Origin of the sequence: Bradyrhizobium tropiciagri (genome assembly GCF_018130545.1) — a bacterium.
Classification (GTDB): domain Bacteria; phylum Pseudomonadota; class Alphaproteobacteria; order Rhizobiales; family Xanthobacteraceae; genus Bradyrhizobium; species Bradyrhizobium tropiciagri_A.
In genome coordinates this window covers 254,122-478,047 of the sequence record NZ_JAFCKF010000004.1, presented here as the reverse complement: position 1 = coordinate 478,047, position 223,926 = coordinate 254,122, and the positions used below count along the sequence as shown (strand labels likewise).

Sequence of the window (223,926 nt, the reverse complement as noted above, 5' to 3'; positions counted from 1 at the left end):
GCCAAGGTCGAGAGCGACCGCCGCATGGCGCAGGCGCTGGAAGAGATCGGCACTGCGATCAAGGGCATCGCGGCCCGCTTCGCCGGCATCGAGACGCGGATGGAGACCGAGGCGGTCGATGTCGCGGTCGCGGTCGCCCGCAAGCTCTGCAATGAACTGGTGGCGCGCGAGCCGCTCGGCGAGATCACCGCGCTGGTCTCCGACTGCTTCTCGCATCTGGTGGCAACCCCGCATCTCGTGGTCCGCATCAACGACGCGCTCTACGAGGCGGCGCATCACAACATCGAGCAGATGGCGGCGCATTCCGGCTTCCAGGGCCGGCTGGTGATCCTGGCCGAACCGACGATTGCGACCGGCGACTGCCGGATCGAATGGGCCGATGGCGGTGTCGTGTTGGAGCGCGCTGCGATCGAAGCAAAGATCAACGAACTCGTCGGGCGCTATCTGGCGTCCCGCGGCCAGACCGGCTGAAGGGCATTGAGGGCTGAAGCATGAGCGATAACGACACCCAAGTCCCGCTTCCCGATCTCAACGCCGCCGACGCGCCCGGGATCGACGACATCGGCTACAACGAGGACGAAAATGCCGCGCGCATCGCGGCCGACCTCGAGGCCGTGTTCGACGTGCCGGTGCAGGTCTCGGCGGTGCTCGGCCGCTCCAAGATGGACGTCGGCGACCTCCTGAAGCTCGGACCGGGCACCGTGCTCGAGCTCGACCGCCGGGTCGGCGAAGCAATCGACATCTACGTCAACAACCGCCTGGTGGCGCGTGGCGAAGTGGTGCTGGTGGAAGACAAGCTCGGCGTGACCATGACCGAAATCATCAAGGCCGAACGCACTTAAACGAATGCAACGGTAGCGCGCGGAACCTGCGCGACCAGACGAACAGGAGATCATCATGCGGCTTCTCATCGTTGGCACCCTGAAGGGCCAGCTCACGACCGCGACCAAGATCGCGATGGACAACGGCGCCTCGGTGACCCACGCCGAGGCCGCCGAACAGGCGATGAACGTGCTGCGCGGCGGCAAGGGCGCCGACCTCCTGCTGGTCGATGTCGGCCTCGACATCCGCGACCTCGTGATGCGGCTCGAGGCCGAGCACATCCACGTTCCGATCGTCGCCTGCGGCATCTCCAACGACGCCCGCGCCGCGGTCGCCGCGATCCATGCCGGCGCCAAGGAATACATCCCGCTGCCGCCCGATCCCGAGCTGATCGCAGCCGTGCTCGCCGCCGTCGCCAACGACGCACGCGACCTGATCTGGCGCGACGAGGCGATGGGCCGGGTGATCAAGCTGGCGCAACAGATCGCAGGCTCCGACGCGTCGGTCATGATCACCGGCGAGTCCGGCACCGGCAAGGAAGTGCTGGCGCGCTACGTCCATTCCCGCTCGACCCGCGCCAAGCGCCCGTTCATCTCGATCAACTGCGCGGCGATCCCGGAGCACCTCTTGGAATCCGAACTGTTCGGCCATGAGAAGGGCGCCTTCACCGGCGCGGTGGCGCGCCGCATCGGCAAGTTCGAGGAAGCCACCGGCGGCACGCTGCTGCTCGACGAAATTTCCGAGATGGACGTGCGGCTACAATCCAAACTGCTGCGCGCGATCCAGGAGCGCGTGATCGACCGCGTCGGCGGCACCAAGCCGGTCCCGGTCGACATCCGCATCATCGCGACCTCGAACCGCAATCTGTCGGAAGCGGTGCGCGAGGGCACCTTCCGCGAGGACCTGCTGTTCCGCCTCAACGTCGTCAATTTGAAGATTCCGCCGCTGCGCGACCGTCCGGCTGATATCCTCGAGCTGGCGCAGCATTTCGCCAAGAAATATGCCGAGGCCAACGGCCTCGCGGTCCGCCCGATCTCGACCGAGGCCCGCCACGTCCTGACCGCGAACCGCTGGCAGGGCAACGTCCGCGAGCTCGAGAACACCATCCATCGCTCGGTGCTGATGGCGCAGGGCGACGAGATCGGTCCCGACGCGATCCTCACCCCCGACGGCGACCGGCTCGACCTCGCCAAGACCGCGCCCGCGGTGGCGCACGCGACGCTCGCCGCCGAGCAGGTCACCCGCGCGCTGGTCGGCCGCACCGTCGCCGATGTCGAGCGCGACCTGATCCTGGAAACGCTGAAGCACTGCCTCGGCAACCGCACCCATGCCGCCAACATCCTCGGCATCTCGATCCGCACGCTGCGCAACAAGCTGAACGAATATGCCGACGGCGGCATCCCGATCACTCCGGCGGGCAACGGCGCGCCAGACTATCAGCGCATGGCAAACGCCGGCTGAGCAACGCATCCCTGCAAGGTTGTGGGCCGACCTCGCCGCGACTTGAAATCGCTGGCCTTACTCTCCATTATTACCCGATTTCGTTGGAGGAGAGGTAATTTCATGTCGTCATTTGCCTTGCAAAGACTTTCACCGGATCAACGAAAGTCATTGAGGGAGCGGCTCTGGACACGTCAGAACGGGGCTTGCTTCATCACGGGCCACAAGATGAACCTTGGCAGTGACGATCTGGAAATTGATCACATTATTCCGACGCGAGACAAGGGCCCGGACGAGGAAAGCAACTGGGCCTTGGTGTTCGCCCGAGCAAACGAAAGCAAACAAGCATCCCACTTGTACGTAGCTCGCGTGCTCAATCGCTTGGAGACTATTCGGAAGAAAGCAAACGATCCTCGTGGAGCAAACCTCGGCCATGTACTCGCCGAGTACGGTGGTGGAAGGTACGCACTGAAGGCAAACATAGCTCAAGATAGCATTTCGTTTTCTTTACCGGAACTCGAGCAATACACAACTACGTCGGTTGAAGTTTGGTCGGACGAGCTATCGGGAATGCGGACAGCATTCATGAGGCTACCCATCGAGTATCTTCATCATGACGACAAGATTATGGGTCGACTATCAGCAGTCACTGACAACGTTTGGAGGAAAGTCGGGCGCGGGCTTCTGGGAGCACATTTTCGACACGGGCAATGCACCGAACGGAACTCCAGTAATTCATACCGGCGGATTGAATGTATTAGAAATGATTAAGCCGCTATAGCGGGTCGCGGACCCCTCCTCATGAATAGCTGGGCGCGTCGGGCTTGCGGAAGATCCGGATCGGATCGCCCGGCGTGATGTCGCGGCCAGTGAACGTCACATAGGCATAGAGCGCGAGATAGCCGACGGCGATCGCGCCGACGAGATAGAACAGCCAGGTTGCCACGCGCTTCATCGAACCGTCACGCCTCCGAAACAATCCCCGGCTTTTAATCTCCGGCCTCGCCGAGCGCCACCGGCAACATGCCGCGCCGGCTGCCGGGCCTTTCATCGCTTGAAACGTATCATCACTTGAATCTTGCGGCCGGTTGCCGTACTCAATCTCCTATTGCGTATTTATATTTCGACAACTGGAGAGTGATATGGCCCTTTACGCGCAGACCGCCGGCACCCTGTCCACCAACTCCGGATCTTTCACGCCGATGAAAGGCCTCAGCCTGACGATCCCGGAGGGCGTCGGCACCGTCGCGATGATCACCCTGAACGTTCCGAATCCCTACGCCACAGGCAACGAGAATCCGGGCGGCACGTTCGGCGTCACTGTCAATGGCGCGGTCTCGCCGGTTGTCGCGTGCTTCACCTATAACGAAGCCGCCCCGTCGAGCTTTGGCCGCGTCCCGACAACGCTGGTCGTCGGCATTCCGCTGGCCAACGCGGCTCAGAGCATCCAGGCGGTATGGGCAAGTGTCCGCGGCAGCAATTTGATCATCGACAGCCCGGCGACGTTGAGCGCCGTCTTCTAAGCACCAATCCGGACCGGCATCGCGCGCTAGCGCACGCCCCGGGCATGAACATGACGCGACGGCAGGCTGACCTCGGCCAGCCTGGCTGCGTCTTCGTCATGGTCGATCGCGACGTATTCGCCGTGCCAATAGGCCAGCGCGGCGGTGCGTTGCGACCCGATCACGTCGAGCACGCGGCCGATGACGATCGCGTGCGAATGCCGCTCGATGACCTCCTCGACCTCGCAGTCGATCGCGGCCAGCGCTCCGACCAGCAGCGGCACGCCCGACGCGCGCGTCGTCCATTCGGCCCCGGTGAACCGCTCCGCTCCCTTCAGGCCGCCCTTGCCGGTGAAGCGCTCGGCGATGTCGAGCTGGTCCGCGGTCAGGATGTTGACGCCGAACGCCCCATGGCGCGCGATCAGCGGCCATGACGAAGCCGCGCGATTGATGCTGACGATCAAGGACGGCGGCTCGACCGACAGCGACGACACCGAAGTCACCGTCATTCCCGAGATGTCCTTGCCGCGCCCGGCCGTGATGACACTGACGCCGCCGGTGAGGTGGCGCATCGCGCCGCGGAAGTCGGCGGCCGCCACCGCTGGCTCGATCGAAACATTGCGGACAAGGGAATTCATGGCGACCTCACAGGGTATCTTCGCTGCCTTCGAGCAGATGCTTCAAAATCTCGCCTTCCAGCGCGGCGAGCTCGGCCGAGCCGCGCCGGCGCGGCCGCGGCAGATCGATCGTGACGTCCTGCGCGATGCGGCCATCCTCGATGACCAGCACGCGATCGGCGAGCGCGACCGCCTCGGCGACGTCATGCGTCACCAGGATCGCGGTGAAGCCCTGGTCGCGCCAGACCCGCTCCAGCAATTGCTGCATCGAGATCCGGGTCAGCGCATCGAGCGCGCCGAGCGGCTCGTCGAACGCCAGCACGCGCGGCTGGCTGACCAGCGCCCGCGCCAGCGCCACGCGTTGCTTCTGGCCGCCCGACAGCACCGATGGCCACTCCGCGCGCTTGTCGCCAAGGCCGACCTCGACCAGCGCACGCTCTGCGCGCGCCTGCGCGTCGGCAGACGAGCGCTCGCGCCCCAGACCCACTTCGACATTGGACAGCACCCGCGCCCAGGGCAGCAGGCGCGGCTCCTGGAACATGACGCGGACGTCTTGTGCCCGCGGCTCCTCACCGAACGCGATGCTTCCCGCCGTCGGCGCATCGAGGCCGGCGACCAGGCGCAGCAACGTGCTTTTGCCGCAGCCGCTGCGGCCGACGATCGCGACGAACTGCCCGGAGGGGATATGCAGGTCGATGCTGCGCAGCACCTCATTATCGCCGAACGATTTGCGCAGGCCGCGAATGGTCAGCGACAGGCCGCGGGCCGCGCCTTCCGATCCGCGCCGCAGCTGCCGTGCCTGCACGACGATGTCGGCACGGTCGACCGGCTCGGCACCGGCGGACTGGAAACGAAGCGCTTCTTGCATGCTCATTCTCACTTCTTCTGGAACGCTGGGTGCCAAGACAGGGTCAGCCGCTCCAGCGCCCGCGAGGCGCTGTCGGCGAGCTTGCCGAGCAAGGCGTAGATCAGGATCGAGAGCACGACGACGTCGATCAGCATGAACTCGCGCGCCTGCATCGCCATGTAGCCGAGGCCCGACGAGGCCGCGATGGTCTCGGCGACGATCAGCGTCAGCCACATGATGCCGAGCGCAAAACGCAGGCCGACGAAGATCGAGGGCAGCGCGCCCGGAAAGATCACCCGGCGGAACAGCTCGCCGTCGGTCATGCCGTAGATGCGGCCCATCTCGATCAGCTGCGGATCGACGGTGCGGATGCCGTGCAGCGTGTTGAGATAGATCGGAAAGAACACGCCGAGCGCGACCAGGAACAGCTTGGCCGACTCGTCGATGCCGAACCACAGGATGACCAGCGGGATCAGCGCCAGATGCGGGATGTTGCGCACCATCTGCAGCGTGGTGTCGGTGAGTTTTGCCGACAGCTGCGACAGGCCGTTGGCCAAACCGAACGCGAAGCCGATGCCGCCGCCGATCACAAAGCCGATCGAAGCGCGCCAGAAGCTGACCCAGATGTTGCGGATCAGTTCACCTGACAGCAGCAGCTTCCAGCCGGCCAGCGCGACATCGGTCGGCGCCGGCAGCACCCGCGACGGCACGTAGCCGGTGACGCAGGCAAGCTGCCAGATCAGCACGATTGCCAACGGCACGATCCAGGGGATCAGGCCGTCGACCTTGGGAAGCTTAGGCGCGCCGACGCGCGGAAGACTGTCGATGAGACTCATGATTGCGATGCCTGTTTCTGCGGCCGATATTCGTTGCCGATGGTCTCGCCGAACGGCCCGGTGTTGACCCGGATCGGCGTCACGTTGTTGCCGTGCCCGAGCGACAGCAGCGGGAACACCAGCTCGGCGAAGCGATAGGCTTCCTCGAGATGCGGGTAACCCGACATGATGAAGGTATCGACGCCGATGTCCTGATACTCCTTGATCCGCGCCGCGACCGTCTGGGGATCGCCGACCAGCGCGGTGCCCGCACCGCCACGCACCAAGCCGACGCCGGCCCACAGATTCGGGCTGATCTCGAGCTGGTCGCGGCGGCCGCCATGCAGCTGCGCCATGCGCTGCTGGCCGACCGAGTCCATCCTGGAAAAGATCTTCTGCGCAGCGGCGACGGTGTCGTCGGTGACGTACTGGATCAGCTCGTCGGCCGCCTTCCAGGCCTCGGCGTTGGTCTCGCGCACGATCACATGCAGGCGGATGCCGAACGACAGCTTGCGGCCGCGCTGCGCGGCAACGGTCTTGACCTTGGCGATCTTCTCGGCGACCTGCGCCGGCGGCTCGCCCCAGGTCAGGTATTTGTCGACGGTGTCGACCGCGACGTCGATGCCGGCGTCCGACGAGCCGCCGAAATACAGCGGCGGCCGTGGCGATTGCACCGGATTGAACAGCAGGCGGCCGTCCTCGATCCGGATGTGCTCGCCTTCGACATTCACCGTCTTGCCCGCGAGCAGATCGCTGTAGACGTTCAGGAACTCGCGGGTCACCGCATACCGCTCGTCATGGTCGAGGAAAATGCCGTCGCCCTTGTTCTCGACCGGATCGCCGCCGGTGACGACGTTGATCAGGAGACGGCCGTTCGACAGCCGGTCCAAGGTCGCGGTCATGCGCGCGGCGACGCTCGGCGATTGCAGGCCCGGCCGCACCGCCACGAGATAGCGCAGGCGCTCGGTCCAGGGCGCAACGGCCGAGGCCACCACCCAGGAGTCCTCGCAGCTGCGGCCCGTCGGCAGCAGCACGCCGTAATAGCCGAGCTGGTCGGCGGCCTGCGCGATCTGGCGCAGATAGTTGAAGTTCACCTCGCGGCCGCCGATCGACGTGCCGAGATAGCGGCTGTCGCCGTGGGTCGGCAGGAACCAGAGGATGTTGGCGTTGGTTGGGGTGCTCACGTGCCCGGCCTCCATGCGACGTCGGAAATCTTGATGTGTTTGGGGATCAGGCCGAGCGCGAAGAACGTGTCGGCGACCTGTTGCTGATCCGCGATCACGGTGTCGGTGACCGGCTTGATGCCGTAGGCCTGCCGCTTCAGCGCGACCTCGACCACCGGCACCGACAGGCCGATGCTCGGCGCGAGCTGCTCGGCGACGGCGTGGATGTCGCCCTTGGCCCAGTCATCGACCTCGCTGAGTTGCGCCAGCACGAGCTCGACGATCTTCGGATCGGCCTGCAGGAATTTCTTCGAAGCGAAGTAGAACTGATAGTTCGCGACGACGCCGGTGCCGTCGGCGACGGTGCGCGCGCCGGTCGCGGCCTCGGCGGCGGCCTGGAACGGATCCCAGATCACCCAGGCGTCGACTGCGCCGCGCTCGAACGCCGCGCGCGCGTCGGCGGGTGCCAGGAACACCGGCTCGATCTCGGAATATTTGACGCCGGCTTTCTCCAGCGCCTTCACCAGCAGATAGTGGACGTTGGAGCCCTTGTTCAGCGCGACCTTCTTGCCCCGGAGGTCAGTCACCGATTTGATCGGGCTGTCCTTCGGCACCAGGATCGCCTCGCCTTTCGGCGCCGGCGGCTCATAGGCGACATATTGCAGCGGCGCGCCGGCGGCCTGCGCGAAGATCGGCGGCGCTTCGCCGGTGTTGCCGAAATCGATCGCGCCGACATTGAGTGCTTCGAGCAGCGGCGGCCCGGACGGAAACTCGGTCCAGACCACCGAGTAGCCGACCGATTTCAGCTTCTGCTCGAGCGAGCCCTTGCTCTTGAGCAGCACCAGCTTGCCGTATTTCTGGAAGCCGATGCGGACCACCTTGTCCTGACCATAGGAGGCGCCGACGCTCGCAGCGACGATGCTGACCGACAGCACCGCGCGGGCGACCCAGCGTCGAAACAAACGCGTCATGGGAATATCCTTTGCATTGAATGGACCAAAGCGCGCGATCAGGTCTGGGTGTTGCGCCAGACGATGTCGCGGATCGCGATCTGCTTCGGAATCAGGCCCAGCTTGAAGAAGCGGTCGGCGACGCCCTGCTGGGTCGCGATGATGTCGTCAGTGATGGGTCCGACCGAGAAGCCGGCCCGTCGCGCCGCGATGGTCTGGATATCCAGCGGCACGCCGGTGACAGCGGCGAGCGATTGCGCGACCTCGTCGGGATGCGCCTCCGCCCATGCCGCGGTCGACGTCGTGACGTCGACGATCTGCTGCAGCAGGGCACCGTGCCGGTTCGCGAAGTCGCGGTTGGCGATGTAGAACGAATTGGTCTTGGTGATATCGCGGGTCTTCACCAGGATGCGGCCGTTCTGCTTGGTCTCGGCGATCGCGAAATACGGATCCCAGATCGCCCAGGCATCGATGCCGCCATTGGCGAAAGCGGGACCGGCGTCCGGCGGCGTCAGGTAGACCGGGGTGATGTCGTCGTAGGTGAGCCCGGCTTTCTCCAGCGTCTGGATCACGACGTTATGTGCGCTGGATCCCTTCGTGAAGCCGACACGCTTGCCCTTGAGACCGGCGATATCCGTGATTGCCGAATTTTGCGGCACCAGGATGCCCGACCCGTTGATGATCGGCTGCGCGGCGGCATAGACGATGGCCGCACCGGCGGCCTGCGCGAAGATCGGCGGGGAATCGCCGACGGCGCCGTAATCGACGCTGCCGACATTCATCGCTTCCATCATCGGCGGGCCCGAGGAGAACTCGACCCATTTCACACTGATGCCCTGCGGCTTGAAATGATTTTCCAAGGCTTCGCGCTGACGCGTGATGACCAGCACGCCGTTCTTCTGGTAGCCGATACGAATTTCCTTGGCGGCGGCCTGTGCCTTCGCGCCTCGTGACAGCGCTGCAGCGGCGGCTGTAACCAGCGACAGTTGAAGGAACTCACGACGCTTCATTGCAAGACTCTCCTGACGATCAAGCGCGCACTCGCGCTGCACGATCATGCGATGTCAGGATGATGGGGCGCGCGGATGAAGCTGTCGAGCACCGCACAAAAATAGCGATGCCTGCACTTCGGTGCAGGCATCGCGCGTGCCGTTTCTTTTAAAGCGTGGATCACGTGTAGCGAATTATTTTCCTCACGAGATCGCGAGGTCGCTGCACAAAAACAGATCAGCCCGCAGCGGCGGCCTTCGAGCCGACATTGACCGCGAGTTTACCGTAGCGGTCCGAGAACGCCTGGGTGTCGATCTCCTCGAGCTGGATTGAACCATCCAGCACGCCCTTCTTCCAGGCATCGTGCTCGGGATCGTGCTGAAACTCCGGCATCACTTCCTTGCCGAACAGCTCGAGCGACTCGCAGATATGCTCATGCGTGTTCTTGCCGGCCTGGTTGAGCAGGATCACCTGGTCGATATGGGAGGCGCGGAAGCGCCGCAGCTTCTTGGCGATAGTCTCGGGCGAACCGATCAGGCCGCCGCGCAGCGCGGCCTCCTGCGCCTCCGGATTGTCGCGCTTCCACTTGTTGTACTCGTCCCACATGTTGACGGTGCCGGGCGCCGGTCGCTGCCGGTTCAGCGCCTGGCCGTAGTAGCGCAGCGCGAACTGGAAAAAGGTCGCGCCGTCGGCACGCTTGCGCGCCTCCTCGTCCGTCTTCGCGCACATGAAGAAAGAGACCAGCGCCATGTTCGGATTGATCTCGTAGTCGGCGAGCTTGTTCAGCCGCTTGGTGATCGCGTTGTAATAGGCGTGCACCCAGGCATGCGCCGCCTCGGCGCTGACGAACTGGAAGCCGAGCGCACCAAAACCGTTCTGCCCGGCGCGCTCGATCGTCGGCAATTGCGAGCACGCCATCCAGAGCGGCGGATGCGGCTTCTGCACCGGCTTCGGCACGACATTGCGCAGGGGAATGTCGAAATACTTGCCGTGATGCTCGGTGCCGACCTTGGTGAACATCGGGAAGATCGCCTGCACCGCCTCCTCGAACACCTCGCGCTTGGTCTCCATGTCGCGGCCGAACGGGGTCAGCTCGGTGATCGAGGCACTCTCGCCCATGCCGAACTCGCAGCGGCCGTTGGACAGCAGATCGAGCACCGCGACCCGCTCGGCGACGCGCGCGGGATGATTGGTGGTGAGCTGGAAGATGCCGTGGCCGAGCCGGATGTTTTTGGTGCGCTGGCTGGCGGCAGCGAGGAAGGATTCCGGCGCCGGCGAGTGCGAATATTCCTCGAGGAAATGATGCTCGACGACCCAGGCGTAATCGTAAGCCAGCCGGTCGGCGGTCTCCAATTGGGTCAGCGCGTTCTGGTAGAGCCTGAGCTCGTCGCCATCGTTCCAGGGGCGCGGCAGTTGCAGCTCGTAAAAGATGCCGAATTTCATGGCGTCACTCCCAAGGTCCGTCCCCGACCGTTTGTTATTTTCGATCAGTCTAGTGCTGCGGCGACCCAAGTCTAGCCTCGGGGACGAAACCCCAATTCCGCGCAGCGGAAGCACGCTTGATTGGAACGCACGAATGGTTAGCTTGTGCTGGCCTGAGTCGCGGCGTTATTGATCGCGCGCTCATCCCTCCGAAAGCTCATGACCACTTTTACGCCGCACCAGGATTCCGCGCTGAAAGCCGTCGCCGATTGGCTGAAAGCCAAGCCCGGCCAGAACGGCACGCCGCCGGTGTTTCGCCTGTTCGGCTATGCCGGAACCGGCAAGACCACGCTCGCCCAGCACATCGCCGAAGGCGTCGACGGCGAGGTGAAGTTCGCGGCTTTCACCGGCAAGGCGGCGCTCGTCATGCGCAACAAGGGCTGCGACAGCGCCTCGACGATCCATTCGCTGATCTACCGCGCCCGCGAGTCCGGCGTCGAGCAGCCGAGCTTCGAGCTCTGGGACGACGCGCCGGCCTCGAAAGCCAAGCTGATCGTGATCGACGAATGCTCGATGGTCGATGCCGAGCTCGGCCGCGACCTGATGTCGTTCGACTGCCCGCTGCTCGTGCTCGGCGATCCCGCGCAATTGCCGCCGATCCAGGGCGGCGGCTTCTTCACCGACGCCGAGCCGGACGCGATGCTGACCGAGGTGCACCGCCAGGCGCAGGACGATCCGATCGTGCGGATGTCGATGGATATCCGCGAAGGCCGCGAGCTCGAGATCGGCCGCCATGGCGAGAGCGAAGTGGTGTCGCGCAAGGAGCTCGATCCGGACCGCGTGATGAGCGCCGACCAGGTGCTGGTCGGCCGCAACAACACCCGCCGCGCCTACAACATGCGGGTGCGGCAGCGGCTGAACATCGAGGATCCCTTGCCGGTCGCCGGCGACAAGCTGGTCTGCCTGCGCAACAACCGCAAGAAGGGCCTGTTCAACGGCGGGCTTTGGCGGGTCAAGGCGCGCGCGCAGTCGAAATCCAAGATCATCACCATGCGCGTGATGCCGGACGAGGATTTCGGCTACAAGGTCACCAAGGTCTCGGTGCGCGGCGAATGCTTCGACGGCGGCGTCGAGGGCGTGCCGTGGGAGCAGCGCAAGCCCTATGACGAGTTCGACTTCGGCTATGTGCTGACCGTGCACAAGTCGCAGGGCTCGCAATGGGACGACGTCGTGCTGTTCGACGAGAGCTTTGCGTTCCAGGACTCGCGCGCGCGGTGGCTGTACACGGGAATTACGCGGGCGGCGAAGCGGCTCAGCATCGTGGTGTAACGGGCCGCGCGCTTTATAGACGCGTCATCCTGAGGAGCCGCGAAGCGGCGTCTCGAAGGATGTACGGCCCGGCCTGTGGCCGTCGACCCTTCGAGACGGCCGCTCTGCGGCCTCCTCAGGGTGACGGGAGCACGCCACCTACCCCCTTGAACCACCACTATTTCCCTCACGAAACCGTGTGGCTGGCACCGTAACAAAACGCCCCGTCGCCCGTATTTTGAAGCGTCGGAGCAGCCCGGCCCGGTTTGCCAATGCCGGCTCCCGCTCTAGACTGGCCCCCAATTGCGATCCCACGAGGAACCCATGCCCAAAAGCTCCCTCAGCCGCCTCGCGCTCAGCGCAGCCGCAATCGGCGCGCTGGCCGTCGCAGCGTTTGCCGTCGCGCCCTCGCTCGCCGCCGAGGACGCCGTGATCATCCCGCCGCCGGCCGCGAGCGCGCCGGAAACCGGCATCAAGACTGCGGTGCTCGCCGGTGGCTGCTTCTGGGGCGTGCAGGGCGTGTTCCAGCACACCGCCGGTGTCGTCAGCGCGGTGTCCGGCTACTCCGGCGGCAGCAAGGCGAATGCCGACTATGAAAAGGTCTCGACCGGCACCACCGGCCACGCCGAGTCCGTCGAGATCAAGTACGACCCGCAGAAGATCTCCTACGGCAAGATCCTGCAGATCTTCTTCTCGGTCGTGCACGACCCGACCCAGCTGAACCGGCAGGGCCCCGATTCCGGCACGCAATATCGCTCGGCGATCTTCACCACCAGCGACGAGCAGAAGAAGGTCGCGGATGCCTATGTCGCCCAGCTCAACGCTGCCAAGGTCTTCAAGAAGCCGATCGTCACCAAGATCGGTGCGCTGGAGGCGTTCTATCCGGCGGAGGGCTACCACCAGGACTATCTGACGCTGCACCCGAGCCAGCCCTATATTGCGTATAACGACATCCCGAAGGTCGAGAACCTGAAGAAGATCTTCGCGGAGAACTACATCGAGAAGCCGACGCTGGTGAGCAGCACCAAGGCCACCAACTGAGCATCTCGCAAAGGAGGTTGAATGTCCGATACCAAAACCGACGGCAAGGTCCGCAAGAGCGAGGCCGAGTGGCGCAAGGAGTTGTCGCCGATGCAGTACGCCGTGCTGCGGGAAAAGGCGACCGAGCGGCCCTTCACCGGCGAATATGAGCACGACCCGCGCAAGGGCACCTATGTCTGCGCCGGCTGCGGGCAGACGCTGTTCGAGTCCGACCAGAAGTTCGATTCCGGCTGCGGCTGGCCGAGCTTCTCCAAGCCCGCGGTCGAGAGCCATGTCGACGAGGAGCGCGACATGAGCCACGGCATGATCCGCACCGAGGTGCTGTGCTCGAAATGCGACGGCCATCTCGGCCACGTCTTCAACGACGGCCCCGGCCCGACCGGCCTGCGCTACTGCATCAACTCGGCAGCGCTGAAGCTCGACGAGAAGAAGTAACGACGCCTGCGCGGGCATGCCCCGCGCAGGCGCGGCCGAACCGAATAATCGGCTCGCCCCGTCGAACGTTTGCTCCGCCCCGCGCGACCAAGAACCGGTCGCGCGGGGTTTTGTTTGGACCCGGCCCGGCCGCGCGCAAACACAAGGAAATTTTGATGTCACGGATTCCAGGAAAGCTCTTGTCCGGCCTCGGCCTTGCCAGCGTCATCATGGGGAGCACTTTGAGCGGGCCGGCATTCGCCGCCGACAAGATCTCGCTGTTCAAGGTCATCACCTCGAAGGACGAGATCGTGATCGGCCTGACCGATGCCGACCTCGCCCAGGTCGACGGCCAGAATGCCGGCGGCATCGCCAAAATGCTGGTCGCCAAGGGCTCGATGAGCGTCTGGCAATACGCCGTGCACAAATCCGCCTCAGGCGATCTCGAACAGGCGCCGCTGCACAAGGTCGGCCTGATCGCCAGCGACTCGCTGCGGGTGGAGCCCTATCCGACCCCGCTGAAGGTGCTCCCGATCGACGAAAGCAAGAAGTAGACGCCCAGGCCGGCCAACAACATCCTCGTGATCGGCGGGCGTCCTTAACGACTCGCGCCCCGGAATGTGCTTTGCTTGGAACCTGCGGGGCCGTAGGCGTCTCGCCGTGCGGCTGCCGCCTGTTCTGAGGAGGGCGCCATGTCGCTTGGACTGATCCTCATCATCATTCTGCTGATTGTCCTGCTCGGCGGCTATAGCGGCCGGATCCGAGGCTATGGCTATGGGCTCGGCCACTCCGGAATGGGCCTTTTCGGGGTGATTTTGATCGTGGTCGCGATCCTGGCCTGGCTCGACAAGATCTGAGAGCTATAAGCTATTGAAATAGAAGGTCTTATTTGATCGTACCCCGTGCTATGCGCGGATTCAGCATGTGCCCTGTCAGGGGCGCTTCTGGGGTCGCATTTTTGTCAAAGAGGCCTATATTAGGGATCGAAATGACATGTACGGTGCGCCGCCGAGATAGGCCGCCGTCCCCCAAAATCCCTTGCGCCACGCCAACTGCCAAGAACACAAGAGGTCGTCGACCATGCGTCCCCTGCGTCCGTTCAACTATAACACGTCAGCCGAACTGTTCCCCGCCGCGATCCGCAAGAAGAAGCGGGCGGGTTTCGCCTACCGCCGTTTCGGCACTGCTGCCGAGGCCGTGCAGTTCGCGATGGAGCAGTTGCCGGCGGACTCGCTGAACGGCGCCTATCTGCAGGTCGAGGAAGCCCGTTTCGACCAGAACGGCATCCGCTCGCTGTATGAGAGCGAAGCCTTCCCGCTGCCGCGCCGTCCGCGCCCCGCCGCCAGCCAGACCGACGCCGACGCCGCGTAAGATTTCTGCTCCTCGCTTAACGAAAAGCCCTCGGACCGATCCGGGGGCTTTTGTTTTTGGGAAGAGTCTTTCTTGCGGAGAATCTGATCGGAAAGCCGCTGCACACTTTGCGCTAACGCGGCCCTTCGGGTCCGGATTAATCGCGCCTTAAAGTCTCGGCTGCTTGTCGAGCCAGCGCCGCAGCATCCGCACATTGCGGATATTGGCGCGGAACATGACGTCGAAGGCATCGCCGGCCACCGGCACCATGCCGACCACGCCGTCGACCGCGACATTGGCGAGCATCCGCGCGGTGATGTGCCAGGGCGCGCCGAGCAGCCGGGCCTCGCGCACCAGCCACAGCGAGATCGCGGTCGTGATGAGATCGCCGATCACGGGGATCAGGCCGATCAGCCCGTCGATGCCGTAGCGGACATTGGTGCCCGGCACCACGAAGGCGACGTCGAGCAGCCTTGCGATCATCTCGAGCCGCGCGAGCCGCTCCTCACGGGTTAGATTGCCGAACGGATTGGCGCTCGAATTGCGGAAGTCGAAGCGGAAGCCATCCTGAAAGCCTTGGAACTGCGGATGCAGCGGGCCATCGCCGAGCTCGCGCCCGTCCTGATCGATCACCTTGCCGCGCGCCTGCGCCCCGCCGAAGGGCGGCCGCGATCGCGTTGCGTGGGGCGTGAAGATGTCGTCCTCGGGCATGGCCATCACATGGTAATGCAGGCAAGCGGTTCAAGTTGCGTCACATTACCACTGTGTCACGTTCAAGGCTCAGTCACGCGCAAGCATCACGTGCCGCGCGCCGCTGACGGCGTCAAGCCGAAGCGGCGGCGGAAACAGCGATTGAAATAGGACAGGTCGTTGAACCCGCAATCGAAGGCGATGTCGCTGATCCGCCGCTCGGCGTCATGGACCAGCAATTCGGCGGCCTTGGTCAGCCGCAGCTCGGTCAGCCGCATGGTGAAGCTCGCGCCCGCCTCAAACAGCAGCTCGTTGACATAGCGCTCCGACAGGCCGGTCGCGGCGGCGAGCTTGTGCGCGGAAAAGTCCGGCTCGGTGAAGCGTCTCTCCAGGATCATCAGCAGCGACTTCAGCCTGACCGCGCGGAGCCCGCGACGTTGGGCGGCGACCGCAAGATCGCCGCGGGCGCCGAGGCCGAGCGCTGCGAGATCCAGCAGATGCGCGGCAATGGCGAAGCCGGCCTCGTCGACGGCATCGGCAGATTTCAGCAGTAGGTCGCTGTAGTCCATCGCCAGCGACAGCGCACCGCCCGGCGCGAGCTCCTGACCGACCAGGTCATCGACCCCGGCGACCATGGAGCGCAAGGTCGCCATCGGCAGATGGACATTGGTGAAGCGCTTATGGTGGGCACCATCGGCGGTGAAGAAGGGCTCGTCCAGCTTGAGCAGTACCATCGCACCCGGCCGCATCTGAAATTCACGGCCGCGATGGGTCACCATCGAGGCCCGATCGCCGGTGTTGCGTGCCAGGCAATAACGGTCGTCATTGGTCGCCAGCACCTGGCGCCGCTCGCGCCGCACGCTAGTGAAGCTGCCGTTGCAGCGGCCGAGCAAGGTGGTGCCGATATGGATCGAATTCATCGTCGCGCGAAACGGCACCGATGGTGACGGGTCGAGCTCGCCGGTGTTGGAGAAATGCTCGAACAGCTCGGCGAAGAACATGTAGCGCTGCCGCTCGCCGAGGCCCGGCGGCAGCATGTCGGTCGACAGCCTTTTCTTGATGACGGACATCGGAAGGACAGGACCAAGGTGTGCGCCGGCAGTCTGGCCACCACCAGATGAACGGCGGCTGAAACCTACCATCGCGTCGCCGGTCCGTGCCACAGCGCCGGACAGTCCAAGTGGGGAATTCTCCGGCGCTTCCCAGTCCAAGACGCAGGCATCGCAACGGGCTTACCGATGGCGCCGGGCTAGCAGCCAGGAGAAGGCGCTCAAAGTGAGCCCCCGCACACAAGCAGGCCAGCCAGAGGAGACCATGAGATGAAGACTTCCGCGATCCGCAAGGTGTTGCTCGGTGTGGCGATCACCACCGGCATGGGGATCGGCTACGCAATCGGCGCCCAGCCGCACATGGATGAGACCCTTGCAATGCTGCAATCGGCGCGTGCCGAGCTCACCAAGGCAACGCCGAACAAGGGCGGCCACCGCGAGCGCGCGCTCGGCCTGATCGATCAGGCGATGGGCGAGGTGCGCGCCGGCATCGCGTTTGCCGCCGGCGGTTAGAATCCTTTTGAGCGAGCAAACTGACGAATGACTTTTGACATCAGCAGAGGACGATACACATGACCAGATTGATTGCGGCCGCCTTCCTTCTCGCCACGCTCGGCAGCGCCAGCGCGATGCCGCTCGCGCCGGTTGCACCCACCCAGAATTCCGATGTCATCGCGGTCGCCGGCGGCTGCGGCGGCGGCTGGCATCGCGGCCCCTATGGCGGCTGCCGCCACAACTACGCGCGGCCGTGGATGCACGCCTGTCCGCGCGGCTGGTATCTCGGACCGGGCGGCCGCTGCCGCGCCAACGGCACCTGAAGATTTGATCACGCAGACCTTTTGCATCACACAGGCGGCGGACGGAAACGTCCGCCGCTTTTGCTTGCAGCGATCAGCGAGAGCGTGTTCGAGCCGGGCAGACGCCACCTCACGCGAAACGTGAATTGGCGAGATGCTTCGTTCGCCTCAGTACACACCCTTGTTCATGGTCCTGAGCCGCTGTGCCAGCGTCCTCATCACCTTGAGGGCAAAATGCGGCGTCTGGCCGACGAGGAAGAGAAACTGCTTTTCCGAGACCGGGACCAGCTCGACATCGGTCAGCGCCGTCGCGGTCGCACTCCTCGGCTCGTTGTCGATCAACGCCATTTCGCCGAAGATCGTGTCGGGCGCCAGCTCCGTTATGGTCTTGTTGCCGACCTGGATGCGCACATAGCCGCTCTTGATCACGAACAGCTCGTTGGCCTGCTCGCCCTCGCGAAAAATCACGCCCCCGGCGCGCACCAGCCGCGTTTCGATATCATTGCCCGTCAGAAGGCTGAAACTTGCATCTGCCACTTCAAAATCCCTTTCCCAGAACCGGGACGCAGACGTCCCTGTTGTCTGCGGCTCCGGCTAAAATAAATGCGCGAAAACAAAATAGAGCGTACCCGAGATCAGCATCGCCACCGGCAAGGTCAGGACCCAGGCCATCGCGATGTTGCGGATAGTCGACCATTGCAGGCCGGAGCCGTTCGCGGTCATGGTGCCTGCGATGCCCGATGACAGCACATGCGTCGTCGACACCGGCAGGCCGTAGCCGTCCGCCGCGGCGATGGTCGCAGCCGCCGTGATCTCGGCGCAGGCGCCCTGCGCGTAGGTCAGGTGGGTCTTGCCGATCTTTTCACCGACCGTCACGACGATCCGTTTCCAACCAACCATGGTGCCGAGGCCGAGCGCGATGGCGACCGCGATCTTCACCCAGGACGGAATGAATTTGGTGGCGGCATCCAGCGAGCCCTTGTAGCGATTGAGCGTCGCGACATCGGCATCGTTCAGCCCGTTGTCGCTGCTCTTCATCAAGAGGCGCAGCGCCTCCGAGACCAGATACATGTCGTTGCGCGTGTTGCCGACGGTCTCGGCCGGGAATTTCGCCAGCGAGCCGTACTGCACGACCTGGTCACGGATCTCGCTGACCAGAACGGCGAGCGCGGGATAGGTATCGTCGGTGAGCTGCCGGAGTGTGATGTAGTTCGTCACCGCCGGACGCGGATTGCCCGCGACCTTGCGATCGGCCCCCCGATCCTCGATGACCTTGCTCGCCGCCGCCGAGTTCGCGGTGAACGCCTCGATCTGGCTTGCAGGCATCGCGCGGTTGAGCGCATAGGCGGTCGGCACCACACCGATCAGGATCAGCATGATCAGGCCCATGCCCTTTTGACCGTCGTTCGATCCATGAAAGAAACTGACCAGGGTGCAGGTCAGAATCAGGATGCCGCGGATCCACCATGACGGCGGCTGATCGCCCTTCGGCTCGCCGAACAGCGCCGGCGTCGCGCGCAGCAGCACGCTCTTCAGGCCGTAGAGCAGGATCGCGGCCAGCATGAATCCGAACAGCGGCGACAGCAACAGCGCCTTGCCGGTATTGACGGCCTGCGACCAGTCCACGCCGGATGTCCCTTCCCTGCCGTGCATCAAGGCGTTCGCGATGCCCACGCCCATGATCGATCCGATCAGGGTGTGCGAGCTCGAGGCGGGCAATCCGAAATACCAGGTGCCGACGTTCCAGATGATCGCGGCGATCAGCAGCGCGAACACCATCGCGAAGCCGGCGCTGCTGCCGACCTGGAGGATCAATTCGACCGGCAGCAGCGAGACGATGCCGAACGCAACCGCGCCGCTGGAGAGCAGGACGCCGATCAGGTTGAAGAAGCCCGACCAGACCACGGCAATGTGGGCCGGCATCGAGCGGGTGTAGATCACGGTCGCGACGGCATTCGCGGTATCGTGGAAGCCGTTGACGAATTCGAAGCCGAGCGAGATCAACAACGCAACGAACAGCAGCAAGAACGCCGCATAGGAGGTCTTGCCCGCCCCCGTCGACCCGACATCCGCATAGATGCTGTAGGCCACGAACAGCAGCGCGGCGCCGATGATGCCGAGATAGATGATGCCGGTGAGCGGATGAAAGCCCTTCTCGAGATCGGGTCCGCCACGCCGCGCAGGCTCGATCGAACCAGGTAACGCCACATCACTCATGTGATTGCCCTCATAGCCGCGGGAGGACAAAAGCGGCCATGTGACATTGGGACTACGTCTACATGACGCCCATGTGACAGTTGCGTGAAAGACGACGCGGCCAACTCCCGGCTGGCACCTAATTCCCTGACAGGATTGGTATAACTGAACTAGTGCTGTGATGCCGGCTGGGCCGGCGCGTGCAGCTCTTCGGCATATTTGTGCGCCAGCCACGACGAGATCATACCCGGGATGAAGCCGACCATCCCGTACAGGATGAACTGCACCGCGCCGCTCTCGGAGCCATGCGAGGCATAGGTCAGCGCCGCGCCGATAAACGCCACCGCGCCCACGAGCAGCATCCGCACCACCGGCGAAATCCGCCGCACATGCATCAGGATGTCGTCGACGGCAGCGAACATCAGCGACGGCACGATGCCGAACAGATAATTGTATTGCAGCGACTTCACGAACACGACGAGCAGCTTCGCCACCTCGCCGCCATTGGTCTCGGTCCAGTAGCCGGACTGATAGGTGGTCATCAGCAACAGCAGGAAGCCGCCGATGAACGGCCCGATGGCTGCGAAGATCAGATAGCGTTTCATGGCGTGCCCTTGCCCGACGTCAGGCGAGTGTAACGCAGTCACGCGATGGTTCTAGGGAAAATAGAAATTACCCGGCAAATGTTCGGCAAGCTCGGAGCATCGATGCGCTGCAACAGCCCGGTGGCCGACGTTGCTGCGATACGGAATCGCCCGGACCAAGCCGGGCGATCACACGTGACGCATCGAGGTGAGCGTAACGCTCGTTACTCACCCCACGCCGCGAACGCGTCGTTGAACGCCCGCTCCCCGGGGGCGCCCTTTTCGATCGCGATGATGGCGCGGCGCTGGTTGGTGTAGACCAGCGGCACGTCGAACCAGGAGCGCTCCTTCAGGAGCTGCAAATTGCGCGAGCGGTCGGCGTCGACGTTGGAGAGGCCGACCAGGAAGAAGCCGTCGGTGACCTTGACCGCGAGGCCGGCCAGCGGCGTGCCGCGGGCCTGCTCGTTCGACTTCATCAGGATGCCCGGCACGTTGCCGACGCCGCCATTGGCGAAGTCCTGCGGCAGGATGAAGGTCAATTCCGCGGTATGGCTCGCCGGCAGCGATGTGTCGGTGTTGCGGCGGAACGACATCGTCATCTTGAACTTGCGATCCGGGATGTCGATGTCGGCGCGCACGGCGATGTCGGGCTTCTGGTTGCCCGATCCCTTGACCTGCTCGGTGCGCCAGACCACCGAACCGACATATTGCTTGCCCTTCGGATCCGACGGGTCCTCGTCATAGAGCACGACGCGCTGCGCCACCGGAGCGACCGGCTCGCCCGACGACGACGGTTGGCCGACGCGGTCGGTGATCTTCTTGCTCGAGGGCGCCGTCGAGGCATCCTTCGGCGCCTCGACCGGGGCGGAGGACGTGAACAGGTTGCTGACCAGGGTCGTGACCTGCTGCCGCATCAGGATGCCGGTGCCGACCAGGATCAGCAGGATGCCAATCACGATCGCGGTCTTGAACGGGAACATCGAGCCGACGCGCGGCTTCTTCGGCTCGCGCTCGGCATTGCTGACCCGCGAGCGCTGCGGCGGCGCGCCCTGCGGCGGCTGCGGCGTGTAGCGCTCGGCCTCTTCGATCGACTCGTCGTAGGAATACGGTGCCTCGGGATCGCCGCCACGGTTTTCCAGGCTCGGCTCGAGCCGGTCGAATTCCGGCGAGGGCGACGGCACGTTGGCGTAGGTCTTGCGCGCGTTGCGGCTGGCTTGCGCCGCGGCACGGCCGAGATCGTCGGCGTCGGCGGTGATGTCGCGGAACCCGCGAACGCCCGGCGCGGCCGGCGGCACCGGCGGCGGCGCGCCTTCCGGCCCGCGACGGGGCGGCGCCGGTGGCCGAGCCTGCGGCGCTTGGGTCTCGGGAGCCTGCGGGTTTTGCGGCCGCGGCGGGGCCGGCGGCGGTGCATCGGGGCGCAGATTGCGCGGCGGACGCGGCTCGGCCGGCGGCCGCGGACGCGCGGCGGGGTCGGCGGAATTGGCCTCGGGCGGCCGTGCACCTGCTTCGGGCGGTCTTGCGTTGGCGCGGCTGCCGCGGGCAGCGGCAGCGCCGCCGCCCGGGCGCGAGGCGTCGCGGGCGCGCTGCGCGGCCTCGGACTCGACCTTGCGAACCGCCTCTTCCAGCGACAGCCGTTCCCGGGTGATCTCGGATTCGGACAGCGGCGGCTGCACGCCGCGGAGCTGCTGGATCAACGCCGTCCGCGCCCGCGCGTAGAGCGCGCGGCGGGCTTCGCCGGGAGCGTTGGGGTCCAATCCGGCGATGGCACGGGCGATCAGCGGGTAGTAGTCAGCCATTTCCACACAATTGGAGGGATATAGGTAATATCCCGTTAAGCCTCGAACGGATTCTGTACCAGAATAGTATCTTCACGCTCCGGGCTGGTGGACAGCAGGGCGATCGGACACCCCACCAGTTCCTCGACCCGGCGGACATATTTGATGGCCTGGGCCGGCAGGTCCGCCCAGGACCGCGCATTGGCGGTCGGCTGCTTCCAGCCCTCGATGACCTCATAGATCGGCTCGACCCGGGCCTGCGCACCCTCGCCCGCCGGCAGATGGTCGATTTCCTTGCCGTCGAGCTTGTAGCCGATGCAGACCTTGATGCTGTCGAACCCGTCGAGAATATCGAGCTTGGTCAGCGCCAGCCCGGCAATTCCGCAGGTGCGGACAGTCTGTCGCACCAGCATGGCGTCGAACCAGCCGACCCGGCGCTTGCGCCCGGTGTTGACGCCGAATTCCTTGCCACGACGGCCGATTTCCTCACCGATCTCGTCCTTCAGCTCGGTCGGGAACGGGCCCTGGCCGACACGGGTGGTGTAGGCCTTGCAGATACCCAGCACATAGCCAACCGCGCCCGGACCCATGCCGGTGCCGGTCGCGGCCTGCGCGGCCACCGTGTTGGACGACGTCACATAGGGATAGGTGCCGTGGTCGACGTCAAGCAGCGCGCCCTGCGCGCCCTCGAACAGGATGCGCTTGCCCGCGCGGCGCTCGAGGTCGAGCAGCCGCCACACGGTCTCGGCATAGGGCAGGAGCTTCGGCGCCAGTGCCGACAGCTCGGCCAGGATGCTCTTGCCGTCGATCTCCGGCAGATTGTTCCCGCGGCGCAGCGCATTATGGTGCGCCAGCAGGCGGTCGATCTTGTGCGGCAGGGTGTCGAGATCGGCGAGGTCCATCAGGCGGATGGCGCGGCGGCCGACCTTGTCCTCATAGGCCGGGCCGATGCCGCGGCGGGTGGTGCCGATCGAGGTGATGGCGTTGGAGGATTCGCGCAGGGAATCCAGCTCGCGATGCAGCGGCAGGATCAGCGTGACGTTCTCGGCGATGCGCAGATTATCGGGGCCGACGGCGACGCCCTGCCCCTTCAGCTTGGCGACCTCGTCAAGGAAGGCCTGTGGATCGAACACCACGCCATTGCCGATCACCGCGAGCTTGTTCGGGCGCAGCACGCCGGAGGGCAGCAGCGCCAGCTTGTAGGTCTCGCCATTGATCACGAGCGTATGGCCGGCATTGTGGCCGCCCTGGAAGCGCACGACGATGTCGGCCTGTTCCGACAGCCAGTCGACGATCTTGCCCTTCCCCTCGTCACCCCATTGGGCGCCGACGACGACAACATTGGCCATTGCGAAGATGTTCCCTTCAGGTGTTTTCAGACCATGATCGCGGCGAAAACGCGTCCGCCCACAGGATCATGCATTGATATGCCCAGCCCAAATCGCGGCGCCCGGCCGCGCGCACGCAAGGCGCCTACCGGATAAAGGAAGCGGGTCGGCTGCGCAAGCAAGAAGGGGGTCATTTACGCCTTTTAGACGAGCTTCAACCCTTTGATATCCCCCGAAAATTCCATGCAGCGCCTGATGGCACCGGGCTGGCGACAATTTAATGTTGGCGCGGTCCGGGGCCGGCCGTACGGCCGATTGATCGCCGGTGCCATTGCGGCGATCATTCGGCCTGATCAACCGGCAGGGTCCATGCCCAATTCGACACCAGCGACGATGGCACTGCGGAAGCTCGGCATTGCCTTCAAGCTCCACACCTATGTCTACGATTCCAGCGCCGAGAGCATCGGCCTGCAGGCGGCCGAGGCGCTCGGCGTCGAGCCGAACCGCATGCTCAAGACGCTGATGGCGGAGGTTGACGGCAAGCCGGTCTGCGCCGTGGTGCCGTCCGACTGCGAGGTCAGCATGAAGAAGCTCGCTGCGGCCCTCGGCGGCAAGTCGGCCAGGATGATGCGCCCGGCCGATGCCGAGCGGCTGACCGGCTACCATGTCGGCGGCATCAGCCCGTTCGGTCAGAAGAAGAAAGTGCCGACCGCGATCGACGAGACCGCACTGACCCACATCACCGTGTTCGTCAATGGCGGCCAGCGCGGCCTGCAGATCGAGATCGATCCGAACGACGCAGCGCTCGCCGCCGGCGCCTCGATGAAGGCGCTGGTGGCAACCCAGGACTAGAGCTTCGGCTTCGATTGAATCAAAACCGAAGCTCCCCATGTCGCTCGAAGACGCGCTGCGCGATCAGTGCGAGGATTTGTCCCGCGTAAACTCCGCGCCAACGAAGTCGGACAGGCCGGTCAATTCCTCTGCCGAAATATCGTTGACGTTGAGCCGCAGCTGCATGATCGCGAGGTCGAGCAGATGTGCGGCGAAGCCTGCGCCGGCCGCCGTCACGATGCTGCGTTGCTCGATCAAGACAGCGATGACGTCGCGCAGACTGCGCACTTGCACTTGATCCATGGCCCTTTGCCCGATGCTGGCCGTTGTTATCTGAGTTGTCATGGGGATACCGATTGTAGTGTGCTGATGGACGCCGCAGCGACCGGTGGAATGTAAGGCAGGTGCTCCGCCTCCTCGCCGAGATGCGGGACGCGCGATGGCACCTCGCGAACTTCGATGTCGATCTTCATCGGCGGCGGAATCAGCGTCACCGAGGCCTTCGGCCACGGTGCCGGATTCGGCGTAACGGCGGTGAAGCGATAGGCCGCGGCGATCTCGAGCGCGAGCAATTGCAGCTCGAGCATCGCAACGCCCATGCCGGCACAGGCGCGCGGGCCGGCACCGAACGGGATGAAGGCGTCGGTGTTGTAGCGCCTCGTCATCAGGAAGCGGTCCGGCTCCTCGAACTGCCGAGGATCGCGCTGCAATTGCCAGGGGCAGATCAACAGCGAGGTGCCGACCTTGAGGTCACGTCCGCCGATCGTCACCGGCTGCATCACCTCGCGCGAGAACCACCAGGCGCTGGGATAGAGCCGGCAGACCTCCTTGACCAGCGTCGCGCTCAGATTGGCGTGTTTCACCGCGTCGAGCCGCAGCTCGCCGTCATCGCCAAGGCACTCCGCCGCCTCGTCGGCGATCTCGTCCATCAAGGCGGGATTGGCCGCCATCTGGTAGAACATCCACGCCGCCGTCGAACCCGTGGTGTGATGGCCGGCCAGCAGCAAGGTCAGGATCTCGTCCTCGAGATCGCGATCGGTCAGGCCGAGTGCCTCGAGATCCCGCAGCGCGCTGCTCGAGCCCGCCTTGCGGCGCAGCCGTTGCACCACCGTCGACATCGCGAGCTTGGCGCAGACCCGGTTCTGGCGACGCCGGTACCAGGCCAGCGGACCGAACGGCAGGGCGCGGAACATCTCCTCGGCCAGATCGTCCTCGATCACGCCGACCGCCTGAACCAGGGCTTCCTCGTCGCCCGACGACATCACCTGGGAGCCGAAGATCGCAACACAGATCGTGCGCAGCGCCAGCATCGCCGTGACATGGTGCGGATCGAACGAGCCGAGCCGCGCCAGGCTGGCGCCGACCGCGCGGATCTCGGCGCACATATGCGGCAGGAACTTCTCGACGCTGCCCTTGGCCATGTGCTTCTGCAGCACGGCCCGCCGTCGCTTGTGCTCCTCGCCGCTCAGCATCAGCGAGCTGCGGCCGAGCACCGGCGTCAGCTTCTTGATCAGCTTGCCCTTGCCGATATCGGTCTCCGGCGCCTTGAGGATCGGGCGCAGCAGATCGGGGTCGTTCACCAGGAAGACGGGCGCGGGACCGAGCCGCAACGGCACGAGCCCGAGCTCGGCGTCGTTGCCGCGCGTCAGCAACAGACGCAGCGGATCACGCTGGAATGCTCGAACGTCCGAGAACATGTGTGGCATCGTGGATCTCCAGTTGCCGTCCAAGGTCGAGGAATTTGGTCAGGCCGGGATTGTCGGCGAGACCAAGCGGAATTTCTCCGGCGAGCGCCGTCAGCGGGCGGCCCGTGCGATCGCTGCCGATCACCTGCGGCGCGCCATAGCGGCGGGTGCGGATGTCCATGCGGGTGAGAAAACGCTCATAGGAAAGGTCGGCCAGCGCCACCAGCGCCTTCGCTCCACGCAGCTCGGCGAAGCGGAACATCAGCGCGTAATTGACACGTGCCGCCTGCGGCCGCGCAGCGCTCGACAGCACGCCGAAACGGCTGATCTCCCACACCTCGCGGCTGCTCGGAAAGCGCAGCACGGCAAGCTGCGGGAACACCGACTTGGTGAGATAGGGATAATCGGTGCGGATCGCCCGGAAGCCGCCGACGAGCTCGACGCCGGAGAACAACAGGCAGTGCTCGGTATACCAGCAGTCGAACTGATCGCGTTCGACATCCCCGGTCGTGCTCAAAAGCCAGCCGCAATGGTCGACGAACAGCCGCTTGCGCAGCCGCATCATCGCCTCGACATGAGCCGGATCAAGTTCTTCCCTGGTAATGAGTGCGTGAAAGCCGTTCAATGAATAAAGCATTTGTCCCTTCCTCCAAATGCGGGAACATCTGGGACAAAAGGGGTCAACTGTGATACCCCCGGAAACCGGGGGTTTTAGGCAATGGGCCTGGTAGACGCGATTTCGACCATCGAGGCGTCAGATACCATCGACGAGCTGAGCTCGTCCCTGCACCGTATTGTCCAGAATTACGGCTTCTCGGGCTTCGCCTTTGTCGATGCCGGCCGGCCCGATCTCGATCTGCCCTACCACGTCGGCACATTTCCCGATGCCTGGAAGCGGGCGTATGTACAAAATGAGTTCGTCCACGCCGATCCGGCGCTGGCGCGGTCGCGACGCACCAACACGCCATTCAGCTGGAGCAGCCTGAAGCTGCCGGAGCGAAGCGGACACAAGCGCGCGCCCGAAGCCAAGACGATGGATGCTGCCCGCGAGTTCGGATTCAAGGACGGCTTCGTGGTGCCGTTCCACTATCGCGACCGGCTCGGCGCCGTGCATTCGAGTTCGACGGTGTTCTTCTGGGAAGACGAGCCGCGCGAGTTCGACAAGTTGTTCATCTGCCATCGTCACGAACTGCATCTCTTGATGATCTACTGGGTGCAGCGGGCGATGGACATCGTCAACCGCGACCAGCGTAACGCACCGACCATCCTGAAGCCTGCCGACGCTGCCGAGACCATCAAGCTCACGGGCCGCGAAAAGGAAGTGATCGCGTGGGCCGCGCGCGGCAAGACCGTGGCCGACACCGCGCAGATCCTCGGCATCTCGCCGGAGACGGTGGAAGGCTTCATCAAGCAGGCGCTGCGCAAGCTCGAGGCCTCCAACAAGACACACGGGGTGGCCAAGAGCATCGCGCTCGGGATCATCGACCTGTGAGCGATGCCCCCGATATGTGGCAAGGTCACATATCAGGATTGGATTGTTTGCAACTATCTCTCCAAGGTTGCATTCGGGCGCGGTCTTGATAAGAAAGTCAGGCTGACAAGGCCAAGGTCAAGGCCAAGGCCGGATGACGCGAAAGCGAGCATCTCAGACCATGGGCGCGGAGGACACCGCCCGCCCCGCAAGACGGCCCGGCCGTCGTGGAGGCGCGGATCGAGCTGCACGCCGCCCGTTGGCGGCACCAGCCGTCGATCTCAATGATCCGTAGAAGTCCCGTCACGACGAACCGCAGTTCCATTTGCTACCAATCTTCCTCGGGGAATTGCCGCCCACGGACGTAGCTGGAGATCGCCTGAGCGCACCATGAGCACATCGCAGGACGACCAGATCGATCAACTGGTGCAGGCGCGTTGGCGCGCAATCGGATTGTCGCAGGCAGACCTCGCCGAGATCCTGTGTGCGGGCGCCTCGCTGCAAAAGCACGGCGTCGACGGCACCGTGAAAATCGACACCGGCCGCCTGGCAACGGTTGCCGAGATGCTCGGGGTCGCCGCCGACATGCTCAATCGCCGGCCCGCCGCGACAGCGCAGGCACACGGCGGCCAGGTCGCAGAATCGCTGCAATCCCTGCTCGAACTGCGCATGCTGCGGGTATTCCGCGAGGTGCAGGACCCCGACACCAAGCGGATCCTGATCGAGCTCGCCGAGCAGATCGTCAAGCGCCAGACCACGCCGCCGTAGCGGCGGGCAAAACGCCGGCAGGCTCTCAGTAAGGGGCGTTCGCGCATGGACGCGATGCGTCCATCCCCATTGATGGAATGGCGGAATCCGTGTCTGTGACAGGGGCCGGGGAAATCGATACCGGCCCGGCGCTATCAGCCGGGCGGGCCGCGGCGTCGTGAACCCGGGCCTCATCGAATGTCTGCCTCCGATTCCACCGCAACGCCTGCCTCCGGCTCCTGGATCGCCAACCAGCCATATCTGCTGCTCTGCATCACCGCGATCTGCTGGGCCGGCAATGCGATCGTCGGCCGGCTCGCCGCCGGCCATATCCCGCCGGTGACGCTGTCGTTCCTGCGCTGGTCGGCGGCCTTCCTGATCATCCTGCCGTTTGCCTGGAAGCACATGGTCCGCGACTGGCCCACGATCCGCAACAATCTCGGCATCATGATGCTGCTGTCGATCACCGGCATCAGCGCCTTCAACACGCTGCAATACTGGGCGCTCGAGCACACCCAGGCGCTCAACACGCTGCTGCTGCAATCGGCGGCGCCGCTGGTGGTGGCCGTATGGTCGCTGATCCTGCTCGGCACCCGGCTGACGCTGGCGCAGCTCTGCGGCGTCCTGCTGTCACTGTGCGGCGTGCTCGTCATCCTGCTGCATGGCGATCTCACGACGCTGTCGAAGATCGACTTCAACAAGGGCGACCTGATCTTCACCGTCGCGCTGGTGATCTTCGCGCTGTATTCGGTGCTGACCTTGAAGCGGCCCAAGATCCACGGCCTGTCGGTCGCGGCCTTCACCTTCGGCTGCGGCGCGCTGTTCCTGATCCCGTTCTTCGTCTGGGAGCTCGGTGCACGGCCGGTGATGCAGCTCACGACCAGCAACCTGCTGTCGCTGTTCTATGTCGCGGTGTTCCCCTCGACACTGGCCTATCTGTGCTTCAACCGCGGTGTGCAGCTGATCGGCGCCAACCGCGCCGCGCCGTTCTTCCACATGGTTCCGGTGTTCGGCACCATCATGTCGATCGTGTTCATCGGCGAGCATCCGCAGGCCTTCCATTTCATCGGCTTCGCGCTCGTGCTGGCCGGCGTCTTTGCGGCGTCTCGGAAGCAGAGCGCATAACTTTCCTTCCCTCGCCCGTTCTTACGGGGAGAGGCAAGCACAGGCGCGGTGACTATCGGCGGCAAATCCGCTATTTCTCGAGGTCTTCTGCTTCGCGGACAGGTTTTACGCATGGCGCGCGCCAGCAATCTCGTGATCGGCACCCTCGCGCTAGCCCTCGTCGCCGGCTCGCTCGGCGGCTGGCTGGGCTATCAGCGCTATGCGGGCATCAAGCGGATGGTGCCGTTCCGCGTCGTGTTCGAGGGCTCGGCGTCGGGCCTGCGCCGCGGCGCCAGCGTCAATTTCGCCGGCGTGCGGATCGGCGAGGTGGTCTCGATCCGGCTCGACCGGCACCGCGTGGTGGCGATGACCCGGATCGAAGGCAACGCCCCGATCAAGAAGGACACCCAGGCCGGCCTTGAATTCCAGGGCCTCACCGGGATCGCCTCGATCTCCCTCACCGGCGGCACCGATGATGCGCCGCCGCCGGCAGTCGGCGCCGACGGCATTCCGGAACTGACCGCCGACGCCGAAGGCACCATGGGCATCCAGGAGAAACTGCGGGTCGCGCTGCGCAACGTCGACCGCGTGATCACCGAGAACGAGGCCGACATCAAGGACTCGCTGCTCGGGCTCGAGAACTTCACCAACTCGCTTTCCGGCAATGGCGAGCTGATCGCCGGCTTCATCGACGCCGCCGACGACGGCATCAGCGCGGTCGACGCCAAGATGACCTCGGCCGACAAGTTCCTGAAGAGCTTCGGCAGCGACAAATACGGCGGCGAGCTGCTGCCGACCGTGATCTCGCTGCGCGAGCTGATCCAGAGTTTCGACAAGAAATCCGGCGTCATGATCGCCGAGACGCGCAAGACGCTCAGTGACGTCAGCCAGTCCGTCAACACGTTCAACGCGAAAATTGCCGGGCCCGCCGCCAGGCGCTAGGGCACGTCAGCACGCTTCAGTCCTGTGTTGAACCATGATCTCCGCGCAACGCGTTCCGCGTCTGCCGCGAGGCAAAACCGCTTCGCACTTGTCCGGTTCGTGCTCTAGACTGCCTGCGTCAAGAACCAAGGACAACGGAAACGCCAGACGTGCACGACCGGACCGCAGCCCTTTCCCCGCCTCCTGCAACCGTCAACCGCGCAGCCCCCGCGGTGCCCCGGCATCTGCGGCGCTATCTCACGCTCGACGATTTCGAGCCGCAGGCGCGGCGGCTGTTGCCGAAATTCCTCTACGGCTACATCTCCGGTGGCGCCGAGACCGACACGGCGCGCACCGACAATCGCCGGGCGTTCGACGAATACGGCTTCGTGCCGCGGGTGCTGAATGACGTCTCCGGCCGCGACCAGACCACGACGCTGTTCGGCAAGAGCTATGCCTCGCCGTTCGGGATTCCGCCGATGGGCTCCTCCGCGCTGTGCGCCTATCGCGGCGACATCGTGCTGGCGCGCGCGGCTGCTGCCGCCAACATCCCGATGATCCTCTCGGCGTCCTCGCTGATCACGCTGGAGGACGTCCGCGCCGCCAACCAGCAGGCCTGGTACCAGGCCTACCTCGCCGGCCTCCCGGAGCGCATCGAGCCGCTGGTCGATCGCGTCGCGGCGGCCGGCTACGACACCTTCGTCGTCACCGCCGACGTGCCGGTGCCGCCGAACCGCGAGAACAATATCCGCAACGGCTTCCAGGTGCCGCTCGAGATCACGCCGCGGGTGTTCTGGGACACCATCACCCATCCGGACTGGCTGCTGAACACCTGGGCGCGCACCGTGTTCAACCACGGCATGCCGCATTTTGAGAACATGGACGCCAAGCAAGGCCCGCCGGTGCTGTCGAAGAATCTGATGCGTAACATCGGCAGCCGCGACCAGCTCGCCTGGAAGCATGTCGAGCTGATCCGCAAGCGCTGGCCCGGCAAGCTCGTGGTCAAGGGGCTGATCTCGCCGGAAGACGCGCGGCTGGCGCGCGAGCATGGCTGCGACGGCGTCATGGTCTCCAACCATGGCGGACGCCAGCTCGACTACACCGTCTCCGGTTTGCGCATGCTGCCGGAGATCGCGGCGCTGAAGGGCGACATGACCGTGATGGTCGACGGCGGCGTCCGCCGCGGCACCGACGTGATCAAGGCGCTGGCGCTCGGCGCTGATTTCGTCTGGGTCGGCCGGCCGTTCCTCTATGCCGCCGTGACTGCCGGCGAGGCCGGCGTGGCACGCGCGATCTCGCTCTTGCATGCCGAAATCGACCGCGATCTCGCGCTGCTCGGCATCCGCAGCCTGAAAGAGATCACCCCGGATTTGGTGCGGAAGTTCTAAAGCATGATCCGGAAAAGTGCGAAGCGGTTTTCCGAAAAGATCATGCTCAAACAAGGAGCTAAAGCGCGATGACGATTCAACTCAATCTCATCGCGTTTTAGGCATAGCGCGCCGCGCCCATGCAGAGCGCGGTGATCGCGAGCAGCCCGGCCGCGATGCGCTGCGCGATCGCCAGCCGGGAGCGCGCGGCTGAAGTATCACGCGCATCGCTGCGCAACTGCCTGATTGCGCCACCACCGACGATGATCTGCACGGCAACCGCAGCCAGCGCGGCGACCGCGCCGCCGGCCAGAATCTGCTCCGACAACGCGAACGAACCTTCATGAACCAGGCGCCACAGCGTGGCGCCGGTCACGATCGCAACCGTCGCGGCGCCGATTTGCGGAATCAGCAGCTTTTCGCCGCCGAGGCCGCCGGTGCGCGCCAAAGTGAAGCTGGAGCCGGCCCAAAACACCGATGACAGGACGTGAAGGGACAGGGCTATGATGAGGACGGTCTGCATGATGTTGCTCCAAACGGCATTGGAAATTAGATATACATAATGTATAGTCAATATAGCGAAAACAAGGCCAGCCGATGCCGCCGCGCAGCTATGTGAGCCCGGCGCGCAGCGCCGCGGCCGCCGAGACGCGCGAGCGCGTGATCGAGGCGGCCTCGCGCACGCTGCGTGAAGGCGAGAGCATCGCGCGCTTCTCGCTGGATTCGGTGGCGAAGGCCGCCGGCGTGACCCGGCTGACCGTCTACAACCAGTTCGGCTCGCGCCGCGGGCTGCTGGAAGCGGTGTTCGATGAGATCGCCCGCCATGGCGGGCTGCATCAGCTCGCCGACGCCATGACGATGGCCGATCCACGCGCCGCGCTCGACCGCATGGTCGAGATCTTCTGCACCTTCTGGAGCCGGGATTCCGCGGTTGGACGCCTGCACGACGCGATGGCGACCGATCCCGAATTCGCCGAGGCAATCCGCGAGCGCAACGAGCGCCGCCGCCGCGGCCTCACCGCGCTGATCGACCGGATCGCGGACAAAGGCGCCTCGCCGCAGGCCCGCAAGGATGCCGTCGACCTGATCTTCGCGCTGACGAGCTACCCGACCTTCGCCTCGCTCAGCGCCGGACGGTCGCGGGACGAGGTCTGCCGCGTGGTGCAGAGGGCGTGCCGCGCGGCGCTTGCACCGCTCTCCAACCCGTCATCCTGAGGAGTGCGAAGCGCGTCTCGAAGGATGAATCGGCCCTAGTCGGGCCGTCGACCCTTCGAGACGCGCTTCGCGCTCCTCAGGGTGACGGTGTGGGCAAAGCGCGCTCCCCTCACCCCACCTTGAACTTGCTGTAGGCCTCGCGCGTCGCGATGATGACATGCTCCTCGCAGCCATTGCGGCGATGCGGGTCGCAGCGGTTCTCGTAGTCGGCCGAGGTCATCATGTCGATGAAGGCGGCGACGCTCGGATAGGAGACCAAAGCGAGATAGTCCCAGCGCTGGCCGGCCGGCTCGCCCAGCGCGACCGTCTCGGCATTTCCGGTCCAGAGCAGCGTGCCGCCGCGCGCCTTGATCATCGGCACGGTGAGCGCGCTATAGCGCAGATAGGCGTCCCAGCCCGAGCCGTCACCGTCGAGCGACCGCGCGCGAAATCGCATCAGATTGACCATCACGACCGGAGCCTCTTGATCCAGCTCGCCCAAGCCCCTGACGTTCAAAAGATCGACGCCCATCACCCGCTCCCACCCGAAGGTCGTATCTGCCCAGCCGCAAACATTATGTCACATCGCGGGACTACCCTGAAATGCTGGCAGGCCGTAAGCTCACCACCCGATCTCGGAGGTCAATGCCGTGATGACCCTTCCCGAACTTGCGGCCGACGCGCTTGGCAAATTCCTCGGCGAATACATGCAGCGCCGGTTCGGCTCGTCGCAGACCGAGCTGGTCGAGATGGTGCCCTCGATCGCGCGGATCGCGCTCGAATGCATCGGCAACAGCGACGCGCTCTATCACAATGTCGAGCACACCATGCTGGTGACGCTGGCCGGCCACGACATCCTGCGCGGCCGCGCGCTGCACTCGCACATGAGCGCCGAGGATTATGCGCATGTCATCATCGCCTGCCTCACCCATGACATCGGCTATGTGCGCGGACTGTTCGATGCCGACGACCAGAACGGCTATCTGGTCGATGCTGACGGCCGCAAGGTGATCCTGCCACGCGGCTCGTCGGATGCCGGACTGATGTCCTATCACGTCGACCGCTCGAAGATCTTCGTGATGGAACGGCTCAAGGGCGTCGCGCTGCTCGACAAGGAGCGCATCGCGCGCGCCATCGAGGGCACCCGCTTTCCGCTCACCGCTCCTGACGACGATGAGGATTTCGGCGATGAGGCGACCCTGCTGCGGGCCGCAGATTTGATCGGCCAGCTCGGCGATCCCCATTACATCCGCAAGGCCAACGCGCTGTACCTCGAATTCGAGGAAGCCGGACTGAACCGCCAGCTCGGCTACGATTCGCCGGCCGATCTCGTCGACCTCTATCCGCGCTTCTACTGGGACAGCGTCGCGCCGCATGTGCAGAAGGCGATCCGCCACCTCAACATCACCTCCAGCGGACGGCAATGGATCGCCAATCTCTACAGCAACGTATTTCGCGCCGAGCGCGACATCTCGCTGTCGGGGCCGCAGAAATAGGCGGGAGCGTCTCAGACACGCGCAGGGACTACCCCGTCATCCTGAGGTGCGAGCGGAGCGAGCCTCGAAGGATGAATCGGCCACAGTCGGGCCGTGCATCCTTCGAGGCTCGCCGAAGAGGCTCGCTCCTCAGGATGACGGGATGTGGTGTTTCGCGACAATGACATATCGGACGGTGTGTCAGTCCGGACAGATTGCGCCGCCGGCACGCATGGCTCCAATCCGCACTTTCGTCTTGTCGCCGCGGCGGATTCGGGCACAACATCCGCCAAATAATGACCGATCTTCGCGCCTTGCCCGCACCTGCCACCACCCCCAGCCGCTCCCCGCTGCACTGGCTCAACAACCAGCCTTATCTGCTGCTCAGCCTGACGTCGCTGTTCTGGGCCGCCAACATCGTGCTGGCGCGGCATGTCGGCAGCCATGTGCCGCCGGTCACGCTGACCACGATCCGCTGGTTCGGCGTGTTCCTGATCCTGCTGCCGTTCGCCTGGCCGCACTTGAAAGAGGACTGGCCGAAGCTGCGCGGGGCGCTGCCGCTGATGCTGCTGCTGTCCGCGGTCGGCTTCGCCTTCAACAACGCGATCTCCTACTGGGCGATGCAGTACACCGAGGCGCTGAACGCACTGTTGATCCAGTCGGCAGGGCCGCTGTTCGTCGCGCTGTGGTCGCTGATCCTGTTCGGCGTACGGCTGACGCCGGCGCAGCTTGCCGGCATCGCGATCTCGCTGGCCGGCGTGCTGACCATCATCCTGCGCGGCGACTTCTCCGCGCTCGCCAGCATCAGCTTCAACCGGGGCGACATCATGTTCGGCGCCTCGCTGGTGTCATTCGGGCTCTATTCGGCGCTGATCCCGCGGCGGCCGAAGATCCATCAGCTCTCGCTGATCTCGTTCACCACCTGCTGCGGCGCGCTGATGCTGCTGCCGATGGCGATCTGGGAATTCTTGAACGGGGTGACGTTGAAGTTCGACGTTCTGACCATGGCCACGCTGGTCTACGTGCTGATCTTCCCGTCCACCCTGGCCTATCTGTTCTTCAACCGCGGCGTCGCGCTGATCGGCCCGAACCGCGCCGCGCCGTTCTTCCATCTGGTGCCGGTGTTCGGCTCGGCGATGGCGATCCTGCTGCTCGGCGAGACGCTCGCGCCATTCCACCTGATCGGCTACGCGCTGGTGCTCGCCGGCGTCATCATCGCCTCGCGGCAAGGGTCTGCGAAAGGATCGCCAAAGAGCTAGCTGACGCCGAGGATATGGCTAGAGCATTTTCGGTTCTGATTGAATCAGAACCGAAGCTCTAGCTTTTTGTTTTGACGCGTTTTCTTCACGCGAACCGGTATCCACTTCGCTCGAAAACGCTCTAACCTACCTTGCGCAGGCCGGCGGATTTGCGCGGCGAATGTGGCTTTGCCGCCAGCGTTTCCGTGATGAAGTCGATAAATCGTCTCACCTTGGCCGGCACGTGGCTGCGCGAGGCGTAATAGACGTAGAGCGGGAAACGCTCGTCGGGCCAATCCGGAAACAGCTCGATCAGCGCGCCGCTCTTCAGATGATCGTCGAGCCCGATATCGATCACCTGCGCGATGCCGAAGCCGGCGAGGCAGGCGCCGAGCTTGGTTCCTGAATCGGTCACGGTGAGCCGCCCGTTGACCGCGACCGGCACGACCTCGCCGCCGCGCCAGAACTCCCAATCGAAGGGACGCCCGGTCGCCGCGTCGATTGCATGGATGCACTGATGGTCGCGGCTCGCCAGCTCCCGCGGATCAAGCGGGCGGCCGTGTCGTTCGAGATAGATCGGCGAGGCCACGGTGAGCACACGCGCATCGAGCACCCGGCGCGCAATCAGCGACGACGGCGCCGGCTCGCCGAAACGCACCGCCAGATCGAAGCCGTCGCTGACCAGATCCGCGATCCGGTCGCGGGTCTCGATACGCAGCTCCATGCCCGGATTGTGCAGCAGGAATTCGCTCAGCTTCGGCGACAGCACCATGCGGGAGAACAGCGGGTCGACATTGACCCGCAGCCTGCCGCGCACCGCATCGCGCGATTTCGAGGTCTCCGCGGCCGCCTCGCCGATCCCGGCCAGATGCGCGGCCACCCGCTCGACCAGCGCGCGTCCGTCCTCGGTGAGCTCGACGGCGCGGCTCGTGCGGTGAACCAGCCTGGCATCGAGGCGCGCCTCGAGCTTGGCGATCGCCTTGCTGACCCCGGACTGCGTCATGCCGAGCCGTTCGGCGGCGCGGCCAAAGCTGCGCGCATCCGCCAGCGCCGCGAGGACCACCAGGCCGCCGACCAGCCGACCGTCAACTTCGTCCATGCCGATGCCTCTCAGTCATCCAAGAGATGACCGCCCAGTCGTAGCACTCCGCCACCATATCGGCCACTGTCTGCGCAGATGAGGCCACCGCCACATCATCGCCTGAGGAGATCTTGCAATGAGCGACATCCAGGCCATCGCGGCCGCGATCGATGGATATTTCGACCTGATGTACGACGTCGACGACAGCCGGTTCCGCGACGTCTTCGCCGATGCATCCATCGTGCACGGCATCCGGGACGGCAAGCACACGGTGCGCTCGGCCGCGGAATTCCGCGACTTCATCCGCAGCCGTCCGTCGCCGGCGTCGATGAAATCGCCGCGCGAGGAGGCGATCATCAGCATCGACCAGACCGCGCCCGATCTGGCCGTCGCCAAGGTGCGCGTCAGGGCCGGTCAAACCGGCTTCATCGACCATCTGGTATTTCATCGGATCGACGGCAGATGGCTCATCACCACCAAGGCGTTTCACGTCGCGCAGGTCTTCCCGGCCGGATCGTGACGCTCTCGCGGTCGATTTTCTGAATATTAGAAATATGACACTGAGTTGCCCGACGTGTCAAGTCGGCCGGTCCCAGGCCGGCCGTCACCGGCTACTTTGCATGGGGTTGTTTTCGATATTTTCGGCAGCGCGCCCCTGAGCAGCTCGTGCTGATCGCCGACGCCGGGATCGAGAAGCAGTAGACGGCTCAAAACGCGAATGCCCGGGCCAAGCCCGGGCATCACGATGATGTCGATTGATCGCGCCGGCGTTACGCCGCGCGGACCTTCTGCAGGAATTCGTCGACCGCGTTGCGCAGCATGCCGGACTGGGTGTCCAGTTCGCGCGCATTCGACAGCACGTCGCCTGCCGCGGTGCCGGTGGCGGCGGCCGCTGACGTGACGCCGCCGATATGGGTCGAGATCTCGCTCGAGCCGGCCGCGACCTGCTGGATGTTGCGCGCGATCTCGCGCGTCGCATCGCCCTGCTGGTCGATCGCGGTCGAGATCGAGGCCGTGATCTCGCTCATCTGCGCGATGGTCGCGGTGATGCCGCCGATCGAGGTCACCGCCTCGCCGGTGGACGCCTGCATCGCGGCGACCTGCGCCGAGATCTCCTCGGTCGCCTTGGCGGTCTGGTTGGCCAGCGCCTTCACTTCGGAGGCAACCACCGCGAAACCGCGGCCGGATTCGCCGGCGCGCGCCGCCTCGATGGTGGCGTTGAGCGCGAGCAGGTTGGTCTGCGCCGCGATCGAGTGGATCAGCTTGACCACCTCGCCGATCTTCTCGGCACCGGTGGAGAGCGCCTGCACCGTCGCGTTGGTGCGCTCGGCATCGGCCACTGCCTGGCTCGCGACCTCGCTGGAACGCGCCACCTGACGCGAGATCTCGGCAACCGAGCTGGAGAGTTCCTCGGCCGCAGCAGCAACGGTACCGACATTGTTGGAGGCACTGTCGGACGCAGCGCCCACCGTCGCGGCCCGCGCGCTGGCGTCGCTGGCGGTCGCGGTCATCGATTGTGCCGTGGTCTGCATGCCGGCGGCGGCGGATGCCACCGTGCGGACGATGCCGTTCACGCTGCGCTCGAAATCGCTCGCAAGGTTCTGCATCGCGCTGCGGCGCTCGGACGCGGCACGCGCCTGGGTCTCGGCCTCAGCCTGCTCGAGGCCGCGGATACGGATCGCATTGTCCTTGAAGACCTGGACGGTTGCCGCCATCCCGCCGACCTCGTCGCCACGGCCGACGCCGGGAATGTCGCCATCAAGCTTGCCGTCCGCGATGTCGCGCATGCGGGCACCGAGCAGGTTCAGCGGCCGGGAAATGCTGCGCCCGATCAGCCAGGCGACCGAACTCGAGATGATGCCGATGCCGATGATCGCGAGCCCGAGCAACCAGGCAATGGGACGCATCTTGGCGTCGATATCGTCGAGATAGGCGCCGGTGCCGAGATACATGTCGAAACCGGGCACCGCGACCGCGTAACCGAGCTTTCGGATCGGCGTCTCCTGGCCGGGCTTCACATATTCATAGAACAGCAGGATATCGCCATTGGCCTTCACACCGTTCATCAGCTCCCACGAGAGCTTGCGGCCGTTGGTCACGACATCCATGCGGTTGGTTCCGACCTGCTTCGGATCGGGCGCCAGCACCGTGATGCCGTTGTAATCGGTGCCGAACAGATAACCCGAGCCGTTATCGTAGGTCATCGCGTTGCCGCGCTTGCCCAACTCGGCGATTGCCGCTTCCTTGGTCATCTTTCCGGCGTCGACGTCCTTCTTCAGGCTCGCCGCCATGTTCTTCGCCATCTCGACCATCGCCTTGGCCTGGTCGATGCGAGCATTTGTCATCTCACGCTGCATCAAATGACCGGCGAGAATGCCGGCCGTGCACAGACCGAGGAGGGTCACCCCCACCAGAATGCCGAGCTTGGGGGTGATCTTTAGATTTGACAGCTTCACGGGGATCTCCAGAGGAGGCGGGGAACGCGACGCGATTGGCGGATTGATTCCGCTCACCGTAATGTGAGACCCTTTACCTGATGGTTACGGTGGTTCCCCGTAGAAGCCCGGAGAATCGGGCTGCGGACCAACCGGCAATTGTGGAGGAGACGGCCGGGCTCGCGTAGAAGTATGGGAAGGCGGCGCTACAAGCCGCGCTCCAAGAATCAAGAAGACCAAGCACCAAGACCAAGCAACAAACAGCAAGAAGCAAGAACAGAAGACCTCACATCGGGAGCAGACAATGTCGAAATTCAGGGTGGTGACGCCGAAGGGCGCGAGCTTCACGGTTGCCGGCGGCGGCTATGATTACGAGCGCGAAGCGCTCGATCCGATCGGCGCAGAGATCGTCGAGGCGCCGGCCAACGAGGCCGATTTCATCGCAGCCGCCCGCACCGCGGATGCGATCTACGCCAAGGGCATGCCGATCACCAAGGCGGTGATCGACGCACTCGAGAACTGCAAGGTAATCACGCTCGGCAGCGTCGGCGTCGACTCGGTCGACGTCAAGGCCGCGACCGCGCGCGGCATTCCCGTAACCAACATTCCCGACACCTTCATCGAGGAAGTGGCCGACCACGCCATGATGCTGCTGCTGTCAGGCTTCCGCCGCCTGATCGAGCAGGACAAGATGGTGCGCAGCGGCCGCTGGGCCGAGGGCCGCCCGGCGCTGTTGAAGATTCCGCGGCTGATGGGCCAGACGCTCGGCTTCATCTCGTTCGGCCGGGTCGCCCGCGCGGTGGCGAAGCGTGCCGCGCCGTTCGGCCTTCGGATGATGGCCTACGACCCCTTCATCCAGGAAACGCTGATGTACGACCACGGCGTGATCCCCTCGACGCTCTCGGAGGTGCTGTCGCAGTCGGATTTCGTCTCGATGCATGCCCCGGCGCGCCCCGAAGTGCATCACATGCTGACCGAGAAGCATTTTCGCCAGATGAAAAAATCGGCTGTCTTCATCAACACCGGCCGCGGCGCCACCGTCGACGAGGAATCGCTGATCAAGGCGCTCCAGGAGAGTTGGATCGCCCACGCCGCGCTCGACGTGCTGGAGAAGGAGCCGCCGTCGCACAACAATCCGATGCTCGGGATGGACAATGTTACCTTGACCGCCCATGTCGCCTCGGCATCGGCACGTTTTGACGAGGCGCGCAAGCGCCGGGTGGGCTACGAATTGTCACTAGTGCTGCAAGGCATGTGGCCGGTAAGCTGCGTGAACCCGTCGGTGCTGCAAGACACCGCGCTGCGCCGCTGGCAACCCGTCAGCATGGATCGCGGTCCGAACAGCTGAGGCGGGACGACGCTCTTCGTGCGAGGGCCCGTCTGATGCGGGCCCTTTGCGCGGCGGGCGCGCCAAGACCACAAGACGAGACCACAAGGCCTTCACCGGCGACCAAACGCCGGGAAGAAACAACAACAACGAAACAATAAAAACGGGAGTGCGAACGACATGAAGTACGAGATCACGCGTCGCGACGCGCTGGTGCTGGGGGCATCCGCGGCGGCACTGGCAGTCACCGGCGCTTCGGCGCAGGAGGCGTCGAAGGTCAAGGCTGCCGACGTCGCAGCGCCGTCGCTGCCGATCGAAAAGGGCGCGACCTTGCGCATGCTGCGACCGGTGCGCTTCGTGCAGGCCGACGAGGACGTGTTCCGCGCAAATGCCAAGCGATTCACCGACAAGACCGGCGTCGAGGTCAAGGTCGACTTCGTCGGCTGGGAGGACATCAACCAGCAGACCGCGGTGACCTCGAATTCCGGCGCCGGCCCCGACATCATCATCGGCTTCGGCGACGCGCCGCACATCTATATCGACAAGCTGATCGAATTGACCGATGTCGCCGATTACCTCGACAAGCGCTACGGCGGCTGGCTCACGTTGGCAAAACGCTACGGCATGCGCTCGAAGTCGAAGAGCTGGGTCGGCCTGCCGTTCGGCGCTTCGGGCGGCCCGCTGGTCTATCGCAAGTCGCTGGTCAATGCGGCCGGATTCGACAAGGTGCCGGAAGACCATGCAGGGATCCTCGAGCTCTGCAAGAAGCTGAAGGCGGCCGGCAAGCCGGCGGGATTTGCGCTCGGCAACGCCGTCGGCGACGGCAACGGCTTCGCCAACTGGCTGCTCTGGTCGCACAACGCCGCGCTGCTCGATGAGGAAGGCAACATCATCATCAACAGCAAGGAGACGATCGCCGCGCTGAAATATCTGAAGGAGCTGTATCCGACCTTCATCGCCGGCACGCCGTCCTGGAACGACGTCTCCAACAATCGCGCCTACTCGTCGCAGGAGATCGGCCTCACCGCCAACGGCGTCTCGCTGTACTTCTCGCTGAAGAACGATCCTGCCACCAAGGCGGTCGCCGACGATACCGAGCATCAGTTCCTGCCCAAGGGACTGGCATCGGTCTCGCCGATGTCGGGCCTGACGTTGAATGCGATGGCGTTCAAGCACAGCCCGTATCCCAATGCGGCGAAGGCGTTCCTGCAGTTCATGCTGGAGAAGGAGCAGTACGAGCCGTGGCTCAACGCCAACTCCGGCTACTGGTCGCAGCCGCTCGCAGCCTATGCTGACGCCGCGGTGTGGTCGGGCGATCCCAAGGTCGCGATCTTCAAGGACACCATGAAGAGCCCCTACTATAACGGCTACAAGGGGCCGATCTCGACCGCGACCGGCGCCGTCAACGCCGACTATGTGCTGGTGCAGATGTGCGCCTCGGTCGCGACCGATGCGGCAACGCCGGAGGCCGCCGCGGCGGAAGCCGAGCAGCGCGCCAAGCGGTACTTCCGGCGGCAAGGCCGGTAACGGCGCTCATTGAACTGCGAAACTTAATCCACCGTCATTGCGAGCGAAGCGAAGCAATCCATACCGCCACCAGGAGAAATGGATTGCTTCGTCGCTTCGCTCTTCGCAATGACGACAAGACGAGCATTCAATGTCCGTAACCACCCTCCCTTCGCGCGGCGCAGCCCTGCACCAGCCGGGCTGGCTCGCGCGCCTGTTCGACTACAAGCCGTTCCTGATCGTGATGTGCCTGGCGCCCGCGGTCGGTCTGCTCTTGGTGTTCCTCACCTATCCGCTCGGCCTCGGCATCTGGCTTGCCTTCACCGACACCACGATCGGCCAGCGCGGCATCTTCATCGGGCTGGAGAACTTCCAGTATCTGCTCAAGGATCCGCTGTGGTGGAACGCAGTGTTCTACTCGATCTTCTACACCGCGGTCGCAACCTTCGGAAAATTCGCGCTCGGCTTCTGGCTGGCGCTGCTGCTCAACAACCATTTCCCGTTCAAGAGCCTGATCCGAGCGATCGTGCTGTTGCCGTGGATCGTGCCGACGGTGCTGTCCGCGCTGGCGTTCTGGTGGATCTATGATCCGCAGTTCTCGATCATCTCCTATCTGCTGGTCGACGTGCTGCATTGGCGTGACAGCAATGTCGACTTCCTCGGCTCGCCCTGGCCGGCGCGGTTCTCGCTGATCGCGGCCAATATCTGGCGCGGCATCCCGTTCGTCGCGATCTCGCTCCTGGCTGGACTGCAAACCATCTCGCCCTCGCTCTATGAGGCGGCGATGCTCGACGGCGCCACCTCCTGGCAGCGCTTCCGCTACATCACCTTCCCGATGATGATGCCGATCCTGGCGATCGTGATGACGTTCTCGATCATCTTCACCTTCACCGACTTCCAGCTGGTCTACGCCATCACCCGCGGCGGCCCGGTCAACTCGACCCATCTGCTCGCGACCCTGGCGTTCCAGCGCGGCATCGCCGGCGGCGAGCTCGGCGAAGGTGCCGCGATCGCGGTCTCGATGATCCCGTTCCTGGTGTTCGCGACATTGTTCAGCTACTTCGGCCTCGCCCGCCGCAAATGGCAGCAGGGAGAAGCCAATGACTGACGTCGCAGCCCAGTCCTCCAACGTCGCCAGCGCCACGCCCGACACGATGGCGTGGGATTCCCGCGCCCGGCGCGTGGTGATGATCTATCTGCCGCTCGCCTGCTTCATCCTGATCCTGCTGTTCCCGTTCTACTGGATGGCGATTACCTCGTTCAAACCGAACGCCGAGCTTCTGAACTACAAGGAGCACAATCCGTTCTGGATCACCTCGCCGACGCTCGCACATGTCAAACATCTGCTGTTCGACACCTCGTATCCGCGCTGGCTGAAGACCACGATGGTGGTCGCGATCGGCTCGACCTTCCTGTCGCTGTTTGCTTCGACGCTCGCCGCCTATGCGATCGAGCGGCTGCGCTTCCGCGGCAGCCCCTATGTCGGGCTCGGCATCTATCTCGCCTATCTGGTGCCGCCGTCGATCCTGTTCATTCCGCTCGCCACCGTGATCGTGCAGTTCGGCCTGTTCGATTCGCCGCTCGCACTGATCCTGGTCTACCCGACCTTCCTGGTGCCGTTCTGCACCTGGCTTTTGATCGGCTATTTCAAGTCGATCCCCTACGAGCTCGAGGAATGCGCGCTGGTCGACGGCGCGACGCGGCTGCAGATCCTGTGGCGGATCACGCTGCCGCTCGCGGTGCCCGGGCTGATCTCGGCCGGCATCTTCTCCTTCACGCTGTCCTGGAACGAGTTCATCTACGCGCTGGCCTTCATCCAGAGCGGCGCCAACAAGACGGTGCCGGTCGCGATCCTGACCGAGCTCATCACCGGCGACGTCTATCAGTGGGGCGCGCTGATGGCGGGCTCGCTGCTCGGCTCACTCCCGGTCGCGCTGTTCTACTCGCTGTTCGTCGACTACTACGTGTCGTCGCTGACGGGAGCGGTGAAGGAGTAGCTGGCACTATGGAAGCGAAATCCGCTCTGTCTCCGTCATCCTGAGGTGCGAGCGGAGCGAGCCTCGAAGGATCGACGGCCACCAGCCGGGCCGTCGATCCTTCGAGACGCGCGTTCCGCGCTCCTCAGGATGACGGGGAAAGGCTGGTACGTGGATTGGCGTTGCGTGCCCTAACGCGGCACGAACGCAACGGGCACGCTGAATCCCATCGAGCCCTGCGTGACCTCCTCCGGAAACGCCGGAAACGGCTGGGCCTGGCGTAGCATCGCCAGCGCCCGCGCGTCGAAGGTCGGATTGCCGGAGGAACTGCCGAGATGGCTCGACAGCACCTGGCCGCCGCGACCGAGCGTGAACACCAGGCGGACCACGCCGCGCTGGCCGTTGCCGCCGGCCGGATAGGAGTGGAAGCGCAAGAGATGCGCACGGACGCGGGCGTTGTAGGCCGCGATCACCGACGCCGCGGCGCCGGCGCTGATCGCGGACGCAGCCGGCGCCTGACGTTCGGCGCGGCTCGGCGCGCTGGTGCGCGGCGCCGGCGTCGCCTCGGACGGCTTCTTGGCCTCGCGGCGAACCACCTTCGGCTTGATCGGTTCCGGCTTGTGCTCCGGGACGATCTTCGCGGGCTCGGGCTTCGGCGGCACGACCTGCTGCTTCTGCTCCGGCGGCGCGGTCACCTCGGGCTTCTCCTGCAACGGCGTCGGCACGATCTCCTCTTGCACGGGCTGCGCGACAGCTGGCTCCGGCGGCGAGGCATCGGCCTCCTGCATCGCGGGACCCGGCGGCAGCTCGGTCTCGGAAATCTGCGGCGCTGACGTGATCGGCGTCAGGTCGACCAGCACCGCCGGCACCGCCACGCCCGGCGGCGGTGCTGACGTCCAGCTCATGCCGAGCGCGAGCAGCGCCGCATGTGCCACCAGGATCGCGGCCGCCGACAGACCCCAGCGCCTCAACCGGATATCGCCGCCCGCATCATGAAGCGCGTAGGCGTTCATCGGAATCAGCTGCGCCCGTCGAGGCCGACCAACGCAATCTTGAGATAGCCGGCGTTGCGCAACAGGTCCATCACCTCCATCAAATCGCCATAGCTGACCGCCTTGTCGGCGCGCAGGAAGATGCGTTCGTCCTTGTTGCCCTGGGTGGCGCCGTCAAGCGCCGAGGTCAAGGCATCGCGCGCGATCACGCCTTCGCCGACCGCGACCGACAGGTCCGGCTTCACGGTGACGAACACCGGCTTGTCCGGCCGCGGCTGCGGCTCGGCGGTGGAGGCCGGCAGATCGACGCCCAAATCGACGGTTGCGAGCGGCGCCGCCACCATGAAGATGATCAGCAGCACCAGCATCACGTCGATGAACGGCGTGACGTTGATCTCATGCGCCTCGGCCAGATCATCGTCGCCGCGACGCCGGCCACCGAACGCCCCGGTACTCCCAAGCTTTGCGCCCATCCCCTACTCCGCGGCACGCGCCAGCCGGAACAGGCTGCGATCGCCCTCGCGGCTGACCAGCAGCATCACCATCACGGAGGCATCGCCGAGCAGCGCTCGATAGGCCGCGATCGAGCGGGTCAGATGATTGTAGATCACGACCGCGGGAATCGCGGCAACGAGGCCAAGCGCGGTTGCGAGCAGCGCCTCGGCGATGCCCGGCGCGACCACCGCGAGATTGGTGGTGTGCGCCTCCGAGATGCCGATGAAGGCATTCATGATGCCCCACACCGTGCCGAACAGGCCGACGAACGGCGCGGTGGCACCGATCGTGGCGAGCACGCCGGTGCCCCGCGCGATCTGCCGCGACATCGCCGCTTCGACCCGCTCCAGCCGCAGCGCGATGCGCTCCTTGAAGCCGTCGTCGAACAGACCGCCGGAGAGTTCGGCCTCGCGCGAGGCCGACTGCACGATCTGCGCCACGGCGTCGTTGCCGTCGCGGCTCGCCTGCTCGACCTCGGCGAGCTGAATGTCGCGCTCAAGCAGGCCGATCCGCTGCCGCGCCAGCGCGCTCTTGCGGCGGATCTCGGTGGTCTTGGCGAGCCAGACCGTCCAGGTGGTCAGCGAGGCGAAGGCGAGCCCGATCATGACCGCCTTCACGACGATGTCGGCGCTCGCGAACATGCCCCAGGGCGAGAGATTATGCGGCAGCAACGCGGCGTCGGTCGCGGCAAGCCCCGCCCCCGGCAGCATGCCGAGCACGGCAGATGCCGTCATCCAGATGCATCGCCCAAGCCACCGATGCGACATGATCGCTTCCCGTCCTCGTTGGTCTCAGCCCGCTTTCGGCGCAAGACGATCCGCCAGCGCGTGGAAACGCGCCAGCTGATCACTGCGCAGCGCGCGCGTCTCGTCGCGACCGACGAAGACCTTCAACATGATGCCGCCATCGCGATTGATGAAGGCGATGAAGGCCGACACCTTGCCCATGAAGGGCCGCTCGACGAAGGCGATCGCCGCGCAGCGCTCATGCCTGAGATGGCCGTGCAGTCCCTTCGGCTGCATCAGGTTGAAATAGCCGCGGCCCACTTCGCCTTTCGGAACGGCGCCGGTGAACTCGAAGATCGCATCATCGGTATGCACGATCAGCGTCACCTCGCCCCATTCCGCGATGTCCTGCATCGCGGCGGCGAATTCGCCGGCGCCGATCCGCACCATGCTCTCGGGCAGCGCCTCGAGCACCACTCGCGGCGTCACCTTGCGCTCGCGCGCGACGTCCTCGATCACAGCGCCGGGATTGTCAGCCATGTAGGCCTTCAGCGCGGCAAGCTCCGCATGCGACACGGCTGCCTCCGTCACGCCGGGCTCTTCGCGCGCTCGGTGATCAGCACCTCAAACCCTTCGAACCTGGGATGGCCGAGATAGAGGCTGCCGCCGGTCTCGTTGCCGGCGCGAGAGTGGGCGCGGCGGAACGCGTCCGACTTGGTCCAGTCCTCGAACGCCGTCTTGCTGGCCCACACCGTGTGGGTCGCATAGAGCGTGTGGTCCTCGGCCTCGGGGCCCTTCACCAGATGAAACTCGATGAAGCCGGGCAGATCGCCGAGATAGGATTCGCGGGTCTTCCAGACCGTCTCGAATGCCTGCTCCTTGCCCTTGATCACCTGAAACCGGTTCATTGCGATGAACATGAAACCTTCTCCTGTTTGGCGGCGGATGCCCTGATCCTGCCGGTTGATCTCGTTGATATCATGAATGCGCCAAAGCCGCGCTGGGGCACCAGCGCGGCCGGAGCAACCTGGATGGAATGATCGGCCTGCCGCGTTACGCTCCACCTAGGTGAATCTTCAGACCGGCCTTGTAGACGGTGCCCGGACCGGGGCTCGAGAACAGCACGTCGTTCTGCGTCGTGCCGTCGGTCGAGGAGCCCGGGATCGCATAGGGCCGGTAGTACTGGTTCAAGAGGTTGTCGACCGACGCCGTGAAGGTGATGTCCTTGGTGGCGTTCCAGGTCAGATAAAGATTGACCAGCTCGTAGCCGGTCGAGGGCAGATAGCCCGCCGGCAGATCGTTGTTGGCGCCGAACGACGACCATTGCGCGGCAATGATCAGCGAGCGGTCGAGCAGCCGCACGCCGCCCGTCGTCGTCACCTTGCGCGGCGTGATGGTGGCGAGGCCGACGTTGGTCTCGGTGTTCCGGCCGCGCATCAGATGGCCGGCGACGCCGACGAACCAGTTGCCGGCGTCATACATCGTCTCGAGCTCGACGCCTTCGATGCGGGCATGGGCAATGTTCTGGTATTGATAGAATTGGCTGAATCGTCCGAAAGGTGTCGTGGTCGGCGTCGACGCAATGAGGTCGATATAGCCGTCGACGTCGTTGTGGAACACGTTGATCTTGCCGCGGAACGAGTCACTCGCGGTGAAGATGCCGTCATACTTCAGGTTGATGCCGGCCTCCTTGTTCTTGCCGACCTCGGGCCGCAGCGCCGCGTTGGGCAGGAAGCAGAACAGGCCGCTGGTGCCGTCGGGGCAGTTGAACAGCGCCGGGCCACCGCCGGTGGCATGACCGCCCGAGATCAGCGTCTCGGTGATCGACGGCGCGCGATAGCCTTCGGCATAGCTCACATAGGGCGTGAAGCCGGCAACGGGCGTGACGCCGAGCGTGATCTTCGGCGACAGCCGGTCGCCGCTGGTCGTGGTGTTGATCGAGTCGAGCTCGTAATGGTCATAGCGGACGGCGCTGACGAGCTCGAGCCAGGTCGAATAGTTCTGCTTCAGCTGCACGAAGCCGCCGGACACCGTGCGCTGGCCACTCGGCGTCGTGACGTTGGAGTTACCGCGGGATTCGAAAGTCTCGACATCATCGCGAAACGCGTCGAAGCCGTAGGTCACGGCGTTGCGCCAATCACCGATATTGAAGCGCGAGGTGTTGTTGACGTCGAGGCCGACGGTGTCGAGCGAATAGCCGCGTCTGTCGCCGACGCAGCCGGAGATGTTGTTGCCGGGATTGGCGAGCGTGCAAACGCCGCCGCCTGTGGTGATGCGGTTGTTGTAGGTCTTGACCTGGTCGTTGTCGGTGCGATTGCCGTAGACCGAGATGTTCCAGTCGAACAGCATGTCGTCGGGCTTGGAATAGCGCCAGCTCAGCGTGCCCGTGTAGTTCTTCGCGTCGGAGGCGTAGACCGAGGAACCCGCGATGGCCGCCAACGGCGCCGCCGTCGTGGTCGGGCCGCGGTTCGGCTGACCGATATTGTACTGGTAATCCTGGAAGATGCCGCCGATCTTGAATTCGTGGCCTTCGGCCGGGCGGATCGTTACCTTCATCAAGCCGGCCGCGATATCGTTGCCGGTGTTGCCGATCTCGGTGCCCGCCCCGTCCTTGTAATTACTCTGGGTGCGGTAGACCGCGCCACCGAACACGTCGACATTCGGATCGGCGCGCACGCCGCCGAATACCGAGCCCATGCCGCGGTCCTTGTTGCTGCCGTAGGAGCCCGACATGTCGACGCCCCAACGCTCGCCGGGACGCACCACGTCGTCGATATCCTTGGTGCGGAACGAGACCACGCCGCCGATCGCGCCGGAGCCGTTGATGTTCGCGGTCGGGCCGCGCACCACGTCGACGCCGCCGATCAGTTCCGGATCGAGGAAGAACGAGCCGTTGGCGTTGTGGCCGGTGCGCTGATAGTTCTGCCGCGCGCCGTCGACCACGACAGCGACACGGCCAAAGTCCTGCAGGCCGCGGATGTTGATGACGGTCGCCGGATCGTCACCGCGCTCCTGGAACGAGACGCCGGGCACGTTGTAGAAGATGTCGGAAGTCCGGTTCGGCTGCAGGCCTTGAATCTTCTCCAGCGTGACCGAGCTGACCGGCGCCAGCGCGTCGATCGCGCGCTCGTCGGTCTTGGATGCCACCGCCGTGATGGTGTCGAGCGACTGCACCGGCACCGCGCCGATCTGCGCACGCGCAGTCATCGCGGGCGATGCCGCGGCCTGCTGTTCGGCAGCGGGCTTCGGCTTCCGCTTGGCCTGCTTCGGCCGCTCGTTCGTGGGACGTGCAGCCGAAGCATCGACCGCTTGCGCGAAACTGCTCTCCGGCAATGCCGCCGAAAATGAAAACACCGACGCACCCAAAATCAAGGCGCGCGAAACCCTAGCCCCGTCAGCCATTCTAGCCCCAGCCCAATCATCGCTTCTCTGGTTTGGCTGGCGTGCGCTCCACGGAGCGGCTTGCTGGCTACGTTGCGATGCAAGCGACAGGCTCGCATCGTGTGATGATTGGTTACGGGCCGGCAACAAAGCGGTCAAGAATGCGGCGCCGCTGTTTACATCGATTGTAAAGTGCGACCGTTGGAATGCGCCTTCGCCCGCTTATACAAGCAAGCAGCATTTGAAGATTTTGAAGGCGCAGTACCACGAGAATGTCGGCAACCTCCGGAGACAAGTTCGGCGCCGCCGAACAGGCGTCTGACACAGCCAAAACCCTCATCATGCGCGGGAATCGCCTCGACAGCCGCGAACTGTTCGCGACCGAACGCGAGATCATCATCGTGCATGGCGAGGAGCATTACCGGTTGCGGCTGACCTCGCAGAACAAGCTGATCCTCACCAAGTGACGGCCCCGATGACAATTTGTCGCACGCTCGCTGTGTTCGCGCTCTCCTGTCTGCTGCCATCAGGCGCAGCGACCGCCGAAGGCATCACCGTGCATAACGCCCGCGACCGCGACGTCGTGATCAGCGATCCCTCGCGGATCGTCTCGATCGGCGGCGCGATCACCGAGATCCTCTACGCGCTTGGCTTCGAGGACCGCATCGCCGGCGTCGATGCGACCAGCCTCTATCCGCCGGCAGCGCTGCGCGACAAGCCCGACGTCGGCTACATGCGCCAGTTGTCGCCGGAGGGCGTGCTCGGGCTGCACCCGTCGCTGGTGCTCGCGGTGGAGGGCTCCGGGCCGAAGGAGACGATGGACGTGCTGGAAGCGGCGAAGGTGCCACTGGTGCTGGTGCCGGAGAATTTCTCTGAAGCCGGGCTGATCGAGAAAATCAAACTCGTCGGCCACGCCATGGGTGCCGATCCGCGCGCCGCCTGCCTCTCGACAGCGGTGGAAAGCGATCTCGCACAACTGCGCACGTTGCGCGCCAAGGTGACAAAGCCGGTGCGCGTGATGTTCGTGATGTCGCTCTTGAACGGCCGGGCGCTGGCCGCGGGCCACAAGACCGCCGCGGACGAGATCATCCAACTCGCCGGCGGCGTCAACGCGGTCGACGGTTACGACGGCTACAAGCCGGTAAACGACGAAGCCATCGTGGCGGCGAAACCGGATGTCGTGCTGTCGATCGACCGCGGCAAGGACTCGCTGACATCGGATGCCGTGTTCGCGCATCCAGCCTTCGCCCTGACGCCGGTCGCGGCCAACAAGGCCTTCATCGCGATGGAAGGGCTTTACCTGCTCGGCTTCGGACCGCGCACCGCCGCGGCGGCTCGCGACCTCTCGGTCAAGCTCTATCCGGCGCTGGCGGCTGAGGCCGACAAGTTCAAGCCATCGGCGCTGACCACGAACTGCCGGCAATGAGCGTGCTCGCCGAGCGTCGCGCGGGTGCGAAACAGCGGCGCGCCGCAATGTCGCTGCGGCCGGCCGCGACACTCACACTGCTCTGCCTGTTTGCCGTACTCGCCGGAACGGCACTGCTCGCCCTGACGGTCGGGGCCGCCGGCATTCCGATGGCGCGGCTGCCGGCCGCGCTCGGGTTATGGGCCGACGGCACGACCAACCCGCTGCTCGCGCGCGACCAGCTCGTGGTGTGGTCGATCCGTATCCCCAGGATCGCGGCGGCCGCGATGGTCGGCGGCCTCCTTGCCATGTCGGGCACGATCATGCAGGGCCTGTTCCGCAATCCCCTCGCAGACCCGGCGCTGGTCGGCGTCTCCTCCGGCGGCGCGTTCGCCGCGGCGGCCGCGATCGTGTTCACCGACAGTCATCTCGGCGAAAGCCTGCGCTTTCTGCAACACCAATTGCTGCCGATTGCGGCCTTTGCCGGCTCGCTGATCACGACCATCGTGCTTTATGGCATCGCCAGCCGCGGCGGCCGGACATCGATTGCGATCTTCCTGCTCGCCGGACTCGCGATTGCCGCGATCGCCAATGCCGGCATCGGCCTTTTGGTGTTCGTCGCCGACGACCGCCAGCTCCGCGACATCACCTTCTGGATGCTGGGTTCGCTGAGCGGCGCGGCCTGGACCAAGCTCACGGCGCTGGCGCCGGTGCTGGCTGTTGCTGTCGTCGCCTGCCTCTGGATCGCGCGCGGGCTCGACGTGCTGGTGCTCGGCGAGGCCGAGGCGTTCCACAGCGGTGTCGACGTCGAACGGCTGAAGCGAAGCGCGATCGTGCTGGTGTCGGCGATGACCGGCGTCGCGGTCTCGGTCTGCGGCGTGGTCGGCTTCGTCGGCATCGTGGTGCCGCATCTGCTACGTCTGGTGATCGGGCCCGCGCACCGGCTCCTGTTACCGGCCTCCACACTGCTGGGTGCGGTCCTCTTGGTCGGCGCCGACACGGTGGCGCGCACCATCGTGGCGCCAGCGGAAATGCCGATCGGCATCCTGACCGCGGCGATCGGCGCGCCGTTCTTCCTCGCCATGCTGCTGCGTCAACGCGGGCTGGTGTCGTTATGACCGCCCTGCTCGAGGCGCAGTTGGTATCGATGACGGTCGGCGGCACACCCCTGGTCGACGCGGTGTCGCTACAGATCAATGCTGGCGAGATGGTCGCGATCGTGGGGCCGAACGGCGCCGGCAAATCGACGTTACTACGGATGCTGTCCGGTGATCTCCGCCCGTCGCGCGGAACGATTCGGCTCAGGCAGCGCGAGCTCAACGCCTACCGTCCGCGTGAGCTGGCGCAGCATCGCGCGATGCTGGCGCAGCACGTCAACGTCAGCTTCCCATTCACCGTGGAAGAAATCGTCAGCATGGGCGCTGGTGAGAGCCCGCGCGCCGTCACGCGCGCGCTGGTCACGGCGGCGCTGGACGAGGTCGGGCTTTCGCATTTCCGTCTCCGACAATTGCCGACGCTGTCCGGCGGCGAGCAGCAGCGCGCGCATTTCGCCCGTGTGCTGGTGCAGCTTGCCTGTGGCGAGGCGCTGCACGGGCCGGGGCTGCTGCTGCTTGATGAGCCGACCTCGAGCCTCGATCTGCGGCATCAGATCGACCTGGTCGAGACCGCGCGACGGCGCGCCGCGCGCGGCACCGCCGTGATCGCAATCCTGCACGACCTCAACCTCGCGATGCGGTTCGCGGACCGCATCCTGCTGCTGCATCGGGGAAGGCTCGCTGTCGACGGCGACCGTGTCGCCGCGATGCAGGCCGACACGCTGAAGCGGATATTCGAGATCGACGTTGCGATCGACTACACCGGAGACGGCGTGCCGTTCCTGCTACCCCAAACGATGCGCTCCGCAAGCCAAGCGACGTAACGCCGCAAGCCTTATCCCGCTGCAATGCGCGTCATTCACAAAACTGTCAGCCGGCTGTAACAGGCGCCTCGGAGAACACCGCATCGTTTATCCCGTCGTATCCTTCCTTGGGAGATCAACCATGCGCCTGTCCTTGCTCTGCTCCGTCGCCTCGCTCCTGCTCGCCACATCGGTGTTCGCGCAGAGCGAAGGCGAATATCCGGCGACGCTGACAGGGCATGTGGTGATGCCGGCGGAGAGCTTCATCGACGCGCCCGCCGACGCGCCGAACGACCTGAAAACCTCCGGCAAGTACACCACCGGCAAGCGCGTCGATGCGATCGGCACCGTGATGGGCAAGTCCTACGAGCGGCCGACCGGCGTGTCGCTGCCGTTCAAGGGCCAGCCGTTGCAGGGCCATTCCGGCATCAAGGCGATGCCGGACGGCTCGTTCTGGGTGATCACCGACAACGGCATGGGCTCGCGCTACAACTCGGCGGACTCGATGCTGTATCTGAACCGCTACAAGATGGATTGGGCCGGCGGCAAGATCGAGCGCCAGGAGACCGTGTTCCTGCACGATCCCGACAAGAAGGTGCCGTTCCGCATCGTGCATGAGGACACCGCCAAGCGCTACCTCACCGGTGCCGACTTCGACACCGAGGGCTTCCAGATCATCAACGACACCTTCTGGATCGGCGACGAGTTCGGGCCCTATATCCTCAAGGCCGACAAGACCGGCAAGATCCTCGCGGTGTTCGAGACGGTCGCGGACGGCAAGCCGGTGCGCTCGCCGGATCACTGGGCGGTGCAGTCGCCCGGTGCGCCCGGCGCCACCTACACCAACGTCAATCTGCGCCGTTCCAAGGGCTATGAGGGCTTCGCTTCCTCCAAGGACGGCAAATTCCTCTACGGCCTGCTTGAAGGACCGCTGTGGGATGCCGACAAGAAGGACTGGGAGAAGGTCGACGGCAAGGAAGCCTCGCGGATCCTGGAATTCGACGTCGCCGCGGAGAAGTTCACCGGCCGCTACTGGCAGTATGTGTTCGAGCAGAACGGCAATGCGATCGGCGACTTCAACATGATCGATCCGACCCAGGGCCTCGTGATCGAGCGCGACAATGGCGAAGGCACCGCCGACAAGGCCTGCCCGCAAGGTCAGCGCGGCGAGACCTGTTTCCCCGACCTTGCCAAGTTCAAGCGCATCTACAAGATCGAACTATCCGACGCCAATGTCGGCAAGCCGGTGCGCAAGATCGCCTATATCGACCTCTTGAAGATCCGCGATCCGAACAAGAAGGCCCGCAAGCCGCTCAATGACGGCGTCTACACCTTCCCGTTCTTCACCATCGAGAACGTCGACCGCGTCGACGAGACCCACATCATCGTCGGCAACGACAACAACCTGCCGTTCTCCTCGAGCCGCGATCCGAACAAGGCCGATGACGACGAGTTCGTGCTGCTTGAAGTGGGTGACTTCCTGAAGGCGAAATGAGCGGTTGCTTGCCCCCAAAACAACAGTGTCGTCGCCCGGCTGGACCGGGCGATCCAGTATTCCAGAGGCGTTCGAGTTCATCGGATAGGCCGCGGCGTACTGGATGCCCCGCTCAAGGCGGGGCATGACAGTGAGTATGCGGTGACCTAGGCGGCCGTCAGGCCTCACCCATTCCCAACGGTTGTCCTACAATTGCACTTCTAGCAACACGCTAGATAATGATAGCCTCGACCGATACTTGAATCGCTTCGGGGCAAATCATGAGCGAGAAATCCACGCTAACCTATATTGAGGGCCTGATCGCCGCGGGCTTCATTGCGTACCTGGCCTGGGACCAAAGCTGGGGCCTGCCCCCGCCATGCATCGCCTTGATGCTCGGCGTGATCGTTTACTTTGCTTATCTGTGCCTGATGCGATGGCTGGTGCGGCTTCATCAGAACACCTATCAGATCGTGGCGACAATCCTCGCCCTTGCGTGGGCCGTGTTGGCCTACTTCGCGACGGGCGCGCTGCAGGCGGGATTCGCCAACCAGATACCCGGTACGCTGCTGATGCATCTGTGGCCCTGGATTGCGGCGATCGCCGCGTTCCTTGGAGCGCTCGCCAGCAAGGTGCGCTTCATGGACGATGCCCGCGACTATGTCCTCGGCCGCCGCGCGCATTGGGACGATCAGCAATGGCTGGAGGAGAACGCCGGCTTCTAGCCGGCGTCGGCCGGCAAGCGTCACTCCTTCTTGGTCCGGTAATCCCCGAACGTCGTGTCGCGCTGGTCGAGCTGCGCCTTCACGCTGCCGCCGTCGCGGCGGAAACCTGCCATGTAGGCCTTGCTCGCCTCGGTCGTGAAGGCCAGCGCCTGGATCTCGGTGCCGGCGCGCATCGCGGCGCGGGCGCCCATGATCTCCATCGCGCGATGCACACTGCGCTTGTTGAGCTGCTGCAGCTCGACCGGCACCTTTGCCGCGCGCTCGGCGAAATCGAGTGTCTTCGCCTCGAGCTCGGCCAGCGGGAACGAGCGGGTCGCGTAGCCCCATTCGGCAGCCTCGCGGCCGGACATCGCATCGCCCGTCAGCATCAATTCCATGGCCCGGCGCATGCCGACCAGCCAGGGGTGATACTGCATGTCGGGCGGGCTCATCAGCCGCACCGGCGGATAGCCGATCTGGGCATCGTCGGCGACATAGACCACGTCGCAGGCGGTCGCCAACTCGGTGCCGCCGGCGAGACAATAGCCGTGCACCTGTGCGATGACAGGCTTTGCGAGATCCCAGATCGAGAACCAGCCCTCGACGACGTGGCGCGACCATTGGCCGGGGCCTGATGCCGAATGATAGGGCTGGTCGACGCGGTTGTCGGCGGAGAGATCGTAGCCCGCCGAGAAGCACGGCCCCGCGCCGCGGAGGATCGAGATCGAAATCCCGGGGTCGCGATCGGCCTGCTCCAGCACCTCGAAAATCTCGCCGCGCAGGCGATTGTTCAGCGCATTGCGCTTTTCGGGGCGGTTCAGCGTGATGCGGCGCACGCGCGGTCGCGGATCATCGACGATGATGTGCTGGTAGCTCATGGGTCCTCCCGATCTCAGGCTTTGTTGCCTTTGGCAAAGTGATGCCCGAGATCGGAAGGGATGTCATCGGTCGTAAATGCAGGTCACCCCGCCGGCACCATCACGACGCCCTTGTCCTTCGGCCAGCGCATCCGCCAGGCGAAGTTGATTTCACGGACCTCACCGGCCTTGGCCTCGAACGCCCATTCCAGCACGCCGCGCTTATCGCGCAGATTGGTGGTCGTCGCAGCCGTCGACGACGGCAACATCTCGACCACGATATCGTCGTTCTCGCTGACCGGGAGCTGGTCCTGGATCGCGACCTTGATCGGGAAGTCGTGGCCGTTGCGCACCGTGGTCTTGAACGCGCGCTCGTCGGTTTTCGACGTGGTCACGATCAGGCCGGCGGAACCCTCGTTGCGTTTCACCACCGTGCGCTCGATCTTGACCTTGTCGTCGGCGCCGAAGCCGAGCCGCACGGTCTCGTCCTTGGCGGCGGTCGCCATCCGGCTGCGGCCGACAAAGATGCTGTCGCGATAGATCGAGACCTGCCCCGGCAGCAACGGCGCATCGTCGGCCTGCACGAAGCTCGCCTCCAGGAACGCAGTCGGATCCAGCACAGGCACGGCGCGCACCGCGAGATCGGGAGTAATCGTCGCCGTCGAGATACGCAGGCTCTTTGCGCCCTCATTGGCGCCAACGCTGACATGGCCGGGGATCCTGAAGCTGGCCTGGAAGGCACTGGCTTGGGCGGCCGCTTCTCGCTCGACGGCGATGTCTGTAAAAGTGCCGCCGCCAAGGCGAAATTCCTGGACCGCGTCGGCCGGCGCCGCCGGCGCAGGCGCATAGGCATCGCGGGATTTCATGGCGCGCTCCGCCGCCTGCGACACTGCCATCGGCCGCGGCGGCTGCGGATATTGCACGATCAGCGAGCGGAGGTCAGGTGCGTTGCCGCCGCGCGCGACACGCACGGTGGAGACCTCGAGCGCGACATTCGACCAATCCTCCCCGGTCGACTGGGTGATCTCGGCGCGGCGCACCAGTTCGATCGCAGGCTTGCGGTCCTTGGCACCGGTGTCGAGCCGGGCGTCATAGATCGGCGTCCAGCGGGCACTGGGGACCGCGTAGGTGACCCGCAAGGTCGCTTTGGTCGCCGCCTGCGAGGCCACATCGATCCGCACCTCGATCTTGCTCGGCGGCTTGCTCGTGCGATCGGCTGCGAGCTGCGCAAGGTCGCGGTCGATCACGCGGATCTTGCGCTCGGCGTCACGGATCGCGCTGTCGGCGGTTGCGACCTCGTCGGCCACCGCCGAGAACGCCGCGCGCCATTCGCTGAGCGGACGCGCCTCGCCCTTCTCGCCGAGGCCCGCGGGCGACGCTTCGGCAAAGCGCTCGGCGAATTTGCGCCGCGCCTCGGCCGCGCTGATCAGTCCCTGCAAATCGGCACGCTGATCGTTGAGTGCCTCGATGCGCTTGTCGATCTCGGAAAGATTTGGCGGCAGCGAGGGCTGCGGCAACTTGGTATCGATGGCGCCGATCGTGAGCTTCGCTCCGCCCTCGCCCTCGACCCGCAGCGAGGACGGATCGAGCCCCATCGGGAAGTCCTTCGCGACCAGCGTGTTGTCACCGGCAGGTAAATCCAGGGTGATGACGCGGGTGACGCTCGCGCCATCGGGATAGACGGTCACGGCACCGACCTGCGAGGCCGCATCGAGATTGGCCGCATGCAGCGGCCCGGCAACCAGCGCCCCCGCCAGCACCAGGCTGGTGGTGACCAGATAATTCGCAATCCTTGACATGACATCCCTCCGGAAAAACGCCGCATCGCGCGCGAGATGAACGGCGCGCCGAACTCGTTGGCGCGCGGTTTCTCGTGGTGAGACGCAGCGAGGAAGGGACTGGTTCGATTGAGGTTTCGCTGCGGCGCGACCATGGCGCCGCCGCGGCTGCCGGATGGCGCGGCGATGTCTTTCGGGCGTTAGCGACCTGTCCGGCGCCGGATGAACAGGTAATTCGGCACGAAGCCGGCAATGGTGATCGCGATCATGATCCACCAGCCGCGTTGAAACGCCACGATCCTGTCGGCCATCGTGGCCGGTGTTGCCAGGATCGCGACAAAGATCGCGACGCCGATCGCAAGAGCCGCCTGCCGGATCATGTTGATGACGCCGGAGCCGGTTGCAAACGAGGATGGCGGCAGCGAGCCGGCGCCGACGCCCATCAAGGTCGGAAAGGTCAGCCCGACGCCGATACCCGTGAGCATCATACCGAGCACAAAGGCAGGCATGTCGGGCTCTGCCCCAAGCAGCGTTGCCCAGATCATGAGGCCGCCCGCGAACGACATGATGCCGGCGGACACCACGGCGGCCGCACCAAATCGCGCGATCAGGCGACCGGCAAACAACAGCGAGGTGAACGGGACAAGCAGCGGGCCCGGAGCGATCGCGAGGCCGGTCTTCAGCGCCGACCACCCCCACACGGTTTGCTCCCACAGCGCCACCGACAGCAGCATCGCGCCGAAAGCCGCCGAATAAGGCGCCATGACCAGCGTCGCCCCGGTAAACGGCCTGACAGCGAACAGTGCGGGATCGACGAAGGGGTTCTGCGATCGGAGGCAGTGCCATGTGAAGGCGGCGAGCGAGAGGCCGGCGACGGCAAAGCCGAGCGCGACACCGCGCGAACCCCATCCCCAGTCATTCGCCTTCACGATGGCGAATGTCAGCGCGCCGATGCCGCAAGTCACCAGCAGCGCCGCCCACCAGCTCGGACGCGGCACGTCATGGCCGGGCACTTCGGGCAGTTTAAGCCAGCCGACGATCAGCGCGACGACGCCGATCGGGACATTGACGATAAAGATCCAGCGCCAGTCGAAGGTGACCAGCACGCCACCCGCCAGCGGCCCGAGCGCTGCGGCAAGGCCGCCGATCGCCGTCCAGGTGCGCACCGCGCCCGCGCGCTGCTCGGGCGGGAACGACGCCAGCAGCAGGCCGATCGAGGTCGGCGTCATCAATGCGGCGCCAGCGGCCTGCGCCACGCGGGAGAGCACCAGGAGCTCGACACTGGGTGCCAGGGCACACGCCGCCGACGCGACCGTGAACAGCGCCACGCCAAGCAGGAAGCTCAGATTGCGGCTGTGGCGTTCGGCGAGCCGGCCGAAGAACACCAGCAGCGCCGCATAGACGATCGCATAGCCATTGAGGATCCAGGACAAATCCTCCAGCGAGGCGCCGCGGAATTCCTGCGCGATATTCGGCAGGCCGACATTGACGATGAACAGGTCGAGATTTGCCAGGCAGATCCCGACCGACACGATCGCCAGTACCTGGCGCGGGGTTGCCGTTGCCGTGCGGGACCGTGGCCGCGCATCAATCCCGACCGCCAGCCCGATGGTCTCCGCCTCGATCTCCGACATTTCACCCTCCAGATATGTGCATATGCATCTATTGCTATTAGGTGCATATGCAAGTATATGTCAAGACCATTGGAGGCAGCGATGGCGAAGATGGAAACCAGCCGGTGCAATCTCACGGCGTTGCGCAAGGCGACGCGGCGGGTGTCGCAGCTCTACGATCAGGTTCTCGCAACGTCGGGGCTGCGCGGCACGCAACGGGCCATCCTGGCCTACATCAAGCGGTCGGGCTCACCGACGATGGGGGAGCTTGCGGCAGCCCTGGTGCTTGACCGCACGGCGCTCAACCACAACCTGAAGCCGCTCGAGCGCGACGGCTTGCTGACCATCACCGTCGACAGCAACGACCGCCGCAGCCGGCTGGTTCGGTTGACCAAGCGCGGCGAAGCCAAGCTGGCGGAGTCGCAGACCGCCTGGCTTGAGGCGCAGGACCGCTTCGAGACGGCATTTGGCGCCAAGCAGGCCGCGGATCTCAGGCGGACGCTCGAGCTGGTTGCCGCGCTCGAATTCGGCGAACGCGCGGCGGACTTGCCGGCGTCTTGATCGACCTCAAACGAAAAACGGCCCGGCGTTGCCGCCGGACCGCTCGTTCTCACGCAATCAGTATCGATCGCGCTTAGCTGTAGATCTCGAACAGACCCGCGCCGCCCTGACCGCCGCCGATGCACATGGTCACGACGCCCCACTTGGCCTTGCGGCGACGACCTTCCTGCAGCAGGTGGCCGGTGAGCCGGGCGCCCGTCATGCCGAACGGATGGCCGATCGCGATCGAGCCGCCATTGACGTTGTACTTCTCGGGATCGATGCCGAGCTGGTCACGCGAATAGAGGCACTGGCTGGCGAAGGCCTCGTTGAGCTCCCAGAGATCGATGTCGTCGACCTTCAGGCCGTGGCGCTTCAGGAGCTTCGGCACGGCAAACACCGGACCGATGCCCATCTCGTCGGGCTCGCAGCCGGCCGAGGCCCAAGCGACGAAGCGGCCGAGCGGGTTGAGGCCGCGCTTCTCGGCGTCCTTGGCTTCCATCAGCACCACCGCGGCGGCGCCGTCGGAGAGCTGGCTGGCATTGCCGGCGGTGACGAACTTGCCCGGGCCCTTGACCGGCTCGAGCTTGGCAAGGCCCTCCAGCGTGGTCTCGGGGCGATTGCACTCGTCGCGGTCGACCACGTAGTCGACGATCGACTCGGCCTTGGTCGCCTTGTCGACCACCTTCATCCTGGTCTTCATCGGGACGATTTCGTCCTTGAACTTGTTGGCCTGCTGGGCGGCCGCCATGCGGCGCTGCGACTCCAGTGAATACTCATCCTGGTATTCGCGGCTGAGCTTGTAGCGCTCGGCGACGATGTCGGCGGTGTCGATCATCGCCATGAAGATGTCGGGCGCGGTCTTCAGCAGATCCGGGTCAATCGATTCCTTCGGCGAGCCGCCGCCGGGAATCGAGATGCTCTCGACGCCGCCGGCGACGATGCAATCGGAGCCGTCCGAACGAATGGAGTTGGCGGCCATCGCGATGGTCTGCAGGCCCGACGAGCAGAACCGGTTCACCGAGACGCCGGCAGTCGACTTCGGCAGGCCGGCGAGCAGCGCCGCCTGGCGGCCGATGTTCGGCGCGCCATGCGCGCAATTGCCGAGATAGCAATCCTCGACATAATCCTTGTCGACGCCGGCGCGCTCGACCGCGTGCTTGATGGCGTGCCCGGCCAGCGACATCGGTGGAGTGATGTTGAATCCGCCACGGCCGGACTTCGCCAGGCCGGTGCGCGCGTAGGAAACGATTACGGCTTCACGCATTGTTTTCTCCCTCTGAGATGATGGTCATTGTGGCGCGTCGTGGCCCGTTCGTACACATTTTTCGGCAGGCGCAACAGCAATACCGGACGTCCCGGAACGACAAACGCCGCCTCCAGGGCCGGAGACGGCGTCATGTTCCGCAGATCGGAATTTGGACGTGCTTGAGCGGTATCTTCGTTCGTCACGCCCGGACGCTCCCGGGCGATAACAGGACCGTTCGAACAGCGTTTAAAACGTCAGCACTTTCAGAACGTCAGTGCCTCAGAATGTCAGAGCCTTCGCCTGCTTCACCTGCGGCAGCGCCTGCACCTTGTTGAGCAAGTCCGCCGGCACAGCACCGTCGACCTCGACCAGCGCAATGGCGTCGCCGCCCTGCTTGACGCGGCCGAGATGGAAGGTCGCGATATTGATTTTCGCATCACCCAAGAGGCTCGCGAACGCGCCGATGAAGCCCGGCTTGTCCTCGTTGGTCACGTAGATCATCGACTTGCCGAACTCGGCGTCGACGCGGATGCCCTTGATGTCGACGAGCCGCGGCTTGCCGTCGGCGTAGACGGTGCCGGACACCGAACGCTCCTGGCGCTCGGTGGTGACGGTGACCGTGATCAGGCTTTCATAGTCGCTCTGCGCGGCGCGGACGACCTCGTCCACCACCATGCCGCGCTCCTTGGCGACAACCGGCGCCGAGACCACGTTGACCTCGCCCAGCATCGGCCGCAGCAGGCCGGACAACACCGCCGAAGTGATCGCCTTGATCTTCATCTCGGCGACATGGCCCTCATAGGTGATCTCCGTCTTGAGGATGCCGCTCTCGGTGAGCTGGCCGGCGAACGAGCCAAGCTTCTCGGCGAGCTCGATGAACGGCCGCAGCTTCGGCGCCTCTTCGGCGGTGATCGAGGGGAAGTTGACCGCGTTGGAGATTGCGCCCGACAGGAGATAGTCCGACATCTGCTCGGCGACCTGCAGCGCGACGTTCTCCTGCGCCTCGGTGGTGGAGGCACCGAGATGCGGGGTGCAGATCACGTTGGGATGGCCGAACAGCACATTGGTCGTCGCCGGCTCCTCGACGAACACGTCGAAGGCGGCGCCCGCGACATGCTTGGAATTCAGCGCATCGACCAGCGCCTGCTCGTCGACCAGGCCGCCGCGGGCGCAGTTGATGATGCGCACACCCTTCTTCATCTTGGCGATCGCGGCCGCGTCGATGACGTTGCGGGTCTTGTCGGTCAGCGGCGTGTGCAGCGTGATGAAATCGGCGCGCTTGAGCAGATCGTCGAGCTCGACCTTCTCGACGCCGATGTCCTTGGCGCGCTCCGGCGACAGGAACGGATCGAACGCGATCACCTTCATGCGCAGGCCGAGCGCGCGGTCGGCGACGATCGTGCCGATATTGCCGCAGCCGATCACACCCAGCGTCTTGGCGGTGATCTCGACGCCCATGAAGCGGTTCTTCTCCCACTTGCCGGCCTGGGTCGAGGCGTCGGCCTGCGGGATCTCGCGCGCCAGCGCCAGCATCAGCGTGATGGCGTGCTCGGCAGTCGTGATCGAATTGCCGAACGGCGTGTTCATCACGATGATGCCCTTGGCGGTCGCGGCCGGAATCTCGACATTGTCGACGCCGATGCCGGCGCGGCCGATCACCTTGAGCCTGGTCGCCTTCTCGATGATCTTGGCGGTCGCCTTGGTGGCCGAGCGGATCGCAAGGCCATCATAATTGCCGATGATCTCGGCGAGCTTGTCCTTGTCCTTGCCGAGGTTGGGCTGGAAGTCGACCTCGACGCCGCGATCCTTGAAGATCTGCACGGCGGCGGGCGACAGCGCGTCGGAAATCAGAACTTTGGGCTTGGTCATGTGACTGTTCCTCTGCCCTGCGGCGGGCGGGTCTCTTGGACCGATGTGGTGAAGTCTCTGATCACTTCTCCCTCGCCCCGTACTTGCGGGGAGAGGGTTGGGGTGAGGGGCAGCCACAGGCGAGGAACAAGCCGAAAGGGCCCCTCACCCGGATTGCTGCGCAATCCGACCTCTCCCCGTAGGAACGGGGAGAGGTGACAAGAGAAAAACTTACGCGGCCTTGGGCAGCGCAGCCTTGGTCTCCGCAAAGGCCCAGTCGATCCACTGCGTCAGCAGCTCGACGTCCTTTGCCTCGACGGTGGCGCCGCACCAGATCCGCAGGCCCGCCGGCGCATCGCGGTAATACGCGAAGTCGAAGCCGGCATTCTCCTTCTCCACCAGCGCGACCAGCTTCTTGCAGAAGTCGGCCTGCGCGTCAGCGGGGAGCGAGGTGATCGCGGGATCGGTGAACTTCAGGCACACCGAGGTGTTGGAGCGGATCGCGGCATCCTTGGCCAGGAAGTCGATCCAGGGCGTCTTCGCCTTCCAGTCGGCGATCGCCTTGGTGTTGGCGTCGGCGCGCGCGATCAGGGCCTTCAGGCCGCCGATCGACTTCGCCCAGTTCAGTGCATCGAGATAATCCTCGACGCACAGCATCGACGGCGTGTTGATGGTCTCGCCTTCGAAGATGCCCTGATTGAGCTTGCCGCCCTTGGTGAGACGGAAGATCTTCGGCAACGGCCAGGCCGGCTTGTAGGTCTCGAGCCGTTCCACCGCGCGCGGCGACAGGATCAGCATGCCGTGCGCGGCTTCACCGCCGAGCGCCTTCTGCCAGGAGAAGGTGACGACGTCGAGCTTGGCGAAATCGAGCGGCTGCGCGAAGGCGGCGGAGGTCGCGTCGCAGATCGTGAGGCCTTCGCGATCCGCGCTGATCCAATCGGCGTTCGGCACGCGCACGCCCGAGGTGGTGCCGTTCCAGGTGAAGACGATATCCGACTTCGGATCGACCTTGGAAAGATCGGGGATTTCACCGTAAGCCGCGTTCAGCTTGGTGACGTCCTTCAGCTTCAATTCCTTGACGATGTCGCTGACCCAGCCTTCGCCGAAGGATTCCCAGGCGATAGTGGTGACGGGCCGCGCACCGAGCAGCGACCACAGCGCCATCTCGACCGCGCCGGTGTCCGACGCCGGCACGATGCCGATCTTGTAGTCGGCAGGCACTTCAAGTACCTCGCGCGTCAGTTCGATCGCGAGCTTGAGCTTGACCTTGCCGACCTTCGCACGATGCGAGCGGCCGAGGGCTGCGTCCTTGAGATTGTTGGGGTTCCAGCCGGGGCGCTTTGCGCAGGGGCCGGAGGAGAAATGCGGCACGTTAGGCCGCGAAGCGGGCTTCGCTGCAGTCATAGTCTACCCTTCCAGATAGCTGCCTCTCGGTGGGGAGAGGTATCCCGCCGTCGGAGGTAGTGGAAAGGTACCCAAACGTCAAGGAAGTTCGGACTTTTCCGGAACAATCGCGAGATCACGGCTGATTGATGGGGAGTCCTCGACCTGCTGCACCATCTCCTGATCGAGCAAATCTGCCGCCAGAGTCATGATCTTAACTGCCTTGCGCCGGCTCGATATTCTCAAAATGCTCTTATCGCCGGCCTGCACGATGTACTCGTTGCCGACCCGCACGATCGAATATTCCGACATTCCAATCCCCAGTTGCCCGTCGCCCCGTGGGAGACGTCCGACATACCGGACTCGTTCCGCCCCGTAAAATCACGGAGGCCGGATTAGTTTATTGGCTGTTAACCGGATCGCGCAGCAACGGCTACCGCAGGCATTGCCTTGTGTGCGGCACAACTTCGCGCGAGCGTCAAAAGCGAAGCGTCATGCCGACATGGCTGCGCGCGAATCCAAGCCGCTCATAGAAGCGCTGCGCATCGACGCGCGTGTGATGCGTCAAGAGCTCGACGAGCATGCAGCCTCGCGTACGCGCTTCGCCGACCGCCCATTGCACCAGCAACTCGCCGATGCCGCGGCTGCGGCAATGCGTTGCGACGCGGACGTCTTCAAGCAGACCGCGCGAAGAGCCCTGCGAGCTGATGCCCGGCAGCACCGCGAGTTGCAGGCAGCCGACGACGGCGCCCTCCCCGTCGACGGCGACGACCAGCTGCAAATTGGGATCGCGCTCGACCCGCGCGAAGCCGTCGTAATAGCTTTGCGGCAGCGGATCCTCGATCCGCTCGCGCGCGCTGCCGAGCGGATCGTCGGCCAGCATGGCGACGATGGCGGCGACGTCCTCGCGGCGCGCGGGGCGGATCGTGATCGACGAGGTTTCGCTCATGGCAGCATTCACCTGAGGTCAGCGGACCGGCGGCAGCGCGAGCACCTGCTCGGCGGCCGCGATCCAGCGGCGGATCATGGGATAGCCTTCGAGCGCAAGGCCGCCGTCCTCCGCCATGCGCGTATAGGCAAGCAGCGACACATCGGCGAGCGAGAACTGGTCTCCGACCAGGAATTGCGCACCCGCAAGATGCCGCTCCAGATGATCGAGCGCCCCATAGCCGCGCTTGATGAGATTCGGATCGATCTCCGAGACGGGCTTGCCGAGATAGACGGCCTGAAAGCGGCAGACGGCGACATAGGGCTCGTGGCTGTTCTGCTCCCAGAACATCCAGGCATCCATCTGCGCCGCACGATAGGGATCGCCGGGAATCAGATCGCTGCCGCGCGCGAGATAGCGGATGATGGCGTTGGACTGCGCCAGCGTGCGGCCGTCATCCAGCTCCACCGTCGGCACCTGGCCCCAGCCGTTCAGCTTGAGGAAATCCGCGGTCCGGCTGCCCCCCTTCATGGTGTCGATCTCGACCCATGTGTATGGCAGCGACAGCCGGTCGCACACCCATTTCACCTTCAGGCAATTGCCTGAATTGGCGTCGCCGTAGATTTTCATATGAGGTCGCTCCGCTTGCGGAGCGATATCGGACCAGTCACGCCATACGCTGTCAAGCTGCGCGGCTTTGCCTCAGAACTTGTAACCGAGACCCGCGCGCACGGTGTTGATGCTGGTATCGACGGTGGACGTGAAGCGGACGTATTCCCACTCCGCACGCATGAACAGCCCGCCCGTGATGTTGACGTCGAAGCCGAGACCGCCGGTATAGCCAAACACCAGATGATTGTGCAGAACGTCAGACGCGGTCAGTGGTGCGAGTTGCGTGAATGGCCCCAATTGACTGTTGCTGACCGCGTCATTGACCGTCACGGTGCGCGAGATGTCGGCATTGCCGAACGCGACGCCTCCGAAGATGTAGGGCAGGAAGCATCCCCAGGCATACGCGGCACGGCCGCGGATCGTCGCCATGTCGTTGATTCGGATCGCCGCCGACGAATCAACTCGCACGTCATGGAAATTGCCGTCGGTCAGCGCATTGCCGCTCACCAGCTCCTTGCTCGCGAGGGAGGCGCCGCCGAACTTTCCGTGCATGTAGCTCGCGTCAATGCCGACGACGACGTCGTCGTATTGCCAGTTGTAACCGGCGAAGGCGCCCCAGGCCGAGGAACGCTGGGATGCCTTGCCGAGACCGAGATTCCAGTTCGAGACGTCCATCTGCTGGATGACATTATGATCCAGCAATCCAGCGAGCAGGTTGGCGTTCGTGCCGCTGAAATTCTCATCGGACGAACCGTAGCCACCCTGGCCTCCGATGTAGAAGCCACGCCAGTTGACGGGGGCGCTGGGCGCGTCGCTGAAGCCGCCGCGCAGAATCGGGAGGTCGGGCATGTCGGCCGCATGTGCGCCGGTCACCGCCCCGAACATCATCGCCGCCAGCAAGAACCTACGCATCGCAACGCTCCAATTTACTCACCGAATGCGCGTTGATCATCGCCTGTTAACCTTAACCAATCGTTGTCGCCGGCTGATTTCGAGCACGCAAGTTGCAGAACTGCGCGACGCGAGGCGCAAAGCAAAACGGCGCGGGATGATCCCGCGCCGTTGCAATCGTTAACCGTGGAGGGTCGAAATTAACTCTATCAGCCCTTGCGGATCAGCGGGGGCGGCGGCGGCGGAGGCAGCACGTCGCAGCAGGGCAGAGCGAAGCGCACGCCGAGCTTCACATCCTGCGAGGTCATGTCGCGATACTGGAAGGTCGAGGGACCGGCCGGTGTGCCATCGAAGAAGTGACCCTGGCCGTGGCCGGCGGTGCCCATGTCGAGGTAGCGATAGGCCAGTTCGACCGTGAAGTTGTTGGTGACCTTGTAGGCGACACCGGCATGCAGCGCCCAGGCGAAGTTGGTCTTGGTCGCACCGTCGGCGATGTAGGAGCTGGTCAGACCGGACCCGCTCGGGAAGGTGGCAATGTCCGAGAAGGCCGAGGTCTTGATGACAGCGGCACCGACACCGGCACCGATGAACGGGGTCAAGCAGCCCCAGGTGCCGAGATCGGCGTAGATGTTCGCGAGGCCGACCCAGCTCTGCACGCCGCCATGATAAGTGTCGCCGAGCGAGCTCGGCCCGGGGAACGTGAAGAAATCGGTGCCGTTGAAGCTCACCTTCGAACGATACTCACCGGTGATGTCAGCGCGGAACCAGCTGTTGAACTGATAGCCGACGCCGACGCCGAACAGCATGCCGCTGTCGAAGCCGGTGCCAAACTGGCTGAACGCGGTACCGGCCGGCAGCGTGTCGTAAGCGTTGCTGTGCAGCTTGGCCTGCGTGTTGGTCATGCCGATGTCGCCGCGCAGATACCAGCCGCCGAAATCCTGGACCGGCGGAGGAGCATACGCCATCGGAGGCGGCGGCATGATGGGCATGTCGGCGGCGAACGCCGCCGCCGAGGACAGCAGGGATGCCGCTCCTGCGGCAATCAGGGTCTTTACGCTACGCATTGGCTTCGTCCTTTTGGGCCAAGTGAGGCGACACGAAAGCCCCACGTCTGAAACTCACGGGCGGACGATGGCAGCAAATGTTTAAGCGGCACTTAACCCTAATTTTTAAGGTTGATTTTCTCTCACCTATTCCCGCGGCTGTTGCTTATGGGTCCATAACTACGCGCGCGTGCCGGTGAAAGATGGCGATCTCGCCACAAGTGCTAATGAAGCGTTGACGCAAGCGCACGGTTTGCGGCGCACGCAAGCGGGGTTCGTTAGCGAATGCTTAATGCGGGCGAAGCGTACGCGCCCTCACCGCCGAGAAGCTCAGCGAACCGCCTTCGGCATCTTCGGCAGGAACACCGCGAGCAGTCCGATCGCCGGCAGGAATGCGCACAGCTGATAGACGAAGGCGATCGAGGTGTGGTCGGCGAGCTTGCCGAGCACGGCAGCGCCGAGGCCGCCGATCCCGAACGCGACGCCGAAGAACACGCCGGAGATCATGCCGAAACGATGCGGCATCAATTCCTGCGCGAACACGATGATCGCCGACGTCGCCGACGAGATGATCAGGCCGATCACAACCGTCAGCACGGCGCTTGCGAACAGGCCGGCATAGGGCAGTGCCAGGGTGAACGGCAACGCGCCGAGGATCGAGAACCAGATCACGTATTTGCGGCCGAAGCGGTCCCCGAGCGGCCCGCCGATGAACGCGCCCGCGGCGTTGGCGGCAAGGAAAATGAAGAGATAGAGCTGCGCGGCCTGCGTCGAGACGCCGAACCGGTCGATCAGATAGAAGATGTAGTAGCTCGACAGGCTCGAGACGTAGAGCTGCTTGGAGAACAGCAGCGCGACCAGCACGAGGAGCGCGGTCATCACGCGCCGCTGATCCGGATGATCGGGATGCCGCTCGATGATGGCCGCCTGCTTGCCCGATATCTGCGGCTTGTACCAGACGCCGATGCGCCACAGGATCACGATGGCGAGGAACGCGATCGAGGAGAACCAGGCGATCGAGGGCTGACCGAACGGCACCACGATCAACGCGGCGAGCACCGGCCCCATCGAGGTGCCGAAACTTCCGCCGAGCTGGAACACCGATTGCGCGAAGCCGTAGCGTCCGCCGGACGCCAGCCGCGCGATGCGCGAGGATTCCGGATGGAACACCGCGGAGCCGAGACCGACCAGCGACGCCGCGATCAGGATGATTCCGTAAGAGTGCGCGACGCTGAGCAAGAGTAGCCCGAAGAACGTGAAGCCCATGCCGATCGACAGCGAGAACGGCTGCGCCTTCTTGTCGGTGAAATGCCCGACCAGCGGCTGCAGCAGCGAAGCCGTGAATTGAAACGCCAGCGTGATCATGCCGATCTGCGCGAAGTCGAGCGCGTAATTGTCCTTCAGGATCGGATAGACCGAGGCGATCAGCGACTGCATCGTGTCGTTGAGGAAGTGCGAGAAGCTGATGCCGGCAAGCACGACATAGGCCGGCCCCGCCGCGGCCGCCGCTTTCGCGGCCTGCGCAGAGGTCAGCTCGGCGACCTGCACCGGCTCGCCCAGTGCCTCTTCGCTCACGACAGGCTTGTTCAATGCAGCATTCCCGGACAGATTCGCCAAAATACCTCCGTGTCGTACGACGCGGAGGTAGCCGGGACCAGTTGCGCTAGCCGATGGCAGCGATGCGCCGTGTGGTTGCTGCCGTGGGCGAGAACTCCATCACCGTCACCCTGAGGTGCGAGCGGAGCGAGCCTCGAAGGGCGACGGCCACCAGCCGGGCCGTTCATCCTTCGAGGCTCGCAAGAGCTCGCACCTCCAGCGACAAAGGCAAAGCCTTTGCGCGGGGATGACGGGTCCGGCAGGCTCGTTCTGTAAATCAAGCCGCGGCGGCGTGGCCGAGGGCGCTGACGATGTTGTCGACGACCTCTTCCACCAGGATGCGGTCGTCGCCCTCGCCCATAACCCGGATCACCGGCTCGGTGCCGGAGGGACGGATCAACAGACGGCCATGGCCGTTGAGGCGGTTCTCGCCGTCGGTGATCGCCGACTTGACCTCGGCGTCGTCGAGCGGCTTGCCGCTGCGATAGCGCACGTTCTTCAGGATTTGCGGCAAGGGTTCGAAACGCCGGCAGATCTCCGACACCGGGCGGCGCAGCTTCTGCACCACGGCAAGCACCTGCAACGCCGCGACGAAGCCGTCGCCGGTGGTCGAATAGTCCGACATGATGATGTGACCCGACGGCTCGCCGCCGAGATTGTAGCCGCCGCTCAGCATCTGCTCGAGCACATAGCGGTCGCCGACCGGCGTGCGGACCATCGAAAGCCCGAGGCCCTGCAGGAAGCGCTCGAGCCCGAGATTGGACATCACTGTCGTAACGATGCCGGGCTTGGCCAGGCGCCCTTCTTCCTTCCAGCTCTGCGCGATCACCGCGAGCAGCTGGTCGCCGTCGACGATGTGGCCGCGCTCGTCGACCAGGATAACGCGATCGGCGTCGCCATCGAGCGCGATGCCGATATCGGCGCGCATCTCGCGCACCTTCCGCGACAGCGCTTCCGGCGAGGTCGAGCCGCACTCCTTGTTGATGTTGAAGCCGTCGGGGTCGACCCCGATCGGCACCACGTCGGCACCGAGCTCCCACAGCGCTTCCGGCACCACCTTGTAGGCGGCGCCATTGGCGCAATCGACCACGACCCGCAGGCCGTCGAGCGAAAGGTCGCGCGGCAGCGTGCGCTTGGCGAATTCGATGTAGCGGTCATGGACGCCGTCGATACGGCGGGCGCGGCCGAGGCTCGCGCTCTGCGCCAGACGGCGGTCGAGCGATTCGTCGAGCAGCTGCTCGATCTGCTTCTCGACGTCGTCGGAGAGCTTGAAGCCCTGCGGGCCGAACAGCTTGATGCCGTTGTCTTCGAAGAGATTATGCGACGCCGAGATCATCACGCCGAGATCGGCGCGCATCGACTTGGTCAGCATCGCGATCGCAGGCGTCGGCATCGGGCCGACCAGCAGCACGTCCATGCCGACCGAGGTGAAACCCGCGACCATGGCGTATTCGATCATATAGCCGGACAGCCGCGTGTCCTTGCCGATCACGACGCGATGGCGATGGTCGCCACGCTGAAACACCAACCCTGCGGCCTGCCCCACCTTGAGCGCGAGCTCCGGCGTGATCAGCCCATTGGCGCGGCCCCGAATTCCATCGGTCCCGAAATATTTGCGGCTCATGATACCCCCAACACGGACCTCTCGAACCACCCGGCGAGAGAGTCCCGAACGCCTACCAGTGTAGCGTGCATCGGCCTTATAGACTGCCAGGCGCTAAAATGACTTCAAAAAATATGATGAATCATTACCGCGGCCGAACCACCTCTTTCGACCTTAAGGCGCTGAAAATATAACATTATTTCTCTTCCCGCAATCCCCGGGAAGGCGCGCTGCCCCCTACCCTTTGCCGTCGCGTTTGACGTGCCGGTCGCCCTTGGTAGGGGCCGGCTGGGTGACATTGACGGGGTCGGAACCGGGAAACGTCTCCTCGAGCCCCTCTTCCAGGGCCTCGTCGAGCCGGCGCTTTTCAGCGTCGTCGTCTGCCTTCGGCTTGGTGCCTGATTGCGTCATCGCACTCTCCCATCCGTCTTCGATTTGGCGGGCCACCCAACCATGTTAGATGACGCCGAGACCGAACAGCTGCAAGACTAACTACCAAGACCCGTTACATAGAACTTGCGACATAGAAGAAGGGCCGGGAACGTCCATGAAGCACATTACCTGCATCGAAGACCTGCGCCAGCTGCACAAGCGCCGGGTGCCGAAGGCGTTTTTCGACTATGCGGATCGCGGCTCCTACACCGAGGATACGCTGCGCGCCAACTCCGAGGACCTCCAGCAGATCAAGTTCCGCCAGCGCATCCTGGTCGACGTCTCCAAGCGTACCCTCGCGACCACCATCCTCGGCGAGCCCTCGGCGATGCCGCTGATCCTGGCGCCGGTCGGCCTGCTCGGCATGCAGCATGGCGACGGCGAGATCTACGCCTGCCGCGCCGCGCAGGCGGCCGGCATTCCCTTCACCCAGAGCACGATGTCGATCTGCTCGATCGAGGACATCGCGGCCGCCGTCGACAAGCCGTTCTGGTTCCAGCTCTACGTCATGAAGGACCGTGGCTTCATCAAATCGCTGATCGAGCGGGCGATCGCAGCCAAGTGCTCGGCACTGGTGTTGACCGTCGATTTGCAGGTGATCGGCCAGCGCCACCAGGACATCAAGAACGGCATGACGGTGCCGCCGGAATGGTCGCTGTCGAAGCTGATCGACTTCGCGACCAAGCCGGCCTGGGTGTCGGGCGTGCTGCAAGGCAAGCGCCGCACCTTCGGCAACATCGCCGGTCACGTCAAAGGCATGGACGACATCGTCAAGCTGTCGGAATGGACCGCCTCGCAGTTCGACACCACACTGAACTGGAAGGACATCGACTGGATCCGCTCGATCTGGCCGGGCAAGCTGATCCTGAAAGGCATCCTCGACGTCGAGGATGCCGAGCTCGCCGCCAAGAGCGGCGCGCAGGCGATCGTGGTCTCCAACCATGGCGGCCGTCAGCTCGACGGCGCGCCGTCGTCGATCGAGGTGCTGCCGGAGATCGCCGACGCGGTCGGCTCGCAGATGGAGATCATGTTCGACGGTGGCATCCGCACCGGCATGGACATCATGCGCGCGCTCGCGCTCGGCGCGAAGTCCTGCATGATCGGCCGCGCCTATGCTTACGGCCTCGGCGCCGGCGGCCAGGCCGGCGTCGCCAAGGCGCTCGACATCCTCGGCAAGGAGCTCACCACCACGATGGGGTTGTGCGGCGTCAACACCATCGCCGAGATCGACGACAAGGTGCTGGCGGTTTGATCTGAAGGCTACATAATCTTCGTCGTCCCGGGCAAGCGAAGCGGACCCGGGACCCATAACCACCGATGGTGATCGCTTCGCAACGCTGCGGCCACAGCGCGCTTCAACAACTCAACCCTGTGGTTATCGGTCCCGGCTCTCGCCGGGACGACGCGTTGAGAGGGTTGCGCAGGACCTCACATCGGCGGCGCGATCCCGTCGCGTCCGACATTGACGCGGTTCGCTTCCAGCGTGCCGTCGTCCTTCTTCACCGCGCCGAAGATGATGATCTTGGCGCCCGGCTTCAACTCGGATTTCTCGCCGGAGACGAAGGTGACGACCGGGGTGTCCGGCGGCACCACGACTTTCTTCTCGCCGTCCTTGTATTTCACCGTGATGTTCTGGCCGTCAGTGCCCTTCACGGTCTCGGCGACCGTGGCATTGGTCATGGTCGAGTTGGCGCGCAGGTCCCACGGGCGGAAGCCTTCGGCCGCGCCGCGCTGGTTTTCCGGAAAGATGTGAACCGCGATCGCCTTCTGCGTTCCGTCGGGCTCGGGCATCGCGGTGACGCCGATATAGGAACCGGGCTTGATCTCCGACAGATCGGTCTTGGTGACGCCGAACACCGCGACGTTGTCCGTGGTCCGCACCTTCATGTCGGCACCGTCGCGCGACTTGATCGACAGCATCGCGCCGTCGACGGCCTCGATGGTGCCGCGGATGCGCACCGTCGGCGGCTGCTGTGCCGATGCGGCGGAAGCAAAGGCAACGACAAGCAATGCGGCGAGTGGCAGCGATTTCGGCATGATGTTCCTCATGAGTTTGGCTGGCGGAGTCAGGAACACCGGGGAGTTGGTGGTATTCCGTGCAAGCCACAACTCCTTTCGGGAGCAACGGCTCACGGGACAACTACGCACCGGATGATGGGCTGTTACTGCGGTAACGGACAGGTGATGCTGCGCTCTCTTCCCTTCTCCCCTTGTGGGAGAAGGTGGCCATAGGCGGCCCAAGAGGCCGCCGTTCTTGAGGGACGCCGATGCTGCGCATCGGCTATGCGCAGTCCGCGACGGATGAGGGGTCTCTATCCGCGAAGACAGACCCCTCACCCCGCTTCGCTGCGCGAAGCGACCCTCTCCCACACGCAAGTCGGGCTTGCCCGACTTGCGCAACATCATCATGCGCAACCGGGATAAATCCCGGTTGCGTGGGAGAGGGGGAAAGACGTCACATCGGCGGCGTGAGGCCGTCGCGGCCGACGCTGACGCGGTCAGTTTCCAGCGAGCCGTCGGGCAATTTCTTCATAAAGGCGATGATCTTGGCGCCAGCCTTCAGGTCGGCCTTGTCGCCGGGAACATAGGTTACGACAGGCGTGTCGGGTGAAACCTGCACCGTCTTCTCGCCGTCCTTGTATTTGACCTGCAAGGTCTTGCCGTCATTGCTGACCACGGATTGCGCGACGGTTGCATTGGTCATGCTGCTGTTCGGCTTCAGATCGTAGGGCCGCGAACCCTCGCCGGTGCCGCGCATGTTCTCCGGGAAGACATGCACCTCGACCGCCTTCGGCGTGCCGTCGGGGCCGGGCACCGTGGTCGCGCCGATGAAGGAACCGACCTTGATGTCGGACAGGGCGATCTTGGTGAGACCGAGCACCACCATGTTGCCTGCCATATGCAGCTTGACGTCCTCACCGCTGCGCGACTTCACCGCCAGCGTATCGCCGTCGACACTTTCGACGGTTCCACGCACCCGGGTCGGCGTCGGCGGCTGCTGCGCGAGCGCGTAGAGCGTGGATGCCGTCATCATCGCAAGCGCAATGAACGGACGAACGAGATGGGAACGGCGGGCAGGCATGGTTGATCTCCGGGAGGGAACGCGGGGGGACTAACACGAGACCCCGCCTCGGAGACGCTATTCCAGACCTCAAGTCTTTGTGAGATCGGCTTCCACGATCGCACGCAATTCCGGCGTGACGTGCGGGCGCTGCCCGAACCACAATTCGAAACCGCGCACCGCCTGGTGCAGCAGCATGCCGAGCCCGTCGGCGGTCTTGAGGCCGCGTGCCTGCGCCGCCGCCAGCAGCGGCGTCACCAGCGGCACATAGACAATATCAGAAACAACCGCGCCCTGCGGCAACAGCCCGACATCGATCTCGAGCGCGGGCTGGCCGTGCATGCCGAGCGACGTCGTGTTGACGAGCAGGCCGGCGCGCGGCAGCAGCTCGCCGACCTTGTCCCAGGTCGCGGGATGAACACGCGCACCATATAGTTCTGCGAGCGCGCGGGCGCGATCGATGCTGCGGTTGACCAGATGGACGCGTGCGATGCCGCGCTCGATCAGGCCGAACACCACCGCGCGCGCCGCGCCGCCGGCGCCGAGCACCAGCGCGTCCTCGGTCTTGTCCCAGCCGGGCGCACAGGCGTCGAGATTATTGATGAAGCCTTCGACATCGGTGTTGGTCGAGCGCAACTCGCCATCGGCAAACCACAGCGTGTTGGCGGCACCGACCGCGCGGGCGCGCTCATCCGGCGTCGACAGTGCCAGCGCGTGTTCCTTGTGCGGACGGGTGACGTTGGCGCCGACGAAGCCGCGCAGCGACAGGCGGAACAGGAAGTCCTTGAAATCCTCCGGCGGCACGGCCTCGATCACATAGCCGCCCTCGAGGCCGAGCGTGCGCAGCCAGTAATGATGGATCAGCGGCGAGCGGGAATGCGCCGCCGGCCAGCCGATCAGGCACGCGGCGCGGGTCTTGGTTGCGGAGGTCATGACCGTGACATCGGCCAACGCAGGCTCGCTGTCAATCCGTCCGCTTCGCGGTTGCGGCAACCAGCGCGCTGAGGGCGAACGCGGCGCCCGCGGCAAACCAGATCGCGGCGAGATTGATCCAGCGGTACGCCAATGCGCCGGCGAGCGCACCGGCAACCAGCGCCGCCCATAGCAGCAGGTTGGGCAGCCAGGCCCAGGGCGCGCCGCCGGTCAGCGCCGCGGCGATCAGCTGGCCGGCCTTGACCAGCGCACCCGTAACATAGGTGAGACCCAGCCCGGCCCCGCCCTCGAGCTGGAAAACGGCATTCTCAAGCCCCATCGCCAGCACGATGGCGGCGACCGCGGCGTTCGGCAGGCCATACGCATAGGCCGTTGCCGCCGCCGTCAGCAGCAGCGCCTCGATCAGCAGGATCAGCGGCTGGCGATGGGCAAGCGGGCTCAGCACGACCAGGCTGCCGGCCGCAGCTCCCGCGACGAACAGCACGATCAACTCCAGCGCCTCCAGCGCATGCTGCCAATGCCCCTCGGCCAAGGTCACGCCGAGCCGCGTCGAGTTGCCGCTCATGAAGGAGACGAACAGTCCGCCGAGATGCAGATAGCCGATGCCGTCGACATAGCCGGCCAGCGCGCTGAGCGCGCAGGCCAGCGCCAGGTTGCGGCGGGATTCTAGCATGCTGTCCTTGCGCCCCCATCAGGGACGCAAGCTAAAGCATGATCCGGACAAGTGCGAAGCGGTTTTCCGAAAAGATCATGCTCAGACAAAGCTCAAGCGCGATGACGATTCAACCCAATCTCATCGCGCTTGAACTGGCGCCGGCCACGCTGCCAACAATCACGCCCGCGCGGGGCGTGATTGTTGCGACAGCCTCACGCCGCGTCGCGATGCGCGGCGATGATCTGGTCGGCGGCACGGCCCGTCACCTCGGCCATGCGGTCGAACTGGCGCTTGAAGGTGCCGGCGCCGGCGGTCGCCGAGCGCAGCTCGACGATGAGGTCGCCGATCTCGGATTCCGGCATCGTGGCGCGAACGCAGTCCCAGCCGCTCCAGCCGTCGCGGGTATCGAAGCCGAGGATCTGGCCGCGGCGCGCCGACAGGATCGCGTTGATCTTGGCGGTCGCATCGGTCGGACAGACGATCTCGACCATGTGGATCGGCTCCAGCAGCACCGGCTGGCACTGGGGCAGCGCCTCACTGACGCCAACCCTGGCCGCGGTCCGGAAGGCCAAGTCGGAGGAGTCGACGCTGTGATAGGAGCCATCCGTCAGCGTGACATCGACGTCGATGACGGGGAAGCCGAGCGGCCCACGCGTCAGGGCGTCGACGACCCCCTCCTCCACCGCGCCGATATAGTTGCGCGGCACCGCGCCGCCGACCACCTTCTCGTGGAATTCGAAACCGGAGCCGCGCGGCTTCGGCTTGATGTCGAGCACGACGTCGCCGAACTGGCCGTGGCCGCCGGACTGCTTCTTGTGCCGGCCGCGCTGGGTGACGGCCTTGCGGATGGTCTCCTGGTAGCCGATCGCCGGCGGATGCGATTTGACGCTGACGCCGTAGCGGTCTTTCAGCCGCTCCTGCGCGACGCGCAGATGCATCTCGCCCTGCCCCCACAACACGGTGTCATGGGTGCGCGGGTTCTGGATCATGGTCAGCGAGGGATCTTCCTCGTTCAGGCGCAGCAGCGCCTGGCCGAGCTTGACGTCGTCCTTGCGATCGGTCGCGGCGATCGAGATCGACAGCACGGCCGCAGCCGGCTCGACCTTGACCAGCGAGGCCGGAGCCGTCTTGCCGCTCGAGAGCGTATCGCCGGTCTTGATCGCATCGAGCTTGCCGAGCGCGACGGCGTCGCCGGCCTCGGCCTGCGGCCGCTTGCTGTCATGCGCGCCCGAGACCGCGAGGATGCCGGAGACCCGCCCGCTGTCGCCGGACGAGGATTGCAGCGTCGCGCCGTCATCGAGCCGGCCCATCAGCAGGCGTGCGAACGACAGCTTGCCGCCGTGCTGCAAATGCACGGTCTTGAACACGTAGGCCAGCGCGTCCTTCTGCTCCTTGATGCCGAGCCGCTTGGCGGTCTCAGTGACGCCGGGTGCCTCATGGCGTAGCGCCTTCATCAGACGGAGCACGCCGTTCTCGCGGCTCGCCGCCCCCAGCAGCACCGGGCAGATCAGCCCTTCGCGCAGTTCGCGGGCGAGATCGTCGAACACGGCATCGCGCGGCGGCTGGATATCCTCCAGCAACTGCTCCATCAGCGCATCGTCGTGATCGGCGAGCTTCTCCAGCATCGAGAAGCGGGCTTCCTTCTCGCGGTCGAGATTGCCGCCCTCGAGCGCCATCACCTCCGACGGCTTGTGCTCGCGATAGACGAAGGCGCGCTCCAGCGCGAGATCGACAAAGCCCTCGATCAGATCGCCGTTCCAGATCGGGATCTGGCGCAGCACCAGCGGGACACGCGAGGCCGGTTGCAGCGTCGCAAGCGTCTCGCGGACGCGCTTGTTGGCGCGATCGATCTTGTTCAGGAACAGGAAACGGGGAATCCCGAGCTCCTCGAGCTCGCGCAGGATGATCTGCAGCTGCGGCAGCTTCTTCTCGTCAGCCTCGCAGACCACGACCGCTGCATCGACTGCCGGCAACGCGGCACGCATGTCGTGCGCGAATTCGATCGAGCCGGGGCAATCGATAAAGGTGTAGCTGTCCCCCATAAAGGTGGTGGTCGCGGCGGTCAGGCCTACGCCCATCTTGTGTTGACGCGCCTCGGGGCTGGCATCGCCGACGGAGGTTCCGGCATCGACGCTGCCGGCAGACTTGATGGCGCCTGTGCGCGCCAGGATCGCTTCCAGAAGTGTGGTTTTACCGCTTTGGAAAGGGCCCACCAGCGCGATGCACCGTGGACCTCGGGGACTTCTGACGTCTTGTCCCATTGCCGCCTCCTCGTTTTGGAGCTCGGCCCATGATTGGGTCGGCGACCATTCATGCTCTGCCTGCGTTTGACTTTTGGCAAGCGGGAAAACGTCGCTGCGGTGCGGCGTCGCGCAAGTTTGCGATGGCAGCGCGCAGCGCCGTCATCGTCCAGTCGATTGCGTCCGCTCGTCGGTTCCTCAGGGCGCAGAGCGCAGCGCGATCCCGCGCCAGCGCGTCGCGATGTCGAGCAGGCGCTGCACGGCGGGCGAGACATCCTCTTCACGCCACGCGATCGTGAGCGGCGCCGTCACCATTGGCGCAGCAAGCCGCACGTAAGCCACGCCGCGCCCCGTCTGCGCGCGTGCCGCGGCCTCCGGAACAAGCGACACACCGACGCCCGCGGCAATCAGGCCGATCGCAGTTTGCAGATGAAGCACCTCCTGCGCAAGCCGCGGCGTGAAGCCGGCGGCCTGGCAGGCCGCGATGATCAGGCCGGTGACCGAAGGCTCGGGGCGGACCGGATAAAGCACGAAGGCATCGTCGGACAATTCGGCGAGCGCGATCTCGCCGCGCGCCGCGAGGGGATGCGCGCGCGGCAGCGCTGCAACATACGGCTCATCGAGGATGACACGCTGGGCAAGACCCGCTTCGGGCAACAGCGCCGGACGCGCGAAGCCGACATCGATGCGACGCCGCCGCAGCGCCTCGGCGATCTCGGCTGCCAGCATCTCGTCAAGCACGAGCTCGACATCGGGACAGGCGTCGCGATAGGCGCCGACAATATCGGCAAGGCCGGCAAACATCGCGGAGCCGACGAAACCGATTCCGAGCTTGCCGGCCTGACCGCGACCGACGCGCCGCGTGTCCGCAACTGCCTCTTCGAGACCTGCGAGCAGCGCGCGGGCACGCACAAGGAACAGCTCGCCGGCCTCGGTGAGCCTGACCGGACGGCTATTCCGTTGCAGCAGCGTGACGCCGAGCTCCTCCTCGAGCTGACGGATCTGCTGGCTCAGCGGCGGTTGCGCGATGTGCAGCCGCTCGGCCGCGCGCGTGAAATTCAATTCTTCGCCGAGCGCCACGAAATATCGCAGGTGTCGCAATTCCATGCCGGCGATATAGCACGGCGGCCGGCGCCGGCAGCAATACGCAATAGCTCTGCTAGCGTATCGAACGAGTATTGGACCGGACGCGCGAACGCGGACAGCCTGCGGCAAAACCACAGGAGGTCGCAATGACGGCACTGGAAAAAGCCTTCGCGGACGCAGCCGCGGCTGGCATCAAGCAACAGAAAATCGACATCGACGGCCTGCGCGTCAACGTCGCGCGGTTCGGCAAGGGCCCGCCGCTGCTGCTGCTCCATGGCTGGCCGGAGTTCTGGCTGGTGTGGCGCCCGCTGATGCTGCACCTCGGCGACAGCTTCGAGCTGATTGCGCCCGACCTGCGCGGCTGCGGCGACACCGGCAAGCCGGTGCCGGGCCCCGACGCGTCCGCGACTGCGGAGCGCCACGCGCTGGATATGTTCGCAGTCATGGATGCGCTCGGCCATGGCAGCTTCGGCGCGATCGGCGGCGATCTCGGCGCTTATGTCATGCAGGCGATGTCGCATCATGCCCCGCAGCGGCTGACCGGCACGCTCTATCTCTGCACGCCCTATCCGGGCCTCGGCCAGCGCTACGGCCAGCCCGGCCACCTGATCGAAGTCTGGTATCAATACTTCCAGCAGCTGCCATGGGCCGCGCAACTGGTCGGAAGCTCGCGCGAGTCATGCCGACTCTATTTCCGCCATTTCCTCGACCACTGGTCGGGCGACGATGCCGCCGTGTTCGGCGATCTGCTGGAAGCCTATGTCGATAACTTCATGAAGCCGGGCAACATCCAGGGTGGCTTCGACTGGTATCTGTCTTCCGCGCCCAATCGCCGCTTGTGGCTCGAAGGCAAGCTGCCGGCGCAGCCGCGCATCGACGTGCCATCGCGCTTTCTCTGGGGCCGCCGCGATCCATTGATCGCGCCCGAATGGTCGGACAGGTTGAATGACTACTGGAGCGAACCGTCGATCAGGTTCGTCGACACCGGGCACTATGTTCACGCCGAAGCACCCGGGATCGTTGCCGAAGAAGCCCGCGGCTTCTTCGGCCGATTGGAGAACGCGGCGCGCGCGCCTTAGCGACCTGGACGCAGCTCGAGGCTTTCGAGGCCGGCGGCGACGTTGACGCCGACCTGGCCCTGCACGCTGAGCGGCTGCAGGGCGATGGTGTTGTCGGAGCCGCCGACCAGCACGTTGCCGCCGACGCCGACGCCGAGCGTCGCGCTGCCTTGCGCGCCGGCGTAATTGCCGGAGAGCGCACCCGGCCCGAGCCGTTCCACCGGTGCGTAGACGCCCCAGGCCAATGCCGACTCCTGCGTGATGCCGAGATCGATGCCGACCTTGTGGATGGTCGCGATGTAGCGGTCCTCAGGCATGCCATTGGCGCGCAGCACGCAGCCGAGGTTGGTCACGGAACCGACGATGAAGCCGATGCTCGCGCCGCCGCGGCATTCCAGGACGCCGACCTGAACGCGCTGGCTCGGCTGTTGGGCGTTGGCGCCAACGATTGCGATCAGCGTGGCAATGGCAGCACCGGCGAGGAGAGTGAAGCGACGCATGTTGGGGAGTCTCCGGCTGAGAGGCATGACGCGAGCAGAGAACAGAACGGCGCCGTGTGTGCGGCGCCGTTCGCATCCTATGCCATAACATCGCATGGTCAGCCAGAATTTGCGGTGCTCGGCCACCAATTGTTGGGAGATGTTGCGGCGCTGCTATGTTCCACCGGGCCTGCCGATCTGGCCGAGCAACGGACAGCAAACAACCGACAACAAAAAGAGGCCCGCTTTCGCGGGCCTCTCTGATCGAACACCGACCGGCTTAGTGGTGGTGATGATGATGACGGTGATGGCGATGGTGACGGCGCGGACCGTAGGCAACCGGCTCGAGATCGATCCCGGCGATGCCGGCCGCAACGTTGAGGCCCGTCTGGCCCTGCACGCTGATCGGCTGCAGCGCGTAGGCGTTGTTCGGGCCGCCGAACAGGAAGTTACCGCCGGCGCCGAGGCCGACCGAGGCGTTGATGCCGACGCCGCCGTAGCTGCCGGCAAGCGCACCGCGCGGGAGCTGCGTGGTCGGCGCGCTGACGGCCCAGGCGAGCTGGGTGGTCGCGGTGACGCCGAGGTCGACGCCGATGCGCTTCACGGTCGCAACATAGGGCTCGGGGCGGCGGCCGCCGCTCTGGAACACGCACTCGAGGCGGGCAACAGAGCCGACGACGAAGCCGACGTTCTCGCCGCCCTGGCATTGCAGAACCCCGGCCTGAACCTGCTGGGGCGCCGCGTTGGCGGTGGCGAACGGCGCCAGCAACGCAAGCGCTGCAAGGGTGAGAGTCGAAAGTCGCATTATCTGTCTCCGCAAGGTGAACTGAACTGGAATTTGTGCGGCGGACAGAAAGCAAGGGTCGTGTCCAAAACAAGGCAGTTCGCAAAGAGGCCGTAAAAACTTCCCGCCTGTGGCATCGATGTTCGCACACACGCGCGTGAAGTGAGCTGCTTGTGATTTGACTCTGCGATTTTACCGGCAGGCGATTGAATGCCACAAACAAAAACGCTCCCGCATCTGGTGCGGGAGCGTTTTCTTAGATCAGAAACAATTAACGCAGATTGCCGCAGAAGCGCTGGATGCGCTTGCAGGCATCCTCGAGGTCCGAGGTCTTGGTGGCGTAGGAGATGCGGAACGCCGGTCCGAGACCGAACGCCGATCCCTGCACCACGGCAACGCCCTCGCTCTCCAGCAGCTCGGTGACGAACGCCTCGTCATTGTCGATCACCTTGCCGGTCGGCGCCGTCTTGCCGATCGTGCCGGCGCAGGACGGATAGACGTAGAACGCGCCTTCCGGCCGCGGGCACTCGATGCCGCTCGCCTGGTTGAGCATCGACACCACGAGGTCGCGGCGCTCCTTGAACACCTTGTTGTTCGCGGCAATGAAGTCCTGCGGACCATTCAGCGCCTCGACCGACGCCCACTGCGCGATCGACGACGGGTTCGAGGTCGACTGCGACTGGATCGTCGCCATCGCCTTGATCAGCTGCGCCGGGCCGCCGGCATAGCCGATGCGCCAGCCGGTCATGCAGTAGGCCTTCGACACGCCGTTCACGGTCAGCGTGCGATCGTACAGGCTCGGCTCGACCTGCGCCGCGGTGGTGAAGACGAAGTCGTCATAGACGAGGTGCTCGTACATGTCGTCGGTCATCACCCAGACATGCGGATGCCTGACCAGCACGTCGGTGAGCGCCTTGAGCTCGCTCCTGGTGTAGGCCGAGCCGGTCGGGTTCGACGGCGAGCACAGGATCACCCACTTGGTCTTCGGCGTGATCGCCTTCTCGAGGTCCTGCGGACGCAGCTTGAAGCCGGTCGAGGCCGGGCACACCACCGGCACCGACTCGCCGCCGGCGAGCGCCACCATCTCGGGATAGCTGACCCAGTACGGCGCCGGGATGATCACCTCGTCGCCCGGATTGATGGTCGCCATCAGCGCGTTGTACAGCACCTGCTTGCCGCCGGTGCCGACGATGATCTGGTTCGGCTTGTAGCTCAGGCCGTTCTCGCGCGAGAACTTGTTGATGATGGCTTCCTTGAGCTCCGGAATGCCGCCGACATCGGTGTACTTGGTCTTGCCGGCCTCGATCGCGTGGATCGCAGCCAGCTTGATGTTGGCGGGCGTATCGAAGTCCGGCTCGCCGGCACCGAGGCCGATGACGTTGCGGCCCGCGGCTTTCAGCGCGCGTGCTTTGTCCGTGACCGCGATCGTCGCGGACGGCTTCACACGGTCGAGCGCAGCGGACAGGAAGGCCATTATCATCTCCTGGCAAACGTCGTGAGCCGTTGGGCCACGACTTGATTTGAATGGGATCGCGGCACCCTAGGCCTGTCGCCGCTGCACCGCAAGAAGCTTGGCGGTAAAGCACGAAAACTTTCACGCATGGCTCGCAGCATGCGCAATTTTCCGCAAGTTCCGGCCCCAAATGACTCATATCCGGCAAGCGCGGCTGTGGCCGCTCCAGCCCTGCCGGCAAGGCCTCCGGCGGCGTGCGCCAGTGCGGATTGCTCCGAGGACAATCTGCCGCGCGGCGCTTGCCTGACAGTGCCGACGACGGGCCATCGGACGCCACTGCCAGCCGGCACATCGTGCGTTAACGTTTGTAAATTGCAGCGCGTCGGCCGCACGGCAGCGACGGCATCGACCGGCACCGTGCACAGCGTCGCGCAGCCGTGATCCCTGGTGTTCGGCCGTGTTGATGGAATCGTTCTGCACGCGTGCAGTGCGGTAGAGGTTTCGACTTTTTCCACATTGCAGGGCTTGCGACGCACCCCTGTCGGCATCATTGTTTAGCGGCGTTGCGGTGTGACAGGCCGCGCAATCTCGAGCGTACCGTCTCCCTGATCCGAGTGAACACCGACGCAATGTACAAGCTCTATTCGATGCAGCGCTCCGGCAACAGCTACAAGGTCCGGCTGGCGCTTGCCGTGCTGAACACGCCGTACGAGGCAATCGAGATCGACATCCTGCGCGGCGAGAGCCGCACCCCGGACTTCCTGGCCAAGAATCCAAGCGGCCAGGTGCCGCTGCTCGAGGTCGCCGACGGCCGCTATCTCGCCGAGTCCAACGCCATCCTCTGGTACGTTGCGATCGGCACGCCGCTGGCGCCGGAGTCGCGGATCGAGCGCGCCGAGGCGCTGCAGTGGATGTTCTTCGAGCAGCATGCGCTGGAGCCGAATATCGGCGCCGCCTATTTCTGGCTGTCGCTGGTCAAGGGCGGGCGCGACCTGCAGACCCACGCGCTGGAGGACTGGATGGAGCGCGGCTACGCGGCACTGCAGGTGATGGAAAATCACCTCAAGGGGCACACCTTTTTCGCCGCCGAACAGTTCACCGTCGCCGACATCGCGCTCTACGGCTACACCCATGTCGCCGACCGCTGCGACTTCGACCTGACGACTTTCCCCTCGATCCGCGCCTGGCTGAAACGGGTCGAGCAGACCCCCGGATTCGTCTCGATGGATTGGCAGCCCGACGCCGAGCCGCAGGCCCGCCTTGTGGCCGGCCTCTGAAACAACTGGGCCTGGATAGCGGGAACAGCGGGGAAACTGCCTAAACAGCGGGCAAAACTGCCCGTTTGGCCGTATTTCGGCCATTTTCGGGGGACCCCGCCGCCGCAATGTTGCCGGTGACCATCGGCAGATTCGTTCGGATGTCGCGAGTGATTCGCTCGCGGCCTGAGGGATTTAGACCATGAGACGGTGGTCCGGCACGGCAGGCTTCCACGGCCGCCTTGCCCCAGTGGCATCATCCCGGCTGACGAACGCGATCGCCGCGTCGCTCGCGCTTGGCGCGCTGACGCTGTGCCTGGTCGTCGCCGTGACGGTGCTGTCGAGCAACCTGAGCATGGTAACTGCGATCCCGGCGTAATTCAGAAAATTCCAGTTAGCACCTGATCCGCGGCAAGGCGCGGGAGAGACAGCGGCGCGACATGATGAAGACCCCCGTCGGACTTGTGACCGTGACGCTGTCAGCGGCGATCCTGCTGGCGGCATCGCTCCTGATCGTGACCGGCACCCAGGGCGAAGACCGTGGCCACCCCGCGCCGGTGACGACGCCCGCCGCCAAACAGGCTCCGCACCGCTAGCGCCAATGCGCTAGCTCCATTTGTGGAAGATGAAGAACGCGCCGGCGGCGATGAAGGCAAATCCGAGCGCGTGATTCCAGCCCAGCGGCTCCTTCAGGTACAGCACCGAGAAGCCGGCGAACACGACCAGCGTGATCACCTCCTGCATGGTCTTGAGCTGCGCCGCGCTATAGACCGCGCTGCCCCAGCGATTGGCCGGCACCGCCAGCCAATATTCGAAGAAGGCGATGCCCCAGCTCACCATGATGACGAGGGGCAGCGAATGGTCCTTGAACTTGAGGTGACCGTACCAGGCGAAGGTCATGAAGACGTTCGAGGCGAACAGCATCAGAATCGGCAGCAGCGAAGGCGAAATGGCGGGCATCGATGTCCTCTTGCAAGCAAAGCAGGCGGTAACCCGCAGGCCCGGAACCGGGTTCCATACCGATCTGCATATCATTTGATTTGAAAGCAGCGAAAGCTGGTTCAGCCCGCGCAAGGCCCGCTTAACGGTCACGACCGAAATGCCGGCGCCGTTGCGGCCCTGTTGTCAAACTAACGCTTTATCGTTTGTTCGACAGATAGCGAGAACACGCATGCGGTTCGACTGGCGTGCAATTTCAGGCCCGGCCCTGACGGCGATCACAGCGCTTGCCGCCTTCCTGATCGATCGCCTCGTTGTCGCCGTCCCCAATCCCGCGCCGCTGTTCGTCTGCATCGTGGCGCTGGCGAGCTCGATCAGCGGCATCGCCTCCGGGCTGATCTCCGCCGCGATCGCGGTGGCTGGCTCGGCGCTGTTCTTCCTCGATCATCGCGCGCTGCCTGGCTATGACACGGCCGACGTCGCGCGGATGCTGCTGCTGGCGGCGACCGCGGCCGGCACCGCCTTGATCACCGGAATGCTGCGGCAGAAATGGATCGACGCCTTTGCCGCCGACCAGCAGCACCACGCCACGTCAGAGCGGCTCGCCGCCGCGCTCGACCGGGTCGATATCGGCATCGTGCTGCTCGATGCCGACACCCGCGCCGAATTCATCAACCGCGCCTTCCGCGATTATTTCGCGCTGTCGGATGCGCAGGCCGAGAGCAAACCGCCCTTCGTCGCGCTGATGTATCATGGCCGCGATACCGGCGCCTATGAATTGCCGGAAGACGAGCTCAGCGCATTCATCACTGATCGCATCGCGATGATGCGTTCAGGCGATTCCACACCGATCAACCTCAATCTCGCCGACGGCCAGGTGTTGCGCTTCAGCTGCACGGCGCTGCCCGACGGCGGCCGCATGCTGAGCTATACGCCGGTGACCGACCTTGTGCGGCACACCGACGATCCGGCAAAGGCCGACGAATACCGGGCGCAGCGCGCCGGGCGCGAACGCCATCTGGCGCGATTGCTGCGCGCGGCCGAATGAGGCGCGACCTCGTCCGCAATTGATCCCGTACGACGGCGGCGATAAAACGCGACAGGCGATGCGCAACGCATCGTGCAATGCGGGATCATCCAACCCATGTCCGACGACGTCACCATCCGCTTCGTCACGCGCGACGATTACGCCCAGTGGCTTCCCTTGTGGGACGGCTACAACGCCTTCTATGAACGATCCGGACCGACCGCGCTCGCGCCCGAGATCACGGCAATGACGTGGGCGCGCTTCTTCGATGCCTACGAGCCGGTGCATGCGCTGGTCGCCGACGCCGGCGGCACGTTGCTCGGTTTGACGCACTATCTGTTTCATCGCTCGACCACCGCGATCGCGCCGACCTGCTATCTGCAGGATCTCTTCACCAGCGAGGCCGCGCGCGGTAAGGGCGTCGGCCGCGCCTTGATCAACGGCGTCTACGCGCAGGCCAAGCTCGTCGGGTCGCCGCGCGTCTACTGGCAGACGCATGAGACCAATCACACCGCAATGCAGCTATATGACAAGGTCGCGGACAAGCCCGGCTTCGTGATCTATCGCAAGATTCTCTGAGCACGCATGCACAGCCTGTGGATCGAATAAAGGTGTCACCTGCACGTTACAAAGCCCGGCTAGGCTTTGCCTCGCGTAAGATCAGGCCCCCCGTCTCAGATCTCGCGCCCCGAGCGGTCCCCGTCAGTCGCCGCGTCTGACCGGGACCGCTTTTTTTCGACATTTCCAGTTCGCGAGATCGCTATTTTTGCGACTTTGCCATGCATGGTCGGCGGTAGGGCTGCACCTTGCCCACCCTCGGCGTGCTTGTCACAATGCGTCGCATCCCTCGCCCATCCCCACAGGATTGTCTCATGGAAATTCGTAATCTCGGCGGCTCCGGCCTGCGCGTGTCCGCGGTCGGCATCGGCTGCAACAATTTCGGACAACGCACCGATCTGGAAACCTCGCGCAAGGTGATCCACAAGGCGATCGATCTCGGCATCACCCTGTTCGACACCGCCGACATCTATGCAGGCATGGGCGGCTCGGAAACCGTGCTCGGCACCGTGCTGGGCGACCGCCGCAAGGACATCGTGCTCGCCACCAAATTCTCCAAGCCGATGGCGACCGACGGCACCAGGCAGGGTGCCTCGCGGCGCTACATCATGTCGGCGGTCGAAGCCAGCCTGACCCGGCTGAAGACCGACTATATCGATCTCTACCAGCAGCACGATTACGATCCCCTGACCCCAATCGACGAGACGCTGCGCGCGCTGGACGATCTCGTGCGCCAAGGCAAGGTGCGCTACATCGGCAACTCCAACTTCCCGGCATGGCGGATCGCTGAAGCCGAATACGTCGCGCGCCAGATGAACGTGAACCGCTTCGTGTCCTGCCAGGACGAATACAGCCTGGTGGTGCGCGGCATCGAGAAGGACCTGCTGCCCGCCGCGCAGCAATACAATCTCGGCCTCTTGCCGTTCTTCCCGCTGGCCAGCGGTCTGTTGACCGGCAAGTACCAGCGCGGCACCGCCGCGCCGGCCGACACCCGCTTCGCCAAGGCGCCGGCCCTGAAGGACCGCTACGTGACGCCGCGCAACGAGGACATCGTCGAGAAGCTGCAGGCCTTCGCCAAGGAGCGCGGCCACACCATGCTCGAGCTCGCCTTCTCCTGGCTCGCCGCTCGCCCGCAGGTCGCCAGCGTCATCGCCGGCGCGACGCGTCCCGAGCAGATCGAGCAGAACGTGAAAGCGATCGGCTGGAAGCTCTCCGCGGAGGAGATGGCGGAGATCGACGGGATTACGAAGGGCTGAGACCGAGCGGCGCTTTCTCCGCTCCCTCTCCCCGTCCTTCACGGGGGGAGGGTTGGGGTGAGGGGCGTCTATCCACGCAACCCAGTCTGAATCGTAATCAGCACACCCTCGATGTTGCCGAGCACATCGTTGTTCCAGAAGCGAAGCACACGGTACCCTTCATCCGCCAAATGCCGGTCCCGAACGACGTCTGCGGCCGCCTCCGCGTGCTGGCCGCCATCCACCTCGATCACGAGCTGCTTCTCGCGACAGACGAAATCGCAGATGTAGCTCCCGATCGGCACTTGTCGCGCGAACTTGTGACCATCGATCTGGCGATCCCGGATGCGATTCCAAAGCGCAATCTCCGCGTCCGTTTGATTGGCGCGCAGTCTTCTCGCGAGTCGGATAGGCGTTTCCTTGCGGCCACGCATTGCCCTGCCCCTCACCCGGAAGCAACGCGATGCATTGCTTCCGACCTCTCCCCGCAAAGAGCGGGGAGAGGTTGAGGAAGTCAAGCCACCAGCCCCTTCATCGGCTTCGCCGGCGCACTATCCGGAAACACCGCGTCGGCCAGCACGCGCTCGCCGAGGCCGAACTGGTCGTGCAGCACGCCCTTGATCACGGCACGAAGGTCGGTGGTCGGGGCGAGATCGCGGGCCTGGTAGAGATTGGCCACCTTCAGGCCCGGCCAGTCGGTGATCATCCGGCCCCCGTTGACCGCGCCGCCGGCGAGCAGCGCGATGGTGCCAGTGCCGTGGTCGGTGCCCTCGGTGCCGTTGATGCGCGCGGTGCGGCCGAATTCGGTGGCGACCACGATCACGGTGTCGCGCCAGCGCGCGCCGAGGCCGCTCTGGAATTCCGCCAGCGCACCGTCGAGGCCGCCGAGCAATTGCGCGAGGCGGCCGACCGGCCCGCCTTCATTGGCATGGGTATCCCAGCCGTCGAAGGCGAGCGCGCCGATCCGCGGGCCATCATCGGCCGCCATCAACTTCGCGGCGCCGCGCGCCACCAGCCGCATCGCCGCAGCGCCGCCACCACCGGGCTTCGGCTTCATCTCGTCGCCCTGCGCCTGCTTCTCCAGCTGCAAGCCTTGCGTCAATGCACTCGCGAGCGTCGGATCGCGGTGCTGATAGAGATCGAGCAGCCGCATCGCGGTGTCGTCGGCGGCTTGCGGCAACGCGGTCGGCGCCCAGCCGACGGTCGGCGTCGCACCGCGCAACACCAGCGGCGTGGTCGGGCCGACCGCGAGCGCGCTGGTCACACGCTCGCCCTTCGGCAATGCTTCCAGCGCGCGATTGAGCCAGCCGGACTGCACGCGGCCGGGACCGGGGAAGCCGCTCTCCAGCACATCCTGGCCGTCAAAGTGTGAGCGGTCGCGATACGAGGTCGCCACCGCATGCACCACCGCGGCCTGCTTGGCGCGATACATCCGCGCAAATTCCGGCATCGCCGGATGCAGGCCGAAGAAGGAATCCAGCATCACGGCCGCGTTCGGTCCATCGGGGCGCAGCGCGATCGCGCCATGCAGGCCGGCATAATCGGGGTCACCGACCGGAGCAACGGTGGCAAGGCCGTCGAGCGCGCCGCGCAGAATGATGGTGACGAAACGCGGATCGCGGCCATCGGCGGCGCGCGCGAATTTCGGCAGATAAGCCCAGGCGGCAAACGAGGCGCCGCCAAGCAGCAGCGTACGCCGCGACGTCGCCTGCATCATCTGGCTCTCGGAGCAATCCATCGTCATCTCCTCTGGAATTCCGGCGACATCAGCAGCAGCGCCAGCGCCTGCTGCCGCGATTCCGCGCGCTCGATGGTGCGCCGCGTCTCCGCCGACGCGGCATCCGCAGCGACCAGCTCGAGCAGGTCGCGCGGATCGAACCGGTCGGCGAGTTGGGACGCCACTTGCGCCGAGATATCGAGCCTGAGCTTGAGGCCCTCAGGCGCCGCCCAGGCCGCGCTCGTATCGGGAAAGCCGTTCGGTCCGGCCGGCGACCACAGCGGCTGTCCGAGCACATTTAGGCCGTTGAGATAACGGCCCGGGTCTTCGGGATTGCGCGCCAGCAGACGGCCGGAGGCGACCAGGAATTCGTACGGTGAACGCATCTTGGTCAGCGGCGCCTGCCAGGCCTCGTTGGACTGGACCAGCGTCGTGGCCAGCGCCCTGAGATCGCCGTCGGTTTTGGTGAAGCTGTCCTGCAGCTTCGCCACCAGCGCCGGCGGCGGATCGTCCGCGACGAAATGGCGGGCGAATTTGGTCGCGATGAATTTCGCGGTCGAGGGATGCCGCGCGATGTCGGACAGCACCGCCTCGCCCTGCGCGATGCCGGCCTGCGCATAGGCCTTGCCCAGCACCTGCTGCGTGCCGGGCTGATGCGCATTGGCGTTGAACACGAAACTGCCGGGCGTACCGAGCCGACCTTGGCGGCCGGCAAAGGTCCAGCCGGTGATGACGCGCGCCAGCGAGGTCACGTCGTCCTGGGTATAGCCGCCGCCGACGCCGAGCGTATGCAGCTCCATGATCTCGCGCGCGAGGTTCTCGTTCAGGCCGCGGTGGCGATTGATGCCGGCGCGCGACTCCGGTCCCAACGATTGCTGGTTGTCGAGGAAGAACAGCATCGCCGGATGCTGCTCGACGGTCTTCAGCATGTCCGAGAAACGGCCGAGCACGTGCGGACGGATTGCCTCACGCTCGAACGAGCCGGCCCACATCCGCGCCAGCGCGCCCTTGTTGGCAGAGATGCAGAAGTGGTTGGACCAGAACACCACGAGCCGCTCGACGAAACCACAATCGGCGACCACGCTGCGCTGCAGCCGCGCCAGCGCCTCGGCACGGAACGTCTTCTGGATGATGTTGGGCGGCTCTGCCGGCGGCTTGGGCGGATTGGCCACCGCCTGCATTGTCGGAGGCTGCATCGTTGCTGATGGCATCATCGCCGCATTGGCGTTGTCGACCGCCTGCGGATCCTTGCCCGCGATCTCCTTGGCGGCCGTGGACAGCGACAGATTGCGCCGCTGCGGCGGCGTTGCGTCGGAACCTCGCGGCGGTGTCTCGCTGGCGCCGTGCTGCGCGACCTTCGCGGCATTGCGCGCCTGCTGGATCTCGAACTGATAGTCGAACACCTGCCTGCCGAGCTCCGGCGTCGAGAGCAGGCCCGGCACTTCGAGCAGCGCACCGTTGGGGCGCGCCAGTTCCGCCAGCACGAAGCCGCGCGGATCGGAGGCTGCGTTGATGAAGTCACCGGCCGCGCCGCCGCGGGCGCCAAATCCAAACCGGTTGAGAGCAGTCAGCGCGGCTTGCGAATCACGGGCCATCAGAATTCCCTTAACGGCCTATCCCGGCTATATCAGTGCCGGCATCATAGCGCGGCCCGGGATGAACCCGAGATTAATTCGCGCATTAAATCGCGGTTAGAATGGACCTCTCGTCAAACGATGTTTCCAAACAAGTCTCTCCGCGCCGGCTTGCCTGCACGGCATGCGGCAGCGAATTCGCCTGCGCGCCGGCGGGACCGTGCTGGTGTTCCGACGAGAGCTTTCGTCTGCCGATGCCGACCGATGGCAGCGACTGCCTCTGCCCAACATGCCTGCGGAAGCTCGCGGAACAACAAGCGGTGAGCGGCACGTGAACGCACCCTGGACCGTCGACGCCATCCTGCTCGACATGGACGGCACGCTGCTCGACACCGAGAAGGTTTACTTCGACAGCCTAGTCGCCGCGCTGAACGCGTGCGGCTACACCGACGGCATCGTCGCGCTGTGCCATTCCATGGTCGGCCTGCCCGGCCCGGTCTGCGAAGCCATGCTGCGCGAGCACTATGGCGCGACGTTTCCGCTCGAGGCCGTCAACCAGGCCTTTCTCGATCATCGCGATGAGATGATGCGCGCGGGCCTGCCGCTGAAGCGCGGCACGCTCGCCCTGCTCGACGCCATCGCCACGGCGGGACGTACGACGGCGATCGTCACCTCGTCGTCGCGCCGATCGGCCGAGCGCAACCTGACGCTCGCCGGCATCCGTGACCGCTTCGAGACGCTACTGACGCTTGACGACGTGACGCACGGCAAGCCGGATCCGGCACTCTATCTCAAGGCAGCCGCGCGGCTCGGCGTGATGCCGGCGGCCTGCATCGCAGTGGAAGATTCCAACCACGGCGTCACGGCGGCTCACGCCGCCGGCGCGATCACGCTGATGGTGCCAGACATCGCGCCGCCGACGGAGGAGACCCGCGCGAAATGCGCCGCCGTGCTGCCGGACCTCAACGCCGTGCTGGCGCTGCTGCAGGAGCGCGGCGCGCTTTAGCCGTCGTTGCGGGCACTTCGGACACCACGCTGGCGGGTTATGCTGGAGCCGCCATCGGACCGTGCTTTTGCGCAAACCGGCGGGCTAACCCACCATACGAAGCATCGCGAACCCGCTCAGATCGTTCGCACCTTCGATGACTTCGCGGTCTTTGCGCGTTTCACCGCCGCGCGGTTGTCATGCGCTGCGTGACGGGTGCGCGTCTTTGCGTCCAGCGCCGCCTGCCGCGTTTTGCCACCACCGCGGTGAGCGGCGTATTCCTTGCCATCGATTGGCGCCAGATGGGGCGGGTCAAAATCGAGATAGGGGCGCGCGACGCCAAACTCCTTGCCGTGCGCGTCGACCCATTTCCAGAGCCTTTCCGACGATTTCCAGCGGTCGTCGCGAGTCGCGCCGTCGATGCTGACGATGTCGGCCGCGAGCCCATGGCCGTAGCCGCCACGGAAGCTGCCGCCGTGATACGACTTGTTGCTGGCCGCCTTCAGCCCGCTTGCAATCGACTGGCGGTAATCATCGCGGAAGGCGCTGGTAATGCCGGGCGACAGTCCGGCCTGTTCCGCCGCGAGAAGCGCACGAAAGAGCTTCAGCTTGAAGCTCCGATCGACGCCTCCCATGACGTAGTCCATCATCGGCATGCCGGCTCTTTCGGCCGCCTTGGTGTCCTTCCAGGCGAAATCCTCATCGACGAGCTTGGTGAAGGTTCTGGTGACCGTCACCATTTTCTTCTTTCTCTTGACCGTCACTGCCCTCAGCTCAGGCACCTTGATGGTGTCTTCCTTGGGCGTCCTTTGATAGAGCGCCCACAGATAGCGATCGATGCAGGCATTGACGTCCCAGCACTCGTCGAGGATTTCGACGGAGTCTACCGCCGGCTTGACCACGCGAGGCTCCGGATCCGGCGTGTTCGCTGCCGGCGCCTGCAGCGGTTGAATGTCCGGCGGCAGCGCCGGATCGGTCAACGCGGCCTCGACGACAGGTCCGGTCTCCTGCACGGTCGGCGCAGCCTTGGCGGTCGCCAGCGCTTCCTGTTCGCTCATGGTCAATGCATGAGGGCCATCGACGGCAGCATCCGACGTGGCAGTCGCCGGCGATATCGCCGATACGGCATCGGCGAGGACAGCTGGTGCGCGTGACTCATCAACCGATGCACCGGTGACTGACACATCGGTGACTGACGCGCTGATCTTCTCGATACCAGCCGAACCAAACGCCGCAAACCACGAGACAATGCAGCCCGACAGAACGACCGTCCCGCCCAACGTCGCCGCCCGCACCCGCCGCGAGTTCATCATCCCAGCCTCCACGGGCTCCTTGGGAGCCAGATTGCAAGCATGTGACGATGCGATCATCCGCTCGGGGCGTGGTCGCGCAATGGCGAAAGAAGGTTAACGACCCATCTTTCCGAAGGATGTTGCCCGAATGCAACTCGCGCCCTACCCCCGTTTTTGCCCCTTCTTCTTGAGCGCCATCGCAATCAGCGTGCGCGCGGCTTCGCCCGCGGTTTCCATGTAGCTGGCGTCACGGTGCAGCAGCACGACGGCGAATGATCCGTCGAGCAGCAACAGGATCTGCCGCGCCAGCTTGAGTGGATCGGCAATGCCCTGCTCCGCGAAGGTCGCGCGCAGCCAATCCTCGAACTTCTTCTTGTGCGCGGCGCCGATCCGGATCGCGGGATGGCCGGGCATGTTGGCGAGTTCGGCGGAGGTGCGCAGGAAGCCGCAGCCCTTCCACTTCGGGTGCCGCGCCGAGCGCGCGAGGTTCTTGAAGATCGCCTCGACCTTCACCGGCACGCCGCCCTCAGCCTCCTCGAACCATTTCCGGAACAGCGCGAGATTGGGCTGGTCGCGCGCGGCGAGATAGGCTGCGACCAGATCGTCCTTGCTCTTGAAGTGATAATACAACGTGCGCTTGGTGAGGCCGGCCTTGGCGGCGACCTCGTCGACGCTGACGCGGCGAATGCCTTCATTGTAGAACAGCGCGCTCGCCGCCTGAACGATGCGCGCGCGGGTCGGCTCGGAGGGCCTGGGCATGACCCCGTATGTATACTAACCAGTGAATATACACAAATTGCAGCTCACCTTACATTCGGCTCGACGAACGCCAATGCCGGAGACTGCACCATGCCAGACCCCATCCTGCTCGAGATCACCGACGGGATCGCCCTGATCACCCTAAACCGCCCCGAGCAGCTCAACGCGCTGAACTACGCGCTGATCGATCAGCTGATGGCGGCGCTCGACCGCATCGAGGGCGATGCCGCGGTGCGCGCCGTGATCCTGACCGGCGCCGGCGAGCGCGCCTTCTCGGCCGGCGCCGACATCAAGCAATTCTCTGACAGCGTGAAACAGGGCCCAGCCGTCGCGGTGCGCGACTTCGTCCGCCGCGGACAAGCCATGACCGCGCGGCTCGAGGCGTTCAAGAAGCCTGTGATCGCCGCGGTCAACGGGCTCGCCTTCGGCGGCGGCTGCGAGATCACCGAAGCCGTGCACCTCGCTGTTGCCAGTGACCGCGCGCTGTTTGCAAAACCCGAGATCAAGCTCGGCATGCCGCCGACCTTCGGCGGCACCCAGCGGCTGCCTCGGCTGGCCGGGCGCAAGCGCGGATTGGAATTGCTGCTGGCAGGCGATCCGTTCTCGCCCGCGCACGCGCGCGAGATCGGGCTGATCAACCAGATCGTGCCGCACGATCAATTGCAGACCGCCGCGCGCGAGCTCGCCGGCCGCATCACCAGGCATTCGCCCGGTGCCGTCTCCGGCACCATCACTGCGGTGACGCACGGGCTCAATGCGCCGATTGCCGAGGGCCTGCTGGTCGAGAGCGAGCAGTTCGCCGCGCTGGTGCCGAGCCGCGATCTGGCCGAGGGGCTTGCGGCGTGGAAGGAGCGGCGGCCTGCGAAATATGTCGGGGCGTGAGGCGCTCCTTCCGCAGTCGCCAAGGGTGGGCAAAGGAGCGTAGCGACGTGCCCACCATCACGAGCCGTGCAGGATGGTGGGCATGCTGTCGCTTTGCCCACCCTACGCTCTCGCAACGGCTACCGCACCACCGCTGCGGTCTGACCGAACAGCAGCTTGCGTTCTTCCTCGGTGCGGATCGCGGGCTGGCCGAAATTCGGATTGACCTCCTTGGCCTTGGCGTAGGCGCGCTCGGTCGCCGGGCGCTTGCCGATGGTCTCCAGCCAGCGCTTCAGATGCGGGAAGTCGTCGATCTCCTGGCCCTGGTTCTTGTAGGGCACGACCCAGGGATAGCTCGCCATGTCGGCGATCGAATAATCGCCGGCGATGAATTCGCGGTCGGCCAGCCGCTTGTTGAGCACGCCGTAGAGCCGGTTGGTCTCGTTGACATAGCGATCGATCGCGTAAGGCAGCTTCTCGACCGCATAGTTGCGGAAGTGATGGTTCTGCCCGGCCATCGGCCCGAGCCCACCCATCTGCCAGAACGTCCACTGGATCGCGTCATAGCGGCCGTAGAGATCCTGGGGCAGGAATTTTCCGGTCTTCTCGGCGAGATAGAGCAGGATCGCGCCGGACTCGAACAGGGATAGCGGCTTGCCGCCGCCCTTCGGCGCATGATCGACGATCGCCGGAATACGGTTGTTCGGCGCGACCTGGAGGAAGTCCGGTTTGAACTGATCGCCCTTGCCGATATTCACCGGGAAGATCTTGTATGCGAGGCCGGTCTCCTCGAGGAACATCGTGATCTTGTGACCGTTCGGCGTGGACCAGTAGTGAAGATCGATCATGGGCGTGATCCTGCATTTCCAGGGATTGCTGACGCATCGGCGAGAAAGATGCGCAAGAAAGATGCGATTGCATGGAGTTGGGCGCATAACCGCACCCAAGTCAATGGCACCGCATTGCGCCGCGCGCGAATGTGATCTGCAAACAACGCAAGCGACCGATTGAGCTGCGCCCCGATTGCACCTAGGCTCCGCATACTTCGTATTTAAGAATTTTCAGAACATGGGGCATTGTGATGACACGAGATTTGGCACGACGTGATTTCCTGAAAGGCTCGGCGGCGATCGCCGGCGCCGCGGCCGCCGGCGCATTCTCCTGCGTCGAGATCGCGAGCGCGGCACCGATCGAGGTGCCGACCGTCGACAAGCTCTCGATCCGCGTGCTGGTCGATTCCAGCTTCGACCTGTTCCTGCGGCCGAAGCAGGCGCACGGCGTCTCGATCGCGCCGGCGGCGCGCGGCGCCGACTTCCGCAAATCGCTGCACAATGAATGGGGCCTGTCGCTGTGGTTGGAATCGGAAGCCGCCGGCAAGCAGCGCAGCTTGATGCTGGACTATGGCTACACGCCCGAGGTGCTGCTCAACAACATGGAGTTGGTCGGCGTCGATCCGTCCAAGCTCGACGCGCTGATCGTGAGCCACGGGCATTACGACCATTTCGGCGGCCTCAACGGCTTCCTCGACAAATTCCGCGACAAGCTGCCGGCCGACGTCAAGCTCTACGCCGGCGGCGAGGATAATTTCTGCCACCGCGTCAGCCCGACCCCGACCAAGGGCCAGTTCACCGATTTCGGCACGCTGGATCGCCGCCAGCTCGCCGCGCAGCGCGTCACCACGGTGCTGTGCGAGACCCCGACCGTGATCGCCGGCCACGCCTTCACGACCGGCAAGATCACCCGCCGCAGCATCGAGCGCGTGCTGCCGCAGACCTGGGTCGAGTTCGGCATCAAGGACGGGCTCGGCTGCAACGCCAGCCACTATCTACCGGCCGAGATGGACGGCAAGATCGTGCCCGACGAGCACATCCACGAACACGCCACCTGCTTCAACGTGAAGGATTTCGGCCTCGTCGTGATCTCGTCCTGCGGCCATGTCGGCATCGTCAATTCGGTGAAGCAGGCGCAGGAGGTCTCAGGCATCCAGAAGGTGCACGCGATCGTCGGCGGCTTCCATCTCGGACCGGCGCCGAAGGACTACCTCACCGAGGTCGTCGCCGAGATCAAGAAGCTCGATCCCGACGTGCTGATCCCGATGCATTGCTCCGGGCTCAACTTCGTGCAGGAGGCGACCGCGCAGATGGGCGACAAGGTGCTGGTCACGACCACCGGCAGCCGCCTTTCCTTCGGCATATGATCCGATCAATCCTGCGCGCCATGACATGCGTCGGCGCCGGCCTGTGGCTGACGCTGGCGCCAGCGCTGGCCGGCGATGCGCCAGCGCAATCGGCGCGATCGGCCGCCGAGATCATGGACATATTGATGTGGAACCGGGAGCCGGTCGGCGGCCCGTTCGCGCTGACCGATCAGGCCGGCCATGCACGCACCGACAAGGACTTCCGCGGCAAACTGATGCTGGTCTATTTCGGCTTCACCTACTGCCCCGACGTCTGCCCGACCGATCTGCAGGCGATCGGGCTCGCACTCGACAAGCTCGGCCCCGACGGCGATCAGGTGCAACCGATCTTCATCACGGTCGATCCCGAGCGCGACACCGCAGCCCATCTCGCCGACTACGTGCCGATGTTTCATCCGCGGCTGATCGGGCTGACCGGCAGCCGTGAAGCGATCCGCACGGTCGCCGATGCCTACAAGGTCTATTACGCCCGAGTGCCGCTCGAGGGCGCCGGCGATTACACCGTCGATCACACCGCCTACATCTATCTAATGGACCGCGACGGCAATTATCTTGGCTTCTTTCCGCCGGGCACCTCGGCCGACCGCATGGTCGAGATCATCCGGCCGCGGCTCGCCGAGCCGGCGCGCTGACTTCGCGCTGCGTCAATGCAGCCGCCCATGCGCGCGCAAAAAAGTCTCGCCGGTTTCCGTCACCATCACCCGCATGCCCTCGACTGACGGACGGCGCGCGACATAGCCACGGTCGACGGCGTCTTCCCAGATCGTCAGCCGTGGGCATGAGGTGCGCCAGACCTCGAGCACCTCGGCATAGGGCCGCGGCTCGCGTGCGACCCATTCCACGAGATCGAGCACCAGGGCGTCTGACATCTCAGTCATGTGGTCCTCGCCGCGTCAGCAGGTTCATTGCCCCATATTTCTGCGCCGCTTGGCCTCTGCCCGCAAACTGAGTTATCTTGCCCTTGCATCAGTTTTCCTGAGGGTTCATGCGGCGGCTGCTCTTTCTCAACGGCATCAAGGCATTCGAGGCTGCGGCGCGCACCGGCAGCTTCGCAGCCGCAGGAAGCGAGCTCAACGTCTCGGCCGCAGCGATCAGCCGGATGGTGCATCTCCTGGAAGAGCGGCTCGGCGTCGCGCTGTTCGAGCGCAAGGCCAACCGCCTCGTCACCACGCCGGCCGGACGCGCCTATCAGGGCGGGCTGACGCCGATCTTCGACGCGCTGGCGAGCCTCACCGCACAGGTCACGGCGTCGGCGAGCGCGCGGGTGCTCACCGTCGGCGTCGGTCCGACATTCGCGATGAAATGGATGATCCCGCACCTCGCCGAGTTCCGCAAAGCCGAGCCCGACATCGAGGTGCGGATCACGACCGGCGGCATGGCGGTGCCATTCGCCGACGACTGGAGCTGCGGCATCCAGCTCGGCGACGGCCAGTGGCCGGGCCTGGTCGCCGAGCCGCTGTTCGCCGCCGACCTGATGCCGGTCTGCACCGCGCGGTTCGCCGCAGTCTTGAAGCGCCCCGCCGATCTAAAGGGGCCGAGCCTGATCCGCGTCGCGCATTCGCCCGATGACTGGCCATCCTGGCTGAAGGCCGCCGGCGTGCCGCGGGTGAATGCGCGCGGGCCGGAATTCCAGTTCTACGGCCAGGCATTGCAGGCAGCCAGCGACGGGCTCGGCATCGCGATGGGGATCCGGCCCTATGTCGACGATGACCTCGCCGCCGGCCGGCTGGTGGCACCGTTTGCGCTCAGCGTACCGAAGGGCATGCGCTGGTACCTGGTCTATCGCGGCTTCCACGCCGAGCAGCGCGACTTCGCCGCGTTCCGGCGCTGGATCATCCGTGCCGCCGCCGAACCTGCCGCGGCACGGCACATTCGAAGGTATTGAAGCAGGATAATTTCTCTCTTAGGTTGAACGGCGCTCGCTTTTCATCACGGAGAGATTGCCATGGCACGATCCCCCCAGACCAGGTTGAGCCAACCGCTATTCCAGGAGCCGACATTCGGCGAACATGGTCCCTCGCACGATCCGACCGCATTTTCCGTCGAACACCCCAGCGACAGCGCCATCTACACGCAGATCGGCGACCTCGCGAAACGGAACGTCGTCGCCATTCCGCCGTCGCGACAGGCGCCGAACGAGATGTTCAGCCTGGCGTCGGCCTATGGAAAGCTCGGACCGCAGGTCATCGCAGAGATCAACAAGGCCAAGAGCATCTCATTTCACGCCTTCGGCGATTCCGGCGCCTCCAACGCGCGGAAATATTTCAACGAGCTGCGCGTCGCGGATCAGGTCACGCTCGACAGCGCGTCGTCCCACGGTCAGCGCCAGCCTGCCGCCTTCCTCTATCACCTCGGCGACGTCGTCTATAATTTCGGCGAGGCCCAATATTACTACGACCAGTTCTATGAGCCATTCCGCAACTACCCGGCGCCGATCTTCGCCATCCCCGGCAATCACGACTCCTTCATCGTGCCCGGCACCGCTCCGGCTGCGGTGCCGCTGACCACGTTCCAGCGCAATTTCTGCTCGCCGACCACCGTGATCACGCCGGAGGCCGCTTCGCTGCATCGGACCGCGATGACGCAACCCGGCGTCTACTTCACGCTCGACGCGCCATTCGTGCGCATCATCGGACTGTTCAGCAATGCACTGGAGGATCCCGGCGTGATTTCCAACCTCAGCAAGCAATGGCCGACGGTCTCAAATGTCCAGATCGACTTCCTGCGCGCCCAGCTCAATCGCATCAAACAGGAGAAGTATGCCGGCGCGGTCATCATCGCGATGCACCACCCGCCGTTCAGCTACTCGCCGAGGCCGACGAAGAGCGGGGGCGCCGGCGGCAATCACGGCTGCAGCACCGAGATGTGGGCGGAGATCGACACGATATGCCACGAGGTCGGGGTCTATCCCCACGCCGTGCTGTCCGGCCACGCCCACAATTACCAGCGCTACACTCGCCTGATGGCCTTCGACAAGTTCAAGGAAATCGGCGTGCCCTTCATCGTCTGCGGCGACGGCGGCCACAACGTCAATCCGCTGGTTATGCCGCGCAAGGGCGCGCCGGCCCAGGAGCCGAACGCCAACTCCGAGGTCACCTATCTGGAGGGACCGAAGCCGGTCGCCAAGGTCCACAAGCTGATCCTCGCCAAGTACGACGACCACAATTACGGCTACCTCCGCATCGACGTCGACAAGCAGTATCTCAAGATCGGCTTCCACCAGGTCGGCGTCCGCTCGCTGGCGCAATCGCGCTTCGACATGGTCACCGTCCGCCTCGCCGACCGCCATCTGGTCGCGAACTGATCCCGGCCGCCGATGCCCGGTCCTCAGGGACCGGGCGCGGGTTCAAGTTCGCGAACGCGCGATGCTGGCCTGCGCGGGGCGTTTGGGCCATGGTTCACCGATGCAGACCGAACGGATCGACACGCTGGTAATTGGCGGCGGCCAGGCCGGGCTCACCATGAGCCATCGACTGAAGCAGCGCGGCATCGCCCATCTGGTGCTGGAGCGGCGGCGCATCGCCGAGCGCTGGCGCAGCGAACGCTGGGACGGATTGATGTTCCAGTTTCCGAACTGGTCGGTGCGGCTGCCGGAGTTTGCATTTCCGCACAGCGATCCCGACGGCTTCTCGGACACCGCAGCCATCATCGCCTTCATCGAGGCCTACGCCAGTTTCGTCGCGCCGCCGCTCCGCTGCGGCGTCGAGGTCACGAGGCTGCGCCGCGACGCCACCGGCTTCGTTGCCGAGATTGCCGGCGGCAGCATCAATGCCCGCAACGTCGTGGTGGCCACCGGCCCCTATCAGCGGCCGTCGCGGCTGGCGCTGCTGCGCGATCACCCCGGCCTGTTTCAGGTCCATGCCTCCAGCTATAAAAATCCCGCGCAATTGCCCGATGGCGCGGTGCTGGTGGTCGGCGCCGGCGCCTCGGGCGCACAGATCACCGACGAGCTGATGCGCGCCGGCCGCCGGGTTTTCCTCTCGGTCGGACGTCACAACCGCCTGCCGCGCCGCTATCGCGGGCGCGACCTGTTCTGGTGGCTGGCCGAGATGGGCGTCGACGAAACTCCGGTCGAGCAGCGGGGGCCAACGCGCCTGCTGCCGGTGATCTCGGGCGCGCATGGCGGTCATACCATCGATTTCCGCTGCTTCGCCGCCGATGGCGTGACGCTGCTCGGCCGCGTGACGGCGGCGCGCGACGGCGTGCTTGAGATCGCACCCGATCTCGCCACCAACATCGCCAATGGCGACGCCTACTACGCGACATTCCTGGGGATCGTCGACGAGTTCGTCACCGCCCGCGGCCTCGATCAACCCGAAGATCCCCTGGCACGGGTCCGCCTGACCGATCCGCCCTGCCTGACCGCGCCGCTTGCGACGATCGACCTGCGCACCGAGCGGATCAACTCGGTGATCTGGGCCACCGGCTATGGCCTCGACCTCGACTGGATCGAAATACCGGTGCTGGATGCCGATGGAGCACCGCGGCACCGCCATGGTGTCTCCGACGTGCCGGGCCTCTATTTCCTCGGCCTGCAATGGCTGTCGAAGATGAAATCCTCGTTCCTGTCGGGAGTCGGCGACGACGCGGCCGTGCTCGCCGATCACATCGCGGCCCGCGGTTAGCGCTGTTCCGGGAGCTCCGAGGACGCTGCGGCAAACAAGAAGCCGGAACTGATTTGCTCCACGGAAATAAACCGCGCGATTTGTGATCTGGTTCACATAGGGCACCGCGCACCCGTGCTTCCTTTGAGAAGGGCATTTCGAGGTCGCGAATGATTTACAGCGGTTTTGAGATCACGTCGTTCGAAGTGGGGAAGGGGCAATGGCACGCCAGGATTCAACGGGTCGATCAAAGGCCGGTCGTCATCGATGGCATGCCGTTTCCGACGCTCGACATCGGCTTTGCGTGGTCCGATCCGGATGCGGCGATCGACGACGCGAAGAGAACTATCGACCGGTTCCCGCAACGGTCTGGCATGACACTGCCGGCAGCCAAAGTGTCGGCGTGACCGGCAACGTCGTGATCGCAGTCGTCCCGCAATGCGAGCCGGATCCGGTCTGGCCGGCCGAGGTTCGCACCAACTGCCCGGAATGCACCGCCCAGCTGTCACTACTGCGCGTCATTCCCGGCCGTGCCGCCGAATACTGGACCATGCGCTGCGACGGTTGCGGCGGGATCCATCTCGACATCGTCGACCGGCCGCGAGCCTGACGGGCCCGCACCGGCCTTTGCCCTGCTGACACCCTGCTGTCAGCAGTCATGTTTGCGCGCCGATCCGGCCGTCGTTTACCCTTCCCTCGCTGCCGGACTCGTCCCATATTCCGGGCATGGCGAAGTCACCGAACACCCCGAAAAAGCCCGGCAAATCCCCGAAATCCAAAGCACACCGGCCCGAGGTCCAACCGATCGGTCCGGCGCTCGCCGAATTGCTCAATCCCGCGATCAACCGCGGCGATGCCGGCATGGGTTCGGGCACCGGCCTGCAGCCGCCGCCGGACAATTCCTGGGACCGCCGCGCCGGCGGCGAAGCCGCCGCGCATCGCGCACGGGCGTCGACGCGCGAGACCAGCGAGGGCGTCGCCAAGCGCGATGCCTCCGGGCTCGAGGAGGCCCCGCAGGCCAATTACGGAACCTCGGCCACGATCCCGACGCTCGATCCGGAACTGGCGCGGCAGCTTGGCTTGCCGACCGCCGAGGACGACGACGAGGCGCTGGCCCGTCCGCCGCGCAGCAAGATGGAGGCGCTCGGCGTCAAGGCGACCGCGGACGCGCTGGAAAACCTGATCCGCGACGGGCGCCCCGAGTTCCGCAAGGACGACGGCTCGATGCGGGTGTGGACGCCGCATCGGCCGCCGCGCCCGGAGAAATCCGAAGGCGGCGTGCGGTTCGAGCTCAAGTCGTCCTACGAGCCGAGGGGCGACCAGCCGACCGCGATCGCCGAGCTGGTCGAGGGGATCGAGCGCAGCGACCGCACCCAGGTGCTGCTCGGCGTCACCGGCTCGGGCAAGACCTACACCATGGCCAAGGTGATCGAGGCGACGCAGCGCCCGGCGCTTATCCTGGCGCCGAACAAGACGCTGGCCGCGCAGCTCTATGGCGAGTTCAAGAGCTTCTTCCCCGACAACGCCGTCGAGTATTTCGTCTCGTATTACGATTACTACCAGCCCGAGGCCTATGTCCCGCGGACCGACACCTATATCGAGAAGGACTCCTCGATCAACGAGCAGATCGACCGCATGCGCCATTCGGCGACGCGCGCGCTGCTCGAGCGCGACGACGTCATCATCGTGGCCTCGGTGTCCTGCATCTACGGTATTGGCTCGGTCGAAACCTACACCGCGATGACCTTCGCGCTGAAGAAAGGCGAGCGCATCGACCAGCGGCAATTGATCGCCGACCTGGTCGCGCTGCAATACAAGCGCACCCAGGCCGACTTCACCCGCGGCACCTTCCGCGTCCGCGGCGACGTCATCGACATCTTCCCGGCGCACTATGAGGATCGCGCCTGGCGCGTGAACCTGTTTGGCGACACCATCGAGACCATCGAGGAGTTCGATCCGCTCACCGGCCACAAGCAGGACGAGCTCGAATTCATCAAGATGTACGCCAATTCGCACTACGTGACGCCGCGCCCGACGCTGGTGCAGGCGATCAAGTCGATCAAATCCGAATTGAAGATGCGGCTCGACCAGCTCAACGACCAGGGCCGCCTCCTGGAAGCGCAACGGCTGGAGCAGCGCACCACCTTCGATCTCGAGATGATGGAGGCTACCGGAAGCTGCGCCGGCATCGAGAACTATTCGCGCTATCTGACCGGCCGCCGCCCCGGCGAGCCGCCGCCGACGCTGTTCGAATATGTCCCCGACAACGCGCTGGTCTTCGCCGACGAAAGCCACGTCACCGTGCCGCAGATCGGCGGCATGTTCCGCGGCGACTTCCGCCGCAAGGCGACCTTGGCCGAATACGGCTTCCGCCTGCCCTCCTGCATGGACAACCGCCCGCTCCGCTTCGAGGAATGGGACATGATGCGGCCGCAGACGGTTGCGGTGTCGGCGACGCCGAGCGGCTGGGAGCTCAACGAATCCGGCGGCGTGTTCGTCGAGCAGGTGATCCGCCCGACCGGGCTGATTGATCCGCCGGTCGACATCCGCCCGGCCCGCACCCAGGTCGACGATCTCGTCGGCGAGGTGCGCGCGACCGCGGCCGCCGGCTATCGCTCGCTGATCACGGTGCTGACCAAGCGCATGGCCGAGGACCTCACCGAATATCTGCATGAGCAGGGTATCCGCGTCCGCTACATGCACTCCGATATCGACACCATCGAGCGCATCGAGATCATACGCGACCTCCGCCTCGGCGCGTTCGACGCGCTGGTCGGCATCAATTTGCTGCGCGAAGGCCTCGACATTCCCGAATGTGCGCTGGTCGCGATCCTCGATGCCGACAAGGAAGGCTTCCTGCGCAGCGAGACCTCGCTGATCCAGACCATCGGCCGCGCCGCGCGCAATGTCGACGGCAAGGTGATCCTCTATGCCGATGGGATGACCGGCTCGATGGAGCGCGCGATGGCCGAGACCACGCGGCGCCGCGAGAAGCAGGTCGAGTACAACGAGGCCAACGGCATCACGCCAGAGAGCGTCAAGAAGTCGATCGGCGACATCCTCAACTCGGTCTACGAGCGCGACCACGTGCTGGTCGAGATCGGCGACGGCGGCATGGCCGACGACGTCATCAGTATCGGACACAATTTCGAGGCCGTGTTGAGTGACCTCGAAACCCGGATGCGCGAGGCCGCGGCCGACCTGAACTTCGAGGAAGCCGCGCGACTGCGCGACGAGGTCAAGCGCCTGCGCGCCACCGAGATGGCCGTGGTCGACGACCCCACCGCCAAGCAGCGCAATGTGCAGAAGCAGGCCGGCGCCTATGCCGGCACCAGAAAATACGGCGATGCCGCCAACCTGCCGGTCAGCGCGCTGAAGAATAAAACCGCGCAGACCTCGATCAAGGCGAGCCGCAGCGGCAAGTCCGGCTCACGCGTGCACAAGCCCGATCTCGACGAGATGCACGGCCCGGAATCGCTGCCGTTCCGCCCGGACGGCGCGCTGCCGGCAAAGCCGTTCGGCACCACGAGCCGGATCATCCAACCGACGGACTCGCGGCAGTCGGGGCCGGAGTTCGGCCCGTCGCCGCGGTCGAGCGGCGGGGCGCCGGGGAAACGCGGTGGGTGGAAGAAGCGGTGAGCTTGACGACCGAACGATACAGATATTCAGTTTCGTTTCGGAGTGTCTAGCAAGGACGAAGGAAGATAAGGATCTTTGTGCACCCCCAGCATCTTGTTTGTTTGAAGGTCCACCTGCCAGCTGTATTCGAATTCGTAGGCCATTGAACGCGCCAACCCATCGAGTCCAGGAAACAAGGTCGCTTGGGTAATGTTCATGGCGTAAAGCGAGGCCATCGCCTCGGCGCGGACCTTTGCCGCCGGCAAAATGAACTTTATCAGAAGTTCACCGTCACCCGGATATTGCGCCAGGATATCTTCAACGTTCATGCCCAAATTACTGGACACGAGGAAGGTCCCAGCCTGCGCGACCACCCGCTGTGGCATACGGAAGGGATCGCCGTGCCAAACGAACGCATGCTTGTTGGGCAAATAGTATTTTTCAAGCAAACGAGCATCGCGCGGACTCGCGTCGAACACCTTGATCCCGTGAACACTGAGCCGCGCATGAATGCTCCATAGAAGCGGAAGATTTAGCGCCCATATCGCAGCATCGTCCGTCGCTCGTTCCAGCGCGAAGAAAGCTGCCACATAGGGCGACCACGTAAAATCTAGCAAACGTGTTGGCGCTCCATGATGCTGCATCAGTGCAAGCCACTCCAACTCATCCTGCGGTGGATCGTCGAGGAACAGGTGCGATTTCCGTTCGAAGATACGTCGGATGCGCGTTTCTTGAAGCTCCCACGCTTTGGGGCAGATTTGCGAAACTCTGGTGTGGCGCGAAAGCGACGATTGTAGCGACCAACTGGCGCTTCCTTGTCCTCGAAAACACCAATTGCGGAATCCGTCCCATCTTTGGATGATAGTCAGAAAGTCGGACCAATTCTCAATCTGACGTACGATCACCCCTTGCCGACGAACTCTCCGCTTTTTCGGTGCCCGCGAAATCGAGCTGGTCATGATCAAAACTTCCAAAAGCAATTCATGCGTCAGTATGGCAACTTTATGCAACATAATTCCCTTTTTGGTTGCGCACCACTAAAAATGAAACTCCGTTTTGAAGAATCACAGTCTGCCTACACGAGCGGCTCACAAAGCGCCCGGGCTTGGACGGAGGCTTGGGTCAAGGCTTGGGCCTATTGTCCGCACTGCGGCAACGCAACGATGTCGCAATTTCCCAACAACAGCCCGGTCGCCGACTTCCTGTGCGGATCGTGTAGCGAGGAATTCGAGCTCAAGAGCCAGAAGGGAAAGTTCGGGCCGAAGGTTGCCGACGGCGCGTACAAGACGAAGTGCGAACGTCTGGACGCCAGCAATAACCCCAATCTTCTGCTGATGAACTACGACCTCAAGACGCTAGCGGTCGTCAACCTGCTGATTGTCCCGAAGCACTTCTTTGTTCGAGACATCATCGAGAAGCGGAAGCCGCTGGCTGCGACCGCCCGGCGCGCGGGCTGGGTCGGGTCCAATATCCTGCTCGGGAAGGTCCCGGAGTCGGGCAAAATCCATATCGTTCGAAACGGTGTCATTCGCGACAAAGAGCTGGTTCTTGCAGAATGGCAAAAGACACTGTTTCTTAGAGGCGAGTCGCAGGAATCGCGAGGCTGGCTACTCGACGTGATGAAATGCGTGGAGTCGATCGGCAAACGTGATTTCACCCTCGACGAAGTCTATGCCTTCGAGCGCCATCTCGGCGACCTGTATCCGGGCAATCAGAACGTCCGGCCGAAGATTCGCCAACAGCTCCAGTATTTGCGTGATCGTGGGTTTATTGAGTTCCTGGCGCGAGGCAATTACCGATTGAAATCTTGAGAGGTCGAAATGGCTTGGTTTCTCAATTTCTATAGATGTGAACGTTGCCGCCGCCGCTGGACAGACGAATGGTCCTGCACGTGCGACGACGACTGCCCTCATTGCGGCGCGCGCCACATGACGCCGACCAGAAGTGAAGACCTTACCGAATTCATCGAGGAAGAGAACGGCGAATTCATCGTGATCCGTTCGCCCGGCTCAGCAGAGCATGATCCCGACTACGAAGAAGTCGGACGCTTCCCTACGCGCGTGCAGGCGGAGGAATTTCTAGCTTCGACAGAGTTGGATTAGCTAGCCGTTCGGGGCGTCGCAGTCACGCGACGTCAAACGCTGGGTGGTAGCTCACATCCCCCTTCGGCGGATCGCCCTTCAGCACGAGCCGCTGAAGATGCGGGCTTGGCTTGCCGCCATAGGTCAGCGTGGCATCGCTGACAAAGCCGAAGTGGCTGTAGTAGGCAGGATCGCCGAGCAGGATGCAGCCGTCGGCATTCAATGCAGCCAGGCGAGCGAGTCCCTCGCGGATCAGCGCGCCGCCGATGCCACGGCGTTGCAGCTCGGGTGTAACCGAGACTGGGCCAAGGCCGTACCAACGACCTGCTACACCGTTGATTTGCACCGGCGAGAAGGCGATGTGGCCGCGGATACGTCCGTCGTCCGATGTCGCCACCAGCGAGAGCGTCAGCGCGCCGGCATGGCGCAGCGCCTCGACGATACGGGCTTCGGTGCCGCTGCTATACGGCGCGCCAGCGAATGCGGCTGCCGTGATCTCGCCGATCGCGGCGATGTCTTCCGGGCGTTCGTCCCTGATCTGCATGGCAGCAGATAAGTCCGACCGATTTAGGCGCGCAAGTGGCGCGGCCTCACCCCGCACTCACCACCGCGACCGCCAGCAGCGACATCATGATCATCGTGGTCATGAGTTGCAGCGAGACTGTGGGCTGGCTCCGCCATTGCGCGATCTTCTCGGAAAACGACAGGCTGGCATCGAAGAACACTGGTGCGTAGGCGTGCGCGAGACGGTTCGGAAATCTCGCGGCGAGCCATGGCGTGATCGCCGCATAGACCAGCGACGCCAGCACGACATAAATCGCGGCACCGTAGCGTTCGCCGACGATTTCCGGGGCGTCCATGATCTTCAGCACCAGCACAGCTGCGGCGAAGATCGGCAGACCCTGGAGAAGTGCGGTGAGCGCAAAGCCTTCGAGCCGGTTCTGCGCGGGCGACTTCGGTGCGGCGATGGCGTTCATGGCGGCGTTTCCCTCGTCAGGCGATCGGGTGATCCGATGCCGCCACGCTAGCCGCGTACGCCGGGCCGCGACGTGATGCGCGTCACGCGCCGGCACGAGATCGCCGGGTGCGACAAATCACCCCGATGGGCAAATTTTCGCTTCGCGTTTGACCCAACTCAGATGTTCAATATGCCCGTCTCACCCGACACGAGGGACGCTTCGCGGTCGTCACGAACGTGGGTCGAGATGCGGTGGACGCGGATGGCTCGACTGACGAGTGAGCCCGATGCGGACGGCGAAGTCGTGTGGTCCTGACGCCCTAGCGGCCGGTGTCTTCGTGCAAGACGCGTTGCGTCATGCACGGACGGTGACAAGCAAGCCCAGTCTCGCCGGGGAGAGCACGAAATAAGCCGCACAACCATCGCGCAGGGAAGGCCGGGTTGTTTCCGGTTACACCTGTGGTCCTACCCCCGAGCTTTCTATCCATTGCTCGGGGCCCATGGGTGCGATCGGCACCCGGTCTTCCCTGCGCCCTCTGCCTGATGAGAGGGCAAACGAAATGCAAAGCTCGGGCGATTCATGTCGCGAGAACGCAAAGCTGCGTCCCCACGTGCTGTGCGAGTGATGACACCGAACAAGTTGTTTGACAGGTGAATCCAACTTCCATCGTCGTCCCGGCGAAGGCCGGGACCCATTACCACCGACAGAAATTGTTCTGACGCGCTGTAGCCCCAGCTTGCTTCAACAACACGGCCCTGTGGTTATGGGTCCCGGCCTTCGCCGGGACGACGCCGGAGAGCGTGGCGTCACCGCGTAGCCCTACCCCGACCTTCGGTTGCTGGTGTTCTGGGTCAGATTGCCGTGCGCGGCCTGCTCGCGGATGTTGTGCTTCTCGTCGTCGCGATGGCCCTTGGTGGTGTCGAGGGGAACGGCGGGGGCGCTGCCGGGGCCCTTGTGGCTCTTGTTGTCGTCGGGAACGGGCTGGATGGTCTTTGTCTTTGGTTTCGTCATCATCGTCTCCGTTACGCAACGAGACAACGCCGCCCGAGCGGGCGGCGTTCCCGGAACGTGCCTTCACGTTCCCGGATGACTGCACAACTGATCGCGCCTTACAGCTTCTCCTGCTGCGACGGCTGCGCCTGTTGCTGCTGGCGCTGACGTTCCTGCTCCTTGGCGTGGTGGCGGCCGTAAAGGCAGCCAGCCGCGGCGCCGAGCATGCCATGATGGCCGGCATAATGACCGGCGACGCCGCCGACAACAGCGCCCTTGATGCAGCCCTTGGCGGCGGCGGGGGACGCGGCGGCAAGCGCGGCGACGGCAATGGCGGACGCGAAAAGAATTGATTTCATGATGCAGCTCCGGTGGAATGATGCGGCATTAACGGCCGAGCCACCGCGCCGGTTCCCATCGGCTCGCCGTAGAAATACGCTGTGCGCCGCTCGCGATCATGCTCTAAATGCCACCGCATTGCGCACAGCGTTTTGAAAGATCATGCGGACATCACACATTGCTTTCATTCCGGCCTTCATCTTGGCGCTCCTGGCGCCGGCGATGCTGTTCATCGCAAGCCCTGCCCGCGCCGAGGACAGCGACCGCGCGCTGCTCGCGACCTTCTGCGCTAGCGCCAATATCAAGGGATCGAGCTGCACGCGGGCAAAGTCCTATCCGGCAGGCGGAGGCCGCGCCTGCGACGTCAAGCTGACCCAGGAGCGCTACGCCGGGCGCTTCCTCGCCGCCGGCCATGCGCTGCTGGCCGTCAACTATGAAAGCGAGTGCGAGCCGCACGCGACCGATTTCGGCGGCGTTGCGCTGTTCGAACAGGACGGCAAGACCACTCGCTTCATCCGCTTCCTGCCCGGCGCGCAGGGCCACGACTGCATCGTGCTGCCCAAGGACCAGCCCAAGGACGACCAGCAGGACGTGCTGGTCTGCACCGTCGGTCACATGGGCCAGGGCATCCTCGAAAGCGCCGTCGCGCGGATGGAGTTCAGCAAAAAGTCCGGCAAGCGGATCGAAATCGCGCCCGACTTCCTGCTCAGGGCCGAGGATGCGGTCAGCGCCTACGGCTCCAACGTCGTGATGTGCAACGAGGGGCCGAAATATTTCGGTCTCTCCAACCTCGCCGCCGGTCCCCGCCGCAACACGGTGGCGGTCGACGTCGACTATGCCGACGACGAGACCATCCGCACCGCCTGCGGCGAAGGCTTTGCGAAGCCGAAGGAGCTTTATCACGACCTGCTGCCCGGCGAGGCTTTCGTGCCGGAGGGCAACGAGAAGAAAAAGCGCTTCATCATCGACCTCGTGACCGGCAAGGCCGCGCCTGCGGATTAAGGGCCGCGCTGTAGGATTACCGCGCCGCGACAGCGAGCCGGCGCGTTCACACCGGCGGCCCCTGAGGAGCTCAAGGCCTATCCCGGCGTTGACGCCGGCTCACCGTCGCGCGGCGCGCGCTCGGATCAGCTATTTGGCGACGACATCGGCGATCTTGTGATCCGACGGATTCACGATCAGCACCTTGTCCTGCATCATCGCGTAGCGATAGGGCCGCAGCGCCGGCACGTCGCGGCGCGCCTGGCGCGGTAACGGATAAGTGCTGACGGCGGCCGGCACGGCGGCGCCGACCGTGGCATCGAAGCCCGTCGGCGGCGTCTGGTTCGCGGCGTGGTGGCTGACATCGTTCCAGATCGATTTCTGCTGGGCATCGCTGAGCTGCAGCGTATCGCTCGCGCCGGACATGCTGTTGCCGGCATGGCTGGACATCTGCCTGGCGGCCGCGGCGCTGACGCCCGACAACGCCAGCAGCGCGGCGACGGCAATCGTTATGGTGTTTTTCATCGAGTTCTCCTGATCGCGGATGCGTCGCCCATGCCGGACCAACCGGGCGCGCGGGGCGTGGTTTCATTAATTCGCGGCCACCTGCCCCCGCGCGCTTCACGTCTGCGAGACGCGATCAGTTCAGTTTCTTCAGTTCAGTTTCTTGCCGCCGTCAGTCACGCCGTCGAGGAACGCGCCGGTCTCGCGGTTGAGAAACTCGACATCCGCCGGGAAGAAGCCGCCGGCCGAAGCGTGCCCGGTCACGGTGCCCGGACTGATCGTCTTGATCGTCACGTCAGGGATGTTCTTGCCCATCGCATTCGGCTCGAACTCGGGATTGAGCAGGTCCTTGGTACCGGTCATGATCAGCGTCTTCGCCTTGATCGAGGCCAGCGCCTTCGCGGTGTCGCCGCCGAAGCCGGCGGTGGTGCCGACATCGTGCCGGTCATAGGCCCAGCTCTGGTAGATCCAGTCATTGGCGTCGAACAGCTTCCACAGCGCGGTCTCCTGCTCGGCCATCCAGGGCAGCACGTCGGGACCGGATTTGAACGGCGCCACGTACATGTCGGGCGTGCGCGCCGCGAGCAGCGCGACGATGTCGCGGAACAGCTTTAGCCCTTTCTCCGGCGGCGCTGTGTAATTGCCGTCCTGCCACGCCGGATCGTTCATGATCGCCTTGCGCGAGGCCTCCATCACCGCGACCGACCAGGCCGGCGTCTTCGCCAGCGGCACCATCGCGACCAGCGCATCCATGTAATCCGGATGGCTGACGCCCCATTGCAACGCCTGCATGCCACCCATCGAGGGGCCGACCACGGCGATGACATGGTCGATGCCGAGCTTCTCCTTCATCAGCCGGTACTGCGATTCCACCATGTCGCGGATCGCGAATTTCGGGAATTGCATCCGCGGCTGCGCCTTCGAATTGCTCGGCGAGGTGGTCAGCCCGTTGCCGATCGCATCGGTGCAGACGATGAAATATTTGTCGGGGTCGAGCGCCTTGCCGGGACCGATCATGAAATCGAGCCGGTGATGATTGCCCGAGATCGCGGTCACCATCAGGATGGCGTTGGATTTCCTGGCGTTCAGCTTGCCGTGGGTGACGTAGGAGATCGAGAAATCCTTGATCGCCTCGCCGCTCTCCAGCTTGAGGTCGCCTTCATTGTAGAGCTGGTGCGGAGGCTGCTGCGGCGTATGTGCGAGGGCGGGCAGGATCGCCGGTCCTGCCAGCAACGCCAGCACGGCCGCAACTTTGGTGATGCGCTTCATCGGTATCTCCCCATTGCGGCGGCTCTGTTCGGCCGCCTTGCGCCGCAAAGCATACGGGCCGGCCCTGCCGCGGCAAGGCCGCGGGCCAGGAAGGTTCAGGCGGCTGCGGGTCTCGCCACGGGGCGTCTGCCGCGCCGTGTGCAATTTGTGCCACAATGCACGTGTTGGTTGCCGAACCTAATCCGGTTCCGCGCGTCAAACATGTGTTTGATTGTGTGACACTTCGGTTCACAATGTGAGCCAGGGCAAGCCAAAGGCGAGTCGGATGGAACCGACGGAGTCGACCATGGGCGAGGATTTGAATCGGCAACGCGTCCTGAACTTCCTCGACGTCTATTATGCCGGCGGCATCGAGGGCGCGCTCGAGCGCTGCAGCGACGACGTCGCGTTTCTTGCCAACGCCCCGATCGATATCCTTCCGCATATGGGCCAGCACCGCGGCAAGGCCGCGCTGCGCCAGATGTGGACCACGATCCACGAGCGCTATTCCGATATGCGCTACGAGGCGCCGACCGTGGTGGCTGAAGGCGACAAGGTCGCAGCCCAGCTGCGCGTGTTCTTCCGCAAGCGCAACAACCGCCGCATCGTGCAGTTCGACGTCGCGGTGTTCTACACGCTGCGCGACGGCAAGATCACCGAGATCCGCGAGATCATCGACACGTTTGACCTGGTCCAGCAGGTGCTGGAGCGCGACGTCGCGGCGGCGCTGATCGGCCAGACCGCGGAATAGTCCCTGAAGAAGGGCAACATATCCCGGCTTTCTCGCCCGCAAATTTGCACAGTCGCGCGTTGAACCTCGCAGGCCCGGCGCTGACCTATCACTGGGCTTGTTGCGGTCGGGGCTGAAATCACCATGAAAGTCGCATTGCTCGCTGTGCTTGGCCTGGCACTGGGCGCCCTGGGCGGCGCCGCGCTCGGCATCGGAGCCGGGCTGACCTGGATCGGGCTGGCCAAAACCTCAGGGATCGACAGCGGAACGCTGGTGTTCTTCACCTTCATGCCGCTCGGCGCCGCGATCGGCGGCATCGGCGGCGCGCTGCTGTTCGCGGTGGTCGCGATCCGCGACGCCGAGATCGTGATCGAACGGCAGCCGGTCCGGCAGCGCGACCGCTGAATTGCGGTCACAACTTGGCAGTGGTCACATTCCGGTAAAGACCCCTGCAATTGTGCATTGCAAAAAAGTCATTTGCGTTTTTGCCGTTCGGCACTATTTCAGCCGGCAATAGCGATGTGCAGCAACCTGGCAGGGCGTCGGCGCTGACCCCTGCCATTCGTTTGCGTTGAAAATCCAGTTTCAGGACGAGACCAAAATGACAGAGCATAGCCTCTGGCGTTTTTCGCGCGCGTTGCATCGCGCGATCAACGAACGCCAGCTTGCAGACGTCGAGCTCATGCTCGACGACGAGGTCGAATGGGCCATCTATGGACCGATCGACCTGTTTTCCTTCTTCGGCGCGCGCCGCGGCAAGGCCGCCGTGCTCGAGGTGATCAAGCAGATCGGTGAGAACCTCAGGGTGCACCGCTTCGACCGCGAGCAGATCATGCTGGGCACGGATTCCGCGGCCTCGATGCTGCGCTATTCGCTGACCGCGCTGGACTCCAACAAGCCGATCTCGGTCCGGATCGCGCATTTCGCGCAGTTCAAGGCCGGCAAGCTCATGAGCTTCCGCGCGCTGGTCGACAGTTTTGACCTGGTCGAGCAGACCGTCGGCTACCCGATCCATCTGCCGCGCATCGCGGTCTGACGGCGTCACGCCTTCGTCATGTCCCGGGCCCCCAAGCGCCCGGCGCGACCACGCGTCGCGCCTGCGCGGCGGCCCGGTCATCACGATCACGCGTTGATCACTTGCCTTCGCAGCCCCGTTGCCGCAATTTTGCAGCACGGCAAATGCATGCTGCCGCTTTGGAATTTGCGGGCTGGGAATGACCTCCACATTGCGATTTGGCTGGGCGAGGCTGCCGGTGCTGGCAGCCGGCTTCAGCATGGCGCTGGCGCTTTCGGCCGCGGCGCAGTCCCCGCCCGAGCAGGCCCCGCCCTTGCGGATTACTCCCCCGGCCCAGGACATCGCGAAAGACGCCCCCGCCGATAGCGCCGAGGCTGCGACCGACGCGGCACCGCCAGCGGCCGATGCCAATGATGCCGACATCATGAAGGACATCGACGAAAGCAAGCTCGACTGGAGCCAGCTCGACACCGATTCCACCAGCCTGCCCACGCTGGTACCGAAGAACGCGGCTAAGCGCGCCGGCGTCGCCGGCAACGATCCGTCCTGGACCACCAACAACAACGCCAACGGCTCGTCGGCGGTGTCGGTCAAGCAGTCGGTCTCGCCCTTCCTGGACACCCGCATCGGCGCCGACATGACCGTCGCCAGACAGGGCACGATGACCACGTCGGAGCAATTGTCGGAGCGGCTCACCAATGGCGGCAGCCTGCCGCAGTCCGGCGGCTCGGCCTGGGCGTCGATCTCGACGGGCGGCGTGGCGTCGATCTGGGACAAGACCTCGGTCGAGGCCCGGGTCGACCCGGGCGCCGACCAGAGCAAAGTCGGCACCTCCCTGAGCAAGTCGGTACCGCTGTCGGAGCAGTATTCGCTGACCCTGCAGAACGGCTACAATGTGATCCAGCAGGGCGTGGTCCCGGTGCCCGGCATCATCGGCCGTCCATCGAGCAGCTACAACACCGATCAGTCAGCCCGGCTGTCCGTCAACGACACCGGCACCAGCATCACCGCGGGCCAGACGCTGTCGACCTCCGACGACAAATGGCTGCGCCGGGTCGGCGCCGAGCAGAAGCTGTTCGACGGCGTCACCGTCTCCGGCTCGGTCGGCGAGACCCCCCAGGGCACGATTAACAAGACCATCGGCGCCGGCTACAAGCACTCATGGTGAACGGTCTGTTAGGCCTGTCGCGCTAATGATCAGGCATTGCCCCAACTTGGCCCAGATGCGGTCAAATTCGGCGGCACTGATAGGTCCGTAACTTCATCAATTCGTCGTGCGGGGGACAAGCCGCGCTTCGCTATTGCGATCCAGGGGAAAGCCGATGAACGCCACCAACCGTACCGAGGAAGCCGAAGCCGAAACGACGTCCGAGGTCGACACCAACCTCGCCGCGGTCTCGGAAGTCGAGGCCGGTATCCGCGACTTCGTGCGCAACGACATCGCCTATCTGCGCCGGCCGGTGGCGAGCCCGGAGACCGCGCCGACCGACACCAACACCGACACCACCGTCAGCAACGTCAACTCGCTGATCCAGCGCGTCGCCGGCACCTCGCTGGCCGAGATCGAGAAGCTGATCGGCGAGCTCGAGAGCCTGCGCGACCTGCTGCATGCCGAGGGCCAGCGCGTTCAGCGCGAGATCTCCGGCTACGCCCAGCTCAGCCAGGCCGCGATGAAGTCGACCCGCATGATCGCCGACAACGTCTCGCAGTGGAAGCGCGCCGCCGACGGCCTGCGCAACAGCTGATCTCGATCAACTCTGCAAACCGACAAGCCGCCGCCTCCCCTGGAGGCGGCGGCTTCGTTTTGCATGCCCGGCTCCCGCACAGAACGATTCGTTATTCAGCGCGGTGTACACTCCGCGACGTCATTTTTTGCCGAAGCCGATTTGAAGCGGAGATACCAAGCCGGCGTCCAAATCCGGAATTGACCAACCGGACCGCGCTTGAGCGGGGCATCGATTTGGAGAGCATTCATGCAGAGCGTCCGGCCGGACAACGCCGATCCGATACCGCTGCGCCAGCCGCAGCAGGGCATCGGCACGATCATGATCCGGTTCATCGGCATCCTGGCCGCCGCGACCGTCGTGATGGTGCTGATCTGGAATCGCTAATCCGGGGAGACGAAGTGTGACGCGGTCCGCCGACGGGTCACACTGAAGAGCGCAAACAGGCGCTGGTTGACGCTCAAACGAGCGCCGGCGTTACAGACGGTCGATCAGCGATCAATGCTCGCGGTGGTTTCGAAGGAATAATTGCCGTCGGCAAAGCCCTTTACGACCAAACCGGTCGCCAGCATCACCACCAGCGTTACCGTCGCGAAGATAATGCCGACGAGTTTCAGCGCGCTGCGATCTGCCATTGTATCCCCAGTAGTGCTTGCCCAGATGTCCGTGCCCACAATCCATAGGCAGGGACAAAGGTTCAAAATGCGTTAGCAAAATATGGGTTCCGCGCAACGCACAACTACGTCGGCAGCAGACTTAGTCTGCCACCATGGCGCCCGTGCAACATCAGAGGCGTGCAGGCAACATCAGGAACCGGGATTCCGGCGCGGCACGAAGGCGGTCGCGAGGAACGAGAACACCACCTCATTGCGCTGATTGGCGCCGGTGTTGCGGGCCTGAAGGATGCCCCATTCGGGCCGCTTCTCGGACGTGCGCTTGGTCTCGAGCTGGTTGGTGAAGCTGATGGTATCGCCTGCCAGCACCGGGCGGATCCAGCGCAGTTCGCGGAAGCCCGGCGAGGGTCCCCAGACCGCGACCGTCTCGCCGCGCGCGGCGGCTTCGGCGGCGAGCCGCTTGCCGTCGGCGACCAATAGCTTCATGCAGACGCTGGCGACGTGCCAGCCCGACGCGGCAAGCCCGCCGAACAGCGAGTTGCGCCCCGCCTCCTCGTCGAGATGAAAGCGCTGCGGATCGAACTGCGCGGCAAAGCGCTTGATGTCCTCAGGCGTGAAGGTGAAGGAGCCGAAAGCGCGCTGGTCGCCGATCTCCATGTCTTCGAAGAAGCGCATGACGTCTCCTATGCGCTCGCGCCGTCGCGGCGGCTGATGATGATCGGCGACTCCATCTCGCACAGCATCTCGCCGCGCGCGTTGCGGATCGTACCCTTGAAGGTGACGATGCCGGTCTCCGGCCGGCTCTTCGAGACCCGGGCCTCGACCACATCGACATCCAGCGTCAAATCGTCGCCCGGACGCAGCGGCGCCACCCAGCGCATCTCGTTGACCCCGGGCGAGCCGAGCGAGGCGGTGCGGCCGATGAAGCCGTCGAACAGCATCCGCATCATCAGCGAGCCGAGATGCCAGCCGGAGCCCGACAGGCCGCGGAGCATGGATTTCTTCGCCGCCTCCTCGTCGAGATGCATCGGCTGCGGGTCGAATTCCGCGGCGAAGCTCAGGATTTCCTCGCGCGAAACATGGCGCGGGCCGAACGTGCCGAAACGGCCGGGCTTGAAGTCTTCGAAGGTCAGCGTGGTCATTGGGTGAGGATATGCCGGAGGGAAGCCCGATTGTGGCCGTTATTTGCGGCAATCACAACCGGCCTACGCGCATAGCTCGCTCCTGGACTGCCGGCGCCCGGTCTGGGGCTCGCCACCGGCGGGACATTGGGCTCCTGCGGTATCGATCCCGGTGGTACGGCGCCGCCGCGAGCCACTGGCCCGGCGCAATGCCGGGGGTGACGCAGTAGGATGAACGAGACGCGAATCATATTTCGGACTGCCGGGAGAACCACGATGTTCGATTTCCAGGATCTGTTTCAGTGGGACCGCTTCATCACGCCCACGATCATCAAGACGTTCTACTGGCTGGTGATCGCGGTCATCGTGCTGTTCGGGATCTCCGGCATCCTGTGGAGCCTCACGGCGATGGCGATCAGCCCGTTCGTCGGCTTCATCCAGCTGCTCGCGTCGATCGCCAGCATCTTCGTCGGCATCGTGTTCTCGCGCATCGCCGCCGAGTTCATCCTGATCGTATTCCGGATCAACGAGCATCTCGGCGCGATCCGCGATCGCGACGGGAGCATGCACTGACGCTTTCGGGCTGGCTGCCGCCCAGGCCGTGGTTAATCCGAAGTAGCGCCCGCGCGCAAATGCCAGCGAAATTCCAGCCGGGATCTTAAAACCGCTCGCGTATCAGCCTCTGCATTGCTTGAGACCAACGCGGGGGCGTCGTGAATTCGAGGAATGGTTTTGCCGTGAGGCCGGCCGCCGAGCCGGGCTTTACGACCGAGGATATTTTATGGGCTGTCGGCATCTGGTCGGTGATCCTGACCCTGGCGCCGATGATCGTATTCTATCTGCTGATGGTGGCGTGACGGCCGCCTGCTCCGTCATTCCGGGGATGCGCAGCATCGAACCCGGAATGACCGCAACATCTCGACGACAAAAAACGCGCGAGTGCCGCGCGTTCTTCCAGTTCGAACCAAAGCGGCGTTGTTACGCCGCCTGCTTGTGCATCGCGCCGGAGGCCGACGCCGTGCCGCGGATCGCCTTGATCGAGCGTTCGATCGCAGCCCACAGCCGGTTGATCTCGGCGGCGGCGCGGCCTTCCGCGTAATATTCGCGGGCGCCTTCACCCTGGCCGAGCGCCATCAGCAGATCGGCGCGGTTGGTGATCTGACCGCTCCACACCGGGGCGCGGAATTTCGCCAGCGCTTCGCGCGCGATCGCGACGATGCGGCTTTCGGCGCCGTCACGCTGCGCGGGCGCGCCGTTGATCACGACGGCATAGGGCTTGCGCATCGAGCGGCAGGTCTGAATGGTTTCCTGCACCGCGTTGACGTCGAACACGCCGGGCCGCGCCGGAATGATCACCATCGTGGCGTTCTTGATGGAATCGTCGACCACAGCCGACAGGTTCGGCGGCGTGTCGATGAACACCCACTCGATGCCGTCGCGCTTGGCTTGGGCAATGATCCCGCTGACCGAGTTCACCGCCGTCTTGATCGCCGGTTCGTTGGTGCCGCGCAGCTTGTGCCAGAGCGTCAGCGAGCCCTGCGGATCGGCGTCGATCAGCAGGCATGGTTTCGTTGCCTTATGCACTTGCGCGGCAAGGTGAGCAGCCAGGGTACTTTTTCCCGAGCCCCCCTTACGCGAAGCGAAAACAATCACGTTCATACGTTGGCCTCCAGATTGACCCCAGGAGGCGAAAATGAATCAGAGCGCTGATTCGCGAAAGAAAAAATTTCTTGCAATCCGCAAAGTGGCCAAGATTACCGGTGCAATCTGCTTTTTGAGTCACACCCAACTTATGACACAACCGAAAATGGAAGCGCTAAGCGTTTGATTTGACTCACGGCCTAGCGCTTTTCGGCAGCTTTGGCGCGCTCGCGCGCGATCCACTTGCGCTCGATCCAGCCGAGCAATTGCGCGGTGGGTTTTTGCAGCAGCGGGACGTCCTGCGCGAACAAAAGGAGTCCGAGCGGCAGCATCCAGAGTCCGAGCACCGGCAGGAAGCTGAAGATGCCGCCGATGATCAACAGGATCGCGAGCGGAATCCGCACATAGCGCGACGACGGCCGGCGCAGCCACGCGACGAAGCGCGCCGGCTTTTCCGGCAGCTTGGCTTCGAACCAGGCGAAGTGCCGGTCGATCTCTTGCTGGTAGTTTTCGCTCACGCGTCCCACTCCATCCGTTCCACAGCGGGAACGGATTTGGCTGACAATCCAAGCCCCAGAGATGATGCTGCGTGACAGCGTCACAAGGCGTCAGTCTGTCGCGTATCGCAGCCTTGCAATCCCAACCTTTGCGACCCATGCGCGCGATGGGAACCAGCTCAGTGGGTGGACTTCTTCGCCTTGTGCGATTTGTGGACCTTCCGCTTGGCTGCGACGGGACGCCGCTCCTCGCGCTCGCTCGCCTCACGCGGCTCAGGACCTCCGCGGAAGAACACCCGGCAGGCCGGCGACAGCTGCGCCTTGTTCCTGATCATGCAGGCGGTGATGCGATCGACGTCGGGGATATCGGAGCTGCAGAGCCGGAATGCATCCGGCGTACAGGCCTGCTGCTGGTCGGGCGTGTAGGCCTCACCGCGGCCCGGCAGCAGCAACGCCGCAACGGCGAGCCCTGATATCAATGCAAACGAAAAACTCCTTGAACCGGCGGTCCCCATGCGTCCCCCCAAGGTGTCGTTTCGAGGAGTTTGGGTGATGCGACGGCGAACTGCAAGCGGACGTGATGACACGCCGAAGGCGGGGACCTCCGCCCTGAGCCGCAACGCTTGCCAATTCTATTAGAGCGAGTATCGTACCGTCATTGCTCGTTGATACCCTATTTCAGTGGCCACCTGCCCGGCCGAGTAGGCTTGCTCCGCTCGCGCCCGGCGTCTTGCATTGTGGCCCGGCCATTGCAGGAGCGTCACATTGTCCGAATCAATCACATTCGTGATGACCGGCGTCCGCCCGGGCGTAACGACCCGCGGCGCGCGCGCTCCGGCCCCGTCCGCAACGGGACATCTGAAGGACTCCGTACTTGTGACGGCGCAACGCGGCGCCGGCGACGCTGTCATCAAGACCGCGGCTGCCGTTCCCGGAGAGGATATCGTTGTCATTGATATCGCAGGCGGGCCTTCGCTGTGGCTTCATCCGGAATCCGCGCGAGACCTTCTGCAAGCGCAGCAGGATCCGCTCGCACGCGGCGGACCCACGCTCGGCCCGGGAGAGGTGCGTGTGCCTGGCCGGCTGCAGTGGCGCCTCGAAGACACAGCTCCGGTGTCGCGCGGCACGCGCGGCATGTTCGGCGACGTGCAGGTAGGGGCCCTCCACATCGTCACCGGGCTCGTCGAGGACAAGGCGGCCGACTTCGTCGCCTCGAAAGTCGTCAAGTCGTTTGATTCACAGGTCGATCCGGGCGTCTATCGGCTGCAGTCCGACAAGCTCGAGTCGCTCAAGGGGCAGGCCACGTCCGCGATCGCCGCTGATGACGGAGCCACGCTGGTCCTGATCCACGGCACCTTCAGCCAAACGTCCGGCACGTTCGGCAAGCTCTGGACCGAACACCCGCAGCTGGTGGCTTCGCTGTTCAAGTCCTATGACAACAGGGTCTACGCTCTCGACCATCCGACGCTCGGCGCGAGTCCGATCGCCAACGCCATCACGCTCGCCGACGCTGCGCCCAAGGGCGCACGACTTCACCTCTTGACGCATTCGCGTGGCGGACTGGTTGCTGAAGTGCTGGCACGGGTGTGCGCCAATCCGAGGCTGTCCGATCTGGATCTGTTCAAGGACGACGGTTCGAGTCTGGCCGAGCTGAAAAAGCTCGCCGAGCTCGTCTCGGACAAGCGGATTTCGATCGAGCGGGTTGTCCGCGTTGCCTGCCCGTCGCGCGGCACGTTGCTCGCCTCGAAACGGCTCGACGCCTATGTATCGGTGCTGAAATGGGCGCTCGAGCTCGCCCAGATTCCGGTTGCGCCGGAACTCGTCGGCTTTCTCGGCGAGGTCGCCCGCAGACGCGCAGACCCCGACAAGGTGCCCGGTCTTGCCGCACAGATTCCGGACTCTCCGCTGATCCGCTGGCTCCACGCGGCAACGAGCCCGATCAGCGGCGATCTGCGCGTCATCGCTGGTGACCTGCAGGGCGATTCGGTGGTGTCCTGGGTCAAGGCCTTGCTGTCCGACGCGTTTTTCTGGACCGACAATGATCTCGTTGTGCAGACGCGATCGATGTATGGCGGCTCGCCGCGGCAGAGCGACTCGACATTCGTGCTTGACCAGGGCGGCAAGGTCTCGCACTTCAACTATTTCAGTAACACGCAGACGGCATCCGCGGTGGTCGACGCCCTCACCAGGACGGGCAGCACGTCCCCCGACGGATTCAGCGTGATCGGCCCGCTCTCCTGGGCCGGACAATCACCGAGCGGAAGGCGTGCGGCCTTGCCCGCACGTCCCGCCAACAAGGCCGCCGAATTGCCGGCACTGTTCGTCCTGCCTGGAATTCTCGGCAGCAATCTCAAGATCGACGACGACCGGATCTGGCTGGGATGGCGCCTCGTCAACGGCCTCAAGCGGCTCGCGTACGATCCAGGCAAGGACCATGTCGCGCCCGATGGGCCGATCGGCCTCTACTACGACGATCTCGCGACCGCGCTGTTCAACGATCATGACGTCCAGCCGTTCGGATTCGACTGGCGGCGCCCGATCCTCGCCGAGGCACAACGGCTCGCCAAGGCGATCGCGGCTGCGCTCGACGCGCGCAAGGCCTCAAGGCAGCCGGTGCGGATCATCGCCCATTCGATGGGCGGGCTGGTTGCACGCGCCATGCAGATCGTCGATCCCGCGACCTGGAACCGGATGATGGCATCCGACGGCGCGCGGCTTCTCATGCTGGGAACGCCGAACGGCGGATCCTGGACTCCCATGCAGGTGCTGTCCGGTGATGACAGCTTCGGCAACCTCCTCGTCAATGTGGGCGCACCGTTCGCCAGCAACGAGACGCGCCAGTTGATTGCCGATTTCCCCGGATTTGTTCAGCTCCAGGCAGGCTTGCTGGATCGGCTCGGTACGGAAAAAGCCTGGAGAGATCTCGCAAAGTCCGATCTCGATGCAATCAGCGCGCGCAGCACGTGGCATAATCTGGGACTTCAGCTGGTTCAATTCCAATGGGGTATTCCTCCGCAAGCCGTGCTTGATGATGCCGTGCAGCTGCGCCGCCAGCTCGACAAGCAACGCGACAAGGACCTCGTCAGCTGGGCCGACAGGCTTCTGCTGGTCGTCGGCAAGGCTCCAACCACACCTGCCGGCTACGAAGGAGCGAGCAATAGTGACCGAGGGTTGGCCTATCTCGAGGTCGATGACGGCGACGGCCGGGTCACACTGGAAAGCGCCGCGCTTCCGGGAGTAGCGACCTGGATTGCGGATGCCGATCACGGCTCGTTGCCGCGGTACAAAGCCGCGTTCGAGGCCTACCGTGAGCTTCTGAACACCGGCAGCACGGAGCGGCTCGCCCGGGTCTCCGCGACCGGCACCACCCGGCAGAAGGCCACGGACACCGCCGGACCGGTCGCACGAAGCCGTCCTGCCCGACAGCGGGTGCGGCAATCGCCCCCTCAGAGCGAGCTCGACGTGCTGTCTTCGGCAGTTCCGCGCGATCCGCAAACCGAGCCACCTTCAGCGTCCCTGCGCATCGACGTCGTCAACGGCGATCTCACCTTTATCGCCGAGCCATTGCTGATCGGCCACTACCGGTCATCGAGCCTCACCGGCGCGGAGGCGGCGATCGATCGCGTCCTCAGCGGCGCGATGAGCGCGTCGTTGCAACGCGGTCTCTACGCCACGAGTCCCGGGACGTATCAGATTTTCCTGAATCTCACCCGCGATCCCGTCAAGCTGATGCCACTGCCGGCGGCGGTGATCGTTGCAGGTCTCGGCCCCGAAGGCGAGTTGCGCGGCTCGGACCTCGTCAACACGGTTCGGCAGGCCGTGATCGGATGGTCGCAACGGCTCACCGAACGCAGTCCGATCGTCACGGGATTTGCGCTGGCGACCACGCTGCTGGGCAGCGGCGGCAGCGGCATCACGCCTGGACAGGCGGCCCAGCTGATCGCCCAGGGCGTGCGTGAGGCCAACGAGCAGATCGCAGAGAAGGGTCCTGCAAACGCACAGTGGCCGCGCGTCGACCGGCTGAAGATCACCGAACTCTACCTCGACCGCGCGAGCGACGCCTGGAATGCGCTTCAGGCCCTCGCGATCTCGGCACCGGCCTCCTATGCGGTCGCCCCGACCATCGCACGCGAAGCCGGCGCACTGCGCCGGCCCCCGGAGGCCGGCTATCGCGGCGCCGATTACGACTTCATCAGTGCTCTCATCCTGAAGACCGAGGATGACACCCAGGAGATCGGCTACACCATCAACTCGAAGCGGGCGCGCAACGACGTGCGTCCCCAGCCGGTGCAGGTGCGGCTCATCAAGAACCTGGTGACGACAGCCTCCAACAATACCAACACCGACACGCAGATCGGCCGGACATTGTTCACGCTGCTCGTGCCCCGCGATCTCGAATCGTTCCTGGGCGGCAGCACGGCGACGGTGCTGGAACTCGACCAGGGAACGGCCCCAATACCCTGGGAAGCGCTGGAGCAGCCGACGGCTTCGAACCGGCAGAAGCCATGGTCGATCCGCACCAAGCTGTTGCGCAAGCTGCGGACGGCGACATCCAGCATCATGGTGAACAGCGCCACCGCCGACGACGACATTCTCGTGATCGGCGACCCTGCCTGCGATCGAAAGGTCTATCCCATGTTGCTGGGCGCCAGGCGCGAGGCGCTCGAGGTCGCGACATACCTGACCGCCGCGACCACATCTCCGGCAGGCCGAAAGCTCGCCGCGGCGCGGGTGACGTCCGTAATCAGCGGTCCCAACCTCGGGGATTCCGAGCCCGATACGACCGAGGTGATCAATGCGGCCTGCGCGAAATCCTGGCGGATCATCCATGTCGCGGGCCATGGCGAACCGCCGAGGGAGACCGATAAGGGCAGCATCGAGACAAGAGGCGTCGTGCTCTCGGGCGGTTCGTTCCTGGGAGCTCATGAGATCAAAGCGCTACGGGCGCAGCCCGAGCTTGTGTTCGTCAATTGCTGCCATCTCGGAACCGGTACTCCAGGCGATCTGCTCGGGCCCACCAACTACAATCGCGCGCAGTTCGCGTCGGGTGTCGCCCAGGCCCTAATCGACGGCGGCGTCCGATGCGTGATCGCCGCCGGCTGGGCGGTGGACGATGAAGCTGCGAGCGTGTTTGCCAAGGAATTCTATCGCGCGCTGCTTGGAGGCAAGCGCTTCATCGACGCCGTCGCTTCTGCCAGGGAAAAGGCCTATGCCTGCGGCGGCAACACCTGGGCCGCGTATCAGTGCTATGGTGACCCTGACTGGCAATTCCGGCCGGCGACCGGCGACGCGCAACGCCCGACACCCGCGCCGGGGCAGGAATTTTCCGGGATTGCCTCTGCCCCATCGCTGATCTTCGCGCTCGAGCAGATCGCGGTGGAAAGCGAATACCAGCGCAAGTCTCCTGACATTCAAGCCGGACGCCTGCGCTATCTGGACGCAACCTTCGGCCAGTATCGAGAGCTGGGAAACGTCGCCGAGGCGTTCGGAAACGCGTGGATGAAATCGGGGCGCTTCGCGGAGGCGATCGCGTGGTACGAGCGCGCGCGCGCGGCCCAGGATGGAACGGCGTCGTCGATCGCGATCGAGCAATTGGCGAATGCAAGAATCCGCCAGGCCTTGAACGACATCAAGAACAATGCCGCTCCGTCAGCCAAAGCGTTCGACGATGCTCGGGCGGCGATCAAGGATGCGATGGCCTTGCTCGACACGCTGCTGGCACTGGCGCCGACCTATGAGCGGGAAAGCATTTACGGCTCCGGCTTCAAGCGGCTGGCGATGCTTGAATCCCTGGCCGCGGATCAGCCCGCCGAAATGCAGGCGATCAATCGGATGTGGCAGCACTACAGCGCCGCGGAGACCATTGCCCGGAACACGAAGACGCTTCCGTTCTTTTACCCGGCCATGAACCGGATCGCGGCGCAATTGGTGCTGGCCAAGCCGCTCAAGATCAATGACATCGCGGAGGTGCGCCAATCAATGTCTTCGGTCGCACCGGACTTCTGGTCGACCGTCGGACAGACCGAACTGGACCTGTTCGAGTCGATCGGCGCAGGCAGCCTTGCGCAAGACGTCGCGCGCTTTATCAACGACTTCCAGAAGCATTATGCCCGCGTCGATAACGCCAGGATGTGGGGCTCCGTCCTCGACAATGCAGCATTCGTGCTTGCCAGATACGCCGGGTCTGCGGCGCAAAGCGAGAAGAGCGCAGCCGACCGGCTCCTCGCTGAACTCAGGTCGCTCGCGGGGAGCGCGCCAGCACCGGCCGCAGCGGCGAAGCCCGGCGGCGCTGCCAAGCGCGCACCGACGCGGCGCCCCAAGGGCGCCAAACGCGCAGCAAAAAAGAAGCGGCGTCGCTGATCGAAACGGGCGGGAAGTATCGGCCGCGCAAGAACCGGCGGGACGATCGGTACTGGCTATCGATCTTGATGGTACAGTTGGGTGGATCCGCCATCACGCCGCTTCAGCGTTCAAAAACCTAGCGAATTTTTGTCCACCAGCGAACGTTTGTAGTAGCGTTTTGTATTTCTTTAAAGCCCCCGTTCGCTAGGCGCAGGCGGTCAAAGCGGGCAGTGTCGCCGGATGCGAGCTTGGTCGAGCAGTGCGCACTCTTCCGACGTCAGTTGGCCTAGGAGCCGCATTGTCATCAAAATCTTCGCAACGCATTGGTCTGGCTCCCGGTGTATTTCGAAACCGGTAAAGCGACGCAGAAAAATCCGCTTCGACATCGCTCAAATTTCGCGCTTCGTGAGACTCCGGGCACATTCGTTCATCGTTCCTCTCGGTATAGTTGCCACCAAGACCAGTCGGCGTGCTGGCGATGAGTGGGGGTTATGGCGTGCGGTTTCGGATTGGATGGGGCGATCGGCTGCTGACCTACGCGCAGCGACACGATAACCGGATTTGTTCCCAACAGAGCTGTTGTGCGGCGTGCTTCACCTGTTGGGAGAATTCTCCCGCAGCGGGTCAAGTGAGAAAGGTCCGGCAGCCGCTTCGAACGGTTTTGTCGATTGCGGGCATGGCCTTGACTTTGTCTAGCCCAGTCCTCGCAGCAGGAGGGACCGGTGGCGCGGGCGTGAATGGTCCCGCGCCGGGCGGCACTGGCGCTTCCGGCCCGAGCGGCCTCACGCCCGGCAGTGACGGTACGAACAATTCAAACGCTGGTGGCGGCGGTGGCGGTGGTGGTGGCGGCGCTGATGGGAGCTATGGCGGCTTCGGCGGTTATGGCACCACGTCCGGTGGTACGCAGCAAGCCGGAGGATCTTATGGGCCGGGCGGCGCTGCCGTCTTTGGCGCCGGCGGCGCTGGCGGCGCCGGCGGCGACGCCAATGGTTTGGGCGGCGCCGGCGGAGGAGGTGGCGGCGGCATTGCAGTCCAGACGTCGGCGGTAGTCGGTACGCCATACCCCACGACTATGACCGGAGGTGTGGGGGGAGCAGGTGGCAATGGCGGCTCCCAAGGCGCGGGCGGCGGGGGTGGCGAAGGTGGCTTTGCGCTGATCGTGAACTCCGCGGCCGGTGCGTTGCCCGCCAATAGCGCCGCTACGGGGGGCACCGGCGGTGCCGGCGGCTCGAGCGGTACGGCGTTCGGTCCCGGTGGCGGCGGTGACGGAGGGGTAGGCGTCTATATTACGGGTGGTCCGAGCGGACAGACGAGCATCAGCAATTTGAATCTCGTCAATGGCGGACTGGGTGGGGCCGGCGGTGCCGGAACCGGTGTTTCGAGCTTCGGTGGCGCGGGCGGCGCCGGCGGCAGCGGGTTGGTAATTTCTGTCCCGGGCTCTTACGCCCTCTCAACACTGTCTACCGCGCGGTTCACGGCTGGCGATGGTGGAGCGGGTGGTTCGAGCCCCAGTGGCGTCGGCGGCAATGGCGGTGCTGGCGGTGCCGGCTTGTTCGTAAGGGTCTTCTTCAATAGCGGCACCTATTACACGAACTACATCAATAATGCCGCGACCATTATCGGAGGAAGCGGCGGCGCAGCAGGTTCGGGTCTGACGAACGGCGCCGCGGGCGCCGGCGGCGCGGGGGTGACCGGCTCCTTTATCTCGCTGATCAACAGCGGCGCGATCACCGGCGGCCTTTCCGGCGACGGATCGACCAGGGCCGATGCGCTCGCCTTTACCGGCGGCAGCAATACACTGACGACGAATGCCGGTGCCAGCTACACGGGCAATATCAGCATTTCGAACGCCAATTCCGGTACGCTCAGCCTCTTGCAGACCACGGGTGGCGGCGCGACGGGCAGCGCGACTTATTCGAATGCCATCACGGGATCGGGCTCCCTGATCGTCACGACCGATAGCGGCTATTCGGTCACGCTCTCCGGCGCCAATTCGTTCAGCGGTGGCACCACGGTCAATTCCGGCAGCACCCTGAACCTGTCCAGCAATACGGGCGCCGGAACTGGAAACGTAGCGCTGCAGGTCGGCTCGACGCTGGGGCTCAACAATGTCGCGATCACAAATACCGTCAGCGGCAGCGGCGATCCGGATATCACGGTCGCGGGGGCGAGCTCGATGCCGACCTTTACCGGTGCAGCGGGCACGACCTTCAATGTGCTGGGGACCGGCAACAGCGCAGCGACGGATCTCCTCACGGTCACGACGGCGAATGCGACTTACGCCGGGACGACGAATATAGGCGGCACCGCTTCGGGCAGCGCGGTCACGCTCAAGGGCGGGGCGTCGAACGCCTTCGGTAGCGCATCTGCCGTTTCGGTCTTTGCCGGGAGCGTGCTCGATCTCGGCGGCTTTAATCAAACCATCGCATCACTATCCGGCGGCGGCACGGTAACCAACGGCGGCGCATCGGGTGGAAATACGCTCGCAATCGGTGGCGGGACGGCATCGACCTTCTCGGGCCACATCATCGACGGCTCGACGGCGACGGTTGCGCTCAGTTTGTCGAATAGCGGCACGAGTCTCACCTTGTCCGGCGCCAACACCTATAGCGGCGCCACGAGCATCAACAACGGCACGCTGGCGCTCTCAGGGACGGGCTCGATCGCGACGTCAAGTGCTGTCAATCTGGCGACAGGCACGACATTCGATATCTCGCAGACCAATTCGGGCGCATCGATCGCGACGCTCGGCAACACCGCTGCGGGGCAAACCGGGACAGTGTCGCTCGGTTCGAAGACACTGACGATCACGGGTGGCTCGGGCACTTTCGACGGCATCATCGCGGATGGCGGCATCAACAATACGACCGGCGGCTCGCTTTTCATCAGCGGCGGCGCGCTGACGTTGAACGGCGCCAACACCTACACCGGTCTTACCACGGTTGCCTCCGGCGCCACGCTTACTGTCGGCGACAGTGAGCCGCACGACCTCGCCACAATAGCTGGCGACGTAAGCGTCAAAGGCGGCACGCTGGCTGGCTACGGCGCAATCCAGGGCAGTGTCACGCTCTCCAATGGCGGCGTGCTGATGCCTGGCGTCGCATCGCAGCTGGGCTCGATCACCATCGGTGGCAGCCTCTCTATCGGCGACGGCTCACGACTTGTTTTTGACTTCGGCGCGCCCGGCCCGAACTTCACCACGCCGGGCCAGAGCGACCACGTCGTCGTGCACGACAATTTATCAATCGGTAGTTCCACGCTCGTTGTGAACAATCTCGGAAGCATGGGACCAGGCCTCTACGAGCTCTTCTCGTGGGGCTCCTCGCTGGACATCACGGGTGGCGGCTTTGCCCCTCCGGCCGGCACGTCATTGCAGATCCTCACGGTCGACAGACAGATCAATCTGATCGACGCGCAGAACCTCACGCTCAGTATATGGGACGGCAACGGTCAGGCCAGTGTCGGTCATCTCGGTGGCGGCAGCGGTACCTGGAGCCTTTTTTCCAACACATGGAGCGATACGACGGGGCAATTCGTCGGATCCATGTCACCGCAGCCAGGCTTCGCCATCTTCGGCGGCCCGTCCGGCACGGTTACGGTGGACAATAGCCAGGGTGCGGTCAGCGCCACCGGCATGCAGTTCGTGACCGACGGCTATCATCTGGTGGGCGGCGCGCTGACCCTGGTCGGGCAAGGCAGCATGCCGGTGGTGCGCGTGGGCGCGGGCGCCACCGCCACCATCGACAACGTGATCCAGGGAACGGCGGGGCTGAACAAGACCGATTTTGGCACCCTGGTCCTGACCGGCACCAACCAGTACAGCGGCGGCACCGTCATTTCCGGCGGCAGGCTCTCCGTCAGCTCCAACGCCAATCTCGGCGATTCGTCAGGTGGACTGACGCTCAATGGCGGCATTCTGCAGGTGACGGGGACAAGCTTCAGCTCGACGACCCGCGCTATCACACTCGGTAGCAATGGCGGCGGCTTCGACATCGCCAATGCCGCGAACACGTTCACGGTGAACCAGCAGCTCTCTGGTAGCGGCGGCCTCGCCAAGCTCGGCGCCGGCACACTGGCGCTGACGGGCGCCAACAGCTACAGCGGCGCGACGACCGTCAGTGACGGTACGCTCGTGATCGGCAACGGAGGCGCAATCACCAACAGTTCGTCCCTGACGAACTCGGCGAACGTGCTCGTCGATGCCGGCGGCTCGGCGACGTTCGGCTCGGTCACCAACGCGGCCACGGGCGTCATCACGGTGGCCGCGGGCGGCACGGTGCATGATGACCTCAACAATGCCGGCACGGTGACGAACAACGGCGCCTATTTCGCCAACGTCGCAAGCAATAGCGGCAGCATCACCAATAACGGGACGTGGACGGGTACGATCGCGACCGCCGGCACCTTCATCAATGATGCGGGGGCGACCGTATCGGGACTTGTGACCAACAGCGGGACGGCCAGCAACGCCGGCACGCTGAATGGCGGCCTCACCAACACGGGCGGGACCTTCAACAACACCGGCGCGATCAACGGGACCACCACGATCTCGGGCGGCGCCTTGCTCGGCACCGGGTCGATCGGAAACCTTGCGGTCGGCAACGGTGCGGTGTTCGCGCCGGGCAACGGCACGCCGGGGACCTCGATGACGGTCAACGGCAGCCTGGCGTTCTCCTCGGGCGCGTTCTACCAGATCGCGCTCAATCCGCAGACCGCCACGTTCGTCACGGCTTCGGGTGCGGCTACGCTGGGCGGAGCCTCGGTCCAGGCCTTCTTCAGCTCGGGCAGCTATGTCGCCAAGCAATACACCATCGTCAGCGCGGCAGGCGGCATCGGCGGCTCGTTCAACGCGCTGGCCAACACGAACCTGCCGTCGGGCTTCACGTCGAGCCTGAGCTACGACGCCACGCACGCTTATCTCGATCTGGCGCTGAACTTCGCCCCGCCGACGGCGCTGACCGTCAACCAACGCAATGTCTCCAACGCCTTGATCAACTCCTTCAACACGCTCGGAAGGGTCCCGATCGTGTTTGGCGCCCTGACGCCTTCGGGCCTGACGCAGGCCTCGGGCGAGAGCGCAACGGCTTCGCAGCAGACGACGTTCGATGCGATGAACCTGTTCATGGGCGTCATGACGGATCCGTTCGTCGCCGGTCGCGGCGATGCCGCAGGCGCGGGCGGCACGCCGAACGCGTATGCGGCGGACAGCCTTGCCTATGCCGCGAAAGGCCGGTCGCCCGACGATCGGAGCGCCTATGCTGCGATGTACACAAAGGCGCCGGTGCAGCCGACATTCGAGCAGCGATGGAGTGTTTGGGCGGCTGGTTTCGGCGGCTCACAGACGACCAGTGGTGATCCGGTCGTGGGTTCCAACAACACGACGAGCAGTATCTACGGCACGGCGGTTGGCGCGGATTATCGCTTCTCGCCGGACACGCTCGCGGGCTTCGCGCTGGCGGGCGGCGGCACGAACTTCAATGTCAATGGTCTCGGCTATGGCCGCTCCGATCTGTTCCAGGCCGGCGCCTTCATTCGCCACAATTTCGGTCCGGCCTACATCACGGGCGCGCTCGCCTATGGCTGGCAGGACGTCACGACCGACCGCATCGTAACGGCGGCCGGCATCGATCACCTGCGGGCCGAGTTCAATGCCAATGCGTGGTCGAGCCGGGTCGAAAGTGGATATCGCTTCGTCGTCCCGGCATTCGGGGGACTAGGTTTGGCGCCCTACGCGGCAGGCCAGTTCACCGCCTTCGATCTGCCGGCCTATACCGAGAGCGTGGTGACCGGCACGCCGAATTTTGCGCTCGCGTACGCCGCGAAGAGCGTCACCGACGCGCGCAGCGAGGTGGGTATCCGCACCGACAAATCCTTTGCCATGACCGACGGCGTTCTGATGCTGCGCACGCGCTTTGCCTGGGCGCATGAATTCGATCCGGATCGCTCCATCGCGACGACATTCCAATCGCTGCCGGGCGCGAGCTTCGTCGTAAATGGTGCCGCGCAAGCAAGCGACTCCGCGCTAACGACGGTGTCGGCCGAAATGAGATGGACCAGCAACTGGTCCGCGGCCGTCACGTTCGAGGGCGAGTTCTCGAACATCACCTCGTCCTACGCCGGCAAGGGTGTCGTGCGCTATGCGTGGTGAGTGGTTCGATTTTGCGCGACGATCAGCGCTCGGCGCGAGGACGACAAGCGTACGGTGGCACAGCGAATGGCTTTGGGCTAACAATGGCGCACATGACGATCGATCAATCGGGCAAATGATCAGAATTGCAAAGCGAACCTCCAACTAGAGGGCGCGTGCGAAATTGGCGAAGAACTCGTCCGCAAGCTTCTTGGCGGTCCCATTGATCAATCGTTGCCCCAGCTGCGCCAGCTTGCCTCCGATCTGCGCGTCAACGTGGTAGCTCAAGAGCGTGCCTCCCTCTCGTTCGACAAGATCAACCTTGGCTGCGCCCTTCGCAAAGCCCGCCACACCGCCCTCACCTTCGCCCGAGATCTTGTATCCGTTGAGAGGATCGAGATCGCTCAGGGTGACCTTTCCGCGAAATCGCGCGGACACCGGGCCGACCTTCATCCTGGCGACGGCACGAAAGCCCTGATCGTCGGTCTTCTCCAACTCCTCACATCCGGGGATGCAAGCCTTCAGGACATCGCTGTCGTTCAGCTTCTTCCAAACCAGCTCTCTCGGCGCGGCAAGCTGGATTTCCCCGTTCATCGTCATCGCCATAGCACTCTCCGATTTCCTAAGCCTACGCTTTCCGATTCAATTGCGGGCCGGTGCGAATACGCGCGCCATGTACGTTGAAAGGTCGCGTGAGATTTCCTCGCGCGAGGCATTCGAAACGCCGGCCAGAGCTTTCGCCAGCCCCTTCTTGAACTCGATCTGCATCGAGCGGGCGATCTGAATTCTTTGCGCTTGCGGTGATCCAGCACCATGCATGGATTCCGTCAGATATCCCACCGCATTCCTTCCGAGCGTCATGTTCTCGACCAGGCGCAGAACCCGGATCCGATCCTCGGTCGCAACCTCCGGACGGCCTTTCAGGTACTTCTCGACCAGAGGCCCGATCGTCTCGTGCCGCAGGTCCCGTTCCGAGGGGAGCGTAACCATCAAGCCGCCAGCCAGATCCTGCGCGAGGCGGCCGATCTCGTATGGAAAGCGCGTGACATGATGCTTGCAGACGTTCGCGAGCATCTCGTCCGGCAGATAGGCGCCTGACTTCATGGCGCTCCCCTGGTGGCTCGCGGCGATACCGGTCCCGTAGATCGTTTCGTTGAGATGGGTCATTTCGACGAGCTTGTCGCGCACGTGCGAGACGCGTTCGACGCCATTGTAATCGGCGACAGTAGCCGCGGCGCCGATGAGTACGTCGCCGACCCCCGACTTGCAGACGTAGCTGCGGCGGTGATAGCAGGTGAACCGCTCGACCAGCGTTGAGGCAAACTCGAATTCACCGTCGAGGAAGATGAACTCCGTCGGGATAAAGACGTCATCGAAGATGATCATCGCCTCCTGACCCGAGAACTGCGCGTTGCCGGCGTCGATGTCTCCCGCTTCGGCGCTGCGCGTGTCGCAGGATTGCCTGCCATAAATGTAGGTGATGCCCTCGGCGTCGACCGGAATCGCGCCGACGATGGCGTAGTCCGTGTCGGGGGCCTCCAGTCTCATCGTGGGCATCACGATCAGCCAGTGCGAATTCAGGCAGCCGGTCTGGTGCGCCTTCGCGCCGCTGACATAGACGCCGTCGGCCGTGCGCCGCACGACGTGGAGAAAGAGATCCGGATCCGCCTGCTGTGACGGCGATCTGCCGCGATCGCCCTTCACGTCGGTCATCGCGCCGCCGATGACCGCATTTGCACGCTGTACGCGGGCGAGGAAGCTGGTGAACCGCGCGTGATACGAGGTCTGGTATTTCTGATCGAGATCGTAGGTCACCGAATGCAGCGAATTGAGCGCATCCATGCCGACGCAGCGTTGAAAACAGGTGCCCGTAAGTTGCCCGAGCCGGCGCTGCATCTTGTTCTGCATGACGAGATCGGCGGAACTGGCGGAGATGTGCAGGAAGCGGTTCACGCGATCGCCAGTCAGCGGCGAGAGCGCGGAAGCCAGCTCCGGATCCTCGTTGGCAAGATCATAGGTTCTTGCCACCGCATTGATCGAAGGCCTGATGATGGGATGGTCGACCGGCTCCTCGACCCGCTCGCCCATCAGATAGACCTTCAACCCGCGGCCCCTGAGGCTCTCGATATACTCGGCGCCGGAGCGGATCGGCTTCGCGGGTCCGGCGGAATGCGCGGCGATAACGTCCTGATCGATCACGAGGTCTCCTTCGGTGCAGGCCCGGGATGCGACCGCACCCGGGCTCGTGTTGTCGCTGTGCTTCAGCCGGCCTTCTTCACCAGCGGGCACGCACTGTCCTTGAGCGGACGGAATGCCTGATCGCCGGGAATCACTTCCCGCAGCTTGTAGAAATCCCACTCGCCCTTCGACTCGGACGGCTTCTTGACCTCGTAGACGTACATGTCGTGCACCATGCGGCCGTCTTCGCGGATCCGGCCGTTCTTGGCGAAGAAATCGTTGATCGGCATGTCGCGCATCTTGCTCATGACGGCCTGCGCTTCGTCCGTGCCCGCGGCCTGCACCGCTCGGAGATAATGCATGGTCGACGAATAGTCGCCGGCATCGCCCATGTGCGGCATCCGCTTCATCCGTTCATAGAAGCGCTTGGACCAGGCCCGGGTTTCATCATCACGATCCCAGTAGAACGCGTTGGTGAGAACCAGTCCCTGCGCGGCCGACAGTCCCATGCTCTTGATATCGGTGATCCAGACCAAAAGACCTGCGAGCGTCTGTCCGCCGGACGGAATGCCAAATTCCTGCGCCGACTTGATCGAGTTCACCAGCACGTTGCCGGAGCCGGCCAGCGCCACGACCTGCGCCTTCGACGACTGCGCTTGCAGCAGGAACGAGGACTGATCGAAGGAGTCGGGCGGATAGCGGGTCGCTCCGACGACCGTGCCTCCCAGTGCCTTGACGACCGCGGACGTGTCGGCTTCGAGCGCATGCCCGAACGCGTAGTCCGCCGTCAGGAAGTACCACGACTTCTTGCCGTCCTTGGCGAGCGCGCTGCCGGTGCCGCGCGCCAGCGCGTAGGTGTCGTAAGCATAGTGAACGCTGTTCGGCGTACAGGCGTCGCCCGTCAGACGGGACGACCCGGAGCCGTTGATGATCGCGATCCGGTTCTTTTCCTTCGCCAGTCCGGAAACGGTGAGCGCAATCGAGGAATTGATCAGGTTACCGATCATGTCGACGCGATCGACGTCGAACCACTTTCGCGCCAGCGCCGAAGCGGTGTCCGGCTTGTTCTGGTGATCGGCGACGAGCACCTCGATCGGCTTGCCCAGCACTTTGCCGCCGAAATCTTCGACGGCCATCTTCACCGCCGTCACCGCCCCTTCGCCGGATTCATGCGAGAACTGACCCGACATGTCGGTCAGCACGCCGATCTTTACGACATCGTCGGAGACCGCCGCCGTTTGCGCGCCGGCACCGCCATTGACCATCGCAATCACCGCCGTCGCGATCAGGATGCTTCCAATCCTCAGCGTCATGACACTCCTCCCCTTGCGTTCCTATGTTGTTGTTTGCAATCTTTTATAACTAGCATAACTAGACTTATGTAACATGCATAACTAGACTTAGTTTTCCGGCGAGTCAATCGCGCCGATGTGCTAGAGGTGCGCAACTTTCGAGGGCCACCGCGGTCGCGGTGTCTGCATCAATGGACCTTCCGGAATGCCCGCTGCCGCCAAGCCCCTGACCGCCAAAGCCTCGCCGAAGCCGAGGTCAGCGGCGGCTGCGGTCCGGACCGCCGTCGCTCGAACCGAACGCAATTGCTCGGTCGCGCGCACGCTGGACATCGTCTCCGATGCCTGGGCGTTCCTGATCATCCGCGAGGCCTTCTTCGGAACGCAGACGTTCGAGGCATTCCGCTCCGCGCTCGGAATCCCGCGCGCGACGCTGACGGATCGGCTGAAGAAGCTGACCCAGCTCGCGATCTTTCGCCAGGTCGCGCCCGGATTCTCGCAACGCAAGGAGTACCGGCTGACGAAGATGGGGTTCGATCTCTATCCGAGCTTCATCGCCCTGATGCAGTTCGGAGATCGCTGGCTGGCCAAGGGCAAGCCTCCGCCGCTGACATTGATTCACACCAGCTGCGGTTGCGACAGCCATCCCATCGTCACCTGCTCGCATTGCGGTGAAGGTGTCGGCGCCCGCGACGCAAAATATCGCGACGGACCCGGCGCCGGACGCAGTCCCGCCAAGGCGGGCCGCAACACCAGGCGGCCTTCCGACGGCAGCCGGTTCGTGCATGGCCGTCCGAGCTCGGTGTCGCGCGCACTCGAGATCATCGGCGACAAATGGAGCTTCATGGTTGTCCGCGAGGGCTTCTTCGGCAACCGTCGCTACGACAAGATCCTGACTGAGCTTGCGATCGCGCCGAACATCCTGACCGATCGACTGAACCGCCTGGTCGCCAGCGGCGTCTTCTATCGAAGGCAGTATCAGAGCTCTCCAGACCGCTACGAATATCTGCTCACCGACATGGGGCGCGACCTCTACGGTCCGTTCATCGCGATGCTGCGGTGGGGCGACCGTTGGCTGTCGCGAGGAAAACCGCCGCTGATCCTCACCCACCTCAGATGCGGCCACGACTTCGAGCCTTCGGTCGACTGCGACCGCTGCAAGCAGCCGATCGTCGCCGCCGACATGCGGTACCGGCTGGCCTACGATCCCAAATCATTCGGTGCACTCGGGCCGCGCTCGGTCGATTGATCCGGATCGCCGGTCAACCCTGGTTCAATGCTTCGACCAGCTTGAAGCGCATGATCTTTCCGGAGCCCGTCCTCGGAATTTCGCCAACCAGATGGGTCGCCTCGGGAATCTTGTAGGCTGACAGATGCGCGCGGCAATGATCCATCAGCGCGGCGACGTCGAACCCGTTTTCGTTGGCGACCACGAAGAGGCACGGCACCTCCCCCAGCGTCGCATGCTTCACGCCGACGACCGCGCAGTCCTTGACCGCGGGAAACCGCACCACGACCTCCTCGATCTCGGCGGGCGCGATGTTCTGGCCGCCACGGATGATCAGTTCCTTGATCCGGCCCGTGATGGTCAGGTAGCCGGCCGGGTCGGACTTCGCGAGGTCGCCGGTGTGATACCAGCCCTTGCGGAGCGCGGACGCGGTCTCCTGCGGCTTGTTGTGATAGCCCTGCATCAGGTTCGGTCCGCGGACGATCAATTCGCCCTCTTCGCCGATCGGAACGTCCGCAGCCGACGGATCAACGATGCGTACGGCCAGGCCTGGCACGGGGAGCCCGCACGATCCCATCGGCCGGGCGCCGTGCAACCAGTTCATCGTCACCATGGTCGAGGTCTCGGTGATGCCGTAGCCGTCCAGGAGGCGGGTCTTGAAGCGTTCCTCAAAGGCGCGGTTGAGGGTCGCCGGCATGATGGCGCCGGCGGAGATGCAGAGGCGGATGGTGCCGAGGCGTTCGACGCCGGTCTCCTCGGCGCGGTGCAGGAGATAGTGGAACATGGTCGGCACGCCGGGAAGCACCGAATAATTCCCGGTCTGGAGCAGATCGAGCGTCTGCTGCGGCGAGAATTTCTCCATGATGTGTTCGCTCGCGCCAATGGCGAGCACGCCCAGCACCGACAAATTCAAGCCGTAGGAGTGGAACAGCGGCAACGGCGACAGCACGACGTCCTGCGCGGTCAGCTCGGCGATCGGTGCCCAGCACGACGCTGCGATCCACAGCATGCCGCGCAACGACAGCAACACGCCCTTCGCCCGCCCGGTCGTCCCCGACGTGTAGATGATGAAGGACGAGCGATCGATGTCATCGGGATCGGCCGGTGCCGCGTCACAACCGCTCGCAAGCCCCGCAAGCGAGATGCCTGATTTTTCTGCCTCAGCCCCGGCGAAAATGCACGTCGGCGCGATCGCGGCATCGCGGAAGATCTTGCCGGTCAGTTCCTGTCTGGCGGTCGTCGTGACGACGAAACCGCAGCCGGCATCGGTCAGTCGATAGCTGATCTCGCCTTCCGCTGCATCGTAGCTGATGGGAACGATCACCGCGCCGGCGCGCAGCGCGGCGAAGCATGCCTCGACCCAATCGATGCCGTTCGGCAGGTAGATCGCGATCCTGTCGCCGTCGCGCAGGCCGGCCTTGGTCAGGTTGGCCGCGATTGACGCGGTCCGCCTGGCGAGTTCCCCGTAGGTGACGGATCGGGACGAATCCCAATACGCCACCTGGTTCGGCCGTTGCTTTGCGTGACGTTCGAGAAGCGTCGCGACAGGCGCGATCAGATCGACGTGAAGCATGCCCGCCTCCCCTCAGACCATACTGTATCCGCCGTTGACGCTGATCACCTGGCCGGTGATCCAGCTTCCGGCATCGGAGGCGAGAAGGGTGACGAGGGGCGCGACGTCGGACGGCAGCCCGAGCCTGCGGATCGCATAGGCCTTGACCAGCTTGTCGCGGTTGGCGTCGACCCAGGTCTTGTCGTGAGCGGTTTCGATCAGGCCGAGCGAGATCGAATTCGCGGTCACGCCCGAGCGGCCCCATTCCCTGGCCAGCGACTTCATCAGCGCGATCGTCCCGGCGCGCGCGGCCGCGGCCAGCGCCAGCCCGGACTCGCCGACCCTGGACGAGTCGCCCATGATCGAGATGATGCGTCCATGGCCTGACGCTTCGAGCAGCGGTCCAGCACTGTGCGAGCAATTCAGCGCGCCATAGAGACAGGTATCGATCTGCTTCTTCCAGTCGTCGGGAGTGCTCTCGCTGAAGCGCTTGCGGAACACCAGACCGGCGTTGTTGACCAGGATGTCCAGCCCGCCCAGATCGTTCTTGATGTCGGCGACCATCTTCCTGACGACCTCCGCATCCGCGATGTCGGCCTGGTAGGCCTTCGCCCTGCCGCCGGCCTGCTCGATCCCGGCGACCACCGCTTCGGCCTCGCCCTTTGAACGATGATAGTTCACGGCGACGCTTGCGCCCTGTTCCGCGAGCATTTTGCAGATCGCCGCGCCCACATCGCGTCCGCCGCCCGTCACGAGGGCGACACGTCCTTTCAAGTCATTCATCCGTTTTTCCTTTCGATTTCTGTTTGGCTGTTTCGATCAGTTGGAAGATGCGTTCCGGCGTCATTGGAAGGATCGAGACATCGATATCGAGCGGCGACAGCGCATCGGCGACGGCATTGGCAATCGCGGCCGGCGCACCGATCGTGCCGCCCTCGCCCATGCCGCGGAAGCCGCCCGCCACCGCGGACTCGCTCTCGACATGGACCACGTCCATGACCGGCACTTCAGGCGCCGACGGGATCACGTAGTCGACGAGGGTGGCGGTCAGCAGTTGGCCGTCCTCGTCGTAGACCAGCTCCTCGAGCAGCGCGGCCCCGATGCCCTGCGCCACTCCGCCGTGCACCTGACCGTCGACGATCATCGGGTTGATGATCCGGCCGCAATCTTCGGCGACGACGAATTTCAGGATTCGGACGAAGCAGGTCGCCGGATCGACTTCCACGACCGCGATATGCGTGGCGGCCGCGGTCGTCCCGTTGATCGGATCGTAGGTGTAAGTCGCGCTCAATTCGTCGCGGGCATCGACTGGCAACGTCTTCATGTCGGAATAGACCGCCTTGGCGATCTGCTTGAACGTCACCATGCGGTCGGTGCCGAGCACGACGGCCTTGCCCTCGGTCACCTCGATGTCGTCAGCGTTGGCTTCCAGCAGGTGAGAAGCGACCCGCTTGATCTTCTCTTGCAGGAGTTTCGAGGCGTGCTTCGCCGCGCCGCCGCCGAGCACCGCGCTGCGGCTCGCAAAGGTGCCGGTCGACATCGGCACCTCGTCGCTGTCGCCCTGGATGACGCGTACATCCTCGAACCGGGCGCCGAGGTCGTCGGCCACGACCTGGGCCAACGTGGTCTCGAGGCCCTGGCCGTGCGACGCCACGCCGAATGCGGCGGTGATGGCGCCCGTCGAGTCGATGGTGATCTTCGCCGTTTCAGAGCCGGTGTTGATCGGCATCCCCGGCGCCACCGCGATCCGCGAGCCGATCCCGGTCAGCTCGGCGTAGGACGCGATGCCGATACCGAACAGGCGTCCTTGCTTGCGCGCCTCGGCCTGCTCGCTGCGGAGCTGGTCGTAACCCGCCGCCTTGGCGGCGGCCTCCAGACATTCGATGAAGCCGGTCTTGTCCCAGATGATTCCGGACGCGATCCGGTACGGAAACTCCTCGGGGCGGACCAGATTGCGCCGCCTGATCTCGAGTGGATCGATCCCGAGCGCCTTGGCGCCGAGATCCATCAGACGCTCGGCGACGAAGGTCGAGATCGGCCGGCCGACGCCGCGGTAGGGGCCGGTCGGCGGCTTGCAGGTCGCAACCCCGCGCACGGCCCCCCGGTACGACCCGATCTTGTAGGGCCCCGGCAGGAAACTCACGACCTGGACCGGCTCGAGGCCGCAGGTCCAGGGATAGATCGAATAGGCGCCGACATCTCCGATCACGTCGGCCTGCAGCGAGGTCGCGACGCCATTCTCGTCGAACCCCATCTCCGCATCGACGATTTCGGCAAAGGCCTGGCTGCTGCTGCTCACATCTTCCAGCCTGTCCGCCGTCCACTTGACCGATCGGCGCAACTTGCGCGCCGCGATGCAGATCAGCAGTTCCTCCGGATAGAGCGAGCCCTTGGAGCCGAAGCTGCCGCCCACATCGGGCGCGACCACCCGCAGGCGGTGCCCCGGCAAGCCCAGCGCTTCCGACACCGCATCGCGGACGATTCCGGGAATGTTCGACGACGTATAGAGCGTGATGGCGTCGCGACGCTTGTCGTACTCGGCTGTGTAGCTCCGCGGCTCCATCGCGAGCGCCGCCTTGCGCGTCATCTCGAACCGGCCGCCGACCCTGACCGCGGCAGCCTGGAGGTCCGCGGCCACATCGCCCTTCTTGAATTCGCGGGCGATCAGCACATTGCTGCCGGCCGCCTCATGAAGCAGCGGCGCGTCGGCGGCGACCGCTGATTCCGCGCGCGAGATCGCGCCGAGCGGCTCGTATTCGACATCGATCAATTCGAGCGCGTCCTCGGCGAGGTAGCGCGAGGTTGCGACGACCGCGACCACCGCCTCGCCGACATAACGCACCTTCCCGGAAGCGAGCGGCAGGATCGGCGTCGCATAGTAGTTCGGCATCCGCGAGAATGGGATCACCGGCTTGAAATCGTCGGCGATGTCCTCCGCCGCAAGCACTGCGACCACGCCCGACGCCTGCCGCGCCGCCGCGGTATCGATGCGGGCGATCCGCGCGTGCGGCTGGCCGCTGCGAAGGAACGCAAGATGAAGCGGCCGGTCCGGCTTGCGGTCGGCGGTGTATTCGCCGTTCCCGGTCAGAAGACGCGGATCTTCGGTGCGCTTGATCGGCGCACCGACGTTGCGCGGCCTCAGAACATCGGAGGGAGTTACGCGCCGGTCGCTATTCATAGCCTTCCGACCCCTTGCGCAAGCTCTGCCACTGCCGGTCGTCGTGGCCACAGATGACGGTGGCTCCGCCCTTCTCGATCCGCCTGATCTCCTCGAACGTCTTCAGCTGCTGCTCGACATTCCAGGTGTTTCGCGGCGCGGCGTCGCTATCGAGGTTCTGCCGCAGGCTGACCGCATCAGAGGCCAGCAGGAACTGGCCGTCGCGCGCGAGCCCGACGAGCGCGCCGAGCGTCCCCGGCGTGTGGCCCGGCAGCGGCACCAGCACGAGGCTGGAATCGCCGAACAGATCCTTCTCCCCGTTCACCGGCTCGATTGCCTGTCCAGTGTCCCAGTCGGCCTTCAGATAGCCCGCTGCCTCGGCGCCCTCAGCCTTGGCAGCTTTGATTTCCTTCGCGTGGGCGATCATCGTCGCCTTCCTGAAGAACTGATTGCAGCCGCAATGGTCGGGGTGGAAGTGCGAATTCACGACGATATCGATGTCATCGGGCCCGAGCCCGGTACATGCGAGAGCCGGCAGCAAGGTCTCGCTCGCGGTCATCATCGGTCGCATGACCTTGGCCAGCGGTCCCCAGCGGCCCTCGGCGTCGTCGACCACGGACGGATGACAACCGGTATCAAACAGCACGTTGCCCTGCTTGTGCCGGATCAGCGCGCTGCTGACCGGAAGATCGATGGTTTCGCTGCGGTCCGCGCCCGGCAGATAGATGCTCTTCTTCATCCGAAGGCGGCCGGCGGGGAGGAAATTCAGCTTCATGACGCCTGCTCCGAGCGCTTGGCGGCAGCACTTCTGATCGCCGCGACGATGTTCTGATATCCGGTGCAGCGGCACAGATTGCCCGAGAGCCCTTCCCGGATCTCCTCGTCGGTCGCGAGCGGATACTTCCGGAGCAGATCTTCGCCGGTCATCAGCATGCCCGGCGTGCAGAAGCCGCATTGCAGCCCATGATGCTCGCGGAACTGGGCCTGCAGCTCGTTGAGATGTTCCGGCGATCCTAGCCCCTCGACCGTCACGATCTCCGCGCCGTTGGTCTGGATCGCCAACATCAGGCAGGACCGTGCGCTGTCGCCATTGACCAGAACCGTGCAGGCGCCGCACACGCCGTGCTCGCAACCGACATGCGTGCCTGTCAAACCGAGCCGATCGCGCAGGAAGTCGGAAAGCAGCATGCGCGGCTCGACATCCGATACGTGGTAGCTTTCGCCGTTCACGGTCACCGATACGTTGGACGTCATCCGATCAGCCCTTCATCGCCAACGCGGTCTGCAACGCGCGCTTCGCCAGTTGCCCCAGCAGATGCTTGCGGTATTCGGCCGATGCATGGAGATCATCGTTCGGCGAGACCTGGGAGACCACGACCTCGGAGAAGCGATCGGGCGTCCGGTCGTCGAGCTCCATCGCAACGAGCGCGGCTTCCGCCTCATCCAACCGCCGCGGCGTGTCGGCCACGCCCATCACTGCGACGCGCGCGGCTTCCAATCCGGACGGTCCACGCAGCACGGAGACGGCGATGCTGGCCAGTGCGAAGTCACCGAAGCGACGCGCGACCTCCTCGAACGCCCAACCGTCTTGCTTGAGCACCGGAAACTCGATCTCCACCACGATCTCCTCCGGCTCGAGACAGTTGGTCAGCGCGTCGACGAAGAACTCGCGCGGGGTAATCGTCCGGCGGCCCGACGGTCCCTGGACCAGAATTGTCGCGTCATAGAACGTCGCGAGCATCGGGAGTTCGGCGGCGGGATCCGCGTGGGACAGACTGCCGCCGATGGTGCCGCGGTTGCGGATGGCGAGGTGCGCGACATGCCGCATCGCCGCCGACATCACCGGCAATTTCGAGGCGATCAACGGCGAATGTTCGAGATCGCGATGACGCGTCAGCGCGCCGACGGCGATGCGGTCATCGCGATCCTCGATGTAGGACAGTCCCTCGATGCCATTGAGGTCGACCAGTATGCTCGGACGAGCCATCCGGAAGTTGAGCAGCGGCAGCAGGCTCTGGCCGCCGGCCAATAGCTTCCCTTCGCCGTTCGAAGCGACCAGCGCCGCTACGGCGGCCTCCACCGTCGATGGCGAAACATAGTCGAATTTGGCAGGCTTCATCGGTCGCCCTCCAAGTCTCTTGTCTAACAAGTCTCTTCTCTAACTGTCCGGACCTACTCGCCGCGAAAATTGGGCGATCGCTTCTCCGCGAAGGCTTGCCGGCCCTCCTTGAAGTCGGCGCTGTCAGAGGCGGCATCGATCAGCCGCTGCGCCGCGGCGAGGTCGAGCGCGCCCGATCCCATCGAGAGACCGTTCAGCATGTACTTGGCGCCCGCAATCGACAGCGGTGCGTTGGCAGCCAGCCGCTCCAGGAATCGTACGGCTGCGACGTTGACATCGTCGTGCAGTTCGTCGAGCAGGCCCATCGCCATCGCCGTCTCGGCCGGGTAGCGGTCCGCCGAATAGAGTACCCGCTTCGCATTGGCGACGCCGGTCAGCGCGAGCAGCCGCTGTACGCTGTGCACGCCGTACACGATCGACAATTTCGCCGATGGAATCCCGATCGTTGCTGTGCGATCGGCGAAGCGGAAATCGCACGCGAGCGCGAGATGGCAACCGCCTCCGAGACAGTAGCCGGAGATCGCGGCCACCACCGGCTTTCCGAGCGCCGCGATTGCGCCCGAGCAGGCGTCGACGGCGACCTCGTAAGCGGCCGCCTGATGACGATCTTCCCTGATCGTCTCGAATTCCGAAATGTCGGCGCCGACCGAAAAGTCCTTGCCCGCTCCCCGCAATATGACGCCGCGAACCTCGCGGTCTCCGGCGAGGCGCGAGAAGATCGCGGCCAATTCGCGCCACATCGCGAGAGTGACGGCATTCTTCACGGCAGGCCGGTTCAGAATGACGTGGGCGATGCCGCCGCGCCGCTCGATACGAATGTCCTCCAACGTAGCCTCTCTGGCGCCCAGCCGGCGAGTTTGCGGATTTTCCGACGCGCAGCCGGTTCTCCCTGTTACTTGCATAAGTAGACTAATTTATTTGACCACGTCAAGCCGCATGAGACCTCGCGGCCTCACGCTTCACGCAAGCCGATGATTGGCGAAGCTAAATTTGCTGTGCCGCGTTCACGGAACTGGCTTCACAGCTTCAGCGCAAACCGATCGCGCTCCTCGTTCGAGAAGTCGATCATGACATTCTTGGTCTGCAGAAACTCGTCCAACGCCGCTACGCCGCGCTCCTTGCCGAATCCGGACTCCTTGAAGCCACCGAACGGCGCCATCGCGCTGGACGCGCGGTAGGTGTTGACCCAAACCGTTCCTGCGTGGACCGCCCGCGAAACCCGCAATGCGCGTGACAGGTTCGTCGTCCAGATTCCGGAAGCCAGACCATATCTGGTGTCGTTGGCGATGCCGATGGCAGCTTGTCCAGCACGCGGTCTCCGCCGCCAAGGAAGGCTGACGTTGTGGTAGCTACTTGGTAGCCAAGGGGCATCGCGAAGTGGGGCGAATTTCGCTAACCGCCCGATTCGGCTGGTACAGTTGGGTGGGCTCGAACCACCGACCTCCTGTTCCACAGACAGGCGCTCTAACCAACTGAGCTACAACTGCATCCTGACGCACGGCCCGCATCGGCGGGGCGGCGATTTCGGGCGGAAACTAGGTGCAACGCCGCCCTTTGGCAAGGCCGTAACGCGCTGATTTCCGCTCTTATCTCGGGCCTCTGCCGGGCCCTCGTCCAGCAAAAAGGCCCGGACCGTCAAGGCCCGGGCCTTTCGCTGAGATCCTGCGGACCGCGATCAGGCGGCCGGCTGCTGATAAAACTTCGAGGCGCTGGCCTTGATCGGCTCGGCGGTCTCGCTGGCGACCTTCTGGCCGAGCTCGGCCAGTTCCTTGGCCTGCGCGGTGTAGGTCTCGAACTGCTTGCGGGCGTGCGACGTCCACAGCTCGACCGCTTCGGTCGGCGACTTCACGCTGAACAGCTCCTGGGCGAAGTCGAGCGACGAGGTGGTGTTGGCCTTGAAGAACTCGATCAGCTTGGCCGAGTACGCGCTGGTGCCCTTGCTCACCGAGGTGAACACGGCTTCGACCGTCGAGTTGTGGGTCTCGGCGGCGTCCTTGAACTTGGCGTAGCTGTCGCGGGCCTGCAGCACGCCCTTTTCGGCGAACGCGCGCATCTGCTCGGGAACCTCGAACGGGATGATTGAGGCGGAGAACGGATCGGACGGGTTGGTCATACGTGTAATCCTTCGCAACGGGTGAGTAGATGTGACCATTGCGAACGTCCCGGAGCCATCAGGCCGGGAACGTTGAAATGGATCACGCTGCCTTGATTCACGGGATTGCCCTTCGTCGGGCGCGCCTAATAAACACCCATATCATGTCAATATTGTGCAACGCAACGTAAGATCGCGTGCGACGCCACATTTTTTATGTGGCGGAATATGGGGTTACCGCGCCCGACGAGGGTTGAGGGCCAAAATCAGCCTGAATCGGCCCGTTGGTCAGTTCTTCCTCGGTGTCGGTTCTCTGTCAGTTTTTGGGCTTCACCGCGTCCATCGCCGCGCGGCTGACGGCCTGGCCCATTTCGCTGGCCTGCTCGGCGAGCGAGCGCATCTGGCCTTGCACATATTCGCTGTGCAGCCGCATCACCTCGGTGAGGTCCTTGGCCTTGAGCAGCGACTGGGCATAGTCCAGCGACGACTGGACGTTCTTTTCCGCATAGGACAGCGCCTTGGTGGACAGGTCCTTGGCACCGGCGCGCATCGTGGCATTGCGCTCCTCGATCTTGCCAGCGGTGTCCCTGGCATTGGTCACGAACTGCTCGAAAGCCTTGCGTGCCTGGTCGAAGCTCGCCTCCGCCATCGACCGCATGTCCTTGGGGATCTCGAATTTGGGGATCTCGAAATGGTCACGCCCGTTGTCGCTCATGGTCGTTCTCCCTCGCTTGGTGATCGCCCGCCGCTTGGCCTTGCGGGCTCGCGGCAGGGTATATCGCGGCACTGCAACCACCGATGTGACGCGGTGCCACCCGGCGCCGCAACACGCGGTCACAGCCATCGCCTCTGCCCGACAACGCTAAACCGCTGTGGATCGTTCAGCCAAGTTAACGTTATCCCGGCTTTGGCGAGGGCAGTTTGGCCGCGGACATGGACCTGCCGCCCCCCGCTTGCGATACTAACCTTCTGTTAAGGCTGTCGTCCTGCGGCTGCCGGGGCTTCGGCAAAGCTAGGAAGAAAGCCAAACCTATGCGGTCAAATCTTGCGCGATGAGTGACGCGGAATTCCAGATCCAGGCGCTCGGCGATGTCAGGCTGGCGGACCATGCGACGAGCTCCCTGCCGGCATGGCTGTGGTCGGCCGACGGCGCACGGATCCTGTGGGCCAACCCGGTTGGCGCGCAGGTATTCGGCGCCGCCAGCGGCGCCGAGCTGGCGAAGCGCGTCTTCGGTCCGGCCGATCCGCATCGCCGCCAAGTCGCACGGCTCGGCCCCAGTCTCGGTGCCAACGGCGCGGTGCGGCTGGAGCGGCTGGGCGGCTTCGGCGCAGCGCCCGGCATGCTCGCGACCTGCGGCTGCAGCCGCATCGAACTGCCCGACGGCAGCCACGGCATCCTGATCTCGGCGCTCAATGCGACCGGCCGCAGCATGTCGCTCGCCGAGCGCTTGCTGCGCCTGGTGCAGGGATTACCGCGTCCGGCCGCCGCCTTCACCGGCGACGGACTGTTGATCGCAACCAACGAGGCGGCACGTCCGCTGCCCGGCCTGCACAATCTCGGCGAAGCCGGTCTCGATGCCGCGCGCGACGAGGCACTGGCGCAGGGCCGCGCGGCGGCGAGCGTTGCGATCGGCCGCGTCGTGCTGCAACGGATCGGCCGCGGCGCCGATCGCGCGCTGGTCGCGCTGATCAAGCCGGCAACGCATTTTGCCGCAAGACCAGCGACGCCGATCGTGCCTCAACCAATCGAGCCTGAGACGGCTGCGCCGACGGCACCTGAAGCAGCAGTGTCCGCGGCAGCGATGCCGCCAGAAGCTGCTGCGACCGAGCCGCCACCGGCACCTGCCGCCGTCGAACAGCAAGCGGCGCATCACGAAGCCCCCGTGCAGGCCAGCGACGCGCCGGCCACCTTCACGCTGTTCGATGCGCTCGACCCGGCGCAGGAAGAAGCCGCCGAGCCGATCGTCAGCGCGCCTGAATCCGAGCCTGCGGACGTTACTCCATCGCTCGCATCAGAAGTGACGCATGTGGAGACCGCGCCCGTCGAAACCGCACCTCTCGATACGACTCCCGACGAAACTCCGGCGGTCGAGGAGCCGCTGTCGGAAGCGCTGCTCGAGGCGCCCGTTGAAGCGCAGGTCGAAGAGCCTACGCAAATTACTCCCGCTCTCGTCGCAGCAGGCGAGACGCGCGTGGAGGCAGCGCCCGTCGAGACCGAAGCATTCGACACCACGCCTGACGAGACGCCCGCTGTCGAGGAGCCGCTGTCGGAAGCGTTGATCGAGGCGTCCCCTGAGGTGCGTGTCGCAGAGCCTGCAACGCAGCCCGCACCAGTTCTTGAAGAGACCACGCCTGCGCCCGCTTCGGAAGCAGCGGTGCCATCGGCCGATCCCGTCCCCTCGCCCTATGCGATCGCGGATCTGCCCACGCCGCCGTCCGCCGAGCCGGAGCCCGCGACGTCAACACCAGCAAAGCCGCCGTCCTGGCTCGACGAGCCATTGCCGGTGCGGCGGCATCCGCTGCGCTTCATGTGGCAGATGGACCACGAGGCCCGCTTCTCGCTCGGCTCCGACGAATTCACCCGCCTGATCGGCCTGCACACCGCGGCCGGCTTCGGCCGGCTGTGGAGCGACATCGCCGACAGCTTCGGCCTCGATCCCGAGGGCCGCGTCATGCAGGCGTTCGCCAGCCACGACACCTGGAGCGGCATCACGCTGCACTGGCCGGTCGACGGCGGCGGTCGGCTGCCGGTCGAACTGTCCGGCCTGCCGGTGTTCGACCGCAACCGGAATTTCGCCGGCTATCGCGGCTTTGGTGTGTGTCGTGATCTCGACGGGCTTGCGCGACTCGCCGCGTTGCGCCGCTATGAATTCTTCAGCGGCTCGGTCGCGCCGCAATCGCTGTCGGCCGATGTCGCGCCGGCGCCGCGCACCGATGCGCCGCCCGGGCCTGCCGTGCCGCATGATGATCCTCCGCCGCATGCGGAGCCGCCGCCCGATACCAACGCGATCGCACCATCAGAGGAATTGACCGAGCCCGTAGCAGCAGAGACTTCACACCAAGCCGATCCGGATCACGCCGTGGACACGCACGAGGAAACGCACGAAGTGCGTCACGACCCGCCACCGAATGTGGTGCCGTTCCGCCCCGCCGGCGACGCGCGGCCGCCGTCGCTGACGCCTGTCGAGAACAACGCCTTCAACGAGCTCGCGCGCCAATTGTCGGCCCGGCTCGAGAGCGAGGCTGGCCTCACTGCGACGACCAACGAGGCCGCCACCGCGGAGCCGGTTGCCGACGAGCCGCCCGCAAACGATCCGCCCCAGCAGCCGGAAGCCGCGCTTCAGCAGGAAAAGGCTGCGCAGCAAGAGACGGTCGCGCAACGCGAGACACCGGCCGACACGCCAAAGCCTGGCTGGCTCAGTGAAGCAGCGCCCGCGCCGCGCGCCGACTCCCGCCGCGACCGCGCGCTGCTCGATCTGTTGCCGGTCGGCATCCTGGTCTACCGGCTCGATCGCCTGCTCTATGCCAACCACACCTTCCTCGCCCGCATGGGCTATGACAGCCTGCACGCGCTGGAAGCCGCCGGCGGGTTGGATGCACTCTATGTCGAGCCCGGCGTCTCGCAGGCGAGCAGCACCTCCGGCACCGGCACGCCGGTCACGATCTCCGCGAACCAGAACGCCCAGGCCGAGCAGGTGTCCGCCGAAGCGCGGCTGCACACCATCAGCTGGGACGATGATTCCGCGCTGGCGCTGATCTTCTCGCGCACGCTCGAGGAAGATACCGCGGTCGCCGCTGCCCTCTCCGATCCCGAGCCGGAAGCGGAGCCGGCGCTTGCACCACCGCCACCGCAGGCCGGCCACGCCGACGCCGAGGAGCTCGGCGCGATCCTCGACACCGCGGCCGAAGGCATCATCATGTTCGATGCCGAAGGCAACATCCGTTCCTGCAACCGCAGCGCCGAGGCGCTGTTCGGCTATGACGGCAGTGAGTTCGTCACGCGCAACCTCGCCGACCTGTTTGCGCCGGAGAGCCAGCACGGCATCTTCGACTATCTCACGAGCGTGAAATCGGCCGGCGTCGAGAGCCTGCTCGACCACGGCCGCGAGACGCTCGGCCGCGTCCGCCAGGGCGGCATCATCCCGCTGTCGGTGACGATGGGCCGCACCCGCGCCGACGGTCCCAACTTCTTCGCCGTGTTCCGCGACCTGTCGCAGACCAGGAAGAGCGAGGGCGAAGTGCGCGAGGCGCGCCGGCTCGCCGAACGCGCGGCCAACGCCAAGACCGACATGCTGGCGCGGATCAGCCACGAGCTGCGCACCCCGCTCAACGCAATCATCGGCTTTGCCGAGGTGATGATCGGCGAGCGCTTCGGCGCGCTCGGCAATGAGCGCTATGTCGAATACATGAAGGACATCCGCGCCTCCGGCGAGCGGGTGATCGCGATCGTCAACGACCTTCTCGATCTGTCGCGGATCGAGACCGGCAAGCTCGACCTCGCCTTCACCAGCCAGAACCTCAACGAGATGGTGGAGAGCTGCGTCGCGGTGATGCAACCGCAGGCCAATCGCGAGCGCATCATCATCCGCACCTCGCTCGCCCATACGCTGCCGCCTGTCGTCGCCGATGCCCGCGCGCTGCGTCAGATCACGCTGAACCTGATCGGCAACTCGATCCATCTCGCCAATGCCGGCGGCCAGGTGATCGTCTCGACCGCACTGTCGGATTTCGGCGAGGTGATGCTGCGGGTGCGCGACACCGGCCAGAGCCTCAACGACAACGAGGTGGCCGCCGCACTGGAGCCATTCCGCGCGCCGACACCGACAGATCAGGCCGGCTCCGGCGGCGTCAGCCTGTCGCTGACCAAGGCGCTGGTCGAAGCCAACCGCGCCAAATTCCAGATCCGGACCGGCGGCCGCACCGGCACGCTGATCGAGGTGACCTTCGCCCACGCCGCCGCAAGGGCGTGAGCCATCCGCGACACGCGGGCGCTTCAACTGCCTCCTCGCTTCCGTGTGAGGGACGCACCAGCGGACGGCTCCCTCCCCCCTTGCGGGGGAGGGTTGGGGAGAGGGGTGCCACACGGCGTGCTCTCTCCAATATCCATCGACAAGCCGAGACCGAGATTGCGAGAGCAAGCCTTCATCGCACATCTCACCCGGGGCCACCCCTCTCCCCACCCTCTCCCGCAAGGGAGAGGGAGCCTGAGATGCCTGCTCACCTCACGTGCTCACCTCATTTGGCTTCCTGCGAACAGCACGAATGAGCTGCAGGCCACTGCGAAAATCTGTCGCGCCTCTTCCGCGCGGCGCGGCATGGATCTTGCTGCGATTCAGATTGTTTGACTAATTCATTGCCACGTGGACCGCCCGCTTTCCGGGCATTGGATCTGGCGGATGCGCTGTCTCGTCGTCGCGGATTTGCACTACTCATTGCCGCAGTTCGACTGGCTGCTGGCGGCGGCACCGCAATTCGATCTCGTGATCTTCGCCGGCGATGCGCTCAACCTCGGCTCGGCGGTGGATTACCGCGCCCAGATCGTCGTCGTCACAAGATATCTTTCGCGGCTCGCCGGTCTCACGCGCGTGATCTTCTGCTCGGGCAATCATGATCTGGACGAGCGCAGCGCCGAGGGCGAGAAGATCGCGCGCTGGGTCGCCGGCATCAGGGAGCTCGGCATCGCCTGCGACGGCGACAATCTGACCATCGGCGACACGCTGTTCACGGTGTGCCCGTGGTGGGACGGGCCGATGGTCAAGGCGCGGATCGACGATCAGCTGCGCGCCGCGGCGGCGATGTCGCACCGACGCTGGGTCTGGGTCCATCACGCCCCGCCGGCGGATTCACCGATCAGTTGGGGCGGCAAGCGCTTCTTCGGCGACGTCGAGCTGCTGCGCTGGATCGAGCGCCACCATCCGGCGATGGTGATCTCGGGCCACGTGCATCAATCGCCGTTCATCCAGAGCGGCTCGTGGTTCGACCGGATCGGCATCACCTGGGTGTTCAACACCGGCCTGCAGCCCGGCCGACCACCGGTCTACATCGTGCTCGATCTCGAGCAGGACAAGGCGTTCTGGCTCGCCGCCGGCGATGCGCAGATCGTCGATCTCAAGGCTCCGTTGTCGCGGCCGGCAGCGCCGGTGCGCGAAGCGCCGGACTGGCTCATATCCTTGGATCGGATTGCCGATCCGAGCCTGGCGCGACCTGCATCGGCGGCAGGTTGATCATGCTCTGCAGCACCTCGCCGACCATCGCCAGATGGCTGCCGTGGTCGGCATATTGGTGCATCAGGTCGGCCAGATAGGTCGTCGCGACATGCAGCCGTTGCGCCAGCAGCTGCGCGATCAAGAGCGCCACCGCCGGCTGCTCGCGCAGGAACGACGCCGCATCGTCGAACTCATACAGCACGCAGTCGGACGCCGTGCGCACCTTCGCGCTGTGCGGCCGGTCGAGCAGCACGCTCATCTCGCCGAACACCGCACCCGGCTCGTCGATCACGGCAACCAGGCTGTCGCCCTTCATGACCTCGACCTTGCCTTCGAGCAGCACGAACAGATGACCGGTCTTGCCGCCCTCCTCGACGAAATCCGTGCCAGCCGGCAGGCTGCGCCTGGTCCCGCCGATGCAGTGATCAAGGATCGCTCGCATGCTGTGTCGCCTCCGTGTCAGCCAGACTAGGCAGAGATGCCGTCGAGATGAAACGGATTAGCTGGGCGATTTGCTCAAATTGTCGGCAGGTGCGGCGGCGTTGTCCCCGACGCGATCCAGCCGTTTGCGCACCGCTCAGGCCGGCGCGTTGTGCTTGAGCGCGAGGAAATCGCCGATCGTATCGAGGAACAGCCGCGGGGATTGCAGCTGCGGGACGTGTGCGCAGCCCGGAATGACCCGGAGTTCGGCCCGCGGCAGCCCGGCTGCCAGTTCGTAGGACATCTCCGGCGGTGTCGCCTCGTCATATTCGCCGACCACGACACGTGTGGGAACGGTCATGCCACGCAGCTCGGCGCGAAGATCGAGGCCCGCGAGCGCGTCGCAGGCCGCGCAGAAAACGTCGAGATCGGTGCGCAGGAATGCGTCGCGGCGATCCTGCATCAGCGCCGGATGCTGGGCCTGGAAATCCGGGGCGAACAGCCGGCGCATCGCAATATCGGTGATCGCGGCAAGCCCCTTGTCGCGCGAGACCCTGGCCATGTTGCGAAACGCCTCGCGGCCCGGCTCGGAGAACGCCGCGCCGCAATCGGCGAGGATCAGCCTGCTCGCGATCGTCGGATGGCGGATCGCCATCTGCAGCGCGACGAACCCGCCATAGCCATTGCCGAGCACGATGGCCGGCACGCCGTCCGCCACCTCGTGCACCGCATCCGCCATTCGGCCGGCAATCGCGGCAAGGCCGCCCTCGACCGCGCTCGACCGGCCGAACCCCGGCAATTCGGGCACGATGGTCCGATACGACCTAGCGAGCTCGGGCACGATCGCATCGAAACTCGCGCGGTCCGACAGCAAGGAGTGAAACAGCACCAGCGGCGGTCCCTCGCCGATTTGTGCTGCGTTGACTGTGCGGTTTGCGAAAAGCCTGTCCATCGTCGGTCTCTTTCAAATCACGCCCAAAGTCACGGCCGGGCCCCGAAACGCCCTTGCGCGACGATTGATAAATCAAATCACACGGATTTCAAGGATTTTGGCTTGACGTGATATTTCACGAGATGCATTTTACTGGCAGGAGCACCAAGAAAAATGATCCTTCTTCGCGAAAATATCTACGAAAACCTACGCTCTGATATTTTATCATGCGAGCTTGCACCGGGTGATGAAATACGGGAGCAGGATCTGGCCGAGCGCTACGCCGTCAGCCGCCAGCCGGTGCGGGACGCCCTGCTGCGGCTCGAGCGCGAACATCTCGTCACGGTGCAGCCCCGTCAGGGCTACCGGGTCAATCCGATCTCGCTGTCCGACGCACGCGACCTGCTGCGCTTCCGGCTCGCACTCGAGCCGGCCTGCGTCGCCGAGGCGATCGAGAGCGCGCCCGACAGCATCCTGAAATCACTCGATCAATTCCGCCGCTTCTCCGGCAGCCATGAGGACTTCATCGCCTACAATCGCGGTTTTCACTCAGCGCTGGCGCACGCGTCGGGTAACCGTCGCATGGCGGCGACGCTCTGCGACCTGATCGGTCAGGCCGACCGGCTGGTGCGGGTCAGCGTCTCCAATCTGAAGGGTCACGACCCGGCGAAGCTCGTGGCCGAACACGTCGCGCTGATCGACGCCATGCAGCAGCGCGAGGGGCGCACCGCGGGGCGCATCATCAAGGCGCACATCGCCGCCACCGAAAAGCGCGTCCTGCCGGCGCTCAAGCGCAACGCCGTCATCGTCGAAGAGAGGTCAGCATGAACATCCCGTCGAAGCCTGCGACGATCGACGTCGGGATCCACGGCAACTTCATCGACGGACGCGAGGTCGAAGCCGGCAACGGCGAGCTGCTGGACGTCCGCAATCCCGCGACCGGCGACGTCATCGCCCGAATCCCGAATTCGACCGCCGCCGACATCGACCGCGCGATGAAAAGCGCGCGCGCCGCCTTCGAAGGTAAGGCGTGGGGCGGGATGGACACAAGGTCGCGTGCGAGGCTCGTCAACAAGCTCGCTGACGCGTTCGAGGCCAATCTCGACACGCTGTACCGGTTGGAGACGTTGAACAACGGCCGCCCCGTCAACGAGACCCGCGCGCAGCTGTCGCGGCTGCCGGATTTCTTCCGCTATTTCGCCGGGCTTGCGCTGTCGCGCCGCGATTCCGTAATCCCGGTCGAAGGCTCCTATCTGAACTACACGCTGCGCACGCCGATCGGAATCGTCGCCAACTGCACGCCGTTCAATCACCCGCTGATGATCCTGTGCAAGTCGCTCGCCGTGGTGCTGGCGACCGGATGCGTCACCGTGGTCAAGCCGTCGGAATATACGCCGCTGACCACGCTGAAGCTCGCCCAGATCTTCAGCGAGGCTGGGCTTCCGCCAGGTGTCTTCAACATCGTGCTCGGGCTCGGTCAGAGTGCGGGCAAGATGCTGGCCGAGCATAGCGACATCAACAAGCTGGTGCTGACCGGCGGCACCGAAGCGGGCCGCATCGCGGGCAGTGCCGCGGCGAAGGTGTTCGCACACCAGACCATGGAGCTGGGTGGCAAGACGCCGGTGATAATCTTCGACGATTTCGACGTCGACCGCGCCGTCAACTATGCCGCGTTCGGCGCCTTCATCGGCGCCGGCCAGACCTGCGTCTGCGCCTCCCGCCACATCGTGCAGGCCTCGATCTACGACGAGTTCGTCGAAAAGCTGCAGGCCAAGACCCGCACCATCCGGATCGGCGATCCCTTCGATCCGAACACCCAGCTTGGGCCGGTGATCTCGGCGCGCCAGCGCGATCGCGTGCTCAGCTATGCGCGCTACGGCCATGAGGACGGCGCGCGGCTGCTGACCGGCGGCGTGGCCGCGCAGGTCGCGGGCCACGACAACGGCTATTTCGTCGAGCCGACCGTGTTCGCCGACGTCAAATCCGACATGCGAATTTTCCAGGAGGAGGTGTTCGGTCCCTTCACCTCGGTCACACCTTTCAAGGACGAGGCCGACGCGCTGCGGCTCGCCAACGACTCGCCGTTCGGCCTCGCCGCGGCCATTCGCACCCGCGACGTCGCGCGCGCGCATCGCGTCGCCGCCGCGGTCAAGGCCGGCATCGTCTGGATCAACGACCACCACCGGCTCGATCCGGCCTCGCCCTGGGGCGGCGTCGACGATTCCGGCATCGGCCGCGAATGCGGCACCGAGAGCTTCGACGACCATTTCAACACCAAGAGCGTGATGGTCGCGACCCACGAACAGCCGTTCGACTGGTACCGCGACACGGCAAACCAGCGCCGGTTGAACTAGCGACAGTCGAGCAAGCGGCAAACCGCCCACAGATGGCGGGCCGCATTCACGAGGAAACAGTCAAGGGGAGAGCGTACATGTCGACAACGGTCAATGCCGGGAGCCGTCTCGATCGGCTGCCGATCGGACCATTCCATCGCCGCATCATGATCCTGATCGGGATCGGGATGTTCTTCGATGGCTTCGACATCTACATCGCCGGCACCGTGCTCGGCGTGACGCTGAAAACCGGGTTCTCGACGCTCGCCCAAAACGCGGCGTTCATCTCCGCGACCTTCGTCGGCATGATGCTCGGGTCATTCGGCACCGGATTCCTCGGCGACCGTTACGGCCGGCGTTTCACCTACCAGTTCAATTTGCTCCTTTTCGGTCTCGCGTCTCTCGCGGCGGCGTTTGCGCCGAACATGGCCTTCCTGATCGCCTGCCGCTTCGTGATGGGCGTCGGCCTCGGCGCCGAGAACGTCGTCGGCTATTCGACGATGACCGAGTTCGTGCCGGCCCGCAGCCGCGGCAAGTGGCTCGGCTTCACGGCCGTCTGCGTCGTGACCGGCCTGCCCATCGCGCTCTTGGTCGCCTCCGTCGTCGTCCCGCAATTCGGCTGGCGCGCGATGTTCGTGCTGGGCGGCGTCGGCGCCCTGATCGTCTGGTACCTGCGCAAGTCGCTGCCGGAATCACCGCGCTGGCTGGAGGCGGTCGGCCGCACCGCCGAGGCCGAGGCGCTGATGCAGGCAATCGAGAAGGAGGCCGCCCAGGGTCAACCCCTGCCGGTCCCTGCCTCTGCAGCGCCGGCGCCGGTATCGCCGGATCTCGCCACGCTGTTCACCGCGCCGCTGCTGGCGCGCATGATCGTCGGCGCAGTCTGCCTGATCACCATCAATACGCTGCTCTATGGCTTCGTGACCTGGCTGCCGGTGTTCTTCATCAAGCAGGGTCTCTCGGTCGCAACCTCGTTCGGCTACTCGCTGCTGATGGCGCTCGGCGCGCCGATCGGCTCGGCGATCGGCGCCCTGACCGCCGACCGTTGGGGCCGCAAGCCCACGATCATCGGCGCGTCGCTGATCACGATCATCCTCGGCATCATCTATCCGACGATCTCGGATCCAGTCTTGCTGCCTGCGGTCGGCTTCGCGCTGACCGTGCCGATCTATATCCTGGTCGCGCTGCTGTTCGGCATCTACATCCCCGAACTGTTCCCGACCGAGGTGCGGCTGCGTGCGTCAGGGATCGTCAACACGCTCGGTCGCGGCGCCACCATCGTAACGCCGTTCCTGGTCGTGATGCTGTTCGAAGCGCACGGCGTCGCCGGCGTGATGGCGCTGATGATCGGGCTCCTCATCGTGCAGATCATCACGGTATGGGCACTCGGCATCGAGCCGCGGCACCGCAGCCTCGAGGAACTCAAGGGCGAGGAAACAACGTCCGCGGTCCCGCAGGAAGCGTCGTGAAACGCGGCGCGCGTCCTCGTCGATTTCCTCGTGAGGAAGCCGTTAGCGCTCGTGAGGGAGCCACCAGCGGATGGGTTCCCTCCCCCCTTGCGGGGGAGGGTTAGGGAGAGGGGTGGCCACACGGCGTGTTCTCTCCGTTGGATCTGAGTTGGAACAACGCGGTCGAGATTGCGAAAGCGAAGGTCACGGCATCATCTTGCCCGGGGCTCACCCCTCTCCCCACCCTCCCCCGCAAGGGGGGAGGGAGCCTGAGAGGGTGCTCACCTCACGCCGCAACTTACGACGGCTGATGTCGGCATCGGCTACGCGCTCTTACGCGCAGCATGAAGCACCACCGCCCTACTGCTTGATCTCCACCGTCTGGCGCTTGCCGGCGGCGATCGAGAAGGGCTTCTCGACCTTCTGGCCGTCGGCATAGATGGCGACCGCGACATAGTCGCCGGCGGGGAGCGCGACGTTGGTGGCCGGATCATAGCTCGCCGAAACGCGCTTGCGCTCGTCATTGAGGTCGCGCTCGGCGTTGAGGATGTCGATCTCCTGCGCGCCATCGGTCTTGATCCCGACCACGCCGGCGTTGAGGTTGACGTTGATCCGGGTCGGCGCGCCGGACTTCACCTCCGCGCGCACCGTGCCCTTAGCCTCGCCCACCACAGCTGTCACGTCGTAGCTGCCGCTCGGCAGATCGAACCTGGATTCGGCGTCGTAGTCCTGCGCGACCTTCTCGCCCTCGTCGCCGTCGGCCTTGGCAGGCTGATAGACCGCGACCACGATGTCCTTCTCGACCTTGGGACCGCCCTCGGCATAGGTCGAGGTCACGATCAGCTTGCCGACATCGAGGGCGAGCTGGACGTTGCTCGTATCGCCCGCAGCGACCGAGAACGGCTTGCTGGTCTTCGACTGGCCCTTGGTCAGGGTCAGGGTGTAGTTGCCCGCGGCCAGCACGAAGCGCGGCACCGCGTCATATTCCTGCGCGACCAGCTTGCCGCCCTTGTCGGAGACCTGCCAGACCACGTCATCGACCTTGCCCGCACCGCCGGCCACCGCGCCTTCGCTGGTGACGTATCCGGCGTCGAGGATGACATCGAGCGCGGCCGGCTTGCCCTTCTCGACCTTGAGCGGAAACTCGCGCTTGAGCTGCCGGTAGGTGACCTCGACAAGGTAATCGCCGGGCGCGATGTTGTCGGCGAACGGCGCACCGTAGAAGGTGTTGACATGCTCGCCCTTCTCGTCGCCGGCGCGCTTGAAGATGCCCCAGTTGACGTCCTCGTCGCTGATCGGATCGAGCCCTTCGGCGAGCCGTGCCACACCACGGATGTTCTTGCCGAGATAGGGATCGGCCGCCGCCGGCTTCGGCGGCGCCTCGCTTGCGACCTTGGTGCCTTGCGTCGCCGCCACCGCCTTGGTCAAGGCGCCGGTCAGGCTCGCGGCATTGCCGGCATCGAGATAGACGCCGCCGGTCGCGCGCGCGATGCATTGCAGCTGGCTCTTGGCCGCGGGATCGGCGACGTCGAGACCGATGACATGGGCGGTGAAGCCGATGCCGGCCTTCTTCAATTCGGCCGCGGCGCCGCACGGATCCGGCGCGCAGGTCTCGATCCCGTCGGAGACCAGGATCACGTTGCCCTTGTTCTCGGTCGAGTGCAGCGCCTCGGCGGCCGCGCGCAGCGAATCCGCGATCGGCGTCCTGCCCTTCGGATTGATGCCGTCCACCGCCGCCTTGATCCGCACCGGGTCGAACTTGCCGACCGGCACCATCAGCTCGATGTCCTTGCAGTCGCCCTTCGAGCGATGGCCGTAGACCATCACGCCGAGACGATCGGCGGGATTCCATTTTGACAGAATGGCATCGGTCGCCTGCCTTGCCGCTGAGATCTTGCTCTGTCCATCGACCTGCCCCCACATCGATCCGGATGCATCGAGCACGAGAATGGTGTCGGTGCCCTGCGCCTGGGCTTGTGCGGCAGGCGGAGACATCAGAGCCAGGCCAAGCGACAGCAGGCCGGCGACGAACGAGCAGCGAAAGAGCTTAATCACGGAACGATCCTCGATGATGGAGACAATCGGAGGGCAAAGACGGCTGCGACGGTGCGGTGTATTGCGAGATCATCCGCGCCCCCGCCGCAGCCGGTCCTGCTTCGATCTCGATCTTGTTTTTGTTGGCCGGATAGCTGATGTGATACAATTGCGATGTGCACGCGGCGAAATGCCAGAACACCTTCTCTTGACGCAACTTGCGTCCCGACACTTGGACTATTGCGACAAGCCTTTGGCCTGACGCGACACGCCGATGACAATTAATTTGCTTCCAGAGCTGCAGTCATCTCGGCTGCTGATGTGAGCGTGATCACGGATGACGCGACTTTGCACGCTGCCATGCATTGGGTGGCGTGCCCATGAATATGACGCGCCGACCGAAGCGCCGTCGCGCGCCGCCGTCTCCGCCTAGACCTTCTCGATGATCGCGGCTTTGATCCGGGCGATCTGCGCCTCGTCGCGCTTGTAGAACGTCCATTGCTTGACGCGCTTGGTGGTCACGAGCCCCGCCTGCGCCAGGATCTTCAGATGCTCGCTCACCGTCGGCTGGCTGACGCCGAGCTTCTCGGCGATCAGCACCGCGCAGACACCGTCCTTGACGAGATCACCATCGACCTGCGGTCGGAAATGCGCCTTGGGACGTTTCAGCCACTCCAGGATTAGCAGCCTGCGATCGCTCGCCAGCGCGCGCAGGGTGGACTCGACATCGTTTGGCGGAGTAGGCATATTGCTAATTAGCTAAATGGCTAAGTTCTGTCAATCACCGTCCCCCGAGGCCGCCATGACCGAGATCACATCACAAGACATCGAACGATGCGCGGCGTTGATCCGGCCGCACATCAGGCGGACACCGGTGGCAGCGCTCGATGGCAGCGAGCTCGGCCTCGCCGCCAATCCGCTGACGCTCAAGCTCGAGCTGCTGCAACATGCCGGCTCGTTCAAGACCCGTGGCGCCTTCACCAATCTCCTGACCCGCGAGGTGCCGGCCGCCGGTGTGGTTGCCGCATCGGGCGGCAATCACGGCGCGGCCACCGCCTATGCCGCGATGAAGCTCGGCAAACCGGCGCGCATCTTCGTGCCCAGCGTCTCGTCGCCGGCCAAGATGCAGCGCATCCGCGACTACGGCGCCGACCTCGTGATCGAGGGCGACCGTTATGCCGACGCGCTCGCTGCCAGCGAGGTCTGGGCCCGGCAAAGCGGCGCGATGCCGGTGCCGGCCTTCGACCAGCGCGAGACCATCATGGGGCAGGCGACGCTCGGCCTCGAGCTCGAGCAGCAGGCGCCCGACATTGACACCGTGCTGGTTGCGGTCGGCGGCGGCGGGCTGATCGCCGGCATTGCCGCCTGGTTCGCCGGCCGCATCAAGGTGATCGGCGTCGAACCATCGGCCGCGCCAACGCTGACCCGCGCGCTTGCGGCCGGACATCCGGTCGATGCGGAAGCCGGCGGGATCGCCGCGGATTCGCTGGCGCCGCGCCGGATCGGCGATCGCGTCTACCCGATCGCGGAAAAATATGTGCGCGGCACCGTGCTGGTATCCGACGACGCGATCGCCTCGGCGCAGGAGACGCTGTGGCGCGCGCTGCGGATCGTCGCCGAGCCGGGCGGCGCCGCAGCCATCTCGGCACTGCTGTCGGGCGCCTACAAGCCCGAGCCCGGCGAGCGCATCGCCGTCATACTCAGCGGCGGCAACACCGCTGCGGTGGACTTTGCACGCACGCGCTGACCGCTCGTTCCGGCGAGACGATGCGTCGAGAGCCATCCCCGGTGTCGTCCCTGCGAAAGCAGGGACCCATACGCCGCGGCGGATGTCGTGGGCGGGACTCGTCGTTCAAGGTCGAACACCGACGACCATTCGTGGTTATGGGTCCCTGCTTTCGCAGGGACGACGGTGGTGTTTGTGGTCACGGTGCGCCCGCCTCAAATCGCCCGTGCAAATCGGCGAAAGCCCGGCGCTCCGGTGATCGCCTCGAAGGCGGCGTCGCGCTTTTCTTCGGCGAAGGCAAAGCCAGCCTTGGTGTAGCAGCGTTCGGCGGCCTGGTTGCCGATCACGAAGGAGATCGAGGCCCGCGCAAACCCCGCCGCCTTGCCGTCGGCGAGTGCGCGCGCGATCAGGGGCTGCACCAGGCCGCTACCGCGATACGAGGCTGCGGTTGCGACGTGCTCGATCAGCCAATCGCCCTCGCCGCCCTGAACCCAGCAATTGCGGGCATAGCCGCCGCGCGCGATGATGCCGTCCGCATCCGCGCCGATCTCGGCAGCAACCTCCTCGATCGCCGCGCGCGCCGCGACCACCGTTCCGGATGCCGGCATCGCGCACAACGCCGAGGCCGGCACGCCGTCGACCTCAGCGATCAGGAAATGGGCGACATGGTACCATGACCGCACCCGCGCCACGGCGAGCCGCGTCATGAACGCCAGGCATTCATCCTCCGGGCGATCGAGCGCGATGTCGAACCAGCCGCGCGGCTGCGGGCCGCGCTGCGCGGCCAGCACAGTGCCGGCGATGAAGCCGGCATCGTCGGATCGTGCGGGACGGATCGAGGATCCTCCCGCAGCGATCATCTCAGGTGTTCTTCAGCGCGACGCGGAACTCCGCTTCGGTCTTGGCCTTGACCTCGTCGAGCGTGACGCCGTCGGCGAGCTCGATCAGCGCCATACCGTCCTTGCCGTGCTTGTCGATGGTGAACACCGCCAGATCGGTCACGACCATGTCGACCACGCGCTCGCCGGTCAGCGGCAGATTGCACTGCTTGAGCAGCTTGGGGCCGTCCTTGGCAGAATGCTCCATCACGACGACGACACGCTTGACGCCGGCGACGAGATCCATCGCGCCGCCCATGCCCTTCACCATCTTGCCGGGGATCATCCAGTTGGCGAGGTCGCCGTTCTGCGCCACCTGCATGGCGCCGAGGATCGAGAGGTCGATATGGCCGCCGCGCACCATGCCGAACGACTCGGCCGAGGAGAAATAGCTGGTCGAGGGCAGCTCGCTCACGGTCTGCTTGCCGGCATTGATCAGGTCGGCGTCGACCTCGTCCTCATAGGGGAACGGGCCCATGCCGAGCATGCCGTTCTCGCTCTGCAGATTCACATCGACGCCGGCGGGGATGTAGTTCGAAACCAGCGTCGGAATGCCGATGCCGAGATTGACGTAATAGCCGTCGCGCAGCTCCTTGGCGGCACGGGCGGCCATCTGTTCACGGGTCCAGGCCATGAGGCTCTCCTGAAGAGGGATGAATTAAGCGGCAGGCCGCGGACGGGTGTTGCGGAACTCGATCCGCTTCTTAGCCGTGCCGACCTCGATGATGCGTTTGACGAAGATGCCGGGGGTATGGATGTGGTCCGGGTCGATCTCGCCGGCCGGCACCAGATGCTCGACCTCGGCGACGGTGACCTTCGCGGCGGTCGCCATCATCGGGTTAAAGTTGCGCGCGGTCTTGCGGTAGACGAGGTTGCCGGCGGTGTCGCCCTTCCAGGCGTGGACGATGGCGACGTCGGCGAACAGGCCGCGCTCCATGATGTACTTCTCGCCGTCGAATTCCTTCACTTCCTTGCCTTCGGCGATCAGCGTGCCGACGCCGGTCTTGGTATAGAAGGCCGGGATGCCGGCGCCGCCGGCGCGGATGCGCTCGGCCAGCGTGCCCTGCGGGTTGAACTCGAGCTCGAGCTCGCCGGCGAGATATTGCTGGGCGAACAGCTTGTTCTCGCCGACATAGGACGAGATCATCTTCCTGATCTGGCGGGTTTCCAAGAGCCGGCTGAGGCCGATGCCGTCGACACCAGCATTGTTGGAAACGACCGTGAGGCCCTTGACGCCGGAGTCGCGGATCGCGTCCGACAGGGTCTCGGCGATGCCGCAAAGGCCGAAGCCTCCCGACATGATCATGATGCCGTCCTTGAGGAGACCATCGAGTGCCGATTTGGCGTCGGGATAAACTTTGTTCATGCAGCGAATACCTGATGGAGGGCGCGGAACGGCTGTGACAATGCGGATTATTAGGCGAAATCTTCGCAATGCGTCAATCAGGGCCCGCCGCGGCGACGGGCGGCGGCCTCGGGCGGCAACATGGCCTTGAAAGCGTCAAGAAAACCCTTCAAGTTGCGGGGGTTGGCAGGGGCCTCCGGCGAGAGCCCGCTGTGTTCGACGACGACCCGACAAACCTCAACCCGACCCGGATATGTCATTGACGATGGCCCAAGGAATTAAGCGCCTGGGGATGCCGATCGCGGCGCTTTTCGGCCTGGCGCTGGTCGGGCTGGTCGGAACGTCATGGTTCCTCAACCGGGACGCGCTGCGGAGCGCGGTGGAAGCGCAGATTCGCGCCGTGACCGGGCTCGAACTCGTCGTCAACGGCCCGATCGATGTGTCGGTGTTTCCCGGCAGCTATGTCTCCTTTCACAATGTCGGGCTGAAGGGCGCCGATACCATCGGTCCCGCCTTGCAGGTCGATGTGCTGACCGCCAATCTGCGCCTGCTGCCGCTGTTGCTGCGGCGGTTCGAGATTGCCGACGTCATGATGCTGCGCCCGCATATCCATGTGGTCCGCGACAGCGCCGGCGAAAGCAACTGGACCCCGTTCGTCGAGACCATCGCCAAGGCGATGACGCCCGGCGCCGAGAATCAGGTGTCATTCTCCGAAATCCGGATCCAGGACGGCGAGCTGAACTACCAGGACGGCACCAACAACATCTCCGAGCAGCTCGGCGATATCGATCTGTCGCTGGCCTGGCCGTCGATCTCGCGCTCCTTTGCCGCAACCGGCCAGTTCGACTGGCGCGGCGAGCGCGTCGACGGCTCGATCAGCGCCAGCGATTTCGTCGCGCTGCTGTCGGGCGACCGCTCCGGCCTCAAGGCACGGCTCTCCAGCGCGCCGCTCAAGGTTGCCTTCGACGGAACCGTCGCCAACCGCACCAGCCTGATGATGGAAGGCACCGCCACCATGGACTCCCCGTCGCTGCGCAACGCGTTGCGCTGGATGGGACAGGCGCCGCCCGGCGGCGGTGGTGGCTTCGGCCGCTTCGCGCTGAAGGCCCGCGCCAATGTGGTCGGCGGCTCGGTCGCCTTCACCAATGTCAATGTCGAGCTCGACGGCAATGTCGCCGAGGGCGTGATGACCTACGCCAATAACGGCCGGCAGACGCTGCAGGCGACGCTCGCCGCCGGCAATCTCGACTTCACCCCCTACATCTCGACGTTCCGCCTGCTGGCCAGCGGTCAGCGCGACTGGAACAGGCAATTGTTCGACCTGTCCTCGCTGTCCTCGACCGATCTCGACATGCGCCTGTCGGCCGCCAAGGTGACGGTCGGCCCGTCCAAGCTCGGCCGCACCGCGTTCGGTGCCAATTTGCGCGGCGGCGCGCTGGCGCTCAGCGTCGGCGAGGCGCAGATGTATGGCGGCATCGCCAAGGGTTCGTTCGCGATCGCGCGCTCCGATGCGGTCGCCGATGTCAGGGCGCAATTCCAATTCACCGATGTCGATCTGCAGGCCTGCGCCAGCGAATTGTTCGGCATCAACAAGCTCTCGGGCCACGGCAATCTCAGCGTCTCGCTGACGGCCTCCGGCTCGAGCCCGTTCGGATTGGCGTCGTCGCTGGACGGCACCGCCACGCTGACCGGGCATGACGGCGCGATCGCGGGCTTCAATGTCGAGCAGCTGCTGCGGCGGCTGGAGAAGCGGCCGCTGTCCGGCGGCGGCAATTTCCGCTCCGGTTCGACACCCTACGACAATATCAGCGTCTCCGTGAAGTTCGCCGACGGCGTCGCCACCGCCGACGACATCCATGTCGTGAGCCCGGCGGCGAAGATCACGCTGACCGGCACCGCGTCGGTGCCGTCGCGCGAATACGATCTCAAGGGCGTCGCCAGCCTGACCTCGACGTCCGCCGGCGGCACCGCATTCGACCTGCCCTTCGTGATCCAGGGCCCGTGGGATGATCCCCTGATCTTCCCCGATCCGGAAAGCCTGATCCGCCGCTCGCCGGCATCCGCCCCGCTGCTCGACGCGGTGAAGGATCGCAAGACCCGCGACGCGGTGCGCTCGGTGATCGAGCGCTTCACCGGCGGCGGCGCCCGGCCCGCGGCCGCGCCCGATGCTGCGGCCGGCGCATCCGGCAGTGCACCGGCGGCATCGGCCGAGAATGCCAAATCGAACTGATCAAGGTTGAATTGACCAGGTCGACCTGATCGATCCATTCACTTTGCGCATCAATGCACCGGGACTGATCCACGCGCGCGCCGCGCCCCCTACAGAAGTCGTCGATGCGGCATCTTTATCGGGTGACAGGCATGCGCTAGTGTTTTCTCCAACCGGTTAAAAAGCCGGCCTCATGAGGGGAGAACAACGTGAGATCCAAGGTTATCGGTGCGCTATCACTGGCGGTCGCTGCGGTTGGCCTGTTCGCGGCAACTGCGCCCGCTCTGGCGCAAGGCAAGACGATCACCGTCTGGTGGGGCAAGGGATTTTACAAATCCGAAGACGACGCGCTGCTCGACACGATCAAGAAATTCGAAGCCAAGACCGGCATCAAGGTCGAATTGTCGCAATACGCGATCCAGGACATGATTCCGAAGACGGTCGCCGCGCTGGATTCCGGCACCGTGCCCGACGTCGCCTATTCCGACACCTACGATGTGCAGGCACAGGGCAAGTGGGCGTTCGAGGGCAAGCTCGAAGACCTCTCCGACATCATGCTGCCGATGAAGGACGCCTTCGCGCCGAATACGCTGGAAGCGGCGCTGCTCTACAACGACGTCACCAAGAAGAAGTCCTATTACGGCTTCCCGCTGAAGCAGCAGAGCATGCACGTCCAGATCTGGGGCGACATGCTGGAGAAGGCCGGCTTCAAGGCCGCCGACATCCCGACCAAGTGGGAGGATTACTGGTCGTTCTGGTGCGACAAGGTGCAGCCTGGGATCCGCAAGGCCACCGGCCAGCGCATCTACGGCGTCGGCCAGCCGATGGGCGTGGAATCCACCGACTCGTTCCAGTCGTTCTACACCTTCATGGACGCCTACCACGTCAAGCTGGTCGACGATGACGGCAAGCTCCTGGTCGACGATCCCAAGGTGCGCGAGGGCCTGATCCACGCGCTGAAGGACTACACCGACACCTACATCAAGGGCTGCACGCCGCCCTCCTCGACGACCTGGAAGGATCCGGACAACAACGTCGCGTTCCACAACAAGACGATCGTGATGACCCACAATTTCACGATCTCGATCGCGGCGAAGTGGTTCGAGGATTCGACCAACCCGGCGCTGACCGATGCGCAGCGCGCCGCCGGCAAGCAGGCCTATGAGCACGACATCATCACGGCGTCCTTCCCCAAGGCGCCGGACGGCTCGACCATCAAGTACCGCTCCGACGTCAAGACCGGGCTGATCTTCGCTAACGCCAAGAACAAGGCGGAAGGCAAGCAGTTCATCGCGTTCCTGATGCAGGAAGACAACGTGCGGCCCTATGTCGAGGGCGCGCTCGGCCGCTGGTTCCCGGTGACCAAGGCGAGCCAGGCCAGCCCGTTCTGGCAGGCCGACCGGCATCGCAAGGCGGTGTGGAATCAGTTCACCGGCGGCACCGCGCCGTTCGACTTCACCAAGAACTGGAAGTTCACCATCCTGAACAACGAGAACGTCTGGGCCAAGGCGATGAACCGCGTGGTCAGCGAGAAGGTGCCGGTGGACAAGGCCGTCGACGAACTGATCGCCCGCATCAAGCAGGTCGCGGGTTGATATAGACGAAGTTGGCCGCCTCGAACGTATGTCTCCGTCGTCCCTGCGAAAGCAGGGACCCATACCCCGAGGCGGTCGTTTTGAAAGATGCTGGTCACCGGCTTTCGTGCAACAATGAAAGCCGGTGGTTATGGGTCCCTGCTCCGTGCGCAACCGCGCACCAGACAGGGACGACAGCGTAGGCGCAGGCGACATCGAGTCAACGAATGGCGATCACACTCTCCGCATCCGATGCCCCCTCGCCGCCGCTGTCGGCGCGGCTGTCGCCGCCCCAGATCTGGGGCATCGCGCTGCTCGCGCCCTATCTGCTCGTCTTCCTCGCCTTCGTGGTCTATCCGGTCGGCTACGGCCTGTGGCTGGCGCGCCATCCGGCGAGCTATGTCGAGCTCTACAACGACCCGATCTTCGCGCGCGCCGCGGTCAACACGCTGATCTTCCTGGTCATCGGCATCAACATCAAGATGCTGATCGCGCTGTTCCTGTCCGGCTTCTTCGCCCAGCAACGGCCCTGGATCAGGTGGCTGTCCGTCATCTTCATCCTGCCCTGGGCGGTGCCGTCGATCCCGACCATCCTGTCGGTCCGCTTCATGCTCAATCCCGAATGGGGCGTGATCAACCAGCTGATCTTCAAGTTCACCGGCGACGACGGCCCGAACTGGCTGAACGATCCGGCGGTCGCGCTCGCGATGGCGATCGGCGTCCATATCTGGAAATCGCTGCCGTTCTGGACGCTGATCCTTTTGACCGGGCGGCTCGCGATCTCGCACGATCTGTACGAGGCATCCGACGTCGACGGCGCCAATTGGTGGCAGAAATTCCGCTACATCACCTGGCCGTCGATGCAGACGCTCTACATCACCTGCACGCTGCTCTCGATGATCTGGACGCTCGGTGATTTCAACAGCGTCTATCTGCTCACCGGCGGCGGGCCGGCCGACCTCACCCATGTGCTGTCGACACTCGGCATCCGCTATCTCAGGCTCGACCAGCTCTCGCTGGCGATGGCCTCGATCGTCTGCGCCATGCCGTTCGTGCTGCCGCTGGTCTATTTCATGATGAAACGGTTGTCGCGATGAAGCTGCCCACCCTCCGCGAAGTCGGCACCGAGGCCAAGCTGCTGCTGATCGGCATCCCGGTCTTCATCTGGACCATGATCCCGATCTACCACATGTTCGTGTTCGCGATCTCGCCGAAGGAGGACGCGTTTACCGGCAAGCTGTGGCCGACGCATCCGACGCTGCACAATTTCTCGATCGTGTTCCACCAGCAGCATTACTTCCTGCGCGACTTCTGGATCCAGTTCTGGAATTCGACCGTGATCGCGCTCGCCGTCGGCGCGCTGACCCTGTTCGTTGCCACCGCCGCCGCGTTCTCGATCTCGCGGCTGCGGGTGCCGGGCGGCCGCGCGGTCATGAACATGGCGCTGTTCACCTATTTCATCCCGGCGGCCTTCCTCGCCGTGCCGATGTATCGCACCATGGGCACCTATGGTCTCTTGAACACTCACTGGTCGCTGATCCTGGCGATGGTGACGATCGCCGCGCCCTACGCGATCTGGGTGCTGAAGCAGGCCTCCGACAAGCTGCCGGTCGAGCTCGACGAGGCCGCGACGATGGACGGCGCCACCACCTTGCAGCTGTTCCGCCTGGTCTATGTGCCGCTGATGATGCCCTCGCTGGTCGCGGTCGGCACCTACGCGATCCTGCTCGCCTGGAACGAATATCTCTACGCGTTCCTGCTGCTCTCGAAGGACACCGACATCACGCTGCCGGTCGCGCTCGGCAACTTCCTCGCCGCCGACGATTCGCCGTGGGAGCTGTTGATGACCACCGGCTTCATCTACGCGCTGCCGCCGGCCGCGGTCTATTACGCCTTCAAGCGCTACATGGTCGGCGGATTGACGGCAGGCGCCGTGAAGTCGTGAGCATTCACAGCGGCGCGGCGCTCTCGCCGCGCGCACTCGACAGTTTCGAGGCGAATGAGGCGACCACGATGATCACGGCGATCAGCGCGATCACCAGCGTGCAGATCGCATTGATCTCGGGCTTCACGCCGAGCCGCACTTCCGAATAGATCCGGATCGGCAGCGTCGCTGAGCCCGGCCCGGTGGTGAAGCTCGCGATTACGACGTCGTCGAGCGACAGCGTGAAGGCCAGCATCCAGCCTGCCACGATCGCCGGCACAATCAGCGGCAGCGTCACCATCAGGAACGCACGCACCGGATCGCAGCCGAGGTCCATCGCGGCTTCCTCCAGGCTGCGGTCGAGCGCGGAGAGGCGCGACTGCACCACGACGGTGACGAAGCACATCGTCAGCGTGGTGTGGGCGATCGTCACCGTCCAGAAGCCGCGCTCGGCATTCAGCGCCACGAACAGCAACAGCAGCGACAGGCCGGAGATCACCTCGGGCATCACAAGCGGCGAATACAGCATGCCGGAGAACAGCGCCCGTCCGCGGAACCGCTCGCCCCGCGCCAGGGCGACCGCCGCCAGCGTACCGAGCAATGTCGCCAGCGTCGCCGACACCGCACCGACCGACAGGCTCATCCAGGCCGCATCGAGCATGGCGCGGTCGTTGAAGAACTCGTGGTACCAGCGCAGCGACCAGCCGCCCCACACCGTCACCAGCCGCGAGGCGTTGAACGAGTAGATCACGAGGATCACGATCGGCAGATAGAGGAACGCCAGCCCGAGCGCCAGCGACGTCATGTTGAAGCGCGTGAGCCGGGTGACGGTGTGCGCCATCAGCTGTCAGCCTTAAGCTGGCGCCGTTGCAGGCGATCGTAGAGCACGAGCGGCGGCACCAGCAACAGCAACAGCGCCACCGCCGCCGCGGATGCGACCGGCCAGTCCTTGTTGGTGAAGAATTCGAGCCACAGCGTCTGCCCGATCATCAGCGTATCGGAGCCGGCGAGCAAGTCGGGAATCACGAATTCGCCGACGATCGGAATGAAGCAGAGCAGTGCGCCGGCGCCGACGCCCGGCAGCGACAGTGGGAACGTCACCAGCCAGAACGCCTGACGCGGCGAGGCGCCGAGATCGCCCGCGGCCTCCAGCAGCGAGCCATCCATCTTCGAGAGCGTCGCATAGAGCGGCAGGATCATGAACGGCAGATAGGAATAGACGATGCCGAGATACATCGCGCTGTCGGTCGAGAGCCAGACCACCGGCGCCGACACGATGTGCAGCGCCAGCAGGATCTGGTTGAGCAGGCCGTCATGCTGCAGGATGTTGATCCAGGCATAGATCCGGATCAGAAACGACGTCCAGAACGGCACGATCACCAGCATCATCGCCACGGCCTGCCAGCGCTGCGGCAGCCGCGCCATGCCATAGGCGATGGGGTAGCCGATCAGCAGCAGGATCAAGGTCGACGTCACGGCCACGACGAGGCTGCGCAGATAGGACAGGATGTAGAGGTTGTCTGAAATCAGCAGGCGGAAATTATCGAACGACAATTGCGCGAACGCCGCCGCCAGCGCCGCGCGGCCCTCGGTGACATCGAACACCGGCGTATAGGGCGGTTGCGCGATCACCGTCTGCGACAGGCTGATCTTCAGCACGAAGGCGAACGGCACCAGGAAGAACAGCACCATCCACAGATAGGGCGCGATCGCGGCGAGCCGCGCCGGCCGGGCGAAGATGCGGCGCGCGCTCATTGCTCCAGCACCAGGCAATCGTCGGCGGTGAACCACGCCACCACCCGCTGGCCGGCAAGATAGGCGTCGACATCGAGCCGCGCGGTGTTGGCCATCGACGCCCGCACCACTGCACCGGTCTCCAGCTTCACCCGATAGCTCGTCACGCCGCCGAGATAGTTGACGTCGGCCACCACGCCTTCCAGCCGGTTGATCGCCTGCGACCCGCCCTCGCCCAATGCCGGCGCCCGGCGCGACAGCTTCACCTTCTCGGGGCGGATCGCGACGCTGACGACATCCTTGGTCACCGGCGGCCACAGCTCGCTGACTGCCAGAGTGCCTGCCTCAGACGTCGCGACCGTCAGACGGCCGTGGTCGCGGCCGGCGACCTGGCCGTTGAACAGGTTGATGTCGCCGACGAACTCGGCGATCCAGCGCGAGGCCGGCGCCTCGTAGAGGTTGCGCGGGGTCGCGACCTGGACCAGGCGGCCGACATCCATCACGCCGATCCGGCCGGCCATCGTCATCGCCTCCTCCTGATCGTGGGTGACGATGATGAAGGTCATGCCGAGCCGGCGCTGCAGCTCCATCAGCTCGCCTTGCGTGCTCTCGCGCAGCTTCTTGTCGAGGGCGGCGAGCGGCTCGTCGAGCAGCAGCACCTGCGGCCGGCGCGCCAGCGAGCGCGCCAGCGCGACGCGCTGCCGCTGTCCGCCGGAGAGTTGGTCGGGCTTGCGCTTCTCGAGCCCCTCGAGCTTGACCAGCGCTACCATCTCCGCGACGCGGGTCGCGATATCCTTGCGCGCCATGCCGGCGCGCTTGAGGCCGAACGCGATGTTGTCGCGCACCGACAGATGCGGAAACAGCGCGTAGTTCTGGAACATCATGTTGACGGGCCGCTCGTGCGGCAGCACCTGGGCGATGTCGTTGCCGCCGAGCAGGATGCGGCCCTCATCCGGCGTCTCGAAGCCGGCGAGCATGCGCAGCAGCGTGGTCTTGCCACAGCCGCTCGGGCCGAGCAGCGCGAAGAACTCGCCGGCGCGGATGTCGAGCGAGAGCTGGTCGACCGCGCGGAAATTGCCGAACGATTTGGCGACGCCCTCGATCCGCAGCAGCGGCATGTCCGGGACGGCCGGTTCAGGCAACGGCCTTGCCGCCTCCGCAGTCGCTTCGCCCGATGTCACGTCAAGAAGCCCCGATTCCCCGCAAGGTCCGATCCTGGCGGCAAGCTAGCGGCGGATCGCCACCGGCTCAACCGCCTCACGGCCATCTCCCGCAATATTGTCGGCCTCCGCGCCTCTGCTGGGCGTGTACTCAAAGCGCGTTGCGTCGGCTTTGAGGTACAAACCGGAAGACACTTGTTCAGCCTGAAACGTACCGCTTTTGACTCCTTGCCGACATTCCAACTTGACCAGATCCACGATTTCGATCCTGAATTTCGGGAAGCTGGGGCTCGGAATTTGAGCGATTCCCGGGACATTAGCCCCATGACAACTTCCGGATGGGGCTCGAATATCCCTCCATTGGTTGCTGCGTTGTACGGTTACCTGGAGGAGACGATCAATGAGCCACTTCGTCCGCTCTTTAATCGCGACTTGTCTTGTCGCGGCCATGTGCACGGTTGCGACCACGCCTGGCGGGGCGATGGCGGCCGAGGATTTTCCCCATCGCACGATCAAGATCGTCGTGCCCGTACCGCCGGGTCCGCTGCTGGACGTCGTGCCCCGGATCGTCGCTGACAAGCTATCAGCGAAGTGGAACGTTCCCGTCGTCATCGAAAACAGGCCCGGGGCTGCTCAGAACCTCGGTGCCGAGGCCGTGGCAAGATCGGATCCCGACGGATACACGCTGCTCGCCTCGCCTCCGGGGCCGCTTGTGGTCAGCGGTCACCTTCGGACCCATTTGAACTTTGACCCCGACGCGTTCGTGCCGGTGAGCCTGATGGTCAAGCTCCCGACGGTGCTCGTCATCAATCCCAAAGTGCCGGCGTCAAATCTTGGCGAGTTGCTTGCCTATGCCAGGGCCAATCCCGGCAAACTCACGTTCGGATCGCCAGGAACGGGCAGCACGCCGCATCTAGCCACCGAGCAATTGATGAAGGCCGCCGGCATTCGCCTGGTGCACGTGCCTTATCAAGGCATGGCGCCGGCGATGAATGATCTGATGGGCGGTCATATCGACATGATGATCGATCTCTACGGCAACGTCGCAGGCAGCATCAAGGAGGGCAAGCTCAGGCTGCTCGCCGCTGCGACGCCGGAGCGGCTGCAACAAGAGCCTGCCGTTCCGACGATTTCCGAGGTCGTGCCGGGGTTCGCTCATGTGGAGTGGTTCGCGATGGTCGCTCCGCCCAAAACGCCGGACGCGATTGCAGCAAAGCTTTCGGCTGCGATCGCGGAAATCCTGGCGCTCCCTGACGTCGCCAAGCGCCTGGCCGATCTCGCGGCGGTTCCGGTCGGAAGGACTCCAGATCAAGTCGCGGCATTCATCAAGGCCGAAGATGCTCGCTGGAAGGATCTGATTGATACGACCGGTCTCAAGATCAATTGATTCTGCGTCCGGCCGGAGGTTGAGATGAGCAAACCGCGCGCCTTGGTGATCGGCGGCTCCTTGAGCGGGCTGATCACCGCAAACCTTCTGCGAACCGTCGGATGGGATGTCGACATTTTTGAACGCGCGCGCGGCGATCTCGCCGGGCGAGGGGCCGGGCTTGGAGCGCAGGCCGACTTGTTCAATGTCATGCGCCAGATTGGAATCCGGATCGACAGGTCGATGTGGACGGAGGTGCATTCCCACGTCTGCCTCGCCCGAAGCGGTGAGTCGATCTGCAAGGTGCCGGTGCAGGAAGTGACCACGGCATGGGACCGGGTCTACGGCGCGCTCAGGGAAATGTACTCGACCGGACCCTACCACGGAGGAATGTCGCTCACCCGGTGCGAACCGAAGGAGGGGGGCGTCGTTGCCGAGTTCGAAAATGGCGCGCGCTTCGGAGCCGATCTGCTGATCGGGGCGGATGGTATTCGTTCAACGGTGCGCCGGCAGTATGTACCCGAGATTGCTCCGCGCTATGTCGGCTATGTCGCCTGGCGAGGCATCGTCGACGAAAACAACATCCCGTCGCAGTGGCGCGCCCGTACGCTCCAGCACATGGTGTTCTGTCTGCCGGACGGTGAACTCGCATTTTCCATCCCGATCGCCGATCGTGACGCAGCCGGCGGCCGCAGATGCATGTTCGTCTGGTTTCGCCCGGCCGACTACGATTCGAAGTTGCGGGAGTGGTGCACCGATGCGTCCGGAGTTTGTCATGGCGATTCGATACCACCCCCTCTTATCCGAAAAGAGGTAGTTTCCGAACTCAAGCTCACCGCCCGCACGTTGCTGGCGCCTCAGCTTGCCGAACTCGTCGCCAGCGTTCAGCAGCCGATTCTTTCTGCCATCTATGATCTCGAATCCCCGCGTATGTCGTTCGGCCGTGTTGCGCTGGTGGGCGACGCTGCTTTCGTGGCGCGCCCGCATGTCGGCACCAGTGTCACCAAAGCCGCACAGGACGCCTCCACGCTGGTCGATGAACTCACCAAAGGAAACGTCGATGACGCATTGACGGCGTACGAACGCCGCCGAATGCAAGCAGGCAGGGAGCTTGTCGCCCGTGGACGTCTCCTGGGTGAACACCTCGAACCCGCTAGCCGCGGCATCCGGCCGCCGATTGGTGCATTCCTGCGGGACTTTGGGCCCGGCAGCATTGGCGAGTGGCCCTCGACGGTATAGCCACGGATATGGTAATTCGATTCCACACATTTCGTGTGGTACCCCGTGTTGCCTTCAACGCAGCAGATCCGTTTTTGCACCAGCCGCGATGGCACGCGCATCGCCTATGGGACATGTGGCAGCGGACCGCCGCTGGTGTGGGTCGCGCATTTCGTCCACCATCTCAACTTCGATTGGGACAGCCCGGTCTGGCGCCCCTGGATATCCGCGCTTGCAAAGCGACACACGCTGATCCGCTACGATTTTCGCGGGACCGGCCTGTCCGACCGCACGGGCGTCAAGTTCACCTTCGAGAAGCTCGCTGAGGATTTCGAAGCGGTCGTCAGTGCATCCGGCGTCCGCGATTTCTCGCTCTTTGCCATGTCTGGCGGCGCGCGGGTCGCCCTGCCCTTTGCGGTGAAAAATCCTGAGCGCGTCAACCGGCTCGTGCTGTACGGGACGTCGCCGTCGGGCCCGCTGACAGCGAAGGCCCCGCCTGAGAGGGTCGAGAACATGCAGGTACAGCTCAAGGCATTCGAGATGGGCTGGCCGCAGGACGTCCCTGGATTCGGGACCTTCCTGACCTCGTTGCACATTCCGGATGCGACTGCAGAACAGACTCGTTCCTTCAATGAGTTGCTGCGTCTGACGACGTCTGCCGAGAATGGCGTCGCACTGCTGCGCACCCTCGTCGAGAGCGACATGCAGGACCTGCTGCCGAGCCTGCGCTGTCCAACGCTGGTCTTTCATTCCCGTCAAAGTGCGGTGTTGTCTTTTGATGAGGGCCGCAAGGTCGCAGCGTTAGTCCCTGACGCGCGGTTCGTGCCGCTCGAGAGCCGCAATCACATCCTTCTCGACACCGAGCCAGCCTGGAAACAGTTCGTGCATGAGCTCGACGAGTTCCTTCTCGATGCATCGTATGCCAGCGCCACCGGGGCGTTCGATGACTTGACCGCGCGGGAGCGTGACGTCCTCGAGCTTCTAGCGCATGGTTTGAGTAATGCCGACATCTCTGCCCGCCTGAAGATATCGGAAAAGACCGTCCGCAATCATGTCTCAGTTGTCTTGAGAAAGCTCGGAGTTAATAGCCGTGCCAAAGCTGTCGCTGTAGCCCGCGATGCGGGTTTCGGCCGAAGGACGATGTCGAATACCGGAAGCAGCGCACGCTCTTGATGGCGGAATGAGCGTGCCACTAGATCACCCTCAGGTGGGCATTTTGAGCTATCGCCAATGTCGGCTTGTGGCCGAACTCGGGCCTCCCGCGATGTTCGCTCTTGCGGTGCTGTCGAGGGCTAAGCTGACGTGAGCCCCGAAGGGGCTCGTTGCCTTTATGAGGACATGCCCTAGACTTCGCGGCCAAACTCGGGAGGACAACCGATGATTCACGACCGCTACGGCCTGCCGCTGACGACCGATTCGGACCGCGCCGCCGCCTACTATGTCGACGGCGTCGATCGGATGCTGGCGGCGCTGCACGGCGCCGATGCCGCATTCGAGGCGGCGATCGCCGAGGATCCGGAGTTCGCGTTGGCCCATCTCGGCCGCGCCCGCGTGCATCAGCTGAACATGGAGGGCGCCGCGGCCCGCGCCAAGGCGGCCGATGCACGGCAGCTGACCGCGGCGGCGAGCCCGCGCGAGCGCCAGCACATCGAGATCATCGCATCCGTGATCGAGGGCCAGGGCAAGAAGGCGATGACGGAAGCCGAAAGGCATCTCAACGAATATCCGCGCGATGCGCAGATACTCTCGCTGTTGCTCGGCGCCTTCGGCCTCTATGCGTTCTCCGGCCGGGCCGACCATGACGCCGCGCGGCTCGCAATCTCTGAACGCTATGCCAAAGACTATGGCGAGGATTGGTGGTTCCTGACCTATCTCGGCTGGTCGAAGACCGAGGCCGGCGACGTCGTCGCGGGCCGCGCCATCACCGAGCGCGGCTATGCGCTGAAGCCGGAGAACGCCGGCGCCGCGCACGCCGTGGCGCATGCGCTGTTCGAGCAGGGCGACGGAGCGGAAGGCCGCAGCTTCCTCTCCGCCTGGCTGCCGGCAAATGATCGGACGAGTTTCCTGCAAGGTCATCTCGCCTGGCACCTCGCCTTGATCGCGATCGAGGAAGGCGACGCCGACAGTGCACTCGATATCTACGAGCAGCACATAAAACCGGCCAACCGACCCTATCCGCCGCTCAATATCTACACCGACACGGCTTCGCTGCTGTGGCGTCTCGCGGTCGCCGGCAAGACCGGCCTCGAAGCGCACTGGAAGGATGTCGCCGCCTATGGCGACGGCTATTTCCCGAAAGCCGGCGCGCATTTCGCCGACGTGCACCAGGCGCTGGTCGCTGCCACGACGAACAGCGATGCGCTGGAGACACGGCTGGCCGAGATGACGGCGCGCGACGCCGATGGCAAACTGGCGCCCGGCCCTGCCGCGATCGGCCTCGGCCGAGGCATTGCCGCCTTCGCCGCCGGCGACCATGACGGCGCCGTGCGCATCCTGGCGCCGCTGATGCCCGAGCTGGTGCGGATCGGCGGCAGCCATGCCCAGCGCGAATTATGGGAGGACACCTTCATCGTCGCGTGCCTGCGCGCCGGCCAGGGCCGGCAGGCCACGAGCCTGATCTCGGACCGGCTGCATCGCCGCCCGTCCCGACGCGACCTCGCCTGGTCGCAGGAGGCGGCGCGGCAATAGCCGCGTTCAATCCGCTTTCGCCATGAACGCGGCAAGCGCATCGCGATCGGCTTGCGGCATGGTGAGCCCGAGCTTGGAGCGGCGCCACAGCACATCGTCGGGAAAGCGCGCCCATTCCTTGCGCATGAGGTAACGCACCTCGGCGCCGGTCAGATCAGCACCGAAGGCCGGGCCGAGATCGGCCTTCTCCCTGGCGTCGCCCAGAACATCCCCAACGTTCAACCCGTAGGCGGCCACCAGCCGCCGCGCCTCGTGCTCGCCGAGGAAGCGCCAGCGATCGCGGGCGATGTCGACCTCGGTTTCAAAGCGCTGCCAGGCGAATTCGCCGCCCGGCAACGGCGCCGTTGCGGTCCAGCGCGGCCCCATCGGATAGAACCGCTTGAACTTCGAGACGGCCCGCTCGGCCCGGCGCCGCGACGTCGTGACGTCGCCGCCGAAGATGGTGAGCAGCGGCGCCTTGCCGCGCCCGGAATCGAGCGACACGGCCCCACCGCCCTTGCGCCAGCGTCCGGCCGCGACGACGGAATTGGCACCGGAGACCGTTCGCAGCACATCGGCCGGGGTGATCTGCTCGCGAAAGTAGCGATTGGCTGCGTCGCAGAGATAGGCCACCTCCCGCACATCCATCGCGACAATGGCGGGATCGCCCTTGAAGGGATGACCGACGCTGCCGATCAGGGTGAAGTCGCGCTCATAGGGGCTGGCGAAGATCAATTGCCCGTCGGGGTTCTGGAACGCATAGACGTTGTCGCAGTCGAACAGGCGGCGCACCACGACCTGGCTGATCTGCACCGTCACGAGCCGCGGCGCCGGCACGCGCAACACCGTGTCGGCGACCGAAGCGGTCCACGCGCCGGTCGCGTTGACCAGCGCCCGCGCCGTGATCACCCGCCGATAGCCGCGGTCGATCGCGACCAGCCGCCAGGCCTCGCCGCGCTCGGCCCGGGTCACGCGCGCGCCGGTTTGGATTTCGGCGCCGCGCGCCGCGGCATCGACCGCATTGAGCACGACGAGGCGGGAATCGTCGACGACGCAGTCGGAATATTCGAACGCGGTTCCGAACGGCCGCTTCAGCGCATTGCCGACCGGATGGTGGGTGACATCGAGGGTCGCCGAGCGCGACAGGCCGCTGCGCGAAGCGAGCCGCTCGTAGAGCAGCAGCAACGAGCGCAATTGCCATAGCGGCCGCTCCCCGGCATGAACCGGGATCGCAAACCGCGCCGGCCGCACCAGATGCGGCGCAATGCGCAGCAACACGTCGCGCTCCCTGAGCGCCTGACGGACGCGGAAGAACTCCCGCCGTTCCAGCCCGGCGAGATCGCCATGCACCAGCCGCGGCGAGGCCTGCGAGGCGCCGGAGCCGAGATCGCCCTGCTCCAGCAGGATCACGCGCAGACCGCGGCCGGCCGCATCACGCGCGGTGCTCGTGCCGTTCAGCCCACCGCCGATGATCGCGACGTCGTAGTCCGCCATGCCGAACGCCTATCGCATTTCATTGCGAACGAAATACGTGTTCGCAGAAAAAATGCGTCCAGCGTCAGCCTGCGCCCTCCGAAGCGAAAAAGTGTTCCGGTCCATCGACCTCGATCAGCTTCTTGCCTTCGATCACCCAGAACCGGTTGGCCACCGTCCGCACGAACTGGCGGTCGTGCGACACCAAGAGGCAGCTGGCCTGCTGCTCCATCAGTTCGTCTTCCAGCGCCTCCTGCCCCTCGATGTCGAGATGGTTGGTCGGCTCGTCGAGCAGATAGAAGTTCGGCTGGGTCAGCCGCAGCACCAACATGCCGAGCCGGGCCTTCTGCCCGCCCGACAGCCGACCGATCGGACGGCCCTGCATCTCGATCGAGAGCCCGGCGCCAGCGAGCAGGCCGCGCGCCCGCTGATCGCCGACTGCGAAGCGTGCCGTCAGCATCCGCATCGGGGTGTCGCTATCTCTGAGATCGGCCAGCGCCTGATCGCAATAGCCCAGCACCAACGACTCGGTGGCGCGGATCTCGGCGGCGGCCGCCGCGGAGTTCTCGATCGCCAGCCGCAGCGCCGCGACGAACCGGGTCTTGCCCGCGCCGTTCGGCCCGAGCAGCGCGATGCGATCGCCCCGGCAGATGAATTGCTGGCCGGTCCGGAACAACGGCCTGCCGTCGGGCGTGGCGATCGCGGCGTTGTTCAGCCTGATCAGGACTTTCGCATGGGTGTCGCGGTTGGCGAGCCGGATCGTGCCGGCCGAACGTTCCATATGCGCAGGCTTTGCGGTCTCCTCGAGCTTCTCGGCACGCTGCTTCAACTGCTTGGTCTTCGACAGCAAGAGGTCGCTGCCGGAATTGATGCCGAGATTGTTCAGCTTGGCGGCCTGCTGCCGCAGCTGCCTAACGGCCTTCATGTCGCGCGCATAGCGGCGCTCGTCCGAGGCATCGAATTCGTCGAGCGCCGCACGCGCCGGCGTGTACGGCAACGCGAACAGCTGCGACCATTCCGGGCGCAGGAACAGCGTCCGATTGGTGGTCGCGTCGAGAAAGGCACGGTCGTGGCTTGCGATCACCACCGGCATCTCGCGCGGCAGCCCATTCAGCCAGGCCTCGAGCCGGCCGATCTTGGCGAGGTCGAGATGGTTGGTCGGCTCGTCGAGCAGCAGCATATCGGGCTCGCTCACCAGCACGCGGGCGAGCAGCGCAAGCCGCAGCCAGCCGCCACTCAATTGCTTGAGCGGCCGCGCCCATAGTTCGTCCGGCACTTCCAGCGCTTGCAGGGCGACGTCGACCCGCCAGCTCTCGCTGTCGCGTTGCCCGGCGGGCAGCGTCTCCAGCACGGCGGCATGGAACGGCGTATCCATCAGTCCTTGCGGCGCATCCTGCTCGACATGGCCCACGGTCAGTCCGCGCGCGCGGGTGATGTCGCCCTCATTGGGCTCCATCGCGCCGGCGATACAGCGCAGCAATGTGGACTTGCCACGGCCGTTGGCGGCGACGAGGCCGATACGGTCGCCGGCATTGACGACGAAATTCAGTTCGGAAAACAGCGGCGCGTTCAGCGTCACGCCGAGATTGCGTACATTGATGAGGGACACGGTCAATTCTCTGGTCTTGCCGGCAATCACGACATCGCGTGGGCATGCAGCCCTCAACTGAGGTGCGTGTCGAAGCGCGGCGAGGGATTCGAGTGCAGGCGCGAACGCTCAAACGTTCGACGCCGCACGGCCACGAAGGGCAGACCAGGAAGAGATTTTAGCCGAGTTTCCGGTCAGCCCTGCAAACGCATCTGCAGGGCGTTGACGGGGCCACGCTTGAGGTGGGGATCGTTGTATCTCGCCACGACGCAGCCCTCCTTTCTCGGCAAAAGTTGTGGTGCGCCGAGAATTAACCGGACGCGCAATCGATGGCAAGCGCAGCCGGCCTGGCCAGTCTACCGTCGAGGCCGGCTTATCCGGCCTTGCGCACGGTTTCGGCCAGCCGGTCGCCGCCGACCAGCGCGGCAAATTGACCGATCGGAGCCGGCCGGCCGATCAGATAGCCCTGCACCGCGTCGCAGCCTTCCTCGGAGAGGAAGCTGAGCTGCGCCTCGGTCTCGACGCCCTCGGCGACGATCGACATTTCGAGACCGTGGCCGAGATCGATCACCGCGCGCACGATCGCGGCCGATTGCGGATTGCGGCCGAGATTGATGACGAAGGCGCGGTCGATCTTGATCTTGTCGAACGGAAACGCCTGCAGATAGCTCAGCGAGGAATAGCCGCTGCCGAAATCGTCCATCGAGATGCGGACGCCGAGCGCCTTCAGCCGCCGCAGCAGCGACAGGCCGCGATCAAAGTCCTCGATCAGCACGCCTTCGGTGATTTCGAGTTCGAGCCGGTCGGGCGTCAGCCCGGTCTCGAGCAGGATCGAATGGACCAGGCCGACGAGGTCGCCATGGATGAATTGCGCCGGCGACAGGTTGACCGCGACCTGCATCGGGACCGCCCATGAGGCGGCCTCCCGGCAGGCTTCGCGCAGGATCCATTCGCCCATCTCGACGATCAGGCCGCTTTCCTCGGCAAGCGGGATGAAGTCGCTGGGCGGCACGAAGCCGCGCACCGGATGGTGCCAGCGCGCCAGCGCCTCGAAGCCGATGATCTGGCTCGCTGCCACGCTGCCGCCCGCGGCCGCCTGCGGCTGGTAATAGAGCGACAATTCGCCGTTCCTGAGCGCGACCGCCAGCTCCTGATGCAGCACGCGGCGATCGCGGATCTGCTGGTCCATCTCCGGCTCGAAGATCGAGATCGTGCCGCGCGACTTCGCCTTGGCACGGAACAGCGCCGCGCCGGAATTCGCCAGCAGCGAGGCCGCGTCGGAGCCATTGTGCGGGAACACCGCGATCCCCGCGGTGAGGCCGGTCCGCACCGACTTGCCGTCGATCAGGAAATCCTGCCCGAGCGCCTCGGCGGCCTGCTCGGCCAGCGCGATGCCGGCGACCGGCTGCTGACCGTCGATGATGAGGCCGAATTCGTCGCCGGACAGCCGCGCGACCACGCCGCCGCTCGCCACGGTCTGCAGACGCTGCGCGACCTCGATCAGCACCTTGTCGCCCATCGCGTGGCCGTAGACGTCGTTGATCTCCTTCAGCCCGTCGAGGTCGACGCAGAGCACGGCAAATTCCTCGTCGGTGCCGTCGCAGGCCTCGATCATCTGGGTCAGCGCCTGCAGGAAGGCGGCGCGGTTCGGCAGATCGGTCAGGCCGTCATGATAGGCCATGTGCGCCATCCGCGACTCGGTCTGGCGCCGGTCGGTGACGTCCTCATGGGTCTTGATCAGATATTGCGGCTCGCCATTGTCGTCGAGCACGGTCATGCGGCGGGTCAGGAACAGCCGCAGGCCGTCCTTGGTCGAGATCGGGTGCTCCTCGGCGATCATGCTGCGCTTGCGGATCGCGGCCTCGTCGCGGGCGACGATCAGCTTGGCTTCGCGCGCGTTGAAGATGTCGGAGGCGGTGAGGCCGGCGGCGTCCTCGCGGCGGCGGTTGAGGATGGTCTCGGCGCTGCGGTTGGCCAAGAGATAGCGGCCGTCGCTGACGCGCTGCACGATCAGCGAGACCGGGATGTTGTCGACCACGAGCTCGAGGAATTTCTTGTTGTTCTCGATCTCGCGCGACAGCGAGCGGCGGTCGGTGACGTCCTCGAACAGCGCGATCAGGAATTCCGGCTCGCCGGCCTCGTTGCGGGCGATCACCCGGTTGGACGCCAGGATGCGCTTGTCCGAGCCGCGTTCGACGAAGAATTCGCTGCGGTGATAGCCTTCCGGCGCGTCCAGCGCGGCGCGATCGGCGGTGTCGATGCTGACCGCGGTTTCTGGACGGAAGATTTCGTCGGCGCGCTTGCCGACGATGTGATCGCGCGAGAACCGCGAGAAGCGCTCGAAGGCGCGGTTGGCGAAGATGTAGCGACCGTCCTCGATGTTCTTGGCAGCGACGCAGACCGGGACGTTGTCGAGCACCGATTCCAGGAATTGCGTGGTCGAGGCGAGCTTGCGCGACAGCTGGCGCTGGTCGGTGCAATCGAGATGGGTGGCGACCGAGCCGCCGTTCGGCAGCGGAAAGTATTTCACCAGCACCGACCGGCCGCCGGGCAGCTCGGTGATGAGGCCTTCGGGCGTCGCAGCCCGCGTAAAGAAATCCGCGGCGCTGATGTCGAGCACGCCGCGGTCGCGGCGCAGCTCCAGGAGCTCGGTGCCGGTCATGTTGCGCCGGATGTCGGCGCGCGCCAGGCCGTAGATGTCGAGATAGCGGTCGTTGCAGAACACGATGCGTTCGCGCGCATCGGTCATCACCACGCCCTGGTTCAGATGGTTGAGCGCGGACGACACGAAGGCGTTGCGCCGCAGCTGGGCGCGCTTGGCCTTGCGCAGCGCCGAGAGGATCCACAGCCCGATCGCGCCGAGAAACGACGCGGCCACCACGCTGCCGATCAGGAGCTCCCAGACCACGCCGGGATCGAGGTAACCGAGGTAGCTCGACGGCGCGAACGCGCCGGTGCCGGCCTCCGCCGCAGCGCAGGGCACGACGGCAGCGATCAGGCAAAGCACGGCCCTTGCCGGAATCGAATTCTTCCTGCCCGCCTGCCACTTCCTGCCAGCCATCGATCACCCGCGGATTTCCGGGGCGAGTGTCCGGCTTTGGCGGTTTGGATCGGGTAAACGCGTAACGATGCAACTGGAAAACGAGACTTAATTTACGGCAATTGCCCTGACATGATTAATGCTCCACTAACAGGGCATGGCTCCCCAACTATTTGAGATGGCCCAAGCACTTGCTCAAAGCGCACGGATCGGCTGAACGATGTTGGCGGCGGCGTTGCTGCGCGGAAATTTTCGGACCTGAAGGACGAGATGGACAGGGTTGATTGCGTGATCGTCGGTGCGGGGGTGATCGGCCTCGCCGTGGCGCGCCGGCTGGCGCAGGCCGGCCGCGAGGTGGTTGTGATCGAGGAGGCCGAAGGCATCGGCACGGTGACCTCGTCGCGCAACAGCGAGGTGATCCATGCTGGAATCTACTACCGCGCCGGCAGCCTGATGGCGCGGATGTGCGTGAGCGGCAAGCGGGCGCTGTACCGCTATTGCGCCGAGCACGGCATCCCGCACAAGAATTGCGGCAAGCTGATCGTCGCCACCACGCCGGCGGAAACCGAAAAGCTGCAATCGATCCGCGCCCATGCGGCGGCCAATGGTGTCGACGACATGCAGGTGCTGTCCGGCGCCGCGGCGCGCGCGCTGGAGCCGGCGCTGAACTGCGACGCCGCGCTGCTGTCGCCCTCCACCGGGATCATCGACAGCCATGCCTACATGCTGGCGCTGCGCGGCGACGCCGAGGAAGCGGGAGCGGCCTTCGCTTTCCACACGCCGCTGCTCCACGCCCGGGCCACGGCTAACGGCTTCGAGGTCGAGGCCGGCGGCGCGGCGCCGATGACGCTGGCCTGCGATCTGCTGGTCAATGCCGCGGGCCTTGGCGCCACCGCGGTCGCGCGCAGTGTCGAGGGCATGCCGATCGATTTGATTCCAACGGCTTATCTGGCCAAGGGCAATTACTTCAGCTGCAGCGCCAGGGCGCCATTCTCGCGCCTGATCTATCCGGTGCCGGAGCCCGGCGGGCTCGGCGTGCACCTGACGCTCGACATGGCCGGACAGGCGCGGTTCGGCCCCGACGTCGAATGGATCGATCACATCGATTACGCCGTCGACGCCGCGCGGGCCGAGCGGTTCTATCCGGCGATCCGGAAATACTGGCCAACCCTGCCGGATGGCGCATTGATGCCGAGCTATTCGGGAATCCGGCCCAAGATCGTGCCGCCGGCGGTCGCGACCCAGGACTTCCTGATCCAGGGGCCCGCCGACCACGGCGTTGCCGGGCTGATCAACCTGTTTGGGATTGAATCGCCCGGGCTGACGTCGTCGCTCGCGGTCGCCGACCATGTCGGCGAGCTGGCAGGACATTGAGCAAATACGGCTTGGCAAACGCAGCATGACCTCCCGGGGGATGCGCGCTCCGGCGTTCATCCCTCGGTGAAAGGTCAGGATTGTTTGCTGATTTGCGGGGGGCCGGCTTTAGTGGACCGTATCGTCGGCGGACAGTCTCAACCGCTCTATTTGGTCCTTGACCATCAACTTGCGGCGCTTCAGCTCGCAAATGTGGAGATCGTCTACGGAGGGGTGAACGAGTGCTTCGTGCAGTTCGTTCTCGAGTATTTTGTGCTTACGCTCCAGCTCAACGAGATGGGCCTGTATTGCCATTGCGAACACTCCTCGGTGCGTTAAACCTCAGGTTCGATCCGGACCAACAAGTGTACACGAGTGGACGGGGCTGTCGATAGGGGACGCGATATGCCGCACGCACGCATTTCGGTTTATCTGTAACCAATTGTGATGAGGGAACCGGTTCGGCTTGCGCGGCGCGCGCCGAGGGAGGATATTCGCGCGAGCGGCTGCTTCGGCCGCAACAACTTCATCGTGCTTGCCAGTTAATACACAACCATGAACGATCAGGATGAGCGCGAACTCCTCGCCGAGCTTGCGCGTCTGCAACAAGAGCACCGCGACCTCGACGCCGCGATCGACGCGCTGCATCAGTCGCCGGCGCCGGATCTCCTGATGCTGCAGCGGCTGAAGAAGCGGAAGCTGCAATTGCGCGATCGCATCGCCTTCATCGAAGATCAGATCACGCCCGACATCATCGCCTGAGGCGCGCGCCGCCTCGCGGGGCCCGCGGCCCAGGTTCATTCGGACAGGCGGTTTTCCCCGTCATCCACAGCGCCCACCATTCGGCTTCACATTCGCGGCAACGTGGCCGAGCGCATTCCTCGGCGCTTGACTCTTTTAGAACAAAAAGAGAACATTCCGGCCCAGCCGCCAGCCATCAAAGGGAGTTTCGCCATGTCCGCACCGCCGTCCCTGCCCGACCACAACAGCCGCTACGAGAAGGCCTGCGATCAGGCGATCGCGATGTGCGACGGCAACCTGCGCAGCACCATCAAGGCGCTGATCATGGCCAACGAATATCTCGAAGCCGAGCTTGAGGAATTGCAGGCCGCGATCACCGCCGGCTGCGTGCCGGCACGACCGCAGCTGCCGCGCGACGTGGCGAGCGACGCGGCCTGATTCTTGGCCTGACCATCAGGGAGCACAGCGATGGCCGATGTGACCTATTACGTGGCACTGCCTTTCCTGCAGGACGACGACGGCACGCCGGTCGCCGGCAATGCCGAAGAATGCCAGAGCTCGGCGATCGCACTGCGCCGGGCTGAGACGATGTCGCGGATGCCGGGCAGCATCGGCGCCGTCGCGTTCAGCCGCACCGGCGATCCCGCGATCGGCGAATTCGGCGACGCCAAGCTGCTGCGGGCCTACGGCAATGTGCCGGAGGATCTGAGCGCGCTGTAATCCCCGCGGATTCTCCAGGATCTAGGATTGGTCTAGGATTCATGGCGCCGCTGCGCCTTGCGCACATACATCGCGCGGTCGGCCTCATCGAGAACGCGATCGAGATCCGAATGCGCGGTGAGGATCGCAACGCCTGCGGAGGCGCCCGCGGAGACCTGACGGTCGCGGAACACGAAGGTCAGGCGGTCGATCGCCTCTTCCAGCGCAGCCGCTTTGGCGCGGGCATCGGTCTCGCTGAGATTCCACAGCAGCAGCGCAAACTCGTCGCCGCCGAGCCGACCGATCACGTCGGAGGCGCGCACCTGGTCCGAGAGCGCGGCAACGATCGTCTTCAGCACCTCGTCGCCGGCCGCGTGCCCGAACGCATCGTTGATCGGCTTGAGGCGGTCGACGTCGAGCACGATCAGCGCTCCGGAGGCCTGATAGCGCTTGATGAAGGAGAGCGAGCGGGCGAGCTCGCGCTCGAAGCCGCGCCGGTTCAGGATGTCGAGCAGGAAGTCGGTCTCGGCTGAGGCCTGCAGCTCCTCGATCCGGGCCTGGGCCCGTGCCAGCTGCGCCCGCAACCTGCGGATGGTCGATTTGTCGCCGGAGGTGACCGCGCCGCGCCCGGCAACGCCGGTTCCAGCCCTTTTTGCGCCAGTCTTTTTGGTTCCAGTCTTGCCGGGTGCGGGTTTGGGCGCGGCAGTCGTGCCTTTTCGTCGTTTTGCCACCCCGGAGGCGGCCGCCGTCGTCTTCTTCTTCATGCGCATCTTTGTTGAGGCTTGCTTATGAAGGCTTGCCGGGATTCACCAAGACAGGATAGTCCATTCTAACTCCCTTGCCACGCCTTGGATGACAACCGGGCCGCCCCTATAATCGGCCTATGCTTTTGGATTCCTGAACAGAATTGAAGAGATGACCGCTCCGATCGCCATCATCATGGGAAGCCAGTCCGACTGGGAAACCATGCGCCACGCCGCCGAGACCCTGGCCGCGCTGGGGGTTGCCTGCGAAACGCGCATCGTTTCGGCCCACCGCACCCCGGATCGGCTCTATGCCTTTGCCAAGGGCGCCAAGGCGGCCGGCCACAAGGTGATCATTGCCGGCGCCGGCGGTGCCGCGCATCTGCCGGGCATGACGGCGGCGCTGACCGAGCTTCCGGTGTTCGGGGTTCCCGTCGAATCCAAGGCGCTGTCCGGCGTCGATTCGCTCTATTCGATCGTGCAGATGCCGGCCGGCGTTCCGGTCGGAACGCTCGCGATCGGCAAGCCCGGTGCGATCAACGCCGCACTGCTCGCGGCAAGCGTGCTCGCGCTCAACGATCCCGCTTTGTCGGCCCGTCTTGCGGCCTGGCGCACCCAGCAGACCGATGCGGTCAAGGACCATCCGGAGGGCACGGCGTGACGGCTTCCAACCCTGTGAAGCTGAAGCCGGGCGACACCATCGGAATCCTCGGCGGCGGACAATTGGGCCGGATGCTGGCGATGGCCGCAGCGCGCCTCGGGCTGCGCTGCCAGGTGTTCTCGCCCGATCCGGACTCGCCGGCCTTCGACGTCGTGCAGCACGCCACCTGCGCGGAATATGCCGACGTCGAGGCGCTCGAACTGTTCGCCAACGACGTCGACGTCGTCACCTATGAATTCGAGAACGTGCCGGCCGCGACCGCGATGGTGCTCGCCGCGCGGCGCCCGGTGCTGCCCGCGTACAAGATCCTCGAGACCACGCAGGACCGGCTGATCGAGAAGGATTTCATCAGCAAGCTCGGCATCGGCACCGCCGACTATGCCGATGTCTCCTCGGTCGCGACGCTGCGCAGCGCGATCGAGCGGATCGGCCTGCCGGCCGTGATCAAGACCCGCCGCTTCGGCTATGACGGCAAGGGCCAGGCCATCATCCGTCAAGGCGACGACATCGAGCAGGTCTGGGACGATCTCGGCACCAAGTCGGCGATCCTCGAGGCCTTCGTGCCGTTCGAGCGGGAGATCTCGGTGATCGCGGCGCGCTCCGCGTCCGGCGAAGTCGAATGCTTCGACGTCACCGAAAACGAGCATCGCGACCACATCCTGAAGATCTCCCGCGCGCCGGCCGCGATCCCCGAAGAGCTTGCCGCACAGGCACGCGCGATCGCCGAAAAGATCGCCGCGGCGCTCGACTATGTCGGCGTGCTCGCGGTGGAATTGTTCGTGGTGCCCGGCAACGGCGACGCGACGGTGCTGGTCAACGAGATCGCGCCGCGCGTGCACAATTCCGGCCACTGGACGCTCGACGGCGCCTCGATCTCACAGTTCGAGCAGCACATCCGCGCGATCGCCGGCTGGCCGTTGGGCAAGCCGGTGCGCCATGGCGAGGTCACCATGACCAACCTGATCGGCGACGACATCCTGAACTACGAGCAGTGGCTCAGCGTTCCCGGCGCCACCGTGCATCTGTACGGCAAGGGCACGCCGCGCCCGGGCCGCAAGATGGGCCACGTCACCGAAGTGACGCCGCCCCGCAAATCATAATTCCACAGAGGCGCTTCGACGCATCGATGGAAATGGGATCGTGGCAAGCACGATCCCATTGGATCACGCCGTCTTCACACCGGCAACGATGCCGGTCGGCTCGTCGCTGAGCCAGCGATAGATCACGCCGCCGAGCGCGCCGCCGATCAGAGGCGCGACCCAGAACATCCAGAGCTGCGCCAGCGCCCAGCCGCCGACGAACAGCGCCGGCCCGGTGCTGCGCGCTGGATTCACCGAGGTGTTGGTGACGGGAATGCTGACGAGATGGATCATCACCAGCGCAAGGCCGATCGCGAGCGGTGCGAAGCCGGCCGGCGCCTTGCCATGGGTCGAACCCATGATGATGAACAGGAACATCATGGTCATCACGACCTCCATGATGAAGCACACCACCATGCTGTACTGGCCCGGCGAGTGCGCGTCATAGCCGTTGGAGGCAAAGCCCTTGCTGACATCGAAGCCGGGCGCGCCGCTGGCGATCACATAGAGCAGCCAGGCCGCAACGATGGCGCCGATCACCTGCGCGATGATGTAGGGCAGCACCTGGCCGCCCGGGAAACGCCCGCCCGCGGCGAGGCCGACCGTCACGGCCGGGTTGAGATGGCAGCCCGAGATATGGCCGATCGCATAGGCCATGGTCACCACGCTCAGCCCGAAGGCCAATGACACGCCGACCAGGCCGATTCCGACATGCGGAAAGCCGGCCGCGATGACCGCGCTGCCGCAGCCCGCGAATGTGAGCCAGAACGTACCGATCAGCTCGGCAGCGTATTTCTTCATATCCATGTGGCATCTCCCCTATTTCCAATGCCCGGGTCATCCAAAACGCCGGGAGCGGCCCTCATCTGGGCGCCAAACCACCCAAATCAGGGCCGCACAATGGCATTTTCGCCCTATTTCGTGGCTTTACTAGGCCCGAAAGTCACTCGACCGGTGGACATCTGCGCGTTTGTCTGATACATGCGCGCGCCTAGGGTTAAGAGGCAGGCCTTTTGCCGCCCCTTCACCTCGCCAGAATTCCGAACCGATCAATTCAAAAGAGGATGCCGCGTGCAGGTTCTCGTCCGCGATAACAATGTCGACCAAGCCCTGAAGGCGCTGAAGAAGAAGATGCAGCGCGAGGGCATTTTCCGCGAGATGAAGCTCCGCGGTCACTACGAAAAGCCCTCTGAGAAGAAGGCCCGTGAAAAGGCCGAGGCCGTGCGCCGCGCACGCAAGCTGGCCCGCAAGAAGCTGCAGCGCGAAGGCCTGCTGCCGATGAAGCCGAAGCCGGTGTTCGGCGCTGGTCCCGGTGGCGACCGCGGCGGCCGTCCGGGTGGTGCAGGCGCTGGTCGCGGCCCCCGCTGAACCGTTTCGCCGATCTGGAAGTCTAACAGCGCGGGCCACGGGCCCGCGTTGTCGTTTTGAAGCAGGTCGCGTTCCAGGGATCCCATGCAAAATTACCGGCAAAACTACCGGCAAGAGCATTTTGCATGAAGGTTGCTCCGGCACCCCGCCCCCTGTTTCCGGAACCTGCGCACCGCCGTCGCGCGCTGCAACTCGTTATCGCTGCAATGGTGCTCGGCCTGCCGCTCGGGGCGTGCTCCTTCGACTTGGGATCGTGGGGCTCGAACGACAAGCCGAAACCGGCCGCCACCGCCGACAAGCCGGCCGCCGACAGCATCACGCCGCAGGACATCAACAGCGCCAGGGATCACGCGACGCGTGGCCAGGTGCTGGCGCATTCCGGCAAGCTCGACGAGGCGCAGGCGGAGTTCGAGCAGGCGCTGACGACCGATCCCTACAACATCCAGGCCCTGTACGGCCGTGGCCTGATCTATCAGGGCCGCGGACAGCATCAGGAGGCGATCGACGATTTCACGGCGGCCAGCGGGCTGTCGCCTCAGAAGGCCGAGCCGCTGGTCGGCCGCGCCACAAGCTACCTCGCGCTCGACAAGGCCAAGCAGGCCGCCACCGACCTCGACGAGGCCGTGCAGGCCGATCCCAACAATGTTGCGGCATGGAGCGCCCGGGGCCAGGCCTATGAGCGGCTCGGCGACAAGGCCAAGGCGGCGGCGTCCTACAATCGCGCGCTCGCGCTGCGGCCCGGCGACGGCAACGCGCGCAGCGGGCTGGCCCGCACCGGCGGCTGATTTATCGGCTTACTTGGGCAGGACGGCGTGGAACATCGACTTCATGCCGGAGAACATGTCGTCGGTCACCGAGGTGTGGTCGTTCTTCGGCGCGGGCATGGCCGCATCGGCGCGCAGGTCGAGCGGCGCCTGGATCACCGGGACCGGAATGTCGGCCGGCGGCGTCAGCCGGTTCGAATCCTGCCCATCGGCGTAGGGCGGACGCTGCTGCGAGGATTGATCGACGTTCTCAGTGGACGGGTTCGACACCATGATCGTCGGCGGCAACGGCCGGATCGCCGACGTGGTTGCCGGACGCTGCGCCTCAGGCAGGCGGGCGATATCGGTGCGCTGAGCGTCCTGGGCGCGCGCGGCCTCTTGCGGACGCTCCTTGCGCAGCCGCTCGATGGCGGCACGCGCGAGATCGTTGGCGTCGCGGTTTTCCTCGGTTGCCGTTGCGGTCTCGGCCGGAGCGGCTGAGGTCGCGGGCGCGGCCGGCTGCGGCGCGGCGGGCGTCAGCTTTGCGACGGCCTTCGGCGCCGCCGTGTGGTGGCGGGTGTCGGTCGGGATGCTGGCGGTATCAGCCGGCGTGTCAGGCTTCTGGTCGGCGGATTTCTCGGCGGGCTTCTCGGTGACGGTCGCCTTCTCGGACGCCGACCGCTCGATCAGCGTGCGCTCGGACATGCCCTTGGCCTTCACGCCGGCTTCGGGGAGGCTGCTGACAACGGTGGCGGGCTTGGCGGCAGCTTTGGGATCGACGGCGGCGGACACGGCTGCGGTGGCCGGCGCTTCCGGCCTGGCCACGATGTAGTGATTGACGATGTACGCCCCGATGATGGTCGCTGCCACCGAGGGTAAGATGTCCATCACAAATTTCTTCAGGTAACTCAGCATGACCTGCCACTCCCCGCCCCGTTATTTCATGCTGGAACTTTGAGGCACATTCAGGGATCAACTGCGTCGGATCGGTGGCAAACCCCCGTTCCGACGTCACCTTTGGTGTCACTTTGGTTTCAGCGGAGGCGCCCCCTGCGTAGGCCGCATCCACCTCTTAATTCATCGTGCAGCCGTTAACGGCTTATGAATTTCCACAGCCGCGCCCGCTCGGGGCTGCCATTCTGCGCGCGCAGGGTTACCGCCCGCATCAGGGCTTGAGCTCGACCTCGAGGAACACGATCTCGCTGGCGGTCTCGTTGAGCACGTCGTGCTGGACCCCGGCCTTGCGGAAGTAGGACTTGCCGGCCCCGAGCTGCGCCTTCGAGCGGTCGCCGTTCGGCGCCACGATGGTCATCTCGCCGGTCGTGATCGGAACGATGACGTAGTCCATCTCGTGGGTGTGGTGGCCGGTGGCGCTGCCGGGCGCGAGCCGCCATTCGGTCACGCGAACCTCCGCCGTATCCACCTGCACGTCCGATTTGGCACTAAGCATCGTCACTTCTCCAAGTTTCTTGTTTGAGCGTATCGTGCCCTACGGCACGAAGACCATGAACACGAACACGGCGAACACCACCATGTGAACCAGCCCGAACAGGATGTTGGTGCGACCGGTTCCGAAGGTGAGCATGCTGACCATGAAGGTGAGCAGCAGGATCAGCATATGCTGGTTGCTGAGCCCGAGCACCAGTTCCTTGTCGAGCACATGGGCGGCAAGCGCCACGGCGGGAACCGTGAGCCCGATGGTCGCGATCGAGGAGCCGAGCGCGAGATTGATGCTCTTCTGGAGGTCGTTCTTGCGCGCCGCAGCCACCGCCGCAACGCTCTCCGGCAACAGGATCAGCGCCGCCACTACCAGGCCGGCAAAAGCCGGCGGCGCGCCGATCTTGATGGTGACGACATCGACCACCAGCGAGAATTTCTTGGCCAGCAGCACCACCGCCAGCAGCGACACCAGCAGCAGGACGACGCTGATCACGGTCTCACGGTCCGACATCACCTCGCCATGCGCCGCCGCCTCGTTGGCGCCACCGACGAAGTAATCGCGGTGGCGGATGGTCTGGGTGTAGAGGAATACCGCGTAGAGCAGCAGCGTCACGACACTGATCACGGCGAGTTGGGCCGTGGAATAGATCGGGCCCGGCGCGGTCAGCGTGAAATTCGGCATGTCCAGCGTGATGGTCGCGAGCACGAACAGCACGCTGAGATAGAGGTTGGCGCCGGTGATCTGGAAATCCTGCTCGCGGTAACGGATGCCGCCGATGAAGATGCAGAGCCCGACCAGGCCGTTGCAGACGATCATCACCACCGCGAACACGGTGTCGCGCGCCAGGGTCGGCGCCGGGGTGTCGCCCAGCATGATGGTCGAGATCAGCGCCACCTCGATGATGGTCACCGCGAGCGTCAGGAGCAGCGTGCCGAACGGTTCGCCGATCCGCTCGGCAATCATCTCGGCGTGATGGACCGCCGCGAACACGGTGCCGAACAAGATCACCAGCAGCACGATTGCGAACACCCAGCCGGGGGCCGACGGCGCGAAGCCGTAACCGGTGACTGTGACCGCGGCGAACAATAGCACCGCCAGAACAGGATACAGCCAGGCCGACCGTGGCATCGGTCCGTGTGCGCTCATCGTGGGATCCCCTCACTTCCGATGCCGCGATTATGCGATAGACAATCGCCCCCGTCAGCCTCTTGCGGCGTCGATAAACGGTCGCGCCGTCCCCGTCGCACCGAAATCGTCGAGGTTGTCGTGCCCGCCACCGGGCAGTCGCACGAACTGCTTGGGCTCATGGGCGAGGCCGAACAGCCGCTCGCCGAAACGGATCGGAATCACCGGATCGTCGGTGCCATGCATGATCAGCAGCGGCACCGTGACGCCGCTGATTCGCCGGTCGGAATGGAATTGATCCCGCATCAACAGGCTGACCGGCACAAACCAGAAGTGCTCGCCGGCGACGTCGGCCGTCGACGTGTAGGGCGCCTCCAGGATCAGCCTGCCGACCGGATGTGCGGCGGCGAGCGCGACCGCAACGCCGGTACCGAGTGAGAAGCCCCAGACCACGATCTGCTCGGCACGGTATCGCGCGGTGGTGAACGCGTAGGCTGCCGCAGCGTCCTGCAGCAGACCTTGCTCGCTCGGGGATCCGCTCGAGCCGGCGTAGCCACGGTACGACAACGCCACCAGCCCGGTGCCGTCGGCGGTGATCGCCTTGAAGCGCGCGACACGGCCGGCAAGGAAATCGCCATTGCCGGGAAAGAACAGCACGACAGGCCGGCCGGGCTTCGCCGGCACATGCCAGACGATCACCTTCTCGCCGTCATCAGTGGTCAGGACATGCTCTTCGGCCTCGGGAAGTCCTGCGGCCGCCGGCGCAGTCCGCCCGACCGGCGGGATCGGAAACAGCATCTCGCGCTGCTTGACGAACAGCACCGCGAGGCCACCGAGATAGACCACCGCGGCGACGATCAGCAGCCATTTCAGGATCGTCAGAACCACGCGCAAATCCCGCCTGCCGCTCTCAATTTCCGCTCTAGATCTAGTGTGTCGGATGATGTGAGACCCCATCGCTACTTTGCATGGGGTTGTTTTCGCCGTTTTTAGTCCCGCCCCTGATCTTTAGTAGCCGCCGAGAGGGGCCTGCGCCTCGAATTGAGCAGTCTTTCGACCTCGAGCCTGATGCTGTCGGGAACGGGCCGGCAGGCGCAAACATGCGCATGCGTCACATGCCACGCGATGCGCTGCTCGCGCGTGGCTCGGGGTGGCATGCGATGGTGTCGATGCCACTCCCGGTTCAGGGCCATCAGTGTCAGGCCATCGCCTTGACGATGTTCTCGGTGACCTTCTTGGCGTCACCGAGCAACATCATGGTGTTGTCGCGGTAGAACAGCGGATTGTCGATGCCGGCATAGCCCGACGCCAGCGAGCGCTTGATGAACATCACGGTGCCGGCCTTCCAGACCTGCAGCACCGGCATGCCGTAGATCGGCGAGGTCTTGTCCTCTTCCGCCGCCGGGTTGGTGACGTCGTTGGCGCCGATCACGAAGGCGATGTCGGCCTGGGCGAACTCCGAGTTGATGTCCTCGAGCTCGAACACCTCGTCATAGGGCACGTTGGCTTCGGCCAGCAGCACGTTCATATGGCCGGGCATGCGGCCCGCGACCGGGTGAATGGCGTATTTCACCTCGACGCCTTCCTTCTTCAGCAGGTCGGCCATTTCGCGCAGCGCGTGCTGGGCCTGCGCCACCGCCATGCCGTAGCCGGGCACGATGATGACCTTGGAGGCGTTCTTCATGATGAAGGCGGCATCATCAGCCGAGCCGAGCTTGGCGGGCTTCTGCTCGCCACTGCCGCCGCCGGCCGCCGCGGTCTCGCCGCCGAAGCCGCCGAGGATCACCGAGATGAACGAGCGGTTCATCGCGTGGCACATGATGTAGGACAGGATCGCACCCGACGAGCCGACAAGCGCGCCGGTGATGATCAGCGCCGAGTTGCCGAGCGTGAAGCCGATGCCGGCCGCGGCCCAGCCGGAGTACGAGTTCAGCATCGAGATCACGACCGGCATGTCGGCGCCGCCGATCGGGATGATCATCAGCACGCCGAGCGCCAGCGCGAGGATGGTGATCATCCAGAAGTCGAACGCGCTGCCGGACAGCACGAGGCCGACGATGAAGAACACCAGCGCCAGCGCCAGCACGATGTTGATGACGTGGCGGGCTGGCAGGATGATCGGCGCGCCGCTCATCCGGGCCGAGAGCTTCAGGAACGCGATCACCGAGCCGGTGAAGGTCAAGGCGCCGATCGCGACGCCGAGCGACATCTCGACCAAGCTCTGCGGATGGATGTTGCCGGGCGTGCCGATGTCGAACGCCTCGGGCGCATAGAACGCGCCGGCGGCGACCAGCACCGCGGCCATACCGACCAGCGAGTGGAATGCGGCGACCAGCTCGGGCATCGAGGTCATCGGCACCCGGCGCGCGATCACGGCACCGATGCCACCGCCGATCGCGACCGCGAGGATCACCAGCAGCCAGGCTACGCCATCGGCCGGCGGATGGCTCGCCAGCGTGGTGGCGACCGCGATCGCCATGCCGATCATGCCGAACATGTTGCCCTGGCGCGACGACGCCGGGCTCGACAGGCCGCGCAGCGCCAGGATGAACAGGACGCCGGCGACGAGATAGAATACTGCAGACAGATTGGCGCTCATCTCAGGTCCCCCAAATTCTTACATCACCCCGAGGTGGTTGCCGTTACTTGGCTTTCTTCTTGTACATCGCCAGCATGCGCTGGGTGACCAGGAAGCCGCCGAAGATGTTCACGCAGGCGAAGATCAGCGCGACGAAGCCGAAGCCGCGGGCCCAGCCCGAGCCGCTCGAGACCATGCCGACGCCGACCGCGAGCAGCGCGCCGACCACGATCACCGACGAGATCGCGTTGGTCACGCTCATCAGCGGCGTGTGCAGCGCGGGGGTCACCGACCACACCACGAAATAGCCGACGAACACGGCGAGAACGAAAATCGACAGCCGGAACACGAAGGGATCAACGGCCTGCGCGATATGCTCCATGGCTTCTCTCCTTACTTCGGCTGGAAGTTGGGATGGATGACGGCGCCGTCCTTGGTCAGCGCGGTGGCCTTCACCAGCTCGTCGTCCCAATTGACCGCGAGCGCCTTGCTGGCCTTGTCGACCATGGTCTCGATGAACGAGAACAGATTGCGCGCATACAGGCTCGAGGCCGACGCGGCGACGCGGCCGGCGACATTGGTGTAGCCGACGATCTTGACGCCGTCGGCCTCGACCACCTCGCCGGGCTTGGCGCCCTCGACATTGCCGCCACGCTCGACCGCGAGATCGACCAGCACCGAACCGGGCTTCATCGATTTCACCATCTCACCCGACACCAGCTGCGGCGCCGGACGACCCGGGATCAGGGCGGTGGTGATCACGATGTCCTGCTTCTTGATGTGCTCGGCGGTGAGCGCGGCCTGCTTGGCCTGGTACTCCTTGGACATTTCCTTGGCGTAGCCGCCGGCGGTCTGCGCGTTCTTGAACTCCTCGTCCTCGACGGCGAGGAACTTCGCGCCGAGCGATTCGACCTGCTCCTTGGTGGCGGGGCGCACGTCGGTCGCGGTGACGATGGCGCCCAGCCGCCGCGCGGTCGCGATCGCCTGCAGGCCGGCGACGCCGACGCCCATCACGAATACCTTGGCGGCCGGAACGGTGCCGGCGGCGGTCATCATCATCGGGAAGGCGCGGCCGAACGCCTCGGCGCCCTCGATCACGGCGCGGTAGCCGGCCAGGTTGGCTTGCGAGGACAGCACGTCCATCACCTGGGCGCGGGTGATGCGCGGCATCAATTCCATCGCGAAGGCGGAAACGCCGGCATCGGCCATCGCCTTCAGCGCGGCCTCGTTGCCATAGGGGTCCATGATCGCGATGACCAGCGCGCCGCGCTTGTACTTCGACAGTTCCGAGGCTTCGGGCCGCTTCACCTTGATGATGATGTCGGCATCCTTGAGCGCGTCGGCCGAGACGGTGGCGCCGGCAGCGGTGAGCTCCGAATCGGGCAGGCCCGACTTGACGCCCGCGCCGGGCTCAACGGCCACCTCGGCGCCGATCGCCTTGAACTTCTTGATCGTATCGGGCGAAACCGCAACCCGCGGCTCGGACGGATCGATTTCCTTGGCAACGGCAATCTTCATGGGCCCTCCCCCGGCGGCGCAAGCGCCGCACGCGTCTTCAAACTAGCGTTATTTTCGCCAGATTGGATACCCGGTATTTGCAACCGGGCTCGATCAGAAATTCCGGCACCGCCGCGGGACGGCGGCACCGCTAGCCGGTCAGGGATCAGACCAGGAAATAGGCCATCAGGGCGAGGAGGATGGCGACGCTGATGGTGCCGTATTTGACCAGCACGAGAAACCCTTCATAGGTCTGCTCATGCGCCACGTAATCGTTGCCGTCGGCGGTCGTGTAGGCCACTTCGCTATGGTCTGCCATCGCTGTCCCCAGTCAGAAATTCGCGTTCCGCGAGCCATTACCGCAAACGGGTTGGCAGGGCAACGGCGTGGTCCCGATCGGGCGATTTGAAGCACAAATTGTCCCCGGCCCGGGCGTGCTGCGACGGTCCGCGGCTCGCGCCCGGGCAGGATTGATCCCCGAAACGCCGGTGTCATGGAATGATCATACCGCCCGGCGCAAAAACGCAGGGCGTTCCCGCCCGGCCCGGCCGACCGCACGGTAGAACGCCGATGGGCCTCAGCCCATCGCCTCCAGCTCGTCGATCATGCCGGCGATCACGGACAGGCCGCCGTCCCAGAATTTCGGGTCCTTGGCGTCGAGCCCGAATGGCCGCAGCAGCTCGGAATAATGCTTGGTGCCGCCGGCGGCGAGCATGTCGAGATAGCGCTCGGCAAAACCCTCGGAGGCGTGCTCGTAGACCGCATAGAGCGAGTTCACCAGGCAGTCGCCGAACGCATAGGCGTAGACGTAGAACGGCGAATGGATGAAGTGCGGGATGTACATCCAGAACGTCTCGTAGCCGGGCTTGATCTCGATCGCCGGCCCGAGGCTCTCGCCCTGCACGCTGAGCCAGAGTCGTCCGATCCGCTCGGCGGTGAGCTCACCGTTCTTGCGCTCGGTATGGACCGCGCGCTCGAATGAATAGAACGCGATCTGCCGCACCACGGTGTTGATCATGTCCTCGACCTTGCCCGCGAGCAGCGCCTGGCGCTGTTTCGCGTTCTTGGTCTGGGACAACAGCCGCTTGAAGGTCAGCATCTCGCCGAACACGCTGGCGGTCTCCGCCAGCGTCAGCGGCGTCGGCGCCATCAGCGCGCCGTTCTTCGCCGCCAGCACCTGATGCACGCCATGGCCGAGCTCATGCGCCAGCGTCATCACGTCGCGCGGCTTGCCCTGGTAGTTCATCAGCACATAGGGATGCGCCGACGGCGTAGTCGGATGCGAGAACGCGCCCGGCGCCTTGCCGGGACGGACCGGCGCATCGATCCAGCGATCGTCGAAGAAGCGCTCGGCGATCTCCGCCATTTTCGGCGAGAAGCCGTTATAGGCCGACAGCACCATGTTGCGCGCCTCGGGCCAGGCAATCGTGCCGGTCGCCGCGAACGGCAACGGCGCGTTGCGGTCCCAGTGCGGCAGCTTCTTCTTTTTGAACCAGCCGGCCTTCAGCGCGTAATAGCGGTGCGACAGCTTCGGATAGGCCGCGCGCACCGAGGCGACCAGCGCATCGACTACCTCGCGCTCGACGCGGTTGTTGAGATGGCGGGAGTCCGCGACATCCTGGAAGCCGCGCCAGCGGTCGGAGATTTCCTTGTCCTTGGCGAGCGTGTTGGTGATCAGCGCGAAGGTGCGCTCATTGTCCTTGAAGGTCTTGGAAAGCGCCTGTGCCGCCGCCTTGCGCTTGTCGCCCGCCTTGTCCTGCAACAGGTTCAGGGTCGGCTCGATCGCGAGCTCCTTGCCCGAGACCTTGAAGCGCAGGCCGGAGATGGTCTGGTCGAACAGCCGGTTCCAGGCCGCGTAGCCGCTCTGCGCCTTTTCGTGAAAGAGCTGCTCGACGCGATCCTCGAGCTGGTACGGCTTGTCCTTGCGCAGATCCTCGATCCACGGCCGGTAATGGCCGAGCTCCGGCTCGGCCATCGCGCGCTCGATCACCTCATCGTCAACCCGGTTGAGCTCGAGCGAGAAGAACAGGAGATGCACCGAGGCGGCGGTCAGCCGCTCGGAAATATCGCCGTAGAATTTCGAGATCGCGGGATCGACACTGTCGCCGGCATGGATCAGGCCGGCATAGGAGCCGAGACGGCCGGCCAGGTCGTCGATCGCCTCATAGCGCCGGATCGCCTCGGCGAGCCACTTTCCGCCACCCTCCCTGCCGGTATTTTCGGCAAGTTTGCCCTTGTAGTCGGTCTCAAACGCGACGCAATCTGCATCCATTTTCTGCAGATCGCGCGCGACTTCCGGTGCGTCGATGCCGGCGTAGAGATCTGCCAGATTCCATTCCGGAAGCTTGCCGGTCTTGCTGGCTGCCTTTTTCGCCGCTGGGCCGGTCGCGGTCGATTTGCGTGGGGCCGCCGACTTGCGCAGCGCGGCCTCCTTGCGGAGAGCGGCCTTGCCGGGAGCGGATTTAGGGGAGGCAGTTTTGGAGCGCGGGGTCATCTTGTTCGTAACCTTAGTTCAGTCGGAAAGATGTCGGCGGCGGCGGAATGAAAGCGGGTTTGCAAGATTTAAGAGTGCGTTAATCGGCATCGGCGACAGTGCCCCGATTCGAGACAAATAATCGTAGCGTGCGGGGAAAACCATGGCTGCCACCATTTTGATCGCCGATGACGACGCAGTACAGCGTCGTTTGGTTGAAAACATGGTGCAGAAGTGCGGCTATGAGCCCCTCGTCGTGGACAGTGGCGACGCGGCGATAGCGGCCCTGACTGCATCCGAGACGCAGGCGATAGACGCCGTCGTGCTCGACCTCGTGATGCCGGGCCTCGACGGACTTGGAGTCCTCGCAAAGATTCGTGAAGCTGGTTTGACCATCCCGGTCATCGTGCAGACCGCGCATGGCGGCATCGACAATGTGGTGTCGGCGATGCGCGCTGGTGCCCAGGATTTCGTCGTCAAGCCGGTCGGCTTCGAGCGGCTGCAGGTGTCGCTGCGCAACGCCCTCAACGCCTCGGCGCTGAAGGGCGAATTGCAGCGCATCCGCCACAGCCGCGAAGGCCGGCTGACCTTCTCCGACATCATCACCCGCAGCGAGGCGATGGCCGGCGTGCTGCGCACCGCGCAGAAGGCCGCATCCTCGACGATTCCGGTGCTGATCGAAGGCGAGTCCGGCGTCGGCAAGGAACTGTTCGCGCGCGCCATCCACGGCAGCAGCGAGCGCAAGGCCAAGCCGTTCGTTGCGGTGAACTGCGGGGCGATCCCGGACAATCTCGTCGAATCGATCCTGTTCGGTCATGAGAAGGGTGCCTTCACCGGTGCCACCGAACGCCATCAGGGCAAGTTCGTCGAGGCCCATGGCGGCACGCTGTTCCTCGACGAAGTCGGCGAATTGCCGCTGGCCACGCAAGTGAAGCTGCTGCGCGCGCTGCAGGAAGGCACCGTCGAGGCGGTCGGCGGCCGCAAGCCGGTCAAGGTCGATGTCCGCATCATCTCGGCGACCAACCGGAGGCTGCTCGATCTCGTGAAGGGCGGCCAGTTCCGCGAAGACCTGTTCTATCGCCTGCACGTGCTGCCGCTGACCATCCCGGCGCTGCGGCAGCGGCGCGAAGACATTCCGCATCTGCTGCGGCATTTCCTGGCGCGGTTCTGCGCGGAGGAGAACCGCAACATTACCGGCATCAGCGGCGATGCGATGGCCCATCTCTCCCAGCTCGACTGGCCGGGCAATATCCGTCAGCTCGAGAACACGGTGTATCGCGCCGTGGTGATGAGCGACGGCGACCAGCTGGTCCTGGCCGATTTCCCGCAGGGGCCCACGCATCCAGCGCCGGAAGGCAAATCGCTGCAGGGCGAACCGCTGGTGGTGTCGCCGTCGACGGCGCCCGCGATGATTTCCGGTAATGAAATACCGGTAACAGCCGCCCTCCCCACCGCCGGCGGCCTCTCGATGCTCAATGCCGCGGGCGAGATGCGCCCGCTAGAAGATCTCGAGAACGAGATCATCCGGTTCGCGATTTCACATTATCGCGGACAGATGTCGGAGGTCGCGCGCCGCCTCAAGATCGGCCGCTCGACGCTCTACCGCAAGCTCGATGAAGCTGCGGCGGGCACACGCGCAAGCGACGCCACGTAAGTCGACGGGCTCTTGGGGCCGACCAGACAATACCAGGGAACCTTTTGAACCGTGTCGTAGCGGTGACAGACAAAGGCTGTGCCGCGTGGCAAAAACGCACAGCCCGAGCGAAATCAGCTGCTTCGAGGTCAGTTTGTCGTGAGTTGCCCCGCATGGCGCTGGCTGCATAAGAGGGGCAAATGTATCGTCTGCGTTCGTTGCGTGCAGGCGTGCGAGTCGATCGAGAAGCCGGCGCTTTCGCGCAAGCTATGAAACAAATACTGATTTGAACTGTTCCAGTTTGACGAGGGGCAGTTCCACCCAGGGGGTGTGACAATGCGTGACTGTTCGAACAACCGTCGGGGATTTGACCGCGTATTGACGGCCGTCGCGGCAACCTTCCTCGCGGTGTCCGCGACCTCGGCCTTCGCGCAGGACACGCCCCGCTCCAGCACCTCTGAACTCGCGATCGACGCCGCGATCCCGCGCCCCGAGCCGGCCAACGTGCCGCCGCCGACCGCAAGCGATTTCAAGGCCGACACCACCGCCGCGCTGCCCGACGCCGCCAAACCGGCCGACGTGAAGCCCGCCGATGTGCAGGCCACCGAGGCCAAGCCGGCCGATGCAAAGCCTGCCGACGCAAAGCCGGCGGAACCGGCCACCGCGAAGGCCGTCGACCCGAAGCCGGCCGATGTCGCAACGAAGCCTGCTGACGCGCCGAAGGCGGACGCACCGAAGACCGATACCGCGGTCGCGCCATCTGCAACTCCGCCCGCGCCGGCCACCGCCACCGCGCCGTCCGCAAGCCCAGCGCCGGCAACGGCCGCGGCGCCCGCCGCAGCTCCTGCTCCCGCGACGGCGGCTGCCCCGGCGACCGAGCCCGCAAAGGCGGCCAGCAATGTCGCCTCCGAAGATCAGCCGGTCGCCGACAAGCTGCGCGAGCTGCTCGCCGGCAAGACGCTGCGTACCTTCGACCGCAAGAACGAGCGTGCCGCAGCCGAGAAATTCTATTCGGCCCGCGACTACGCGCCTGTGTTCACCAAGGCCGGCAAGCTCACCGACACCGGCAAGGGCGTCATCGCGCGCCTGAAGGATGCCGCCGCCGACGGCCTCGATGCATCGGACTATCCGGTGCCGGATTTCGCCGCGGCGACGACACCCGACGCGCTGGCCGATGCCGAGCTGAAGCTTGCCGCCAGCATGCTGGACTATGCGCGCCAGGCGCAGAGCGGCCGCATGCACTGGTCGCAGGTGTCGGCCGATATCCTCTATCCGGAGCATCCGACCGATCCGGCGGAAGTGTTCGCGAACGTGACCTCCGCCAAGGACGCCTCGGCCGCGCTCGACGGCTACAACCCGCCGCAAAAGCTCTACAAGGAGCTGAAGAAGAAGCTCGCCGAGCTGCGCGGCCAGGGCGACGGCCCTGTGATCACGATCGCGGACGGCCCCGCGCTGAAATACGTGCCGGCGCGCAAGAAGCAGGCCGCGGTCGAGATGGACGATCCGCGCGTGCCGGACCTGCGCAACAAGCTCGGCGTCACCGAGAATGCCGACAGCACCAAGTATGATGCGACGGTTGCGCGCGCGGTCGAGAAATTCCAGAGCAGCGTCGACCTCAAGGCGACCGGTGTGCTCGACGAGCGTACGGTCAAGGCGCTCAACAATCCGAAGCGCGATCGCCAGATCGACACCGTGCTCGTCAACATGGAGCGCTGGCGCTGGCTGCCGCGCCAGCTCGGCGCCGCCAATCTCGGCAATGCCTATGTGATCCTCAACATCCCCGACTACACGCTGAAGGTGATGCAGAACGGCGCGCAGGCATGGACAACGCGCGTCGTCACCGGCAAGCCCGGCCAGCATGCCACGCCGCTTTTGACCGAGACGATGAAGTACATCACGGTCAACCCGACCTGGAACGTGCCGCCGTCGATCATCTACAACGAGTATCTGCCGGCCTTGCAGCAGGATCCGACGGTGCTGCAGCGCATGGGCCTCAAGCTCGAGCGCAACCGCGACGGCACGATCCATATCTCGCAGCCGCCCGGTGAAGCCAACGCGCTCGGCCGCATCCGCTTCAACTTCCCGAACAAGTTCCTGGTCTATCAGCACGACACGCCGGACAAGTATTTGTTCGCCAAGGACGAGCGCGCCTTCAGCCACGGCTGCATGCGCGTGCAGAACCCGGATCAGTACGCGTCCGTGCTGCTCAACATCGCCGAGCCGAACCAGCACTACACGCCGGAGCGGATCCGCAGCATGTACGGTTCGAGCGAAGTCGACCTGAAATTCCCGACGCCGATCCCGGTCAACATCACCTACCAGACCGCGTTCGTGGATGATGCCGGCAAGCTGCAGTTCCGCAGGGACGTTTACGGCCGCGACGCCACCATGCTGTCGCTGCTCAAGAACAGCCGCGGCAAGGATCTCGAGACGGTAGTGGCGCACGCCCAGCCGAGCTATTCGCGGCCGCCGAGCAGCAGCCTGCCCGCAGGTGTCAACGTCGCAGGCGACAACAGCGGCTTTGGCTCTTCCGGACCGAACTTCTTCGAGCGCCTGTTCGGCGGATTCGGACAGCCGGAGCCGCAGCCCGTCCGCCGCGGCCAGGCCCAGCAGCAGCGCCGGGTGATCACCCGGTAATCTGCCCCTCGGCCCGATTGACCTAAATATTGAAGCAAAATCAACGATCTCGCTCAAAAGGCGAGATCGTTTATGTTAACCATTTCCGGTGCCCGCCGGGGGACAGGGCTATCTTTTGCCACAGTCCCCCAGTTAGTTAAGCCTAACTTGGGGGCGGGTCGGTAAACCTCGGTTAACCCTCCCGCTTTAAGAAAGCGTTCACCGTCTTTCGCGGGGGGTCTGCGAAAGGTGCCGACCGAACGCTCGTCGACTTGGGTGGGCTCATAGTGCTGGCTGTCCTCGCACGCCGCTACAATCTGCTGTCACTACCTAAGGCCGGGTACCAAGTCGGCCTGAGCGCGCTATTGCTGTTGGCGGGCGCCGGATCCGTGCACGATGCGACGGCGCTGAACCAGACCCGTACCCTCTCCTTCCACCACACCCATTCCAACGAAGACCTCACCGTCACCTTCAAGCGCGATGGCCGTTACGACGAAGCCGCGCTGAAGCAGCTCAATCACTTCCTGCGCGACTGGCGCTCCCAGGACGAGACGGTGATGGACCGTCACCTGTTCGATATCCTCTGGGAGGTCTACAACGACGTCGGCGGCAAGCAGCCGATCCAGATCGTCTCCGCCTATCGCGCCCCGGCCACCAACGCCATGCTCCGCCGCCGCTCCTCGGGCGTTGCGCGCCACAGCCAGCACATGCTGGGGCATGCGATGGACTTCTTCATTCCGGGCGTGCCGCTGGAGCAGATCCGCTACGCCGGCCTGCGCTTGCAGCGCGGCGGCGTCGGCTTCTATCCGACGTCAGGTTCGCCGTTCGTGCATCTCGACACCGGCGGCATTCGCCACTGGCCGCGCATGACCCACGATCAGCTGGTCAAGGTGTTCCCTGACGGCCGCACCGTCCATATCCCGACCGACGGCACGCCGCTGAAGGGCTATGAACTCGCCAAGGCCGACATCGAGCGCCGCGGCAATGGCGACGATGCCGCTACAATCGGCAAGCCGACCCTGTTCGCGAAGCTGTTCGGCGTCGGCAAGTCGGGTGACGATGAAGACGAAGGCGGGGCTGCCGTGAACGACAAGCCCGCCGCCAGCACCGTGGTTGCCGCCGCAGCGCCCGCCAAACCCGCCGATCCAATTCCGCTGCCGCGCGCCAAGCCGCAGCAGTTCGCCGCCGCGATCCAGCTTGCCGCCGCCGATGCGCAGGTCGTCCCGATGCCGAAGGCCAAGCCGGCGGTGCAGGTGGTGCAGACGGCCGAGAACACCGCGCCGCAATCGCCCGCCGACATCATCAATGCCCGCGGCTTCTGGGGTGACGAGGCGGCGACGCCGAAGCAGGCATCGGACGCACAGATCGCCGCGCTGAAGGCCCGTGAATCGGTCAGCGGCGCCGATCCGCAGACCACCGCCAGCGCGAGCGAAAACTTCAACAAGGCGCTGGCCTACGCACCGGCCGCGTCCTCTCCGGTCGATCGCGCCAACATCGTGGCGGCAACGGCGCCGATCCCGCACAGCGTGCGCCCGACCCGCACCGCGGCGGCGCCGGCCACCGAGATCAACACCGTCGTTGCCAAGGGCACACCGGGCGTGATCACCACGTCGGCGCGCATCTCCGCCGCCAAGGGCAACGATATCTGGATGCGCGTCGTGATGCTGGCGCCGAGCGCGAGCACCGGCATGCTAACCACGGTGCTTGGCGACACCGACATGAACATGATGCGGGCTCACTTCGTTAAACCGCAGGCCGCCGTCGCCATGACCTTCTCGGAAGACCCGATGATGGGCATGACCTGCGACCGCTTCTCAGGCTCGGCGACCGCGCTGCTGACCACCCAGTCCTTCGTGCTGCGCACCGCCTCGCTGCGCTAATCTTTTCCCGGAAGCCCTCCAATCAAGCCGGCAGCCCAGCCTTGACCAGGCCGGCCTCGTAACGCGCCCGGTCGGGCTCGCGCTTGTAGTGCTGGGTTGCCAGATGGGCAGCCACCGAGAAGGTCGGCTCGCGCTTCAGCACCTCGGCGGCATGCGCGGAGGCCGCAACCGGATTGCCCATCTGCGCCAGCGTCGCCGCCAGGAAGGCGTGATGGGTATGGTCGGGCCGCGTGATCCGGGAGAACGCCTCGGCCGCGTCGGCGTATTTCTCGGCGCAATAGCAGGCCCGGCCGAGATGGCTCCAGAACCGCTCCGGATGGAACGGATTGAGCCGCATCGCCCGCTTGATCCAGTCGATCCCCTCCTCCGGCCGCCCGAGCCAGGTCAGGAGCTCACCCTGCTGCACGACGACGAGGTCGTAGTTCGGGTTCAGCGCGAGCGCGCGCTCCTGGTGGAACGTTGCCTTGTCATGGTCGTCGCGGTTGAGATTCAGCGCGGCGAGGATCCGGTGCACGTCGCTGTCATTATCATCGAGCTTGAGCGCGATCTCGAGCTCGCCGGCGACCTGCGCCATGGTCGCGTCGCGGTCGGCACACCAATTATAGACCCAGGTCTGGCCGAGCACGCAGGCCCGCCAGGCGTGGGCATGGGCATAGTTGGGATCAAGCACGATGGCCCGCTCCAGCAGCCGCTGCGCCTCCGTATTGTCGTCCCGGGCCGAGCGGTGATGCAGCACCTTGGCGGCGAGCACGCACTCATAGGCCGCCATGTTGTCGGTCGGCTTGCGCTTGACGCGGTCATGCGCGGCGGCCTCGACCCGACCCGGCAAGGTTGACACGATCGCGCGCGTCATCTCGTCCTGGATCGCGAAGATATCGGCAAGCTCGCGGTCATAGCGCTCGGCCCAGACGTGCCGGTCGGCCTCGGCATCGATCAGCTGCACCGTGACGCGGATCCGGCCGCCGGCCTTGCGCACGCTGCCCTCAAGCACATAGTCGACCGCGAATTCCTTCGCGACGTCCTGCACCTTCACGGCCTTGCCCTTGTACACGAAGGTCGAGTTGCGCGAGATCACCAGCAGATCGTGGAAGCGCGACAGCTCGGTGATGATGTCCTCGGTCAGGCCGTCGGCGAAGAACTCCTGCTCGGGATCGCCGCTCATGTTGGCGAGCGGCAGCACCGCAATCGAAGGCTTCTTGGCGATGACTTGTGCCGCCGTCGCGCTCTTCACCTGCTCGGGCGCGCTCCCGGAATCCGATTGGAAGTGGATGCGAAAAACCCTGATCGGACGCGCGATGTTCTTCACAGTCTGATCGCCGAGATCCTCGAAGCTGAGGTCTTCCAGGCGATCGCCGACCTGATCGCGGACCGCGCCGGAAATGCAGATGCCGCCGGGTTCGGCCAGCGTCTCCAGGCGGGACGCGACATTGACGCCGTCGCCGAAGATATCGGCCCCGTCGACGATCACATCGCCGAGATTGATGCCGATGCGAAACTGCATCCACCGCGCCGGCGCGACGTCGGTGTTGCGCTTGGCCATCCGGCGCTGGACCTCGGCCGCGCACAGCACCGCATCGACGACGCTGTGAAACTCGACCAGCATGCCGTCGCCGGTGGTCTTGATGATGCGGCCGCGATTTTTGGCGATGGCCGGATCGATCAGCTCGATCCGATGGGTCTTCAAACGCGCAAGGGTGCCGGTCTCGTCAGCCTCCATGAGGCGGCTAAAGCCGACCATGTCGGCGGCGAGGACCGCAGCGAGCCGGCGCTCTGGTCCTGGCACGTCCATGTGAACGATCTGCCTGGGTACCTCACGCGCAGTCTAGCAAATCCCGGGATGTCGCCCAAGCCTCGACGGGGGTGTCCGGTGGGTGGCTTGAGTGGGTACCTTGGACGGGTATCGTGGCCTGGTTGCCTTCGCGGGCCCCGAAATGCAGCCTGGCGAAGACCGGTCTCAGAGACATCGACGAGGAGCCAAGGATGGCTGCAACAGTGACGGGCATCTCTTCCATGGCGACCCGTCAGATCCTGACGGAGCTCGGCAGCGCCTTCCAGAACAACACCGGACAGACGATCAGCATCGAGTCTGTGGGCGGCGTCGATGCCGCCAGGCGCGTCCGCGCCGGCGAAGCATTCGACATCGTCGCGCTCGCGGACGACGCCATGAGACAGCTCGCGGCCGACGGCTTGCTCAAGCCGGAGAGTTGCACGGGCTTCGCGAGGTCGGCCATGGCGGTTGCAATCCCTGCCTGAGCGAATTTCTCGATGTCCCCGGCGTCGTGGTCGCTGGACCGCTGCCCGCGGACGTTCAGTCCGTAACCTTGTTTTCGTGCGCCATCTGCGCCACGGCCTCCAACGAGGCCGGTGCGCGCGCCTTCATCGGATATCTGACATCCGCGGACGCCGATGCAGCCAAGCGTCGTTACGGCATGGAGCGGGCGTGAAAGATCCTTGCGCCTTTCGCGCCGCCGCTTCCAAGGATCAGAGCATCCCGAGCGCCTGCATATAGGTCTCCAGGATGGTCTCCTGCTCCTGGCGCTCGTTGGCATCCTGCTTGCGCAGCCGCACGATGGTACGCAGCGCCTTGACGTCGAAGCCGTTGCCCTTGGCCTCGGCATAGACGTCGCGGATGTCGTCCGAGATGGTCTTCTTTTCTTCTTCCAGCCGCTCGATGCGCTCGATGATGGACCTGAGCTGGTCCTTGGCAAATCGCGTTGCGGGTTCGTCCTGAACGGCGGCAGATGCGGTGGCCATTGCGTACTCCTGAAATGGCGTTGAAACGTCGCGCGAATACGCGCCACGCGCACCGCTTGCTGCGGGCGACCCTCGATTTTGGCGCGCGTTCCGTCAAGGAATCATCGCGCTCATCCACAGCGCGCCCACAGGAGATGCTGAGGGCCGCGGAACTGACGTCACACAGGCTGAGATTTAATGCCCGCTTTGGGCCTTCTTCATCGCCGCAAGCTGCTCCGGCGAGGCGCTGCCCTGATACTTCGCCTTCCACTCTTCATAGGGCATGCCGTAGACCGCCTCGCGGCTCTCGTCCTTGCTCACCGCAAGGCCCTTGGCGTCGGCCTCTTCCTTCATCCAGTTGGACAGGCAATTGCGGCAGAAGCCGGCGAGGTTCATCAGGTCGATGTTCTGCACATCGGTCCGGTTGCGGAGATGACTGACGAGGCGCCGGAACACCGCGGCCTCTAGTTCTGTTCTGGTTTTGTCGTCAATACTCATGATCGTGATCCCGGTGAATGGCGTTCACCATATTGATATCAGGTAGGAATTGTCACAGATTTTGCCATATCCGCGCGCAATACGGACCTGTCCAGCCACCCCTGCCATGGTCCCACAGCGTGGGAGATGGGCGCCCGCCCGTTGACAGTGCCTGCCGGGCACGCGAAATCGACAATGATTTGATATAGCCTCGCCGCATGAGCCCAAAAGATTCTCCCGCCTCAGCTCCCCGCGCCATCCGACTGACGCTCGCCGGCCTCCTGCCGGTGCTGGCGCTTTTCGCGGCATGCCTGTGGACGAGCCCGGCGGCGGCCGATTTCCGGCTCTGCAACAACACCTCGAGCCGGGTCGGGATCGCGCTCGGCTACAAGGACGCCGAGGGCTGGACCACCGAAGGCTGGTGGAACGTGTCGTCGCGGACCTGCGAGACCCTGCTGCGCGGCAACCTTGTCGCGCGCTACTACTACATCTACGCTCTCGACTACGATCGCGGCGGCGAATGGTCCGGCCAGGCCTTCATGTGCTCGCGCGACAAGGAATTCACCATCAAAGGTACCGAGAATTGCCTAGCGCGCGGCTTTGACCGCACCGGCTTCTTCGAGGTCGACACCGGCGAGCAGCGTGCATGGACCGTCCAACTGACCGAAGCCAACGAACAACAGCCGCAGAAAGTACCGGGAATGCCGGGCGGCGTAGCCCCGGGAAGCCCCGGCGCGATGCCGGGCCTGCCGAACCCGCCGCCGGGCGCAACACCGCCGGGCGCGCCGGGTCTGCCGCCAGCCGCAACGCCCGGAAACAAACCATGAGACGACTGCGCCGAATCAAGATCCTCGCAACGCTCGGCCCGGCCTCTTCAGACAGCGCGATGATCCGCAAGCTGTTCGAGGCGGGCGCCGACGTGTTCCGCATCAACATGAGCCACACCCCGCATGACAAGATGCGGGAGCTGGTCAAGACCATCCGCAATGTCGAATCGAGCTACGGCCGGCCGATCGGGATCCTGGTCGACCTGCAGGGGCCGAAGCTGCGGCTCGGCGCCTTCGCGGAAGGCTCGACCCAGCTCAAGAACGGCCAGAGCTTCATCCTGGATTCCGACAAGACACCGGGCGACAACAGTCGCGTCCAGCTTCCGCATCCGGAAATCCTCGCCGCGCTCCGCCCCGGCCACGCACTGCTGCTCGACGACGGCAAGGTGCGGCTGATCGCCGAGGAGACCTCGCCCGAGCGCGCGGTGACGCGCGTGGTGATCGGCGGCAAGATGTCGGACCGCAAGGGCGTCAGCCTGCCCGACACCGACCTGCCGGTCTCGGCGATGACCCCGAAGGACCGCGCCGATCTCGAAGCCGCGCTGCCGGAGGGCATCGACTGGGTCGCGCTGTCCTTTGTGCAGCGGGCCGAGGACGTGCTCGAGGCCAAGAAGATGATCCGCGGCCGCGCCGCCGTGATGGCCAAGATCGAGAAGCCGCAGGCGATCGACCGCCTCGCCGACATCATCGATGCGGCGGACGCGCTGATGGTGGCGCGCGGCGATCTCGGCGTCGAGCTGCCGCTGGAGCGGGTGCCGAGCCTGCAGAAGCAGATGATCCGGATGGCGCGCCGCGCCGGCCGGCCGGTGGTGGTCGCGACCCAGATGCTGGAATCGATGATCCAGTCGCCGGTGCCGACCCGCGCCGAAGTCTCCGACGTCGCGACCGCGGTCTACGAAGGCGCCGACGCCATCATGCTGTCGGCAGAATCCGCGGCCGGCAAATTCCCGGTCGAGGCGGTCTCGACCATGAACCGCATCGGCGAGGAAGTGGAGCGCGACCCGACCTATCGCAGCGTGATCAACGCCCAGCGCGTCGATCCCGAGCCGACGGTCGGCGATGCCATCGCCGACGCCGCGCGGCAGATCGCCGAAACGCTCGATCTGTCGGCGATCATCTGCTGGACCTCGTCAGGCTCGACCGCCGTCCGTGTGGCACGCGAGCGCCCCAAGGTGCCGGTGGTGGCGATCACGCCGAACCTCGTCACCGGGCGCAAGCTGTCGGTCGCGTGGGGCGTGCATTGCGTGGTCGCCGAGGACGCGCACGATCTCGACGACATGGTCGACCGCGCCGGCTCGATTGCCTTCCGCGACGGCTTTGCCAAGGCCGGCCAGCGCGTCATCATCGTCGCCGGCGTGCCGCTCCGCGCGCCCGGCACCACCAACATGCTGCGCATCGCCTCGGTCGGCCCGAACGGCGACGCGCAGGTCTGACGGTCACGCCGTCACGTCCGGCTAAGGCGATCAGCCCTGCAACGACGCGTCGAGCGTGATCTTGGTGTTGAGCAGCTTCGACACCGGACATCCAGCCTTGGCCTTGCCCGCCAGTTCCTGGAACGCCGCGTTGTCGGCACCCGGGATCTTCGCCGACAGCGTCAAATGCACCGCGGTGATGGCGAAGCCGTCGGCGACCTTCTCCAGGGTCACGTCGGCCTTGGTCTCCATATGCTCCGCAGTGAGCTTGGCCTCGCCGAGGATCAGCGACAACGCCATCGTGAAGCAGGCGGCATGCGCCGCGCCGATCAGCTCTTCGGGATTCGAACCGGGCTTGCCCTCGAAGCGGCTGGCGAAGCCATAGGGGTAATCCGCGAGCGCGCCGCTCTTGGTCGAGATCGCGCCCTTGCCGTCCTTGATGCCGCCCTGCCATTTGGCCGAGCCATGGGTCGTCGTCATGCGTTGCTCCTGAGATGGGTTGAACCCAGCCACAAGCCTACAACGCCGATGCGACGGAAGTGTTCGCCGCGCGCCTGGATGTTAGGCGCCAACCAGCGCCTTTGCCGGGGTGGTCGCCTGCACCACGAGACCGCGAGCGCGCGCGTCCATCACGCCGACCGCGCGCAGCGCAAGCAGCGTCACGGTCTGCACTGCGTCGCGCAGCTTGATCGGATCGTCGAGATTGCTCGGTGCCAGCGGGCCGACCAGCGCCTCGTGCAGCGCGCCGAGCAAGGCGGTGGCGGCGAGCGCGGTATCTTGCGCTGGCAGATGGCCGGCGCGCACGGCGGCATCGATGCGCATCGCAAGCTCGCCGGAGATATCGCGGCGGCTGGCGAGCCGCGAGGCGGTGACGTCAACGTCAACCGGCTCAGCCAGGATGCCCCAGGCGAGCTTGCGCTGCGACAGCACGTGGACCGCAATCGTCGTCACCGCGGCGGCGAGCGCCGACGACGGCCCGGGTGCTGCATCCGCAGCGCGGCGGATCGCTGTGAGTTCGTCGCGTGAGACCTCGGTGATCAATTCCGAGATCAGTTCGGCCTTCGACGGGAAGTAGCGATAGACCGTCCCTGCCGCGACATTGGCCCGCACCGCGACCGGTGCGATCTGGACCGCCGCCATGCCGCCCGCCGCCGCCGCGTCGCGCGCAGCCGACAGGATGGCGCTGCGCCGGGCAGCCAGCCGTTTCACAACCTGATGAGTTCGCCGGTAGACCATGGCGTTCCGCCCCCCCCACCGTGCGCCCCGGCCGGCGCCCACCGGCAGAACACACGCGACTTCAATGTTTTGTACGATTGATCCCGCAATCGCATGAAGAAGTGAACAACTATTCAGACTGGATGACAAGCTGGAATTGTAAGGATTTTGCGACGGCCGCGTTCCACCTGCGATTGAGCCAGGGCGCTGCGGCCCGAGGAAGCGCCGGCCGGTCGGGATCGGGACCACGACCGGACCAGGTTAGCGATGGTGAATCACCAGCTAACAAGATCGCTCGACATCGAGACGTCGGGCCTCGCACAGGCCCCGCGACCGCATTTACCCGAATTTATCGGAAGCCGTGGTCGAGTGCGCACCAGGCGTCACGCGTGGCGTTGCCTCTCGATGTCTCCGGTCGAAACCAGAAAGCGCATGTCACTGTCCATCACCAGCAGCGTGACCAGCCGCAATGCGGCGCGCGGATTGTTGCCGCTCTGCGCTGCAGTCGGTGCGTATCTGTTCTATCTCTCGGCCGGCGAGATCCAGCTGCGCGACACCGACACGATGTGGCAGATCAAGGTCGGTCAATGGATCCTCGACCACGGCGCGATGCCGAGCACTGACGTGTTTTCGTTCACCCGTTTCGGCGAGCCCTGGATTTCGAGCTCGTGGCTGTCGCAGGTGGCATACGCCCTCGTGTATGGCGGCGATTGGGCCGGGCCGGTGATCCTGACCTCGATCGCAATCGGCGCAACGGTCGCGATCTTCCTGCATCTGCTGAGCCCGTATTTCGATCCGGCGCGCGCGCTGTTGATCGCGGCGCTAGCGCTCTTGTTGTCGACGATCCACTTCCTGGCGCGGCCGCACATGCTGGCGCTGCCGGTGTTGCTGGCGTTCATCGGCGGCCTGCTTGTAGCCGCGGATCGCCGCACCTCGCCGTCATGGTGGCTGCTGCCGCTGATGACACTGTGGGCCAATCTGCATGGCGGCTTCGTTCTCGGCCTGGCGTTGATCGGACCGATCGGACTGGAGGCCGTCTGGAGCGCGGAGCCCAGCCGCCGCCGTCAGCTCATCGTGCGATGGGGACTGTTCGGCGTCGCGGCGCTCGCCGCGAGCTGCGTGACGCCATATGGCTGGAATAGCCTGCTGGGCGCGACCAAGATCCTCAGCCTCGGCAAGCTGCTGACGCTGATCGGGGAATGGAAGCCCGCGGATTTCAGCAAGCCCAGCTTCTTCGAGGCCACGCTGCTCGGCCTGATCGGCCTGATCTGCTATCGCAGGCTGACGCTGTCGGTGCCGCGGATCCTGCTGCTGCTCGGCCTGATCTGGATGGCGCTGAGCCATGTCCGCAACATCGAGGTGTTCGCGTTCATCGCGCCATTGGTGCTTGCGAAGCCGATATCAGAACAATGGGGAACAGCCAGCGCCACCGCGCCGCGCTTTGAAGAAGGCCGCTCGCTTCCTGTCGTCACGACCCTGGCTGCGGTCGCGATGGTGATCGGCGCGTGGGTGACGACGACGATGTTCGTCGCGCAGCATCAGTTCAAGTTCCTGCCGATGTTCTCGCCGGTTGCCGCGGTCGACGTGCTGCAGCAGCACAACGCGCAGCGCGTGTTCAGCACCGCGCCATTCGGCGGCTACATGGTGAGCCGCGACATGAAGGTGTTCATCGACGGCCGCGCCGAGCTCTATGGCGAGCAATTCGTGCTCGACTATTACAATGCGCTCGACGCCCGTGATGTAGGCCAGCTGCTGAGCCTGCTCGACAAATACCGCATCGACGCCACGCTGCTGAGCTCGGACTCGCCGGCCGGAAACGCGCTGGATCACCTGAAGGGCTGGAAGCAGCTCTACAAGGACGACGTCGCCGTGATCCATGTGCGATCGGATGAGAGCAAGGGCGCAACGCCGGCGGCTCAGGGTTCGAAGTAGCCTTCCCGTAGCGTTGTTCTGATCGAGATATCTACCCGTCATCCTGAGGAGGCCGCAACGCGGCCGTCTCGAAGGATAGACGGCCCCCAGCCGGGCCGTGCATCCTTCGAGGCGCGCTGCGCGCTCCTCAGGATGACGGATTTACAACGGCGGTTGATCCGGCCTCAATTCCCCGTCTGCAACTCGCCGAAGCGATCCCAGGTCTTGCCATTGAAGCGCATCAGCTGCATCTGATCGACCGGCACATGGTCGGACGGCGAGGTGTTGACCTTGATGCCCGGCAACAGCATCGGCAGCTCCAGCTGCTTGATGGCGAAGGCCTGCCGCAGGATGTTCTCGGTCGAGAGATCGTCGCCGCAGGCCTTCAGCACGGCCTCAAGCGCCATCGCGCTGTTGTAGGCGTTGACGTAGTTGGTGTCATGCTGATCGCCGTCGGGCACGTATCGGGTCATGAAGTCGCGCCAACCCTTCATGCCGGGATCGTCCTTCCAGGCCGGATCGTCCGGATCCTTCACATAGGCCGTCGAGATGATGCCGGTGCCGGCCTCCAAGCCGGCCGGCTGCATCACGGTCGAAATCCACACCGCGGTGTTCGAGAGAAAGGTCATCGGCCGCCAGCCGATCTCATAGGCCTTGCGGATCGACTGCGCCGCGAATTTCGGCGTCGCCGCGATCACGAAGATGTCGGCATTGGTCGCCTTCAGCTTGACGATCTGCGAGTCGATCGTCGGGTCCGATATCTCGTAGGTCGCAACGGTGACGACGGAATCATACTTCTCGCCGAGCACGTCCTTGAGGCCCGCGAGATAGTCGCGGCCGTAATCGTCGTTCTGCGAGATGACAGCGAATGTTGCGTTCGGATTCTTCGCCAGCGCATAGCGCGCGTAGAGCCGCGCCTCGTAGCGGAACGGCGCCTGTACGCCCATCGTCGCCTGCGGGAATTGCGCGACGTCGCCGAACTTCGAGGCGCCGGAGGCCAGGAACAGTTGCGGGATGTTCTTGCCCTGCAGGTATTTTGCGATGGCGGTGTTGTGCGCGGTGCCGATCGACGAGAAGATCAGCGCGACCTCGTCGCTCTCGACGAGGCGGCGGGTCTGCTCCACCGTCTTCGGCGGCGCGTAGGAATCGTCGAGCGAGATGAAGTTGATCTTGCGGCCGTTGATGCCGCCGCGCTCGTTCAGCATCCTGAAATAGCCGGCCTCGCCCTTGCCGAGCGCACCGAAGGCCGACACCGGCCCGCTATAGGGCATGGTCTGGCCGATCCTGATTTCGGTCGATGTGACGCCGCGCATCTCGGCGGCGAATGAAGCGGCGGGCAGCAGCAGGAATGAAATGGCGCCAAGCGCGCCGAATGCCTTGCGCATCGGCCTCCCCTCCCCTTTTTCTGCCGCGCTTTCAGGAGGCGCGGCGATGCCGTTTGACGGCTTGGCGCGAGGATGCCACGGGGTCTGTGCGGATGCCAATAGCGACCACGCGAAGGATGGGCAAAGCGACGCGTGCCATCTTCACGAGCAGTGCTCTGGATGGTGGGCACGGCGCAAGCGCGCCTTTGCCCACCCTGCACTATGTCGGGCGCTTGCCGCGCTCCTTGAGAGGGATCACAAATTTCAGTCCCGACCACGTCGCATCCACGGCGCAGACCTTGATGTCGACCAGGCCGGAGGCGAGCCCGGCCTTGCGGACTGCAATGTCGGTGAGATCGGTCGTGACACCCGAGCTCTTCTTCGGCCACGACACCCAGATCATGCCATCGGGCGCGATCGCCTCCCGGTAGCGGCTCAGCTTCGTGACAAGCCCCTTCGCCTCGGCTGCAAACAGATGCACGACATCGAGCGGCGCCCTCGCGCTCTTCGCCATTCGCACGCCGTCGGGCAGTTCTCCGACGAGATCGACATAGTTCACGGACAACCCGTCGACAAAAATACAAAAGCCCGGCTTGAGGCCGAGCTTTTGCACAATCGGTTTGCCGGAGCTGCCTGTCATGGCACGCAAGGCTTACGCCTGCGGCTGCGGCTCCAGGCCGGTGTCCGGATCGGGACGCGGGCGCGGCTTGCCGGCCGGCGGCACGGCGGACGCACGCGGCGTCGACGGCTCCAGCACCGACTCGCGGTTGGGCTTCTTGCCCTTCAGCAGGTCGATGATCTCGTCGCCGGTCAGCGTCTCGAATTCGAGCAGGCCCTTGGCAAGCGCTTCGAGATCGTCACGCTTCTCGGTGAGGATCTTGGTCGCCTCCTGGTAGCCTTCCTCAACCAGACGCCTGATCTCGGAGTCGATCTTCTGGACGGTCGCCTCGGACGCGTTCTGCGTACGCGATACCGACATGCCGAGGAACACCTCGTCCTGGTTCTCGCCGTAGGAGACGGTGCCGAGCTCTTCCGAGAGGCCCCAGCGCGTCACCATCATGCGGGCCAGACGGGTCGCCTGCTCGATGTCGGAAGCGGCGCCCGAGGTCACCTTCTCGCGGCCGAAGATCAGCTCTTCGGCGACGCGGCCACCCATCATGATGGCGAGGCGCGAGGTCATCTGCTCCAGCGACATCGACAGCTTGTCTCGCTCCGGCAGCTGCATCACCATGCCCAGCGCACGGCCGCGCGGGATGATCGTCGCCTTGTGGATCGGATCGGTCGCGACGACGTTGAGGCCGACGATGGCGTGGCCACCCTCGTGATAGGCGGTCAGCAGCTTCTCTTCCTCGGTCATGACGAGCGACTTGCGCTCGGCGCCCATCATCACCTTGTCCTTGGCCTCTTCGAACTCGGCCTGCGTCACCATCCGCTTGTTGCGGCGGGCGGCGGTCAGCGCAGCCTCGTTGACGAGGTTCATCAGGTCGGCGCCGGAGAAGCCCGGGGTGCCGCGCGCGATGGTCTTGAGGTTGATATCCGGCGCCAGCGGCACCTTGCGGACGTGGACCTTGAGGATCTGCTCGCGGCCGACGACGTCCGGATTCGGCACCACGACCTGGCGGTCGAAGCGGCCCGGACGCAGCAGCGCCGGATCGAGCACGTCGGGACGGTTGGTCGCCGCGATCAGGATCACGCCTTCATTGGCCTCGAAGCCGTCCATCTCGACCAGCAACTGGTTCAGCGTCTGCTCGCGCTCGTCATTGCCGCCGCCGAGACCGGCGCCGCGATGACGGCCGACCGCATCGATTTCGTCGATGAAGATGATGCAGGGCGCGTTCTTCTTGGCCTGCTCGAACATGTCACGGACGCGGCTCGCGCCGACGCCGACGAACATTTCGACGAAGTCAGAACCGGAGATGGTGAAGAACGGCACATTGGCTTCGCCCGCCACCGCGCGCGCGATCAGCGTCTTACCCGTGCCGGGAGGGCCGACCAGCAGCACGCCGCGCGGAATGCGTCCGCCGAGCCGCTGGAACTTGCCGGGGTCGCGCAGGAATTCGACGATCTCCTGCAGGTCCTGCTTGGCTTCGTCGACGCCGGCGACATCCTCGAAGGTGACACGGCCATGCGCCTCGGTCAGCATCTTGGCGCGCGACTTGCCGAAGCCCATCGCCTTGCCGGCGCCGCCCTGCATCTGTCGCGACAGGAAGATCCAGACGCCGATCAGCGCGATGAACGGCAACCAGGAGACGAGCAGCGAGACGAACCACGGCACGTTGTCGCCGGGCGCCTTCGCGGAGATCTGCACCTTGGCGTCATAGAGCCGCTTCACGAGCGTGGGGTCGCTCGGCGCGTAGGTCTGGAAGCTGGTGCCGTTGTTGAACGTGCCGTGAATATCCGGCCCCTGAATCACGACGTCGCGGACATGGCCCTGATCGACTTCAGTCAGAAGCTGCGAAAACGAAATCTCCGAGGACGACGAGCGCTGACCAGGATTCTGGAAAAGCGTGAACAACGCCAGCAGCAGCAGGACAATAATGACCCAGAGGGCGAAATTCCGCAGATTGGCGTTCATGGTCTTCCTTCGTGGTCGCGCGGATCGCGGCCTCTCTCTATCCTTGGGCAGGCTCTGTGGGAATCCCCAGGGAATCCATCCCGTGATGGCATACAATCTAGGTGCCGCAGGGGTCGATGCCAAGGGAACTGCGCACGACTATTTACCGCATCCTAGCCCGATTCCCGGTCAAAAAATGACGCAAAATCCGGTGTTTTTCCGGGGTGGTTAAGCCACCTTGCCGGATTATGACAGCGATTGAAGCAATCGAACCCGGCTCAGCCGGAACGCCCCCGGCGGGGCGGCGCCGGACCGATCCTGATGCGGCCGGAGGCGACGCTGATGACCGCTCCGGCAAGGGTCTGTTTCAGCCTGGATTCGCGGCGTCCCGCAGCCCCGTTCAAGGCCTCATCGACGGCCGCGAGCAGGGTTTCGACCTTGCCGAGTTCGGCCGGCCCCTCATGTCCGGTGCGATCGATGGCGCGCTTCAGCAGGCGGAGCCGGATTTCATCGGGCATCACCGCGAACAGTGCAGCGTCGAAACCGGCGCCAGACCTATCCTCGCTTTTCAACGCAAGATAGCGCTCGGCGCCGTCGACCAGCACCTCCAGCGCGGCGTTGGCGCGCGCGATCCGCGCCGCAAGCCGTGCCAGGTTCCGTGCGTCGCCGCCCTCCTCCGCCAGCAGCGGCATCAGTGCGCGCAACCGCGGCCGCGTGAAGGAAACGTCGCGATTGGTCGGATCGTCGGCAAAGCCGATCCGCGCCTTCTTCAGCGTTGCGATCAGTTGCGCCTTGGAGATATCGAGCAGCGGCCGCGCCAGCAAAACGCCGTCGCGCTCGGTCTCGCGCGCCATCGCCGAAAGGCCCGCGACGCCGCTGCCACGCAGCATCCGCATCAACAGCGTCTCGGCCTGGTCATCACGGGTGTGCGCGGTCAGGATGTGCGTGGCGCCGTGCTTGCGCGCGGCATGCGTCAGCAGACGATAGCGCGCCTCGCGTGCGGCGGCCGGCACGCCGGTCCTCGGTTTGGATCCGTTCCAGCGCAACGTGTGATGCGGCAGATCGAGACTGCGTGCCAGCCGCTTGACGTCGCGCGCCTCGCGCGCCGCTTCCGGACGCAGACCGTGATCGACGGTGACCGCCACCAGACGTGGTCCTCGCGCCAGCGCGCGGCGCCAGCGCGCGACGAGCCACATCAGCGCGACTGAATCGGGACCGCCGGACACGGCAAGCACGATCGCCGGCGCGGACGCGAGGCCTGCGAACAGGCGCTTGGCGTCCCTTGCCGGGATGGCGGTTTGGTCGTCAGGCATTGCAAGACCAGCATGTCGCGGAAAGGCCGGAAGCAGCCTTCCCTTGCTGGTTTAGCACTTCACGCGCTTCTGCTCGCGGTCAACCGCGGCTTTGACCCCGCCGGAAGCGCGCGGGTATTTCCGCGCGATCTCGCCGAACGCCGCGCAGGCGGCTTCCTTTTCCTTCAGCGCCGCCAGCGACTGGCCGAGCCGCAGCAGCGCGTCGGGCGCCTTCGCGGACTTGTCGAATTTGGTGGTCACACCGAGGAAGGTTTCCGCCGCGTCGCGATATTGCTGGCGCTGGAAATAGCTTTCGCCGAGCCAGTATTGCGAGTCCGCGACCAGGGGATCGCTCGGATATTTCTGGGCGAAGTTCTTCATGGTCTCTTCGGCGAGCGCATAGTCCTTGCGCTGCATGTAGCCGATGCCGAGGTCGAACTCGTCCTTCGACGTCGCCGACGGCGGCAATGTGGTCAGCGTCGCGCTCGCGCCGGGCGCGCGCTGCGGGCTGGTGTTGCCGAGTTCGAGCGGCTCGCCCGCGCCGCGGCCGCCGGGCGCACCGACCGCCGCATCGCCGGACATCGGCATCTGGCCGCCACCAAGGGCACGCGGCGCGCCCGGGGCATTCGGGTTCTGGTTCGGGTCGAAGGCGTCGCCGCGACCGCGGCGGCCGGGCGCCCCCGCCGGCTCCTGCACGATCGGCGCGGGTGCAGCGATCTGCTGCTGCTCATAGCCGCCCTGCGGCTGCCGGCCATATCCCTGCTGTGGCTGTCCGCCTTGCTGCGGCTGGCCATAGCCGGGCTGAGCTTGCGGGTAGGTCTGCGGCTGCTGCGCCGGCGGCACGGCCGCGACATTGGGTTGGCCTGCCGGAGCCTGTCCGGGAGCGCCGGGCGGCTGGCCGCCAAGCTGGCGCAGCCGCTCCTCGAGTTGGCGGTTGCGGTACTGCAGCTCCTCGTTTTGGCCGGTCAGCTGCCGCAGCTGATTTTCGAGCCGCTCGATCCGCATCTCTGCATCGGAATCGTCGGACTGGGCAAACACCGGTGCGGAAACGGCGAACAGCGCCGCGATCGCCGCGGCGGAAGAAAGGAAATGAAGCCTGGATGACATTTTGCCCTGACGACGAGATCGACGTGAAAAGCGAGCGACATTGAGGGACGGAGTACGCCGGAATTGTGACTGGCAGTTCAAATCCGCCGCAGCGTCGCGGATACCGGTTTAGTACGGACGGTGGAACAAGCAAGCGGCCAATTGCGCGCAGCTTCGTTCATCTTGATCACAGCGGCGTGCCCGGCTTTCGCGCGGCCCAAAACAAAACCGGCGCCCGAAGGCGCCGGCTTGGGAAAATTGATCCAGCGAACGCGTCAGGAGCTGGCGTTCAGCACGGTGACCGCGCGGCGGTTCTGCGACCAGCAGGAGATGTCGTTACAGACCGCAACCGGGCGCTCCTTGCCGTAGGAGATGGTGCGCATGCGGCTCGGATCGATGCCGCGCGAGGCGAGGTAAGCGCGAACCGACTGGGCACGGCGAGCACCGAGCGCGATGTTGTATTCGCGCGTGCCGCGCTCGTCGGCATGACCTTCGATAGTGAAGGAATAGCGGTTGTAGGTCTGCAGCCACTGCGCCTGCTTGTCGAGGGTCGCCGTCGCCTGCGGGCTGAGATCGGTCTGATCGCTCTCGAAGAACACGCGGTCGCCGACATTGACCACGAAATCCTGCTGGCTGCCCGGGGCCGCGGCTCCCCCGATCGCGCCATTGGCGTCCAACGGGTTCTTGTTGGCGCAGGCACCCATCGACAGCGCCACCGCCAGAACCGCAACCAGCTTCATACCCTGGAGATATTTCATTCCCGGAGCCTCCACGCTCACGCTCTTCATACTGTCCATTGGGTCTACAGGGCGATGGTTAAGCGAACGTTCCGTCAACCTTGACGAGACCTTGCTCGACCCGATCAAATGCCAGGCAATGGCGAAAAGCGCCCCCGATGGTTAATGGGTGGCAAATGTGGCGCGACGGTGAAAGGAAGGCAAGGTTCGCGGGAACCGGTCGCTTTTGCAGGACAATTTGGCCTGTGCGCAACAGTCGATCGGCGTCAGTTCGATCAGAACGCCGGTTTTCTCAGGGATTCGGCACGATCGAGGCACGCTCGAACGGCCGGACAATACCGTCGGGCTGCAGCTGGCCCTCCCGATCGAACAACATCCGCCGCTCGAAGGCACTCGAGCGCAGGAACGGATAGCGGGCCAGCACGCGTTCCCGCACCGTCGGCAGATGCGACGCCATCAAGCCGACCGGCTTGACGAGCCCGGGATAAAGCCGCGGCTCCGACCAGGTCTCGTGCAGGAACACGCGCCGATAGAACGCCATGTGCTCCGGCCGGACCGGCGCCAGGCCGTAATCGGCATTGAAATGCACGCCCGCGGTCGAGCCGAGCCGCACCGTGACATAGGGCAGTTCCGGATTGTTCCGCGCCTTTTCGGGATCCGCCACGAAGCGCGTCGAATCGATGAAGACGAGACCCTGATCGAGCTTCGGCAGCAGCACGTCGCCGAACACGTCGAGCGTCGGCGAGGAGCGCCACTCCGGTGTCGCTACGGTGATGCGGATCGAGCTGCAGAGCTCGCCGTGCAGATAGACCCCGAACACCCAGGCATTGGGTGCATCATCGAACGCATCGACGACACGCTCGTCCGCCGAGGGCCGGATCGCGCCTTCGCGCAGATAGGCGCGGTAGCGCAGCCGGTAGATCTCGTCCTTCTGTTCCGGGGTCTGAGCGAGACGGTAGTCGACTTGGTCGAGAGGGTCCGCAAGCCTTCCTGTCGCGGGCTTGATGGCTTCGGCCGCGGACCTCATGCAGTACTCCCCTAACAACCCAACAACTTCAACGCGCGTGCCAAAAGATTAACAGCTTCTTAATTTTCGTCAAAGCAATCGAGGCAATACAGTTAACCACTGACCGCAAGGGTGCATTTCGAATCGTGCAGTCGGAGGTTCCTACAACTATCGATTGAGGGGTTCGGTACGTCAGCTCACGCGATCGAGCGCGATGGAACCACGTGCAGCTGCTCGTCGGTCCGACGGCCGTGCGAGGCATTGAGCAGCTGGCGGATGCGGACCGCGGGAACCGGCCGGCTGAACAGGTATCCCTGTGCTTCGGTCACCGCGCCGTCGGCGCTGATCAGCTCGAGCTGCTCGTTTGTCTCGATGCCCTCGACCACGACCGACATGCCGAGATCCGCCGACAGCCGCGCCACCCCGCGCAGCAGGGTCAACGGGCGATCGCTGTCGATGCCTTCGAGGAAGGAGCGGTCGATCTTGACCTTCTGCAGCGGGAAATTGTGCAGGTAGCTGAGCGACGAGTAGCCAGTGCCGAAATCATCCAGCGAGATCCGCACGCCGAGCGAGCGCAGCTGCGACAGCACGTCGTGGGTCAGCTCGGTGTTGTGCAGCAGCGAGGATTCGGTGATCTCGATCTCGAGACGGTGCGCCGGCAGGCCGGAGACCTCGAGCGCATAGCGAACCTCGCTCAGCACGTCGCGCTGATGGAACTGCTGCGGCGAGAAGTTGACCGCGACGCTGACCGCCTCGGGCCACTTCATGCATTCCATGCAGGCCTTGCGCAGAATCCAGCGGCCGAGATCGACGATCAGGCCCATGTCCTCGGCGACCGGAATGATGTCGACCGGCGAGACCGTGCCGCGCGCCGGGTGATTCCAGCGCAGCAGCGCCTCGCAGGTCGAGACCTTGCCGGACTTCAGGTTGATCAGCGGCTGGTAGAACAGCTCGAATTCCTCGTTGGCCAGCGCCTTGCGCAGGTCGAGCTCGAGGATGCGGCGGGCCTCGACGGTTTGCGCCATCTCGTCGCGGAAGAAGCAGAAGGTGCCGCGGCCGTCGGCCTTGGCGCGGTAGAGCGCCATGTCGGCGTTCTTCAACAGCGTGTCGGCGCCGACCCCGGGCGCCGTCATCGCGATGCCGACGCTGGCGCCGATCTCGACCAGATGGTTGTCGATCTTGTAGCGCTCGCTGAGCCGGTCGACGATGCGCCGCGCCAGCGCCGCGGCGTCCTCATGCGAATGGATGTTCTGCTGGAACACGACGAACTCGTCGCCGCCGAACCGCGCCACGAAATCCTCCGGCCGCAGCATCTCGCGCAGCCGCTCCGCGACCGCGCAGAGCAGCTGGTCGCCACAGGGATGGCCGAGCGTATCGTTGACCTGCTTGAACTGATCGAGATCGACGAACAGCAGCGCGGAACGATGCTCGCCGTGCTGCATGGCGAGCAGCCGACCGATCTCGTCGCGGAAATTGACGCGGTTGGGCAGCGCGGTGAGTTCGTCGTAGCGCGCGAGATGGCTGATCCGGGCCTCGGCGTCCTTGCGCTCGGTGATGTCCTCGACCAGCACGACCGTGCCGCCCCCGGCCATCGGCTGGAACGTCCAG

General features: G+C 64.8%; 221 protein-coding genes and 1 tRNA gene (2 of these 222 cut by a window edge). 96 read left to right on the top strand and 126 right to left on the bottom strand.

Translation table 11 applies throughout. The features are described from left to right. From JQ616_RS19935 to JQ616_RS19920, 4 genes are all read left to right on the top strand, one after another. Positions 1-471 carry the 3' portion of a FliH/SctL family protein gene (locus JQ616_RS19935; protein ID WP_212017153.1) on the top strand. Its footprint begins 153 nt before the window's first position, so only the last 471 of its 624 coding nucleotides appear in the window; its start codon lies off the left edge, out of view; its stop codon occupies positions 469-471. Between the two features lie 20 nt (positions 472-491). Continuing rightward, the gene (gene fliN, locus JQ616_RS19930) at positions 492-842 is read left to right on the top strand and encodes a flagellar motor switch protein FliN (RefSeq protein ID WP_212017151.1); all 351 of its coding nucleotides are present in this window, start codon (positions 492-494) and stop codon (positions 840-842) included. A 55-nt stretch (positions 843-897) separates the two neighbouring features. After that, positions 898-2,283 carry a sigma-54-dependent transcriptional regulator FlbD gene (flbD, locus tag JQ616_RS19925; RefSeq protein ID WP_212017149.1) on the top strand — a complete coding sequence of 462 codons (1,386 nt, stop codon included), beginning with the start codon at positions 898-900 and terminating at the stop codon, positions 2,281-2,283. A 102-nt stretch (positions 2,284-2,385) separates the two neighbouring features. Continuing rightward, a complete protein-coding gene (locus JQ616_RS19920) occupies positions 2,386-3,033 on the top strand; it encodes an HNH endonuclease (RefSeq protein ID WP_212017147.1) in 648 nt (215 codons plus the stop codon). A 28-nt stretch (positions 3,034-3,061) separates the two neighbouring features. Here JQ616_RS19920 and JQ616_RS19915 read toward each other — a convergent pair whose 3' ends face one another. Then, positions 3,062-3,217: a hypothetical protein gene (locus JQ616_RS19915; protein WP_212017145.1), complete on the bottom strand. Its 156-nt coding sequence runs from the start codon at positions 3,215-3,217 to the stop codon at positions 3,062-3,064. A 187-nt stretch (positions 3,218-3,404) separates the two neighbouring features. On the opposite strand from JQ616_RS19915, the gene JQ616_RS19910 reads away from it, so the two are divergent. Further along, the gene (locus JQ616_RS19910; protein ID WP_212017143.1) at positions 3,405-3,785 is read left to right on the top strand and encodes a hypothetical protein; all 381 of its coding nucleotides are present in this window, start codon (positions 3,405-3,407) and stop codon (positions 3,783-3,785) included. Between the two features lie 26 nt (positions 3,786-3,811). Here JQ616_RS19910 and JQ616_RS19905 read toward each other — a convergent pair whose 3' ends face one another. From JQ616_RS19905 to JQ616_RS19875, 7 genes are all read right to left on the bottom strand, one after another. Continuing rightward, the gene (locus JQ616_RS19905; RefSeq protein ID WP_212017141.1) at positions 3,812-4,402 is read right to left on the bottom strand and encodes a flavin reductase family protein; all 591 of its coding nucleotides are present in this window, start codon (positions 4,400-4,402) and stop codon (positions 3,812-3,814) included. Positions 4,403-4,409: 7 nt separating this feature from the next. After that, on the bottom strand, positions 4,410-5,249 hold the full coding sequence (locus tag JQ616_RS19900) for an ATP-binding cassette domain-containing protein (protein WP_212017872.1): 840 nt from the start codon (positions 5,247-5,249) through the stop codon (positions 4,410-4,412). Between the two features lie 8 nt (positions 5,250-5,257). Further along, positions 5,258-6,064, bottom strand: coding sequence for an ABC transporter permease subunit (locus JQ616_RS19895; RefSeq protein ID WP_212017140.1), 807 nt, complete (start codon positions 6,062-6,064; stop codon positions 5,258-5,260). Beyond that, on the bottom strand, positions 6,061-7,242 hold the full coding sequence (gene ssuD, locus JQ616_RS19890; RefSeq protein ID WP_212017138.1) for an FMNH2-dependent alkanesulfonate monooxygenase: 1,182 nt from the start codon (positions 7,240-7,242) through the stop codon (positions 6,061-6,063). The genes JQ616_RS19895 and ssuD overlap by 4 nt, the downstream gene beginning before the upstream one ends. Continuing rightward, on the bottom strand, positions 7,224-8,177 hold the full coding sequence (locus JQ616_RS19885) for a sulfonate ABC transporter substrate-binding protein (protein WP_212017136.1): 954 nt from the start codon (positions 8,175-8,177) through the stop codon (positions 7,224-7,226). The genes ssuD and JQ616_RS19885 overlap by 19 nt, the downstream gene beginning before the upstream one ends. Before the next feature lie 38 nt (positions 8,178-8,215). Continuing rightward, on the bottom strand, positions 8,216-9,166 hold the full coding sequence (locus tag JQ616_RS19880; protein WP_212017134.1) for a sulfonate ABC transporter substrate-binding protein: 951 nt from the start codon (positions 9,164-9,166) through the stop codon (positions 8,216-8,218). 217 nt (positions 9,167-9,383) lie between these two features. After that, positions 9,384-10,589 carry an LLM class flavin-dependent oxidoreductase gene (locus JQ616_RS19875; RefSeq protein WP_212017132.1) on the bottom strand — a complete coding sequence of 402 codons (1,206 nt, stop codon included), beginning with the start codon at positions 10,587-10,589 and terminating at the stop codon, positions 9,384-9,386. 198 nt (positions 10,590-10,787) lie between these two features. On the opposite strand from JQ616_RS19875, the gene JQ616_RS19870 reads away from it, so the two are divergent. The 6 genes from JQ616_RS19870 to JQ616_RS19845 all read left to right on the top strand — a co-directional run bounded on the left by JQ616_RS19870 (position 10,788) and on the right by JQ616_RS19845 (position 14,702). After that, positions 10,788-11,897, top strand: coding sequence for an ATP-dependent DNA helicase (locus JQ616_RS19870; RefSeq protein WP_212017130.1), 1,110 nt, complete (start codon positions 10,788-10,790; stop codon positions 11,895-11,897). A gap of 303 nt (positions 11,898-12,200) precedes the next feature. Beyond that, positions 12,201-12,917, top strand: a complete 717-nt coding sequence (gene msrA, locus JQ616_RS19865; RefSeq protein WP_212017128.1) for a peptide-methionine (S)-S-oxide reductase MsrA — start codon at positions 12,201-12,203, stop codon at positions 12,915-12,917. Positions 12,918-12,938: 21 nt separating this feature from the next. Beyond that, positions 12,939-13,352, top strand: coding sequence for a peptide-methionine (R)-S-oxide reductase MsrB (msrB, locus tag JQ616_RS19860; RefSeq protein ID WP_212017126.1), 414 nt, complete (start codon positions 12,939-12,941; stop codon positions 13,350-13,352). A gap of 155 nt (positions 13,353-13,507) precedes the next feature. Beyond that, positions 13,508-13,885, top strand: a complete 378-nt coding sequence (locus JQ616_RS19855; RefSeq protein WP_249137012.1) for a hypothetical protein — start codon at positions 13,508-13,510, stop codon at positions 13,883-13,885. A gap of 138 nt (positions 13,886-14,023) precedes the next feature. Next, a complete protein-coding gene (locus JQ616_RS19850; protein WP_212017124.1) occupies positions 14,024-14,188 on the top strand; it encodes a DUF3309 family protein in 165 nt (54 codons plus the stop codon). A 223-nt stretch (positions 14,189-14,411) separates the two neighbouring features. Beyond that, on the top strand, positions 14,412-14,702 hold the full coding sequence (locus JQ616_RS19845; protein ID WP_016844322.1) for a hypothetical protein: 291 nt from the start codon (positions 14,412-14,414) through the stop codon (positions 14,700-14,702). Between the two features lie 147 nt (positions 14,703-14,849). Here JQ616_RS19845 and JQ616_RS19840 read toward each other — a convergent pair whose 3' ends face one another. Then, on the bottom strand, positions 14,850-15,398 hold the full coding sequence (locus JQ616_RS19840; RefSeq protein WP_212017123.1) for a DUF4112 domain-containing protein: 549 nt from the start codon (positions 15,396-15,398) through the stop codon (positions 14,850-14,852). Positions 15,399-15,478: 80 nt separating this feature from the next. Next, a complete protein-coding gene (locus JQ616_RS19835) occupies positions 15,479-16,441 on the bottom strand; it encodes an AraC family transcriptional regulator (protein ID WP_212017121.1) in 963 nt (320 codons plus the stop codon). A gap of 249 nt (positions 16,442-16,690) precedes the next feature. Between JQ616_RS19835 and JQ616_RS19830 the strand changes: the two genes are divergently transcribed. After that, the gene (locus tag JQ616_RS19830; protein ID WP_212017119.1) at positions 16,691-16,933 is read left to right on the top strand and encodes a hypothetical protein; all 243 of its coding nucleotides are present in this window, start codon (positions 16,691-16,693) and stop codon (positions 16,931-16,933) included. Between the two features lie 59 nt (positions 16,934-16,992). Next, positions 16,993-17,238, top strand: a complete 246-nt coding sequence (locus JQ616_RS19825) for a GCG_CRPN prefix-to-repeats domain-containing protein (RefSeq protein WP_212017117.1) — start codon at positions 16,993-16,995, stop codon at positions 17,236-17,238. A 147-nt stretch (positions 17,239-17,385) separates the two neighbouring features. Here the strand turns inward: JQ616_RS19825 and JQ616_RS19820 are convergent, their stop codons facing one another. The 5 genes from JQ616_RS19820 to JQ616_RS19800 all read right to left on the bottom strand — a co-directional run bounded on the left by JQ616_RS19820 (position 17,386) and on the right by JQ616_RS19800 (position 23,121). Beyond that, positions 17,386-17,754 carry a cyclic nucleotide-binding domain-containing protein gene (locus JQ616_RS19820; RefSeq protein ID WP_212017115.1) on the bottom strand — a complete coding sequence of 123 codons (369 nt, stop codon included), beginning with the start codon at positions 17,752-17,754 and terminating at the stop codon, positions 17,386-17,388. A gap of 57 nt (positions 17,755-17,811) precedes the next feature. After that, positions 17,812-19,434: an inorganic phosphate transporter gene (locus JQ616_RS19815; RefSeq protein WP_212017113.1), complete on the bottom strand. Its 1,623-nt coding sequence runs from the start codon at positions 19,432-19,434 to the stop codon at positions 17,812-17,814. Positions 19,435-19,583: 149 nt separating this feature from the next. Beyond that, positions 19,584-20,018: a DUF5413 family protein gene (locus tag JQ616_RS19810; protein WP_212017111.1), complete on the bottom strand. Its 435-nt coding sequence runs from the start codon at positions 20,016-20,018 to the stop codon at positions 19,584-19,586. 203 nt (positions 20,019-20,221) lie between these two features. After that, positions 20,222-21,793 carry a hypothetical protein gene (locus JQ616_RS19805; protein ID WP_212017109.1) on the bottom strand — a complete coding sequence of 524 codons (1,572 nt, stop codon included), beginning with the start codon at positions 21,791-21,793 and terminating at the stop codon, positions 20,222-20,224. A gap of 35 nt (positions 21,794-21,828) precedes the next feature. Beyond that, entirely contained in the window at positions 21,829-23,121 is a 1,293-nt protein-coding gene (locus JQ616_RS19800; RefSeq protein ID WP_212017106.1) for an adenylosuccinate synthase, read from the bottom strand. A 348-nt stretch (positions 23,122-23,469) separates the two neighbouring features. On the opposite strand from JQ616_RS19800, the gene ybaK reads away from it, so the two are divergent. Beyond that, on the top strand, positions 23,470-23,952 hold the full coding sequence (ybaK, locus tag JQ616_RS19795; protein ID WP_212017105.1) for a Cys-tRNA(Pro) deacylase: 483 nt from the start codon (positions 23,470-23,472) through the stop codon (positions 23,950-23,952). Positions 23,953-24,015: 63 nt separating this feature from the next. Here the strand turns inward: ybaK and JQ616_RS19790 are convergent, their stop codons facing one another. From JQ616_RS19790 to JQ616_RS19780, 3 genes are read right to left on the bottom strand one after another with little or no spacing between them, the layout of a single operon-like run. Next, entirely contained in the window at positions 24,016-24,234 is a 219-nt protein-coding gene (locus tag JQ616_RS19790) for a hypothetical protein (protein ID WP_212017103.1), read from the bottom strand. Positions 24,235-24,272: 38 nt separating this feature from the next. Continuing rightward, the gene (locus JQ616_RS19785; RefSeq protein WP_249137010.1) at positions 24,273-25,637 is read right to left on the bottom strand and encodes a cytochrome P450; all 1,365 of its coding nucleotides are present in this window, start codon (positions 25,635-25,637) and stop codon (positions 24,273-24,275) included. Beyond that, positions 25,597-26,253 carry an acyl-homoserine-lactone synthase gene (locus JQ616_RS19780; protein ID WP_212017101.1) on the bottom strand — a complete coding sequence of 219 codons (657 nt, stop codon included), beginning with the start codon at positions 26,251-26,253 and terminating at the stop codon, positions 25,597-25,599. Before JQ616_RS19780 ends, JQ616_RS19785 begins: the two co-directional genes overlap by 41 nt. 81 nt (positions 26,254-26,334) lie before the next feature. Between JQ616_RS19780 and JQ616_RS19775 the strand changes: the two genes are divergently transcribed. The 5 genes from JQ616_RS19775 (at position 26,335) to JQ616_RS19755 (ending at position 31,247) form a co-directional block, all read left to right on the top strand. Then, the gene (locus tag JQ616_RS19775) at positions 26,335-27,108 is read left to right on the top strand and encodes a helix-turn-helix transcriptional regulator (RefSeq protein ID WP_212017098.1); all 774 of its coding nucleotides are present in this window, start codon (positions 26,335-26,337) and stop codon (positions 27,106-27,108) included. A gap of 369 nt (positions 27,109-27,477) precedes the next feature. Next, a complete protein-coding gene (locus JQ616_RS19770) occupies positions 27,478-27,855 on the top strand; it encodes a hypothetical protein (protein WP_212017096.1) in 378 nt (125 codons plus the stop codon). 177 nt (positions 27,856-28,032) lie between these two features. Continuing rightward, positions 28,033-28,959 carry a DMT family transporter gene (locus JQ616_RS19765; protein WP_212017094.1) on the top strand — a complete coding sequence of 309 codons (927 nt, stop codon included), beginning with the start codon at positions 28,033-28,035 and terminating at the stop codon, positions 28,957-28,959. 111 nt (positions 28,960-29,070) lie between these two features. Further along, positions 29,071-29,880, top strand: coding sequence for an MlaD family protein (locus JQ616_RS19760; RefSeq protein ID WP_212017092.1), 810 nt, complete (start codon positions 29,071-29,073; stop codon positions 29,878-29,880). A gap of 212 nt (positions 29,881-30,092) precedes the next feature. Further along, entirely contained in the window at positions 30,093-31,247 is a 1,155-nt protein-coding gene (locus JQ616_RS19755; protein WP_212017866.1) for an alpha-hydroxy acid oxidase, read from the top strand. A gap of 97 nt (positions 31,248-31,344) precedes the next feature. Here JQ616_RS19755 and JQ616_RS19750 read toward each other — a convergent pair whose 3' ends face one another. Next, positions 31,345-31,749: a hypothetical protein gene (locus tag JQ616_RS19750; RefSeq protein ID WP_212017090.1), complete on the bottom strand. Its 405-nt coding sequence runs from the start codon at positions 31,747-31,749 to the stop codon at positions 31,345-31,347. A 74-nt stretch (positions 31,750-31,823) separates the two neighbouring features. Between JQ616_RS19750 and JQ616_RS19745 the strand changes: the two genes are divergently transcribed. After that, positions 31,824-32,441, top strand: a complete 618-nt coding sequence (locus JQ616_RS19745) for a TetR/AcrR family transcriptional regulator (RefSeq protein WP_212017087.1) — start codon at positions 31,824-31,826, stop codon at positions 32,439-32,441. A gap of 109 nt (positions 32,442-32,550) precedes the next feature. On the opposite strand, the gene JQ616_RS19740 is transcribed toward JQ616_RS19745, so the two are convergent. After that, entirely contained in the window at positions 32,551-32,952 is a 402-nt protein-coding gene (locus JQ616_RS19740; RefSeq protein WP_212017086.1) for a DUF1330 domain-containing protein, read from the bottom strand. Positions 32,953-33,070: 118 nt separating this feature from the next. On the opposite strand from JQ616_RS19740, the gene JQ616_RS19735 reads away from it, so the two are divergent. Both JQ616_RS19735 and JQ616_RS19730 read left to right on the top strand, forming a co-directional pair. Beyond that, positions 33,071-33,916, top strand: coding sequence for a metal-dependent phosphohydrolase (locus tag JQ616_RS19735; protein WP_212017084.1), 846 nt, complete (start codon positions 33,071-33,073; stop codon positions 33,914-33,916). A gap of 275 nt (positions 33,917-34,191) precedes the next feature. Continuing rightward, the gene (locus JQ616_RS19730) at positions 34,192-35,154 is read left to right on the top strand and encodes a DMT family transporter (RefSeq protein ID WP_212017082.1); all 963 of its coding nucleotides are present in this window, start codon (positions 34,192-34,194) and stop codon (positions 35,152-35,154) included. A gap of 121 nt (positions 35,155-35,275) precedes the next feature. Here JQ616_RS19730 and JQ616_RS19725 read toward each other — a convergent pair whose 3' ends face one another. Next, the gene (locus JQ616_RS19725) at positions 35,276-36,232 is read right to left on the bottom strand and encodes a LysR family transcriptional regulator (RefSeq protein WP_212017079.1); all 957 of its coding nucleotides are present in this window, start codon (positions 36,230-36,232) and stop codon (positions 35,276-35,278) included. 118 nt (positions 36,233-36,350) lie between these two features. Between JQ616_RS19725 and JQ616_RS19720 the strand changes: the two genes are divergently transcribed. After that, positions 36,351-36,734 (top strand): nuclear transport factor 2 family protein, encoded by a 384-nt coding sequence (locus tag JQ616_RS19720; RefSeq protein WP_212017077.1) that lies wholly within the window; start codon positions 36,351-36,353, stop codon positions 36,732-36,734. A 250-nt stretch (positions 36,735-36,984) separates the two neighbouring features. On the opposite strand, the gene JQ616_RS19715 is transcribed toward JQ616_RS19720, so the two are convergent. Then, a complete protein-coding gene (locus tag JQ616_RS19715; RefSeq protein ID WP_212017075.1) occupies positions 36,985-38,670 on the bottom strand; it encodes a methyl-accepting chemotaxis protein in 1,686 nt (561 codons plus the stop codon). A 283-nt stretch (positions 38,671-38,953) separates the two neighbouring features. Here JQ616_RS19715 and JQ616_RS19710 point away from each other — a divergent pair, with 283 nt between their 5' ends. From JQ616_RS19710 to JQ616_RS19695, 4 genes are all read left to right on the top strand, one after another. Beyond that, positions 38,954-39,997: a C-terminal binding protein gene (locus tag JQ616_RS19710; protein ID WP_212017073.1), complete on the top strand. Its 1,044-nt coding sequence runs from the start codon at positions 38,954-38,956 to the stop codon at positions 39,995-39,997. A 159-nt stretch (positions 39,998-40,156) separates the two neighbouring features. Further along, the gene (locus tag JQ616_RS19705; protein ID WP_212017071.1) at positions 40,157-41,503 is read left to right on the top strand and encodes an ABC transporter substrate-binding protein; all 1,347 of its coding nucleotides are present in this window, start codon (positions 40,157-40,159) and stop codon (positions 41,501-41,503) included. Positions 41,504-41,633: 130 nt separating this feature from the next. Then, positions 41,634-42,590, top strand: coding sequence for a carbohydrate ABC transporter permease (locus JQ616_RS19700; protein ID WP_212017069.1), 957 nt, complete (start codon positions 41,634-41,636; stop codon positions 42,588-42,590). Continuing rightward, positions 42,583-43,479: a carbohydrate ABC transporter permease gene (locus JQ616_RS19695; RefSeq protein ID WP_212017067.1), complete on the top strand. Its 897-nt coding sequence runs from the start codon at positions 42,583-42,585 to the stop codon at positions 43,477-43,479. The genes JQ616_RS19700 and JQ616_RS19695 overlap by 8 nt, the downstream gene beginning before the upstream one ends. A 170-nt stretch (positions 43,480-43,649) precedes the next feature. Here JQ616_RS19695 and JQ616_RS19690 read toward each other — a convergent pair whose 3' ends face one another. From JQ616_RS19690 to JQ616_RS19665, 6 genes are all read right to left on the bottom strand, one after another. Beyond that, the gene (locus tag JQ616_RS19690) at positions 43,650-44,471 is read right to left on the bottom strand and encodes a TonB family protein (protein WP_212017065.1); all 822 of its coding nucleotides are present in this window, start codon (positions 44,469-44,471) and stop codon (positions 43,650-43,652) included. A 5-nt stretch (positions 44,472-44,476) separates the two neighbouring features. Further along, positions 44,477-44,923 (bottom strand): TonB system transport protein ExbD, encoded by a 447-nt coding sequence (gene exbD, locus JQ616_RS19685; protein ID WP_212017063.1) that lies wholly within the window; start codon positions 44,921-44,923, stop codon positions 44,477-44,479. A 3-nt stretch (positions 44,924-44,926) separates the two neighbouring features. Beyond that, positions 44,927-45,679: a tonB-system energizer ExbB gene (gene exbB / locus JQ616_RS19680; protein WP_249137008.1), complete on the bottom strand. Its 753-nt coding sequence runs from the start codon at positions 45,677-45,679 to the stop codon at positions 44,927-44,929. 57 nt (positions 45,680-45,736) lie between these two features. Continuing rightward, a complete protein-coding gene (gene hutX / locus JQ616_RS19675; protein WP_249137078.1) occupies positions 45,737-46,210 on the bottom strand; it encodes a heme utilization cystosolic carrier protein HutX in 474 nt (157 codons plus the stop codon). A 47-nt stretch (positions 46,211-46,257) separates the two neighbouring features. Next, entirely contained in the window at positions 46,258-46,590 is a 333-nt protein-coding gene (locus JQ616_RS19670; RefSeq protein WP_212017059.1) for an antibiotic biosynthesis monooxygenase family protein, read from the bottom strand. A 133-nt stretch (positions 46,591-46,723) separates the two neighbouring features. Next, on the bottom strand, positions 46,724-49,072 hold the full coding sequence (locus JQ616_RS19665) for a TonB-dependent hemoglobin/transferrin/lactoferrin family receptor (RefSeq protein WP_212017057.1): 2,349 nt from the start codon (positions 49,070-49,072) through the stop codon (positions 46,724-46,726). 251 nt (positions 49,073-49,323) lie between these two features. Here JQ616_RS19665 and hemP point away from each other — a divergent pair, with 251 nt between their 5' ends. The 6 genes from hemP to JQ616_RS19635 all read left to right on the top strand — a co-directional run bounded on the left by hemP (position 49,324) and on the right by JQ616_RS19635 (position 54,552). Continuing rightward, positions 49,324-49,518: a hemin uptake protein HemP gene (hemP, locus tag JQ616_RS19660; protein WP_212017055.1), complete on the top strand. Its 195-nt coding sequence runs from the start codon at positions 49,324-49,326 to the stop codon at positions 49,516-49,518. An 8-nt stretch (positions 49,519-49,526) separates the two neighbouring features. After that, positions 49,527-50,477, top strand: coding sequence for a heme/hemin ABC transporter substrate-binding protein (locus tag JQ616_RS19655; RefSeq protein ID WP_212017053.1), 951 nt, complete (start codon positions 49,527-49,529; stop codon positions 50,475-50,477). Continuing rightward, positions 50,474-51,574, top strand: a complete 1,101-nt coding sequence (locus JQ616_RS19650) for a FecCD family ABC transporter permease (protein ID WP_212017051.1) — start codon at positions 50,474-50,476, stop codon at positions 51,572-51,574. The genes JQ616_RS19655 and JQ616_RS19650 overlap by 4 nt, the downstream gene beginning before the upstream one ends. Beyond that, complete coding sequence (locus JQ616_RS19645; protein WP_212017049.1) at positions 51,571-52,374, top strand: heme ABC transporter ATP-binding protein; 804 nt, start codon at positions 51,571-51,573, stop codon at positions 52,372-52,374. Before JQ616_RS19650 ends, JQ616_RS19645 begins: the two co-directional genes overlap by 4 nt. 121 nt (positions 52,375-52,495) lie before the next feature. Further along, a complete protein-coding gene (locus JQ616_RS19640) occupies positions 52,496-53,848 on the top strand; it encodes an esterase-like activity of phytase family protein (protein ID WP_212017047.1) in 1,353 nt (450 codons plus the stop codon). Between the two features lie 260 nt (positions 53,849-54,108). Further along, a complete protein-coding gene (locus tag JQ616_RS19635; protein ID WP_212017045.1) occupies positions 54,109-54,552 on the top strand; it encodes a hypothetical protein in 444 nt (147 codons plus the stop codon). Between the two features lie 20 nt (positions 54,553-54,572). Here the strand turns inward: JQ616_RS19635 and JQ616_RS19630 are convergent, their stop codons facing one another. The 3 genes from JQ616_RS19630 to JQ616_RS19620 form a co-directional block, all read right to left on the bottom strand. Further along, positions 54,573-55,409: an enoyl-CoA hydratase-related protein gene (locus tag JQ616_RS19630; RefSeq protein WP_212017043.1), complete on the bottom strand. Its 837-nt coding sequence runs from the start codon at positions 55,407-55,409 to the stop codon at positions 54,573-54,575. 83 nt (positions 55,410-55,492) lie between these two features. Beyond that, positions 55,493-57,187 carry a mucoidy inhibitor MuiA family protein gene (locus tag JQ616_RS19625; protein WP_212017042.1) on the bottom strand — a complete coding sequence of 565 codons (1,695 nt, stop codon included), beginning with the start codon at positions 57,185-57,187 and terminating at the stop codon, positions 55,493-55,495. A 179-nt stretch (positions 57,188-57,366) separates the two neighbouring features. Continuing rightward, positions 57,367-58,800, bottom strand: a complete 1,434-nt coding sequence (locus tag JQ616_RS19620) for an MFS transporter (protein WP_212017040.1) — start codon at positions 58,798-58,800, stop codon at positions 57,367-57,369. An 81-nt stretch (positions 58,801-58,881) separates the two neighbouring features. Here JQ616_RS19620 and JQ616_RS19615 point away from each other — a divergent pair, with 81 nt between their 5' ends. After that, positions 58,882-59,340: a MarR family winged helix-turn-helix transcriptional regulator gene (locus JQ616_RS19615; protein WP_249137007.1), complete on the top strand. Its 459-nt coding sequence runs from the start codon at positions 58,882-58,884 to the stop codon at positions 59,338-59,340. 73 nt (positions 59,341-59,413) lie between these two features. Here the strand turns inward: JQ616_RS19615 and JQ616_RS19610 are convergent, their stop codons facing one another. From JQ616_RS19610 to JQ616_RS19555, 12 genes are all read right to left on the bottom strand, one after another. After that, positions 59,414-60,586 (bottom strand): thiolase family protein, encoded by a 1,173-nt coding sequence (locus JQ616_RS19610; RefSeq protein WP_212017038.1) that lies wholly within the window; start codon positions 60,584-60,586, stop codon positions 59,414-59,416. Further along, complete coding sequence (locus JQ616_RS19605) at positions 60,571-60,771, bottom strand: hypothetical protein (protein ID WP_212017036.1); 201 nt, start codon at positions 60,769-60,771, stop codon at positions 60,571-60,573. Before JQ616_RS19605 ends, JQ616_RS19610 begins: the two co-directional genes overlap by 16 nt. Before the next feature lie 76 nt (positions 60,772-60,847). After that, positions 60,848-62,437 (bottom strand): phosphoglycerate dehydrogenase, encoded by a 1,590-nt coding sequence (serA, locus tag JQ616_RS19600; protein WP_212017035.1) that lies wholly within the window; start codon positions 62,435-62,437, stop codon positions 60,848-60,850. A 210-nt stretch (positions 62,438-62,647) separates the two neighbouring features. Continuing rightward, the gene (locus JQ616_RS19595) at positions 62,648-63,820 is read right to left on the bottom strand and encodes a phosphoserine transaminase (protein ID WP_212017033.1); all 1,173 of its coding nucleotides are present in this window, start codon (positions 63,818-63,820) and stop codon (positions 62,648-62,650) included. Positions 63,821-63,898: 78 nt separating this feature from the next. After that, positions 63,899-64,111 (bottom strand): hypothetical protein, encoded by a 213-nt coding sequence (locus tag JQ616_RS19590; RefSeq protein WP_212017031.1) that lies wholly within the window; start codon positions 64,109-64,111, stop codon positions 63,899-63,901. A gap of 166 nt (positions 64,112-64,277) precedes the next feature. Next, positions 64,278-64,748, bottom strand: a complete 471-nt coding sequence (locus JQ616_RS19585; RefSeq protein ID WP_212017029.1) for a GNAT family N-acetyltransferase — start codon at positions 64,746-64,748, stop codon at positions 64,278-64,280. An 18-nt stretch (positions 64,749-64,766) separates the two neighbouring features. Continuing rightward, positions 64,767-65,357: a glutathione S-transferase family protein gene (locus JQ616_RS19580; protein WP_212017028.1), complete on the bottom strand. Its 591-nt coding sequence runs from the start codon at positions 65,355-65,357 to the stop codon at positions 64,767-64,769. A gap of 72 nt (positions 65,358-65,429) precedes the next feature. Further along, positions 65,430-66,251 (bottom strand): outer membrane protein, encoded by an 822-nt coding sequence (locus JQ616_RS19575; protein ID WP_212017026.1) that lies wholly within the window; start codon positions 66,249-66,251, stop codon positions 65,430-65,432. A gap of 188 nt (positions 66,252-66,439) precedes the next feature. Beyond that, complete coding sequence (locus JQ616_RS19570) at positions 66,440-67,294, bottom strand: outer membrane protein (protein ID WP_212017024.1); 855 nt, start codon at positions 67,292-67,294, stop codon at positions 66,440-66,442. A 309-nt stretch (positions 67,295-67,603) separates the two neighbouring features. After that, the gene (locus tag JQ616_RS19565) at positions 67,604-68,863 is read right to left on the bottom strand and encodes an MFS transporter (RefSeq protein ID WP_212017022.1); all 1,260 of its coding nucleotides are present in this window, start codon (positions 68,861-68,863) and stop codon (positions 67,604-67,606) included. Between the two features lie 283 nt (positions 68,864-69,146). Further along, entirely contained in the window at positions 69,147-70,493 is a 1,347-nt protein-coding gene (gene glmM, locus JQ616_RS19560) for a phosphoglucosamine mutase (RefSeq protein ID WP_212017020.1), read from the bottom strand. A 216-nt stretch (positions 70,494-70,709) separates the two neighbouring features. Then, positions 70,710-70,883, bottom strand: coding sequence for a hypothetical protein (locus tag JQ616_RS19555; RefSeq protein WP_212017018.1), 174 nt, complete (start codon positions 70,881-70,883; stop codon positions 70,710-70,712). A gap of 136 nt (positions 70,884-71,019) precedes the next feature. Here JQ616_RS19555 and JQ616_RS19550 point away from each other — a divergent pair, with 136 nt between their 5' ends. Beyond that, positions 71,020-72,156 carry an alpha-hydroxy acid oxidase gene (locus JQ616_RS19550; RefSeq protein WP_212017016.1) on the top strand — a complete coding sequence of 379 codons (1,137 nt, stop codon included), beginning with the start codon at positions 71,020-71,022 and terminating at the stop codon, positions 72,154-72,156. A 176-nt stretch (positions 72,157-72,332) separates the two neighbouring features. On the opposite strand, the gene JQ616_RS19545 is transcribed toward JQ616_RS19550, so the two are convergent. The 6 genes from JQ616_RS19545 to JQ616_RS19520 form a co-directional block, all read right to left on the bottom strand. Further along, positions 72,333-72,941: a hypothetical protein gene (locus JQ616_RS19545; protein WP_212017014.1), complete on the bottom strand. Its 609-nt coding sequence runs from the start codon at positions 72,939-72,941 to the stop codon at positions 72,333-72,335. A gap of 418 nt (positions 72,942-73,359) precedes the next feature. Further along, positions 73,360-73,938, bottom strand: a complete 579-nt coding sequence (locus JQ616_RS19540) for a hypothetical protein (RefSeq protein WP_433995987.1) — start codon at positions 73,936-73,938, stop codon at positions 73,360-73,362. Between the two features lie 117 nt (positions 73,939-74,055). Continuing rightward, entirely contained in the window at positions 74,056-74,898 is an 843-nt protein-coding gene (locus JQ616_RS19535; RefSeq protein ID WP_212017010.1) for a shikimate dehydrogenase, read from the bottom strand. A gap of 31 nt (positions 74,899-74,929) precedes the next feature. After that, a complete protein-coding gene (locus JQ616_RS19530; protein ID WP_212017008.1) occupies positions 74,930-75,571 on the bottom strand; it encodes a YoaK family protein in 642 nt (213 codons plus the stop codon). A 194-nt stretch (positions 75,572-75,765) separates the two neighbouring features. Next, a complete protein-coding gene (locus JQ616_RS19525; protein ID WP_212017006.1) occupies positions 75,766-77,814 on the bottom strand; it encodes an elongation factor G in 2,049 nt (682 codons plus the stop codon). A 177-nt stretch (positions 77,815-77,991) separates the two neighbouring features. Then, positions 77,992-78,900 (bottom strand): LysR substrate-binding domain-containing protein, encoded by a 909-nt coding sequence (locus JQ616_RS19520; RefSeq protein ID WP_212017005.1) that lies wholly within the window; start codon positions 78,898-78,900, stop codon positions 77,992-77,994. 125 nt (positions 78,901-79,025) lie between these two features. Here JQ616_RS19520 and JQ616_RS19515 point away from each other — a divergent pair, with 125 nt between their 5' ends. Then, entirely contained in the window at positions 79,026-79,958 is a 933-nt protein-coding gene (locus JQ616_RS19515; RefSeq protein WP_212017003.1) for an alpha/beta fold hydrolase, read from the top strand. Here JQ616_RS19515 and JQ616_RS19510 read toward each other — a convergent pair. The 3 genes from JQ616_RS19510 to JQ616_RS19500 form a co-directional block, all read right to left on the bottom strand. Beyond that, positions 79,955-80,437 (bottom strand): DUF992 domain-containing protein, encoded by a 483-nt coding sequence (locus JQ616_RS19510; protein ID WP_212017001.1) that lies wholly within the window; start codon positions 80,435-80,437, stop codon positions 79,955-79,957. The genes JQ616_RS19515 and JQ616_RS19510 overlap by 4 nt on opposite strands. Positions 80,438-80,696: 259 nt before the next feature. Next, a complete protein-coding gene (locus tag JQ616_RS19505) occupies positions 80,697-81,221 on the bottom strand; it encodes a DUF992 domain-containing protein (RefSeq protein ID WP_212016999.1) in 525 nt (174 codons plus the stop codon). A gap of 250 nt (positions 81,222-81,471) precedes the next feature. Continuing rightward, positions 81,472-82,674, bottom strand: a complete 1,203-nt coding sequence (locus JQ616_RS19500; protein WP_212016997.1) for a pyridoxal phosphate-dependent aminotransferase — start codon at positions 82,672-82,674, stop codon at positions 81,472-81,474. A gap of 608 nt (positions 82,675-83,282) precedes the next feature. On the opposite strand from JQ616_RS19500, the gene JQ616_RS19495 reads away from it, so the two are divergent. The 3 genes from JQ616_RS19495 to JQ616_RS19485 all read left to right on the top strand — a co-directional run bounded on the left by JQ616_RS19495 (position 83,283) and on the right by JQ616_RS19485 (position 84,505). Continuing rightward, complete coding sequence (locus JQ616_RS19495) at positions 83,283-83,930, top strand: glutathione S-transferase family protein (protein WP_212017860.1); 648 nt, start codon at positions 83,283-83,285, stop codon at positions 83,928-83,930. A gap of 181 nt (positions 83,931-84,111) precedes the next feature. Then, complete coding sequence (locus JQ616_RS19490) at positions 84,112-84,288, top strand: hypothetical protein (RefSeq protein WP_212016995.1); 177 nt, start codon at positions 84,112-84,114, stop codon at positions 84,286-84,288. Positions 84,289-84,349: 61 nt separating this feature from the next. Continuing rightward, entirely contained in the window at positions 84,350-84,505 is a 156-nt protein-coding gene (locus JQ616_RS19485) for a hypothetical protein (protein WP_212016993.1), read from the top strand. A 10-nt stretch (positions 84,506-84,515) separates the two neighbouring features. Here the strand turns inward: JQ616_RS19485 and JQ616_RS19480 are convergent, their stop codons facing one another. Beyond that, entirely contained in the window at positions 84,516-84,869 is a 354-nt protein-coding gene (locus JQ616_RS19480; protein WP_212016991.1) for a DMT family protein, read from the bottom strand. A 211-nt stretch (positions 84,870-85,080) separates the two neighbouring features. Between JQ616_RS19480 and JQ616_RS19475 the strand changes: the two genes are divergently transcribed. The 3 genes from JQ616_RS19475 (at position 85,081) to JQ616_RS19465 (ending at position 87,689) form a co-directional block, all read left to right on the top strand. Then, positions 85,081-85,896 carry a PAS-domain containing protein gene (locus JQ616_RS19475; protein WP_212016989.1) on the top strand — a complete coding sequence of 272 codons (816 nt, stop codon included), beginning with the start codon at positions 85,081-85,083 and terminating at the stop codon, positions 85,894-85,896. A gap of 96 nt (positions 85,897-85,992) precedes the next feature. Continuing rightward, complete coding sequence (locus JQ616_RS19470) at positions 85,993-86,454, top strand: GNAT family N-acetyltransferase (RefSeq protein ID WP_212016987.1); 462 nt, start codon at positions 85,993-85,995, stop codon at positions 86,452-86,454. 293 nt (positions 86,455-86,747) lie between these two features. Beyond that, a complete protein-coding gene (locus tag JQ616_RS19465) occupies positions 86,748-87,689 on the top strand; it encodes an aldo/keto reductase (RefSeq protein ID WP_212016985.1) in 942 nt (313 codons plus the stop codon). A 68-nt stretch (positions 87,690-87,757) separates the two neighbouring features. Here JQ616_RS19465 and JQ616_RS19460 read toward each other — a convergent pair whose 3' ends face one another. The 3 genes from JQ616_RS19460 to JQ616_RS19450 all read right to left on the bottom strand — a co-directional run bounded on the left by JQ616_RS19460 (position 87,758) and on the right by JQ616_RS19450 (position 90,980). Further along, positions 87,758-88,102 carry an endonuclease domain-containing protein gene (locus JQ616_RS19460; RefSeq protein WP_212016983.1) on the bottom strand — a complete coding sequence of 115 codons (345 nt, stop codon included), beginning with the start codon at positions 88,100-88,102 and terminating at the stop codon, positions 87,758-87,760. Between the two features lie 80 nt (positions 88,103-88,182). Then, positions 88,183-89,412, bottom strand: coding sequence for a DUF1501 domain-containing protein (locus tag JQ616_RS19455; RefSeq protein ID WP_212016981.1), 1,230 nt, complete (start codon positions 89,410-89,412; stop codon positions 88,183-88,185). Then, positions 89,409-90,980: a DUF1800 domain-containing protein gene (locus JQ616_RS19450; protein WP_212016979.1), complete on the bottom strand. Its 1,572-nt coding sequence runs from the start codon at positions 90,978-90,980 to the stop codon at positions 89,409-89,411. The genes JQ616_RS19455 and JQ616_RS19450 overlap by 4 nt, the downstream gene beginning before the upstream one ends. 310 nt (positions 90,981-91,290) lie before the next feature. Here JQ616_RS19450 and JQ616_RS19445 point away from each other — a divergent pair, with 310 nt between their 5' ends. After that, the gene (locus tag JQ616_RS19445) at positions 91,291-91,965 is read left to right on the top strand and encodes an HAD family hydrolase (protein ID WP_212016977.1); all 675 of its coding nucleotides are present in this window, start codon (positions 91,291-91,293) and stop codon (positions 91,963-91,965) included. Between the two features lie 116 nt (positions 91,966-92,081). Here the strand turns inward: JQ616_RS19445 and JQ616_RS19440 are convergent, their stop codons facing one another. Beyond that, positions 92,082-93,257: a peptidase M15 gene (locus tag JQ616_RS19440; protein ID WP_249137003.1), complete on the bottom strand. Its 1,176-nt coding sequence runs from the start codon at positions 93,255-93,257 to the stop codon at positions 92,082-92,084. A gap of 141 nt (positions 93,258-93,398) precedes the next feature. Then, positions 93,399-93,995: a TetR/AcrR family transcriptional regulator gene (locus JQ616_RS19435; RefSeq protein ID WP_212016975.1), complete on the bottom strand. Its 597-nt coding sequence runs from the start codon at positions 93,993-93,995 to the stop codon at positions 93,399-93,401. A gap of 90 nt (positions 93,996-94,085) precedes the next feature. Here JQ616_RS19435 and JQ616_RS19430 point away from each other — a divergent pair, with 90 nt between their 5' ends. Beyond that, on the top strand, positions 94,086-94,877 hold the full coding sequence (locus tag JQ616_RS19430) for a crotonase/enoyl-CoA hydratase family protein (RefSeq protein WP_212016973.1): 792 nt from the start codon (positions 94,086-94,088) through the stop codon (positions 94,875-94,877). A gap of 119 nt (positions 94,878-94,996) precedes the next feature. Here JQ616_RS19430 and JQ616_RS19425 read toward each other — a convergent pair whose 3' ends face one another. Then, positions 94,997-95,704 (bottom strand): glutathione S-transferase N-terminal domain-containing protein, encoded by a 708-nt coding sequence (locus tag JQ616_RS19425; RefSeq protein WP_212016971.1) that lies wholly within the window; start codon positions 95,702-95,704, stop codon positions 94,997-94,999. Positions 95,705-95,937: 233 nt separating this feature from the next. On the opposite strand from JQ616_RS19425, the gene JQ616_RS19420 reads away from it, so the two are divergent. After that, positions 95,938-97,053 (top strand): MBL fold metallo-hydrolase, encoded by a 1,116-nt coding sequence (locus JQ616_RS19420; protein ID WP_212016970.1) that lies wholly within the window; start codon positions 95,938-95,940, stop codon positions 97,051-97,053. A gap of 20 nt (positions 97,054-97,073) precedes the next feature. Continuing rightward, complete coding sequence (locus JQ616_RS19415; RefSeq protein WP_212016968.1) at positions 97,074-97,685, top strand: SCO family protein; 612 nt, start codon at positions 97,074-97,076, stop codon at positions 97,683-97,685. Positions 97,686-97,697: 12 nt separating this feature from the next. Here the strand turns inward: JQ616_RS19415 and JQ616_RS19410 are convergent, their stop codons facing one another. Beyond that, positions 97,698-97,931: a hypothetical protein gene (locus JQ616_RS19410; RefSeq protein WP_212016966.1), complete on the bottom strand. Its 234-nt coding sequence runs from the start codon at positions 97,929-97,931 to the stop codon at positions 97,698-97,700. Between the two features lie 107 nt (positions 97,932-98,038). On the opposite strand from JQ616_RS19410, the gene JQ616_RS19405 reads away from it, so the two are divergent. The 6 genes from JQ616_RS19405 (at position 98,039) to uvrB (ending at position 105,296) form a co-directional block, all read left to right on the top strand. Continuing rightward, positions 98,039-98,938 carry a LysR substrate-binding domain-containing protein gene (locus JQ616_RS19405; RefSeq protein WP_212016964.1) on the top strand — a complete coding sequence of 300 codons (900 nt, stop codon included), beginning with the start codon at positions 98,039-98,041 and terminating at the stop codon, positions 98,936-98,938. 60 nt (positions 98,939-98,998) lie between these two features. Next, a complete protein-coding gene (locus JQ616_RS19400) occupies positions 98,999-100,357 on the top strand; it encodes a metallophosphoesterase family protein (protein WP_212016963.1) in 1,359 nt (452 codons plus the stop codon). A 100-nt stretch (positions 100,358-100,457) separates the two neighbouring features. Then, a complete protein-coding gene (locus JQ616_RS19395) occupies positions 100,458-101,678 on the top strand; it encodes an NAD(P)-binding domain-containing protein (RefSeq protein WP_212016961.1) in 1,221 nt (406 codons plus the stop codon). A 149-nt stretch (positions 101,679-101,827) separates the two neighbouring features. Then, positions 101,828-102,064 carry a hypothetical protein gene (locus JQ616_RS19390; protein WP_212016959.1) on the top strand — a complete coding sequence of 79 codons (237 nt, stop codon included), beginning with the start codon at positions 101,828-101,830 and terminating at the stop codon, positions 102,062-102,064. Continuing rightward, positions 102,061-102,267: a hypothetical protein gene (locus JQ616_RS19385; protein ID WP_249137117.1), complete on the top strand. Its 207-nt coding sequence runs from the start codon at positions 102,061-102,063 to the stop codon at positions 102,265-102,267. The genes JQ616_RS19390 and JQ616_RS19385 overlap by 4 nt, the downstream gene beginning before the upstream one ends. Positions 102,268-102,383: 116 nt before the next feature. Further along, positions 102,384-105,296 carry an excinuclease ABC subunit UvrB gene (gene uvrB, locus JQ616_RS19380; RefSeq protein ID WP_212016957.1) on the top strand — a complete coding sequence of 971 codons (2,913 nt, stop codon included), beginning with the start codon at positions 102,384-102,386 and terminating at the stop codon, positions 105,294-105,296. Positions 105,297-105,322: 26 nt separating this feature from the next. Here uvrB and JQ616_RS19375 read toward each other — a convergent pair whose 3' ends face one another. Then, the gene (locus JQ616_RS19375; protein WP_212016955.1) at positions 105,323-106,234 is read right to left on the bottom strand and encodes an FRG domain-containing protein; all 912 of its coding nucleotides are present in this window, start codon (positions 106,232-106,234) and stop codon (positions 105,323-105,325) included. 24 nt (positions 106,235-106,258) lie between these two features. On the opposite strand from JQ616_RS19375, the gene JQ616_RS19370 reads away from it, so the two are divergent. Further along, complete coding sequence (locus JQ616_RS19370; RefSeq protein WP_249137001.1) at positions 106,259-107,086, top strand: DpnI domain-containing protein; 828 nt, start codon at positions 106,259-106,261, stop codon at positions 107,084-107,086. Positions 107,087-107,095: 9 nt separating this feature from the next. Continuing rightward, on the top strand, positions 107,096-107,377 hold the full coding sequence (locus tag JQ616_RS19365; protein WP_212016953.1) for a hypothetical protein: 282 nt from the start codon (positions 107,096-107,098) through the stop codon (positions 107,375-107,377). 22 nt (positions 107,378-107,399) lie between these two features. Here the strand turns inward: JQ616_RS19365 and JQ616_RS19360 are convergent, their stop codons facing one another. From JQ616_RS19360 to JQ616_RS19345, 4 genes are all read right to left on the bottom strand, one after another. After that, entirely contained in the window at positions 107,400-107,900 is a 501-nt protein-coding gene (locus JQ616_RS19360) for a GNAT family N-acetyltransferase (protein ID WP_212016951.1), read from the bottom strand. A 46-nt stretch (positions 107,901-107,946) separates the two neighbouring features. After that, on the bottom strand, positions 107,947-108,333 hold the full coding sequence (locus JQ616_RS19355; protein WP_212016949.1) for a hypothetical protein: 387 nt from the start codon (positions 108,331-108,333) through the stop codon (positions 107,947-107,949). 801 nt (positions 108,334-109,134) lie between these two features. Further along, entirely contained in the window at positions 109,135-109,326 is a 192-nt protein-coding gene (locus JQ616_RS19350) for a hypothetical protein (protein WP_249137000.1), read from the bottom strand. Between the two features lie 98 nt (positions 109,327-109,424). Further along, positions 109,425-109,664: a hypothetical protein gene (locus JQ616_RS19345; protein ID WP_212016945.1), complete on the bottom strand. Its 240-nt coding sequence runs from the start codon at positions 109,662-109,664 to the stop codon at positions 109,425-109,427. Between the two features lie 142 nt (positions 109,665-109,806). On the opposite strand from JQ616_RS19345, the gene JQ616_RS19340 reads away from it, so the two are divergent. Then, on the top strand, positions 109,807-110,646 hold the full coding sequence (locus tag JQ616_RS19340; RefSeq protein WP_212016943.1) for a hypothetical protein: 840 nt from the start codon (positions 109,807-109,809) through the stop codon (positions 110,644-110,646). A 129-nt stretch (positions 110,647-110,775) separates the two neighbouring features. Here the strand turns inward: JQ616_RS19340 and JQ616_RS19335 are convergent, their stop codons facing one another. Both JQ616_RS19335 and JQ616_RS19330 read right to left on the bottom strand, forming a co-directional pair. After that, positions 110,776-111,150, bottom strand: coding sequence for a DUF1236 domain-containing protein (locus tag JQ616_RS19335; protein ID WP_212016941.1), 375 nt, complete (start codon positions 111,148-111,150; stop codon positions 110,776-110,778). A gap of 129 nt (positions 111,151-111,279) precedes the next feature. After that, positions 111,280-112,398 (bottom strand): alpha/beta fold hydrolase, encoded by a 1,119-nt coding sequence (locus JQ616_RS19330; RefSeq protein ID WP_212016939.1) that lies wholly within the window; start codon positions 112,396-112,398, stop codon positions 111,280-111,282. Positions 112,399-112,684: 286 nt separating this feature from the next. On the opposite strand from JQ616_RS19330, the gene JQ616_RS19325 reads away from it, so the two are divergent. The 6 genes from JQ616_RS19325 to JQ616_RS19300 all read left to right on the top strand — a co-directional run bounded on the left by JQ616_RS19325 (position 112,685) and on the right by JQ616_RS19300 (position 116,233). Next, positions 112,685-113,128 carry a nuclear transport factor 2 family protein gene (locus tag JQ616_RS19325; protein ID WP_212016937.1) on the top strand — a complete coding sequence of 148 codons (444 nt, stop codon included), beginning with the start codon at positions 112,685-112,687 and terminating at the stop codon, positions 113,126-113,128. 123 nt (positions 113,129-113,251) lie between these two features. After that, positions 113,252-113,512: a hypothetical protein gene (locus JQ616_RS19320; protein ID WP_212016935.1), complete on the top strand. Its 261-nt coding sequence runs from the start codon at positions 113,252-113,254 to the stop codon at positions 113,510-113,512. A gap of 196 nt (positions 113,513-113,708) precedes the next feature. Then, the gene (locus JQ616_RS19315; protein WP_212016933.1) at positions 113,709-114,143 is read left to right on the top strand and encodes a nuclear transport factor 2 family protein; all 435 of its coding nucleotides are present in this window, start codon (positions 113,709-113,711) and stop codon (positions 114,141-114,143) included. A gap of 178 nt (positions 114,144-114,321) precedes the next feature. Then, positions 114,322-115,290 carry a hypothetical protein gene (locus JQ616_RS19310; protein WP_212016931.1) on the top strand — a complete coding sequence of 323 codons (969 nt, stop codon included), beginning with the start codon at positions 114,322-114,324 and terminating at the stop codon, positions 115,288-115,290. Positions 115,291-115,444: 154 nt separating this feature from the next. Next, positions 115,445-115,867 carry a hypothetical protein gene (locus JQ616_RS19305; RefSeq protein WP_212016929.1) on the top strand — a complete coding sequence of 141 codons (423 nt, stop codon included), beginning with the start codon at positions 115,445-115,447 and terminating at the stop codon, positions 115,865-115,867. A gap of 228 nt (positions 115,868-116,095) precedes the next feature. Then, positions 116,096-116,233: a hypothetical protein gene (locus JQ616_RS19300; RefSeq protein WP_167350178.1), complete on the top strand. Its 138-nt coding sequence runs from the start codon at positions 116,096-116,098 to the stop codon at positions 116,231-116,233. Between the two features lie 104 nt (positions 116,234-116,337). On the opposite strand, the gene JQ616_RS19295 is transcribed toward JQ616_RS19300, so the two are convergent. From JQ616_RS19295 to JQ616_RS19285, 3 genes are all read right to left on the bottom strand, one after another. Beyond that, on the bottom strand, positions 116,338-116,481 hold the full coding sequence (locus JQ616_RS19295) for a hypothetical protein (RefSeq protein ID WP_024584466.1): 144 nt from the start codon (positions 116,479-116,481) through the stop codon (positions 116,338-116,340). Between the two features lie 171 nt (positions 116,482-116,652). Continuing rightward, a complete protein-coding gene (locus JQ616_RS19290; RefSeq protein ID WP_212016927.1) occupies positions 116,653-117,135 on the bottom strand; it encodes a MaoC family dehydratase in 483 nt (160 codons plus the stop codon). An 8-nt stretch (positions 117,136-117,143) separates the two neighbouring features. Next, positions 117,144-117,602 carry a MaoC family dehydratase gene (locus JQ616_RS19285; RefSeq protein WP_212016926.1) on the bottom strand — a complete coding sequence of 153 codons (459 nt, stop codon included), beginning with the start codon at positions 117,600-117,602 and terminating at the stop codon, positions 117,144-117,146. Positions 117,603-117,857: 255 nt separating this feature from the next. On the opposite strand from JQ616_RS19285, the gene JQ616_RS19280 reads away from it, so the two are divergent. Then, positions 117,858-118,154: a DUF4282 domain-containing protein gene (locus JQ616_RS19280; RefSeq protein ID WP_212016924.1), complete on the top strand. Its 297-nt coding sequence runs from the start codon at positions 117,858-117,860 to the stop codon at positions 118,152-118,154. Between the two features lie 140 nt (positions 118,155-118,294). Further along, positions 118,295-118,438, top strand: a complete 144-nt coding sequence (locus JQ616_RS19275; protein WP_212016922.1) for a hypothetical protein — start codon at positions 118,295-118,297, stop codon at positions 118,436-118,438. Positions 118,439-118,559: 121 nt separating this feature from the next. On the opposite strand, the gene JQ616_RS19270 is transcribed toward JQ616_RS19275, so the two are convergent. From JQ616_RS19270 to JQ616_RS19260, 3 genes are all read right to left on the bottom strand, one after another. Beyond that, entirely contained in the window at positions 118,560-119,240 is a 681-nt protein-coding gene (locus JQ616_RS19270) for a ParA family protein (RefSeq protein WP_021081815.1), read from the bottom strand. 182 nt (positions 119,241-119,422) lie between these two features. Next, positions 119,423-119,740 (bottom strand): hypothetical protein, encoded by a 318-nt coding sequence (locus tag JQ616_RS19265; RefSeq protein WP_349630022.1) that lies wholly within the window; start codon positions 119,738-119,740, stop codon positions 119,423-119,425. Positions 119,741-119,898: 158 nt separating this feature from the next. Next, complete coding sequence (locus tag JQ616_RS19260; protein ID WP_249136998.1) at positions 119,899-120,234, bottom strand: hypothetical protein; 336 nt, start codon at positions 120,232-120,234, stop codon at positions 119,899-119,901. A gap of 250 nt (positions 120,235-120,484) precedes the next feature. Here JQ616_RS19260 and JQ616_RS19255 point away from each other — a divergent pair, with 250 nt between their 5' ends. Continuing rightward, a complete protein-coding gene (locus tag JQ616_RS19255) occupies positions 120,485-126,079 on the top strand; it encodes a DUF7379 domain-containing protein (RefSeq protein ID WP_212016921.1) in 5,595 nt (1,864 codons plus the stop codon). A gap of 715 nt (positions 126,080-126,794) precedes the next feature. Next, positions 126,795-132,209: an autotransporter-associated beta strand repeat-containing protein gene (locus JQ616_RS19250; RefSeq protein ID WP_212016919.1), complete on the top strand. Its 5,415-nt coding sequence runs from the start codon at positions 126,795-126,797 to the stop codon at positions 132,207-132,209. A gap of 144 nt (positions 132,210-132,353) precedes the next feature. Here the strand turns inward: JQ616_RS19250 and JQ616_RS19245 are convergent, their stop codons facing one another. Genes JQ616_RS19245 through JQ616_RS19235 form a run of 3 tightly spaced genes read right to left on the bottom strand, consistent with a single transcriptional unit; the run spans position 132,354 to position 135,631 of the window. Then, a complete protein-coding gene (locus JQ616_RS19245) occupies positions 132,354-132,794 on the bottom strand; it encodes an SRPBCC family protein (protein ID WP_212016917.1) in 441 nt (146 codons plus the stop codon). A 36-nt stretch (positions 132,795-132,830) separates the two neighbouring features. Further along, complete coding sequence (locus tag JQ616_RS19240) at positions 132,831-134,477, bottom strand: 4-hydroxyphenylacetate 3-hydroxylase family protein (RefSeq protein ID WP_349630021.1); 1,647 nt, start codon at positions 134,475-134,477, stop codon at positions 132,831-132,833. Next, positions 134,450-135,631: an ABC transporter substrate-binding protein gene (locus JQ616_RS19235; protein WP_212017847.1), complete on the bottom strand. Its 1,182-nt coding sequence runs from the start codon at positions 135,629-135,631 to the stop codon at positions 134,450-134,452. The genes JQ616_RS19240 and JQ616_RS19235 overlap by 28 nt, the downstream gene beginning before the upstream one ends. 232 nt (positions 135,632-135,863) lie before the next feature. Here JQ616_RS19235 and JQ616_RS19230 point away from each other — a divergent pair, with 232 nt between their 5' ends. Beyond that, positions 135,864-136,904, top strand: a complete 1,041-nt coding sequence (locus JQ616_RS19230; protein WP_212016915.1) for a winged helix-turn-helix transcriptional regulator — start codon at positions 135,864-135,866, stop codon at positions 136,902-136,904. A 13-nt stretch (positions 136,905-136,917) separates the two neighbouring features. Here the strand turns inward: JQ616_RS19230 and JQ616_RS19225 are convergent, their stop codons facing one another. From JQ616_RS19225 to JQ616_RS19175, 11 genes are all read right to left on the bottom strand, one after another. Beyond that, entirely contained in the window at positions 136,918-138,456 is a 1,539-nt protein-coding gene (locus JQ616_RS19225; RefSeq protein WP_212016913.1) for a class I adenylate-forming enzyme family protein, read from the bottom strand. A gap of 12 nt (positions 138,457-138,468) precedes the next feature. Next, positions 138,469-139,218: an SDR family NAD(P)-dependent oxidoreductase gene (locus JQ616_RS19220; protein ID WP_212016911.1), complete on the bottom strand. Its 750-nt coding sequence runs from the start codon at positions 139,216-139,218 to the stop codon at positions 138,469-138,471. Continuing rightward, a complete protein-coding gene (locus JQ616_RS19215; RefSeq protein ID WP_212016909.1) occupies positions 139,211-141,613 on the bottom strand; it encodes a xanthine dehydrogenase family protein molybdopterin-binding subunit in 2,403 nt (800 codons plus the stop codon). The genes JQ616_RS19220 and JQ616_RS19215 overlap by 8 nt, the downstream gene beginning before the upstream one ends. Next, positions 141,606-142,367: an N-acyl homoserine lactonase family protein gene (locus JQ616_RS19210; RefSeq protein WP_212016907.1), complete on the bottom strand. Its 762-nt coding sequence runs from the start codon at positions 142,365-142,367 to the stop codon at positions 141,606-141,608. Before JQ616_RS19210 ends, JQ616_RS19215 begins: the two co-directional genes overlap by 8 nt. Next, a complete protein-coding gene (locus tag JQ616_RS19205) occupies positions 142,364-142,846 on the bottom strand; it encodes a (2Fe-2S)-binding protein (RefSeq protein WP_212016905.1) in 483 nt (160 codons plus the stop codon). The genes JQ616_RS19210 and JQ616_RS19205 overlap by 4 nt, the downstream gene beginning before the upstream one ends. 4 nt (positions 142,847-142,850) lie before the next feature. Further along, positions 142,851-143,711 carry an FAD binding domain-containing protein gene (locus JQ616_RS19200; protein ID WP_212016903.1) on the bottom strand — a complete coding sequence of 287 codons (861 nt, stop codon included), beginning with the start codon at positions 143,709-143,711 and terminating at the stop codon, positions 142,851-142,853. A 53-nt stretch (positions 143,712-143,764) separates the two neighbouring features. Continuing rightward, entirely contained in the window at positions 143,765-144,538 is a 774-nt protein-coding gene (locus JQ616_RS19195) for an enoyl-CoA hydratase/isomerase family protein (protein WP_249136996.1), read from the bottom strand. A 191-nt stretch (positions 144,539-144,729) separates the two neighbouring features. Beyond that, entirely contained in the window at positions 144,730-145,164 is a 435-nt protein-coding gene (locus JQ616_RS39670; RefSeq protein WP_349630034.1) for an aldehyde dehydrogenase family protein, read from the bottom strand. Further along, positions 145,122-145,198 (bottom strand) — tRNA-His (locus tag JQ616_RS19185). Before JQ616_RS19185 ends, JQ616_RS39670 begins: the two co-directional genes overlap by 43 nt. A gap of 188 nt (positions 145,199-145,386) precedes the next feature. Next, positions 145,387-145,824, bottom strand: a complete 438-nt coding sequence (locus tag JQ616_RS19180; protein ID WP_212016899.1) for a phasin — start codon at positions 145,822-145,824, stop codon at positions 145,387-145,389. A gap of 295 nt (positions 145,825-146,119) precedes the next feature. Beyond that, positions 146,120-146,518, bottom strand: coding sequence for a phasin family protein (locus JQ616_RS19175; RefSeq protein WP_212016897.1), 399 nt, complete (start codon positions 146,516-146,518; stop codon positions 146,120-146,122). Positions 146,519-146,855: 337 nt separating this feature from the next. Between JQ616_RS19175 and JQ616_RS19170 the strand changes: the two genes are divergently transcribed. Beyond that, positions 146,856-150,773 (top strand): PAS domain-containing protein, encoded by a 3,918-nt coding sequence (locus JQ616_RS19170; RefSeq protein ID WP_212016895.1) that lies wholly within the window; start codon positions 146,856-146,858, stop codon positions 150,771-150,773. A gap of 426 nt (positions 150,774-151,199) precedes the next feature. Then, positions 151,200-152,027 carry a metallophosphoesterase family protein gene (locus JQ616_RS19165; RefSeq protein ID WP_212016893.1) on the top strand — a complete coding sequence of 276 codons (828 nt, stop codon included), beginning with the start codon at positions 151,200-151,202 and terminating at the stop codon, positions 152,025-152,027. Here JQ616_RS19165 and JQ616_RS19160 read toward each other — a convergent pair. Further along, complete coding sequence (locus tag JQ616_RS19160; RefSeq protein WP_212016891.1) at positions 151,966-152,451, bottom strand: Crp/Fnr family transcriptional regulator; 486 nt, start codon at positions 152,449-152,451, stop codon at positions 151,966-151,968. The two genes, JQ616_RS19165 and JQ616_RS19160, sit on opposite strands and share 62 nt — an antisense overlap. 135 nt (positions 152,452-152,586) lie before the next feature. After that, positions 152,587-153,381, bottom strand: a complete 795-nt coding sequence (locus JQ616_RS19155; RefSeq protein ID WP_212016889.1) for an alpha/beta fold hydrolase — start codon at positions 153,379-153,381, stop codon at positions 152,587-152,589. A gap of 153 nt (positions 153,382-153,534) precedes the next feature. On the opposite strand from JQ616_RS19155, the gene JQ616_RS19150 reads away from it, so the two are divergent. From JQ616_RS19150 to JQ616_RS19140, 3 genes are all read left to right on the top strand, one after another. After that, positions 153,535-154,188 (top strand): GntR family transcriptional regulator, encoded by a 654-nt coding sequence (locus JQ616_RS19150; protein ID WP_212016888.1) that lies wholly within the window; start codon positions 153,535-153,537, stop codon positions 154,186-154,188. Next, the gene (locus tag JQ616_RS19145) at positions 154,185-155,714 is read left to right on the top strand and encodes an aldehyde dehydrogenase (RefSeq protein WP_212016886.1); all 1,530 of its coding nucleotides are present in this window, start codon (positions 154,185-154,187) and stop codon (positions 155,712-155,714) included. The genes JQ616_RS19150 and JQ616_RS19145 overlap by 4 nt, the downstream gene beginning before the upstream one ends. Before the next feature lie 77 nt (positions 155,715-155,791). Then, positions 155,792-157,159: an MFS transporter gene (locus JQ616_RS19140; protein ID WP_212016884.1), complete on the top strand. Its 1,368-nt coding sequence runs from the start codon at positions 155,792-155,794 to the stop codon at positions 157,157-157,159. A 339-nt stretch (positions 157,160-157,498) separates the two neighbouring features. Here the strand turns inward: JQ616_RS19140 and JQ616_RS19135 are convergent, their stop codons facing one another. Further along, positions 157,499-159,193, bottom strand: coding sequence for a vWA domain-containing protein (locus JQ616_RS19135; RefSeq protein ID WP_212016882.1), 1,695 nt, complete (start codon positions 159,191-159,193; stop codon positions 157,499-157,501). A 408-nt stretch (positions 159,194-159,601) separates the two neighbouring features. Further along, positions 159,602-159,919 carry an ArsR/SmtB family transcription factor gene (locus tag JQ616_RS19130; protein ID WP_212016880.1) on the bottom strand — a complete coding sequence of 106 codons (318 nt, stop codon included), beginning with the start codon at positions 159,917-159,919 and terminating at the stop codon, positions 159,602-159,604. A 55-nt stretch (positions 159,920-159,974) separates the two neighbouring features. Here JQ616_RS19130 and JQ616_RS19125 point away from each other — a divergent pair, with 55 nt between their 5' ends. Next, positions 159,975-160,919 carry a threonine/serine dehydratase gene (locus JQ616_RS19125; protein ID WP_212016878.1) on the top strand — a complete coding sequence of 315 codons (945 nt, stop codon included), beginning with the start codon at positions 159,975-159,977 and terminating at the stop codon, positions 160,917-160,919. A gap of 194 nt (positions 160,920-161,113) precedes the next feature. Here the strand turns inward: JQ616_RS19125 and JQ616_RS19120 are convergent, their stop codons facing one another. The 3 genes from JQ616_RS19120 to JQ616_RS19110 are packed head-to-tail and all read right to left on the bottom strand — an operon-like array spanning position 161,114 to position 163,142. Next, positions 161,114-161,758: a GNAT family N-acetyltransferase gene (locus tag JQ616_RS19120; RefSeq protein ID WP_212016876.1), complete on the bottom strand. Its 645-nt coding sequence runs from the start codon at positions 161,756-161,758 to the stop codon at positions 161,114-161,116. 1 nt (position 161,759) lies between these two features. Further along, the gene (locus JQ616_RS19115) at positions 161,760-162,410 is read right to left on the bottom strand and encodes a 3-oxoacid CoA-transferase subunit B (protein ID WP_212016874.1); all 651 of its coding nucleotides are present in this window, start codon (positions 162,408-162,410) and stop codon (positions 161,760-161,762) included. Between the two features lie 24 nt (positions 162,411-162,434). Then, a complete protein-coding gene (locus JQ616_RS19110; protein ID WP_212016872.1) occupies positions 162,435-163,142 on the bottom strand; it encodes a CoA transferase subunit A in 708 nt (235 codons plus the stop codon). A gap of 244 nt (positions 163,143-163,386) precedes the next feature. Between JQ616_RS19110 and JQ616_RS19105 the strand changes: the two genes are divergently transcribed. The 4 genes from JQ616_RS19105 to JQ616_RS19090 all read left to right on the top strand — a co-directional run bounded on the left by JQ616_RS19105 (position 163,387) and on the right by JQ616_RS19090 (position 168,849). After that, entirely contained in the window at positions 163,387-165,351 is a 1,965-nt protein-coding gene (locus JQ616_RS19105; RefSeq protein ID WP_212016870.1) for an AsmA family protein, read from the top strand. 188 nt (positions 165,352-165,539) lie between these two features. Continuing rightward, on the top strand, positions 165,540-166,925 hold the full coding sequence (locus JQ616_RS19100) for an ABC transporter substrate-binding protein (RefSeq protein ID WP_212016868.1): 1,386 nt from the start codon (positions 165,540-165,542) through the stop codon (positions 166,923-166,925). A gap of 206 nt (positions 166,926-167,131) precedes the next feature. After that, a complete protein-coding gene (locus tag JQ616_RS19095) occupies positions 167,132-168,001 on the top strand; it encodes a carbohydrate ABC transporter permease (RefSeq protein ID WP_212016867.1) in 870 nt (289 codons plus the stop codon). Next, a complete protein-coding gene (locus JQ616_RS19090; protein WP_212016865.1) occupies positions 167,998-168,849 on the top strand; it encodes a carbohydrate ABC transporter permease in 852 nt (283 codons plus the stop codon). The genes JQ616_RS19095 and JQ616_RS19090 overlap by 4 nt, the downstream gene beginning before the upstream one ends. Positions 168,850-168,853: 4 nt before the next feature. Here JQ616_RS19090 and JQ616_RS19085 read toward each other — a convergent pair whose 3' ends face one another. The 4 genes from JQ616_RS19085 to JQ616_RS19070 form a co-directional block, all read right to left on the bottom strand. Further along, on the bottom strand, positions 168,854-169,669 hold the full coding sequence (locus JQ616_RS19085; RefSeq protein WP_212016863.1) for an ABC transporter permease: 816 nt from the start codon (positions 169,667-169,669) through the stop codon (positions 168,854-168,856). Beyond that, positions 169,669-170,583, bottom strand: a complete 915-nt coding sequence (locus tag JQ616_RS19080) for an ABC transporter permease (protein ID WP_212016861.1) — start codon at positions 170,581-170,583, stop codon at positions 169,669-169,671. The genes JQ616_RS19085 and JQ616_RS19080 overlap by 1 nt, the downstream gene beginning before the upstream one ends. Next, on the bottom strand, positions 170,580-171,680 hold the full coding sequence (locus tag JQ616_RS19075; protein ID WP_249137065.1) for an ABC transporter ATP-binding protein: 1,101 nt from the start codon (positions 171,678-171,680) through the stop codon (positions 170,580-170,582). The genes JQ616_RS19080 and JQ616_RS19075 overlap by 4 nt, the downstream gene beginning before the upstream one ends. A gap of 108 nt (positions 171,681-171,788) precedes the next feature. Next, positions 171,789-171,980 (bottom strand): hypothetical protein, encoded by a 192-nt coding sequence (locus tag JQ616_RS19070; protein WP_212016857.1) that lies wholly within the window; start codon positions 171,978-171,980, stop codon positions 171,789-171,791. Positions 171,981-172,122: 142 nt separating this feature from the next. Between JQ616_RS19070 and JQ616_RS19065 the strand changes: the two genes are divergently transcribed. The 4 genes from JQ616_RS19065 (at position 172,123) to JQ616_RS19050 (ending at position 176,994) form a co-directional block, all read left to right on the top strand. Beyond that, the gene (locus JQ616_RS19065; RefSeq protein WP_212016855.1) at positions 172,123-173,109 is read left to right on the top strand and encodes a Bug family tripartite tricarboxylate transporter substrate binding protein; all 987 of its coding nucleotides are present in this window, start codon (positions 172,123-172,125) and stop codon (positions 173,107-173,109) included. Positions 173,110-173,133: 24 nt separating this feature from the next. Continuing rightward, complete coding sequence (locus tag JQ616_RS19060; protein ID WP_212016853.1) at positions 173,134-174,327, top strand: FAD binding domain-containing protein; 1,194 nt, start codon at positions 173,134-173,136, stop codon at positions 174,325-174,327. A gap of 45 nt (positions 174,328-174,372) precedes the next feature. Continuing rightward, a complete protein-coding gene (locus JQ616_RS39665; protein ID WP_212016851.1) occupies positions 174,373-175,479 on the top strand; it encodes an alpha/beta fold hydrolase in 1,107 nt (368 codons plus the stop codon). Between the two features lie 285 nt (positions 175,480-175,764). Then, positions 175,765-176,994, top strand: a complete 1,230-nt coding sequence (locus JQ616_RS19050; RefSeq protein ID WP_212017845.1) for a tetratricopeptide repeat protein — start codon at positions 175,765-175,767, stop codon at positions 176,992-176,994. A gap of 6 nt (positions 176,995-177,000) precedes the next feature. Here the strand turns inward: JQ616_RS19050 and JQ616_RS19045 are convergent, their stop codons facing one another. From JQ616_RS19045 to JQ616_RS19035, 3 genes are all read right to left on the bottom strand, one after another. Beyond that, a complete protein-coding gene (locus tag JQ616_RS19045; protein ID WP_212016849.1) occupies positions 177,001-178,467 on the bottom strand; it encodes a glycerol-3-phosphate dehydrogenase in 1,467 nt (488 codons plus the stop codon). A gap of 64 nt (positions 178,468-178,531) precedes the next feature. Beyond that, positions 178,532-180,055, bottom strand: coding sequence for an ABC-F family ATP-binding cassette domain-containing protein (locus JQ616_RS19040; RefSeq protein WP_212016847.1), 1,524 nt, complete (start codon positions 180,053-180,055; stop codon positions 178,532-178,534). 352 nt (positions 180,056-180,407) lie between these two features. Next, complete coding sequence (locus tag JQ616_RS19035; protein WP_212016845.1) at positions 180,408-183,095, bottom strand: sensor domain-containing protein; 2,688 nt, start codon at positions 183,093-183,095, stop codon at positions 180,408-180,410. Between the two features lie 249 nt (positions 183,096-183,344). Here JQ616_RS19035 and JQ616_RS19030 point away from each other — a divergent pair, with 249 nt between their 5' ends. Next, positions 183,345-184,448: an NAD(P)/FAD-dependent oxidoreductase gene (locus tag JQ616_RS19030; protein ID WP_212016843.1), complete on the top strand. Its 1,104-nt coding sequence runs from the start codon at positions 183,345-183,347 to the stop codon at positions 184,446-184,448. A 108-nt stretch (positions 184,449-184,556) separates the two neighbouring features. Here the strand turns inward: JQ616_RS19030 and JQ616_RS19025 are convergent, their stop codons facing one another. After that, positions 184,557-184,742 (bottom strand): YdcH family protein, encoded by a 186-nt coding sequence (locus JQ616_RS19025; RefSeq protein WP_050422666.1) that lies wholly within the window; start codon positions 184,740-184,742, stop codon positions 184,557-184,559. Positions 184,743-184,982: 240 nt separating this feature from the next. On the opposite strand from JQ616_RS19025, the gene JQ616_RS19020 reads away from it, so the two are divergent. From JQ616_RS19020 to JQ616_RS19010, 3 genes are all read left to right on the top strand, one after another. Next, complete coding sequence (locus JQ616_RS19020) at positions 184,983-185,189, top strand: YdcH family protein (protein ID WP_024583705.1); 207 nt, start codon at positions 184,983-184,985, stop codon at positions 185,187-185,189. Between the two features lie 192 nt (positions 185,190-185,381). Then, positions 185,382-185,606 (top strand): hypothetical protein, encoded by a 225-nt coding sequence (locus JQ616_RS19015; protein ID WP_212016842.1) that lies wholly within the window; start codon positions 185,382-185,384, stop codon positions 185,604-185,606. Positions 185,607-185,636: 30 nt separating this feature from the next. Beyond that, positions 185,637-185,888 carry a hypothetical protein gene (locus JQ616_RS19010; RefSeq protein ID WP_212016840.1) on the top strand — a complete coding sequence of 84 codons (252 nt, stop codon included), beginning with the start codon at positions 185,637-185,639 and terminating at the stop codon, positions 185,886-185,888. 32 nt (positions 185,889-185,920) lie between these two features. Here the strand turns inward: JQ616_RS19010 and JQ616_RS19005 are convergent, their stop codons facing one another. After that, a complete protein-coding gene (locus tag JQ616_RS19005; protein ID WP_212016838.1) occupies positions 185,921-186,637 on the bottom strand; it encodes a GGDEF domain-containing protein in 717 nt (238 codons plus the stop codon). Between the two features lie 145 nt (positions 186,638-186,782). Here JQ616_RS19005 and purE point away from each other — a divergent pair, with 145 nt between their 5' ends. Further along, the gene (gene purE, locus JQ616_RS19000) at positions 186,783-187,271 is read left to right on the top strand and encodes a 5-(carboxyamino)imidazole ribonucleotide mutase (protein WP_212016836.1); all 489 of its coding nucleotides are present in this window, start codon (positions 186,783-186,785) and stop codon (positions 187,269-187,271) included. After that, entirely contained in the window at positions 187,268-188,371 is a 1,104-nt protein-coding gene (locus JQ616_RS18995; protein WP_212016834.1) for a 5-(carboxyamino)imidazole ribonucleotide synthase, read from the top strand. Before purE ends, JQ616_RS18995 begins: the two co-directional genes overlap by 4 nt. Before the next feature lie 63 nt (positions 188,372-188,434). Here JQ616_RS18995 and aqpZ read toward each other — a convergent pair whose 3' ends face one another. Continuing rightward, a complete protein-coding gene (aqpZ, locus tag JQ616_RS18990) occupies positions 188,435-189,157 on the bottom strand; it encodes an aquaporin Z (RefSeq protein ID WP_212016833.1) in 723 nt (240 codons plus the stop codon). 264 nt (positions 189,158-189,421) lie between these two features. Here aqpZ and rpsU point away from each other — a divergent pair, with 264 nt between their 5' ends. Both rpsU and JQ616_RS18980 read left to right on the top strand, forming a co-directional pair. Continuing rightward, positions 189,422-189,718, top strand: coding sequence for a 30S ribosomal protein S21 (rpsU, locus tag JQ616_RS18985; protein WP_021078544.1), 297 nt, complete (start codon positions 189,422-189,424; stop codon positions 189,716-189,718). A gap of 125 nt (positions 189,719-189,843) precedes the next feature. Next, on the top strand, positions 189,844-190,503 hold the full coding sequence (locus JQ616_RS18980; RefSeq protein WP_212016831.1) for a tetratricopeptide repeat protein: 660 nt from the start codon (positions 189,844-189,846) through the stop codon (positions 190,501-190,503). A 9-nt stretch (positions 190,504-190,512) separates the two neighbouring features. Here the strand turns inward: JQ616_RS18980 and JQ616_RS18975 are convergent, their stop codons facing one another. The 9 genes from JQ616_RS18975 to JQ616_RS18935 all read right to left on the bottom strand — a co-directional run bounded on the left by JQ616_RS18975 (position 190,513) and on the right by JQ616_RS18935 (position 199,596). Continuing rightward, positions 190,513-191,349 carry a hypothetical protein gene (locus JQ616_RS18975; RefSeq protein WP_349630020.1) on the bottom strand — a complete coding sequence of 279 codons (837 nt, stop codon included), beginning with the start codon at positions 191,347-191,349 and terminating at the stop codon, positions 190,513-190,515. Positions 191,350-191,626: 277 nt separating this feature from the next. Beyond that, on the bottom strand, positions 191,627-191,911 hold the full coding sequence (locus JQ616_RS18970; RefSeq protein ID WP_212016827.1) for a cupin domain-containing protein: 285 nt from the start codon (positions 191,909-191,911) through the stop codon (positions 191,627-191,629). Between the two features lie 39 nt (positions 191,912-191,950). Further along, positions 191,951-193,048: a calcium:proton antiporter gene (locus JQ616_RS18965; protein ID WP_212016825.1), complete on the bottom strand. Its 1,098-nt coding sequence runs from the start codon at positions 193,046-193,048 to the stop codon at positions 191,951-191,953. A gap of 54 nt (positions 193,049-193,102) precedes the next feature. Beyond that, the gene (locus JQ616_RS18960; protein ID WP_212017843.1) at positions 193,103-193,909 is read right to left on the bottom strand and encodes an alpha/beta hydrolase; all 807 of its coding nucleotides are present in this window, start codon (positions 193,907-193,909) and stop codon (positions 193,103-193,105) included. A gap of 316 nt (positions 193,910-194,225) precedes the next feature. Beyond that, positions 194,226-195,626: an NAD(P)(+) transhydrogenase (Re/Si-specific) subunit beta gene (locus tag JQ616_RS18955; protein ID WP_212016823.1), complete on the bottom strand. Its 1,401-nt coding sequence runs from the start codon at positions 195,624-195,626 to the stop codon at positions 194,226-194,228. 43 nt (positions 195,627-195,669) lie between these two features. Beyond that, the gene (locus JQ616_RS18950) at positions 195,670-195,987 is read right to left on the bottom strand and encodes a proton-translocating transhydrogenase family protein (protein WP_195785907.1); all 318 of its coding nucleotides are present in this window, start codon (positions 195,985-195,987) and stop codon (positions 195,670-195,672) included. 11 nt (positions 195,988-195,998) lie between these two features. Then, positions 195,999-197,123, bottom strand: coding sequence for a Re/Si-specific NAD(P)(+) transhydrogenase subunit alpha (locus JQ616_RS18945; protein ID WP_212016821.1), 1,125 nt, complete (start codon positions 197,121-197,123; stop codon positions 195,999-196,001). 145 nt (positions 197,124-197,268) lie between these two features. Further along, the gene (locus tag JQ616_RS18940) at positions 197,269-197,421 is read right to left on the bottom strand and encodes an aa3-type cytochrome c oxidase subunit IV (protein ID WP_097676083.1); all 153 of its coding nucleotides are present in this window, start codon (positions 197,419-197,421) and stop codon (positions 197,269-197,271) included. 258 nt (positions 197,422-197,679) lie between these two features. Further along, the gene (locus JQ616_RS18935) at positions 197,680-199,596 is read right to left on the bottom strand and encodes a M3 family oligoendopeptidase (protein WP_212016819.1); all 1,917 of its coding nucleotides are present in this window, start codon (positions 199,594-199,596) and stop codon (positions 197,680-197,682) included. 142 nt (positions 199,597-199,738) lie between these two features. Between JQ616_RS18935 and JQ616_RS18930 the strand changes: the two genes are divergently transcribed. The 3 genes from JQ616_RS18930 (at position 199,739) to JQ616_RS18920 (ending at position 205,704) form a co-directional block, all read left to right on the top strand. Continuing rightward, positions 199,739-201,229 (top strand): sigma-54-dependent transcriptional regulator, encoded by a 1,491-nt coding sequence (locus tag JQ616_RS18930; RefSeq protein ID WP_212016817.1) that lies wholly within the window; start codon positions 199,739-199,741, stop codon positions 201,227-201,229. Between the two features lie 315 nt (positions 201,230-201,544). Next, on the top strand, positions 201,545-203,845 hold the full coding sequence (locus JQ616_RS18925; RefSeq protein WP_212016815.1) for a L,D-transpeptidase family protein: 2,301 nt from the start codon (positions 201,545-201,547) through the stop codon (positions 203,843-203,845). Between the two features lie 266 nt (positions 203,846-204,111). Continuing rightward, a complete protein-coding gene (locus tag JQ616_RS18920; protein ID WP_212016812.1) occupies positions 204,112-205,704 on the top strand; it encodes a DUF882 domain-containing protein in 1,593 nt (530 codons plus the stop codon). Between the two features lie 22 nt (positions 205,705-205,726). Here the strand turns inward: JQ616_RS18920 and JQ616_RS18915 are convergent, their stop codons facing one another. Further along, the gene (locus JQ616_RS18915; protein ID WP_212016810.1) at positions 205,727-207,493 is read right to left on the bottom strand and encodes an adenylate/guanylate cyclase domain-containing protein; all 1,767 of its coding nucleotides are present in this window, start codon (positions 207,491-207,493) and stop codon (positions 205,727-205,729) included. Positions 207,494-207,684: 191 nt separating this feature from the next. On the opposite strand from JQ616_RS18915, the gene JQ616_RS39335 reads away from it, so the two are divergent. Beyond that, positions 207,685-207,957 carry a substrate-binding domain-containing protein gene (locus tag JQ616_RS39335; RefSeq protein ID WP_249136992.1) on the top strand — a complete coding sequence of 91 codons (273 nt, stop codon included), beginning with the start codon at positions 207,685-207,687 and terminating at the stop codon, positions 207,955-207,957. A 26-nt stretch (positions 207,958-207,983) separates the two neighbouring features. Beyond that, on the top strand, positions 207,984-208,148 hold the full coding sequence (locus JQ616_RS39330) for a substrate-binding domain-containing protein (RefSeq protein ID WP_349630019.1): 165 nt from the start codon (positions 207,984-207,986) through the stop codon (positions 208,146-208,148). Positions 208,149-208,185: 37 nt separating this feature from the next. On the opposite strand, the gene JQ616_RS18905 is transcribed toward JQ616_RS39330, so the two are convergent. Then, positions 208,186-208,458, bottom strand: a complete 273-nt coding sequence (locus JQ616_RS18905) for a DUF2312 domain-containing protein (protein ID WP_212016808.1) — start codon at positions 208,456-208,458, stop codon at positions 208,186-208,188. Positions 208,459-208,632: 174 nt separating this feature from the next. Beyond that, a complete protein-coding gene (locus JQ616_RS18900) occupies positions 208,633-208,935 on the bottom strand; it encodes a DUF1244 domain-containing protein (RefSeq protein ID WP_212016806.1) in 303 nt (100 codons plus the stop codon). Between the two features lie 197 nt (positions 208,936-209,132). Here JQ616_RS18900 and JQ616_RS18895 point away from each other — a divergent pair, with 197 nt between their 5' ends. Next, a complete protein-coding gene (locus JQ616_RS18895) occupies positions 209,133-209,741 on the top strand; it encodes a DUF1036 domain-containing protein (protein WP_212016804.1) in 609 nt (202 codons plus the stop codon). Continuing rightward, positions 209,738-211,174: a pyruvate kinase gene (gene pyk, locus JQ616_RS18890; RefSeq protein ID WP_212016802.1), complete on the top strand. Its 1,437-nt coding sequence runs from the start codon at positions 209,738-209,740 to the stop codon at positions 211,172-211,174. The genes JQ616_RS18895 and pyk overlap by 4 nt, the downstream gene beginning before the upstream one ends. 30 nt (positions 211,175-211,204) lie before the next feature. Here the strand turns inward: pyk and JQ616_RS18885 are convergent, their stop codons facing one another. Both JQ616_RS18885 and JQ616_RS18880 read right to left on the bottom strand, forming a co-directional pair. After that, entirely contained in the window at positions 211,205-211,633 is a 429-nt protein-coding gene (locus tag JQ616_RS18885; RefSeq protein WP_128971061.1) for an OsmC family protein, read from the bottom strand. An 81-nt stretch (positions 211,634-211,714) separates the two neighbouring features. Then, on the bottom strand, positions 211,715-212,389 hold the full coding sequence (locus JQ616_RS18880) for a TetR/AcrR family transcriptional regulator (protein WP_069280141.1): 675 nt from the start codon (positions 212,387-212,389) through the stop codon (positions 211,715-211,717). Between the two features lie 411 nt (positions 212,390-212,800). Between JQ616_RS18880 and JQ616_RS18875 the strand changes: the two genes are divergently transcribed. Then, the gene (locus JQ616_RS18875; protein WP_212016800.1) at positions 212,801-214,300 is read left to right on the top strand and encodes a hypothetical protein; all 1,500 of its coding nucleotides are present in this window, start codon (positions 212,801-212,803) and stop codon (positions 214,298-214,300) included. Between the two features lie 164 nt (positions 214,301-214,464). Here the strand turns inward: JQ616_RS18875 and JQ616_RS18870 are convergent, their stop codons facing one another. From JQ616_RS18870 to JQ616_RS18835, 8 genes are all read right to left on the bottom strand, one after another. Continuing rightward, positions 214,465-215,664, bottom strand: a complete 1,200-nt coding sequence (locus JQ616_RS18870; RefSeq protein WP_212016798.1) for an ABC transporter substrate-binding protein — start codon at positions 215,662-215,664, stop codon at positions 214,465-214,467. Between the two features lie 199 nt (positions 215,665-215,863). After that, the gene (locus JQ616_RS18865) at positions 215,864-216,283 is read right to left on the bottom strand and encodes a DUF3052 family protein (protein ID WP_212017841.1); all 420 of its coding nucleotides are present in this window, start codon (positions 216,281-216,283) and stop codon (positions 215,864-215,866) included. 12 nt (positions 216,284-216,295) lie between these two features. Then, on the bottom strand, positions 216,296-218,218 hold the full coding sequence (gene ftsH, locus JQ616_RS18860; protein ID WP_212016796.1) for an ATP-dependent zinc metalloprotease FtsH: 1,923 nt from the start codon (positions 218,216-218,218) through the stop codon (positions 216,296-216,298). Between the two features lie 257 nt (positions 218,219-218,475). Next, positions 218,476-219,510, bottom strand: coding sequence for a tRNA lysidine(34) synthetase TilS (tilS, locus tag JQ616_RS18855; protein ID WP_212016794.1), 1,035 nt, complete (start codon positions 219,508-219,510; stop codon positions 218,476-218,478). A gap of 51 nt (positions 219,511-219,561) precedes the next feature. Further along, a complete protein-coding gene (gene ybgF, locus JQ616_RS18850; RefSeq protein WP_212016792.1) occupies positions 219,562-220,596 on the bottom strand; it encodes a tol-pal system protein YbgF in 1,035 nt (344 codons plus the stop codon). A gap of 254 nt (positions 220,597-220,850) precedes the next feature. Then, positions 220,851-221,333, bottom strand: a complete 483-nt coding sequence (gene pal / locus JQ616_RS18845) for a peptidoglycan-associated lipoprotein Pal (protein WP_212016790.1) — start codon at positions 221,331-221,333, stop codon at positions 220,851-220,853. A 271-nt stretch (positions 221,334-221,604) separates the two neighbouring features. Then, positions 221,605-222,339, bottom strand: coding sequence for an N-acyl amino acid synthase FeeM domain-containing protein (locus tag JQ616_RS18840; protein WP_212016788.1), 735 nt, complete (start codon positions 222,337-222,339; stop codon positions 221,605-221,607). 176 nt (positions 222,340-222,515) lie between these two features. Next, positions 222,516-223,926: the 3' portion of an EAL domain-containing protein gene (locus JQ616_RS18835; protein WP_212016786.1), read on the bottom strand. The gene runs 914 nt beyond the window's last position; only the last 1,411 of its 2,325 coding nucleotides appear in the window; the start codon falls outside the window, past its right edge; the stop codon is at positions 222,516-222,518.

Excerpts from the sequence above, each read along its gene's own strand:
- JQ616_RS19690 (WP_212017065.1), bottom strand. The coding sequence starts at position 44,471 with ATGAACGCCTACGCGCTTCATGATGCGGGCGGCGATATCCGGTTGAGG.
- serA (WP_212017035.1), bottom strand. The coding sequence starts at position 62,437 with ATGACCAAGCCCAAAGTTCTGATTTCCGACGCGCTGTCGCCCGCCGCC.
- JQ616_RS19540 (WP_433995987.1), bottom strand. The coding sequence starts at position 73,938 with ATGATGACGGCATCCACGCTCTACGCGCTCGCGCAGCAGCCGCCGACG.
- JQ616_RS18905 (WP_212016808.1), bottom strand. The coding sequence starts at position 208,458 with ATGGCCACCGCATCTGCCGCCGTTCAGGACGAACCCGCAACGCGATTT.
- JQ616_RS18925 (WP_212016815.1), top strand. The coding sequence starts at position 201,545 with ATGCGTGACTGTTCGAACAACCGTCGGGGATTTGACCGCGTATTGACG.
- JQ616_RS19695 (WP_212017067.1), top strand. The coding sequence starts at position 42,583 with ATGACTGACGTCGCAGCCCAGTCCTCCAACGTCGCCAGCGCCACGCCC.
- JQ616_RS19020 (WP_024583705.1), top strand. The coding sequence starts at position 184,983 with ATGAACGATCAGGATGAGCGCGAACTCCTCGCCGAGCTTGCGCGTCTG.
- JQ616_RS19730 (WP_212017082.1), top strand. The coding sequence starts at position 34,192 with ATGACCGATCTTCGCGCCTTGCCCGCACCTGCCACCACCCCCAGCCGC.
- JQ616_RS19010 (WP_212016840.1), top strand. The coding sequence starts at position 185,637 with ATGGCCGATGTGACCTATTACGTGGCACTGCCTTTCCTGCAGGACGAC.
- JQ616_RS19165 (WP_212016893.1), top strand. The coding sequence starts at position 151,200 with ATGCGCTGTCTCGTCGTCGCGGATTTGCACTACTCATTGCCGCAGTTC.
- JQ616_RS18915 (WP_212016810.1), bottom strand. The coding sequence starts at position 207,493 with ATGGACGTGCCAGGACCAGAGCGCCGGCTCGCTGCGGTCCTCGCCGCC.
- JQ616_RS18875 (WP_212016800.1), top strand. The coding sequence starts at position 212,801 with ATGTCACTGTCCATCACCAGCAGCGTGACCAGCCGCAATGCGGCGCGC.
- JQ616_RS19435 (WP_212016975.1), bottom strand. The coding sequence starts at position 93,995 with ATGCCCAGGCCCTCCGAGCCGACCCGCGCGCGCATCGTTCAGGCGGCG.
- JQ616_RS19830 (WP_212017119.1), top strand. The coding sequence starts at position 16,691 with ATGAAGACTTCCGCGATCCGCAAGGTGTTGCTCGGTGTGGCGATCACC.
- JQ616_RS19030 (WP_212016843.1), top strand. The coding sequence starts at position 183,345 with ATGGACAGGGTTGATTGCGTGATCGTCGGTGCGGGGGTGATCGGCCTC.
- JQ616_RS19515 (WP_212017003.1), top strand. The coding sequence starts at position 79,026 with ATGACGGCACTGGAAAAAGCCTTCGCGGACGCAGCCGCGGCTGGCATC.
- JQ616_RS19790 (WP_212017103.1), bottom strand. The coding sequence starts at position 24,234 with ATGGATCAAGTGCAAGTGCGCAGTCTGCGCGACGTCATCGCTGTCTTG.
- purE (WP_212016836.1), top strand. The coding sequence starts at position 186,783 with ATGACCGCTCCGATCGCCATCATCATGGGAAGCCAGTCCGACTGGGAA.
- JQ616_RS18900 (WP_212016806.1), bottom strand. The coding sequence starts at position 208,935 with ATGAGTATTGACGACAAAACCAGAACAGAACTAGAGGCCGCGGTGTTC.
- JQ616_RS19835 (WP_212017121.1), bottom strand. The coding sequence starts at position 16,441 with ATGTCCGTCATCAAGAAAAGGCTGTCGACCGACATGCTGCCGCCGGGC.
- JQ616_RS19510 (WP_212017001.1), bottom strand. The coding sequence starts at position 80,437 with ATGCGTCGCTTCACTCTCCTCGCCGGTGCTGCCATTGCCACGCTGATC.
- JQ616_RS19310 (WP_212016931.1), top strand. The coding sequence starts at position 114,322 with ATGACCTCCACATTGCGATTTGGCTGGGCGAGGCTGCCGGTGCTGGCA.
- JQ616_RS19260 (WP_249136998.1), bottom strand. The coding sequence starts at position 120,234 with ATGGGGACCGCCGGTTCAAGGAGTTTTTCGTTTGCATTGATATCAGGG.
- JQ616_RS19170 (WP_212016895.1), top strand. The coding sequence starts at position 146,856 with ATGAGTGACGCGGAATTCCAGATCCAGGCGCTCGGCGATGTCAGGCTG.
- JQ616_RS19635 (WP_212017045.1), top strand. The coding sequence starts at position 54,109 with ATGAGCGAGAAATCCACGCTAACCTATATTGAGGGCCTGATCGCCGCG.
- JQ616_RS19420 (WP_212016970.1), top strand. The coding sequence starts at position 95,938 with ATGACACGAGATTTGGCACGACGTGATTTCCTGAAAGGCTCGGCGGCG.
- JQ616_RS19905 (WP_212017141.1), bottom strand. The coding sequence starts at position 4,402 with ATGAATTCCCTTGTCCGCAATGTTTCGATCGAGCCAGCGGTGGCGGCC.
- JQ616_RS19655 (WP_212017053.1), top strand. The coding sequence starts at position 49,527 with ATGACAATTTGTCGCACGCTCGCTGTGTTCGCGCTCTCCTGTCTGCTG.
- JQ616_RS19705 (WP_212017071.1), top strand. The coding sequence starts at position 40,157 with ATGAAGTACGAGATCACGCGTCGCGACGCGCTGGTGCTGGGGGCATCC.
- JQ616_RS19570 (WP_212017024.1), bottom strand. The coding sequence starts at position 67,294 with ATGCGTAGCGTAAAGACCCTGATTGCCGCAGGAGCGGCATCCCTGCTG.
- JQ616_RS19580 (WP_212017028.1), bottom strand. The coding sequence starts at position 65,357 with ATGAAAATCTACGGCGACGCCAATTCAGGCAATTGCCTGAAGGTGAAA.
- JQ616_RS19815 (WP_212017113.1), bottom strand. The coding sequence starts at position 19,434 with ATGAGTGATGTGGCGTTACCTGGTTCGATCGAGCCTGCGCGGCGTGGC.
- JQ616_RS39335 (WP_249136992.1), top strand. The coding sequence starts at position 207,685 with ATGGCTGCAACAGTGACGGGCATCTCTTCCATGGCGACCCGTCAGATC.
- JQ616_RS19290 (WP_212016927.1), bottom strand. The coding sequence starts at position 117,135 with ATGCGCTTCTTCGAAGACATGGAGATCGGCGACCAGCGCGCTTTCGGC.
- JQ616_RS19180 (WP_212016899.1), bottom strand. The coding sequence starts at position 145,824 with ATGACCAACCCGTCCGATCCGTTCTCCGCCTCAATCATCCCGTTCGAG.
- JQ616_RS19150 (WP_212016888.1), top strand. The coding sequence starts at position 153,535 with ATGATCCTTCTTCGCGAAAATATCTACGAAAACCTACGCTCTGATATT.
- JQ616_RS19620 (WP_212017040.1), bottom strand. The coding sequence starts at position 58,800 with ATGTCGGAGATCGAGGCGGAGACCATCGGGCTGGCGGTCGGGATTGAT.
- JQ616_RS19545 (WP_212017014.1), bottom strand. The coding sequence starts at position 72,941 with ATGCCGAAATCGCTGCCACTCGCCGCATTGCTTGTCGTTGCCTTTGCT.
- pyk (WP_212016802.1), top strand. The coding sequence starts at position 209,738 with ATGAGACGACTGCGCCGAATCAAGATCCTCGCAACGCTCGGCCCGGCC.
- JQ616_RS19235 (WP_212017847.1), bottom strand. The coding sequence starts at position 135,631 with ATGGTCAATGGCGGTGCCGGCGCGCAAACGGCGGCGGTCTCCGACGAT.
- JQ616_RS19060 (WP_212016853.1), top strand. The coding sequence starts at position 173,134 with ATGAGCAAACCGCGCGCCTTGGTGATCGGCGGCTCCTTGAGCGGGCTG.
- JQ616_RS19360 (WP_212016951.1), bottom strand. The coding sequence starts at position 107,900 with ATGCAGATCAGGGACGAACGCCCGGAAGACATCGCCGCGATCGGCGAG.
- JQ616_RS19025 (WP_050422666.1), bottom strand. The coding sequence starts at position 184,742 with ATGGCAATACAGGCCCATCTCGTTGAGCTGGAGCGTAAGCACAAAATA.
- JQ616_RS19340 (WP_212016943.1), top strand. The coding sequence starts at position 109,807 with ATGCGGACATCACACATTGCTTTCATTCCGGCCTTCATCTTGGCGCTC.
- JQ616_RS19115 (WP_212016874.1), bottom strand. The coding sequence starts at position 162,410 with ATGGCCTGGACCCGTGAACAGATGGCCGCCCGTGCCGCCAAGGAGCTG.
- JQ616_RS19050 (WP_212017845.1), top strand. The coding sequence starts at position 175,765 with ATGCTGGCGGCGCTGCACGGCGCCGATGCCGCATTCGAGGCGGCGATC.
- JQ616_RS19900 (WP_212017872.1), bottom strand. The coding sequence starts at position 5,249 with ATGCAAGAAGCGCTTCGTTTCCAGTCCGCCGGTGCCGAGCCGGTCGAC.
- JQ616_RS19175 (WP_212016897.1), bottom strand. The coding sequence starts at position 146,518 with ATGAGCGACAACGGGCGTGACCATTTCGAGATCCCCAAATTCGAGATC.
- JQ616_RS19140 (WP_212016884.1), top strand. The coding sequence starts at position 155,792 with ATGTCGACAACGGTCAATGCCGGGAGCCGTCTCGATCGGCTGCCGATC.
- JQ616_RS19410 (WP_212016966.1), bottom strand. The coding sequence starts at position 97,931 with ATGACTGAGATGTCAGACGCCCTGGTGCTCGATCTCGTGGAATGGGTC.
- JQ616_RS19770 (WP_212017096.1), top strand. The coding sequence starts at position 27,478 with ATGAGCACATCGCAGGACGACCAGATCGATCAACTGGTGCAGGCGCGT.
- JQ616_RS19880 (WP_212017134.1), bottom strand. The coding sequence starts at position 9,166 with ATGAAGCGTCGTGAGTTCCTTCAACTGTCGCTGGTTACAGCCGCCGCT.
- JQ616_RS19805 (WP_212017109.1), bottom strand. The coding sequence starts at position 21,793 with ATGGCTGACTACTACCCGCTGATCGCCCGTGCCATCGCCGGATTGGAC.
- JQ616_RS19615 (WP_249137007.1), top strand. The coding sequence starts at position 58,882 with ATGGCGAAGATGGAAACCAGCCGGTGCAATCTCACGGCGTTGCGCAAG.
- JQ616_RS19335 (WP_212016941.1), bottom strand. The coding sequence starts at position 111,150 with ATGAAAAACACCATAACGATTGCCGTCGCCGCGCTGCTGGCGTTGTCG.
- JQ616_RS19440 (WP_249137003.1), bottom strand. The coding sequence starts at position 93,257 with ATGATGAACTCGCGGCGGGTGCGGGCGGCGACGTTGGGCGGGACGGTC.
- JQ616_RS19520 (WP_212017005.1), bottom strand. The coding sequence starts at position 78,900 with ATGGAATTGCGACACCTGCGATATTTCGTGGCGCTCGGCGAAGAATTG.
- JQ616_RS19430 (WP_212016973.1), top strand. The coding sequence starts at position 94,086 with ATGCCAGACCCCATCCTGCTCGAGATCACCGACGGGATCGCCCTGATC.
- JQ616_RS19245 (WP_212016917.1), bottom strand. The coding sequence starts at position 132,794 with ATGGCGATGACGATGAACGGGGAAATCCAGCTTGCCGCGCCGAGAGAG.
- JQ616_RS19590 (WP_212017031.1), bottom strand. The coding sequence starts at position 64,111 with ATGTCGGAATATTCGATCGTGCGGGTCGGCAACGAGTACATCGTGCAG.
- JQ616_RS19550 (WP_212017016.1), top strand. The coding sequence starts at position 71,020 with ATGAAGCACATTACCTGCATCGAAGACCTGCGCCAGCTGCACAAGCGC.
- JQ616_RS19305 (WP_212016929.1), top strand. The coding sequence starts at position 115,445 with ATGAACGCCACCAACCGTACCGAGGAAGCCGAAGCCGAAACGACGTCC.
- JQ616_RS19315 (WP_212016933.1), top strand. The coding sequence starts at position 113,709 with ATGACAGAGCATAGCCTCTGGCGTTTTTCGCGCGCGTTGCATCGCGCG.
- JQ616_RS19465 (WP_212016985.1), top strand. The coding sequence starts at position 86,748 with ATGGAAATTCGTAATCTCGGCGGCTCCGGCCTGCGCGTGTCCGCGGTC.
- JQ616_RS19840 (WP_212017123.1), bottom strand. The coding sequence starts at position 15,398 with ATGGCCATGCCCGAGGACGACATCTTCACGCCCCACGCAACGCGATCG.
- JQ616_RS19485 (WP_212016993.1), top strand. The coding sequence starts at position 84,350 with ATGATGAAGACCCCCGTCGGACTTGTGACCGTGACGCTGTCAGCGGCG.
- JQ616_RS19915 (WP_212017145.1), bottom strand. The coding sequence starts at position 3,217 with ATGAAGCGCGTGGCAACCTGGCTGTTCTATCTCGTCGGCGCGATCGCC.
- JQ616_RS19490 (WP_212016995.1), top strand. The coding sequence starts at position 84,112 with ATGAGACGGTGGTCCGGCACGGCAGGCTTCCACGGCCGCCTTGCCCCA.
- JQ616_RS19220 (WP_212016911.1), bottom strand. The coding sequence starts at position 139,218 with ATGAATGACTTGAAAGGACGTGTCGCCCTCGTGACGGGCGGCGGACGC.
- JQ616_RS19415 (WP_212016968.1), top strand. The coding sequence starts at position 97,074 with ATGACATGCGTCGGCGCCGGCCTGTGGCTGACGCTGGCGCCAGCGCTG.
- JQ616_RS19920 (WP_212017147.1), top strand. The coding sequence starts at position 2,386 with ATGTCGTCATTTGCCTTGCAAAGACTTTCACCGGATCAACGAAAGTCA.
- JQ616_RS18945 (WP_212016821.1), bottom strand. The coding sequence starts at position 197,123 with ATGAAGATTGCCGTTGCCAAGGAAATCGATCCGTCCGAGCCGCGGGTT.
- JQ616_RS19910 (WP_212017143.1), top strand. The coding sequence starts at position 3,405 with ATGGCCCTTTACGCGCAGACCGCCGGCACCCTGTCCACCAACTCCGGA.
- JQ616_RS18955 (WP_212016823.1), bottom strand. The coding sequence starts at position 195,626 with ATGAGCGCCAATCTGTCTGCAGTATTCTATCTCGTCGCCGGCGTCCTG.
- JQ616_RS19285 (WP_212016926.1), bottom strand. The coding sequence starts at position 117,602 with ATGACCACGCTGACCTTCGAAGACTTCAAGCCCGGCCGTTTCGGCACG.
- JQ616_RS19845 (WP_016844322.1), top strand. The coding sequence starts at position 14,412 with ATGCGTCCCCTGCGTCCGTTCAACTATAACACGTCAGCCGAACTGTTC.
- JQ616_RS19200 (WP_212016903.1), bottom strand. The coding sequence starts at position 143,711 with ATGAAGCCTGCCAAATTCGACTATGTTTCGCCATCGACGGTGGAGGCC.
- JQ616_RS19270 (WP_021081815.1), bottom strand. The coding sequence starts at position 119,240 with ATGAACGTGATTGTTTTCGCTTCGCGTAAGGGGGGCTCGGGAAAAAGT.
- JQ616_RS19630 (WP_212017043.1), bottom strand. The coding sequence starts at position 55,409 with ATGAGCTACCAGCACATCATCGTCGATGATCCGCGACCGCGCGTGCGC.
- JQ616_RS19280 (WP_212016924.1), top strand. The coding sequence starts at position 117,858 with ATGTTCGATTTCCAGGATCTGTTTCAGTGGGACCGCTTCATCACGCCC.
- JQ616_RS19120 (WP_212016876.1), bottom strand. The coding sequence starts at position 161,758 with ATGATCGCTGCGGGAGGATCCTCGATCCGTCCCGCACGATCCGACGAT.
- JQ616_RS19395 (WP_212016961.1), top strand. The coding sequence starts at position 100,458 with ATGCAGACCGAACGGATCGACACGCTGGTAATTGGCGGCGGCCAGGCC.
- JQ616_RS19045 (WP_212016849.1), bottom strand. The coding sequence starts at position 178,467 with ATGGCGGACTACGACGTCGCGATCATCGGCGGTGGGCTGAACGGCACG.
- JQ616_RS19005 (WP_212016838.1), bottom strand. The coding sequence starts at position 186,637 with ATGCGCATGAAGAAGAAGACGACGGCGGCCGCCTCCGGGGTGGCAAAA.
- JQ616_RS19740 (WP_212017086.1), bottom strand. The coding sequence starts at position 32,952 with ATGGGCGTCGATCTTTTGAACGTCAGGGGCTTGGGCGAGCTGGATCAA.
- JQ616_RS19525 (WP_212017006.1), bottom strand. The coding sequence starts at position 77,814 with ATGGGACAAGACGTCAGAAGTCCCCGAGGTCCACGGTGCATCGCGCTG.
- JQ616_RS19215 (WP_212016909.1), bottom strand. The coding sequence starts at position 141,613 with ATGAATAGCGACCGGCGCGTAACTCCCTCCGATGTTCTGAGGCCGCGC.
- JQ616_RS19365 (WP_212016953.1), top strand. The coding sequence starts at position 107,096 with ATGGCTTGGTTTCTCAATTTCTATAGATGTGAACGTTGCCGCCGCCGC.
- JQ616_RS19555 (WP_212017018.1), bottom strand. The coding sequence starts at position 70,883 with ATGACGCAATCAGGCACCAAGCCGAAGGCAGACGACGACGCTGAAAAG.
- JQ616_RS19870 (WP_212017130.1), top strand. The coding sequence starts at position 10,788 with ATGACCACTTTTACGCCGCACCAGGATTCCGCGCTGAAAGCCGTCGCC.
- JQ616_RS19765 (WP_212017094.1), top strand. The coding sequence starts at position 28,033 with ATGTCTGCCTCCGATTCCACCGCAACGCCTGCCTCCGGCTCCTGGATC.
- JQ616_RS19155 (WP_212016889.1), bottom strand. The coding sequence starts at position 153,381 with ATGGACAGGCTTTTCGCAAACCGCACAGTCAACGCAGCACAAATCGGC.
- JQ616_RS19800 (WP_212017106.1), bottom strand. The coding sequence starts at position 23,121 with ATGGCCAATGTTGTCGTCGTCGGCGCCCAATGGGGTGACGAGGGGAAG.
- hemP (WP_212017055.1), top strand. The coding sequence starts at position 49,324 with ATGTCGGCAACCTCCGGAGACAAGTTCGGCGCCGCCGAACAGGCGTCT.
- JQ616_RS19505 (WP_212016999.1), bottom strand. The coding sequence starts at position 81,221 with ATGCGACTTTCGACTCTCACCCTTGCAGCGCTTGCGTTGCTGGCGCCG.
- uvrB (WP_212016957.1), top strand. The coding sequence starts at position 102,384 with ATGGCGAAGTCACCGAACACCCCGAAAAAGCCCGGCAAATCCCCGAAA.
- JQ616_RS19035 (WP_212016845.1), bottom strand. The coding sequence starts at position 183,095 with ATGGCTGGCAGGAAGTGGCAGGCGGGCAGGAAGAATTCGATTCCGGCA.
- JQ616_RS19895 (WP_212017140.1), bottom strand. The coding sequence starts at position 6,064 with ATGAGTCTCATCGACAGTCTTCCGCGCGTCGGCGCGCCTAAGCTTCCC.
- JQ616_RS18935 (WP_212016819.1), bottom strand. The coding sequence starts at position 199,596 with ATGACCCCGCGCTCCAAAACTGCCTCCCCTAAATCCGCTCCCGGCAAG.
- JQ616_RS19295 (WP_024584466.1), bottom strand. The coding sequence starts at position 116,481 with ATGGCAGATCGCAGCGCGCTGAAACTCGTCGGCATTATCTTCGCGACG.
- JQ616_RS19810 (WP_212017111.1), bottom strand. The coding sequence starts at position 20,018 with ATGAAACGCTATCTGATCTTCGCAGCCATCGGGCCGTTCATCGGCGGC.
- JQ616_RS18880 (WP_069280141.1), bottom strand. The coding sequence starts at position 212,389 with ATGGTCTACCGGCGAACTCATCAGGTTGTGAAACGGCTGGCTGCCCGG.
- JQ616_RS18840 (WP_212016788.1), bottom strand. The coding sequence starts at position 222,339 with ATGAGGTCCGCGGCCGAAGCCATCAAGCCCGCGACAGGAAGGCTTGCG.
- JQ616_RS19350 (WP_249137000.1), bottom strand. The coding sequence starts at position 109,326 with ATGACGAAACCAAAGACAAAGACCATCCAGCCCGTTCCCGACGACAAC.
- JQ616_RS19370 (WP_249137001.1), top strand. The coding sequence starts at position 106,259 with ATGCGTCAGTATGGCAACTTTATGCAACATAATTCCCTTTTTGGTTGC.
- JQ616_RS18885 (WP_128971061.1), bottom strand. The coding sequence starts at position 211,633 with ATGACGACGACCCATGGCTCGGCCAAATGGCAGGGCGGCATCAAGGAC.
- JQ616_RS19700 (WP_212017069.1), top strand. The coding sequence starts at position 41,634 with ATGTCCGTAACCACCCTCCCTTCGCGCGGCGCAGCCCTGCACCAGCCG.
- JQ616_RS19710 (WP_212017073.1), top strand. The coding sequence starts at position 38,954 with ATGTCGAAATTCAGGGTGGTGACGCCGAAGGGCGCGAGCTTCACGGTT.
- JQ616_RS19470 (WP_212016987.1), top strand. The coding sequence starts at position 85,993 with ATGTCCGACGACGTCACCATCCGCTTCGTCACGCGCGACGATTACGCC.
- JQ616_RS18870 (WP_212016798.1), bottom strand. The coding sequence starts at position 215,664 with ATGCGCAAGGCATTCGGCGCGCTTGGCGCCATTTCATTCCTGCTGCTG.
- JQ616_RS19455 (WP_212016981.1), bottom strand. The coding sequence starts at position 89,412 with ATGACGATGGATTGCTCCGAGAGCCAGATGATGCAGGCGACGTCGCGG.
- JQ616_RS19610 (WP_212017038.1), bottom strand. The coding sequence starts at position 60,586 with ATGCGTGAAGCCGTAATCGTTTCCTACGCGCGCACCGGCCTGGCGAAG.
- JQ616_RS19330 (WP_212016939.1), bottom strand. The coding sequence starts at position 112,398 with ATGAAGCGCATCACCAAAGTTGCGGCCGTGCTGGCGTTGCTGGCAGGA.
- JQ616_RS19345 (WP_212016945.1), bottom strand. The coding sequence starts at position 109,664 with ATGAAATCAATTCTTTTCGCGTCCGCCATTGCCGTCGCCGCGCTTGCC.
- JQ616_RS19085 (WP_212016863.1), bottom strand. The coding sequence starts at position 169,669 with ATGGCGCACACCGTCACCCGGCTCACGCGCTTCAACATGACGTCGCTG.
- JQ616_RS19665 (WP_212017057.1), bottom strand. The coding sequence starts at position 49,072 with ATGGCTGACGGGGCTAGGGTTTCGCGCGCCTTGATTTTGGGTGCGTCG.
- JQ616_RS19530 (WP_212017008.1), bottom strand. The coding sequence starts at position 75,571 with ATGCTAGAATCCCGCCGCAACCTGGCGCTGGCCTGCGCGCTCAGCGCG.
- JQ616_RS18965 (WP_212016825.1), bottom strand. The coding sequence starts at position 193,048 with ATGAGCGCACACGGACCGATGCCACGGTCGGCCTGGCTGTATCCTGTT.
- JQ616_RS19390 (WP_212016959.1), top strand. The coding sequence starts at position 101,828 with ATGATTTACAGCGGTTTTGAGATCACGTCGTTCGAAGTGGGGAAGGGG.
- JQ616_RS19160 (WP_212016891.1), bottom strand. The coding sequence starts at position 152,451 with ATGCGAGCGATCCTTGATCACTGCATCGGCGGGACCAGGCGCAGCCTG.
- ssuD (WP_212017138.1), bottom strand. The coding sequence starts at position 7,242 with ATGGAGGCCGGGCACGTGAGCACCCCAACCAACGCCAACATCCTCTGG.
- JQ616_RS19095 (WP_212016867.1), top strand. The coding sequence starts at position 167,132 with ATGGCGATCACACTCTCCGCATCCGATGCCCCCTCGCCGCCGCTGTCG.
- JQ616_RS19495 (WP_212017860.1), top strand. The coding sequence starts at position 83,283 with ATGTACAAGCTCTATTCGATGCAGCGCTCCGGCAACAGCTACAAGGTC.
- glmM (WP_212017020.1), bottom strand. The coding sequence starts at position 70,493 with ATGAGCCGCAAATATTTCGGGACCGATGGAATTCGGGGCCGCGCCAAT.
- flbD (WP_212017149.1), top strand. The coding sequence starts at position 898 with ATGCGGCTTCTCATCGTTGGCACCCTGAAGGGCCAGCTCACGACCGCG.
- JQ616_RS19875 (WP_212017132.1), bottom strand. The coding sequence starts at position 10,589 with ATGAAATTCGGCATCTTTTACGAGCTGCAACTGCCGCGCCCCTGGAAC.
- JQ616_RS19090 (WP_212016865.1), top strand. The coding sequence starts at position 167,998 with ATGAAGCTGCCCACCCTCCGCGAAGTCGGCACCGAGGCCAAGCTGCTG.
- JQ616_RS19460 (WP_212016983.1), bottom strand. The coding sequence starts at position 88,102 with ATGCGTGGCCGCAAGGAAACGCCTATCCGACTCGCGAGAAGACTGCGC.
- JQ616_RS18930 (WP_212016817.1), top strand. The coding sequence starts at position 199,739 with ATGGCTGCCACCATTTTGATCGCCGATGACGACGCAGTACAGCGTCGT.
- JQ616_RS19475 (WP_212016989.1), top strand. The coding sequence starts at position 85,081 with ATGCGGTTCGACTGGCGTGCAATTTCAGGCCCGGCCCTGACGGCGATC.
- JQ616_RS19355 (WP_212016949.1), bottom strand. The coding sequence starts at position 108,333 with ATGAACGCCATCGCCGCACCGAAGTCGCCCGCGCAGAACCGGCTCGAA.
- JQ616_RS19640 (WP_212017047.1), top strand. The coding sequence starts at position 52,496 with ATGCGCCTGTCCTTGCTCTGCTCCGTCGCCTCGCTCCTGCTCGCCACA.
- JQ616_RS19760 (WP_212017092.1), top strand. The coding sequence starts at position 29,071 with ATGGCGCGCGCCAGCAATCTCGTGATCGGCACCCTCGCGCTAGCCCTC.
- JQ616_RS18940 (WP_097676083.1), bottom strand. The coding sequence starts at position 197,421 with ATGGCAGACCATAGCGAAGTGGCCTACACGACCGCCGACGGCAACGAT.
- JQ616_RS19300 (WP_167350178.1), top strand. The coding sequence starts at position 116,096 with ATGCAGAGCGTCCGGCCGGACAACGCCGATCCGATACCGCTGCGCCAG.
- JQ616_RS19210 (WP_212016907.1), bottom strand. The coding sequence starts at position 142,367 with ATGAAGCTGAATTTCCTCCCCGCCGGCCGCCTTCGGATGAAGAAGAGC.
- ftsH (WP_212016796.1), bottom strand. The coding sequence starts at position 218,218 with ATGAACGCCAATCTGCGGAATTTCGCCCTCTGGGTCATTATTGTCCTG.
- JQ616_RS19785 (WP_249137010.1), bottom strand. The coding sequence starts at position 25,637 with ATGCCACACATGTTCTCGGACGTTCGAGCATTCCAGCGTGATCCGCTG.
- JQ616_RS19400 (WP_212016963.1), top strand. The coding sequence starts at position 98,999 with ATGGCACGATCCCCCCAGACCAGGTTGAGCCAACCGCTATTCCAGGAG.
- JQ616_RS18980 (WP_212016831.1), top strand. The coding sequence starts at position 189,844 with ATGAAGGTTGCTCCGGCACCCCGCCCCCTGTTTCCGGAACCTGCGCAC.
- JQ616_RS19780 (WP_212017101.1), bottom strand. The coding sequence starts at position 26,253 with ATGCTTTATTCATTGAACGGCTTTCACGCACTCATTACCAGGGAAGAA.
- JQ616_RS18865 (WP_212017841.1), bottom strand. The coding sequence starts at position 216,283 with ATGACAGGCAGCTCCGGCAAACCGATTGTGCAAAAGCTCGGCCTCAAG.
- JQ616_RS19110 (WP_212016872.1), bottom strand. The coding sequence starts at position 163,142 with ATGAACAAAGTTTATCCCGACGCCAAATCGGCACTCGATGGTCTCCTC.
- JQ616_RS19450 (WP_212016979.1), bottom strand. The coding sequence starts at position 90,980 with ATGGCCCGTGATTCGCAAGCCGCGCTGACTGCTCTCAACCGGTTTGGA.
- JQ616_RS19595 (WP_212017033.1), bottom strand. The coding sequence starts at position 63,820 with ATGACTGCAGCGAAGCCCGCTTCGCGGCCTAACGTGCCGCATTTCTCC.
- JQ616_RS19080 (WP_212016861.1), bottom strand. The coding sequence starts at position 170,583 with ATGAGCGCGCGCCGCATCTTCGCCCGGCCGGCGCGGCTCGCCGCGATC.
- JQ616_RS19130 (WP_212016880.1), bottom strand. The coding sequence starts at position 159,919 with ATGCCTACTCCGCCAAACGATGTCGAGTCCACCCTGCGCGCGCTGGCG.
- JQ616_RS19825 (WP_212017117.1), top strand. The coding sequence starts at position 16,993 with ATGACCAGATTGATTGCGGCCGCCTTCCTTCTCGCCACGCTCGGCAGC.
- ybaK (WP_212017105.1), top strand. The coding sequence starts at position 23,470 with ATGCCCAATTCGACACCAGCGACGATGGCACTGCGGAAGCTCGGCATT.
- JQ616_RS18895 (WP_212016804.1), top strand. The coding sequence starts at position 209,133 with ATGAGCCCAAAAGATTCTCCCGCCTCAGCTCCCCGCGCCATCCGACTG.
- exbB (WP_249137008.1), bottom strand. The coding sequence starts at position 45,679 with ATGACGGCATCTGCCGTGCTCGGCATGCTGCCGGGGGCGGGGCTTGCC.
- aqpZ (WP_212016833.1), bottom strand. The coding sequence starts at position 189,157 with ATGGATATGAAGAAATACGCTGCCGAGCTGATCGGTACGTTCTGGCTC.
- JQ616_RS19125 (WP_212016878.1), top strand. The coding sequence starts at position 159,975 with ATGACCGAGATCACATCACAAGACATCGAACGATGCGCGGCGTTGATC.
- msrA (WP_212017128.1), top strand. The coding sequence starts at position 12,201 with ATGCCCAAAAGCTCCCTCAGCCGCCTCGCGCTCAGCGCAGCCGCAATC.
- JQ616_RS19720 (WP_212017077.1), top strand. The coding sequence starts at position 36,351 with ATGAGCGACATCCAGGCCATCGCGGCCGCGATCGATGGATATTTCGAC.
- JQ616_RS19645 (WP_212017049.1), top strand. The coding sequence starts at position 51,571 with ATGACCGCCCTGCTCGAGGCGCAGTTGGTATCGATGACGGTCGGCGGC.
- JQ616_RS19585 (WP_212017029.1), bottom strand. The coding sequence starts at position 64,748 with ATGAGCGAAACCTCGTCGATCACGATCCGCCCCGCGCGCCGCGAGGAC.
- JQ616_RS19320 (WP_212016935.1), top strand. The coding sequence starts at position 113,252 with ATGAAAGTCGCATTGCTCGCTGTGCTTGGCCTGGCACTGGGCGCCCTG.
- JQ616_RS18950 (WP_195785907.1), bottom strand. The coding sequence starts at position 195,987 with ATGGAGCATATCGCGCAGGCCGTTGATCCCTTCGTGTTCCGGCTGTCG.
- JQ616_RS19670 (WP_212017059.1), bottom strand. The coding sequence starts at position 46,590 with ATGTTCATCGCAATGAACCGGTTTCAGGTGATCAAGGGCAAGGAGCAG.
- JQ616_RS19230 (WP_212016915.1), top strand. The coding sequence starts at position 135,864 with ATGCCCGCTGCCGCCAAGCCCCTGACCGCCAAAGCCTCGCCGAAGCCG.
- JQ616_RS19225 (WP_212016913.1), bottom strand. The coding sequence starts at position 138,456 with ATGCTTCACGTCGATCTGATCGCGCCTGTCGCGACGCTTCTCGAACGT.
- JQ616_RS19745 (WP_212017087.1), top strand. The coding sequence starts at position 31,824 with ATGCCGCCGCGCAGCTATGTGAGCCCGGCGCGCAGCGCCGCGGCCGCC.
- exbD (WP_212017063.1), bottom strand. The coding sequence starts at position 44,923 with ATGGGCGCAAAGCTTGGGAGTACCGGGGCGTTCGGTGGCCGGCGTCGC.
- tilS (WP_212016794.1), bottom strand. The coding sequence starts at position 219,510 with ATGCCTGACGACCAAACCGCCATCCCGGCAAGGGACGCCAAGCGCCTG.
- JQ616_RS19575 (WP_212017026.1), bottom strand. The coding sequence starts at position 66,251 with ATGCGTAGGTTCTTGCTGGCGGCGATGATGTTCGGGGCGGTGACCGGC.
- JQ616_RS19855 (WP_249137012.1), top strand. The coding sequence starts at position 13,508 with ATGTCACGGATTCCAGGAAAGCTCTTGTCCGGCCTCGGCCTTGCCAGC.
- JQ616_RS19075 (WP_249137065.1), bottom strand. The coding sequence starts at position 171,680 with ATGCCGCTGCTGCGGATCGAGGGCGTCGCCAAATCGTTCGGCAATTTC.
- JQ616_RS18970 (WP_212016827.1), bottom strand. The coding sequence starts at position 191,911 with ATGCTTAGTGCCAAATCGGACGTGCAGGTGGATACGGCGGAGGTTCGC.
- JQ616_RS19650 (WP_212017051.1), top strand. The coding sequence starts at position 50,474 with ATGAGCGTGCTCGCCGAGCGTCGCGCGGGTGCGAAACAGCGGCGCGCC.
- JQ616_RS19405 (WP_212016964.1), top strand. The coding sequence starts at position 98,039 with ATGCGGCGGCTGCTCTTTCTCAACGGCATCAAGGCATTCGAGGCTGCG.
- JQ616_RS19065 (WP_212016855.1), top strand. The coding sequence starts at position 172,123 with ATGAGCCACTTCGTCCGCTCTTTAATCGCGACTTGTCTTGTCGCGGCC.
- JQ616_RS19425 (WP_212016971.1), bottom strand. The coding sequence starts at position 95,704 with ATGATCGATCTTCACTACTGGTCCACGCCGAACGGTCACAAGATCACG.
- msrB (WP_212017126.1), top strand. The coding sequence starts at position 12,939 with ATGTCCGATACCAAAACCGACGGCAAGGTCCGCAAGAGCGAGGCCGAG.
- JQ616_RS19205 (WP_212016905.1), bottom strand. The coding sequence starts at position 142,846 with ATGACGTCCAACGTATCGGTGACCGTGAACGGCGAAAGCTACCACGTA.
- hutX (WP_249137078.1), bottom strand. The coding sequence starts at position 46,210 with ATGGCTGACAATCCCGGCGCTGTGATCGAGGACGTCGCGCGCGAGCGC.
- fliN (WP_212017151.1), top strand. The coding sequence starts at position 492 with ATGAGCGATAACGACACCCAAGTCCCGCTTCCCGATCTCAACGCCGCC.
- JQ616_RS19500 (WP_212016997.1), bottom strand. The coding sequence starts at position 82,674 with ATGGCCTTCCTGTCCGCTGCGCTCGACCGTGTGAAGCCGTCCGCGACG.
- JQ616_RS19325 (WP_212016937.1), top strand. The coding sequence starts at position 112,685 with ATGGGCGAGGATTTGAATCGGCAACGCGTCCTGAACTTCCTCGACGTC.
- JQ616_RS19105 (WP_212016870.1), top strand. The coding sequence starts at position 163,387 with ATGGCCCAAGGAATTAAGCGCCTGGGGATGCCGATCGCGGCGCTTTTC.
- JQ616_RS19375 (WP_212016955.1), bottom strand. The coding sequence starts at position 106,234 with ATGACCAGCTCGATTTCGCGGGCACCGAAAAAGCGGAGAGTTCGTCGG.
- JQ616_RS19145 (WP_212016886.1), top strand. The coding sequence starts at position 154,185 with ATGAACATCCCGTCGAAGCCTGCGACGATCGACGTCGGGATCCACGGC.
- JQ616_RS19725 (WP_212017079.1), bottom strand. The coding sequence starts at position 36,232 with ATGGACGAAGTTGACGGTCGGCTGGTCGGCGGCCTGGTGGTCCTCGCG.
- JQ616_RS19850 (WP_212017124.1), top strand. The coding sequence starts at position 14,024 with ATGTCGCTTGGACTGATCCTCATCATCATTCTGCTGATTGTCCTGCTC.
- JQ616_RS19535 (WP_212017010.1), bottom strand. The coding sequence starts at position 74,898 with ATGACCTCCGCAACCAAGACCCGCGCCGCGTGCCTGATCGGCTGGCCG.
- JQ616_RS19750 (WP_212017090.1), bottom strand. The coding sequence starts at position 31,749 with ATGCAGACCGTCCTCATCATAGCCCTGTCCCTTCACGTCCTGTCATCG.
- JQ616_RS19775 (WP_212017098.1), top strand. The coding sequence starts at position 26,335 with ATGGGCCTGGTAGACGCGATTTCGACCATCGAGGCGTCAGATACCATC.
- JQ616_RS19625 (WP_212017042.1), bottom strand. The coding sequence starts at position 57,187 with ATGTCAAGGATTGCGAATTATCTGGTCACCACCAGCCTGGTGCTGGCG.
- JQ616_RS18975 (WP_349630020.1), bottom strand. The coding sequence starts at position 191,349 with ATGGACATCTTACCCTCGGTGGCAGCGACCATCATCGGGGCGTACATC.
- JQ616_RS19015 (WP_212016842.1), top strand. The coding sequence starts at position 185,382 with ATGTCCGCACCGCCGTCCCTGCCCGACCACAACAGCCGCTACGAGAAG.
- JQ616_RS19885 (WP_212017136.1), bottom strand. The coding sequence starts at position 8,177 with ATGACGCGTTTGTTTCGACGCTGGGTCGCCCGCGCGGTGCTGTCGGTC.
- ybgF (WP_212016792.1), bottom strand. The coding sequence starts at position 220,596 with ATGTCATCCAGGCTTCATTTCCTTTCTTCCGCCGCGGCGATCGCGGCG.
- pal (WP_212016790.1), bottom strand. The coding sequence starts at position 221,333 with ATGAAATATCTCCAGGGTATGAAGCTGGTTGCGGTTCTGGCGGTGGCG.
- JQ616_RS19480 (WP_212016991.1), bottom strand. The coding sequence starts at position 84,869 with ATGCCCGCCATTTCGCCTTCGCTGCTGCCGATTCTGATGCTGTTCGCC.